The organism is Sphingomonas sp. S-NIH.Pt15_0812 (genome assembly GCF_003951315.1).
In the GTDB taxonomy this organism is placed as follows: Bacteria; Pseudomonadota; Alphaproteobacteria; order Sphingomonadales; family Sphingomonadaceae; genus Sphingomonas.
Genome location: NZ_QLJH01000001.1, coordinates 57,672 through 280,494, shown reverse-complemented (window position 1 = coordinate 280,494; position 222,823 = coordinate 57,672). Strand labels below are relative to the sequence as shown.

212 protein-coding genes and 2 tRNA genes (1 of these 214 running past the window's edge) are annotated in these 222,823 nt (G+C 68.6%); 101 read left to right on the top strand and 113 right to left on the bottom strand.

Features of this window, described 5'->3' with window-relative positions:
- Nucleotides 1–2 precede the first annotated feature (2 nt).
- Nucleotides 3–512, top strand: a complete 510-nt coding sequence (locus tag BRX43_RS01260) for a TlpA disulfide reductase family protein (protein WP_346962842.1) — start codon at nucleotides 3–5, stop codon at nucleotides 510–512.
- A 66-nt stretch (nucleotides 513–578) separates the two neighbouring features.
- Here BRX43_RS01260 and BRX43_RS01255 read toward each other — a convergent pair whose 3' ends face one another.
- The 3 genes from BRX43_RS01255 to gap are packed head-to-tail and all read right to left on the bottom strand — an operon-like array spanning nucleotide 579 to nucleotide 3,300.
- Complete coding sequence (locus BRX43_RS01255) at nucleotides 579–1,769, bottom strand: phosphoglycerate kinase (RefSeq protein ID WP_125992992.1); 1,191 nt, start codon at nucleotides 1,767–1,769, stop codon at nucleotides 579–581.
- Nucleotides 1,766–2,254, bottom strand: a complete 489-nt coding sequence (locus BRX43_RS01250) for an MOSC domain-containing protein (RefSeq protein ID WP_125992991.1) — start codon at nucleotides 2,252–2,254, stop codon at nucleotides 1,766–1,768. The genes BRX43_RS01255 and BRX43_RS01250 overlap by 4 nt, the downstream gene beginning before the upstream one ends.
- A 35-nt stretch (nucleotides 2,255–2,289) precedes the next feature.
- Complete coding sequence (gap, locus tag BRX43_RS01245; RefSeq protein ID WP_125992990.1) at nucleotides 2,290–3,300, bottom strand: type I glyceraldehyde-3-phosphate dehydrogenase; 1,011 nt, start codon at nucleotides 3,298–3,300, stop codon at nucleotides 2,290–2,292.
- A gap of 153 nt (nucleotides 3,301–3,453) precedes the next feature.
- Between gap and BRX43_RS01240 the strand changes: the two genes are divergently transcribed.
- The 4 genes from BRX43_RS01240 to BRX43_RS01225 all read left to right on the top strand — a co-directional run bounded on the left by BRX43_RS01240 (nucleotide 3,454) and on the right by BRX43_RS01225 (nucleotide 4,951).
- On the top strand, nucleotides 3,454–3,681 hold the full coding sequence (locus BRX43_RS01240; protein WP_125992989.1) for a hypothetical protein: 228 nt from the start codon (nucleotides 3,454–3,456) through the stop codon (nucleotides 3,679–3,681).
- Complete coding sequence (locus BRX43_RS01235; protein ID WP_125992988.1) at nucleotides 3,681–3,986, top strand: cell division protein ZapA; 306 nt, start codon at nucleotides 3,681–3,683, stop codon at nucleotides 3,984–3,986. The genes BRX43_RS01240 and BRX43_RS01235 overlap by 1 nt, the downstream gene beginning before the upstream one ends.
- 198 nt (nucleotides 3,987–4,184) lie before the next feature.
- Nucleotides 4,185–4,748, top strand: coding sequence for a 5-formyltetrahydrofolate cyclo-ligase (locus tag BRX43_RS01230; protein WP_125992987.1), 564 nt, complete (start codon nucleotides 4,185–4,187; stop codon nucleotides 4,746–4,748).
- On the top strand, nucleotides 4,745–4,951 hold the full coding sequence (locus tag BRX43_RS01225) for a DUF2842 domain-containing protein (protein WP_125992986.1): 207 nt from the start codon (nucleotides 4,745–4,747) through the stop codon (nucleotides 4,949–4,951). The genes BRX43_RS01230 and BRX43_RS01225 overlap by 4 nt, the downstream gene beginning before the upstream one ends.
- A 26-nt stretch (nucleotides 4,952–4,977) precedes the next feature.
- Here BRX43_RS01225 and BRX43_RS01220 read toward each other — a convergent pair.
- From BRX43_RS01220 to BRX43_RS01205, 4 genes are all read right to left on the bottom strand, one after another.
- Nucleotides 4,978–5,054 (bottom strand) — tRNA-Asp (locus BRX43_RS01220).
- A gap of 69 nt (nucleotides 5,055–5,123) precedes the next feature.
- Nucleotides 5,124–5,200: transfer RNA gene (locus BRX43_RS01215), tRNA-Asp, on the bottom strand.
- A gap of 56 nt (nucleotides 5,201–5,256) precedes the next feature.
- Nucleotides 5,257–6,453 carry an AI-2E family transporter gene (locus tag BRX43_RS01210; protein WP_164523491.1) on the bottom strand — a complete coding sequence of 399 codons (1,197 nt, stop codon included), beginning with the start codon at nucleotides 6,451–6,453 and terminating at the stop codon, nucleotides 5,257–5,259.
- Between the two features lie 127 nt (nucleotides 6,454–6,580).
- Nucleotides 6,581–6,922, bottom strand: a complete 342-nt coding sequence (locus tag BRX43_RS01205) for a hypothetical protein (RefSeq protein ID WP_125992984.1) — start codon at nucleotides 6,920–6,922, stop codon at nucleotides 6,581–6,583.
- A 138-nt stretch (nucleotides 6,923–7,060) separates the two neighbouring features.
- On the opposite strand from BRX43_RS01205, the gene BRX43_RS01200 reads away from it, so the two are divergent.
- The gene (locus BRX43_RS01200; RefSeq protein ID WP_125992983.1) at nucleotides 7,061–7,555 is read left to right on the top strand and encodes a hypothetical protein; all 495 of its coding nucleotides are present in this window, start codon (nucleotides 7,061–7,063) and stop codon (nucleotides 7,553–7,555) included.
- Between the two features lie 159 nt (nucleotides 7,556–7,714).
- Here BRX43_RS01200 and BRX43_RS01195 read toward each other — a convergent pair whose 3' ends face one another.
- Together BRX43_RS01195 and BRX43_RS01190 are read right to left on the bottom strand one after the other, a co-directional pair.
- On the bottom strand, nucleotides 7,715–9,817 hold the full coding sequence (locus BRX43_RS01195; protein ID WP_125992982.1) for a prolyl oligopeptidase family serine peptidase: 2,103 nt from the start codon (nucleotides 9,815–9,817) through the stop codon (nucleotides 7,715–7,717).
- Nucleotides 9,818–9,945: 128 nt separating this feature from the next.
- Entirely contained in the window at nucleotides 9,946–11,586 is a 1,641-nt protein-coding gene (locus BRX43_RS01190) for a DUF885 domain-containing protein (protein WP_241214701.1), read from the bottom strand.
- A 235-nt stretch (nucleotides 11,587–11,821) separates the two neighbouring features.
- Here BRX43_RS01190 and BRX43_RS01185 point away from each other — a divergent pair, with 235 nt between their 5' ends.
- Entirely contained in the window at nucleotides 11,822–12,649 is an 828-nt protein-coding gene (locus tag BRX43_RS01185) for an alpha/beta hydrolase (RefSeq protein ID WP_125992980.1), read from the top strand.
- Between the two features lie 39 nt (nucleotides 12,650–12,688).
- Here the strand turns inward: BRX43_RS01185 and BRX43_RS01180 are convergent, their stop codons facing one another.
- The gene (locus tag BRX43_RS01180) at nucleotides 12,689–13,006 is read right to left on the bottom strand and encodes a septum formation initiator family protein (protein ID WP_125992979.1); all 318 of its coding nucleotides are present in this window, start codon (nucleotides 13,004–13,006) and stop codon (nucleotides 12,689–12,691) included.
- Nucleotides 13,007–13,016: 10 nt separating this feature from the next.
- Entirely contained in the window at nucleotides 13,017–14,297 is a 1,281-nt protein-coding gene (eno, locus tag BRX43_RS01175; RefSeq protein WP_125992978.1) for a phosphopyruvate hydratase, read from the bottom strand.
- A gap of 135 nt (nucleotides 14,298–14,432) precedes the next feature.
- On the opposite strand from eno, the gene BRX43_RS01170 reads away from it, so the two are divergent.
- From BRX43_RS01170 to BRX43_RS01150, 5 genes are all read left to right on the top strand, one after another.
- A complete protein-coding gene (locus tag BRX43_RS01170; RefSeq protein ID WP_125992977.1) occupies nucleotides 14,433–15,008 on the top strand; it encodes a hypothetical protein in 576 nt (191 codons plus the stop codon).
- Between the two features lie 5 nt (nucleotides 15,009–15,013).
- Nucleotides 15,014–15,364: a phage holin family protein gene (locus BRX43_RS01165; protein ID WP_125992976.1), complete on the top strand. Its 351-nt coding sequence runs from the start codon at nucleotides 15,014–15,016 to the stop codon at nucleotides 15,362–15,364.
- On the top strand, nucleotides 15,361–15,702 hold the full coding sequence (locus tag BRX43_RS01160; RefSeq protein WP_125992975.1) for a hypothetical protein: 342 nt from the start codon (nucleotides 15,361–15,363) through the stop codon (nucleotides 15,700–15,702). The genes BRX43_RS01165 and BRX43_RS01160 overlap by 4 nt, the downstream gene beginning before the upstream one ends.
- Entirely contained in the window at nucleotides 15,699–16,139 is a 441-nt protein-coding gene (locus BRX43_RS01155) for a hypothetical protein (protein ID WP_125992974.1), read from the top strand. The genes BRX43_RS01160 and BRX43_RS01155 overlap by 4 nt, the downstream gene beginning before the upstream one ends.
- Nucleotides 16,140–16,203: 64 nt before the next feature.
- Entirely contained in the window at nucleotides 16,204–16,431 is a 228-nt protein-coding gene (locus BRX43_RS01150) for a DUF4170 domain-containing protein (protein ID WP_125992973.1), read from the top strand.
- A gap of 191 nt (nucleotides 16,432–16,622) precedes the next feature.
- Here the strand turns inward: BRX43_RS01150 and BRX43_RS01145 are convergent, their stop codons facing one another.
- From BRX43_RS01145 to carA, 4 genes are all read right to left on the bottom strand, one after another.
- A complete protein-coding gene (locus BRX43_RS01145) occupies nucleotides 16,623–17,267 on the bottom strand; it encodes a rhomboid family intramembrane serine protease (RefSeq protein WP_125992972.1) in 645 nt (214 codons plus the stop codon).
- Between the two features lie 5 nt (nucleotides 17,268–17,272).
- Nucleotides 17,273–17,749, bottom strand: coding sequence for a transcription elongation factor GreA (gene greA, locus BRX43_RS01140; protein ID WP_125992971.1), 477 nt, complete (start codon nucleotides 17,747–17,749; stop codon nucleotides 17,273–17,275).
- 74 nt (nucleotides 17,750–17,823) lie between these two features.
- Nucleotides 17,824–21,183 (bottom strand): carbamoyl-phosphate synthase large subunit, encoded by a 3,360-nt coding sequence (carB, locus tag BRX43_RS01135; protein ID WP_125992970.1) that lies wholly within the window; start codon nucleotides 21,181–21,183, stop codon nucleotides 17,824–17,826.
- Nucleotides 21,184–21,245: 62 nt separating this feature from the next.
- The gene (gene carA / locus BRX43_RS01130) at nucleotides 21,246–22,439 is read right to left on the bottom strand and encodes a glutamine-hydrolyzing carbamoyl-phosphate synthase small subunit (protein WP_125992969.1); all 1,194 of its coding nucleotides are present in this window, start codon (nucleotides 22,437–22,439) and stop codon (nucleotides 21,246–21,248) included.
- 144 nt (nucleotides 22,440–22,583) lie between these two features.
- On the opposite strand from carA, the gene BRX43_RS01125 reads away from it, so the two are divergent.
- The 4 genes from BRX43_RS01125 to BRX43_RS01110 all read left to right on the top strand — a co-directional run bounded on the left by BRX43_RS01125 (nucleotide 22,584) and on the right by BRX43_RS01110 (nucleotide 27,922).
- Entirely contained in the window at nucleotides 22,584–23,036 is a 453-nt protein-coding gene (locus BRX43_RS01125; RefSeq protein WP_125992968.1) for a GatB/YqeY domain-containing protein, read from the top strand.
- A gap of 205 nt (nucleotides 23,037–23,241) precedes the next feature.
- A complete protein-coding gene (gene dnaG / locus BRX43_RS01120; protein ID WP_125992967.1) occupies nucleotides 23,242–25,137 on the top strand; it encodes a DNA primase in 1,896 nt (631 codons plus the stop codon).
- Nucleotides 25,137–27,164, top strand: a complete 2,028-nt coding sequence (gene rpoD / locus BRX43_RS01115; RefSeq protein WP_125992966.1) for an RNA polymerase sigma factor RpoD — start codon at nucleotides 25,137–25,139, stop codon at nucleotides 27,162–27,164. The genes dnaG and rpoD overlap by 1 nt, the downstream gene beginning before the upstream one ends.
- A gap of 11 nt (nucleotides 27,165–27,175) precedes the next feature.
- Nucleotides 27,176–27,922, top strand: a complete 747-nt coding sequence (locus BRX43_RS01110) for a glycosyltransferase family 25 protein (protein WP_125992965.1) — start codon at nucleotides 27,176–27,178, stop codon at nucleotides 27,920–27,922.
- Here the strand turns inward: BRX43_RS01110 and BRX43_RS01105 are convergent.
- From BRX43_RS01105 to trmD, 3 genes are all read right to left on the bottom strand, one after another.
- A complete protein-coding gene (locus BRX43_RS01105; RefSeq protein WP_241214697.1) occupies nucleotides 27,919–29,247 on the bottom strand; it encodes a DUF418 domain-containing protein in 1,329 nt (442 codons plus the stop codon). The genes BRX43_RS01110 and BRX43_RS01105 overlap by 4 nt on opposite strands.
- Before the next feature lie 98 nt (nucleotides 29,248–29,345).
- Nucleotides 29,346–29,738 carry a 50S ribosomal protein L19 gene (rplS, locus tag BRX43_RS01100; protein WP_125992964.1) on the bottom strand — a complete coding sequence of 131 codons (393 nt, stop codon included), beginning with the start codon at nucleotides 29,736–29,738 and terminating at the stop codon, nucleotides 29,346–29,348.
- A 10-nt stretch (nucleotides 29,739–29,748) separates the two neighbouring features.
- Nucleotides 29,749–30,477, bottom strand: coding sequence for a tRNA (guanosine(37)-N1)-methyltransferase TrmD (gene trmD, locus BRX43_RS01095; RefSeq protein WP_125993022.1), 729 nt, complete (start codon nucleotides 30,475–30,477; stop codon nucleotides 29,749–29,751).
- Here trmD and BRX43_RS01090 point away from each other — a divergent pair.
- The gene (locus tag BRX43_RS01090; protein ID WP_164523490.1) at nucleotides 30,473–31,420 is read left to right on the top strand and encodes an NAD(P)/FAD-dependent oxidoreductase; all 948 of its coding nucleotides are present in this window, start codon (nucleotides 30,473–30,475) and stop codon (nucleotides 31,418–31,420) included. The genes trmD and BRX43_RS01090 overlap by 5 nt on opposite strands.
- Before the next feature lie 4 nt (nucleotides 31,421–31,424).
- Here the strand turns inward: BRX43_RS01090 and BRX43_RS01085 are convergent, their stop codons facing one another.
- The 7 genes from BRX43_RS01085 to BRX43_RS01060 all read right to left on the bottom strand — a co-directional run bounded on the left by BRX43_RS01085 (nucleotide 31,425) and on the right by BRX43_RS01060 (nucleotide 38,473).
- Nucleotides 31,425–32,843: an amino acid permease gene (locus BRX43_RS01085; RefSeq protein WP_125992962.1), complete on the bottom strand. Its 1,419-nt coding sequence runs from the start codon at nucleotides 32,841–32,843 to the stop codon at nucleotides 31,425–31,427.
- Nucleotides 32,844–32,851: 8 nt separating this feature from the next.
- Entirely contained in the window at nucleotides 32,852–33,358 is a 507-nt protein-coding gene (gene rimM, locus BRX43_RS01080; protein ID WP_125992961.1) for a ribosome maturation factor RimM, read from the bottom strand.
- A complete protein-coding gene (locus BRX43_RS20135; RefSeq protein WP_164523489.1) occupies nucleotides 33,339–33,506 on the bottom strand; it encodes a hypothetical protein in 168 nt (55 codons plus the stop codon). The genes rimM and BRX43_RS20135 overlap by 20 nt, the downstream gene beginning before the upstream one ends.
- A gap of 266 nt (nucleotides 33,507–33,772) precedes the next feature.
- Complete coding sequence (rpsP, locus tag BRX43_RS01075) at nucleotides 33,773–34,162, bottom strand: 30S ribosomal protein S16 (RefSeq protein ID WP_125992960.1); 390 nt, start codon at nucleotides 34,160–34,162, stop codon at nucleotides 33,773–33,775.
- A gap of 50 nt (nucleotides 34,163–34,212) precedes the next feature.
- Nucleotides 34,213–35,733: a signal recognition particle protein gene (ffh, locus tag BRX43_RS01070; protein ID WP_125992959.1), complete on the bottom strand. Its 1,521-nt coding sequence runs from the start codon at nucleotides 35,731–35,733 to the stop codon at nucleotides 34,213–34,215.
- A 180-nt stretch (nucleotides 35,734–35,913) separates the two neighbouring features.
- A complete protein-coding gene (locus tag BRX43_RS01065) occupies nucleotides 35,914–37,779 on the bottom strand; it encodes a methyl-accepting chemotaxis protein (protein WP_125992958.1) in 1,866 nt (621 codons plus the stop codon).
- A gap of 145 nt (nucleotides 37,780–37,924) precedes the next feature.
- Nucleotides 37,925–38,473, bottom strand: a complete 549-nt coding sequence (locus BRX43_RS01060; protein ID WP_346962841.1) for a DUF924 family protein — start codon at nucleotides 38,471–38,473, stop codon at nucleotides 37,925–37,927.
- A gap of 25 nt (nucleotides 38,474–38,498) precedes the next feature.
- On the opposite strand from BRX43_RS01060, the gene BRX43_RS01055 reads away from it, so the two are divergent.
- From BRX43_RS01055 to BRX43_RS01045, 3 genes are read left to right on the top strand one after another with little or no spacing between them, the layout of a single operon-like run.
- A complete protein-coding gene (locus tag BRX43_RS01055) occupies nucleotides 38,499–39,707 on the top strand; it encodes a MiaB/RimO family radical SAM methylthiotransferase (protein WP_125992957.1) in 1,209 nt (402 codons plus the stop codon).
- The gene (gene ftsY, locus BRX43_RS01050) at nucleotides 39,704–40,639 is read left to right on the top strand and encodes a signal recognition particle-docking protein FtsY (RefSeq protein ID WP_125992956.1); all 936 of its coding nucleotides are present in this window, start codon (nucleotides 39,704–39,706) and stop codon (nucleotides 40,637–40,639) included. The genes BRX43_RS01055 and ftsY overlap by 4 nt, the downstream gene beginning before the upstream one ends.
- A gap of 38 nt (nucleotides 40,640–40,677) precedes the next feature.
- Nucleotides 40,678–41,322, top strand: coding sequence for an inner membrane-spanning protein YciB (locus BRX43_RS01045; protein WP_125993020.1), 645 nt, complete (start codon nucleotides 40,678–40,680; stop codon nucleotides 41,320–41,322).
- A gap of 72 nt (nucleotides 41,323–41,394) precedes the next feature.
- Here BRX43_RS01045 and BRX43_RS01040 read toward each other — a convergent pair whose 3' ends face one another.
- Together BRX43_RS01040 and pspF are read right to left on the bottom strand one after the other, a co-directional pair.
- Nucleotides 41,395–42,006 carry a superoxide dismutase gene (locus tag BRX43_RS01040; protein WP_125992955.1) on the bottom strand — a complete coding sequence of 204 codons (612 nt, stop codon included), beginning with the start codon at nucleotides 42,004–42,006 and terminating at the stop codon, nucleotides 41,395–41,397.
- 67 nt (nucleotides 42,007–42,073) lie between these two features.
- Nucleotides 42,074–43,138 (bottom strand): phage shock protein operon transcriptional activator, encoded by a 1,065-nt coding sequence (pspF, locus tag BRX43_RS01035; RefSeq protein WP_125992954.1) that lies wholly within the window; start codon nucleotides 43,136–43,138, stop codon nucleotides 42,074–42,076.
- Between the two features lie 172 nt (nucleotides 43,139–43,310).
- On the opposite strand from pspF, the gene BRX43_RS20130 reads away from it, so the two are divergent.
- The 10 genes from BRX43_RS20130 (at nucleotide 43,311) to BRX43_RS00990 (ending at nucleotide 47,242) form a co-directional block, all read left to right on the top strand.
- On the top strand, nucleotides 43,311–43,448 hold the full coding sequence (locus BRX43_RS20130; RefSeq protein WP_164523488.1) for a hypothetical protein: 138 nt from the start codon (nucleotides 43,311–43,313) through the stop codon (nucleotides 43,446–43,448).
- A 37-nt stretch (nucleotides 43,449–43,485) separates the two neighbouring features.
- On the top strand, nucleotides 43,486–44,154 hold the full coding sequence (gene pspA / locus BRX43_RS01030; RefSeq protein ID WP_125992953.1) for a phage shock protein PspA: 669 nt from the start codon (nucleotides 43,486–43,488) through the stop codon (nucleotides 44,152–44,154).
- A 1-nt stretch (nucleotide 44,155) separates the two neighbouring features.
- Complete coding sequence (gene pspB / locus BRX43_RS01025; protein ID WP_125992952.1) at nucleotides 44,156–44,467, top strand: envelope stress response membrane protein PspB; 312 nt, start codon at nucleotides 44,156–44,158, stop codon at nucleotides 44,465–44,467.
- Nucleotide 44,468: 1 nt separating this feature from the next.
- Complete coding sequence (pspC, locus tag BRX43_RS01020; protein WP_125992951.1) at nucleotides 44,469–44,846, top strand: envelope stress response membrane protein PspC; 378 nt, start codon at nucleotides 44,469–44,471, stop codon at nucleotides 44,844–44,846.
- A gap of 28 nt (nucleotides 44,847–44,874) precedes the next feature.
- Complete coding sequence (locus BRX43_RS01015; RefSeq protein WP_206433056.1) at nucleotides 44,875–45,177, top strand: hypothetical protein; 303 nt, start codon at nucleotides 44,875–44,877, stop codon at nucleotides 45,175–45,177.
- Entirely contained in the window at nucleotides 45,174–45,503 is a 330-nt protein-coding gene (locus BRX43_RS01010) for a hypothetical protein (protein ID WP_241214696.1), read from the top strand. Before BRX43_RS01015 ends, BRX43_RS01010 begins: the two co-directional genes overlap by 4 nt.
- A 22-nt stretch (nucleotides 45,504–45,525) precedes the next feature.
- Nucleotides 45,526–45,780 carry a hypothetical protein gene (locus BRX43_RS01005; protein ID WP_206433055.1) on the top strand — a complete coding sequence of 85 codons (255 nt, stop codon included), beginning with the start codon at nucleotides 45,526–45,528 and terminating at the stop codon, nucleotides 45,778–45,780.
- Nucleotides 45,781–45,794: 14 nt separating this feature from the next.
- Nucleotides 45,795–46,037 (top strand): hypothetical protein, encoded by a 243-nt coding sequence (locus BRX43_RS01000; RefSeq protein WP_125992950.1) that lies wholly within the window; start codon nucleotides 45,795–45,797, stop codon nucleotides 46,035–46,037.
- A 141-nt stretch (nucleotides 46,038–46,178) separates the two neighbouring features.
- On the top strand, nucleotides 46,179–46,487 hold the full coding sequence (locus BRX43_RS00995; RefSeq protein ID WP_241214695.1) for a glycine zipper 2TM domain-containing protein: 309 nt from the start codon (nucleotides 46,179–46,181) through the stop codon (nucleotides 46,485–46,487).
- A gap of 164 nt (nucleotides 46,488–46,651) precedes the next feature.
- Nucleotides 46,652–47,242: a glycine zipper 2TM domain-containing protein gene (locus BRX43_RS00990; protein WP_125992949.1), complete on the top strand. Its 591-nt coding sequence runs from the start codon at nucleotides 46,652–46,654 to the stop codon at nucleotides 47,240–47,242.
- A 60-nt stretch (nucleotides 47,243–47,302) separates the two neighbouring features.
- On the opposite strand, the gene BRX43_RS00985 is transcribed toward BRX43_RS00990, so the two are convergent.
- Nucleotides 47,303–47,524 (bottom strand): hypothetical protein, encoded by a 222-nt coding sequence (locus tag BRX43_RS00985; protein ID WP_125992948.1) that lies wholly within the window; start codon nucleotides 47,522–47,524, stop codon nucleotides 47,303–47,305.
- 83 nt (nucleotides 47,525–47,607) lie between these two features.
- On the opposite strand from BRX43_RS00985, the gene crcB reads away from it, so the two are divergent.
- Genes crcB through BRX43_RS00960 form a run of 5 tightly spaced genes read left to right on the top strand, consistent with a single transcriptional unit; the run spans nucleotide 47,608 to nucleotide 50,632 of the window.
- Nucleotides 47,608–47,982, top strand: coding sequence for a fluoride efflux transporter CrcB (gene crcB / locus BRX43_RS00980; RefSeq protein WP_125992947.1), 375 nt, complete (start codon nucleotides 47,608–47,610; stop codon nucleotides 47,980–47,982).
- Nucleotides 47,979–49,076, top strand: coding sequence for an RluA family pseudouridine synthase (locus tag BRX43_RS00975; RefSeq protein WP_125992946.1), 1,098 nt, complete (start codon nucleotides 47,979–47,981; stop codon nucleotides 49,074–49,076). The genes crcB and BRX43_RS00975 overlap by 4 nt, the downstream gene beginning before the upstream one ends.
- 7 nt (nucleotides 49,077–49,083) lie before the next feature.
- Nucleotides 49,084–49,737, top strand: a complete 654-nt coding sequence (locus tag BRX43_RS00970; protein ID WP_125992945.1) for an HAD-IA family hydrolase — start codon at nucleotides 49,084–49,086, stop codon at nucleotides 49,735–49,737.
- The gene (locus tag BRX43_RS00965) at nucleotides 49,734–49,952 is read left to right on the top strand and encodes a hypothetical protein (RefSeq protein ID WP_125992944.1); all 219 of its coding nucleotides are present in this window, start codon (nucleotides 49,734–49,736) and stop codon (nucleotides 49,950–49,952) included. Before BRX43_RS00970 ends, BRX43_RS00965 begins: the two co-directional genes overlap by 4 nt.
- A complete protein-coding gene (locus BRX43_RS00960) occupies nucleotides 49,949–50,632 on the top strand; it encodes an ATP12 family protein (RefSeq protein ID WP_125992943.1) in 684 nt (227 codons plus the stop codon). Before BRX43_RS00965 ends, BRX43_RS00960 begins: the two co-directional genes overlap by 4 nt.
- A gap of 143 nt (nucleotides 50,633–50,775) precedes the next feature.
- Here BRX43_RS00960 and BRX43_RS00955 read toward each other — a convergent pair whose 3' ends face one another.
- Both BRX43_RS00955 and BRX43_RS00950 read right to left on the bottom strand, forming a co-directional pair.
- Entirely contained in the window at nucleotides 50,776–51,192 is a 417-nt protein-coding gene (locus BRX43_RS00955; protein ID WP_125992942.1) for a GNAT family N-acetyltransferase, read from the bottom strand.
- The gene (locus BRX43_RS00950; RefSeq protein ID WP_125992941.1) at nucleotides 51,189–51,674 is read right to left on the bottom strand and encodes a ClpXP protease specificity-enhancing factor SspB; all 486 of its coding nucleotides are present in this window, start codon (nucleotides 51,672–51,674) and stop codon (nucleotides 51,189–51,191) included. The genes BRX43_RS00955 and BRX43_RS00950 overlap by 4 nt, the downstream gene beginning before the upstream one ends.
- 75 nt (nucleotides 51,675–51,749) lie before the next feature.
- Between BRX43_RS00950 and hisB the strand changes: the two genes are divergently transcribed.
- The 10 genes from hisB (at nucleotide 51,750) to BRX43_RS00900 (ending at nucleotide 58,117) form a co-directional block, all read left to right on the top strand.
- Nucleotides 51,750–52,358, top strand: a complete 609-nt coding sequence (gene hisB, locus BRX43_RS00945; RefSeq protein ID WP_125992940.1) for an imidazoleglycerol-phosphate dehydratase HisB — start codon at nucleotides 51,750–51,752, stop codon at nucleotides 52,356–52,358.
- A complete protein-coding gene (locus tag BRX43_RS00940; RefSeq protein WP_125992939.1) occupies nucleotides 52,355–52,654 on the top strand; it encodes a YciI family protein in 300 nt (99 codons plus the stop codon). Before hisB ends, BRX43_RS00940 begins: the two co-directional genes overlap by 4 nt.
- A complete protein-coding gene (hisH, locus tag BRX43_RS00935; RefSeq protein WP_125992938.1) occupies nucleotides 52,651–53,256 on the top strand; it encodes an imidazole glycerol phosphate synthase subunit HisH in 606 nt (201 codons plus the stop codon). Before BRX43_RS00940 ends, hisH begins: the two co-directional genes overlap by 4 nt.
- A gap of 31 nt (nucleotides 53,257–53,287) precedes the next feature.
- The gene (hisA, locus tag BRX43_RS00930; protein WP_125992937.1) at nucleotides 53,288–54,022 is read left to right on the top strand and encodes a 1-(5-phosphoribosyl)-5-[(5-phosphoribosylamino)methylideneamino]imidazole-4-carboxamide isomerase; all 735 of its coding nucleotides are present in this window, start codon (nucleotides 53,288–53,290) and stop codon (nucleotides 54,020–54,022) included.
- A complete protein-coding gene (gene hisF, locus BRX43_RS00925; protein ID WP_125992936.1) occupies nucleotides 54,019–54,789 on the top strand; it encodes an imidazole glycerol phosphate synthase subunit HisF in 771 nt (256 codons plus the stop codon). Before hisA ends, hisF begins: the two co-directional genes overlap by 4 nt.
- A 34-nt stretch (nucleotides 54,790–54,823) precedes the next feature.
- Complete coding sequence (locus BRX43_RS00920; protein WP_125992935.1) at nucleotides 54,824–55,198, top strand: STAS/SEC14 domain-containing protein; 375 nt, start codon at nucleotides 54,824–54,826, stop codon at nucleotides 55,196–55,198.
- A 52-nt stretch (nucleotides 55,199–55,250) separates the two neighbouring features.
- Entirely contained in the window at nucleotides 55,251–55,619 is a 369-nt protein-coding gene (locus tag BRX43_RS00915) for an STAS/SEC14 domain-containing protein (protein WP_125992934.1), read from the top strand.
- A gap of 50 nt (nucleotides 55,620–55,669) precedes the next feature.
- On the top strand, nucleotides 55,670–55,984 hold the full coding sequence (locus BRX43_RS00910) for a phosphoribosyl-ATP diphosphatase (protein ID WP_125992933.1): 315 nt from the start codon (nucleotides 55,670–55,672) through the stop codon (nucleotides 55,982–55,984).
- A gap of 32 nt (nucleotides 55,985–56,016) precedes the next feature.
- Nucleotides 56,017–56,394 carry a histidine triad nucleotide-binding protein gene (locus BRX43_RS00905; RefSeq protein ID WP_125992932.1) on the top strand — a complete coding sequence of 126 codons (378 nt, stop codon included), beginning with the start codon at nucleotides 56,017–56,019 and terminating at the stop codon, nucleotides 56,392–56,394.
- A gap of 184 nt (nucleotides 56,395–56,578) precedes the next feature.
- The gene (locus BRX43_RS00900; RefSeq protein ID WP_125992931.1) at nucleotides 56,579–58,117 is read left to right on the top strand and encodes an amino acid permease; all 1,539 of its coding nucleotides are present in this window, start codon (nucleotides 56,579–56,581) and stop codon (nucleotides 58,115–58,117) included.
- 234 nt (nucleotides 58,118–58,351) lie between these two features.
- Here the strand turns inward: BRX43_RS00900 and BRX43_RS00895 are convergent, their stop codons facing one another.
- Nucleotides 58,352–59,350: an adenosine kinase gene (locus tag BRX43_RS00895; protein WP_125992930.1), complete on the bottom strand. Its 999-nt coding sequence runs from the start codon at nucleotides 59,348–59,350 to the stop codon at nucleotides 58,352–58,354.
- A 95-nt stretch (nucleotides 59,351–59,445) separates the two neighbouring features.
- Here BRX43_RS00895 and BRX43_RS00890 point away from each other — a divergent pair, with 95 nt between their 5' ends.
- Genes BRX43_RS00890 through BRX43_RS00880 form a run of 3 tightly spaced genes read left to right on the top strand, consistent with a single transcriptional unit; the run spans nucleotide 59,446 to nucleotide 60,808 of the window.
- Nucleotides 59,446–60,120, top strand: a complete 675-nt coding sequence (locus BRX43_RS00890) for an EI24 domain-containing protein (RefSeq protein ID WP_125993015.1) — start codon at nucleotides 59,446–59,448, stop codon at nucleotides 60,118–60,120.
- On the top strand, nucleotides 60,117–60,482 hold the full coding sequence (locus BRX43_RS00885) for a hypothetical protein (protein ID WP_125992929.1): 366 nt from the start codon (nucleotides 60,117–60,119) through the stop codon (nucleotides 60,480–60,482). The genes BRX43_RS00890 and BRX43_RS00885 overlap by 4 nt, the downstream gene beginning before the upstream one ends.
- Nucleotides 60,479–60,808: an SMR family transporter gene (locus tag BRX43_RS00880; RefSeq protein ID WP_125992928.1), complete on the top strand. Its 330-nt coding sequence runs from the start codon at nucleotides 60,479–60,481 to the stop codon at nucleotides 60,806–60,808. The genes BRX43_RS00885 and BRX43_RS00880 overlap by 4 nt, the downstream gene beginning before the upstream one ends.
- Nucleotides 60,809–60,817: 9 nt before the next feature.
- On the opposite strand, the gene queG is transcribed toward BRX43_RS00880, so the two are convergent.
- Nucleotides 60,818–61,861 (bottom strand): tRNA epoxyqueuosine(34) reductase QueG, encoded by a 1,044-nt coding sequence (gene queG / locus BRX43_RS00875; protein WP_125992927.1) that lies wholly within the window; start codon nucleotides 61,859–61,861, stop codon nucleotides 60,818–60,820.
- Between the two features lie 38 nt (nucleotides 61,862–61,899).
- Between queG and BRX43_RS00870 the strand changes: the two genes are divergently transcribed.
- From BRX43_RS00870 to msrB, 3 genes are read left to right on the top strand one after another with little or no spacing between them, the layout of a single operon-like run.
- On the top strand, nucleotides 61,900–62,838 hold the full coding sequence (locus BRX43_RS00870; protein WP_125992926.1) for an ATP-binding cassette domain-containing protein: 939 nt from the start codon (nucleotides 61,900–61,902) through the stop codon (nucleotides 62,836–62,838).
- Entirely contained in the window at nucleotides 62,835–64,076 is a 1,242-nt protein-coding gene (locus tag BRX43_RS00865; protein WP_125992925.1) for an ABC transporter permease, read from the top strand. The genes BRX43_RS00870 and BRX43_RS00865 overlap by 4 nt, the downstream gene beginning before the upstream one ends.
- A 40-nt stretch (nucleotides 64,077–64,116) precedes the next feature.
- The gene (gene msrB, locus BRX43_RS00860) at nucleotides 64,117–64,611 is read left to right on the top strand and encodes a peptide-methionine (R)-S-oxide reductase MsrB (protein WP_125992924.1); all 495 of its coding nucleotides are present in this window, start codon (nucleotides 64,117–64,119) and stop codon (nucleotides 64,609–64,611) included.
- Nucleotides 64,612–64,632: 21 nt separating this feature from the next.
- Here the strand turns inward: msrB and BRX43_RS00855 are convergent, their stop codons facing one another.
- Nucleotides 64,633–65,178: a CHAP domain-containing protein gene (locus BRX43_RS00855; RefSeq protein WP_125992923.1), complete on the bottom strand. Its 546-nt coding sequence runs from the start codon at nucleotides 65,176–65,178 to the stop codon at nucleotides 64,633–64,635.
- 205 nt (nucleotides 65,179–65,383) lie between these two features.
- Between BRX43_RS00855 and BRX43_RS00850 the strand changes: the two genes are divergently transcribed.
- Nucleotides 65,384–66,169 carry an SDR family oxidoreductase gene (locus BRX43_RS00850; protein ID WP_125992922.1) on the top strand — a complete coding sequence of 262 codons (786 nt, stop codon included), beginning with the start codon at nucleotides 65,384–65,386 and terminating at the stop codon, nucleotides 66,167–66,169.
- Between the two features lie 63 nt (nucleotides 66,170–66,232).
- Here the strand turns inward: BRX43_RS00850 and BRX43_RS00845 are convergent, their stop codons facing one another.
- Entirely contained in the window at nucleotides 66,233–66,877 is a 645-nt protein-coding gene (locus tag BRX43_RS00845) for a peptidylprolyl isomerase (RefSeq protein ID WP_241214694.1), read from the bottom strand.
- 22 nt (nucleotides 66,878–66,899) lie between these two features.
- A complete protein-coding gene (locus tag BRX43_RS00840) occupies nucleotides 66,900–69,158 on the bottom strand; it encodes an NADP-dependent malic enzyme (protein WP_125992920.1) in 2,259 nt (752 codons plus the stop codon).
- A 125-nt stretch (nucleotides 69,159–69,283) separates the two neighbouring features.
- On the opposite strand from BRX43_RS00840, the gene BRX43_RS20125 reads away from it, so the two are divergent.
- From BRX43_RS20125 to mutS, 3 genes are read left to right on the top strand one after another with little or no spacing between them, the layout of a single operon-like run.
- On the top strand, nucleotides 69,284–69,460 hold the full coding sequence (locus BRX43_RS20125) for a hypothetical protein (protein ID WP_164523487.1): 177 nt from the start codon (nucleotides 69,284–69,286) through the stop codon (nucleotides 69,458–69,460).
- The gene (locus BRX43_RS21115) at nucleotides 69,457–69,579 is read left to right on the top strand and encodes a hypothetical protein (RefSeq protein ID WP_277600147.1); all 123 of its coding nucleotides are present in this window, start codon (nucleotides 69,457–69,459) and stop codon (nucleotides 69,577–69,579) included. Before BRX43_RS20125 ends, BRX43_RS21115 begins: the two co-directional genes overlap by 4 nt.
- Before the next feature lie 51 nt (nucleotides 69,580–69,630).
- On the top strand, nucleotides 69,631–72,204 hold the full coding sequence (mutS, locus tag BRX43_RS00835; protein WP_125993014.1) for a DNA mismatch repair protein MutS: 2,574 nt from the start codon (nucleotides 69,631–69,633) through the stop codon (nucleotides 72,202–72,204).
- 89 nt (nucleotides 72,205–72,293) lie between these two features.
- Here mutS and BRX43_RS00830 read toward each other — a convergent pair whose 3' ends face one another.
- Nucleotides 72,294–73,004: a PEPxxWA-CTERM sorting domain-containing protein gene (locus BRX43_RS00830; RefSeq protein ID WP_125992919.1), complete on the bottom strand. Its 711-nt coding sequence runs from the start codon at nucleotides 73,002–73,004 to the stop codon at nucleotides 72,294–72,296.
- Between the two features lie 421 nt (nucleotides 73,005–73,425).
- Between BRX43_RS00830 and BRX43_RS00825 the strand changes: the two genes are divergently transcribed.
- The gene (locus BRX43_RS00825; RefSeq protein WP_125992918.1) at nucleotides 73,426–76,128 is read left to right on the top strand and encodes a [protein-PII] uridylyltransferase; all 2,703 of its coding nucleotides are present in this window, start codon (nucleotides 73,426–73,428) and stop codon (nucleotides 76,126–76,128) included.
- A gap of 21 nt (nucleotides 76,129–76,149) precedes the next feature.
- Here BRX43_RS00825 and BRX43_RS20120 read toward each other — a convergent pair whose 3' ends face one another.
- The 9 genes from BRX43_RS20120 to uvrA form a co-directional block, all read right to left on the bottom strand.
- Complete coding sequence (locus tag BRX43_RS20120) at nucleotides 76,150–76,326, bottom strand: hypothetical protein (RefSeq protein ID WP_164523486.1); 177 nt, start codon at nucleotides 76,324–76,326, stop codon at nucleotides 76,150–76,152.
- A 537-nt stretch (nucleotides 76,327–76,863) separates the two neighbouring features.
- The gene (locus BRX43_RS00820) at nucleotides 76,864–78,936 is read right to left on the bottom strand and encodes a catalase (protein WP_125993013.1); all 2,073 of its coding nucleotides are present in this window, start codon (nucleotides 78,934–78,936) and stop codon (nucleotides 76,864–76,866) included.
- Between the two features lie 158 nt (nucleotides 78,937–79,094).
- A complete protein-coding gene (locus BRX43_RS00815) occupies nucleotides 79,095–81,959 on the bottom strand; it encodes a TonB-dependent receptor (RefSeq protein ID WP_125992917.1) in 2,865 nt (954 codons plus the stop codon).
- A 624-nt stretch (nucleotides 81,960–82,583) separates the two neighbouring features.
- Nucleotides 82,584–83,117 carry a translation initiation factor IF-3 gene (gene infC / locus BRX43_RS00810; RefSeq protein ID WP_125992916.1) on the bottom strand — a complete coding sequence of 178 codons (534 nt, stop codon included), beginning with the start codon at nucleotides 83,115–83,117 and terminating at the stop codon, nucleotides 82,584–82,586.
- Between the two features lie 123 nt (nucleotides 83,118–83,240).
- The gene (locus BRX43_RS00805; protein ID WP_125992915.1) at nucleotides 83,241–83,813 is read right to left on the bottom strand and encodes a sugar O-acetyltransferase; all 573 of its coding nucleotides are present in this window, start codon (nucleotides 83,811–83,813) and stop codon (nucleotides 83,241–83,243) included.
- Between the two features lie 20 nt (nucleotides 83,814–83,833).
- The gene (thrS, locus tag BRX43_RS00800) at nucleotides 83,834–85,840 is read right to left on the bottom strand and encodes a threonine--tRNA ligase (RefSeq protein WP_125992914.1); all 2,007 of its coding nucleotides are present in this window, start codon (nucleotides 85,838–85,840) and stop codon (nucleotides 83,834–83,836) included.
- 89 nt (nucleotides 85,841–85,929) lie between these two features.
- On the bottom strand, nucleotides 85,930–86,208 hold the full coding sequence (locus BRX43_RS00795) for a type II toxin-antitoxin system RelE/ParE family toxin (RefSeq protein WP_125992913.1): 279 nt from the start codon (nucleotides 86,206–86,208) through the stop codon (nucleotides 85,930–85,932).
- On the bottom strand, nucleotides 86,205–86,381 hold the full coding sequence (locus BRX43_RS00790) for a stability determinant (protein ID WP_125992912.1): 177 nt from the start codon (nucleotides 86,379–86,381) through the stop codon (nucleotides 86,205–86,207). Before BRX43_RS00790 ends, BRX43_RS00795 begins: the two co-directional genes overlap by 4 nt.
- 54 nt (nucleotides 86,382–86,435) lie before the next feature.
- Nucleotides 86,436–89,345 (bottom strand): excinuclease ABC subunit UvrA, encoded by a 2,910-nt coding sequence (gene uvrA / locus BRX43_RS00785; RefSeq protein WP_125992911.1) that lies wholly within the window; start codon nucleotides 89,343–89,345, stop codon nucleotides 86,436–86,438.
- A gap of 173 nt (nucleotides 89,346–89,518) precedes the next feature.
- Between uvrA and BRX43_RS20115 the strand changes: the two genes are divergently transcribed.
- Together BRX43_RS20115 and BRX43_RS00775 are read left to right on the top strand one after the other, a co-directional pair.
- On the top strand, nucleotides 89,519–89,941 hold the full coding sequence (locus BRX43_RS20115; RefSeq protein WP_164523484.1) for a hypothetical protein: 423 nt from the start codon (nucleotides 89,519–89,521) through the stop codon (nucleotides 89,939–89,941).
- 209 nt (nucleotides 89,942–90,150) lie between these two features.
- A complete protein-coding gene (locus tag BRX43_RS00775; protein ID WP_125992909.1) occupies nucleotides 90,151–93,513 on the top strand; it encodes a DNA methyltransferase in 3,363 nt (1,120 codons plus the stop codon).
- Here BRX43_RS00775 and BRX43_RS00770 read toward each other — a convergent pair.
- From BRX43_RS00770 to BRX43_RS00715, 12 genes are all read right to left on the bottom strand, one after another.
- Nucleotides 93,489–93,719 (bottom strand): hypothetical protein, encoded by a 231-nt coding sequence (locus tag BRX43_RS00770; RefSeq protein WP_241214693.1) that lies wholly within the window; start codon nucleotides 93,717–93,719, stop codon nucleotides 93,489–93,491. The genes BRX43_RS00775 and BRX43_RS00770 overlap by 25 nt on opposite strands.
- An 83-nt stretch (nucleotides 93,720–93,802) precedes the next feature.
- Nucleotides 93,803–94,672, bottom strand: a complete 870-nt coding sequence (locus tag BRX43_RS00765) for a glycoside hydrolase family 16 protein (RefSeq protein WP_241214692.1) — start codon at nucleotides 94,670–94,672, stop codon at nucleotides 93,803–93,805.
- A gap of 607 nt (nucleotides 94,673–95,279) precedes the next feature.
- On the bottom strand, nucleotides 95,280–96,677 hold the full coding sequence (gene lpdA / locus BRX43_RS00760; RefSeq protein ID WP_125992908.1) for a dihydrolipoyl dehydrogenase: 1,398 nt from the start codon (nucleotides 96,675–96,677) through the stop codon (nucleotides 95,280–95,282).
- A gap of 96 nt (nucleotides 96,678–96,773) precedes the next feature.
- A complete protein-coding gene (locus tag BRX43_RS00755; RefSeq protein WP_125992907.1) occupies nucleotides 96,774–97,061 on the bottom strand; it encodes a GIY-YIG nuclease family protein in 288 nt (95 codons plus the stop codon).
- A gap of 95 nt (nucleotides 97,062–97,156) precedes the next feature.
- Entirely contained in the window at nucleotides 97,157–98,359 is a 1,203-nt protein-coding gene (odhB, locus tag BRX43_RS00750) for a 2-oxoglutarate dehydrogenase complex dihydrolipoyllysine-residue succinyltransferase (protein ID WP_125992906.1), read from the bottom strand.
- Nucleotides 98,360–98,483: 124 nt separating this feature from the next.
- Complete coding sequence (locus BRX43_RS00745) at nucleotides 98,484–101,444, bottom strand: 2-oxoglutarate dehydrogenase E1 component (protein WP_125992905.1); 2,961 nt, start codon at nucleotides 101,442–101,444, stop codon at nucleotides 98,484–98,486.
- Nucleotides 101,445–101,551: 107 nt separating this feature from the next.
- Nucleotides 101,552–102,436, bottom strand: coding sequence for a succinate--CoA ligase subunit alpha (gene sucD, locus BRX43_RS00740; protein WP_125992904.1), 885 nt, complete (start codon nucleotides 102,434–102,436; stop codon nucleotides 101,552–101,554).
- A 54-nt stretch (nucleotides 102,437–102,490) separates the two neighbouring features.
- A complete protein-coding gene (locus BRX43_RS00735) occupies nucleotides 102,491–102,760 on the bottom strand; it encodes a GIY-YIG nuclease family protein (protein WP_125993010.1) in 270 nt (89 codons plus the stop codon).
- Nucleotides 102,761–102,846: 86 nt separating this feature from the next.
- Nucleotides 102,847–103,809 carry a malate dehydrogenase gene (mdh, locus tag BRX43_RS00730; protein ID WP_125992903.1) on the bottom strand — a complete coding sequence of 321 codons (963 nt, stop codon included), beginning with the start codon at nucleotides 103,807–103,809 and terminating at the stop codon, nucleotides 102,847–102,849.
- Nucleotides 103,810–103,948: 139 nt separating this feature from the next.
- A complete protein-coding gene (gene zapE, locus BRX43_RS00725) occupies nucleotides 103,949–105,055 on the bottom strand; it encodes a cell division protein ZapE (RefSeq protein ID WP_125992902.1) in 1,107 nt (368 codons plus the stop codon).
- 149 nt (nucleotides 105,056–105,204) lie between these two features.
- On the bottom strand, nucleotides 105,205–105,996 hold the full coding sequence (locus BRX43_RS00720; protein WP_125992901.1) for a succinate dehydrogenase iron-sulfur subunit: 792 nt from the start codon (nucleotides 105,994–105,996) through the stop codon (nucleotides 105,205–105,207).
- An 89-nt stretch (nucleotides 105,997–106,085) separates the two neighbouring features.
- Complete coding sequence (locus BRX43_RS00715; protein ID WP_125992900.1) at nucleotides 106,086–106,661, bottom strand: ATP-dependent Clp protease proteolytic subunit; 576 nt, start codon at nucleotides 106,659–106,661, stop codon at nucleotides 106,086–106,088.
- Nucleotides 106,662–106,774: 113 nt separating this feature from the next.
- On the opposite strand from BRX43_RS00715, the gene BRX43_RS00710 reads away from it, so the two are divergent.
- Nucleotides 106,775–107,782, top strand: a complete 1,008-nt coding sequence (locus tag BRX43_RS00710; RefSeq protein ID WP_125992899.1) for an SDR family oxidoreductase — start codon at nucleotides 106,775–106,777, stop codon at nucleotides 107,780–107,782.
- Nucleotides 107,783–108,002: 220 nt separating this feature from the next.
- Here the strand turns inward: BRX43_RS00710 and BRX43_RS00705 are convergent, their stop codons facing one another.
- Genes BRX43_RS00705 through sdhC form a run of 4 tightly spaced genes read right to left on the bottom strand, consistent with a single transcriptional unit; the run spans nucleotide 108,003 to nucleotide 111,520 of the window.
- Complete coding sequence (locus BRX43_RS00705; protein ID WP_241214691.1) at nucleotides 108,003–108,908, bottom strand: glycoside hydrolase; 906 nt, start codon at nucleotides 108,906–108,908, stop codon at nucleotides 108,003–108,005.
- Between the two features lie 22 nt (nucleotides 108,909–108,930).
- The gene (gene sdhA, locus BRX43_RS00700; RefSeq protein ID WP_125992898.1) at nucleotides 108,931–110,733 is read right to left on the bottom strand and encodes a succinate dehydrogenase flavoprotein subunit; all 1,803 of its coding nucleotides are present in this window, start codon (nucleotides 110,731–110,733) and stop codon (nucleotides 108,931–108,933) included.
- Nucleotides 110,733–111,110 (bottom strand): succinate dehydrogenase, hydrophobic membrane anchor protein, encoded by a 378-nt coding sequence (sdhD, locus tag BRX43_RS00695; protein WP_125992897.1) that lies wholly within the window; start codon nucleotides 111,108–111,110, stop codon nucleotides 110,733–110,735. Before sdhD ends, sdhA begins: the two co-directional genes overlap by 1 nt.
- Nucleotides 111,110–111,520 carry a succinate dehydrogenase, cytochrome b556 subunit gene (sdhC, locus tag BRX43_RS00690; protein ID WP_125992896.1) on the bottom strand — a complete coding sequence of 137 codons (411 nt, stop codon included), beginning with the start codon at nucleotides 111,518–111,520 and terminating at the stop codon, nucleotides 111,110–111,112. Before sdhC ends, sdhD begins: the two co-directional genes overlap by 1 nt.
- 186 nt (nucleotides 111,521–111,706) lie before the next feature.
- Between sdhC and BRX43_RS00685 the strand changes: the two genes are divergently transcribed.
- The 5 genes from BRX43_RS00685 (at nucleotide 111,707) to BRX43_RS00665 (ending at nucleotide 115,805) form a co-directional block, all read left to right on the top strand.
- Nucleotides 111,707–113,086 carry a methyl-accepting chemotaxis protein gene (locus BRX43_RS00685; RefSeq protein WP_125992895.1) on the top strand — a complete coding sequence of 460 codons (1,380 nt, stop codon included), beginning with the start codon at nucleotides 111,707–111,709 and terminating at the stop codon, nucleotides 113,084–113,086.
- 120 nt (nucleotides 113,087–113,206) lie between these two features.
- Nucleotides 113,207–113,692, top strand: coding sequence for an ImmA/IrrE family metallo-endopeptidase (locus BRX43_RS00680; RefSeq protein ID WP_125992894.1), 486 nt, complete (start codon nucleotides 113,207–113,209; stop codon nucleotides 113,690–113,692).
- Between the two features lie 5 nt (nucleotides 113,693–113,697).
- Nucleotides 113,698–114,153 carry a hypothetical protein gene (locus BRX43_RS00675; protein ID WP_125992893.1) on the top strand — a complete coding sequence of 152 codons (456 nt, stop codon included), beginning with the start codon at nucleotides 113,698–113,700 and terminating at the stop codon, nucleotides 114,151–114,153.
- Nucleotides 114,154–114,196: 43 nt separating this feature from the next.
- Nucleotides 114,197–114,886, top strand: a complete 690-nt coding sequence (locus BRX43_RS00670) for an SDR family oxidoreductase (protein ID WP_125992892.1) — start codon at nucleotides 114,197–114,199, stop codon at nucleotides 114,884–114,886.
- On the top strand, nucleotides 114,876–115,805 hold the full coding sequence (locus tag BRX43_RS00665; protein WP_125992891.1) for a 50S ribosomal protein L11 methyltransferase: 930 nt from the start codon (nucleotides 114,876–114,878) through the stop codon (nucleotides 115,803–115,805). Before BRX43_RS00670 ends, BRX43_RS00665 begins: the two co-directional genes overlap by 11 nt.
- 125 nt (nucleotides 115,806–115,930) lie before the next feature.
- Here the strand turns inward: BRX43_RS00665 and phhA are convergent, their stop codons facing one another.
- Nucleotides 115,931–116,803 carry a phenylalanine 4-monooxygenase gene (gene phhA, locus BRX43_RS00660; RefSeq protein WP_125992890.1) on the bottom strand — a complete coding sequence of 291 codons (873 nt, stop codon included), beginning with the start codon at nucleotides 116,801–116,803 and terminating at the stop codon, nucleotides 115,931–115,933.
- A gap of 22 nt (nucleotides 116,804–116,825) precedes the next feature.
- Here phhA and BRX43_RS00655 point away from each other — a divergent pair, with 22 nt between their 5' ends.
- Nucleotides 116,826–117,494, top strand: coding sequence for a TIGR02117 family protein (locus tag BRX43_RS00655; RefSeq protein ID WP_241214689.1), 669 nt, complete (start codon nucleotides 116,826–116,828; stop codon nucleotides 117,492–117,494).
- Here BRX43_RS00655 and BRX43_RS00650 read toward each other — a convergent pair.
- Both BRX43_RS00650 and BRX43_RS00645 read right to left on the bottom strand, forming a co-directional pair.
- Nucleotides 117,491–117,775, bottom strand: coding sequence for a hypothetical protein (locus BRX43_RS00650; RefSeq protein WP_125992889.1), 285 nt, complete (start codon nucleotides 117,773–117,775; stop codon nucleotides 117,491–117,493). The genes BRX43_RS00655 and BRX43_RS00650 overlap by 4 nt on opposite strands.
- Complete coding sequence (locus BRX43_RS00645) at nucleotides 117,775–118,734, bottom strand: glycerophosphodiester phosphodiesterase (protein WP_125992888.1); 960 nt, start codon at nucleotides 118,732–118,734, stop codon at nucleotides 117,775–117,777. The genes BRX43_RS00650 and BRX43_RS00645 overlap by 1 nt, the downstream gene beginning before the upstream one ends.
- Nucleotides 118,735–118,832: 98 nt before the next feature.
- On the opposite strand from BRX43_RS00645, the gene BRX43_RS00640 reads away from it, so the two are divergent.
- Genes BRX43_RS00640 through BRX43_RS00620 form a run of 5 tightly spaced genes read left to right on the top strand, consistent with a single transcriptional unit; the run spans nucleotide 118,833 to nucleotide 124,174 of the window.
- The gene (locus BRX43_RS00640; RefSeq protein WP_125992887.1) at nucleotides 118,833–119,369 is read left to right on the top strand and encodes a 2Fe-2S iron-sulfur cluster-binding protein; all 537 of its coding nucleotides are present in this window, start codon (nucleotides 118,833–118,835) and stop codon (nucleotides 119,367–119,369) included.
- Nucleotides 119,366–120,349, top strand: coding sequence for a xanthine dehydrogenase family protein subunit M (locus BRX43_RS00635; RefSeq protein WP_125992886.1), 984 nt, complete (start codon nucleotides 119,366–119,368; stop codon nucleotides 120,347–120,349). The genes BRX43_RS00640 and BRX43_RS00635 overlap by 4 nt, the downstream gene beginning before the upstream one ends.
- Before the next feature lies 1 nt (nucleotide 120,350).
- On the top strand, nucleotides 120,351–122,594 hold the full coding sequence (locus BRX43_RS00630) for a xanthine dehydrogenase family protein molybdopterin-binding subunit (RefSeq protein ID WP_125992885.1): 2,244 nt from the start codon (nucleotides 120,351–120,353) through the stop codon (nucleotides 122,592–122,594).
- Nucleotides 122,595–122,618: 24 nt separating this feature from the next.
- Nucleotides 122,619–123,548 (top strand): XdhC family protein, encoded by a 930-nt coding sequence (locus tag BRX43_RS00625; RefSeq protein WP_125992884.1) that lies wholly within the window; start codon nucleotides 122,619–122,621, stop codon nucleotides 123,546–123,548.
- The gene (locus BRX43_RS00620) at nucleotides 123,545–124,174 is read left to right on the top strand and encodes a nucleotidyltransferase family protein (RefSeq protein ID WP_125992883.1); all 630 of its coding nucleotides are present in this window, start codon (nucleotides 123,545–123,547) and stop codon (nucleotides 124,172–124,174) included. Before BRX43_RS00625 ends, BRX43_RS00620 begins: the two co-directional genes overlap by 4 nt.
- Here BRX43_RS00620 and BRX43_RS00615 read toward each other — a convergent pair.
- The 13 genes from BRX43_RS00615 to BRX43_RS00555 form a co-directional block, all read right to left on the bottom strand.
- Entirely contained in the window at nucleotides 124,143–125,348 is a 1,206-nt protein-coding gene (locus BRX43_RS00615; protein ID WP_125992882.1) for an ABC transporter permease, read from the bottom strand. The genes BRX43_RS00620 and BRX43_RS00615 overlap by 32 nt on opposite strands.
- A 175-nt stretch (nucleotides 125,349–125,523) precedes the next feature.
- Complete coding sequence (locus BRX43_RS00610) at nucleotides 125,524–126,246, bottom strand: ABC transporter ATP-binding protein (protein ID WP_125992881.1); 723 nt, start codon at nucleotides 126,244–126,246, stop codon at nucleotides 125,524–125,526.
- Nucleotides 126,236–127,612, bottom strand: coding sequence for an efflux RND transporter periplasmic adaptor subunit (locus BRX43_RS00605; protein ID WP_125992880.1), 1,377 nt, complete (start codon nucleotides 127,610–127,612; stop codon nucleotides 126,236–126,238). The genes BRX43_RS00610 and BRX43_RS00605 overlap by 11 nt, the downstream gene beginning before the upstream one ends.
- Complete coding sequence (locus BRX43_RS00600) at nucleotides 127,612–129,087, bottom strand: efflux transporter outer membrane subunit (protein ID WP_125992879.1); 1,476 nt, start codon at nucleotides 129,085–129,087, stop codon at nucleotides 127,612–127,614. The genes BRX43_RS00605 and BRX43_RS00600 overlap by 1 nt, the downstream gene beginning before the upstream one ends.
- A gap of 108 nt (nucleotides 129,088–129,195) precedes the next feature.
- Nucleotides 129,196–131,253: an acetyl/propionyl/methylcrotonyl-CoA carboxylase subunit alpha gene (locus BRX43_RS00595; protein WP_125992878.1), complete on the bottom strand. Its 2,058-nt coding sequence runs from the start codon at nucleotides 131,251–131,253 to the stop codon at nucleotides 129,196–129,198.
- Nucleotides 131,254–131,279: 26 nt separating this feature from the next.
- On the bottom strand, nucleotides 131,280–131,540 hold the full coding sequence (locus BRX43_RS00590; RefSeq protein WP_125992877.1) for a DUF2442 domain-containing protein: 261 nt from the start codon (nucleotides 131,538–131,540) through the stop codon (nucleotides 131,280–131,282).
- Nucleotides 131,524–131,757, bottom strand: a complete 234-nt coding sequence (locus tag BRX43_RS00585; RefSeq protein WP_125992876.1) for a DUF4160 domain-containing protein — start codon at nucleotides 131,755–131,757, stop codon at nucleotides 131,524–131,526. Before BRX43_RS00585 ends, BRX43_RS00590 begins: the two co-directional genes overlap by 17 nt.
- Entirely contained in the window at nucleotides 131,758–132,780 is a 1,023-nt protein-coding gene (gene bioB / locus BRX43_RS00580; RefSeq protein WP_241214688.1) for a biotin synthase BioB, read from the bottom strand.
- 64 nt (nucleotides 132,781–132,844) lie between these two features.
- Nucleotides 132,845–135,061: a methylmalonyl-CoA mutase gene (gene scpA / locus BRX43_RS00575; RefSeq protein WP_241214687.1), complete on the bottom strand. Its 2,217-nt coding sequence runs from the start codon at nucleotides 135,059–135,061 to the stop codon at nucleotides 132,845–132,847.
- Between the two features lie 38 nt (nucleotides 135,062–135,099).
- A complete protein-coding gene (locus BRX43_RS00570) occupies nucleotides 135,100–135,882 on the bottom strand; it encodes an enoyl-CoA hydratase-related protein (RefSeq protein WP_125992874.1) in 783 nt (260 codons plus the stop codon).
- Nucleotides 135,879–136,298, bottom strand: coding sequence for a methylmalonyl-CoA epimerase (gene mce, locus BRX43_RS00565; RefSeq protein ID WP_125992873.1), 420 nt, complete (start codon nucleotides 136,296–136,298; stop codon nucleotides 135,879–135,881). Before mce ends, BRX43_RS00570 begins: the two co-directional genes overlap by 4 nt.
- Nucleotides 136,295–136,549, bottom strand: a complete 255-nt coding sequence (locus BRX43_RS00560) for a hypothetical protein (protein ID WP_125992872.1) — start codon at nucleotides 136,547–136,549, stop codon at nucleotides 136,295–136,297. Before BRX43_RS00560 ends, mce begins: the two co-directional genes overlap by 4 nt.
- On the bottom strand, nucleotides 136,546–138,072 hold the full coding sequence (locus BRX43_RS00555) for an acyl-CoA carboxylase subunit beta (RefSeq protein ID WP_125992871.1): 1,527 nt from the start codon (nucleotides 138,070–138,072) through the stop codon (nucleotides 136,546–136,548). Before BRX43_RS00555 ends, BRX43_RS00560 begins: the two co-directional genes overlap by 4 nt.
- A 114-nt stretch (nucleotides 138,073–138,186) precedes the next feature.
- Between BRX43_RS00555 and BRX43_RS00550 the strand changes: the two genes are divergently transcribed.
- The 4 genes from BRX43_RS00550 (at nucleotide 138,187) to BRX43_RS00535 (ending at nucleotide 143,265) form a co-directional block, all read left to right on the top strand.
- The gene (locus BRX43_RS00550) at nucleotides 138,187–139,533 is read left to right on the top strand and encodes a helix-turn-helix transcriptional regulator (protein ID WP_125992870.1); all 1,347 of its coding nucleotides are present in this window, start codon (nucleotides 138,187–138,189) and stop codon (nucleotides 139,531–139,533) included.
- A 17-nt stretch (nucleotides 139,534–139,550) separates the two neighbouring features.
- On the top strand, nucleotides 139,551–140,840 hold the full coding sequence (locus BRX43_RS00545; protein WP_125992869.1) for a Gfo/Idh/MocA family oxidoreductase: 1,290 nt from the start codon (nucleotides 139,551–139,553) through the stop codon (nucleotides 140,838–140,840).
- A 338-nt stretch (nucleotides 140,841–141,178) separates the two neighbouring features.
- Nucleotides 141,179–141,892: a trehalose-phosphatase gene (gene otsB / locus BRX43_RS00540; protein ID WP_241214686.1), complete on the top strand. Its 714-nt coding sequence runs from the start codon at nucleotides 141,179–141,181 to the stop codon at nucleotides 141,890–141,892.
- Entirely contained in the window at nucleotides 141,889–143,265 is a 1,377-nt protein-coding gene (locus tag BRX43_RS00535; RefSeq protein WP_125992868.1) for a trehalose-6-phosphate synthase, read from the top strand. The genes otsB and BRX43_RS00535 overlap by 4 nt, the downstream gene beginning before the upstream one ends.
- 7 nt (nucleotides 143,266–143,272) lie before the next feature.
- Here BRX43_RS00535 and BRX43_RS00530 read toward each other — a convergent pair whose 3' ends face one another.
- The 4 genes from BRX43_RS00530 to dnaK form a co-directional block, all read right to left on the bottom strand.
- Complete coding sequence (locus BRX43_RS00530) at nucleotides 143,273–144,346, bottom strand: mechanosensitive ion channel domain-containing protein (RefSeq protein ID WP_125992867.1); 1,074 nt, start codon at nucleotides 144,344–144,346, stop codon at nucleotides 143,273–143,275.
- Nucleotides 144,347–144,571: 225 nt separating this feature from the next.
- Nucleotides 144,572–144,991, bottom strand: coding sequence for a hypothetical protein (locus BRX43_RS00525; RefSeq protein WP_125992866.1), 420 nt, complete (start codon nucleotides 144,989–144,991; stop codon nucleotides 144,572–144,574).
- A 34-nt stretch (nucleotides 144,992–145,025) separates the two neighbouring features.
- Nucleotides 145,026–146,150, bottom strand: coding sequence for a molecular chaperone DnaJ (gene dnaJ / locus BRX43_RS00520; protein WP_125992865.1), 1,125 nt, complete (start codon nucleotides 146,148–146,150; stop codon nucleotides 145,026–145,028).
- A 78-nt stretch (nucleotides 146,151–146,228) separates the two neighbouring features.
- Nucleotides 146,229–148,142 carry a molecular chaperone DnaK gene (gene dnaK, locus BRX43_RS00515; protein WP_125992864.1) on the bottom strand — a complete coding sequence of 638 codons (1,914 nt, stop codon included), beginning with the start codon at nucleotides 148,140–148,142 and terminating at the stop codon, nucleotides 146,229–146,231.
- Nucleotides 148,143–148,315: 173 nt separating this feature from the next.
- Here dnaK and BRX43_RS00510 point away from each other — a divergent pair, with 173 nt between their 5' ends.
- Both BRX43_RS00510 and BRX43_RS00505 read left to right on the top strand, forming a co-directional pair.
- The gene (locus BRX43_RS00510; protein ID WP_125992863.1) at nucleotides 148,316–148,795 is read left to right on the top strand and encodes a copper chaperone PCu(A)C; all 480 of its coding nucleotides are present in this window, start codon (nucleotides 148,316–148,318) and stop codon (nucleotides 148,793–148,795) included.
- Nucleotides 148,796–148,842: 47 nt separating this feature from the next.
- Nucleotides 148,843–149,262 carry a vgr related protein gene (locus tag BRX43_RS00505; RefSeq protein WP_125993005.1) on the top strand — a complete coding sequence of 140 codons (420 nt, stop codon included), beginning with the start codon at nucleotides 148,843–148,845 and terminating at the stop codon, nucleotides 149,260–149,262.
- Nucleotides 149,263–149,271: 9 nt separating this feature from the next.
- On the opposite strand, the gene BRX43_RS00500 is transcribed toward BRX43_RS00505, so the two are convergent.
- Complete coding sequence (locus BRX43_RS00500) at nucleotides 149,272–150,213, bottom strand: rhodanese-related sulfurtransferase (protein ID WP_125992862.1); 942 nt, start codon at nucleotides 150,211–150,213, stop codon at nucleotides 149,272–149,274.
- Nucleotides 150,210–151,436: a threonine synthase gene (locus BRX43_RS00495; RefSeq protein ID WP_125992861.1), complete on the bottom strand. Its 1,227-nt coding sequence runs from the start codon at nucleotides 151,434–151,436 to the stop codon at nucleotides 150,210–150,212. Before BRX43_RS00495 ends, BRX43_RS00500 begins: the two co-directional genes overlap by 4 nt.
- 231 nt (nucleotides 151,437–151,667) lie before the next feature.
- Here BRX43_RS00495 and BRX43_RS00490 point away from each other — a divergent pair, with 231 nt between their 5' ends.
- On the top strand, nucleotides 151,668–152,831 hold the full coding sequence (locus tag BRX43_RS00490; RefSeq protein ID WP_125992860.1) for a glycosyltransferase: 1,164 nt from the start codon (nucleotides 151,668–151,670) through the stop codon (nucleotides 152,829–152,831).
- A 48-nt stretch (nucleotides 152,832–152,879) separates the two neighbouring features.
- Here BRX43_RS00490 and grpE read toward each other — a convergent pair whose 3' ends face one another.
- Entirely contained in the window at nucleotides 152,880–153,440 is a 561-nt protein-coding gene (gene grpE / locus BRX43_RS00485) for a nucleotide exchange factor GrpE (RefSeq protein ID WP_125992859.1), read from the bottom strand.
- A gap of 13 nt (nucleotides 153,441–153,453) precedes the next feature.
- Nucleotides 153,454–154,497: a heat-inducible transcriptional repressor HrcA gene (gene hrcA, locus BRX43_RS00480; protein ID WP_125992858.1), complete on the bottom strand. Its 1,044-nt coding sequence runs from the start codon at nucleotides 154,495–154,497 to the stop codon at nucleotides 153,454–153,456.
- A gap of 76 nt (nucleotides 154,498–154,573) precedes the next feature.
- Between hrcA and rph the strand changes: the two genes are divergently transcribed.
- Nucleotides 154,574–155,290 (top strand): ribonuclease PH, encoded by a 717-nt coding sequence (gene rph / locus BRX43_RS00475; protein WP_125992857.1) that lies wholly within the window; start codon nucleotides 154,574–154,576, stop codon nucleotides 155,288–155,290.
- A complete protein-coding gene (gene rdgB / locus BRX43_RS00470) occupies nucleotides 155,287–155,916 on the top strand; it encodes an RdgB/HAM1 family non-canonical purine NTP pyrophosphatase (RefSeq protein WP_125992856.1) in 630 nt (209 codons plus the stop codon). Before rph ends, rdgB begins: the two co-directional genes overlap by 4 nt.
- Before the next feature lie 42 nt (nucleotides 155,917–155,958).
- Here rdgB and BRX43_RS00465 read toward each other — a convergent pair whose 3' ends face one another.
- A complete protein-coding gene (locus BRX43_RS00465) occupies nucleotides 155,959–157,260 on the bottom strand; it encodes a hemolysin family protein (protein WP_125992855.1) in 1,302 nt (433 codons plus the stop codon).
- A 135-nt stretch (nucleotides 157,261–157,395) separates the two neighbouring features.
- Between BRX43_RS00465 and BRX43_RS00460 the strand changes: the two genes are divergently transcribed.
- The gene (locus BRX43_RS00460) at nucleotides 157,396–158,064 is read left to right on the top strand and encodes an OmpA family protein (RefSeq protein WP_125992854.1); all 669 of its coding nucleotides are present in this window, start codon (nucleotides 157,396–157,398) and stop codon (nucleotides 158,062–158,064) included.
- A 42-nt stretch (nucleotides 158,065–158,106) separates the two neighbouring features.
- On the opposite strand, the gene BRX43_RS00455 is transcribed toward BRX43_RS00460, so the two are convergent.
- The 10 genes from BRX43_RS00455 to BRX43_RS00410 all read right to left on the bottom strand — a co-directional run bounded on the left by BRX43_RS00455 (nucleotide 158,107) and on the right by BRX43_RS00410 (nucleotide 170,766).
- The gene (locus BRX43_RS00455) at nucleotides 158,107–159,588 is read right to left on the bottom strand and encodes an undecaprenyl-phosphate glucose phosphotransferase (protein WP_164523483.1); all 1,482 of its coding nucleotides are present in this window, start codon (nucleotides 159,586–159,588) and stop codon (nucleotides 158,107–158,109) included.
- A gap of 76 nt (nucleotides 159,589–159,664) precedes the next feature.
- A complete protein-coding gene (locus BRX43_RS00450; RefSeq protein WP_125992852.1) occupies nucleotides 159,665–160,834 on the bottom strand; it encodes a glycosyltransferase family 2 protein in 1,170 nt (389 codons plus the stop codon).
- On the bottom strand, nucleotides 160,831–162,042 hold the full coding sequence (locus tag BRX43_RS00445) for a glycosyltransferase family 4 protein (RefSeq protein ID WP_125992851.1): 1,212 nt from the start codon (nucleotides 162,040–162,042) through the stop codon (nucleotides 160,831–160,833). Before BRX43_RS00445 ends, BRX43_RS00450 begins: the two co-directional genes overlap by 4 nt.
- A 170-nt stretch (nucleotides 162,043–162,212) precedes the next feature.
- The gene (locus BRX43_RS00440) at nucleotides 162,213–163,757 is read right to left on the bottom strand and encodes a hypothetical protein (protein WP_125992850.1); all 1,545 of its coding nucleotides are present in this window, start codon (nucleotides 163,755–163,757) and stop codon (nucleotides 162,213–162,215) included.
- Between the two features lie 84 nt (nucleotides 163,758–163,841).
- Entirely contained in the window at nucleotides 163,842–165,227 is a 1,386-nt protein-coding gene (locus BRX43_RS00435) for an oligosaccharide flippase family protein (RefSeq protein WP_164523482.1), read from the bottom strand.
- A 10-nt stretch (nucleotides 165,228–165,237) separates the two neighbouring features.
- Nucleotides 165,238–166,494 (bottom strand): glycosyltransferase family 4 protein, encoded by a 1,257-nt coding sequence (locus BRX43_RS00430; protein WP_125992848.1) that lies wholly within the window; start codon nucleotides 166,492–166,494, stop codon nucleotides 165,238–165,240.
- Nucleotides 166,494–167,300, bottom strand: a complete 807-nt coding sequence (locus BRX43_RS00425; protein ID WP_125992847.1) for a CpsD/CapB family tyrosine-protein kinase — start codon at nucleotides 167,298–167,300, stop codon at nucleotides 166,494–166,496. Before BRX43_RS00425 ends, BRX43_RS00430 begins: the two co-directional genes overlap by 1 nt.
- 18 nt (nucleotides 167,301–167,318) lie before the next feature.
- Nucleotides 167,319–168,836, bottom strand: coding sequence for a Wzz/FepE/Etk N-terminal domain-containing protein (locus BRX43_RS00420; RefSeq protein WP_125992846.1), 1,518 nt, complete (start codon nucleotides 168,834–168,836; stop codon nucleotides 167,319–167,321).
- Nucleotides 168,833–170,149 (bottom strand): hypothetical protein, encoded by a 1,317-nt coding sequence (locus BRX43_RS00415; protein WP_125992845.1) that lies wholly within the window; start codon nucleotides 170,147–170,149, stop codon nucleotides 168,833–168,835. Before BRX43_RS00415 ends, BRX43_RS00420 begins: the two co-directional genes overlap by 4 nt.
- On the bottom strand, nucleotides 170,146–170,766 hold the full coding sequence (locus BRX43_RS00410) for a polysaccharide biosynthesis/export family protein (protein ID WP_241214685.1): 621 nt from the start codon (nucleotides 170,764–170,766) through the stop codon (nucleotides 170,146–170,148). Before BRX43_RS00410 ends, BRX43_RS00415 begins: the two co-directional genes overlap by 4 nt.
- 189 nt (nucleotides 170,767–170,955) lie before the next feature.
- Between BRX43_RS00410 and BRX43_RS00405 the strand changes: the two genes are divergently transcribed.
- On the top strand, nucleotides 170,956–172,524 hold the full coding sequence (locus BRX43_RS00405; protein WP_164523481.1) for a tetratricopeptide repeat protein: 1,569 nt from the start codon (nucleotides 170,956–170,958) through the stop codon (nucleotides 172,522–172,524).
- Nucleotides 172,521–173,264 carry a WecB/TagA/CpsF family glycosyltransferase gene (locus BRX43_RS00400; protein ID WP_125992843.1) on the top strand — a complete coding sequence of 248 codons (744 nt, stop codon included), beginning with the start codon at nucleotides 172,521–172,523 and terminating at the stop codon, nucleotides 173,262–173,264. Before BRX43_RS00405 ends, BRX43_RS00400 begins: the two co-directional genes overlap by 4 nt.
- A 56-nt stretch (nucleotides 173,265–173,320) precedes the next feature.
- On the opposite strand, the gene BRX43_RS00395 is transcribed toward BRX43_RS00400, so the two are convergent.
- On the bottom strand, nucleotides 173,321–174,160 hold the full coding sequence (locus BRX43_RS00395; protein WP_125992842.1) for an EpsD family peptidyl-prolyl cis-trans isomerase: 840 nt from the start codon (nucleotides 174,158–174,160) through the stop codon (nucleotides 173,321–173,323).
- Nucleotides 174,161–174,266: 106 nt separating this feature from the next.
- On the opposite strand from BRX43_RS00395, the gene BRX43_RS00390 reads away from it, so the two are divergent.
- Nucleotides 174,267–174,509, top strand: a complete 243-nt coding sequence (locus BRX43_RS00390) for an XrtV sorting system accessory protein (protein WP_125992841.1) — start codon at nucleotides 174,267–174,269, stop codon at nucleotides 174,507–174,509.
- A 47-nt stretch (nucleotides 174,510–174,556) separates the two neighbouring features.
- Here the strand turns inward: BRX43_RS00390 and epsI are convergent, their stop codons facing one another.
- Together epsI and xrtV are read right to left on the bottom strand one after the other, a co-directional pair.
- Nucleotides 174,557–175,312 carry an exosortase-associated protein EpsI, V-type gene (epsI, locus tag BRX43_RS00385; protein WP_125992840.1) on the bottom strand — a complete coding sequence of 252 codons (756 nt, stop codon included), beginning with the start codon at nucleotides 175,310–175,312 and terminating at the stop codon, nucleotides 174,557–174,559.
- Nucleotides 175,309–176,292 (bottom strand): exosortase V, encoded by a 984-nt coding sequence (gene xrtV, locus BRX43_RS00380; protein ID WP_206433053.1) that lies wholly within the window; start codon nucleotides 176,290–176,292, stop codon nucleotides 175,309–175,311. Before xrtV ends, epsI begins: the two co-directional genes overlap by 4 nt.
- Before the next feature lie 274 nt (nucleotides 176,293–176,566).
- Between xrtV and BRX43_RS00375 the strand changes: the two genes are divergently transcribed.
- Nucleotides 176,567–177,037, top strand: coding sequence for a TIGR02281 family clan AA aspartic protease (locus BRX43_RS00375; RefSeq protein ID WP_125992838.1), 471 nt, complete (start codon nucleotides 176,567–176,569; stop codon nucleotides 177,035–177,037).
- Between the two features lie 171 nt (nucleotides 177,038–177,208).
- Here BRX43_RS00375 and BRX43_RS00370 read toward each other — a convergent pair whose 3' ends face one another.
- The 3 genes from BRX43_RS00370 to BRX43_RS00360 form a co-directional block, all read right to left on the bottom strand.
- Nucleotides 177,209–177,694 (bottom strand): PilZ domain-containing protein, encoded by a 486-nt coding sequence (locus BRX43_RS00370; protein ID WP_125992837.1) that lies wholly within the window; start codon nucleotides 177,692–177,694, stop codon nucleotides 177,209–177,211.
- A 107-nt stretch (nucleotides 177,695–177,801) separates the two neighbouring features.
- On the bottom strand, nucleotides 177,802–179,754 hold the full coding sequence (locus BRX43_RS00365; RefSeq protein ID WP_125992836.1) for a CocE/NonD family hydrolase: 1,953 nt from the start codon (nucleotides 179,752–179,754) through the stop codon (nucleotides 177,802–177,804).
- Between the two features lie 390 nt (nucleotides 179,755–180,144).
- On the bottom strand, nucleotides 180,145–181,029 hold the full coding sequence (locus tag BRX43_RS00360) for a LysR substrate-binding domain-containing protein (RefSeq protein WP_125992835.1): 885 nt from the start codon (nucleotides 181,027–181,029) through the stop codon (nucleotides 180,145–180,147).
- A gap of 250 nt (nucleotides 181,030–181,279) precedes the next feature.
- On the opposite strand from BRX43_RS00360, the gene BRX43_RS00355 reads away from it, so the two are divergent.
- Nucleotides 181,280–183,550: a CDC48 family AAA ATPase gene (locus tag BRX43_RS00355; RefSeq protein ID WP_125992834.1), complete on the top strand. Its 2,271-nt coding sequence runs from the start codon at nucleotides 181,280–181,282 to the stop codon at nucleotides 183,548–183,550.
- Between the two features lie 204 nt (nucleotides 183,551–183,754).
- Here the strand turns inward: BRX43_RS00355 and BRX43_RS00350 are convergent, their stop codons facing one another.
- Both BRX43_RS00350 and BRX43_RS00345 read right to left on the bottom strand, forming a co-directional pair.
- Nucleotides 183,755–184,606 (bottom strand): hypothetical protein, encoded by an 852-nt coding sequence (locus tag BRX43_RS00350; RefSeq protein WP_125992833.1) that lies wholly within the window; start codon nucleotides 184,604–184,606, stop codon nucleotides 183,755–183,757.
- Between the two features lie 24 nt (nucleotides 184,607–184,630).
- Entirely contained in the window at nucleotides 184,631–185,383 is a 753-nt protein-coding gene (locus tag BRX43_RS00345; protein WP_125992832.1) for a glutaredoxin, read from the bottom strand.
- Nucleotides 185,384–185,451: 68 nt separating this feature from the next.
- On the opposite strand from BRX43_RS00345, the gene BRX43_RS00340 reads away from it, so the two are divergent.
- Entirely contained in the window at nucleotides 185,452–185,841 is a 390-nt protein-coding gene (locus BRX43_RS00340) for a MerR family transcriptional regulator (RefSeq protein WP_125992831.1), read from the top strand.
- 9 nt (nucleotides 185,842–185,850) lie between these two features.
- Here the strand turns inward: BRX43_RS00340 and BRX43_RS00335 are convergent, their stop codons facing one another.
- Together BRX43_RS00335 and BRX43_RS00330 are read right to left on the bottom strand one after the other, a co-directional pair.
- A complete protein-coding gene (locus BRX43_RS00335) occupies nucleotides 185,851–186,963 on the bottom strand; it encodes a hypothetical protein (RefSeq protein WP_125992830.1) in 1,113 nt (370 codons plus the stop codon).
- A 137-nt stretch (nucleotides 186,964–187,100) separates the two neighbouring features.
- Entirely contained in the window at nucleotides 187,101–187,646 is a 546-nt protein-coding gene (locus BRX43_RS00330; protein ID WP_125992829.1) for a CAP domain-containing protein, read from the bottom strand.
- A gap of 82 nt (nucleotides 187,647–187,728) precedes the next feature.
- Here BRX43_RS00330 and hemW point away from each other — a divergent pair, with 82 nt between their 5' ends.
- Nucleotides 187,729–188,868, top strand: coding sequence for a radical SAM family heme chaperone HemW (gene hemW, locus BRX43_RS00325; RefSeq protein WP_125992828.1), 1,140 nt, complete (start codon nucleotides 187,729–187,731; stop codon nucleotides 188,866–188,868).
- Between the two features lie 27 nt (nucleotides 188,869–188,895).
- On the opposite strand, the gene BRX43_RS00320 is transcribed toward hemW, so the two are convergent.
- The gene (locus tag BRX43_RS00320) at nucleotides 188,896–190,095 is read right to left on the bottom strand and encodes a penicillin-binding protein activator (RefSeq protein ID WP_125993003.1); all 1,200 of its coding nucleotides are present in this window, start codon (nucleotides 190,093–190,095) and stop codon (nucleotides 188,896–188,898) included.
- 10 nt (nucleotides 190,096–190,105) lie between these two features.
- On the opposite strand from BRX43_RS00320, the gene rsmI reads away from it, so the two are divergent.
- Complete coding sequence (rsmI, locus tag BRX43_RS00315) at nucleotides 190,106–190,942, top strand: 16S rRNA (cytidine(1402)-2'-O)-methyltransferase (protein WP_125992827.1); 837 nt, start codon at nucleotides 190,106–190,108, stop codon at nucleotides 190,940–190,942.
- A 112-nt stretch (nucleotides 190,943–191,054) separates the two neighbouring features.
- Here the strand turns inward: rsmI and BRX43_RS00310 are convergent, their stop codons facing one another.
- A complete protein-coding gene (locus BRX43_RS00310; RefSeq protein ID WP_125992826.1) occupies nucleotides 191,055–191,222 on the bottom strand; it encodes an FMN-binding negative transcriptional regulator in 168 nt (55 codons plus the stop codon).
- Nucleotides 191,223–191,520: 298 nt separating this feature from the next.
- On the opposite strand from BRX43_RS00310, the gene BRX43_RS00305 reads away from it, so the two are divergent.
- From BRX43_RS00305 to BRX43_RS00295, 3 genes are read left to right on the top strand one after another with little or no spacing between them, the layout of a single operon-like run.
- Nucleotides 191,521–191,904 carry a YraN family protein gene (locus BRX43_RS00305; RefSeq protein WP_125992825.1) on the top strand — a complete coding sequence of 128 codons (384 nt, stop codon included), beginning with the start codon at nucleotides 191,521–191,523 and terminating at the stop codon, nucleotides 191,902–191,904.
- A gap of 49 nt (nucleotides 191,905–191,953) precedes the next feature.
- Nucleotides 191,954–192,910 carry a glutathione synthase gene (gene gshB / locus BRX43_RS00300; protein WP_125992824.1) on the top strand — a complete coding sequence of 319 codons (957 nt, stop codon included), beginning with the start codon at nucleotides 191,954–191,956 and terminating at the stop codon, nucleotides 192,908–192,910.
- A 7-nt stretch (nucleotides 192,911–192,917) separates the two neighbouring features.
- Complete coding sequence (locus BRX43_RS00295) at nucleotides 192,918–193,520, top strand: DedA family protein (protein ID WP_125992823.1); 603 nt, start codon at nucleotides 192,918–192,920, stop codon at nucleotides 193,518–193,520.
- Between the two features lie 167 nt (nucleotides 193,521–193,687).
- Here BRX43_RS00295 and BRX43_RS00290 read toward each other — a convergent pair whose 3' ends face one another.
- Entirely contained in the window at nucleotides 193,688–194,581 is an 894-nt protein-coding gene (locus tag BRX43_RS00290; protein ID WP_125992822.1) for a tyrosine-type recombinase/integrase, read from the bottom strand.
- Between the two features lie 83 nt (nucleotides 194,582–194,664).
- Here BRX43_RS00290 and BRX43_RS00285 point away from each other — a divergent pair, with 83 nt between their 5' ends.
- Nucleotides 194,665–196,833: a primosomal protein N' gene (locus BRX43_RS00285; RefSeq protein WP_125993002.1), complete on the top strand. Its 2,169-nt coding sequence runs from the start codon at nucleotides 194,665–194,667 to the stop codon at nucleotides 196,831–196,833.
- Between the two features lie 36 nt (nucleotides 196,834–196,869).
- Here the strand turns inward: BRX43_RS00285 and galA are convergent, their stop codons facing one another.
- Both galA and BRX43_RS00275 read right to left on the bottom strand, forming a co-directional pair.
- Entirely contained in the window at nucleotides 196,870–199,770 is a 2,901-nt protein-coding gene (galA, locus tag BRX43_RS00280; RefSeq protein WP_125992821.1) for a beta-galactosidase GalA, read from the bottom strand.
- A gap of 27 nt (nucleotides 199,771–199,797) precedes the next feature.
- Nucleotides 199,798–200,535: a GntR family transcriptional regulator gene (locus BRX43_RS00275; protein ID WP_125992820.1), complete on the bottom strand. Its 738-nt coding sequence runs from the start codon at nucleotides 200,533–200,535 to the stop codon at nucleotides 199,798–199,800.
- A gap of 489 nt (nucleotides 200,536–201,024) precedes the next feature.
- Between BRX43_RS00275 and BRX43_RS00270 the strand changes: the two genes are divergently transcribed.
- The 8 genes from BRX43_RS00270 to BRX43_RS00235 all read left to right on the top strand — a co-directional run bounded on the left by BRX43_RS00270 (nucleotide 201,025) and on the right by BRX43_RS00235 (nucleotide 219,508).
- Complete coding sequence (locus tag BRX43_RS00270; RefSeq protein WP_125992819.1) at nucleotides 201,025–203,787, top strand: TonB-dependent receptor; 2,763 nt, start codon at nucleotides 201,025–201,027, stop codon at nucleotides 203,785–203,787.
- A 171-nt stretch (nucleotides 203,788–203,958) separates the two neighbouring features.
- Nucleotides 203,959–206,268 (top strand): family 20 glycosylhydrolase, encoded by a 2,310-nt coding sequence (locus BRX43_RS00265; protein ID WP_125992818.1) that lies wholly within the window; start codon nucleotides 203,959–203,961, stop codon nucleotides 206,266–206,268.
- A 2-nt stretch (nucleotides 206,269–206,270) separates the two neighbouring features.
- On the top strand, nucleotides 206,271–208,847 hold the full coding sequence (locus BRX43_RS00260; RefSeq protein WP_241214700.1) for a glycoside hydrolase family 2 protein: 2,577 nt from the start codon (nucleotides 206,271–206,273) through the stop codon (nucleotides 208,845–208,847).
- Complete coding sequence (locus BRX43_RS00255) at nucleotides 208,844–211,384, top strand: glycoside hydrolase family 3 C-terminal domain-containing protein (protein ID WP_346962840.1); 2,541 nt, start codon at nucleotides 208,844–208,846, stop codon at nucleotides 211,382–211,384. The genes BRX43_RS00260 and BRX43_RS00255 overlap by 4 nt, the downstream gene beginning before the upstream one ends.
- Complete coding sequence (locus BRX43_RS00250; RefSeq protein ID WP_206433052.1) at nucleotides 211,381–212,808, top strand: glycoside hydrolase family 125 protein; 1,428 nt, start codon at nucleotides 211,381–211,383, stop codon at nucleotides 212,806–212,808. The genes BRX43_RS00255 and BRX43_RS00250 overlap by 4 nt, the downstream gene beginning before the upstream one ends.
- Entirely contained in the window at nucleotides 212,805–215,129 is a 2,325-nt protein-coding gene (locus tag BRX43_RS00245) for a GH92 family glycosyl hydrolase (RefSeq protein ID WP_125992817.1), read from the top strand. Before BRX43_RS00250 ends, BRX43_RS00245 begins: the two co-directional genes overlap by 4 nt.
- A gap of 228 nt (nucleotides 215,130–215,357) precedes the next feature.
- A complete protein-coding gene (locus BRX43_RS00240; protein ID WP_125992816.1) occupies nucleotides 215,358–217,592 on the top strand; it encodes a hypothetical protein in 2,235 nt (744 codons plus the stop codon).
- Entirely contained in the window at nucleotides 217,592–219,508 is a 1,917-nt protein-coding gene (locus BRX43_RS00235; protein WP_125992815.1) for an alpha-L-fucosidase, read from the top strand. The genes BRX43_RS00240 and BRX43_RS00235 overlap by 1 nt, the downstream gene beginning before the upstream one ends.
- A gap of 37 nt (nucleotides 219,509–219,545) precedes the next feature.
- On the opposite strand, the gene BRX43_RS00230 is transcribed toward BRX43_RS00235, so the two are convergent.
- Nucleotides 219,546–220,466 (bottom strand): copper resistance protein B, encoded by a 921-nt coding sequence (locus BRX43_RS00230; protein ID WP_241214684.1) that lies wholly within the window; start codon nucleotides 220,464–220,466, stop codon nucleotides 219,546–219,548.
- Complete coding sequence (locus BRX43_RS00225; protein WP_125992814.1) at nucleotides 220,463–222,256, bottom strand: copper resistance system multicopper oxidase; 1,794 nt, start codon at nucleotides 222,254–222,256, stop codon at nucleotides 220,463–220,465. Before BRX43_RS00225 ends, BRX43_RS00230 begins: the two co-directional genes overlap by 4 nt.
- A 136-nt stretch (nucleotides 222,257–222,392) precedes the next feature.
- Here BRX43_RS00225 and BRX43_RS00220 point away from each other — a divergent pair, with 136 nt between their 5' ends.
- Nucleotides 222,393–222,823 carry the 5' portion of an ANTAR domain-containing protein gene (locus tag BRX43_RS00220; protein ID WP_125992813.1) on the top strand. It continues 148 nt past the right edge of the window, so 431 of the gene's 579 nt are visible here — the first part of the coding sequence; its start codon is at nucleotides 222,393–222,395; its stop codon lies off the right edge, out of view.

Here is a 222,823-nt window from a genome sequence, read left to right as displayed (position 1 = left end):
CCATGAGGGGGATGGGGATGAAGAGGATGTGGGCCGCAGCGGCGGCGATGACGATGCTGGCGGTGCCGTCGTCCCTTTGGGCGGGAAGCCGGACGGTCAAGGTCGGCGAACCGGCGCCGGATGCGGAATTGACGCTGGTCGACGGCAGCACGGTGCGGCTTGCCGATCTCAAGGGGCAAGTGGTGCTGCTCAACTTCTGGGCGACCTGGTGCGTGCCGTGCCGGCAGGAACTGCCCCTGCTCGATTCCTATTACCGCTCGGCGCAGAAATACGGGCTTCGCGCCTATGCGGTCACGACCGAGGGGTCGGTGCCCGTCTACCGGCTGAAAACGCTGTTCGCCGCCATGGCCATCCCCTCGGTCAAGCGGATGAAGGGCCTGTCGGGCGAGATGCCGGCGGTGCCGACCAACTATATCATCGATCGCGCCGGGATCGTCCGCTACGCCAAGGCGGGCGCGATGGACCTGGACGATCTGAACCGCGAACTGATGCCGCTGCTCAAGGCGCAGTGAGGGCGCATCGTTCCTCCCTGCACGGCGCGTGGCGCCGCCGCCGCCCCGTGCAGGGAGGAGGAGCCGTTACTTCATCAGCGCCGCGACGCCGGGCAGGTCCTTGCCCTCCATCCATTCCAGGAACGCGCCGCCGGCCGTCGAGACGAAGGTGAAGGCCCCCGCCACGCCCGCCTGGTTGAGCGCGGCGACCGTGTCGCCACCGCCCGCCACCGAGACCAGCGAGCCGTCCTGCGTCAGCGCCGCCGCCGTGCGCGCCAGCGACACCGTCGCCACGTCGAAGGGCGGCGTCTCGAACGCGCCCATCGGTCCGTTCCACACCAGGGTCCGGCAGTTCTTGAGCACATCGCCCAGCGCCTCGACGGCGGCGGGGCCGACGTCCAGGATCATCTCGTCCGCCGCGACCTCATGGACGTTGATCGTGCGCGTCGCCGGGTTCGGCTTGAACTCGCGCGCCACCACCACGTCATAGGGCAGGTGGACCGTGCAGTTCGCCGCATCCGCCGCGTCCAGGATCGATTCGGCGGTGCCCGTCAGGTCATGCTCGCACAGCGACTTGCCGACATCGACGCCGCGCGCCGCCAGGAAGGTGTTGGCCATGCCGCCGCCGATGATCAGGTGATCGACCCGGCTGACCAGATGGCGCAGCACGTCAAGTTTGCTCGACACCTTGGCCCCGCCGACCACCGCCGCGACAGGATGGGTGGGATGGCCCAGCGCCTTTTCCAGCGCATCGAGCTCGGCCTCCATCGCCCGGCCGGCAAAGGCGGGCAGCACATGCGCCAGCCCCTCGGTCGAGGCATGGGCGCGGTGCGCGGCGGAAAAGGCGTCGTTGACGTAAAGATCCCCCAGCTTCGCCATCTCGGCGACCAGCGCGGGATCGTTCTTCTCCTCGCCGGGGAAGAAGCGGGTATTTTCCAGCACCGCGACATCGCCGGGCTGGAGCATCGCCACCGCCTCGGCCGCGCCGTCCCAATCGACGAAGCGGACGGGCCGGCCCAGCACCTCGCCATAGGGCTTGGTCACCATCGCGAGCGACATGTCGGGATTACGCTGTCCCTTGGGGCGGCCGAAATGCGCCAGCACCAACACGATCGCGCCGCGATCCGCCAGTTCGCTAACGGTAGCCAGCGTCGCGCGCAGCCGCGTGTCGTCGGTCACCCGACCGTCCGCCATCGGCACGTTGAGATCCTCGCGCACCAGCACGCGCTTGCCCTGGATATCGCCCATATCGTCGAGCGTCTTGAACGGCTTGGTCATGCTTCCTCGATCCTGATGATGTCGCCCAGGGCGATCCGCCCGCCCGCCAGCACGCGCGTGCACACGCCGCCACGCCAGTCCGGGGTCAGGGCCCGTCGCAATCCCGGCCGCAGCGCATCCATGCGCTGGCAGGGCTCGCATTCCATGGTGATTTCCAGCACCACCGCCGCGCCGATCCGCAACCGCGCGCCCGCCACCTGGGGCAGGACGAGGCCGTCGACCAGCAGGTTGGCGCGCCGCTCCTGCCAGGGCAGGTCATGGGTCAGCGCCGGGTCGAGTTCGGCCAGCGCCTGGTCCCAACCCGTCCGCGCCATCGCCGTCACCTGACGCCGGCCGCGCCCGCCGGGCCTGACCAGCCCACGGCTATCGCCCGCGAGGCCGGCATCGAGAGAGATGTCGACCGCGTCGATCACCTCCACCGGCCCCTTGGGGCGGGCATGGCGGGCGATACCCGCCAGCACGCCCGTCAGCCCCGTGACGGGCATGACGGACGCATCGGCGTGGACGGGCAGGTCGCGGTTCAGAGGAACCGCGCCATCGCGGTCGCGGTGTCGACCATGCGGTTGGAGAAGCCCCATTCATTGTCGTACCACGACACGACGCGGACCAGCTTGCCGTCGATCACCGCCGTCTCCAGGCTGTCGACGGTCGAGGACTGGGGCGAGTGCATCAGGTCGATCGAGACCAGCGGCTCGTCCGAATAGACCAGCACGCCCTTCAGCGGGCCGCTTTCCGACGCCGCCTTCAGGATCGCGTTCACCTCGTCGCGCGTGGTGTCGCGCTTGGGGGTGAAGGTCAGGTCGACCAGGCTGACGTCCGGCACCGGCACGCGGATCGCCGAGCCGTCCAGCTTGCCCTTCAGCTCCGGCAGCACCTCGCCCACCGCGCGCGCCGCGCCGGTGGTGGTCGGGATCATCGACATGGCGGCCGCACGGGCGCGGCGCAGGTCGGGATGGATCTGGTCGAGGATCTTCTGGTCGTTGGTATAGGCGTGGACCGTGGTCATCAGGCCGCGCTCGATGCCGATCGCGTCGTTCAGCACCTTGGCGACCGGCGCCAGGCAGTTGGTGGTGCAGCTGGCATTGGACACGATGGTGTGGTCCGCGCCGAGCTGGTCGTGGTTGACGCCGAACACGACGGTCAGGTCGACATTCTTGCCGGGGGCCGAGATCAGCACCTTCTTCGCGCCCGCATCGATATGCTTCTGGCACGAGGCGCGGTCGGTGAAGAAGCCGGTGCACTCCAGCACCAGTTCGACGCCCAGTTCCTGGTGCGGCAGATTGGCGGGATCGCGCTCGGCGGTGACGCGGATGCGCTTGCCGTCGATGACGATGTCGTTGCCCTCGGCCGACACTTCGCCGGGATAGCGGCCATGGACGCTGTCGCGGCTGAACAGCCATGCGTTGGACTTGGCATCGGCCAGGTCGTTGATCGCCACCAGTTCGAGCTGGCCGTCGCCGCGCTCCAGAATCGCGCGGGCGACCAGGCGACCGATACGCCCGAACCCGTTGATCGCTACCTTCACCGTCATCGCGCCTGCTCCTTCGGATAGTGGCCCAGCGACGGCGAAGTCGCGGAGGGGCCGAACGTCCGCGCCTTTCGGATCGTCGGCCCTGCCTGTCAACCATCGCAACAACGGTTCGCGGCCCTTGCCGCGTCTCCACTGCATCCCTACTCCGGCCGAATGGATGATCTGCCCGCCACCGAACACCCCAGCGACACCTCCGCCGCCGACCGGATCGAAGGCGCGATCGCCCGGATCGAGCGTGCCGTCGCGGTGCGCGCCGCCGACAGCGAAGCCCTTGCCAAGCGCCACGCCGCCCTGAAGGCCCGGATGGCCGAGGCGGTATCGGCGCTCGACGAGGTCATCGCGCGCACCCCCGCCACCGCGCCCGCGCAGGGCCGCCGCTGATGGCGACCGTCACGCTCAATATCGGCGGCCGCCCCTTCCCCGTCGCCTGCCGCGATGGCGAGGAGGCACGGCTCCAGTCGCTCGGCCGGATGGTCGCCGAACGCTGGCCCGCCGCCGACCGCGCCGCCAACGGCCAGCCGGAACGCGCGATGCTCTATGTCGCGCTGATGCTCGCCGATGCGCTCGACGAATCGGAGAGTCGGCCGCCGCCGGGCTCGGCGGTCAGCGAACCGGCGCTGCTGCGGATCGCGGATCGGCTGGAAGCGCTGGCGGATGCCCTTGAGCAATCGCCCCCGAGCGCCTAGATAGATGGGCGGCGGGTACTGCCCGGTGCGAGCCTCTTATATCCCTGAGGCTATTCTTCATCCAAGGGGGCTGTCCCTGCCCGGACCCTGGTCCGACGCACATGGTCCCCACCTGACGTACTGGGCGTCGGTGGATACAATGGCAAACGGCCATGGCGGTCCCGCCACCCGCTTCATTCCCGTCCTGCGCGTGCGCTCGTGACCGACGCACGCCCCTCGACCGACAAGCGCGCGTTGCGCGCCCGTCTGCGGGCGTTGCGCGATGTGGTGCCGCCGCAGTCCTTGCCGGTGCCGGCAGCCTTCCTCGTGCTCCTGCGGCCGGCGCTGGTCGTCGCCAGCTACGCACCGATGGGCGGCGAGGCCGACCCCGCCCCCTTCGCACAGGCCGCGCTGGCGGCCGGCGCACGATTGGCGCTGCCCCATGTCGTCGACCGGGCGACGCCGCTCCGCTTCCTGGCCTGGGACGGACGGGCCCATGAGCCCGGCCCCTTCGGCCTGCGCAATCCCCCCGCCGGCTCGCCAGAGCTGCGACCCGACCTGATCCTGACGCCGCTGGTCGGCTTCGATCGTTCGGGCAACCGGATCGGGCAAGGTGCCGGCCATTACGACCGCGCCTTCGCCACCGTCCCCCAGGCGATTCGGATCGGCATCGCATGGAGCGTGCAGCAACTGCCGCCGATAACGCCGGACCCATGGGACGTGCCGTTGCACGCCATCGCCACCGAACAGGAATGGATCAGCATCATGGACCCCACCGCATGACCCCCAGTTGGCGCAAACCCGCCGGCGCGCTGCTGATCCTGGCGCTGATCGTGATCTGGGTGGGGCTGGTCGCCAGCCTGTCCGGCCTGGTCGGCAGCTGGCACTGGACGGCGCAGCTCCTGTTCTACGCCGTCACGGGACTGGTCTGGATCGCGCCGCTCAAGCCGCTGCTCCGATGGATGGAGACGGGGCGCTGGCGCTGAATTTCGAGGTATGAACTTGCGCCGGGTGGCGCGAGTGACGGGGCTCGAACCCGCGACCTCCGGCGTGACAGGCCGGCGCTCTAACCAACTGAGCTACACCCGCAGACCCTGCGAACCTAATGGCCCGCGAACATCGGCGACTTCCTGCTTCCGCACCATCCCCGAAAGGGGGTGGCGCGAGTGACGGGGCTCGAACCCGCGACCTCCGGCGTGACAGGCCGGCGCTCTAACCAACTGAGCTACACCCGCTTGCGAAGCGAGGCCGGCCCACTATGCGACAGGCGGGGGGCTGTCAACGGCCCTTTTCATTTTCCTTCGTCGCCGGCCGCATTTCCCATGCCCCGCTGCCGCCGCTCGCGTCCCTGATGGACCAGCGTGCCGTGCTCGAACAGGAAGCCGGCGATATCCGGCTTGCCCGCCGCGCCCAGCACGGTCTGGAGGATGATCAGCAGCGGCACCGCGAGCAGCGCCCCCAGCGTCCCCCATACCCATCCCCAGAAGCTCAGCGAGATCAGGATGAGCAGCGGGCTGATCGTCAGCCGGTGGCCGACGATGAAGGGCGTGATCGCATTCGCCTCGACCAGGTGCAGGCCGTACATCACCACCGGCGGCAACAGGGCGGTCCAGATGTCGTTGAACGTCATCAATCCGCCCAGCGCCAGCAGGAACGCCCCGATCACCGGCCCGAAATAGGGGATGTAGTTGAGCAGTGCGACGATGCCGCCCCACATCGCCGGATAGGGCATCCCGATCGCCCATAAAGCCGTGCCCGTCACGATGCCCAGGATGACGTTGATCAGCGTGATCGTGCCCAGATAGGCCGACACGTCGTCGACCACGTCCTGGATGACGCGGGCGGTCGCCATCGCGCCGTCGAAGCTGGTCCGGCCGGTGATCGTCTTCTGCCGCATCCGCGTCCAGCCGGACAGGAAGAAGAAGACGATCAGCACCCCGAACAGGAATTGCACGATCACCGCCGGCGCGGAGGTGGCGGCCAGTTCGAGGATCGACGAGGGCGGCGCGACGGCGGCGGTCGGCGACGAGCGGATCGGCGTCGAGGCGATCTGGTGCAGCGCCTTGTTGGCATAGCGTTCCAGGCTGGAATAGAGATCGAGCAGCGGCGCCAGATTGTCCTGGATACGCCCGATCCGGCTCGGCAGCAGGCGGAAGAAGTCGGTCGCCGGCACCACGATCGCGGCCAGCGCGATGTTCACCGCGATCAGGAACAGCAGGATGCACAGGATCGCCGCCAGCGCCGACGGCACGCGGCGCCGCTCCATCCATTCGAGGATCGGCACCATCGCCACCGCGATCACCAGCGCGGTGGTCAGCGGCAGGAAGAATTCGGCCCCCTCCTTCAAGGCGAAGGGGGTGGCGAAGATCAGGCCGATGCCGGCGGTCAGGGTCAGCGCGGCGAGCAGCCGGTCGCGACGCATCGCGATCCGCACCGCTTCATCCGGCGCGACGCCGCTCGGCACCCCCAGGATGCTGTCGCCCGGCATCGTCGATGCCGGGTCCGATACGTCGTCGTTGCTGATCGTCATGGCGGCATCCTAGCCGCTTTACGGACAGCCGCCATCCCGAAGCCACGCCAGCACCACGATAAATGGGCGGCGTGGCGGAGAAGAGTCAGTTGCGGTCGATTTCCATCAACATCGTATGCTCGTAGCGCTTCTCGCCCGGCTGGTAGAGCGCGCTCGGCTGGAAGCGGCGCGGCGTGATGCGCAGCGCGCCCAGGCCGGCGAGCTTGAACGTGCCGATCTTCTCCTCGCGCGGCGGCTTGCCGTCGCGATCCAGGGTCAGCGCATCGACATAGATCTCGTCGTGCCGGGTGTAGATGGCGTGGGGTGCCAGCGTCACGTCGCCGCGATTATAGGTCGCGGCGACCGCGAGTTGCTTGACGATCGCCTCGAAGATGACGGCGGGGGACGGCGGCGGCGTGGTAGGCTGACGCTCGATCGTGGCGCTCATATCGTTCATTCCCACCCCTTTGCCGAAACTGCTGCACCGCAGCAAGGACGATCCTGCGCCATGGATGTTTCGTCCCTGTCTCTTTGCGGGCCATATCCGGTGCCGGGAACGTCGACCCGCGCGGGCGGTTCCACGACCATGAGCGACACGGCGACCCGCGACGATCCCCGGCTGTGGGACGAGGTGAAGGCCCGGATCAGCGCCGGCGACAAGGGCGGCAAGGCCGGCCAATGGTCGGCGCGCAAGGCGCAGTTGGCGGTCGCCGAGTATAAGAAACGCGGCGGCGGCTATGAGGGCGGCAAGGAGGCTGGCAATCACCTCCACCAATGGACCGAGGAGGATTGGGGCACCAGATCGGGCGAAAAGAGCGGCGAGACGCACGAACGCTATCTGCCGAAACAGGCCCGCGCCGCGCTGAGCGACGACGAGTACGCCCGCACCACCGCCGCCAAGCGCCGCGATTCGCACGACGGAAAGCAATATTCCGCCCAGCCCGACGACATCGCGAAAAAGACCGCACCCTTTCGCGACCACCGGACCAAGGCGGAACTCTATGCCGAGGCGAAGCGCCGCGACATCGCCGGCCGCTCGTCGATGACCAAGGCCCAGTTGCAGGCGGCGCTCGACCGATAGGACGCACCGTCCGCCCCCCACCTGTTCCCCGACGAAGGCCGGGGCCCAGTTGGGGGACGATGGTGACGCCGCGCGGTGTTGCTTCACGACCGCCCTCGCGACTGACCCCCGACCCTAACCGGGGATCACACTAAGCCGATCGAGCGGACGAGGACCGCATCACTTCGCCGGAGCCGCTCCCATCAGCTTCTGCGCGAAATAGGTCATCTGCAGGGCCTGCAATCGCGCGCCCTGCTCGATATCGGCATCGCCCGAATGGCCGCCCGCCGTGTCCTCGTAGAACAGATAGGGCTTGCCATATTCCTTCAGCCGGGCGGCGAACTTGCGGGCGTGCTGCGGGCCGACGCGATCGTCCTTGGTGGTCGTCCAGATATAGGGCTCGGGATAGGTCACGTCCTTGCGGATATTGGCATAGGGCGAGATGCGGCGCAGGAACGCGGCCTCGTCCGGCTTCTCGATCGAGCCATATTCGCCCTCCCAGGATGCGCCCGCCGCGATCGACTGGTAGCGGACCATGTCGAGCAGCGGCACCTGGATCGTCACCGCCTTCCACAGGTCGGGATGCTGGGTGAACTCGACGCCCATCAGCAGCCCGCCGTTCGACCCGCCATAGATGCCCAGCTTGGCCGGGTTGGTCAGCTTGCGCCGGAACAGGTCCTTCGCCACGCTGGCGAAATCGTCATAGATCACCTGCCGCTTGGTCTTCAGGCCGGCATCATGCCATTTCGGCCCGAATTCGCCGCCGCCGCGGATATTGGCGAGCACATAGGCCCCGCCCCGCTCCAGCCACAGCTTGCCCGTCCCGCCCGAGTAACTGGGCGTCATCGGCAGTTCGAACCCGCCATAGGCGGTCATGATCGTCGGCGTCTGCCCGTCGAGCGGCGCATCGGCGCGGTGGACGACGAAATAGGGGACCTTGGTGCCGTCGGTCGAGGTCGCCTCGAACTGCTCGACCTTGAGGCCGGCGGCGTTGAAGCGGGCCGGCGTCGCGCGGATCTCCCTTGGCGCGGCGCTGCCCGCGGCGTCATAGGAATAGAGCGCGGTCGGCGTCAGGAAGCCTGTGACGGTCAGGAACAGCTGGTCGCTGCGATCGGTGGTGCTGGCGAGATCGATCGAGACATTGTCGGGCAGCGCCACCTGCTTCGTCGTCCAGCCGTTCGCGCCCGGCGTCATCACCGCCATGCGGCCACGGACATTGTCCATATAGGTGACGACCAGCGTATCGCGCGTGGTGGCGACCCCGTCCACCGCCTGGCGGGGCGTCGGCTGGAACACCAGCTTGGGCGTCGCGCGGCCGGCCTCCAGCTCTGCGACCGGCACCGCCGCGATCGCCCCCGCCGGCACCGCGCCCCAATCGTCGCTGGTGGTGAACACCACCTGCCCGTCCACCATGCCCGAGGGGAAGGCACGCGCCGGCATGTCCAGCTTGCGCGTGCCGGACGGGGTCCAGACGGCCTTGTCGCCGCCGAAGAAGTCCTGCCGCCGCTCCATGAAGACGATGCGATGCCCGCTGCCGTCGGTGAGGACCGAGGCATAGGTGCCGAGCTGGTCCTCCGCGCCGCCGCGATAGACCTCGGTGGCGGCCGTCAGCGGCTGGCCCCGCTTCACCAGCTTGACGACGAAGGGATAGCCGGAGGTCGTCATCGTCCCCGCGCCCCAGTCGCGGCTGACCAGCAGCGTGTCCTTGTCGAGCCATTCCGCGCCCTGTTTGGACTTGGGCAGGAGGAAGCCGTTGTCGACGAAGCGGCCGACCTCCAGGTCGAACTCGCGATAGGTGACCGCGTCCTCGCCCCCCTCCGACAGGGCGACCAGGCACAGCCGCTCCTCCGGCTCCAGGCAGGTCGCGCCCTTCCACACCCATTTCTTGCCCTCGGCCTTGGACAGGGCGTCGAGGTCGATCAGCGTCTTCCAGGCCGGTTGCGGATTGGCGTAGTCGGCCATCGTCGTCCAGCGCCACAGCCCCTGGGGATGATCGGCATCGCGCCAGAAATTCAGGATGCGGCCATAGCGCTGCGACGGCATCGGGATGCGATCCTTGGCGGAGGCGATCGCCAGCGCCTCGCGATAGAAGGTCGCATAGCGCGGGTCGTTCTGGAGGCGCGGCAGCGTGCGGGCGTTCTCCGCCTCCACCCAGGCGAGCGGCTTCGCGCCGTCCTTGTCCTCGAGCCAGATATAGGGATCGTCCATCGTCTTCGCCTGTTGCGCAAGCGCTGGTGCGCCTGCGAGGAAGCTTGCTGCGAGCAGGAACGTGAGGCCGCGCATAATTACCCCTTATAGTGGATGCGGCGGATTGTGCCCTGCGACGCGCGTCGCTGCAATGCATCCCGGCCCGCCGCATCCCACCGACTGGTCATCACCGAATATGATCCGCGCCAGACCGCCCCTGCGGATCAGAAGATCGCGCGGGCGCCCGGCTCGTTCATCATCATCTGGCGGACCAGCGGGATCGGCGGGCCGCCATAGCTCAGGAACTGGTCGTGGAACGCCTTCCACCCCGCCCGGCCGCCGTGACGCGCGGTCCAGTCGGCCCGCAGCCGGCGGATCATCAGCTTGCCCATCGTGTAGTTGAGATAGGCCGGGTCATAGGTGCCGCGCGCCGATTGCTGGCGGGCATTGCCCTCGTCCTGATAGCATTGCTCGACGAACATGCGGCGCGACTGTTCCTGCGTCATGCCGCGCGCGTGCAGCCCGATCGCCGACAGGAAACGGCAGTCGCGCAGCAGCGCGTTGGACAACTGGCCGATATGGACCTGTGGATCGCCATCGCCCAGCCCCGCTTCCCACATCATCTCCTCGGCATAATGCGCCCAGCCTTCCGCAAAGGCATAGCCGACGAACACCCGGCCGAAGAGCGAGGGCGAGCGGTTGGCGTGGAGGAACTGGAGGAAATGCCCGGGCATCACTTCATGCACCGAGGTGAAGAGCAGGTCGTCGACGCCCGGCACGAACGCATTGCGCGTCGCCTTGTCCCAGCTCGGGTCCGGCGGCGAGATATAGTAGACGGACGGGATGTTGTGCTCGAACGGCCCCGGCGGATCGATATAGGCGCTGTTCTGCCGGTTATAGGGCGGGCTTTCCTCCACCAGCGCCTGTTCGGTGCCGGGGATGGTGACCAGGTCGTGCGCGGTGACGAAGGCGCGAAGCGTCGGCAATTGCCGCCGCGCCTCGGCAACGGGGCCGTCCTTGGGCTTGTTCGCCGCCATCTTGTCGACACAGGCCGGCACGGTCAGGCCGGGCGCGAACTGGGCGCAGGCGGCGACCAGCGCCGCTCGGTTGCGCGCCAGATCGGCACGCCCCGCCGCCTCCAGCGTGGCGATCGGCGTCGTCACCCCCTCGGTCGCCGCCAGCATCCGCTGGAAACGCGGTGCGCCGAGCGCGAACGCCTCGGTCGCCACGGGTCGCTGCGATTCGAGCCAGCCGCCCAGCGCCTTCACCGCCGCCGCCGCGCTGGTCGCCGCCATGCGCAGGTCGCGCTGGATCGCCGGGTCCTTGACCGAGGCGAAGGCCTCGACCGCATCCTTGGCGTAATAGTCTGCGAAGCCGTTGAACGCCGCCGCGCCGTAATTGGCGAAGCTGAGCGGCATCGGCGTCTTCAGATTGGCGCGGATATTCCCCGCCGCCGCCGGGACGTTGCGCAGGAAGGCGGTCAGCGCCCGCGCCCGCGTCGGCGCATCGGCATAGTTGCGCGCGATATAGACATTGGGATCGAGCGTGCCGACATACCAGGCGGGGTTGAGATGCGGCTGGTCGGCATCCTCCAGCCAGAACAGCCGGCCCTGCGCCACCTGCACCAGATAATCGCGCTCGAACCGCTCGTCGCGGGTCAGCCCGCGCAGCGGCATCGCGCGCGCCGCGGCGATCGACCGGCGATAGAAACCGCCCAGCCGCTTCAGCCCGGCGGGACTCCAGTCCTGGATCTGCCCGTCGAAATCATGCCGCCCCTCATAGACGGCGAAATTCGGGTCGAGCCGGAACAGCTCTTCCATGAAGGAATCGCGGAACGCCGGCCAGCGCCGCGCCGTGGCCAGCATCGACTTGGCGGGCTTGGCCGCGGCCCGCGTCCCTTGTGCCATCGCGGGCAAGGCCCCGCCCCCCGTCAGGCCAGCGAGCGCGCTCGCGGCCATGATCAACCTCAATCCCTTCATCATGCCTCCCTGATTCGTATCGAACGATGCTGCCACTCCACCGCAGCCGGCGCCAGTGCGCGCACCGGAACGGCGGCACCTGATGGACGTTTCTGCCCCCGCAACAAGCCGGAGCCTCTCAATGCCCTATGTCAAGACGCGCGACGGGACCGACCTCTATGTCAAGGATTGGGGCAGCGGCCGGCCCGTCATCCTGCTCCATGGCTGGCCGCTCAACGCCGATAGCTGGGACGCGCAGGCGATGGCCCTGGCGGAGGCGGGGTTCCGCGCCATCGCCTATGACCGGCGCGGTTTCGGCCGGTCGGGCCAGCCCTGGTCGGGCTATGACTATGACACGCTGTCGGACGATCTGGCCGATGTGATGAAGGCCGCCGGCGCCGACCAGGATGCGACGATCATCGGCTTCTCTATGGGCGGCGGCGAGGTCGCGCGCTACATGAGCCGGCATGACGGACAGGGCGTGGTCGCGGCCGGACTGATCTCGTCGGTCGTGCCCTATATGCTCAAGACCGACGACAATCCCCACGGTACGCCGCAATCGACCTTCGACCAGATCGCCGACGGCATCGTGAAGGACCGGCCGAAATTCTTCCGCCACACCTTCGTGCCGCAATTCTACGGCGTCGGTTACATCACCAGCCCGGTGAGCGACGATGTGGTGGAATATTCGACCAACATGGCGCTGATGGCCGGCCTCAAGCCGACCCTCGCCTGCGCCGAGGCGTTCAGCCACACCGATTTCCGCCCCGACCTGCCCGCCTTCCGCGTGCCGACGCTGATCGTCCACGGCACCGGCGACCAGACGGTGCCGATCGACGCCTCGGCCCGCGCCGCGGCGGCCGGTATCTCGCAAAGCCAGCTGGTGGAATATGACGGCGCGCCGCATGGCCTGAACGTCACCGAAAGCGACCGGCTGACCCGCGACCTGCTGACCTTCCTGGGTCACTGAGCCGCGATCGCCCGCCCCCGGTCCGCCGGGGGCGGGGCGTCACTTGTTCAGCGGTACGATCATCTCGTCCGGGTGCGCGACGTTCAATTCCTTGCGCACCATCTCGTCGACCATGTCCGGATTGGCATGGTCGGGATCGAGCAGCGCCACGCGATTGCGCAGCACCGCCCGCTGCTTGTCGAGCGCGGCATAGTCCCGCTCCCGCTTGGCGAGCTGGCGCTTATAGTCGCCATAGGCCAGCACGCCGTTGGGCCCGGCCACCGCATAGGCGCCGAAAAAGGCCAGGACGACCAACACCGCCGCGGGCAAGGCCGCGCGGCGGAGGACGTCACGGACGCTGGTCTTCTTCCTGCGCATCGCCTGTCGATCAGCCCCGGATCAGAATGTCACGACCGGCATAACACGCGGCATCGCCCAATTCTTCCTCGATCCGGATGAGCTGGTTGTACTTGGCGAGCCGGTCCGAACGCGCCAGGCTGCCCGTCTTGATCTGACCGCAATTGGTCGCGACCGCCAGGTCGGCGATCGTCGCATCCTCGGTCTCGCCCGAACGGTGGCTCATCACGGCGGTGTAGCGCGCGCGCTGCGCCATGTTGACCGCCTCCAGCGTCTCGGTCAGCGTGCCGATCTGGTTGACCTTCACCAGCAGCGAATTGGCGTAGCCGCCCTCGATGCCGCGCTTCAGGCGGGTCGGGTTGGTGACGAACAGGTCGTCGCCGACCAGCTGCACCTTGTCGCCGATCAGGTCGGTCAGCGCCTTCCAGCCCTCCCAGTCGTCCTCGGCCATGCCGTCCTCGATCGACAGGATCGGATAGCGACGGGTCAGGTCGGCGAGATACTCGGCCATCTCATGGCTCGACAGGATCTTGCCCTCGCCCGAGATATTGTACCGGCCGTCCTTGAAGAACTCGGTCGCGGCGCAATCGAGCGCCAGCATCACGTCCTCGCCGGGCGTGTAGCCGGCCTTCTCGACCGCCTGCATGATGAAGTCGAGCGCGTCGGTGGTCGAGGCGATGTTGGGGGCGAAGCCGCCCTCGTCGCCCACGCCGGTCGCCAGGCCCTTGTCGTGCAGCGCCTTCTTCAGCGTGTGGAAGATCTCCGAGCCGCAGCGCACCGCCTCGACGATGTTCGGCGCCCCGACGGGCATGATCATGAATTCCTGGAAGTCGATCGGATTGTCGGCATGTTCGCCGCCATTGATGATGTTCATCATCGGCACCGGCAGCAGATGCGCGGCGACGCCGCCGACATATTTGTAGAGCGGCATCCCCCGCGCTTCCGCCGCCGCCTTCGCCGCCGCCAGGCTGACGCCCAGGATCGCGTTGGCGCCCAGCCGGCCCTTGTTCTCGGTGCCGTCCAGCTCGATCATCGCGCGGTCCAGATCGGCCTGGTCCTCGGCGTCGCGGCCCAGCACCGCGTCGGCGATCTCGTCGTTCACCGCCTCGACCGCCTGGTCGACGCCCTTGCCGCCCCAGCGGGTCTTGTCGCCGTCGCGCTTCTCGACCGCCTCATGCGCGCCCGTCGACGCGCCCGAGGGCACGGCGGCGCGGCCGAAGCTGCCATCCTCCAGCAGGACGTCGACCTCGACGGTCGGGTTGCCACGGCTGTCGAGGATCTGGCGGGCGTGGATGTCGATGATCGCGGTCAAGTCATGCTCCTGCGAAGAGGTCAGGCGGGTTGCGCGCCGCTCTAGCGGCTGCCTGCGTCACGGGCAATCGTTGCGCGGATGGAACCGTGGCTGGTACGACAGGTTGAAGCGCCAGACTGATCGAGGGACCGAACCATGGCCGACAATGACCTGAAACCTGCAACCGGCGCCGATCTGGATACGCCCCCGGCGAACACGGATTTCACGCCCGCCGAACCGCTGAAGACCAGCGGCGTCGGTTTCACGCCGGAGGACGCGACCATCTCGACCCGCCCCGAACTGACCGACGGCACCAGCTCGTCGGGCGGCGGCAAGGCGACGGACGTCAAGCAGACGCTCCGCGACGGCGCGGGCAAGCTCCAGGCACAGGCTGGCGACAAGCTGCGCGCCTATGCCGATGACGGCAAGGCCAAGGCGGGCAACGCGCTCGACCAGCTGTCGCAGTTGTTGAGCGATGCCGCCGGCCAAGTCGACGAGAAGCTGGGCCAGCAATATGGCCAGTATGCCCGCAGCGCCGCCGACCAGGTCCAGGGCTTTGCCGAGACGGTGAAGAGCAAGGATGTCGAGGACCTGCTGGAGGATGCGCGCCACTTCGTCCGCGCCAGCCCGGCGGCGGCGATCGGCGTCGCGGCCGCGCTCGGTTTCGCCGTCGCGCGGCTGGTGCAGGCGGGTGTCGAACCCGTCGCCAACGACCCGACCGGCCGGGCCTGACCCGGATGCGGGTGTTCGGGCAGGACGACGGCATCGCGTCGCTGGTCGGCCGGCTGGTCGATGATGGCCGCTCGGTCGTCTCGGCGGAGATCGCGCTCTACAAGGCCAAGGCGGTCGAGCGGGTCGATGCCTATCGATCGGCGACGATCTTCTTCGCCATCGCCGCGGTGCTGGCATTGGCGGGGCTGATCGCCCTGCTGGTCGGATTGATCCTGTCGCTGGCGACCTTGATCGGGCCGCTCGGCGCGACCGCGATCGTGGTCGGCGTCGTTTTCGCCGCGGCAGCCGTGTTCGGCCTGATCGGCAAGGGCAAGCTTGCCAGCCCCGTGTCCACCCTGCCGGATACCCGCGCATGACCGCCGCCAAACGCTCGCTCGCCGCCGCCGAGGCGCAAGCCATCGAGGCCCGTACGCGGCTGTCGGCCACCTGGACCGACGTCCAGACACGGCTCGACCCGAAGCTGCTGGCGGACGAGGCGCGCGACGCCGGCACCGCCGCCGCCTTCGCCGGAATCGAGCAGGTCCGGCGCAACCCGTCGCTCGTCGCGGGGATCGCCAGCCTGTTCGGATTGCTCCTGCTGGGCCGGCAGATCGCGACCGTCCGCCATCGTCGGCAGCGTCGTAAGCCCCTGCCCGCCCAGGTGCGGTCGACGCCATCGTCCACTCCCCCTTCGCTTTCGAGGATCGAATCATGACCGACAGCCGCTACGATCACGCCCGCGACACCGTGTCGCATGTCTATCACGACGCCCGCGACAAGGCGGCCGAGACACTCTCCGCCTCCAAGGACAGCGTCCAGGAAGCCGCACATCGCGCCGCCCATGAGATCGAGGCGAACCCGCTGCTGGTGCTCGCCGGCGGCCTGGCGCTCGGCGTGGTGATCGGTGCGTTGCTGCCGCGCTCCACCAAGGAGAAGGAACTGCTCGGGCCGCTCGGCAGCAAGCTCGGCGAGACTGCGCGCCAGGCCTTCGCCGCGGCGAAGGACGCCGGTTATCAGGAACTCGACTCCGCCGGCCTTACCAAGAGCGCCGCCAAGGATCGCGGCAAGGACCTGTTCGATGGCGTCGTCCGCGCGCTCAGCAGCGCCGGCACCGCCGCCGTCCAGTCGGCCCGCAAGGCGGACGCCGCGTAAGCCCGATGCGCTATATTGCGGTGCGGGGTTCAAACCCGCACCGCTTGCCTCTAAAAGAGACGATATGAGCAAGCTTCATCTCGTCTTCGGCGGCCGTGTCCGCGACCCGCAAACGCTGGACTTCGCCGATCCCACGGCCTTGGAAGTGGTCGGCATCTTCCCCGATTATGCCAGCGCCGAAAAGGCGTGGCGCGCCGCGGCGCAGCGCACCGTCGACGATGCGGAGATGCGCTTCGTGGTCGTCCACCTGCACCGCCTGCTGGAGCCCGATCAGCTGACGCCGGCGGGCTGAAGCTTCATCCCCGCCCCCTTCGCGGTCCATCCCGGCGGGGGCGAGGCATGTGCGACCGTCACGCCCTCGCCCCACATACCGGACCATTCCAGCGAAGGCCGGGACCCGGTAACGGACCGTTTCATCTGATCTGCAGACGCCACCCCGATGGACCCCAGCCTTCGCCGGAATGGTAAGTGCCTGATCCATCCTCAGGCGTGGCGGTGGTTCCACAAGAGCAGCGGCCGTGCCAGCACCAGTCCGGCGAGGAAACCGCCGATATGCGCACCGATCGCCACGCTGACGCCACCCATGCCGGCCACCGCGATCAGGAACTGGATGCCGATCCAGGCCACCGCGAGCCATAGCACATGCACCAGATGCGCGGGCACCGGACCCAGCGCCTTGGCCCGCCGCTCGCCATAGAGCAGCGCATAGGCCCCCACCATGGCGGAGATCGCGCCGCTGGCACCGATCATCGGCAGGGCGGAATGCGGATCGAACAGCCAGTGGATCGCCGCCCCGGCATAGGCGCCGATCAGATAGAGCAGCGCCGATGGCCCGGAGCCGATCGCCCGCTCCACCGCCTGCCCACAAAAGACCAGCATCACCAGGTTGAAGCCGAGATGCGCCAGCCCGCCATGGACCAGCGTCGCGGTCAGCGGCGTCGCCCAGGCGGGGATCCAGAACAACGCCGGATTAAACAGTTGCGGCGCGGCGAAGCGCAGCGGGATCACCCCCGCCTTCACCGCCGCCGCATCGAGTTGCCCGCTATAGACGAGCCACAGCGACACGACCGTCGTGACCCCGGCAATGATCGCCGTGGCCGGCCAGTCCCGCCATCCGCGCCCGCCCATGAGGGTCAGATGAACTCGATCTTGGACACGAGATAATAGCGGTCGCCCGCCGGCACCGACACCTCGACCTCCTCGTCCACCTTGCGCCCGATCAGCGCGCGGCCCATCGGCGAGTTGTACGAGATGCGGCCGGTACGGGCGTTCGCCTCGGTCTGGCCGACGATCTGATATTTGATCGGCTTCTCGTCCTCGTCGAGCAGCGTCACCGTCGCCCCGAACACGACCTTGTCGCCCGACAGGTCGCGCGGGTCGATGATCTGGGCGCGGCTCAGCTTGTCCTCGATATCGGCGATCGACGCCTCGATCTGGCCCTGACGCTCCTTGGCGGCATGGTATTCGGCGTTCTCCGACAGATCGCCATGCGCCCGTGCTTCTTCGATCGCGTCGACGATCTGCGGGCGCTCCTCTTTCAGACGCCGGAGATCCGCGGTGAGCGTCTCATAGCCCTCCTGGAGCATCGGCATCTTTTCGACGGTGGCCATTCTATCGTCCCCAAATCAAAGTCGCCCCGAACGGGCCGGAAAGGCCCGTCCGCACATCATCCATGCTGCCGGGATCAGTTGTGCGACTGCGAATAATAGTCCTGCAAGGGCCGAACTTCAAGGACACCACCCGAACCACTCGCGCTTTGACCCGCCTGGTGCGCGGCCAGGATCGCCTTTGCCGCCTCCACGCTGGCCGATGCGGTGGTGTAATAGGGGATGCGCTGGCCCAGCGCCGCCTGGCGGATCGGCTTCGAATCCTTCAGCGACTGCCAGCCTTCGGTGGTGTTGAAGATCAGGTCGATGCCGCCGTCCTTGATCCGGTCGACGATATGCGGCCGGCCTTGTGCCACCTTGTTGATCCGCTCGACCGTGACGCCGGCCTGTTCCAGGTAATCGGCGGTGCCGCTGGTCGCGACGATCGCGAAGCCGGCCTCCGCCAGCGCGGTGACGCCGGGCAGGATCGCGGCCTTGTCCGTCCCCTTGACGCTGACGAACACCGCGCCCTTGGCCGGCAGCACGGTCGAGGCGGCGAGCTGCGACTTGGCGAAGGCGGTGGTGAAGTCGGCGGCGATGCCCATCACCTCGCCCGTCGACTTCATCTCCGGCGACAGCACCGGATCGACGCCGGGGAAGCGGTTGAAGGGGAAGACCGCCTCCTTGACCGCATAATAGGGGATGGCGCGATCGATCCGCGGCAGCTCGGCCAGCTTCTCGCCCGCCATCACCCGCGCCGCGATCTTGGCGATGGGCGTGCCGATCGCCTTGGCGACGAAGGGCACGGTACGCGACGCGCGCGGGTTCACCTCGATCAGATAGACTTGGTTGCCCTTGACCGCGAACTGGATGTTCATCAGGCCGACGACGTTCAGCCCGCGCGCCAGCGCCTCGGTCTGCCGTTCGATCTCGGCGATGATCTCCGCCGACAGCGAATAGGGCGGGATCGAGCAGGCCGAATCGCCCGAATGGACGCCCGCCTCCTCGATATGCTGGAGCACGCCCGCGACGACCACATCGGTGCCGTCGCAGATCGCGTCCACGTCCACCTCGACCGCATCGCGCAGATACTGGTCGATCAGCACCGGGGCATCGCCCGACACCTGCACCGCCGTCTGGATATAATCCTCCAGCTGCATCGGCCCGTCGACGATCTCCATCGCCCGGCCGCCCAGCACGAAGCTGGGCCGCATCAGCACCGGATAGCCGACCCGCTCGGCGACGATCAGCGCTTCCTCGCGGCTGCGCGCGATGCCGTTCTTGGGCTGGAGCAGCTTCAAACGGTCGACCAGCGCCGCGAACTGCTCGCGATCCTCCGCCAGGTCGATCGCCGCCGGGCTGGTGCCCAGGATCGGGATGCCCGCCGCCTCCAGCGCGCGCGCCAGGTTGAGCGGCGTCTGCCCGCCGAACTGGACGATCACGCCGACCAGCTCGCCGCGCGACTTTTCCACGTCCAGGATCGACAGCACGTCCTCGGCGGTCAGCGGCTCGAAATAGAGCCGGTCCGACGTGTCATAGTCGGTCGACACCGTCTCTGGGTTGCAGTTGACCATGATCGTCTCATAGCCCGCATCCGCCAGCGCGAAGCAGGCATGGCAGCAGCAATAGTCGAACTCGATGCCCTGCCCGATCCGGTTCGGACCACCGCCCAGGATCACCACCTTGCGGCGGTCGGACGGCATCGCCTCGTCCTCGGGCTCGCCGAAGCTGGGGCCTTCATAGGTCGAGTACATATAGGGCGTGCGCGCGTCGAACTCGGCGGCGCAGGTGTCGATCCGCTTGAACACCGGGCGCACGCCCAGCTTCAAGCGATGCTCGCGCACCTCCTCCTCGGTGACGCCGCCGGTCATCGCCTTCACCACCTCGTGGATCAGGCCCGAACCGCGCGCGATGCCGCGGGTCATGCCGCGCAAGTTCGCCGATTGCAGCGCCAGCCAGGCCAGCCGCTTGTCGCTGAAGCCCATCGCCTTCAACCGGCGCATGCCGGGCGCGTCGATCGGCAGGCCGTTCTCCATCACGTCCTTCTCGGCCGCGACGATCTCGGCGATCCGCTCCAGGAACCAGGGATCGTATTTGGCGATCGCATGGACCTCGGCGACGGTGAAGCCCTCGCGCAATGCCTGCGCGGCCACCAGCAGCCGGTCGGGCGTGGGCGCGGCCAGCGCCGCCTCGATCTCCGCGCGCGGCGCGCCGACCAGATGGTCGACATGGTTGAAGCCGGACAGGCCCGTCTCCAGTCCGCGCAGCGCCTTCTGCATCGATTCCTGGATGTTGCGGCCGATCGCCATCACTTCGCCGACCGACTTCATCGCGGTGCCCAGCACCGGCTCGGCGCCCTTGAACTTCTCGAAGGCGAAGCGCGGGATCTTGGTGACGACATAGTCGATCGTCGGCTCGAACGAGGCGGGCGTCGCGCCGGTGATGTCGTTCTCGATCTCGTCCAGCGTATAGCCGACCGCCAGCTTGGCCGCGACCTTGGCGATCGGGAAGCCGGTCGCCTTCGACGCCAGGGCCGAGGAGCGCGACACGCGCGGGTTCATCTCGATGACGATCAGGCGGCCGTCCTTCGGATTGACCGCGAACTGGACGTTGGAGCCGCCCGTCTCCACCCCGATCTCGCGCAGCACCGCGATGGATGCGTTGCGCATGATCTGATATTCCTTGTCGGTCAGCGTCAGCGCCGGCGCGACGGTGATGGAATCGCCCGTATGGACGCCCATCGGATCGACATTCTCGATCGAGCAGATGATGATGGCATTGTCGTTGCGATCCCGCACGACCTCCATCTCATATTCCTTCCAGCCGAGCAGCGACTCCTCGATCAGCACCTCGGTGGTCGGCGACAGGTCCAAACCCTTGCGGACGATCTCCAGGAACTCCTCGCGGTTATACGCGATGCCGCCGCCCGAGCCGCCCATGGTGAAGCTGGGGCGGATGATCGCGGGCAGCCCGACCTTGTCCAGCCCGGCCAGCGCCTCCGCCTCGGTATGCGCGATCGCCGAACGGGCGGATTCGAGCCCGATCTTGTCCATCGCGTCGCGGAACTTCAGCCGGTCCTCGGCCTTGTCGATCGCCTCCGCATCCGCGCCGATCATCCGGACGCCGAACTTCTCCAGCGTGCCGTCATGGAACAGCGCCAGCGCGGTGTTGAGCGCGGTCTGCCCGCCCATGGTCGGCAGGACGGCGTCGGGCCGTTCCTTCTCGATGATCTTGGCGACCACGGCGGGCGTGATCGGCTCGACATAGGTGGCGTCGGCCAGCTCGGGATCGGTCATGATCGTCGCCGGGTTCGAATTGACCAGGACGATGCGATAGCCCTCTTCCTTCAGGGCCTTGATCGCCTGCGTGCCCGAATAGTCGAACTCGCACGCCTGACCGATGACGATCGGCCCCGCGCCGATGACGAGGATGGAGGAGATGTCGGTGCGTTTTGGCATGGGTTCTCGCCGAGATGCTGGCGGCCGGTTAAGGCCGAGAATTGATTATGCGGTGCGGTCGGTCAGCCGTTGCCGACGGTGCGTTCGCCAAGCGACGCGACGAACCGCTCGAACAGGTACAGGCTGTCCTGCGGCCCCGGCGACGCCTCGGGGTGATATTGCACGCTGAACGCCGGCCGGTCGGTCAGCTCCAGCCCGGCGTTCGAGCCGTCGAACAGCGACACATGCGTCTCGCGCGCATTGGCGGGCAGCGAGTCCCGCTCGACCGCGAATCCGTGGTTCATGCTGGTGATCTCGACCGCGCCGTCCGACAGGCGCTGGACCGGATGGTTGGCGCCGCGATGGCCCTGGAACATCTTGGTCGTGCGGGCGCCGACCGCCAGCGCGAGGAGCTGGTGGCCGAGGCAGATGCCGAACAGCGGCACGCCCGCGTCAAGCACCTGGCGGATCACCGGCACCGCATATTCCCCCGTCGCCGCCGGATCGCCGGGGCCGTTGGACAGGAACACGCCGTCTGGCTTCAACGCCATGACCTGCTCGAACGTCGCGGTGGCGGGCAGCACCGACACCTTCGCCCCGGCCTTGACCAGGTTGCGGAAGATGTTGCGCTTGCTGCCGTAATCGATCGCGACGACGTGCGGCCGCTCGCCCTCGCCGACGCTGTCGTCATAGCCGAAGCCCAGCCGCCACAAGCCGCCGGCCCAGCCGTAATGCGTTTCGGTCGACACGGTCTTGGCGAGGTCCATCCCCTCCAGCCCCGGCCAGCTGCGCGCCATGTCGAGCAGCAGGTCGAGGTCGAACGCCCCGCTCGGGCTGTGCGCGATGACGCCGTTGGGCGCGCCGCCGGCCCGGATGCGGCGGGTCAGCGCACGCGTGTCGACGCCGGCCAGGCCGATGCGCGCATGACGCCGCATCCAGCCATCCAGCCGCTCCATCGCGCGGAAGTTGGACGGCTCGGTCGGCACCTCGCGCACGATCATGCCCAGCGCATGGGGATCGTCCGCCTCGATATCGTCGGGATTGGCGCCGACATTGCCGATATGCGGGAAGGTGAAGGCGATCATCTGCCCCGCGAAGCTGGGATCGGTCATGATCTCCTGATAGCCGGTCATGGCGGTGTGGAAGCAGACCTCTCCCACCGCCTCGCCTTCGGCGCCGAAGCCGTGGCCCCAGATCACGTCGCCCGTGGCGAGAACGAGGCACCCGGTCGCGCCCACGGGCTTTTCGGGCATGGCAAAGGGCGTTGCGTCGGCCATGGTCAGGCGGGCACTCCATACAAAAGTTCGGCGATGTCGCTAAGCCGCGCCCGCTAGCCCCCCTGCCCCGTTCGGTCAACCGGTGTACGGCGGACCGCCCTTGCGCTAGGGCAATTCCTTTCCCGTGCGAAAGAGACGTTTTCCATGATCCGCGACGACATCAAGGCTGCCCAGGTCACCGCCATGAAGGCCGGCGACAAGGAAGCACGCGCTGCCATCTCCCTGATCCAGGCCGCGATCAAGAACCGCGATATCGAGGTCCGCACCGGCACCGCCCCCGCCGACGACGATGTGCTGGTGGTCGAGGTGCTCCAGAAGATGGTCAAGCAGCGCCGCGAATCGATCGCCATGTACGAACAGGGCGGCCGCCCCGAACTCGCCGAGGCCGAGGCGCGCGAGGTCGCAGTGATCGAACGATTCCTGCCGCAGCAGATGAGCGAGGCGGAAACCAGCGCCGCGATCGAATCGATCAAGGCGGAGCTGGGCGCGACCGGCATGAAGGACATGGGCCGGGTGATGGCCGAACTGAAGACGCGCCACGCCGCCAATCTCGACATGAGCAAGGCGAGCGGGCTGGTGAAGGCGGCGCTGTCGTAAGCGGATTTAACACGGCCCAAGCCGTTCCCCGGCGAAGGCCGGGGCCCAGTTGGGGGACGATCATGACGAAGGGTAGCGCGCCGTTACATCCGCCTTCCCGACTGGGACCCGTCCTTCGCCGGGGAACAGCAAATGGGCAACAAGAATGACCCAGCCCCGGATTGCGCTCCCCCGCTTTTCCCTTCATAACGCGGTACAATAGGCAATGAGTCTTTCGCCCGCCTTCCTCGACGAGTTGCGCGCCCGCACCTCGTTGTCGGCGCTGATCGGCAAGACGACCAAGTTGCAGAAGGCCGGCCGCGAGATGCGTGGCTGCTGTCCCTTCCACAATGAGAAGACCCCCAGCTTCTACGTCAACGACGACAAGGGCTTCTACCATTGTTTCGGCTGTTCCGCGCATGGCGACGCGATCCGCTGGATGACCGACCAGCGCGGCCTCCCCTTCATCGACGCGGTCAAGGAGCTGGCGCAGGCGGCGGGGCTGGAGATGCCGGCGATGGACCGCCAGTCCGCCGCCAAGGCCGAACGCGCCAAGGGCCTGCATGAGGCGATGGAGGAAGCGGCGAACTGGTTCGTCGAGCAGCTCCACGGCCTGGGCGGCGTCGACGCGCGCAAGCTGCTGGAGCGGCGCGGCATCACGGCGGAGACGGCGCGCCGGTTCGGCATGGGCTACGCACCCGACAGCCGGGGCAAGCTGAAGGCCGCGCTCAAGGAGTTCGGCGAGCCGATGCTGGTCGAGACGGGCATGCTGATCCAGGTCGAGGGCAAGGAGCCCTATGACCGGTTCCGCGGCCGGCTGATGATCCCGATCCGCGACCAGCGCGGCCGGGTGATCGCGTTCGGCGGTCGCATCCTCGACCAGGGCGAGCCCAAATATCTGAACAGCCCGGACACGCCGCTGTTCGACAAGGGGCGCACGCTCTACAATCTCGATCGCGCCGCCCCCGCCGCGCGCAAGGCCAATCGGCTGCTGGTGGTCGAGGGCTATATGGATGTGATCGCGCTGGCCCAGGCGGGGATCGCGGAGGCGGTCGCGCCGCTCGGCACCGCACTGACCGAGCATCAGCTGGAGCGGCTGTGGCGGATGGTCGAGGTGCCGGTGCTGTGCTTCGACGGCGACGCGGCGGGGCAGAAGGCGGCGATCCGCGCCGCGCACCGCGCGCTGCCGCTGCTCCAGCCGGGGCGCAGCCTGCGCTTCGTGACGCTGCCCGAGGGGCAGGACCCCGACGATCTGGTCAAGGCCAAGGGCGCGGGCGCGATGGAGGCGTTGCTCCGCGACGCGCAGCCGCTGGTCGACCGGCTGTGGCAGAACGAGGTCGCGGCCGAGCCGCTCGACACGCCCGAGCAGCGCGCCGGCCTCAAGCGGCGGCTGAACGAGCTGGCCGGCACCATCGCCGATCCGGGCGTGAAGCACGAATATCTCGCCGAATTCCGCCGCCGCGCGGACGAGCAGATGCGCCCGCAACGCGCGCCCTTTCAGCCGTTCAAGCGCGGCAAACAGCCCTGGCGGCCGCCCGTCCCCGTGACCGAGGACGCCAAGAAGGTGCGCGCGACCGGCATTGACCGGGTGCTGGCCAAGGCGGTGCTCGCCGGGCTGATCCGCCATCCCGCCGAGATCGCGCGCCATGTCGAGGTGCTGGGCAGCCTGAAGCTGGCGGACGGCGCGCTCGGCCGGTTGTTCGAGGCGGTGGTCGACGTCGCGCTGGAGGATACGCACCGCGCGCCGCCCCGGCCGGGCACGCAAGAGGCGGCGGCGCTTGATAGCGCGCGCCTCGTCACCATATTGGCACGGTCCGGGTTCGAAGGGATCGCAAGCGATCTTCTCCGGGCCGACACGATGCCCTATACGTTCACGCAGAAATCGGGGGATGAGGAACGCGCTCGCGCCGACCTCGACGAAGCGATCGCGATCCTGATCGCGCGGCCGGAAGTGGATGCCCAGCTGGCGGAGGCGACCTCCGCGATGATGGCCCGCTTCACCGATGAAGCGTTCGAACGCCAGGTATCGCTGGTGAAAGAGAAACAGGCGTTGGATGCTCGGCTTGCAAATCTGGTGCAGGCGAACGAAGACGCCCGATCGTTGGGACCCGAGGGTAATTGATGGCGAAGGCGAATATGGCGGCGGATACCGAAGCACCCGAGACGGGCGACGCGCCGCTGATCGATCTCAACGAGGCGTCGGTCAAGAAGCTGATCGCGCGCGCCAAGAAGCGCGGCTACATCACCTATGACCAGCTCAACGAGGCGCTGCCGCAGGACCAGATGTCCTCCGACCAGCTCGAGGACATCATGTCCGCGCTCAACGAGATGGGCGTGAACATCGTCGAGAATGACGAGCAGGGCGAGGACGGCGAGATCGAGGAGCGCGCCGACGACAGCGACGAGGCCGAGCCCTCGGACGACGGCAGCCAGGATGCCCCCGCCGTCGAGAAGAAGAAGGAGACGGTCGATCGCACCGACGATCCCGTCCGCATGTATCTTCGCGAGATGGGCGCGGTCGAGCTGCTCAGCCGCGAGGGCGAGATCGCCATCGCCAAGCGGATCGAGGCCGGCCGGGACACGATGATCCTGGGTCTGTGCGAATCGCCCATCACCTTCAACGCCATCATCGACTGGTCGACCGCCCTGAACGAGGGCACGATGCAGCTGCGCGAGATTCTGGACCTCGACGCGATGCTGTCCAAGGGACCGTCGGCCGAGCAGGTCGAGGGCGCCGAGGAGGAAGGCGACGAGATCAGCGAGAAGACCGCCGGCACCTCGTTCAAGGAAGAAGACGAGCCGGAGGAAGCGTCGTCGGACGATGACGACGACATGACCGAGCGCCGCACGCCGCGCCCGTCGGACGATGAGGAGGAGGACAATACCCTCAGCCTCGCGCAGATGGAGGAGCAGCTCAAGCCGCAGGCGCTGGAGCGGTTCGCCAACATCACCGCGCTCTACAAGAAGTTCGCCAAGCTCCAGCAGAGCCGTCTGGAGGCGATGGCGGCGGGTGGCGAGATCTCGACCGCCGACGAGCGCAAATACCAGAAGCTGCGCGAGGAACTGACCGCCGAGGTCGAGAGCGTCCAGTTCCACAACGCCAAGATCGAATATCTGGTCGACCAGCTCTATGCCTATAACCGCCGGCTGACGACGTTGGGCGGGCAGATGCTGCGCCTGGCCGAGCGGCACAAGGTCAACCGCAAGGACTTCCTGGATCGCTATGTCGGCCATGAGATGGACGACACCTGGCTCCAGGTGCAGGGCAAGGCCGACAAGAAATGGTCCGCCTTCGTCACCAACGAAGCCGAGTCGATCGAGCGCATCCGCACCGAGGTGAGCGAGATCTCGCAGCAGACCGGCATGGCGCTGGTCGAGTTCCGCCGCATCGTCAACATGGTGCAGAAGGGCGAACGCGAGGCGCGCATCGCCAAGAAGGAGATGGTCGAGGCGAACCTGCGCCTGGTGATCTCCATCGCCAAGAAATACACCAATCGCGGCCTGCAGTTCCTGGACCTGATCCAGGAGGGCAATATCGGCCTGATGAAGGCGGTGGATAAGTTCGAATATCGCCGCGGCTACAAGTTCTCGACCTATGCGACCTGGTGGATCCGCCAGGCGATCACCCGCTCGATCGCCGATCAGGCCCGCACGATCCGTATCCCGGTCCATATGATCGAGACGATCAACAAGCTGGTCCGCACCAGCCGCCAGTTCCTGCACGAGCAGGGCCGCGAGCCGACCCCGGAGGAGATGGCGGAACGCCTCTCCATGCCGCTGGAGAAGGTGCGCAAGGTGATGAAGATCGCCAAGGAGCCGATCAGCCTCGAAACGCCGATCGGCGACGAGGAGGATTCGCATCTCGGCGACTTCATCGAGGACAAGAATGCGATCATCCCGGTCGATGCGGCGATCCAGGCGAATCTAAAGGAAACGGTCACCCGCGTCCTCGCGAGCCTAACCCCGCGCGAGGAACGCGTGCTGCGGATGCGCTTCGGCATCGGCATGAACACCGACCATACGCTGGAGGAGGTCGGTCAGCAGTTCAGCGTGACCCGCGAGCGTATCCGCCAGATCGAGGCGAAGGCGCTGCGCAAGCTGAAGCACCCCAGCCGGTCGCGCAAGATGCGCAGCTTCCTCGACCAATAAGGAGCGCGACCATGGGAAAGACGCCCTCGACCGCCGCCGGCGCGGCCTTTGCGGGCGCCTTTCCCCGGGTACGGGTCATCAACCTCGCGCAGCGCGCCGACCGGCGGCGCGAGATGGAGGCCGAGTTCGCCAAGCTTGGCCTGGCCTTTTGCGACGGCATCCGCCTGCACGTCGCGACCCGCTGCGACGACGCGGCAGGCTTTCCGACCATCGGTACGCGCGGGTGCTTCCTCAGCCATCTCGGCGTGCTGGAAGCGGCGCTGGCCGATGATGCCGAATCGGTGTTGATCGTCGAGGACGATCTCAGTTTCTCCCCGTCCGAGATCGCGCGGATGGCCGACAGCCTGGCGGCCTTGAAGACGCGAGCCTGGTCGATCTTCTATGGCGGCATCTTGCGATATGGCGATCGGGAGCAGCCGACCGGTGTCGCCTCCCCCCTGTTCGTCGCCGATCCGGCCACGGGGATCATGGGCGGCCATTTCCTGGCGATGCGCCGTGACGCGATCGCGGCGGCGGTCCCCTATCTCCAGGCGATCCTGACCCGGCCGCCCGGCAGCCCGGAGGGCGGCCCGATGCATGTCGATGGCGCCTATGGCTGGCTGCGCGCCGCGCGGCCCGATCTGGTGACGCTGGTGGCCAATCCGGGCCTGGGCCATCAACGGGCCTCGCGTACCGACATCCACCAGCTTCGCTGGAAGGACCGGGTGCCGGTCGTGCGGGACGTGGTGCAATGGCTGCGCCAAGCGCGTCGCGCTTAGTTCCGGAATCGCAGACGCCGCCCCTCGACCAGGGATCGCCACGCCCATTCGACGGGTGCGATCCGATAGTGCCGCACCCAGATGTTCGCCGCGACCAGTAGCACCGCATCCACCGCCAGCGCCGTCAGCATCATCGCCACCCAGTCCTGACGGCCATAGAGACCCAGCGCGAAGGGCGGGTAGAGCAGCCATAGGCAGATCAGCGTCTGCGCCACGTAGAGCGTCAGAGCGGTGCGCCCCGCCGCCGCGAACGGCCTCAGCAACCGCCGCCCCAGGCTCGTGCCCAGCACCAGCAGCACCAGCCCGACATGACCCATGGTGACCGCCAGCCGCCCGACCTCATAGGTCGCCCAGCCCATGGTCGGCGCGCCGTCGAAGCGCAACGTCGCCGCCGCATTCATCACCCGGAGGCTGATCCCCAGGCCATAGCCCGCAACCGCCAGCGCGGCGTAGAGCCGGGACGAGCGCTCGCCCTGCAACACGCCCCAGCGATAGAGCGCTGCACCGATCAGCATCGTCGACAGCGCCTCCCAGACCGAGTCCAGTTCGCCATCGCGCAGCAGCACGATACCCGTCGACCAGGCGGATCGAACCCAATCGGTAAAGCCGCTGCTCCGCATCCGATCCTCAAGCGCGATCCGACCCTCGTCCCGCGCCTTGCGCCGGGCCAGTTCCGCCAGACGATCGCGCTCCGTCACCAACCCGGCCCGCTCCACGCTGGTGAGCGGTTGCCCGGCGGCCCGGTGCATCGCCACGCTCGCCATGACCGCCTGCTGCTGGCGCGCCGCCTGATAGCTCGCCACCCCGCCGGCGAAATCGAACACCGTCATCACCAGCCCCAGCGCCAGCAGCGCCTGGGGCGACCGCGTGCGGAAGAACAGGCCGAGCAGCGCCGCCACCGCGTAGGTGTGGAGGATATCCCCCGGCCAGAGCAGCACGAACATATGGACGAGGCCGAAGGCGAACAGCACCACCTGCCGCCAGGCATAGCGGCCGATCATCGCCACCTCGCCCGCCCGGGCCGCGATCCGGTCGGTCAGGATCACCATCCCCGCGCCGAACAGGAGTTCGAGCAGACAGCGGGCCGTCCCCTCGGCGAACAGTTCGCGCAGCCACCACACCCATTGGTCCGCCGGCGACCAGCCATAATGGCGCGGGTCGGTCCATCCCGCCCAGATCGAACCGGCCATTTCCGGCATGTTCATGAACAGGATGCCGAGGATCGCGAGCCCACGCAGGATGTCGAGCGCGGCGATGCGCGGCGCGCCATCCGGTTCGGAGGCCGCGGGGGCGGTGGGATCGGACGGGGCGATCGGATCGGTCACCCTGCCCGCCTATCAGGCCGTCCGCCCCGCACAAGACAAAGCGGCGGCCATCCCTGGGGACGACCGCCGCTTCGATTACGCATACTGATGGAGAAGACTTATTCGGCGGCGGCGCTGCCCTTGGCCGGACGCGTGTCGCGACGCTCGGCGATACGCGCCGACTTGCCGGTGCGGCCGCGCAGGTAATAGAGCTTCGCGCGACGCACGGCGCCCTTGCGGACGACCTCGATCGAATCGATGTTCGGCGAATAGAGCGGGAAAACGCGCTCGACACCCTCGCCGAACGAGATCTTGCGGACCGTGAAGGACGATCCCATGCCCTTGTTCGAGCGCGCGATGCACACGCCCTCATAGGCCTGGACGCGGGTACGCTCGCCTTCGACCACCTTCACGCCGACCTTCAGCGTATCGCCGGGACGGAATTCGGGGATCGCGCGCTGCGCGGTGAGCTTCTGGATCTGCTCGGCTTCGAGCTGCTGGATCAGGTTCATCGTACGTCTCTCATTCGTCGCCGCGCGCCAGAGGGCGGTGGACCCGAGCGTCCTTGTGACGCTCCCAAAGGTCCGGCCGCCTTAGCCGTGTATCGGTCTCGGCCATGGACGTGCGCCAGGCCGCGATCCGCGCATGATCCCCCGATCGCAGCACTTCGGGGATCGTGCGCCCCTCCCATTCAGCCGGGCGGGTATAGTGGGGATATTCGAGGAGGCCGCTTTCGAAGCTTTCCTCATCCCCACTGGAAGCCGCGCCCATTACCCCCGGAAGCAGCCGAACGCAAGCATCCAGCAGCACCAGCGCTCCCATCTCGCCGCCCGACAGGATGTAATCGCCGATCGAGACCTCCTCGATCGCGCGCGCCTCGAACAGCCGCTGGTCGAATCCCTCGAACCGGCCGCAGAGCAGGGTCGCGCCCGGCCCCGCCGCCAGCGCCCGCACCCGCGCCTGGGTCAGCGGGCTCCCACGCGGCGTCAGTGCCAGCACCGGCAGGTCGGGCGCGGCGGCGGCGGCCTGGTCGACCGCGCGCGCCACCACATCGGCGCGCAGCACCATGCCGGCGCCGCCGCCCGCCGGCGTATCGTCGACCGAGCGGTGCTTGTCGGTGGCGAAATCGCGCATCTGGATGGCATCGCAGCGCCATCGTCCCTCCCGCAGGGCACGCCCCGCGATCGAATGGCCAAGGGGTCCCGGGAACATCTCCGGGTAGAGGGTGATTACCTGCGCGATGAACATGATCCGCCCCCTTCCCCCGCTCGCGCAGGCCGCGCAAGAGGTGGACGACTGCATCATCGTCGGTGCAGGCCCCGCCGGCCTCACGGCGGCCATCTATCTGGCGCGTTTCTGGCTGAAGATCCGCCTGTTCGACTCGGGCGACAGCCGCGCGCGCTGGATCCCGCGCACCAACAATCATGCCGGCTATCCGGACGGCATTCCCGGCCCCGAGCTGCTCGCATTGATGCAGGCCCAGGCGGAACGCTTCGGCGCGGTGCGCGAGGAAGCGACCGTCACCGCGATCCGGCCGGACGGCGATGGCTTCATCGTCCAGGTCGGCGATCGCGGCGCGCGGGCGCGATCGGTGCTGCTGGCGACCGGCGTGGTCAACAACCATCCCGACATGGATGTTGACCTGCATTCGCGCGCGCTCCAGGCCGGGCTGCTGCGCTATTGCCCGATCTGCGACGGCTATGAGGTCACTGACAAGCGAGTCGGCGTAATCGGGCGGGGCAGCCATGGCACGCGCGAGGCGATCTTCCTGCGCGGCTATACGCGCGACGTCACGCTCATCAGCCCGGATGCGGAAAGCGGCCTCGACCCCGAATGCATCGCCGCGCTCGACGATGCGGGCATCCAGCGGGTCGACGGCCCCTGTGGCGGCTTCGCAATCGAGGGCGAGCGGTTCGCGATGGACACCGCCAGGGGACGCATGGCGTTCGACAGCGTCTATCCGGCGATGGGATCGGTGATCCGCTCCCGCCTGGCGGTCGAGGCCGGCGCCAGGGCCAGCGACGAAGGCTGTCTGGAGGTGGACGACCACCAGCGCACCTCGATCCCCGGCCTGTTCGCGGCCGGCGACGTGGTGAAGGGGCTGGACCAGATCAGCCATGCCATGGGCGAGGCCGGCGTCGCCGCCACCACCATCCGCAACATGCTGAGCGCGCAGCGCCCGTTGCGTCGCTGACAGGCTATTCCGCGAGCGCCGACCGCCGGATCGAATAGCCGAAATAGATCATGCAGGCCGCGCCGATCCACAGGCCGAACAGCAGGAAGGTGTCGACCGGCAGCCCGACGATCAGATAGAGGCACGCCACCACGCTCAGGATCGGCAGCACCGGATAGAGCGGCACCCGATAGCCGCGCGGCAGGTCCGGCCGCCGACGCCGCAACAGGATGACGCCGATCGACACGGCGGCGAAGGCGATCAGCGTGCCCATGCTGGTCAGGTTGACCAGCACGTCGAGCGGCACCACCGCGGCGAGCAGCGCGACGCCGGTCGCCACCACCCAGCTATTGCGGCGCGGCACCTGCGTCACCGGGTCGACCTGGCGAAAGAAGGCGGGGAGCAGTCCGTCGCGGCTCATCGCATAGAGGATGCGCGTCTGGCCGTAGAGCACGACCAGCGTCACGCTGAAGATCGAGGCGACCGCGCCCAGCGACAGCAGCACCGCCGGCCAGCCCTGGCCGGTCAGGTCGCGCAGGATCACCGCCAGGCCCGCCTCCTGCCCCGCGAACGAGGTCCAGGGTTGCGCGCCCAGCGCCGCGACCGCCACCAAAATATAGGCGGCGGTGACGATCAGCAGCGACAGGATGATGGCCAGCGGCAGGTTGCGGCGCGGATTGCGCACCTCCTCCCCCGCCGTCGATACCGCGTCGATGCCGATATAGGAGAAGAAGATCGACGAGGCCGCCGAGCCGACCCCCGCCCATCCCCTGGGGGCGAAGGGATGGAAGTGGCTGACGGAAAAATGCGCCAGCGCGATGCCGACGAACAGCGCCAGCACCGCCAGCTTGGCGACGACCAGCACGGCATTCGCGGTGGCCGATTCGCGCGCGCCGCGCAGGAGCACGATCAGGCACAGGCCGACCAGCAGCACCGCCGGCAGGTTGACGATCCCGCCCGCCCCCGGCGGCCGGGCGAGCGCATCGGGCATCCGCCAGCCGATCGTCAGCCCGAACAGCTCGTTGAGATACTGGCCCCAGCCGACCGCGATGGCGGAGGCCGACACGCCATATTCCAGCAGCAGGCACGCTCCGATCAGGAAGGCCGCCAGCTCGCCCAGCGTCGCATAGGCATAGGAATAGGACGACCCCGCCGCCGGCACGGTCGAGGCCAGCTCGGCATAGCAGAGCGCGGTCAGGGCGGCGGTGATGCCGGCCAGCACGAAGGAAACGGTGACCGCCGGCCCCGCCTCCGGCACCGCCGTGGTCAGCGCCACGAAAATGCCGGTGCCGATCGTCGCGCCGACGCCCAGCATGGTCAGCTGGAACAGGCCGAAACTGCGCGCCAGCGACCGTTCATCCTCTCCCTCCCCTTCGGGACGGGTATAGTAGTCGGCGACCGGCTTGCAGCGGATCAGCCGCAGCCACAGCGAGGATGGCGGCATCGGCCCGCTCAGGCGGCGAAGTCGGGTTCGATCACCATCCGCTCGGGCGACCATTCGGGCACCGCTTCGGGGCGCATCGGCACCATGAAGCGCTTGCCGGTCGGCCGCTCGACCTCGATCACGTCGCCCGCGCCGAAATTGTCCACGGCGACGACGGTGCCGAGCGGCTCGCCGGTCGGGGTGACGGCGGGCAAGCCGATCAGGTCGGCATGATAATATTCGCCCTCCGCCAGCGGCGGCAGCTCGGACCGGGGCACGGTCAGCGTAGTGCCGCGCATCGCCTCGGCGGCGTTGCGGTCGCGGATTTCGGCAAAGCGCGCGATCGCGCCATTGTTGCCGGGGCGCAGGCTGGTCAGCGTCAGCGCACCGTCGTTGAAACGGGTAAAGGGCGACAGATCGTCGGCGAACACCTTCAGCCGCACCTCGCCCGCCACGCCGTGCGCGCCGATGATGGCAGCCAACGTGACGGGGCCGGATTCGACCGGCGGGGCGGGATCAGCCTTGGGGGGAACCATCGGTCTCCGGGGCGGCGCTATCGTCGCCCTCGGCCGGAGCCTGGGCCGACTGGCCGTCATTGCTGGCGTCGCTGAGCGGCGCACGCTTGGGGGTCGCATCCTCGCCGTCTTCCGGCGCGGTGCGGGGATCGGGGTCCTGTTCGGTCATGCATCGTCTCCACGGGTTGCAGAGGGGAAACGCATGACGGCCCGTTACGCTGCCACAGGACGATCAGCGGACGGGGCAAGGGCTGCGAGCGCCGCCCGTTCCGCTCCGCCCCGGCATAGCCAGGTCCGGTGGCGGAACAGGCATGAAGGCCAGGCCGCCCCCAACCGCATCCCCGCCGAGGCAGGGAGGCTCGGAAATGGCGATAGGCCAGCGCCAGACCACAAGGCGACGGGACGACCCGAAGGCCGCCCCCGTCACCCGACCGATTACTCGGCGGCTGCGGTCTCGCCGGTCGACTCGGCGGCGGCTTCCTGCGCGGCCTTCAGCTTCTCGGCGCGCTCCTCGGCGCGCTCGGTCGCCTTCTCGCCCGGCTTCGCCTTGTTCGGGTTGTTGCGCGCGGCGCGCTCGCGGACGCCGGCCTGGTCCAGGAAACGGGCGACGCGGTCGGTCGGCTGCGCGCCATTGGCGAGCCAGTGCTTGGCGCGCTCGGCGTCGAGCACGATGCGCTGCTCATTGTCCTTGGCGAGCAGCGGGTTGTAGTTGCCGATCTTCTCAATGAACTTGCCGTCGCGCGGGCTGCGCGCATCGGCCACGACGATGCGGTAGTAGGGACGCTTCTTGGAGCCGCCACGCGACAGACGAATGCTGAGTGCCATTTTAATCTAGTCCTTGCTTCACGTTTTTGGGGATATCGGCCGGAGCCGGATCACTTCTTCTTCAACAAACCTTCGAAACCGGGCGGCAGCTTGGGCATGTCGCCGCTGCCGAGCGCATCCAGGCCGGGCAGCGTCTTGCCGCCTGCCGCCTTCTGCATCAGGTCGCCCATGCCGGGCCCGCCGATCGCATTGCCCAGGCCGCCCAGGCCACCGCCCAGACCGCCCTTGCCGAGCATCGCCATCATCCCCTTGATGCCGCCCATCTTCTTGAGCTTCTTCATCGCAGTGGACATTTCCTGATGCATCTTCAGGAGCTTGTTCACGTCCTGCACGGTCGTGCCGGAGCCCTTGGCGATGCGGATCTTGCGCTTGGCGTTGATCAACTCCGGCTTGGACCGCTCCTTGGGGGTCATCGAGCCGATCATCGCATCCATGTGGATCAGGATCTTGTCGCCACCCGCCTGCTGGAGCGCGCCCTGCGCCTTCTTCATGCCGGGCATCATGCCCGCCAGCGCGCCCAGGCCACCCATGCGGCGCATCTGCGCCAACTGGCCGCGCAGGTCGTTCATGTCGAACTGACCCTTGGCCATCTTCATGGCCATGCGCTCGGCATCTTCCTGCTGGATCGACTCCGCCGCGCGCTCGACCAGCGAGACGACGTCGCCCATCCCCAGGATGCGCCCGGCCACCCGCTCGGGGTGGAAAGCCTCCAGCGCGTCCATCTTCTCGCCGGTGCCGGCGAACTTGATCGGCTTGCCGGTGACCGCGCGCATCGACAGCGCCGCGCCGCCGCGCGCATCGCCGTCCATGCGGGTCAGCACCACGCCGGTCAGCGGCACCTGCTCGGAGAAGCTGGAGGCGACGTTGACCGCGTCCTGGCCGGTCAGCGCATCGACCACCAGCAGGATTTCCTGCGGCTTCGCGATGTCGGCGACCGCCTTCATCTCGTCCATCAGCGCCTGGTCGACGTGCAGGCGACCGGCGGTGTCGAGCATCAGCACGTCGAAGCCCTGGAGCTTCGCCGCCTGCATCGCGCGCCGCGCGATCTCGACTGGCTGCTGGCCGGCGATGATCGGCAGAGTCGTCACCTCGACCTGGGTGCCGAGCGTCGCGAGCTGTTCCTGCGCCGCGGGACGCGCGACGTCGAGCGACGCCATCAGCACCTTCTTGCGGTCGCGATTCGCCAGCGTGCCCTGCGACAGGCGCTTGGCGATCTTGGCGGTGGTCGTCGTCTTGCCCGAGCCCTGCAGGCCGACCATCATCACCACCGCCGGCGGCGTGACGTCGAGCAGCAGGGTCGATTCGTCCGCACCCAACATCTCGACCAGCGCGTCGTTGACGATCTTGATGACCTGCTGGCCCGGCGTGACCGAACGCAGCACGTTCTGGCCGATCGCCTGCTCGGTCGCCTTGTCGACGAACTGGCGGGCGACGGGCAGCGCCACGTCCGCCTCCAGCAACGCCACGCGCACTTCGCGCATCGCGGTGCGGACATCCGCCTCGGTCAGCGCGCCACGCCCACGCAGACGGTCGAAGACACCGCCAAGCCGGTCGCTCAGACTCTCGAACATGGGGACAACAACCTCTACTCGGGCCAAACGCAAAAGCGCCGGCGGGCGAAACCTCGCCGGCCAGCGTGCATGCCGCGACAATGGCGGTCATGCGTGTCATCAGCGTCCGACAACGGAACGATTGCGCGGCCTTAGGGGAAAGCCCCGCGCTTGGCAAGCGCGGGGCGGATCGAAGGGCGTTCAGAAGGACGCCCAATCCTCTCCATCATCGCCGCCCTGCGCGGACACCGGCTGGCGCGCGCGGACCAGGGATGGCAGCGCCTCGGCCGGAAGCGGTCGAACCGGACCCTCGAAGCGACGCGCCATCGAAGCGCCTCCCGTATCGAACCGAGCGGCCTGGTCGGCGAGGTGCGCGGTCTCGCTCGCCAGATTGCGGGCGGCGGCGGAGGTTTCCTCCACCATCGCGGCATTCTGCTGGGTGCTGCGATCCATGCTGCTGATCGTGCTGGCGACCTGGGTGATCGCCGCCGCCTGCGCCTGATTGTCGGTGGCGATGATCGCCAGCAGGCCGTGCACCTCGGTCACGTCGCCGGAGATCGCCGACAAGGCACCGTCGACCTTCTGCACCGCCTCGACCGCGGTGACGATATCCGCCTGGGTCGCGGTCAGCTGTTCGCGGGCGCGCTTCGCCTCTTCCTCGGAGCGCATCGCCAGTGCCGACACCAGATCGGCGACGACCGCGAAGCCGCGCCCGGCATCGCCTGCGCGTCCCGATTCCACCGCCGCGTTCATCGCCAGCACGCGTGTCTGAAAGGCGATCTTGTCGAGCCCCTCGATCACCGAATCGATGCCCTTGGCGCTTTCGGAGACCCGGCCCATCGCCTGGACGGCCTCGTCCGCCACCACCCGGCCGCCGCCGACGGTGGTGATCGCCTGGTCCGCGCGATTCACGGTCCGGCCGGCGGCATCGGCGGTGGCCTTCAGCCGCTCGTCCATCTGCGTGATCGCGGAGGCGGTCTGCTCCAGCGAGGAGGCGTTGCCCTCCGTGCGGCGCGCCAGATCCTCCGCCGCCTGCGCGATCTCGCCCGAGCCGCTGCGGATCGCCACCGCCCCGTCCGACACCGCGCCGATCAGGCCGCGCAGCTTGTCCAGCGCCTCGTTGAAGTTGCGTTTGAGCGCCTCATAGTCGGGCGGGAAGGTGGCGGCGATCGGGCTGCTCAGGTCGCCGTCCGAGAGGCGCGACAGATGCGAGGAGACGGTGTCCACCACCATATGCTGTTCGGCGTCGCGCGCGGCCTTCTCCGCGTCCACCGCGGCCTTGGCGATGCCATTCTCGCGGAACACGCGCACCGTGCGGGCCATGGCGCCCACCTCGTCCTTGCGATCCGTGTCGCCGACCTCCTCGGCATAATGGCCGGCGGCATAGCGGCCCATCTGGTCGCGCAGGCGGGTGAGCGGCCCGGTGATGCTGGACCGCGTCAGCGCCAGCGCCGCGCCGATCCCGGCCAGGATGCCGAGCAAGGCGGTCAGCATCATCTTCCAGGCGGTGGCATGCATCCGGTCGGTCACGCCGTCCGACTCGGTCTGCGAGAATTCGATCTGCCGGTTGGAATAGGGGATCATCTCGCTGCGCATCTGCTGGCTGCGCCGGTCGACCGACACCAGGATCGCCCGCGCGGCGGCGATATCCTTACGCTGCGCCGCCGCGATCGCCGCCTGGCAACTGGCGTGCAGCCTCCGCAGGCGCGTGACGAAACCATCCACCACGGTCTTCTGGGAGGGATCGACCAAGCCGACCTCCTTGATCCGGACCATCGCCTGGTTGAACGACGCGAGTTCCTCCGCCGCCGCATCCCTGCCCATCGGCGTGTCGGCGCCATAGGCGATCACCTGATAGGAGCGGAGCCCCATCTCCAGCACGCGGCGGTTCGCCTGCGACAGGCGGATCGCCGGGACCATCTTGGTCGAGATCAAACGCGTATAGGTGTCGTCGGACGACCGGAGCGCCATCACGCCGTTGACGGCGACGGTCAGCGTGATCGCCCCCATCGCCAGCAGCAGCAGGGTGATCTTCAGGGATATCCTGAGATTGTGGATGAAGGTCATGGCGGCTCCCGGAGATGCATGAGGGGCGGACACCTCCTCACGCAAAGCTCGGCGAGGCGGGATGTCCGTCTGCTTACCTCTTGCTTATGGCCGATTTGATCGCCCCCCGGTCACGAAGTCCGGATTTTCTGTATACGCCGCCCTGTTACCAGCCGCCGCCGGTTTCACGCAGATAGGCTTCCTCTTCGGGCGTGTCGGTCCGCCCCAGCGCCGCATTGCGCCCCGGAAACCGACCGAAGCGCTGGTAGACCGCCCGGTGATCGCGCGCGAAATCGACGTTGGTGGGAATGCCCAATGCCTCGAAGGTCCGTACGCTCAGATCCTGCAAGCCGGCATCCTCGGCATACATCAGCGGCATATAGAGGAACACGCGTCGCTCCGCCGGCAGGTCGCGATCGAAGCCCAGCTCCATCGCCTCCTGGGTCAACCGCGCCGCCAGGTCGTCGGCGGCGAAGGCCGCCGCCTGACCGCGATAGATGTTGCGGGAGAACTGGTCGAGCAGGATGATCGCCGCCAGCATCGGGTCCGCCGAGTCGCGCCAGCCGGCCGCCTCGCTCGCCAGCACCACGTCGCGCGCCGCGCCGAAGCGGTCGGCGATCCATCGATCGCGCTCGGCATCCTTGCCGAACTGCGCCTCCTGCGACAGCCCGAACCAATAGTCGAGTACCGCCCGGGCCATGTCATGGACTTGCACGCCTTGGGTCACTAGATCGCCTGCCATGTCTCTCCCCGAGCCGGAGGTCGTCAGCCTCGGCTGTCGACTCAACATAGCCGAGAGCGAAACGATCCGCACCCTGCTCGCCGGGCGCGATGACGCGCGCGACATGGTGGTCGTCAACAGCTGCGCGGTGACCAACGAGGCGGTGAAGCAGACCCGCGCCGCGATCCGCCGCGCCGCGCGCGACCGGCCGGGCGCGGCGATCGTCGTCACAGGCTGCGCCGCGACGATCGATCCGGCCGGGTTCGCGGCGATGCCGGAAGTGGCGCGCGTCGTCGCCAATGGCGCCAAGCTGGCGCCCGCCACATGGGGCGCCCGCCCTTCGCTCATGCCGGTGGCCTTTGCCGGCCATGCCCGCGCATTCGTCGAGGTGCAGAATGGCTGCGACCATAGCTGCACCTTCTGCATCATTCCGCAGGGACGAGGGAGCAGCCGGTCGGTGCCGGCGGGGCTGGTGATCGATCGCGTGCGCGCGTTGGTCGAGGCCGGCCACCAGGAGGTGGTGCTGACCGGCGTCGACCTGACCAGCTACGGCCCCGACTTGCCCGGCCGCCCGACCCTGGGGGCGCTGGTCGAGCGTATCCTCACCCATGTGCCAGACCTGCCGCGCCTGCGCCTGTCCTCGCTCGATTCGGTCGAGATCGACGAGCGGCTGTTCGCGCTGGTGACTCAGGAACCACGGGTGATGCCACATCTCCATCTGTCGCTCCAGGCCGGCCACGACCTGATCCTGAAGCGCATGAAGCGCCGTCACTCCCGCGCCCAGTCGGTCGCGCTGGTCGAGCGGCTGAAGGCGGCGCGCCCCGAACTGGCGATCGGCGCGGACCTGATCGCCGGCTTCCCGACCGAGGATGACGCGATGTTCGCCGACACGCTGGCGCTGATCGACGATGCGGACATCGTCCATGCGCATATCTTTCCTTATTCGCCGCGCACCGGCACGCCGGCCGCGCGGATGCCGCAGGTCGCGCCGGAGCGTCGCCGCGAGCGCGCCGCCCGGCTGCGCGCGGCGGCGGCGGCGCGGCGTGGCCGCTGGCTCGCCTCCCTGGTCGGCAGCGAACAGGCGATCCTGGTCGAGCGGCCCGGCACCCGCGGCCACGCCGGCAATTTCGCCGATATCCATTGCACCTCCCCCGCCGAACCCGGCACGCTCCGGCGCGTCGCGGTGACCGGCGCGACCGACACCAACCTCATCGGAACCCTGCTATGAGCACCACCCCATCCTGGCACGAGAAGCTGCTCGGCGGCTTCAAGCGCACCTCGGACCGGCTGGTCGGCAATCTCGCCGGCCTGGGCGGCGCGCGGCTCGACGACGCGACGCTCGACGAGATCGAGGAGGCGCTGATCGCCTCCGACCTGGGGCCGCAGACCGCCGGCCATATCCGCACCCGCCTGGCGGAGGGCACGTTCGAGCGGAACATGGAGGAACTCGGCATCCGCCTGGTCGTGGCGGAGGAGGTGGAGAAGGCGCTGGCCCGAGTCGCCACGCCGCTGGAGGTCACCGCCTTCCCCCGGCCGCAGGTGATCCTGGTGATCGGCGTCAACGGTTCGGGCAAGACGACGACGATCGCCAAGCTGGCGCATCTGTTGATGGAGCAGGATTACGGCGTGATGCTGGCGGCGGGCGACACGTTCCGCGCCGCCGCGATCGGGCAGCTGCGCACCTGGGCGGAGCGGGTCGGCGTGCCGATCGTCACCGGCAAGGAGGGCGGCGACGCCGCCGGCATCGTGTTCGAGGCCGTGAAGCAGGCGACCGAGACCGGCATCGACGTGCTGATCGTCGACACCGCCGGCCGCCTCCAGAACAAGCGCGAGCTGATGGACGAGTTGGCCAAGATCCGCCGCGTGCTCGGCCGCCTCAACCCCGCCTCCCCCCATGACGTGGTGCTGGTGCTGGACGCCACCACGGGGCAGAACGCGCTCAACCAGATCGAGGTGTTCAAGGACGTGGCCGGCGTCACCGGCTTGGTCATGACCAAGCTGGACGGCACCGCGCGCGGCGGCGTGCTGGTCGCGGCGGCGGAGAAATACGGCTTGCCCATCCACGCCATCGGCGTCGGCGAGGGGATGACCGACCTGCGCCCCTTCGACGCCAACGAAGTCAGCCGTATCATCGCCGGCGTGGAGGACAAGCGCAAGTGACCCGCACCGCCCCGAAGGACGCCAATCCCGGCCTGCGCATGGCGGTGGACTATGCGCCGCTGGTCGTCTTCTTCCTGGTCAACTTCCTGGCGCCGGCCGAGCCGATGATGCGGCTGGTCGCGCAGTTCAGCGGCTTCCTGTCGGGGATGGAGCGGCTGGGCGCGATCGTGATCGCCCGGGTGATCTGCGCCACCGGCGCCTTCATCCTCGCCACCATCGTCGCGATGATCGTGTCGCGGGTGAAGCTGGGCCATGTCTCGCCGATGCTGTGGATTTCGGGCGTGCTGGTCGTGGTGTTCGGCGGCCTGACCATCTACTTCCACGACCCCCGCTTCATCCAGATGAAGCCGACCATCGTCTATGCCGCCTTCGCCGCCGTGCTGCTGTTCGGGCTGGCGACCGGCCGGCCGCTGCTCCAGGGGCTGCTCGGCACCGCCTATCCGGGGCTGAGCGCGGACGGATGGCGCAAGCTGACTCGCAACTGGATGCTCTTCTTCCTCGCCATGGCGGTGCTGAACGAGGTGGTCTGGCGCTCGACCAACTGGAATTTCTGGGTCGGGTTCAAGCTGTGGGGCGCGATCCCGCTGACGCTCGGCTTCGCGCTCGCCAACATGCCGATGCTGCTGCGCCACGGCTTCCAGGCGGGCGGCGACCTGCCCCAGGACGTGCCGCCGGCGGATTGACGGCGATCCGTGCGCCCGCCTCGGCAGGCGCACGGACCAGAAAAAGGGCTCCCGAAGGAGCCCTTTCCCGTCTTACTTCTTCGCCGCGTCGTAGCGCTGGCCGACCACGTCCCAGTCGACCACGTCCCACCACGCCTTCAGATAGGCGGCGCGATCGTTCTTGTAGGTCAGGTAATAGGCGTGTTCCCACACGTCGTTGCCGAGCAGCGGCGTGCCGCGATCCTTTACGTCGTCCATCAGGGGATTGTCCTGATTGGGCGTGGAGGTCACCTTCAGCGTGCCGGCGTCGTCGACGATCAGCCAGGCCCAGCCCGAACCGAACTGGCCCGCACCCTTGGTGTTGAACTCTTCCTTGAGCTTGTCGAGGCCGCCGAAGGTCGACTCGATCGCCTCTGCCAGCGCGCCGGACGGCTGACCGCCGCCCTGCTTCATCGACTTCCAGAAGAAGTCGTGGTTCCAATAGCCACCGCCATTGTTGCGGACCAGCGGCGGCTGCGACGAGATCGAGGCCAGGATGTCCTCGATCGTCTTGCCCTGCAGCGCCGGGTCCTTCTCGACGCCTTCGTTGAGCTTGTCGGTATAGGCCTTGTGGTGCTTGTCGTGGTGGAACGTCATCGTCTCCTTGGAGATGGTCGGTTCCAGGGCGTCATAGTTATAGGGCAGCGGCGGCAGTTCGAAGGCCATCGGGCTCACTCCTGATTGGTTTCGTGCGGTGAACGCACGCCCGCCCCCGTTGCTCCCGTCGTCGGCGTTACGCAACCGTTCCGATCAGGTCGTGCCGCCGCAGCGCATGGCGAAGCTGGTCATAGGACAGGCCCAACGAGTCGGCGGTCTGGCGCTGGTTGAACCGGTTCTCCGCCAGGGCGCGGGCCAGCAGCTCGCGCTCGAACCGCGCCACGCGGCTCTTGAAGTCGGACGGCCCGACCTCGCATGCCGCCACCTCGTCGTCGCTGCCGGGCGCGGAGGACGCGCCCTCCTCCGCCTCCGGCTCGGCCCGTTCCGCCTGCTGCGCCCGCGTCGCGGCCGGCGCCTGGCCGCGCGGGCGATAGGGCGAGGCGAAGGGATCGATCTCGATCGAATCGACCGGCCCGTCCCGCTCCCAGCGATAGACCGCGCGCTCCACCACGTTGCGCAATTCGCGGACATTGCCGGGCCAGCGATGGCCGCTCAACTGGTCGAGCGCGGCCGGGCCGAAGCCGGGCCAGCGCTGCCAGCCCAGTTCGGCCGCCATGCGCCGCCCGAAATGATCGGCCAGCACCACCACGTCCCCGGCCCGCGCGCGCAGCGGCGGCAGCGTCACTACCTCGAAGCACAGCCGGTCGAGCAGGTCGGCGCGGAACTCGTGCCGATCGACCTTGTCCGGCAGATGCTCGTTGGTCGCCGCGACGATCCGGACATCGACCCGCACCGGCCGCGACGATCCGATCCGGGTGATCTCGCCATATTCCACCGCGCGCAGCAACCGGTCCTGCGCCGCCATCGACAGGGTGCCGAGTTCGTCGAGGAACAAGGTGCCGCCATCCGCCTCCTCGAACCGGCCGGCGCGCGCCTTGGTCGCGCCGGTGAAGGCGCCCGCCTCATGCCCGAACAACTCCGCCTCGATCAGCGTCTCCGGCAGCGCGGCGCAGTTCATGATGACGAGCGGCTGGTCCCAGCGCGGCGACAGGCGATGGAGGCGTTCGGCCACCAGTTCCTTGCCGGTGCCGCGTTCGCCGATGACGAGCACCGGTCGGTCCAGCGCCGCCGCCCGGCTCGCGCGTTCCAGGGCATCGATGAACGCCCCCGACTGACCGATGACCTGGCTCGTCCGTTCCATCCCCAAGGATTGGCGCATTTCCCCAAAGCTTGGCAAGTCATGAGCAGTTCCGTCCCGCCACTTTCTTCCGAAAACGGCGGAAATCCGGCATTCTTCAATTTGGCACGGGCTGTGCAAAGCATGGAATATCCCGCCGCAACGGCGGCCAGGTTCAAGGTTTCAGGAGGTTTCCATGCTCAAGATCGTCGCCACCAAGTTCGCCGCCCTCGCCCTCACCGTCGTGCTGAGCGGCACCTGCATCATGGCCGCCGTCGGCCCCGCCCAGGGCGATGGCAAGATGGTCGCCAGCACCACGCGCTTCATGGCATAAGGCGATGAACGCACTCACGGTCCCTCAGGAGTTTATGATGGGCATCTTCTCCCGCACCCGCGACATCGTCGCCGCCAATTTCGCCGATCTGCTCGACAAGGCGGAAGACCCGTCGAAGATGATCCGCATGATCATCCTCGAAATGGAGGAGACGCTGGTCGAGGTCCGCGCCTCCGCGGCGCGCACCATCGCCGACCAGAAGGAAATGCGCCGCCACATCGCCAAGCTGGAACAGCTCCAGGCCAATTGGACCGAGAAGGCGGAACTGGCGCTGAGCAAGGACCGCGAGGATCTGGCCAAGGCGGCGCTGATCGAGCGGCAGAAGGCCACCGACATGGCCGAGCAGCTGAAGGCCGAGGTGCAGGTGCTCGACGATGCGCTGCGCGCATCGGAAGAGGACATCGCCAAGCTGCAAGGGCGGCTGCGCGAGGCGCGGACCAAGCAGTCGAACATCCAGACCCGGATCGAGACCGCCAACAACCGCTTCCGCCTGCGCGACATGTATGCCGGGCCGAAGACGCAGGAGGCGTTCAGCCGCTTCACCGACCTGGAACGCCGCGCCGACGAGGCCGAGGGCCGCGCCGAGGCGATGGGCCTGGGCGTCGGCAAGAGCCTGGAGGAGGAGATCGCCGAGCTGCGCCAGAGCGATCGGGTGGACGAGGAACTGGCCGCGATGAAGCGTCGCCTGCAAAGCCGGGAGGGTTGAGATGGAGGATATCGTCGTTCCGCTGATCGCCTTCCCGACGATCTTCGTCGGCCTGCCCTGGCTCATCCTCCACTATGTTTCGCAGTGGAAGCGCGCGCCCAAAATCACCGAGGAAGACGAGCGGATGCTGGACGAGATGTACAATCTCGCCCGCCGCCTGGAAGACCGGCTCAATACCGTCGAGCGCATCGTCGCCGCCGACAATCCGGACTTCCGCCCCGGCCTGAGCACGCCGCAACAGACTTATTCGAACGAACTGCCGTCGACCAACCGGTTCGATCGCATCGACCGCACTTTCAATCGGAGCAACTGACATGGCTGCCCGTACCCAATTCTACCTGAACAAGCAGGATGCCAAGTACAAGGGTGTCTGCGCCGGCATCGCCGACTATACCGGGGTCAACCCTTTGTGGGTCCGGCTGGGTGTCGCCGGGATGACGATCATCGCCCAGCAATGGTGGCTGATCGTCGCCTACTTCATCATCGCCTGGATTGCCGATCCCAAGCCGTTCGGTCTCTACCAAACTCAGGACGACGCCAAGTTCTGGCAGGGCGTGCGGTCCAACCCGCGCCGCTCCAGCGCCGAAGTCCGCTCCAAGCTGCGCGACATCGATCGCCGCCTGGCGGACATGGAAACCCACTTCACCAGCCGCAACAGCGCGCTGGCCAAGGAAATCGACAGCCTGCGCTAAGACGGGCTGAGTAAAGGGAAAGAAGACGATGTCGAACCTGGCCTTGCTCATTCCGATCGCGGCGATCACGATCGGGCCGATCTCCTGGGTCGCGAACAACTGGCTGCGCACCAAGCACGGCTATGCGCCCCAGGATTACGGGAACCGACGCCGGGGTGGCGGCGAGAATCTGGAGGCGGAGCGCAAGATCATGCTGCTCTCCAACGAGAATGAGAAGCTGACCGGCCAGGTCGGGCGACTGGAGGAGCGGATCGCGGTGCTGGAACGCATCGCCACCGATCCCGCCGAGCGGACCGCGCGCGAGATCGAAGCGCTGCGGGGGTGGAAATGACCTATACGACCGATATCGGCCCGCTCGATTTCCTGGCCGGCAACGGCTTCACCATCTTCATGATCGCCTTCGTGCTGGTCGGGCTGCCGGTGATCCTGGGTGTCGCCCATGCGATGTTCCAGCGCTGGCTGACCCACAAGGAACGCATGGCCGAGGCGCTGAATGCCCAGGCGGCGGAGAAAGCGGCCCAATATGCCGCGCAGGCCGAGCGGCTGGAGATGCGGGTCCGGGTGTTGGAACGGATCGTCACCGATCGCGGCGCCAGCCTGTCCGCCGAGATCGACCGCCTGCGCGACGAAACGCCAGCCCCCACCGCCCTCAACTGACCCATCCATCGGAGCGCCTGACATGACGTTCTTCTCCATGGTCTTCGGCATTGTCACCGTGGTGATGATCGCGCAGATCCTGTCCGCCCGTTACCGCGCGTTCGGCCAGCAGGCCGAACCGCATCACTCCACCCCCGTCCAGAGCATCGACCAGATGCGCGCCCAGGACGAGATTCGCCAGCTCAAGGAGCGGGTCGCCGTGCTGGAGCGCGTCATCACCGACCATAATCGCAGCATCGACCTCGACCGCGAGATCGACCGTCTGCGCGACCGCTGAAAGGAGGCGACATCATGACCGATCCGTTTACGACCCTGACCCTGTCCCTCTCCGGCCTCGCCGGGGTGGGCATCATCGCCGCCGCCGGCCTGTCCGGCTGGCGCGGCTGGCTCCAGCTCCAGCACAGCCAGATAATCCGATCGTCCGATGACGACGCCTCCATCGCCATGCCCCACGCCGGCGCACGGATCGAGATGGCCGATCTGAAGGAGCGTATCCGCAAGCTGGAGGCCATCGCCGCGGGCGTCGATCTCTGATCCCGGACAACGCTCCGTCCGTCGCCTTTCTGTCCCGCAATGGGAACCGATCCGAAGATGAACGCGACGTTGTTTAGGGTTCATGCAACCGCCACTAAAGGCCTACGTTTCGCTACCGTGATTATCGTAAGGGAGTAGACGATGCGTAAGCTGATGCTGGTTTTGGGTTGTGCCGCGATGGTGACGCCGACCCTGATCGCCACCACTGAGAATGCCGACGCCCAGCGTCGCTACAAGTATCGCGAATGGCGCGACGACCGCGGCCGCATCCGCTGTCGCAAGCCGAACGGCACGACCGGCCTGGTGGTCGGCGGCGTCGCGGGCGCGCTGCTGGGCCGCACGATCGACACGCGCGGCGACCGGACGCTTGGCACGCTGGGCGGTGCCGCGGTCGGCGCGCTGGCCGGTCGCGAAGTCGAGCGCGGCACGAGCAATCGCCGCTGCCGCTGATCCGCAGCATCGGCCGAATGAAGATGGGGCGTCGCGACTGGGTCGCGGCGCCCTTTCTCTTGGCGCCGCCTGTCCCATTGCTGAACATGACGTAGTATTGAGTTCACGCAACTTGCTGTAATCTCGTCAGTTCTTAGCGGTATCAGGAAGACGAGGATTTTAGGATGCGTAACATGATGCTGTCGGTCGCCTTGGCGGCCAGTGCGGTCACCGCGATGCCGGCGGCGGCGCAGGACAATCGCTGGCAGGCGAACCGCGAATATCGCGACAATGTCCGCGACGCCCAGCGCGATTACCGCCGCGACCTGCGCGACGCCGACGACCGCCGCGACGTCCGCGACGCGCGGCGCGACTATCGCGAGGACGTTCGCGACGCCCGGCGCGAACGTCGCGAGGATATCCGCGACATCCGCCGCGACAATAATCGCGACTGGCGGCGGTGGAACAGCTACGACTATAACCGCTTCGAGCCGGGCCAGCGTAATTATTTCGCCGACCGCTATTATCGGGACGGCCGCTATTACCAGACGCGCCGCCTGAGCCGGAACGACCGCGTCTATCGCGGCGGCAACGGTCAATATTATTGCCGCCGCAACGACGGCACCACCGGCCTGATCGTCGGCGGCCTGGCGGGCGGCGCGCTCGGCAACATCATCGCCAATGGCCGGTCCAGCCTGCTCGGCACGCTGATCGGCGCGGGCGGCGGCGCGCTGCTCGGCCGCTCGGTCGATCGCGGCCAGGTCGTCTGCCGCTAAAGGTTCAACGGTTGGTCACGGGGAGGCCCGGCGCTCACGCGTCGGGCCTTTCGTGCGTGGTCAGACGATGCCGCCGCCGAGCATCAGGCGCAGCGCGAAGATGATGATCAGCACGATGTTGAGGTTGCGCCCGCTATTGCTCGACGACAGGGCGCCGACCGCCGCACCGACGATGCCGAGCGGGATCACCAGCCAGTTCATCCAGCCCAGGAACGGGAAGAAGGCGACGAGGCCGAAGGCGAGCGTGGCCAGGCCGATGAGGATCGAGACGAGATTGAGCATGATCGGCAAGATGGCCTCGCCTATCGCGCGGGGCAAGCACGCATGATTTGCCGGGCGTCGCCGGCTGGTCTAGGGAGCAGGGAATGCCTCCCCTCGTCCTCGTCATGCTCGGCGGCGCGATCGGCTCTGGCGCGCGGCATTGGACCGGGCGCTGGATGCTGGCGCGCCTGGGCCCGGATTTTCCCTATGGCACGCTGACCGTCAATCTGGTCGGCGGCTTCGCCATGGGCGTGCTCACCGGACTGCTCGCGCGGGTCGGCGGCAACGAGCCGTGGCGGCTGCTGCTCGGCGTCGGGGTGCTCGGCGGCTACACCACTTTCTCTTCCTTCTCGCTCGACGTCGTGACGCTGGCGGAACGCGGGCAGATATTGACGGCATTGGGCTATGTCCTGCTGTCGGTCATCGGCGCGATCCTCGCCCTCTTCGCCGGGCTGCTTGTCACCAGGAGCTTCGCATGAGCGAGGTACGTCAGTTCACCGTCGGCTATGATGACGACGGCATTCGCCTCGATCGCTGGTTCAAGCGGCATCTGCCCGAAACCAGCTTCACCACCGTCGCCAAATGGGCGCGCACCGGCCAGCTCCGCGTCGATGGCGCGCGCGCGACTCCGGGCGACCGCATCGCCGCCGGCCAGCAATTGCGCGTGCCCCCGGAGGAGCCGGTCGCGCCCGCCGACAAGGCCGCCCGGACGCCGCGTCCCCGCGCGCCGCTGTCCGACGACCAGCGCGCCTTCATCCGCGAGATGGTGATCCACCGCGATCCCCAGGCCTTCGTCCTCAACAAGCCGCCGGGCCTGGCGACGCAGGGCGGCACCAAGACCACCGAGCATGTCGACCATCTGCTCGACGGGCTGGTCGATGACGAGGAGGGCCGGCCCAAGCTGGTCCATCGCCTGGACAAGGACACCAGCGGCGCCCTGCTGGTGGCGCGGACCAGCCGCGCCGCCGCCTTCTTCGCCAAGGCCTTTTCCTCGCGCACCGCGCGCAAGGTCTATTGGGCGCTGGTCGTCGACGTGCCCTCGATCGACGACGGCATCATCGACCTGCCGATCGGCAAGCAGCCGGGCACCGGCGGCGAGAAGATGCAGGTGGACGAGGAGAATGGCTCGCCCGCGCGCACCCGCTACCGCGTCATCGAGCGCGCCGGCAATCGCTGCGCCTGGGTGGAGCTGCAACCCTTTACCGGCCGCACCCACCAGCTTCGCGTCCATATGGCGGCGATCGGCCATCCGATCGTCGGCGACGGCAAATATGGCGGCCCCGCCGCCTTCCTGACCGGCGGCATCTCGCGCAAGATGCACCTCCACGCCCGCCGCCTGCGCGTCGACCATCCGGACGGCGTGCGGATCGACGAGACCGCCGCGCTGCCGACCCATTTCGCCGAGAGCCTGGCCGGCCTGGGCTTCGAGGAGGAGGTCGGCGATCGGCTGGAGTTGCAGGAGGACAAGGGGCCGCCGCCCAAGTCGGTGCTGAAGCAGCGCGCCAAGGCCCATGCCAAGTCGGTCCGCAAGGAACGGCGCGGCGAGCGGCGCGGTCGCGGCGCGCGCGACTGATCCGCCGATGCCGCGTCTCGCCGTGTTCGACTGCGACGGCACGTTGGTCGACAGCCAGGCCAATATCTGCCGCGCGATGACCCGAGCCTTCCAGGCCTGCGGCCAGACACCGCCGCCGGTCGCCGCGATCCGGCGGATCGTGGGGCTGAGCCTGGTCGAATCGATGCAGATGCTGCTGCCCGACGCACCGGACGATCTGCACCGCGAACTGGCCGCCACCTACAAGGCGATGTTCCACCAGTTGCGCAGCGAGAATGCGCTCGATCCCGAACCCTTGTTCGAGGGGATCGCGGAGACGCTGACGCATCTACGCGACCATGGCTGGCGGCTGGGGGTCGCGACCGGCAAGTCGGACCGGGGCCTGGGCCTGCTGCTGGCCCATCATGGGCTGACCGACCGGTTCGTGACGCTCCAGACCGCGGATCGCCACCCGTCCAAGCCCGATCCGTCGATGCTCCACGCCGCGATGGCGGAGGCGGGCGCGGTGCCGGCGGAGACGGTGATGATCGGCGACACCAGCTTCGACATGGCGATGGCGCGCGCGGCGGGCGTGCGCGCGATCGGGGTCGCCTGGGGCTATCACAGCCCGGCCGATCTGGCGGCGGCGCGTGCCGAGGCGATCGCCGACCATGCCGCCGACCTGCCGGGGCTGCTGGCATGAGCGTACCGCTGTCGGTGGCGCGACGACGCTGGCTGATGCTCCAGGTGGCGCGGATTGCCGGCGTGGCGGGCGCGATCCTGGGCCTGATGCTGGTCGCACGCGCACCCGACTGGCCGAGCAAGGTGATCGGCATCGCCCTCACCCTGTCGGCGATCGTCGTGACCGTGATCGCGCCGGCCGGACTGGCGCATCGCTGGCGGAGTGAGGACAAGTGAAGCGGTTCTGGAAAGACGTGTCGATCGCCGATGGCGAGGTGGCGCTCGACGGGCGGCCGGTGCGGACCCCCGGCCGGGTCGCGCTGCGTCTGCCGACAGCGGCGCTGGCGGAGGCGGTGGCCGAGGAATGGCGCGCGGTCGGCGAACGGGTCGATCCGCGCGCGATGCCGCTGACCGGCCTCGCCAATGCCGCGATCGACCGGATCGCCCCGGCCCCCCAGGGCTATGCCGAAACGCTCGCCCGCTATGGCGAGAGCGACCTGCTCTGCTACCGCGCCGAGTTGCCGCCCGAACTGGTCGAGCGGCAGGCCGCCGCCTGGGACCCGCCGCTCGCCTGGGCGATGCGCCGCTATGACGCGCATTTCAAAATCGCGACCGGCATCATTCATGTCGCGCAACCGCCCGCAACGCTCGCACGGCTGCATGAGGCGGTGGCGGCGCTCGACGCCTGGACGATCACCGGCCTGACGCCGCCGGTGACGGTGACGGGATCGCTGGTGCTGGGCCTGGCGCTGGTCGAGGGGGCGATGGACGCCGAATCGGTCTGGCACGCCGCGCGGATCGACGACGACTGGCAGGTGGAGCGCTGGGGCGAGGACGAGCTCGCCACCCGCACGACGGAGGCGCATCGCGCCGAATTCGATGCGGCGGTGCGGTTCCTGGCGGCGCTGCGGGGATGATGCAGGGCTGACCGCCCCTCCCCCACCTCGTTCCCCGGCAAAGGCCGAGGCTCGGTTGAGGGACGCTGGTGACGAAGGAAAACGCTCTATTACATCAGCCTTCCCAACTGGACCCCGGCCTTGGCCGGGGAACAGATTGTGCGTCAATCCAGCCGCTTGGACAGGAAATACCGCGCCTCGCCCGGCGGATAGTCGGCGATCTCGCCGAATACCGCATAGCCCAGCTTTTCGTAGAACCCGCGCGCCTGGAAGCTGAACGTATCCAGCCACACGCCCATGCAGCCCAGCCGCCGCGCCTCCGCCTCGGCGGCCATCATCAGCGCGCGCCCCTGCCCGCGCCCGCGCGCCACCTCCGGCACGACCAGATATTGGACGAACAGCCAGCCATAGCTGGCCATGCCCCACAGTCCGCCGGCCACCGCGCCCAATTCGTCCCGCAGCACGATGGCGACCGGTTGACGCTTGCCCGGCGCGACGCGCGAGTCGTTATAGGCGACCAGCACGGCCAGGATCGCCTCCCGCTCGGCGTCGCCGGGCGCAGCGACGATCTCCGGCGTCATTTCTTGCGCTTGAAGTCCACCGCGACGACGTTGGAGCCGTCCTCGACCGGGGTGGCGATGGGGCCGTCATTCTCCGCCGCGTCGTGCGCGTCGGACAATTCCTCCATCGACTCGGTTGCCTGGAAGCGCAGCTCGAAATTCACCGCCGGATCGTGGAAACCGGTGATCGCCGAATAGGGGATGACCAGCTTGGACGGCACTTGGTTGAAGCTGAGGCCGACCGAGAAGCGCTGGTCGTCGACGGTCAGGTCCCAGAAGCGGTTCTGCATCACGATCGTCATCTCGTCCGGGAACCGGTCGATCAGCCGCTTGGGGATGTCGACGCCCGGCGCCTGGGTCTTGAAGGTGATGTAGAAATGATGCTCGCCCGGCAATCCGCCGGACTGGGCCACCGATCCCAGGACGCGGCCCACCACGGCCCGCAGGGCTTCCTGCACGATCTCGTCATACGGGATCAGGCTGTCGGGCAAAGTATCGCTCATGTCCCCGGGGTTAGGCCTGTCCTGCCCCGAGCGTCAAGCTTGCATGGCGCGTCATGCGCGTTAGGGACCGCTTTCATGCGCAGCGCCACCATCACCCGCGACACCAGCGAGACCCGGATCGCCGTCACCGTCAACCTGGACGGCACCGGCGCCTATGACGTGAAGACCGGAGTCGGCTTCTTCGACCATATGCTCGAACAGCTCTCCCGCCATTCGCTGATCGACCTGCACGTCCGCACCGAGGGCGACCTCCATATCGACGAGCATCATACGGTCGAGGATACTGGCATCGCCATCGGCATGGCGGTGGCCAAGGCGCTGGGCGACAAGCGCGGCATCCGCCGCTATGGCGACGCCCTGTCGCCGATGGACGAGACGCTGACCCGCGTCGCGCTCGACATTTCCGGCCGTCCCTGGCTGGTGTGGAAGGACCTCTTCACCCAGTCGCGCCTGGGCGGCATGGATACCGAGATGTTCCAGCACTGGTTCCACAGCTTCGCCCAGGCCGCCGGCATCACTTTGCATGTCGAGACGCTGTACGGCAGCAACAACCACCATATCGCCGAGGCCGCCTTCAAGGGGCTGGCGCGCGCGCTGCGCACCGCGATCGAGATCGATCCGCGCAAGGCCGACGCCATCCCCTCGACCAAGGGGACCCTGGGCGGCGAGGAGCACGCATCATGATCGTCATCACCCTCACCTATGTCGTACCGATCGAGCGGATCGACGAACTCCGCGCACCGCATCTCGACTGGCTGCGCGAGGCGGCCGCCTCGGGCCGGCTGCTGGTCGCGGGGCGGCAGGTGCCGCCGGCTGGTGGGCCGGTGAACGGCGGCATGATCATCGCGCGTGGCAGCCGCGACGAGGTCAAGGCCTGGGCCGCCACCGATCCCTTCGCCATCCATGGCGCGGCCGAGTACAGCTTCGTCGAGGTCGCCCCGTCGGTCATGGGGCCGGGGCTCGAAGCCCTCGGCGCATGACGCTGGCGCTGATCGATTACGGCGCGGGCAACCTCCATTCGGTCGCCAATGCGCTGAAGGCGGCGGGCTGCACCGATCTGGCGATCACCGCCGATCCCGCGCTGGTCGCGCGCGCCGACCGGATCGTGCTGCCCGGCGTCGGGGCGTTCGGCGCTTGCGCGGCGGCGCTGCGCGGCGTCGACGGCATGGTCGAGGCGATGGAGCAGCGCGTGTTGCGCGAGGCCGCCCCCTTCCTGGGCGTGTGCGTCGGGATGCAGTTGCTCGCCGAGACGGGCGAGGAACTGGGCACGCATCGCGGCCTGGGCTGGATCGCCGGCGCCGTGCGCCGGATGGAGCCGACCGACAGCACCGCCAAGGTGCCGCATATGGGCTGGAACGACGTGGTGCCGGTCGCCGACCATGCGCTGGTCCGGCCGGGCGAGGCCTATTTCCTGCACAGCTACGCCTTTGACGGCGCGGACGTGATCGCGACGACCGACCATGACGGCCCGGTCACCGCCGCGATCGGCCGCGACACCATATTGGGCGTGCAGTTCCATCCCGAAAAGAGCCAGCATTACGGCCTCGCCCTTCTCCGCCGCTTCCTCGACTGGCGGCCCTGACCATCACGCCTTCACGGGCAGGAGTGTTTCTTTGAGCCTGATCGTCTTTCCCGCCATCGACCTGAAGAACGGCCAGGTCGTCCGCCTTGCCGAGGGCGATATGGACCGCGCCACCATCTATGGCGACGATCCCGCCGCGCAGGCGATGCGCTTCGCCGGGGCGGGCGCGCAGCATCTGCACGTCGTCGACCTGGACGGCGCCTTTGCCGGCCAGTCGGTGAATGGCGAGGCGGTGCGCGCGATCGTCGCGCGCTTCCCCGGCCATGTCCAGCTCGGCGGCGGCATCCGCAGCCGCGACAGCGTCGAGCGCTGGTTCGACCTGGGCGTCGCCCGCGTCGTCATCGGCACCGCCGCGCTGGAGGACCCGGACTTCGTGCGGGGCGCGGCGCGCGACTTTCCGGGCGGCATCGTCGTCGCGGTCGACGCGCGCGACGGCATGGTCGCGACCAAGGGCTGGGCCGATGTCTCGACGGTCAGCGCCACCGATCTCGCCCGCCGGTTCGAGGATGCGGGCGTCGCCGCCCTGCTCTTCACCGATGTCGGTCGCGACGGGTTGCTGAAGGGCTGCAATGTCGAGGCGACGGTCGACCTCGCCCGCGCCGTCTCCATCCCCGTGATCGCCAGCGGCGGCGTCGCCGGCATCGCCGACATCCATGTGCTGGCGCTCCACGCGCGCGACGGGATCGAGGGGGTCATCACCGGCCGCGCGCTCTATGACGGCCGGCTCGACCTCGCCGCCGCGCTCAGCGTCGCAGGCGCGGCGTGACCGTCCGCGCGCGCGTCATCCCCTGTCTCGACGTCGCCGCCGGCCGCGTCGTCAAGGGCGTGAACTTCGTCGAGCTGCGCGATGCCGGCGATCCGGTGGAGCAGGCGCGCGCCTATGACGCGGCGGGGGCGGACGAACTCTGCTTCCTCGACATCACCGCCAGCCACGAGGATCGCGGCACCATTCTCGACGTGGTGCGGCGGACGGCGGCGGTGTGCTTCATGCCGCTGACCGTGGGCGGCGGCGTCCGCACCGCCGACGACGCCCGCGCGCTGCTGCTGGCGGGCGCGGACAAGGTCGCGGTCAACAGCGCCGCCGTCGCCCGTCCGCAGGTGGTGGCCGAGATCGCCGAGCGGTTCGGCAGCCAGTGCTGCGTCGCCAGCGTCGATGCGCGCCGGACCGAGCGCGGCTGGGAGGTCTTCACCCATGGCGGCCGCCGCGCGACCGGCATCGACGCGATCGACCATGCGCTGCGCCTGGCCGATCTGGGCGCGGGCGAGTTGCTGGTCACCTCGATGGACCGCGACGGCACGCGCTCGGGCTATGACCTCGACCTGATCCGCACCATCGCCGACCGGACGGGCGTGCCGGTCGTCGCCTCGGGGGGGGTGGGCGGCCTGTCGGACCTGGTCGATGGCATCGTCACCGGCCATGCCTCGGCGGTGCTCGCCGCCTCGATCTTCCATTTCGGCGAGGCGAGTGTCGCCGACGCCCATGCCGCGCTCGCCGCGGCGGGCGTACCGGTCCGAAAACCCATCCTGGGTTAGTTAATTCGCAAGGTCGCGGCTATAGACTGCGCCCATGTACAGCATCGCCTTCCGCCCCGAGCTGAACCTGCTCGATATCGCCTGGACCGGGTTGATGACCGAGGCGGCGGCGCGCGCCTATGTCGAGGAGGGCCGAGCCCGCTTCCGGCAGTCGGGATTCACGGCCGGCTATCGCTTTCGGCTGGATTTGTCGCCAGTCCATGTTCAGCCGCCCGCCTCGGTGGAATCGATCATGACCGGGCTGAGCGACATACCCCGCGCCAGCCGGATCGCGGTGGTCACCACCAGCACGATCACCCGGTTGCAGATCCGCCGGCTGCTCCCGCGCCCCTATCTGTCCTTCTTCGATACGCCGGAGGCGGCGCTGACCTGGCTGGTCGGCAGTCCGGCAGCGGAAATCGCGGCCTGAGCGCCGCGCCGCTTAGCGGTTTCGCAACCTCTGTCCCGCATTCTGCGCCACCATGTACACGGTCGATTTCCGTCATGACCTGAACCTGTTGGACGTGGCCTGGACCGGTCTGATGACCGAGGCCGTCGCCCATGCCTATGTCGAGGATCTGACCGGGCGCTTCGTGCGCGAGGGTTTCCGCACCGGCTATCGCCTGCGCATGGATTTTTCCCGCGTCGCCGTTCAGCCCCAGGACGCGGTGCTGACGATCAACAGCCGGTTCCAGGGCTTCCCCCGAGCCAGCCGGATCGCCATCGTCACGACCAGCGGCATCGCCCGACTGCAGGTGCGTCGGCTGATGCCGCAACCCTATCTGTCGATCTTCGACACCGCCGATGCGGCGCTGGAATGGCTGGTCCGGGACCACGCGAACGCCGCCTAAATGCGGCGAACGGGATTGACCGGGCCGGTCCGCTCGGCCACCCGCAGGCGATGGATGCGCTCGACCGTCTCGAAGCCACGATCCGCGCACGGCGCGGAGAGGATGCCGCCACCTCCTACACCGCCAGCCTGTTCGCGCGCGGTCGCGGCAAGATCGCGCAGAAGCTGGGCGAGGAGGCGGTGGAGACCGTGATCGCCGCGATGGGCGACGCCCCGCAGGCCATCGTGCCCGAGGCGGCCGACCTGCTTTTCCATCTCTGCGTGCTGCTGGCGGATGCCGGCCTGTCGCTGGACGATGTCCGCGCCGAACTCGCCCGGCGCGAGGGCGTGTCCGGCCATGCCGAAAAGGCCGCCCGGCCGCGCTGATCCCTTCCCCCTTTCGATCCGGAGAGCCTGCGATGCCGATCGACGCCACCCTGCCCTATGACGACGGCAACATCTTCGCCCGCATCCTGCGCGGCGAGATCCCGTCGAACCGCGTGTACGAGGATGCGTGGGCGATCGCCTTCCACGACATCGCGCCCCAGGCGCCGGTGCATATCCTGGTGATCCCGCGCGGCCGCTACGTCTCCTGGGACGATTTCAGCGCCCACGCCTCGGCGGAGGAGATCGCCGGCTTCGTCCGCGCGGTCGGCACGGTCGCGCGCGAGCAGGGACTGGTCTCGCCGGGGTATCGCCTGCTCGGCAATGTCGGTCCCGACGCGGGACAGGAGGTGCCGCACCTCCATGTCCATCTCTTCGGCGGCACGCCGCTCGGCCGCATGATCGCCAACTAACGCGTTAACAAATATCGGTAAATTGCGATCTACCGCGTCGAGGCCGCTCGGCTGGGCGCGGATCGGCGGGCGGAGTCGCACTAAGGGATTGCGCGTACCGTATTTACGATTAGGCTCGTTCCCTTAACTTATACGACATGGCGGCCCGGTCGGGGACCGTCTTCCCTTGGGGGGATCTGAATCGATGATTTTCGGACGTGTTAAGTCCCTGGACGCCATTTTGGCGACCGCCGAGAAGCGAGGATTGCACCGATCGCTCGGCGCGTTCCAGCTCACCATGCTGGGCGTCGGGGCGGTCATCGGCACGGGCATCTTCGTCCTGACGTCGGAGGCCGCGCAAAAGGCGGGCCCCGGCATGATGCTGTCCTTCTGCATCGCCGGCTTCGTCTGCGCGGTGGCGGCGCTCTGCTATTCCGAGCTCGCCTCGATGGTGCCGGTCGCCGGCTCCGCCTATACCTATACCTATGCGGTGATGGGCGAATTGCTCGCCTGGATGGTGGGCTGGGCGCTGATCCTCGAATATGCGGTCGGCGCCAGCGCGGTCGCGGTCGGCTGGTCCGGCTATGTCGTCGGGCAGATCCGCAGCCTGCTCCACATCGACATACCGATGGAATGGGTCAACGGCCCCTCCTCGGGCGGCTATATCAACCTGCCGGCGGTGATCATCTCGCTGCTCGTCACCTGGCTGCTGGTGATCGGCACCACGGAGAGCGCGCGCGTCAACGCCGTGCTGGTGGCGATCAAGGTGGCGGCGCTGACGCTGTTCATCGCGCTGTCGGTGCCGGTCATGAACGGCGCGAACTTCACCCCGTTCATGCCGACCGGGTTCAGCGGCGTCGCGGGCGCGGCGGCCTCGATCTTCTTCGCCTATGTCGGCTTCGACGCGGTGTCGACCGCCGCCGAGGAGACCAAGAACCCGCAACGCAACGTGCCGATCGGCCTGATCGCGTCGCTGGTCTTCTGCACCATCTTCTACCTGCTGGTGTCCGCGGGCGCGATCGGCTCGCCGCTCGGCGCGCAGCCGGTGCGCGACGCGGCCGGCACGGTGCTGTCGCCGGGCACGCCCGAGCTGGCCGACCGCTGCCGCGCGATCGTCGCGGGCGGCGCGCTGGAGCCGCTGTCCTGCTCGCGCGAGGCGCTGGCCCATGTGCTGCGCGTGATCGGCTGGGAGAAGATCGGCAATCTGATCGGCCTGGCGGCGACGCTGGCGCTGCCTTCGGTCGTGCTGATGATGATGTTCGGCCAGACCCGCGTCTTCTTCACCATGGCGCGCGATGGCCTGCTGCCGGACAAGCTCGCCTCCGTCCATCCCAAGTACCGCACGCCGCACGTCGTCACCATCGTCACCGGCTGCGCCGCGACGCTGGCCGCCGCCTTCCTGCCGGTCGGCAAGCTGGCGGACTATTCGAACTCGGGCACGCTGTTCGCCTTCTTCATGGTGGCGCTGTCGGTGATGGTGCTGCGCAAGGCCGATCCGGGCCGCCGCCGGCCGTTCCGCACCCCGGCCGTGTGGATCGTGGCCCCGCTGGCGATGGCCGGTTGCGCCTATCTCTACTTCTCGCTGCCGCTGGTGGCGATCCTGGTCCTGCCGGGCTGGGGGGCGATCGGGCTGCTGATCTATTTCGGCTATAGCCGCCATCGCAGCCATGTCGGTCGCGGCATCGACGACAGTGTCGCCGATCCGTCGCTCCAGCCGGAAACGGCGAAGCCGCTGGAGCCGTAAGGCTCCGGTTACCGGCGTGACGAAAAAGGGCCGCGGGAGGATGCTCCCGCGGCCCTTTTTCTGCGCCGTCATATGGAGGGCCTCTCCCCTATCGTTCCCCGGCGAAGGCCGGGGCCCGGTTGGGAAGGCTCTGGTGATGGAGCGCTACCCGTCGTCACGATCGTCCCCCAACGGGGCCCCGGCCTTCGCCGGGGAACGCCAGAGAAGGTGTAGCGTCTAAGCCGCGGCGTCTCCTCAGCCCAGCGTCCGCGTCGCCAGCGCTTTCAGGTCGACCTGCGGGCGCGCGCCGAAATGGCTGATGATCTCCGCCGCGCACAAGGCGCCCAGCGTCAACGACGCCTCCAGCTCGCGGCCCTGCGCCTGCGCATGGAGGAAGCCCGCCGCGAACAGGTCGCCGGCCCCCGTCGTGTCGACCACCTGCGCCACCGGCGCCGCCGGCACCGTGGTGCGCGCGCCGCCACGGACCGCGCACGCACCCTTTTCGGCCAGCGTCACCACCACCGTCTCGACCTTGTCCTGCACGGCCGCGATCGCCGCATCGACATCGCTCGTCTCGGTCAGCGCCATGATCTCCGCCTCATTGGCGAACAGCAGGTCGATCATCCCGCCATCGATCAGCGCGTGGAAGTCCGCGCGGTGCCGGTCGATCACGAACTCGGCCGAGGCGGTGAAGGCGATCTTGCGGCCGGCCTCGCGGGCGACCTCGATCGCGGCGCGCATCGCGGCGCGTGGTTCCTCCGGATCCCACAGATAGCCCTCGATATAGAGATAGGCTGCGTCCGCGATCAGCGCCCGGTCGAGCGCGCCGGCGGGCAAATAGTGCGACGCGCCCAGAAAGGTGTTCATCGTGCGCTGCCCATCGGGGCTGACGAAGATCATGCAGCGGCCGGTGGTCGGCTGGCCGGCCCGCTCCGGCGTGTCGTAGCGGACGCCCGCCGCGCGGATGTCATGGGCGAAGACCGCGCCGAGCTGGTCGTCGGCGACCTGGCCGATGAACGCCGTCTTGCCGCCGAGCGCGGCGATGCCGGCCAGCGTGTTCGCGGCCGAGCCGCCCGACACTTCGCGGCCGGGGCCCATCTTGGCATAGAGGGCATCGGCCTCCGCGGGCGAGAAGACGAGCTGCATCGCGCCCTTGGTCATGCCCTGTTCGGCGAGGAAGGCATCGTCGGCCTGGGCGAGGATGTCGACGATGGCATTGCCGATCGCGACCACGTCATAATGCGGCTGGGTCAAGCGTAAGCTCCGAGAATGGAAAGCCGTCGCCGTAGAGAGACGGGACGGCGCACGCAATGTTGACGCTTGGGCGACGCCACGGCATCGCATCGATCATGTTCGGCGCGCTCCTCCTGTCGATCGGCCAGCTCGGCGACCCGCCGGTGCTGCGGGTCTTCGTCCGGTCGATGGCGGTGACGCTGGCGATCTTCGCGCTCACCGGCATCGGCGTCTGGTGGGGGACGCAGGCGCTGCTGGCGCATTGGATCGGATGGGGCGCGGGCGGCATCGCCGCCGCCGTCGCGATCGTCGTGACCGGGCTGGCGCTATGGGTGCTGTTCCGCGCCGTCGCGGTGGCCGTGGTCGGGCTGTTCGCCGACGAGGTGGTGGCGGCGGTCGAGGCGCGCCACTATCCGGCCGCGCTGGCGACGGCCCGCCCCCTGCCCTTCGCCGCCAGCCTGTCGCTGGCCTCGCGCTCGGCGGCGCGCGTGGTGATCGTCAACCTGGTGATGCTGCCCGTCTATATCGTCCTGCTCGCCACCGGCGTCGGCACCGCCGCCGCCTTCTTCCTGGTCAATGGCTGGCTGCTCGGCCGCGACCTGGGTGACATGGTCGCGACCCGGCATCTGCGGGGCGACGCGCTGGCGGCGTGGCGGCGGCGGACGCGGGGACAGCGTTTCCTGCTCGGCCTGGGCGGCACCGCGCTGTTCGTCGTGCCGATCATCGCGCTCGCCGCACCGATCCTGGGCGCGGCGATGGCCACGCATCTCTATCATCGGAAACCCGCATGAAGCCTCTGCCGCCGCTGCTCCTCTCGCTCGCCCTCGCGGCGTGCGCCGCCCCCGCGACCAGGGTGCCTGCCGTTTCGCAGCCGGTCGCCATCCCCTATACCAATATCGGGCTGGAACGCGTGGTCGGCGCGGATGCCGCCGGCCTGGCCAAGCTGTTCGGCCAGCCCGACGCCGATGTCCGCGAGGGTAGTGCGCGCAAGCTGCAATATAGCAGCGGCATCTGCGTGCTCGACGCCTATCTCTACCCCAAGGACGGTGGCGAGCCCAAGGTCACCTATGTCGACGCGCGCGAGCCCGACGGCAGCGCGATCGACCGCGCCAGCTGCGTCGCGGCGCTGGTCCGCCGCGACGGCGGACGGTGAGCTACCTCTACCTGTCGCTTGCCATCCTGTCGGAAGTGGTCGCCACCTCGTTCCTGAAAGCGTCCGAGGGCTTCACCCGGACCGGGCCGACCGCGATCATGGCATTGGGCTATGGCGCGGCCTTCTATTGCCTGTCGCTGGCGCTGCGCGATATCCCCACCGGAATAGCCTATGCGATCTGGTCGGGCGCCGGCATCGTGATGATCACGCTGATCGCCTGGTCGGTTCGCGGCGAAAGGCTGGATGCGCCGGCACTGGTCGGCATGGCGCTGATCGTGGCGGGCGTGGTCGTGATGAACCTGTTCTCCAGGTCGGCTGGCCACTGATCGGCCGGATCAGGCGCGCTCCAGCCGCGCCAGCGCCCAGCCCGCCGCGTCGCGGACCACCGGGTCGGGATCGTCCAGCAACAGGCGCACGGCGCATGCCAGTTCCGGCCGGCCGCTATTGCCCGCCGCGATCGCGGCGTTGCGGACCATGCGGTCGCGGCCGATCCGCTTGATCGGCGATCCGGCGAAGACCTGGCGGAAGCCGGCATCGTCCAGCGCCAGCAGATCGGCGAGTTCCGGCGCGGCCAGCTCCGCCCGCGCGGCGAAGGCGAGGTTGGCCCGCGCCGCCGCCGCGAACTTGTTCCAGGGGCAGACCGCCAGGCAATCGTCGCAGCCATAGATGCGGTTGCCGATCCCCACCCGGAACTCCTCCGGAATCGGCCCGGCATATTCGATCGTCAGATAGGAGATGCAGCGCCGCGCATCGATCTGATAGGGCGCGGGAAAGGCATCGGTCGGGCAGGCGCGCAGGCAGGCGTCGCACGATCCGCAACCACCTCGGCCAGCCCCATCGGGCGTCAGGTCCAGCGTGGTGTAGATCGCCCCCAGGAACAGCCAGCTTCCCGCCTGCCGGCTGACCAGATTGGTGTGCTTGCCCTGCCAGCCGAGCCCCGCCGCCTCCGCCAGCGGCTTCTCCATCACCGGCGCGGTATCGACAAAGACCTTGAGGTCGCATCCCGCCTCGCGCGCCAGCCAGCGGCCAAGCGCCTTCAGCGCCTTCTTCACCACATCGTGATAATCGGCGCCTTGCGCATAGACGGAGATGCGGCCGCGATCCCCCTCCCCGGCCAGCGCCAGCGGATCGCCGGCGGGGGCGTAGCTCATGCCGAGCGAGATGACGCTGCGCACTTCCGGCCACAGGGCGGCGGGGCCGACGCGGTGATGCGCGCGCTCCTCCATCCAGATCATGTCGCCATGCCGCCCCTCGTCCAGCCACTGGCGCAGCCGCACGCCGGCCAGCGGCGCGGCGTCGGCCGGCGCGATGCCACAGGCCGCGAAGCCCAGTTCCGCCGCCATCGCCTTGATCCGGTCTTCGAGCTTGTCTCCGGCCATGACCGCCCGCTACCACGCGGAACGGCAGGGGATAAGTCATGACGACAGCATGGGCGGTGACCGCCGAGACTCTGGTGAAGCGGTTCGGCGAGCGCCCGGTGGTGGACGGCGTCGATCTGCGCGTGCCGCGCGGCGCGATCTATGGCGTGCTGGGGCCGAACGGCGCGGGCAAGACGACGACGCTGCGGATGCTGCTGGGCATCATCGAACCCGATTCGGGCCGACGCACGCTGCTCGGCGAGGATGCCCCGCGCGAGGCGAGCGACCGGGTCGGCTATCTGCCCGAGGAACGCGGCCTCTATCCGACGATGAAGGCGCGCGAGGCGGTTGCGTTCCTGGGTGCGTTGCGCGGCCTGCCCCTGAGCGAAGGCCGCCGCCGCGCCACCGACCTGCTCGAACGCGTCGGTCTGGGCCATGCGGTGGACGAGAAGATCCGCAAATTGTCCAAGGGTATGGCACAGCTCGTCCAGCTGCTCGGCGCGATCGTCCACCGGCCCGAGCTGATCGTGCTCGACGAACCCTTTTCCGGCCTGGACCCGGTCAATCAGGAGAAGCTGGAGGCGCTGATCGTCGGCGAGCGGGATCGCGGCGCGACCATACTCTTCTCCACCCATGTCATGGCCCATGCCGAGCGGCTGTGCGACCGGCTGGCGATCATCGCCGGCGGCAAGCGCCGGTTCGAGGGGACGGTGGACGAGGCGCGCGCCACCCTGCCCAGCCGCGTCCACTATCTACCGCGCCATCCGGGTCCCGACATCGGCGCGCTGCTCCCCGCCGATGCGACGCCGGAGGAGGATGGTGGCTGGCGCTTCACCCTGCCGGATGCGGGGGTGGAGCCGGTGCTGCTGCCGCTGATCGCAGCCGGCCACGGCATCGCCGGGCTGACCATCGAACGACCTAGCCTGCACGAGGCGTTCGTCCGGATCGTCGGCGACCATGCCGGCCACGACCGCACCGCCGGGGAGAAGCACGCATGAGCCGCCTGCCCCGTTCGCTGCGCCAGATGCTGACGATCGCGCGGCGCGATTTCATCGCCACGGTGTTCACGCCGATCTTCCTCCTCTTCCTGTTCGCGCCCGCGCTGATGGGATCGCTGAGCGCGCTCGGCGGCATGAGCGCGGCGGCGATGGACGACAGCGCCGCCGACAAGAGCCGGATCGTCGCGATCGTCGCCCCCGCCACCGCCGAGGTGATGCGGCGCGAGGATGTGCGGCTGCGCGCCCTCTATCGCCGTGACGACACGCCGTCCGACCTGGTGATCCAATCCCCCGGCCGCGATCCCGCCGTACAGGCGCGCGCGCTGATGGCGGACCGCACGCGCGATATCGATGCGGTGCTCTACGGTCCGCTCGACCGGCCGCAACTGCTGCTCGCCCCGCGCAACCGGCGCACCGGCGACTATATGGACGCGCTGGCCCGGGCGACTCTGGCGGCCGAGCGGCTGGGCGGCACCCTGCCCCGCGTCGTCGCGACGCGGACCGTGGTCGAGCGGCAGAGGACCTCGATCGGCGGCCAGCACCAGGCCGGCTTCTTCGCGGTGTTCGGCATCTTCTTCCTGACCCTGTTCCTCGCCAGCCAGGTGGTCGGCACCATGGCGGAGGAGCGCAACAACAAGGTGATCGAGGTGCTGGCCGCCGCCGTGCCGCTGGAGGCGGTGTTCGGCGGCAAGCTGATCGGCATGTTCGGCGTCGCGCTGCTGTTCGTCGGCTTCTGGGGGACGATCGTCACCCAGGTCGCCAGCTTGCTGCCGCCCGCCGCCGCCGGCGCGCTCGGCGACATCGCCCCCGCGATCGGCGGCCCCGCCTTCGCGCTGCTGTTCGCCGCCTATTTCTCCATGGCCTATCTGCTGCTCGGCTCGGTCTTCCTGGGGCTGGGCGCACAGGCCTCGACCCCGCGCGAGATCCAGATGCTGTCGCTGCCGATCACGCTGATCCAGGTCGGCATGTTCGTCCTCGCCTCCGCCGCCGCGCGCCGGCCGGACACCTGGGTCGCGACCGTGGCGGAGATCTTCCCGCTTTCCTCGCCCTTCGCCATGGCGGGACGCGCGGCGAACGCGCCGGAGGTCTGGCCGCACCTGCTCGCCCTGCCGTGGCAGATGCTGTGGGTGGTGCTGTTCGTCACCATCGGGGCCCGACTGTTTCGGCGCGGCGTGCTGCAATCGGGCAGCGCCACGCCCTTCTGGCGGCGCGGCCGGCGCGGCAGCACCGCGCGCTGACCCCCCTCGCAAGCCGGAGAAGCCATCTTATATCAGCAGGATGGAACATTCATCCGATCGTCGGGGCTTTCTTGGCCTGGCCGGCGTCACCAGTGCCGCACTGGCGCTGATCGGCTGTCGCGGCAGCCGGGCGGAAGCGGCCACCGCCTATCCGGTCCGGCACAGCGATGCCGAATGGCGGCAGCGGCTCGACCCCGCCGCCTATGACGTGCTGCGGCATGAGGGGACCGAGCGCCCCTATTCCAGCCCGCTCAACGCCGAGCATCGCGCCGGGCGGTTCCTGTGCAAGGGCTGCGCGCAACCGCTGTTCAGTTCGCGCACCAAGTTCGACAGCGGCACGGGCTGGCCCAGCTTCTGGGCGCCCTTGCCGGACAGCGTCGGCACCTCGACCGACCGGTCGATGCTGATGCGGCGGACGGAGGTGCATTGCGACCGCTGCGGCGGCCATCTGGGTCATGTCTTCGATGACGGGCCGAAGCCGACCGGCAAACGCTATTGCATGAACGGCGCGGCGATGACCTTCCGCCCCGCCTGAAACACGGTTCGGGGAGGACGATCAGCGGGTCGGGGCGGCGAAGGTCAGGATGCCCGACGCGCGATCGAAGCCATGGGCATATTGCACCGGAGCGGCGGGCTCGGCGGCTTCGGGCGCCCGGCCGGCATAGATGAAGCCCTTGACCGGGTAGGTGGAGGTGCCGAGATCGCGCTGCGGCCCGTACCAGACCTTCACTTCGCTCCAGTCGCCCGCCGGCGACACGTCGACCGCGCGGACATCGGTCTCAATCCCGCCGCGGCGCGACCAGTTGGCGTGGGTCAGCAGCACCTCGCGGTCGCTGACCACCTTCGACACCATGGCGACATGGCCGACGCGCATCCGGCGGGTCGCCTCGAACGCCAGCACCGCGCCGACCTGCGGGGCATGGCCACGGGCATAATGGCCCTCGGCCTGCGACCACCAGGTGTTGGCATTGCCATGGATATCGATGCCCGAAATCTCGCGGGCATAGGGCGCGCACTGCCAGAACTGGGCCGCCGCAGGAGCGGCCATCATCAGGCCACACGAAACCACCAGCGCAAAACGCGCTGCCAACGCCTTGATCATCTTCGGGAACCCCCCGGCTCTCAATCGGTGTGAGGTTCGGCTACGGGCCTTGGGGACAAAAGAAAAGTGGCCCGGGAACCTTATCCGACGAACCGTGTTAACGCGCCGTTCAATGCCCTGTCGGGTCAGGACCCATGTCCTTCTTCACCGTCTTCCCAGCCGCCCGGCACGCTTCTACCCTGTCCGAAACGATAGGAGAGCGCCGATGGATTGCAGCAGCCTGTTCCGCCTCGATGGCCGCATCGCCCTGGTCACGGGGGGCAGCCGGGGCATCGGCCGGATGATCGCCGAGGGATTCCTGGCACAGGGCGCGACGGTCTATATCGCCGCGCGCAAGGCGGCGGCCTGCGCGGCGACCGCCGAGGAACTGGGGCCGAACTGCATCCCCCTGCCCGTCGACGTCGCCACCGTGGAGGGGTGCCGCGCGCTGGCGGCGGCGCTGGCGGAGCGCGAGACGCGGCTCGACATCCTGGTCAACAATGCCGGCGCCGCCTGGGGCGTGGCGTTCGAGGAGTTTCCCGAACAGGGCTGGGATAAGGTGATGGACCTCAACGTCAAATCGCCCTTCTTCCTCACCCAGGCGCTGCATCCGCTGTTGACGGCGGCGGGCGTCGACCGGCCGGCCAAGGTCATCAACATCAGCTCGATCGACGGACAGCGGCTCAATCCCTGGGAGACGTACAGCTATCATGCGTCCAAGGCGGCGCTGATCTACCTGACCAAGCGGATGGCGGCGCGGCTGGTGCGCGACCGGATCAACGTCACCTCGATCGCGCCCGGCGCCTTCGCCAGCGAGATGAACCGCGCCGCGCGCGACCATGGCGACGCGGTGGCGCAGGCGATCCCGGCCGGGCGGATCGGCGAGCCGGAGGATATGGCGGCAGCGGCCATCTACCTGGCGTCGCGCGCCGGCGACTATGTGGTGGGGGAGACGATCACCGTCGATGGCGGGCTGGTCCATGCGGCACTGGGGACCAGCATCGACGGTTGAGGGGTTCCCTGTTGCCCCGCTGTTACCCCTACTGTTGCCCGGCGAAGGCCGGGGAACAGCTTCCTATCTCCGCCCCTGCATCAGCAGCCACACCTTGGGCTGCCCGGTCGGCCTGGGCTTGCCATCGAGCCGGACGGCGCGGATCAGCGTCACCGGCTTCAGGATCATCTGCCCCTTGAACGCATCGAAGCCGCCGCCGGAGGGGAGCGCCAGGATGCGGCGCGCCACGTCCATCCCCGCTACCGCATGGCCGAAGGCGGCATAGCCCGAAAAGTCCGGCCGCCAGTCCATTTGCGGCGCGGGGCCGATGGTGATGACGAAATTGCCGCCGGCCGAATCGGGATTCGCCGCCCGCGCCATCGAGACGGTCGCGTCGAGATGCCGGATGCCGGTCATCTTCGTCGTCTCCAGCGGAAAGGGCGGCAGGATGCGGCGCGCGTCCTGGCGGATGCCCGCCTGGATGAAGCCGGTCCGGGGATTGGCCTTGCTGCGCGCGGCGCGGTAGAAGCTGGTCCCGTCGAACCGCCCGTCATCGACATAGGCGAGGAAATTCTCGACCGTCTTGGGCGCACGGCGCGCGTCGAGCGCGAGCAGGATCGGCCCCGCGCTCGTCTCCAGCCGCACCCGGATTATCCCCGGTCGGGGGCCGGTCTGGTCCGCCGGCCGTGCCCCGCCGGCGGGGGTGGCGATCAGGCACGCGATCGCCACCAGGTACGGGGATTTCCACATCTCAGCGCGCAACGCCTCCCGCCGCCAGCACCGCCAGCGTCACCAGCTCCCCGGCGGTGGAGGCCATGGGCGCGATCTGCACCGGCTTTTCCAGGCCGATCAGCATCGGGCCGATCATCGTGTCCCCACCCAGCTCGCGCAGCAGCTTGGCGGAGATGTTCGCGGATTGCAGGCCCGGCATGATGAGGACATTGGCCGGCGCGGACAGGCGCGCGAAGGGATAATTGGCCAGCTGGCGCGGGTTGAGCGCCGCGTCCGGGGCCATTTCGCCTTCATATTCGAAGCCGACCTGCCGCCCGTCGAGTACGCCCACCGCCGCGCGGATATTGTCGAGATAATGCCCCTCCGGATTGCCGAAGGTCGAGTAGCTGAGGAAGGCGACGCGCGGCTCATGGCCCATGCGGCGCGCGACCTGCGCGGTCTGCTCGGCGATGTCGGCCAGTTCCTCGGCGGTCGGCCGCTCGTTCACCGTGGTGTCGGCGATGAAGACGGTGTGGCTCTGCCCGACCAGGATGTGGATGCCGAACGGGGTACGGCCCGGCTCCGGATCGATCACCCGCTTCACCTCGCGCATCGTATGCGCCCAGGTGCGGGTGATGCCAGTGATCATCGCATCCGCCTCGCCCAGCTGGAGCATGACGGAAGCGAAGATGTTGCGGTCCTGATTGATCATCCGCTCCACGTCGCGGTGCAGGAAACCGCGGCGTTGCAGGCGCTTGTACAGGAAGTCCACCATCTTGGGCACCAGCGGCGAATGCCGGCTGTTGTGCACCTCATATTCCTCGGGCCGGGTCACGCCCAGCGCGCGGAGGCGGTCGTGCACGTCGTCGCGACCGACCAGCACCGGCGTGCCGTAACCGCCCTCCTTGAACGAGATGGCGGCGCGCAGCACCACCTCCTCCTCGCCCTCGGCGAACAGCACGCGCTTCGGATGCGCGCGCGCGCCCTCATAGGCGAGCGTCAGCAGCGAGGTGGTCGGGTTCAGCCGCTCGCGCAGCGCCTGGCGATAGCGGTCCATGTCGAGGATCGGGCGGCTGGCGACGCCCGAATCCATCGCCGCCTTGGCGACCGCGGAGGGCACCAGCTCCATCAGGCGCGGGTCGAACGGCGCGGGGATGATATATTCCGGGCCGAAGCTGTGACGGACGCCATAGGCGATCGCGACCTCCTCGGGCACCCGCTCGCGCGCCAGTTCGGCGATGGCGTTGGCGGCGGCGATCTTCATCTCGTCGTTGATCGCGCTCGCCCGCACGTCGAGCGCGCCGCGGAAGATGAAGGGGAAGCACAGCACGTTGTTGACCTGGTTCGGATAATCCGACCGGCCGGTGGCGATGATCGCGTCGGGCCGCGCCGCCTTGGCCAGTTCGGGGCGGATCTCCGGCTCGGGATTGGCCATGGCGAAGATGATCGGCGACGGCGCCATGTCCTTCACCATCTCCGGCTTCAGCGCCCCCGCCGCCGACAGGCCGATGAACACGTCCGCGCCGACCAGCGCCTCGGTCAGCGTGCGCGCCTCGGTGCGGGCGGCGTGCGCCGACTGCCACTGGTTCACGTCGTCGCGCCCCTGGTAGATCACGCCGGTCCGGTCGCACATCACGACATTGTCCGGGCGCACGCCCATCGCCTTCATCAGCTCGGTGCAGGCGATCGCCGCCGCGCCCGCGCCGTTCACCACCACCTTGATGTCCTCGATGCGGCGATTGGTCAGCAGGCACGCGTTGATCAGGCCGGCGGTGCAGATGATCGCGGTGCCGTGCTGGTCGTCATGGAAGACGGGGATGTTCATCCGCTCGCGCAGCGTCTGTTCGATGATGAAGCATTCCGGGGCCTTGATGTCCTCCAGGTTGATGCCGCCGAAGCTCGGCTCCATCAGCTCGACCGCGTCGATGATCCGGTCGACATCCTCGGTCTTCAGCTCGATATCGATCGAGTCGACGTCGGCGAAGCGCTTGAAGAGGACGGCCTTGCCCTCCATCACCGGCTTGGAGGCGAGCGCGCCCAGATTGCCCATGCCCAGGATCGCGGTGCCGTTGGAGATGACGGCGACCAGATTGCCCTTGGCGGTATAGTCATAGGCGGTGGCGGGATCGTCGGCGATCGCCTGCACCGGCACCGCGACGCCGGGCGAATAGGCCAGCGCCAGGTCGCGTTGCGTCGCCATCGGCTTGGTGGCGACGATCTCCAGCTTGCCGGGGCGTCCCTCGGAGTGGAACAGCAGCGCCTCGCGTTCCGAAAATTGTACGTTGACGACGTCGGACATGGCATCAGGCTCCCGGGTATTTTGCGATGGCTTTGGCGGTTTCGGGAGCAGCTTTCAACCCGTCGCGGGGGATCGGCCAAGGATAGTGGACGACGCGAGGTTACCGCCATATCTCCCTTTCCATCATGATCGCCGTCGGTTGCCTCGCCCTTGCCGTCTTCCCGTTGATCGGCCTGACGATTGGCGGCCTGGCCGATGGTCGCGGCGGTGCGGCGCTCGGGGCCGGCATCGGCTTCGCGCTCGCCCTCGCGTTATGCGGCATGGGTTCGGCCGCGCTGTGGAAGGCGCGGCGCATGCGGTGAACGGAACCCGGGGCGTCGCGTCCGGCCGGGTATGCGAACTGGTGATGGTGCTGTCCGGTTTCCTCCGCTACGCGGTCGGCGATGCCTGTCCCTTCACCCCCGGTGCCCGCCAGCCCTGACGGGTCCGCCACGTCGCGATTGATACGAGAATGACCGCCGCCCCCACGCCGATGATGGCGCAATATCTGACGCTCAAGGCGGAGGCGGGCGATTGCCTGCTCTTCTACCGCATGGGCGATTTCTTCGAGCTGTTCTTCGATGATGCGCGGATCGCCGCCGCCTGCCTCGATATCGCGCTGACCGCGCGCGGCGAGCATGACGGCGACAAGGTGCCGATGTGCGGCGTGCCCGTCCATGCCGCCACCGCCTATCTGCAACGCCTGATCAAGGCCGGCCACCGCGTCGCCATCGCCGAGCAGACCGAAAGCCCGGAAGCCGCCCGCAAGGCGCGCGGGTCCAAGGCGCTGGTCAACCGCGCCATCGTCCGCTTCGTCACCGCCGGCACGCTGACCGAGGAGGCGCTGCTCGACGCCCGGTCGGACAATTGGTGCGTCGCGATCGGCGAGGCGGCGGGCGGCGTCGCGCTGGCCGCCGCCGATGTCTCGACCGGCCGCTTCCTGGTCGTGGCGCTCGACGGCGGCAGCGTCACCGCCGAGCTGGCCCGCCTGGCGGCCGCCGAGGTCGTCGCGGCGGAGGACAGCGCCCATGCGGACCTCGCCGGCGCGCTCCGCCCCAGGGCCGAGTTCGACAGCGGCGCGGGCGAGGCGCGGCTGAAGCGATTGTTCGGCGTCGCGACGCTCGACGGCTTCGGCCAGTTCGGCCGGGCGGAGCTGGCGGCGGCGGGCGGGCTGGTCGCCTATCTCGACCATACCGCCAAGGGGGCCCTGCCCTTCCTGCGCCCGCCGGTCGTCCACCGCGCCTCGGCGACCATGGCGATCGACGCCGCCACGCGCGAGAGCCTGGAGCTGACCTGCACCGCCGCCGGGCAGCGCAAGGGTTCGCTGCTCGACGCGGTCGACCGCACCGTGACCGGGGCCGGCGCGCGCGCGCTCGCTGCCGATCTCGGCGCGCCGCTGATGGACCGGGCGGCGATCGACGCGCGGCTCGACCTGGTCGGCTGGCTGCACGACGATGCCGGCCAGCGCGAGCGGCTGCGCGCCGCGCTGCGCGCCATGCCCGATATCGGGCGCGCGCTCGGCCGGCTGGTGGCGGGGCGTGGCTCGCCGCGCGACCTGGGCCAGTTGCGCGACGGGCTGGACGGCGCCTGGCTGCTCGGCGAGCGGATGCCGGCCGATGGCCCGGCGCTGCTGGCGGAGATCGCGCCGCGCCTGCGCGGGCATGGTGCGCTGATCGACCTGCTCAAGCGCGCGCTGGTCCCCTCGCCCCCGATCGACGCGTCGGACGGCGGCTATATCGCGGCCGGCTATGACGTGGCGCTCGACGAGCTGCGCGACGCCGGGGCCGGCGGCCGCCGCGCCATCGCCGCGCTGGAGGCGGAGATGCGGACCCAGACCGGCGTCTCGGCGCTCAAGGTCCGCCACAACAATGTCCTCGGCTATCATGTCGAGGTGCCGGCCCGGGCGGCGGATGCGCTGATGAAGCCCGACAGCGGCTTCACCCATCGCCAGACGCTGGCGGGCGTCGTCCGCTTCAACACGCCCGCGCTGCACGAGGTCGCGGCCCGCGTCGCGCAATCCGGCGCGCACGCCCTCGCCGCCGAGGCCGCGCATCTGGAGGAGCTGACCGCCACCGCGCTGGTCCAGCGCGAGGCGATCGCCGCCACCGCCGACGCGCTCGCCCGGCTCGACGTCGCCGCCGCGCTCGCCGAACGCGCGGTGGAGGGCGGCTGGGCGCGGCCGCAACTGGTCGAGCATAGCTGTTTCGACATCGCCGGCGGCCGCCATCCGGTGGTCGAGGCGGCGGTCGCGAAGGCCGGGGAGCGGTTCGTCGCCAATGACTGCCATTTGTCCGAACAGTCGCGGCTGTGGCTGGTGACCGGCCCCAACATGGGCGGCAAGTCGACCTTCCTGCGCCAGAACGCGCTGATCGCGGTGCTGGCCCAGGCGGGCAGCTATGTCCCCGCGACCACCGCGACGCTGGGGCTGGTCGACCGGCTGTTCAGCCGCGTCGGCGCATCGGACAATCTGGCGCGCGGTCGCTCCACCTTCATGGTCGAGATGGTCGAGACCGCCGCGATCCTGGCCCAGGCGACCCCGCGCAGCTTCGTGATCCTGGACGAGGTGGGGCGCGGCACCTCCACCTATGACGGGCTCGCCATCGCCTGGGCGGTGGTGGAGGCGATCCATGAGGACAATCGCTGCCGCTGCCTGTTCGCCACCCATTATCACGAGCTGACCCGGCTGGCGGAGCGGTGCGCGGCGCTGTCGCTCCACCATGTCCGCGCGCGCGAGTGGAAGGGCGAGCTGGTGCTGCTCCACGAACTGGCCGACGGGCCGGCGGACCGCAGCTACGGCCTGGCGGTCGCACGGCTGGCGGGGATGCCGCCCGCGACCGTCGCCCGCGCCAAGGCGGTGCTCGCCAAGCTGGAGGCGGGCCGCGCCAGGACCGGTGGGCTGGCGGCGGGCCTCGACGACCTGCCCCTGTTCGCCGCCGCGCAGGCCGTGGAGGAGGCGCAATGCGACGCGATCCGCGCCGAGGTGGAAGCGCTCGACATCGACGCGCTCACCCCGCGCGAGGCGCTCGACACGCTGTACCGGTTGAAGGCGCTGGCGCGGGAGGGGTGACGACTGTCCCGTCACACTGAGGTTCTGCTTGCCGCAGACAGGAATGGGCGCCGAGCGTGGTCCTGCGCGCATTCCCGCCTTCGATGATGTCAGGCAAGCGCCGTGGCGACGCTGTTACGCCGCCGACGGACCATGGCGGCAACAGCGCCCAGGCCCAACGTCATCATCGCCCAGGTTGAGGGTTCGGGCACCGTCGGCGGCAAGCCGCCGATGTCGATCGCGGAATAACGGATCGTACCGCCAGCGTAGAGTGCCTCACCAAAGCCGTCCCCCCAGAACTCGGCCGTGGTGAAGGTGCTGGAATCATCCAGCGCGCCGACGAACATCGAATATGCGCCGTTCGTCCGCGGTACATCCTCGTCGGAAAGGGCCATACCGACTAGGATCGCCGGACCGCCGTCGAACGCGATATAGAGCGACGACGGATAACAGCATGTTCCCCAATCGCCGACATTGAGCCCAAAGGCGTTGATCGGCGCGGCAAAGGTGAATTTGATGCCGCTGGGGCGAGAATCACCATCGGGTCCACGAACCGTCCCGTCCGGCGCGATATCCGTCAACTGTCCGGTTATTTCGGGGTAGGTATTCAATGCCGGCTTACTGATGGTGAAATCGGTGTAGCTGGTCGTCACGCCAAGGATTTGCGTCTCCAGCACACCACCGGCAGCGGCAACGGTTGCGTCAAATGCGCTCTGCCCGTTCGGCACATTGTTATAGACGACGGAGGTGGTAGCATGAACGGTAGCAGGCGCCAGCATCAACATGCCGATTGCGATTGATTTCATATATCCATTAATCATGGCCAATCCCTTTCCCGCAAGGATAATAGCGCACCTTCTTATGAACGAAGATGAGCCGATTGCCGCACCACGATGCCAATACTACGCCATCTCACACGACGCGCGCCAATGTCGACCTACCAACGCATCCCTGGATTCACCATATTCAAGAATTGGTACATTAACGCGATTATTTGAACTATGGTATACAACTCATACCACTCAAAAGACATCTACAGCCATGGATAACTATAGACCCCCTCCGAATGGAGGGCCTTTACTAAGGATTACATATCCGATGCCTGTCGACGATGAGGGTCGTGCTTGGTCGGGATTCCGCGTTACACGATGCGTGATGACAGCATAACCGTCAGCCAGCCCGGTTCACCGCCACATGCCAAACCGGCTGGCGCCTTCGCCCCAAGCCCGCCATGAAGCGGGCATGAGCCAGTTCGACCATCTTGCCAACCGCCGCGCGATCATCGACCGTCGGGCGATCGCCGAGCGGATCGCGGCGATGCCCGATGCCATCCCCGCCACCATCGTGCCGCTGCTCAAGGATGCGCTGGCGGCGGGGCGGGCGGAGATCGCGCGGCGGCTGGCGGAACGGCCCAGTCGCGGGCTGGAAGCGGCGAGCGGACAGGCATACCTGACCGACCAGATATTACGGCTGCTGTTCGACAGCGCCGTGCGCCTCTATCCCGCCGCCGAGCCGATCGCGCTGGTCGCGGTCGGCGGCTATGGCCGGGGCGAGATGGCGGCGCATTCCGATGTCGATATCGGCTTCCTGACCCGCGCAACCGCCAGCCGCGAGGCGGAACATGTGTTCGAGGCGATCCTCTATGCGCTCTGGGACCTGGGGCTGAAGGTCGGCCACAGCTCGCGCTCGATCGACGAGATGCTCCGCCAGGCGAAGGGCGACATCACCGTCCGCACCGCCCTGCTCGAACGCCGGCTGGTCGCGGGCGACGAGGGCGTCCATGCCGAAGCGACGCGCCGCTTCAAGGCGGAGGTGCAGCACGGCACCGAGCGCCAGTTCATCGCCGACAAGCTCGCCGAGCGCGACACGCGCCACCGCCGGATGGGCGACACCCGCTATGTCGTCGAGCCCAACGTCAAGGAGGGCAAGGGGGGTCTGCGCGACCTGCACGCGCTCTTCTGGATCGGCAAATATGTCTACGACGTGCAGCGCGCCCGCCAGTTGGTCGGGGTCGGGCTGTTCACCCCGGCCGAATATCGCATGTTCCACCGCGCCGACGAGTTCCTGTGGGCCGTGCGCTGCCATCTGCACATCATCACCCGCCGGGCCGAGGACCGGCTGACCTTCGACGTGCAGCGCGAGGTGGCGCAGCGGATGCGCTTCCGCGACGGCGCGGGCAAGTCGGCGGTCGAGCGGTTTATGCAATATTACTTCCTCCAGGTCCGCGCGGTCGGTACGCTGACCGGCGTGTTCCTGGCGCATCTGGACGAGCGGTTCGCGGCGCGCGGCAGCCGCTTCGGCCTGCCGGCGCTGCGACGAAAACCCCGCAAGCTCCACGGCTTCGTGCTCGATCGCGGCCGGCTGGCCTTGCCCGAGGACGGCTTCTTCCGCGCCGATCCGGTGCGGCTGGTCGAGATCTTCCAGCTGGCCGACCTGCACGGGCTGGAGGTGCATCCGCTGGCGATGCGCGCCGCCGCGCGCGATGCAAAGCTGATCGACGACCATCGCCGCGATCCCCGCGCCAATGCGCTGTTCCTCGACGTGCTGACCAGCCCGCGCGATCCCGAACTGGTGCTGCGCTGGATGAACGAGGCGGGCGTGATGGGCCGCTTCATTCCCGATTTCGCGCGCGTCGTCGCGCAGATGCAGTTCGACATGTACCATCACTATACGGTCGACGAGCACACGATCCGCGCGATCGGCTTGCTCGCCCGGATCGAAGCGGGGCTGGAGCGCGAGGCGCATCCGATCGCCACCCGCATCGTCCAGCAGATCGTGTCGCGCCGGGCGTTGCGCGTCGCGGTGCTGTGCCACGACATCGCCAAGGGGCGCGGCGGCGACCATTCGATCCTCGGCGCGGCGGTGGCGCAGCATCTGGGGCCACGGCTGGGCCTGACCCCGGCGGAGACCGAGACGGTCGCCTGGCTGGTCCGCTATCACCTCCTGATGTCGGCCACGGCGTTCAAGCGCGACCTGGCCGATTTCAAGACGATCCTGGATTTCGCCACCACCGTCGCCAGCCCGGAGCGGCTGCGGATGCTGCTGGTGCTGACCGTCGTCGATATTCGCGCGGTGGGTCCGGGCACCTGGAACGGATGGAAGCGCCAGTTGCTCGGCGACCTGTTCGAGGCGGCGGAGGAGGTGCTGCGCCTCGGCCACAAGCAGCGCGGCCGCGACGAGCGGATCGCCGATCGCCAGCAACGGCTGCGGGAGGCGATGGGCTGGGACGCGGACCGACTGGCGGCGGCCGTCCATCGCTTCCCCGCCGCCTATTGGATCGCCGAGCCGGACGACGTGCTGGCCCATAATGCCCGGCTGATCGAGGCGGCCGGCGATGCACCGCTGACGATCGACGCGCAGGTCTATGCGGAGCGTGGCGCGACCCTGGTCAGCATCTATGCCGCCGACCATCCCGGCCTCTTCTATCGCATCGCCGGCGCGATCAGCCTGGCGGGCGGCAACATCATCGACGCGCGCATCCACACCACGCGCGACGGCATGGCGATCGACAATTTCCTGGTCCAGGACCCGTTCGGTCGCCCCTTCGACGACCCGGCGCGCCTCACCCGGCTGAAAGCGGGGATCGACGATGCCTTGGCCAATCGCGGCAAGCTGATCGACCGGCTGGTCGCCAAGCCTGCCGTGCGGCCGCGCGCCGACGCCTTTCCGATCGAGCCCAATGTCCTGATCAACAACGACGCGTCGAACCGCTTCACCGTCATCGAGGTCAATGCCCGCGACCGGCCGGCGCTGCTCAACCAGCTCGCCCATGCGCTGTTCCAGTCGAAGGTGACGATCCACTCCGCGCATGTCGCCACCTATGGCGAGCGGGCGGTCGACACCTTCTACGTCACCGACCTCACGGGCGACCGGCTGACCGCCAGCAGCCGGCTGCGGACGCTGGAGAAACGCCTGCTGGAATCGGCGGACGGCACGGCTGCCTGAGAATGGCCGCGTCGATCGCGTTCAGGGACTGGTGAGGATACAATAGAGCAGCAGGGGGATGCCGAGCAGCAGCACCATCAGCAGCAGGGGAATGTCCACCAGTCGCTCCAGCATCTTGGTGAAGCGTGCGTCGCCGGTGGGATGGTCAGTGGGATAGAGAGTCGGGCGATCGCCCGTGTCGATCTTGGTCCGGTCCATGGCGGTTGGTCCGCTTATTCGAGGTGGCGGGCGCGGATGACGCCGCCCGCGAGAGGATCGAATAAGGCCCGGGTCCACCCCGACGCCTGTGCGCCGGAACGGCCCGGGCTAGTCTCGTGCGGCCAGTTGACCGCTATGGTTGCGAAACCGCTGGTATGCCACCGGCGTGATCATGATGAATGGATGGGCCTGGCCGGCATGGAAGTCAAGCAACGCCATGGCCTGGGCACGTCGCGAAAAATGCAGACTTCCTTACTCCGGAGGGAATTTATTTGTATCCTCGGGATGGACTGCTGCACTGCACTGCAACATCCCTGCCGAATGGATCAGACAATATATGCCGGAGCAGGATGACATCCGCTCGCCCCAAGCTGCCATCTCGGCAAAGGCCGGGACGGTGTTGGGCGGCCTTTGCAAATCATTCGAAATGCCCCGTGACCGAACCTTGGCCTCCGCCACGGTTCGGTCACGGGAGCGAAACATCGAAGGTCCCGCCCCCGCCCGGATGCTTGCATCCAGACGAAGGGCGATACCGCCTCAGGCCAGGGTGCGCACCTTCGGCTCGCGGTCCCAATAGCGCCGCTTTGCCGCCTCGACGAAGCCGTCCAGCGCCACCACGCCCTCGTCCGGCTCGACGCCTGCCTTGTCGAGCAGCGGTTGCGCGGCCGCATTATGGCCGATCGCCTTCAAGTGACCGAAGGCGTCCATCACCCATTGCACCGCCGCGCCCTCCTTGGTCAGCTTGGCCGTCGCCTCGGCGGACAGGATCACCGCGCAGGCATCGACCGTGACCGAGGGCTGGCCGAACAATTGCGCATCCGCCTTGATGGTCGAGCCGTCCGACAGCGGCACCTGTCCGACCTTGGGCGCGATCAGCAGCGGGTGGCCGCCCGCCGCCTTCACGCCCTTGCGCACCATCGCCAGTTCGCCGGCATCGCTGCCGTCCGCGAACAGGATGCCGACCGTCCGGCCCTCCAGCGTGTGCTTCTCCAGCGGCCCGCGAATGATACGGAGCGCGGGCGACGGGTCCATGTCGATCACCGGTGCCGCCGCCGGGGCCGCCTCCGGCAGGTCCATCGCCAGCCCCTCGGCGACGCGGGTCGCCAGTTGCTCGTCCACGTTGCGCAGGTTCGCCATCACCTGCCGGCGGATATGCTCCAGCGACACCTTGCTCAGCTCGAACACGAAGGCGGAGGCGATATGCGCCTGTTCCGCCGGGTCCATCGACTGCCAGAACAGCCGCGCCTGGCTATAGTGATCGGCGAAGCTTTCGGGGCGGATGCGCAGCTTCGGCCCCTGTTCCTCCGCCGGATAGGTGACGAAACCGGCCTTGGGGTCCTCGCGCGGACCGCCCTCTTCGCCCGCCAGATGCAGCGAGTTGGGCTCGTAATTGGCGCGGCCCTTGGGCACCTGCATCTGCATATGGCCGTCGCGCTGGAAATTGTGGAACGGGCAGCCGCCTTCCCGTCCCTTGGCCTGGTTGATCGGCAGCTGATGCCAGTTGGTCGAGCCGAGCCGCTTGATCTGCGTGTCCTGATAGGAGAACAGCCGGCCCTGGAGTAGCGGGTCGTTCGAGTGATCGATGCCCGGCACCATATGGCTGGGGCAGAAGGCGACCTGCTCCGTCTCGGCGAAGTAATTGTCCGGGTAACGGTCCAGCACCATCTTGCCGACGATGCGGACGGGTAGCACCTCCTCCGGGATGATCTTGGTCGCGTCGAGCACGTCATAGGGCTGGCTGGCGGCGAATTCCTCGTCGAACAGCTGCACGCCCAGCTCCCATTCGGGATAGTCGCCGCGCGCGATCCGCTCGAACAGGTCGCGCCGCTGGTAATCGGGGTCCGCGCCGGCCGTCTTCACCGTCTCGTCCCAGATCGACGAGGCCAGTCCCGCCTTGGGCTTCCAGTGGAACTTGACGAAGGTGCTCTTCCCCTCGGCGTTGACGAAGCGGAAGGTGTGGATGCCGAACCCCTCCATCGTCGCGAAGCTCTTGGGCAATGTCCGATCCGACATCGCCCACATGATCATATGGGTCGATTCCGGCATCAGCGAGATGAAGTCCCAGAAGGTATCGTGCGCCGTCGCGGCCTGGGGATAGCCGCGATCCGCCTCCATCTTGGCGGCATGGATCAAATCGGGGAACTTGATCGCATCCTGGATGAAGAAGACCGGGATGTTGTTGCCGACCAGGTCCCAATTGCCCTCGCGCGTGTAGAACTTCACCGCGAAGCCGCGCACGTCGCGCGGCGTGTCGACCGACCCGGCTCCGCCGGCGACGGTCGAGAAGCGGGTGAACACCTCGGTGCGCTGGCCCTTCTTCTGGAACAGGTCAGCACGGGTGATGTCGGACAGGCTGTCGGTGCATTCGAAATAGCCGTGTGCCGCCGTGCCACGGGCATGGACGATCCGCTCCGGGATGCGCTCATGGTCGAAGTGATTCATCTTCTCGCGGTAGACTTCGTCCTCCAGCAGCACGGGGCCGCGCGCGCCCGCCTTGAGCTGGTTCTGATTGTCCGCGATCGGCATCCCGTGATTGGTGGTGAGGACCGGGTGATCGGCATCGGCCACCTGATGGGTCTCGCCACCATTGCCGGGATTGCGGTTGGCCATGTCATGCATCACGTTCGTCCTGTCTGAATTCAGGACATGAACGCGTGCCAAGACGCCCAAGTTGCGGATACCGTATCGGTCCGACGGATAAATCTCTGTGACAAGGGCCAGGGGGCGGCCCATCCCTGGCGAACCGCCCCCTGCCCCTTGCCCGATCCTCAGAAGCGCGAGCGCAGCGTCACGCCATAGGTGCGCGGCTCGGCCAGGAACGCCGAGTAGAGGGCGTTGGAGGTCGAGCCGAAGCGGGTCGTGTTCGCGATCGAGCCGGCCCCCTGGTACGGCGTGTTGAACGCCACCTGGATGTAGTTCTTGTTGAAGATGTTCTGGCCCCAGAACTCCAGCGCCCACAGGTCCTTGTCGCCGCGGATGCCGATGCGCGCATTGACCAGGGTGAAGCCGTCCTGTCGCTTCTCGGGCGCGAGGTCCGATCCGGTGTTATAGTCGGAGGTGGTGCGCTGATCGATGTAGAACAGCGCCGACATGCCGTTCGAGCCGATGTCCGGCGTCCAGGCCAGCGAACTGGTGACGACATGGCGCGGCGCGTTCGACATCTGGCTGCCGGGCAGCAGGAACAGTGCGGGGTCCAGCCCCTCGCCTTCCGAACTGCCGACCAGGTTGCGGCGGAAATGCGTGTCGGCATAGGTATAGCCGGCCGAGACGTTGAAGTTGCGCGCCGGGGTGATGGTCGACTCGATCTCGACGCCCTGCGAGATCACGCCCGGCCGGTCGGCATTGCCGACACAGGTGCCGTTGCCCGCGACATTGTCGGTATCCGCGCCGTTCAGGTTGGTCTTGCAGGCCTGGATGTTCTGCACCACGAACACCGAGCCGTTGAAGGTATTGAGCTGGAAGTCCTTGAACTCCTGGCGGAAGGCGGCGACGTTCAGGCTGAACTGGCCCCGGATGTTGTACTTGGCGCCGATTTCATAGGCGTTCACCTTCTCCGCGTCGAAGCGCAGGCCGGCGGCATCCGCGTTGGAGCGCGGGCCGAACACGCCGTTCAGGCCACCCAGGTCCGACCGGTCGAGATTATAGCCGCCAGCCTTGTAACCCTTGGCATAGGAGGCATAGGTCATCAGCCGCGGCGTCGGCTTCCACGAGATGACGCCCGTGCCGGTGAACTCGCTGTCCTTGAACCCGTCGTTGAGGTTCAGCGTGTTGAGCTGCGCGCTGTTGTTGCCGGTGCAGCTCAGCGTGACGATGCCGGCGATATACTGGCGCGCGGCGGCGGGCACGGCGGCATTGGCGATCAGCGGCGACAGCGACGCCTGCTGGACCGGGCAGAGCGTGTTGTTGTTGTTGAAATTGGCGCGGAAATCCTTCTGCTCATGGGTGTAGCGCAGGCCCAGCGTCACCGACAGCGTATCGGTGATGTTGAAGATATTATGGGTGAAGAAGGCGTAGTTCTCGCTGTCCTGGCGATAGGTCGAGCCATTGTCGCCGACATTGCGGATTTGCGAGATGCGATCCAGACCCCCCAGCACCGCCCCGCCCAGCGTCGCGCCGAACGCACCGGTGATCGTCGCGCGTCCCGCCGCCGACAGGCAGCCCGGATTGGCCTGGTTCTGGAGCGCGGTCGCCGGGTTGAGCGTCGCGACCAGGCGACAGGCGGCGAAGGTGCCATATTGCGAGCCGAACTGGATGTTGTCGACCAGCTTCAGCTTCTCCTTCGAATAGAAGCCGCCGACCAGCCAGTCGAGCTTGCCGCCGAACAGCGACCCGTTCAGCCGCACTTCCTGGGTGAAGGTATGGAACTGGCGATAGGCATTGCCGTCGCCCGCACGGCTGGTCAGGTCGACATTGGTATAGTCGACATCGCCCGCATTGCCGGACTTGTACTCGCGATAGGCGGTGATCGAGGTCAGCGTAGCGCCGCCCAAATCCCAGTCGAGCTGGCCCGAGCCGCCATAATCCTTCGTGACGTTGCGGAACGTCTTGCCGGGGCTGATCGCCACCACCCGGTCGAACGGATTGGCGTTGACGCTGGTCGTCGGCCGAACCGCGCCCAGGCGATTGAGGATTTCCAGGATACGATTCTGCGGATTGTAGGCGAAGGCGCCGTCGGTGTTGACAGTCGCGCCATTGGCGGCGGTGGTGTTGGTGCCGGGCGTCGGGTCGATCGTCTCGTTCTTGCCGTAATAGGTCGCGCCGCAGCAGCTCTCCCGCCGCCACGTATAGTCGCCGATCAAGCGCAGGCTGATCGAGTCGGTCGGCTTGAACAGCAATTGCCCGCGCACGAAATAGCGGTTGCGGTCGTTGACGCGCGCTTCGTTGCCGTTCTGCGTCAGGTTGCGGTAGAAGCCGTCGCGCTTGTTGTAGATGCCGTCGACGCGGAAGGCGAGCACGTCGCGGATCAGCGGCCCGGTGATGCCCCCCTGGAAGCGGACATTGTCGTAATTGCCATAGGTCGCCTCGGCGATGCCGCCGAATTCGAATTCGGGCGCCTTGGTGACGATGTTGATCAGGCCCGCCGAGGCGTTGCGGCCGAACAGCGTGCCCTGCGGTCCGCGCAGCACCTCGACCCGCTCGATCTCGCCCAGTTCGTTCAGGCCGACGCCGGTGCGGCTGCGATAGACGCCGTCGATGAAGGTCGCGACCGAGCTTTCCAGGCCGGGATTGTCGCCGACCGTGCCGATGCCGCGGATCCGCGCAGAAGCGTTCGCCTCCGAGCCCGTCGAGGACACCAGCAGCGAGGGGGCGAGTTGGTTGAGCTGGCGGATGTCGTTGCCGCCGGTGTTCTGCAGGCTCTCCTGCGTCACCGCGCTGACCGCGATCGGCACGTCGCTCAACGGACTGGCGCGGCGGGTGGCGGTGACGATGATGTCGCCCGCGCTGGCCCCGCTCAACTCGCTGTCGGCGGCGGGGCCGCTATTGGGGGATCGGGACTGGACCGCCGCATTGGCGGTCGACTGGCTCGGCACCTGCTTTTCGCTGGCGGTCAGCGGAGTGGCCTCCTGCGCCAGGGCCGGAGCGGCGATGGCGACGGTGGCCACGGCAGACAGCAGATACGCAGCCAGACGCATTGGCATCTCTCCCTATGATGACATTCGATTTATTTTGAATGTCTGGTTTGACGCCATCCTATGGACTGCCTTGGGGAAAGCAAGAGTTTCGAAGAACGAATATGGTTTGTCGCCGAGTGTTGCGCGAACGCGACAGGCGGCTGATCCTGCCGTTTCGCGGGCGCTGTCAGGGTCGGACAGGCAGCGGAGACGCGACAGGCCGCGCGGATCGGGAATGGAGGCTGACCGATTCCGCCCCGCCGCCGATCAGCGCGGAGCCGAGACCCGCCTCGACCAAGGCTTCTCACCCCACAAAGGCCAGGCCTTCATGAAACGGCCGCAAATCGCCGCCCCCGGCCCATGGTCCTGGGATGGCGGTAATCGCGAGAAGGATGATGGCGGGGCATGGCTCAGCATCGCTTCGCTGCACGCGCGCTGGTCAGGCGGGATGTCGCCAGCACGCCCCTATGCTCCCGCATCCGCAGGAGAACGGTCGAGCGCTTGGATGGAGAAGGGAGTTCGGCGACGCGATGGCGGCGGTGACGCTTCGACGCCTACCCGCCCGATCGACTATCGACGGCCGCGGATAAGCGACTCACCTGGCGAGTCGCGGCGGGTGCGCCGATCCGCACCCGCCACCGTCATTCACTTGGGCGCGAGCACCATCAGCATCTGACGGCCTTCCATGCGCGGATAGGCCTCGACCTTGGCGACCTCGGCCACCTGCTCGGCGACGCGCTGGAGCACGTTCATGCCCAGCTGGCCATGGCTCAGCTCGCGACCACGGAAGCGCATGGTCACCTTGACCTTGTCGCCCTCCTCGATGAACTCGACGACCTTCTTCATCTTGGTGTCATAGTCATGGTCGTCGATGTTCGGACGCATCTTGATCTCCTTGATCTCCTGCGTCTTCTGCGACTTGCGAGCGAGGTTCGCCTTCTTCTGCGCCTCGTACTTATACTTGCCGACATCGAGGAACTTGGCGACCGGCGGATCGGCGTTGGGCGACACCTCGACCAGATCGAGCCCGATCTCCTGTGCCTGGGCCATGGCTTCGCGCGTGTACATCACGCCAAGATTCTCGCCCTCATGGTCGATCACACGGACCTTGGGGCTTTGGATCCACTCGTTGAAACGGGGACCATTCATTGGCGGCGCCTGGTTCGGCCGGCGCATCATGGGAGGACGTATGGGTAAAGCTCCTGTAACGGTTGCCCTGTTAATATAAGACACACCGGTCGCAATGGAAAGACGGGGGTCGGCAAATATCCGTACCGTCCCCAAAGCCTATCGCGAAGTGGCTCAGGCGGCGGATATTTCCCCCCGCGCCGTATGGATTCGCGCCGGATTGCCGATGACCGTCGCGCCGGCCGGCACGTCGCGCGTCACCACGCCGCCCGCCCCGACGATCGCGCCGTCGCCGATCGTCACGCCGGGCAGGATCAGCGCACCGCCGCCGATCCACACGTCCCGCCCGATCGTGATCGGCCGCCCCCATTCCGCGCCGCCGGCCCGCGCCGCCGCGTCGCGCGGATGATCGGCGGTCAATATCTGCACGCCCGGGCCGATCTGGGTCCGGTCGCCGATCGTCACCGCCACCACGTCGAGGATGACGCAGTTGAAGTTGAGGAACACGCCGTCCCCCAGGCGGATGTTATAGCCATAGTCGCAGTGGAAGGGCGGCCGGATCACCGTCCCCGCCCCCACCGCGCCCAGCCCCTCGGCCAGCAACGCCGCCCGCGCCCCCGCCGGGGCGCCCAGCGCCGCCGTGTAGCGGACCATCCACTCTGCCGCCCGCGCCTGGTCGGCGACCAGTTCGGGATCGTCGGCGCGATACGGATCGCCGGCCAGCATCTTCTGCTTTTCGGTCCGCATCGCGCCCACGCCCCAGCCCGTCAGCGCAGGTCGGGCGGGGTCGCCTCGACCTGCAACGCCGCGATCGCCTCGTCCAGCGTCATGATCTCCTGCTGCTGGCTGCCGAGCCGGCGGATGGCGACCTTGCCCTCCTCCGCCTCGCGCTTGCCGACGACCAGCAGGTTGGGGACCTTGGCCAGCGAATGCTCGCGCACCTTGTAGTTGATCTTCTCGTTGCGACGATCCGTCTCGACCCGCAGGCCCGCCGCCCGCAGCTTCGCCGCCACCGCCTCGGCATACTCGTCCGCATCCGACACGATCGTCGCGACCACCGCCTGCACCGGCGCCAGCCAGAGCGGGAAGCGGCCGGCATGATGCTCGATCAGGATGCCGATGAAGCGCTCGAACGTGCCCAGGATCGCGCGGTGCAGCATCACCGGGCGATGCCGGTTGCCATCCTCGCCGACATAGGAGGCGTCGAGCCGGTCGGGCAGCACGCGGTCCGACTGGATGGTGCCGACCTGCCAGGTGCGGCCGATCGCGTCGGTCAGGTGGAATTCCAACTTGGGCGCGTAGAAGGCGCCCTCGCCCGGCAGTTCTTCGAACTGCGCCTTGATCCCCTCGGGCAGGTTCGACGCCTGCACCGCGTCGCGCAGCTCCTGTTCGGCGATGTCCCACATCGCGTCGGAGCCGAAGCGCTTCTCCGGGCGCAGCGCCAGCTTCACCGCATAGTCGGTGAAGCCCAGATGCTCGTAGACCGAATGGAGCAGCTCGCAGAACTTGCGGACCTCGTCGACCAGCTGGTCCTCGCGCACGAAGATATGCGCGTCGTCCTGGGTGAACTGGCGGACGCGCATGATGCCGTGCAGCGCGCCGTGCGGCTCGTTCCGGTGGCAGCAGCCGAACTCGGCCATGCGGATCGGCAGGTCGCGATACGACTTGATCCCCTGCTTGAAGATCAGGACGTGCGCGGGGCAATTCATCGGCTTGAGCGCCATCAGGTCGGCCTCGCCCGACAGCACCGCCCCCTCATCCTCGGTATTGGGGATTTCGTCGGGCACGACGAACATGTTCTCGCGATACTTGCCCCAATGGCCGGACTGCTCCCATTGGCGCGCGTCCATCAGCTGCGGCGTCTTCACCTCGGCATAGTCGGCCGCGTCGAGGCGGCGACGCATATAGGCCTCCAGCGAGCGCCACAGCAGATAGCCCTTGGGGTGCCAGAAGACCGAGCCCTGCGCCTCGGACTGGAGGTGGAACAGGTCCATCTCCGCGCCGATCTTGCGATGGTCGCGCTTGGCGGCCTCCTCCAGGCGGAAGAGATGCTGGTCGAGCTGCTTCTTGTTGAGCCAGCCGGTGCCGTAGACGCGACTGAGCATCGCGTTCTTCTGGTCGCCGCGCCAATAGGCGCCCGACACGCGCGTCAGCTTGAAGGCGGACGGGTCGAGCCGGCCGGTCGAGGGCATGTGCGGCCCCCGGCACATGTCGAGCCACTCGCCCTGACGATAGATGGTCAGCTCCTCGCCCTCGGGCAGTTCGGCGGCCCATTCGGCCTTGAACGTCTCGCCCTGCTCGGTCCAGCGGTCGATCAGTTCCTGTCGGCTCCACACCTCGCGCACGAAGGGCTCGTTGCGGGCGATGATCGCGCGCATCTCCGCCTCGATCGCGGGCAGGTCGTCCTCGGTGAACGGCCGGTCCTTGGGCGCGAAGTCGTAGTAGAAACCGTCTTCGGTCGCCGGGCCGAAGGTGATCTGCGTGCCGGGGAAGAGATGCTGCACCGCTTCCGCCATCACATGCGCGAAATCGTGCCGCGCCAGTTCCAGCGCGGCGGCCTCGTCCTTCATGGTGATCAGCGCGAGCTGCGTGTCGCCGTCGAAGGGCCGCGACAGGTCGCGCACCTCGCCATCGATCCGCGCCGCGATCGCCGCCTTGGCCAGGCCCGGCCCGATCGCCGCCGCGACATCGGCGGGGGTCGTCCCGGGCGCGACCTCGCGGACGGAACCGTCGGGAAGCGTGATGCGGAACAACTCGGCCGGATGGGCGGACATGATGACACTCGGTGGTTGGAGAGGAGGCCGAGGCTTATGCGACGCGTGGTGCGGGGGCAAGGGTGGAGGGGAAAGCTCTGGCGCCGGGCTCAGGGATATTGCTGGCGCGCGTGAAGAACAGCCAGGATTTCCACCACGTCCGCCGCCACCCGATATACAAGGATGTAATTGGGGTGCACGATCGCCTCACATGTTCCCGACACGCGGCCAGGACGGTGAAGATAGGAATGATCGGGCAGATGCTCGGTCGTATGCTCGATCATCGCGAGAAGGCGATCGGCCGCCGTGATGTTGCGCTCGGCGATATAGTCAAAGATGTCGAGCAGATCGGTGACAGCCTCGTCCCGCCAAACGAGGGCGAGCGTCACTTCGAGCGATACCGACCGATGACGTGCGCCACCTTCGCCATCACCGCATCGTGCGGCACCGTCTTCCCGGCGGCCGTGAGGGTCTTCTCGACCTTCGCGCGCAACCAAGAGTCATAGGCCGCCGCATCCTCGCTGGTGGCGAATTCGGATTCGATGGGAGACAGATCGGTCATGTCGCGACCCTATCCTATCGACGACATGGTGGAAGGGCGCGGAACACCCCTTCCCTATTCCGCCGCCTCCGCCTCGACCCCGCGTCCCTTCAGCAACGGCGCGAGATACTTGCCCGTATAGCTGCGCGGCTCCTTCACCACCTGCTCCGGCGTGCCGACCGCGACGATCTCGCCGCCCTTGACGCCGCCTTCCGGCCCCAGGTCGATGATATGGTCGGCGGTCTTGATGACGTCGAGATTATGCTCGATCACCACCACCGTATTGCCCTGCTCGACCAGGGCGTGCAGCACTTCGAGCAGTTTGCGCACATCCTCGAAATGCAGGCCGGTGGTCGGCTCGTCCAGGATATAGAGCGTGTTGCCGGTCGCGCGCCGCGCCAGTTCCTTGGCCAGCTTGACCCGCTGCGCCTCGCCGCCCGACAGCGTCGTCGCCTGCTGCCCGACCTTGACATAGCCCAGGCCGACCTCGACCAGCATCGCCATCTTGTCGCGGATCGGCGGCACCGCCTTGAAGAAGTCGGCGGCATCCTCGACCGTCATGTCGAGCACGTCGGCGATGCTGTGCCCCTTGAACTTCACCTCCAGCGTCTCGCGATTGTAGCGCGCGCCGTGGCACACGTCGCAGGTGACATAGACGTCGGGCAGGAAGTGCATCTCGATCTTGAGCACGCCGTCGCCCTGGCACGCCTCGCACCGCCCGCCCTTGACGTTGAAGCTGAACCGGCCGGGCTTGTAGCCGCGCGCCTGCGCCTCGGGCAGACCGGCGAACCAGTCGCGGATCTGGGTGAAGGCGCCCGTATAGGTCGCCGGGTTCGATCGCGGGGTGCGGCCGATCGGCGACTGGTCGATGTCGATCACCTTGTCGAGATGCTGGAGCCCGGACACCTTGTCGTGCTTGCCCGCCAGGATGCGCGCGCCGTTCAACTGCCGCGCGGCGCTGGCGAACAGCGTGTCGATGGTGAAGCTCGACTTGCCCGATCCCGACACGCCGGTGATGCAGGTGAAGGTGCCGAGCGGGATCGAGGCGGTCACGCCGGTCAGGTTGTTGGCGCGCGCATTGTGGACGGTCAGCTTCTTGCCGCTGCCCTTGCGGCGCTTGGGCGGCACCGGCACCTCGCGCACGCCGTTGAGGTAGTCGGCGGTGATGCTGGTCTTGGACTTGAGCAGTTGCTTGAGCGTGCCCTGCGCGACCACCTGCCCGCCATGGACGCCCGCGCCCGGCCCCATGTCGATGACATAGTCGGCGGTACGGATCGCATCCTCGTCATGCTCGACGACCAGCACCGTATTGCCCAGGTCGCGCAACCGGCGCAGCGTCGCCAGCAGCATGTCGTTGTCGCGCTGGTGCAGGCCGATCGACGGCTCGTCCAGCACGTACAGCACGCCCGACAGCCCCGAGCCGATCTGGCTGGCCAGCCGGATGCGCTGGCTCTCGCCGCCCGACAGCGTGCCGCTGGTCCGGTTGAGGTTCAGATAGTCGAGCCCGACATTGTTGAGGAAACCCAGCCGCTCGACGATCTCCTTCAGGATACGCTCGGCGATCGCGCGCTGCTGGTCGCCCAGATGATTGGGCAGGTCGGTGAAGAAGGCCAGCGCGTCGACCACCGACAGATGCGTCGCATGGCTGATGTCCTGCATCGCCACTTTGACCGCCAGCGCCTCGGGCTTGAGCCGCGCGCCCTTGCAGACCTCGCAGGGCTGCGATGACTGGTACTTGCCCAGCTCCTCCTTCATCCACGCGCTCTCGGTTTGGAGCAGGCGGCGGTTGAGGTTGCCGATCACGCCTTCGAACGGCTTCTTGACGTCGTAGCTCTTCTTGCCGTCGACGAAGGTCAGCGTCACCGCCTTGCCGTCCGTGCCGAACAGGATGACGTCCTGCACCTCGGGGTGCAGATCCTGCCACGGCGTATCGAGGCTGAAGCCATAGGCCTTGGCCAAGCTGCCCAGCACCTGCATGTAATAGGGCGAGGGCGGGTTGGACTTGGCCCAGGGCACCACCGCGCCCTTCTTGATCGACAGTTCGTGATTGGGGACGACCAGATCCTCGTCGAAGATCAGCTTCTCGCCCAGGCCGTCACAGGCCGGGCACGCCCCCTGCGGCGCGTTGAACGAGAAGAGCCGCGGTTCGATCTCGGAGATGGTGAAGCCACTGATCGGGCAGGCGAACTTCTCGGAAAAGACGATACGGCCCGGCGGCGCGTGATCGCCCAGCACCTCGGACTTGGGGGTGTGCGGCTCGACCGGATCGGCGGGATCGACATAGGCCAAGCCGTCGGCCAGCTTCAGCGCCGTCTCGAAGCTTTCCGCCAGCCGCGTCGCGATATCCTCGCGCACCACGAGGCGGTCGACCACCACCTCGATATCGTGCTTGTACTTCTTGTCGAGCGTCGGCGCCTCGTCGATCTCGTGGATCGTGCCGTCGATGCGGACGCGGGTGAAGCCCGCCTTCTGCCACTCGGCCAGTTCCTTGCGATACTCACCCTTGCGGCCGCGCACGACGGGGGCGAGCAGATAGAGGCGCGTGCCCTCGGGCAGCGTCAGCACCCGGTCGACCATCTGGCTGACCGTCTGCGCGGCGATCGGCTCGCCGGTCGCGGGGCTGTACGGCACGCCGACCCGCGCCCAGAGCAGGCGCATGTAATCGTAGATCTCGGTAACGGTCGCCACGGTCGAGCGCGGGTTGCGGCTGGTCGTCTTCTGCTCGATCGAGATGGCCGGCGACAGCCCCTCGATATGGTCGACGTCCGGCTTCTGCATCAGCTCCAGGAACTGGCGTGCATAGGCGGACAGCGACTCGACATAGCGACGCTGCCCCTCGGCATAGATGGTGTCGAAGGCGAGGCTCGACTTGCCCGATCCCGACAGGCCGGTGATGACCGTCAGCGTGTCGCGGGGAATGTCGATATCGACATCCTTGAGGTTGTGCTCGCGCGCGCCGCGCACCGAAATCTGGGTCAGGGACATGGGATTGGTTCTACTTCCGTTCCGCGCGGGAGGCTAGTGCCACGAGATAGGAAGCAGGACGCGCCACCGCCAGCGGGGTTGCGTCGGATCGATATCGCCGCCGCCCGCCCCTTGTCAGCGGATGGCGAAAGGACCATCTGTATTGCAACGCTAATACACATGCGGAGCCGGCCATGGGCAAGAAGAAGAAGAAGCACAAGCAGAAGCACGACCACGCCGGAAAAGGCGCGTCGTCCCAATCCGGCCTGCCGCCGCAGGTCGCCGGTGTCGCCGCCGCCCTGTCGCGCCATCTGTCCAGTCCGGAGGGCCGCCATCTGCTCGCGACCGGCCTGACCATGGCCGCCGCCGCCGCCAGCGCCGCATTGACCCGCCCAGCCGCGCAGGGTGCGCAACGCCCGCCGGAACCGCCCCGCCCGCCCGAACCGCCCGTACCGCCGCAGCCGGCCGCAGAAGCGTCCGCACCGCCGCCCCCGCCTCCTTCCCCGCCGGAGCCGCCACAGGGCACCACCAAGGCTCCCGACGCGCAGGTCATCGCCAATGTCATTGGCGACGTGGCCGACCAGATTTTCGGCAAGCTGTTCGCGCACCGGAAATAATCCTCCCTCGGGCCGCCCCGTGCGGTCGGCCGGAGCGCGCGTTTCCACACCGCTCCCCCTGCCGGGGATGAAACGAACCCGTCGATGCATCCGGGATGGAGTCGAAACCGACTTGCGTCCCGGAGGCCGCCCCGGAACGGAGCCATCCGCGCTCGCGCCCGTGACGACCCCGCGCCACCACCGCCGGCCCGAACCGGGAGGCGGGTGCGATGGCCGAGACCGCGATCGAGTGTTTCATCGAGCGCTGGCGGCGCAACGAAGGCGGGGCCGAGCGGGTCAATTTCCCGCTGTTCCTGACCGAATTGTGCGCGCTGCTCGATCTGCCGCCGCCCGATCCGGCCGACGCCACCCGCACCCATAACGACTATGTCTTCGAGCGCGCGGTCGACGAGATCGCGCCCGATGGAACGGTCCGCCACCGCCGCATCGACCTCTATCGGCGCGGCTGCTTCGTGCTGGAGGCCAAGCAGAGCCGCGAGCGGGGCGGCGCCAAGGAGGTTCCGCTGGACTCCGCCCCCGCGACGCTGGCGGGGCTGGAGCCGCCACGCGGCCGGCGCAGCGCGCATCGCGGCTGGGACGTGCTGATGCGCAACGCGCGCGAGCAGGCCGAACTCTATGCCCGCTGCCTGCCGACCGATCATGGCTGGCCGCCCTTCCTGCTGGTGGTCGATGTCGGCCATGCGATCGAGCTGTTCGCCGACTTTTCCGGCCAGGGAAAACATTACCGCCAGTTCCCCGATCGCGCCGGCTTCCGCATCTATCTGGACGACCTGAAGACGCCCGCGATCCGCGAGCGGCTGCGCGCGCTGTGGCTCGATCCCTTCTCGCTCGATCCCACCCGCCATGCCGCGCGCGTCACCCGCGACATCGCCGGCCGCCTCGCCAATGTCAGCCGGTCGCTGGAGGACCGCGGCCATGCCGCCGAGCCGGTCGCGCATTTCCTGATGCGCTGCCTGTTCACCATGTTCGCCGAGGGGCACACATTGCTCGCCAGGGGCAGCTTCTCCGGCCTGCTCGCCGCTTCGATCGCCGCGCCGGAGGGGTTTCCCGCCCTGCTGGAGGAATTGTGGCGGGCGATGGATGTCGGCACCTATTCGGTCGCGGTGCGCGAGAAGATCCGGCGCTTCAACGGCGGCCTGTTCGCGGACGGCGTCGCCCTTCCGCTGACCCGTGCGGAGATTGGCGAACTCCATGCCGCCGCGCTGCATGACTGGCGCGACGTGGAGCCGGCGATCTTCGGCACGCTGCTGGAACAGGCGCTCGACACGGACGAACGGCGGCGGCTGGGCGCGCACTATACCCCGCGCGCCTATGTCGAGCAGCTGGTCACCGCCACGATCCTCCAACCCTTGCGCGATACATGGGAGATGCAGGTGCTGGGCGCGGTGGAGCGGCTGCGCCTGACCGACCTGCCCGCCGCGATCCGCGTCGTCCACGACTTCCACGAAACCCTGGCCGGCATCCGCGTGCTGGACCCGGCGTGCGGCACCGGCAATTTCCTCTATGTCGCGCTGGAACTGATGAAGCGGCTGGAGGGCGACGTGCTGGAGGTGCTCGCCGATCTCGGCGGGCAGGAGGCGTTGCAGCTGGAGACCGCCACCGTCCATCCCCGCCAGTTCCTGGGGCTGGAGCTCAACCCGCGCGCCACCGCCATCGCCGAACTGGTGCTGTGGCTGGGCTATCTGCAATGGCAGTTGCGCAATCGCGGCGTGATCGCCGATCCGGTGCTGGAGCGGCTGGACAATATCGCCGCGATGGACGCCGTGCTGGCCTGGGACGGACCGCCCGCCGCCCGCCAACCACGCCGCCCCGACTGGCCGGCGGCGGACTATATCGTCGGCAACCCACCGTTTATCGGCGGCAAGGATCTGCGCGACCGGTTGGGCGACGCCTATGCCACCGCGCTGTGGCGGGCGCATCCGCAGATGAACCCGTCCGCCGACTTCGTCATGTATTGGTGGGACCGGGCGGCGACCCTGCTGACCGAGCCGGACGCCCGCCTCAAGCGCTTCGGCTTCGTCACCACCAATTCGATCACCCAGGCGTTCAGCCGCCGCGTGATCGAGCGGCACATGGCGGCCGATCCGCCGGTCGGCCTGATCCTGGCGATCGCCGATCATGCCTGGACCAGGGCGACGCCCGACGCCGCCGCCGTCCGCATCGCGATGACCGTGGCGCAGGCGGGACGGCCCGACGGCGTGCTGCTCTCCGTCCTGGCGGAGGCGGATCTGGACAGCGATACGCCCCGCATCGACCTGGGCGGCACCCGCGGCCGGATCCATGCGGACCTGACGATCGGCACCGATCTCGCCGCCACCCGGCCTTTGATCGCCAATGACGCGCTGTGTTCGCGCGGCATGTCGCTGCACGGCGCGGGCTTCCTCGTCTCCCATGCCGAAGCGGTCGCGCTGGGCCTCGGCCGGTGCGCGGGGCTGGGGCGGCACATCCGCCCCTATCGCAACGGCCGCGACCTGATGGGCGGGTCGCGCGACCTGTGGGCGATCGACCTGTTCGGGCTGGAGGACGACGCGGCGCGGCGCCGCTTTCCGGAGGTCTACCAGCATCTGCTCCGCACCGTCCGGCCCGAACGGGCGGGCAACCGCCGACCGGCCTATCGCGACCGCTGGTGGATCTTCGGCGAGCCGCGCCGCGCCCTCCGCCCCGCGCTGGAGGGGCTGGGCCGCTACATCGTCACGGTGGAGACGGCGAAGCACCGCCTCTTCCAGTTCCTGGACGGCGGCGTCTTACCCGACAACAAGCTGATCTGCATCGCCAGCGACCAGGCCCGGCATCTGGGCGTGCTGCAATCGCGCGTGCACCGCGCCTGGTATATGGCCCATGCCGGGATGATGGGCGTGTACGACCGTCCCGCCGTCTATGCCAAGACCAGCAGCTTCGATCCCTTCCCCTTCCCGCCCGACGACGACGCGACCGATGCCGCCATCGCTGTGCTGGCCGAGGAGATCGACATGATGTGCCGCGAGGTGATCGCCGCGCATCCCGACCTGACGCTGACCGGCCTCTACAATCTGCGCGAACAGGTGATGATGAACAGGCCGCTGACCCGGTTGCAGGAGGATCGCCGCCAGCGGGGCCGCATCGATATCCTGATGGAATTGCACGACCGGCTCGATCGCGCGGTGGCGACGGCCTATGGCTGGCCCGGCGATCTGGACGATGCGGCGATGGTCGCGCGCCTCGTGGCGCTGAACATGGCCCGCCGTGCCGAGGAACGACGCGGGCACGTCCGCTGGCTCCGCCCCGATTGGCAGCGTGCGGCGGCGGGGGCCGCGATCCCGCCCCTCCATCTGGTGTCGCCGGACACGGAGCCTGCCCGCCCCGCCACGACACGATCGCCCAAGCCCGTCTTCCCGCGCGACGCGATCGGCCAGACCGCGCTGGTGCTTGCCGCGCTCCGCATGGCCGGCGAGTGGGATGCGGCGACGATCGCGCGCGGCTTCGCGCAGGGGCGACGGATCGAGCGGCGCATCCAGGCGACGCTGGAGGCGCTGGTCCGGCTCGGCCATGTCTCGGTCGAGCGCAGCGGCTATCGCTTGCGACGGATCGCCTGATCCTTGCCGCGCCAGGCCAGCGACTGCCGGTTCATCGCCGCCAGGTCGGAGATATCGTCGCGCACCGCCTCCGCCAGCATCACCGCGCGGGCCAGCACCGCGTCATCCGCATGGGCATAGGCCGGCCGCCCGGCGATATGATCATACCAGCGCCCGCCACAGGCCTGGTCGAGCAGGATGCGCTGGAAACAATGGTCGGCGCGCACCGGCCAGCCCCGCGCCCCCGCCAGTGCCGGCAGTTCGTCGCGGGTCAGCGCCAGCCAGCGCGCCTCCAGCGCGTCACGATCGCCTATCGCCCGGACTCCTGCCAGACGCGGACATAATCCACCTCCATGGCCTGAGGCAGCGCCGCATCGTCGATCCCCTTGGCCCCGCCCCAGTCCCCGCCGATCGCCAGGTTGAGGATCAGGTGGAACGGGCGGTCGAATGGCCATGCCCCTTGCCCGCCGGGCTGATTGTTGCGCACACGCATATAGGCGCGGTCGTCGACACCGATCGTGATCGAGTCCGGCCGCCAGTCGAGCTGATAGCGATGGAAGGCCGAGCAGGCGGTCGGCAGCGGCAGCCGCGCGCCACGCTGCGTGCCCTTGGTATGGACGAACAATTCCGTATGGAGCGTCGCGTGCACCACCTCCGGCTGCCAGCCGACCGCCTCCATGATGTCGATCTCGCCCGCCTTGGGCCAAGGCGCCTCCTCGTTCGGCATCATCCAGATCGCCGGCCAGGTGCCAAGCCCGCAGGGCAGCTTGGCGCGGATCTCGTAGAAGCCATAGGTCCAGCCCGCCTTGCCGGCCGTGTCGATCTTGGCGGAGCTATAGGCCTGTCCGCCATAGTCGGCGGCCCCGGTCACCCGCTCCTTCCGCGCGGTGATGACCAGCCGGCCATCGGCGACGCGGGCGTTTTCCGGCCGGTCGGCGGCATAATATTGGCGCTCGTGATTATACCAGCCCTCGCGATTGCGGCTGGTATCGTAGCGCCACCTGGACGGGTCGAGCCGGGTGCCGTCGAACTCGTCCGACCAGACCAGCGTCGCGTCCGCCGGCCGGGTCAGCGGCGCATCGACCCGGTAATTGCTCGCCCCCAGCCCCGCCGGCGGATCGTCCATCGCGCCGACCAGGACGGGAAGCGCGAGCGCGGCGAGGCGGAAGACCGGATGCATGGCGGCAATAGGCCATGATTGTCGTGGGCAGGCAATGGGTTGGAGGGTCGCAGCCGGGCGTTCCGCACGGTCGCGGTACGGGCGATCGCGCTACTGCGATGCCGCTGCGAGGATTGTGATGGCGTCCTCGCGGCCTGACCCCGGCGAAGGCGAAACCTCCGCGACAGTCGCTATCGTGCTCCTGCGGACGCAGGAGCCCAGGGACAAGAATGCCATAAGACGTTGTCTTGCCCGGCTCTGGAACAGGATGACACGGAGGCGGCCCACCCCGTCATTGCGAGCGCAGCGAAGCAATCCAGGGCGTCACGCGCGGCCGTGGATCGCTTCGCTGCGCTCGCGATGACGATCCCCAGAACAGGCCGGCATCGGGTTCCAGGGTCCTGCCTCGTCAGGGGCGCAAGCCTGTCCGCCCTATCTGCTCGACCTTCGCGGAGGTTCTGCGGAAGCCGGGATGACCTATCCGAGAAAGGCCATCATTCCGTTGAGCATCGAACAGCCTTGCAGTGGATAATGGCGAACGCGGCGGTCAGATCCCCGATTCCCCATACGACAAAGGGGTGTCACCGGCCGCGACCGGTGACACCCCTTATGAATCCAGAGCAGCGAATCAGATGTGGATCGGCTTGCCCTGCACCGCCATCGCGGCCTCCTTCATCGCTTCCGAATGGGTCGGGTGCGCGTGGCAGGTATAGGCGATGTCCTCGCTGGTCGCGCCGAATTCCATCGCCTGCGCCGCCTGCGCGATCATCGTGCCGGCGAGCGACGAGACGATCCACACGCCCAGCACCCGGTCGGTCTGGGCGTCGGCGATGATCTTGACGAAGCCGTCCGTGTCGCGGTTCGTCTTGGCGCGGCTGTTCGCCATGAACGGGAACTTGCCGACCTTCACCTCGCCCTTGGCCTTGGCGGCCTCCTCGGACAGGCCGACGCCAGCGATCTCGGGCATGGTGTAGACGACCGAGGGGATGACGTCGTGGTTCACGATGCCGGTCTGCCCGGCGATATTCTCCGCCACCGCGACGCCCTCGTCCTCGGCCTTGTGCGCCAGCATCAGGCCGGGGGCGACGTCGCCGATCGCCCAGATGCCGGGCACGTTGGTGCGGAAGTCATGGTCGATGCCGACTTGGCCGCGCTCGGTCAGCGCGACGCCGGCCGCTTCCAGTTGCAGCCCGTCGATGTTCGGCTTGCGGCCGATCGCGACCAGCACCGCGTCGGCGGCCAGCACCTGGCCCTCGCCGCCCGCCGCCGGCTCGACCTGCACGCTGGCCCGGTCGCCCTCGACGGTCACGCCGGTCACCTTGGTGCCGGTCATCAGTTCGAAGCCCTGCTTCTTGAACAGCTTGGCCGATTCCTTGCGGACCTCGCCGTCGAAGCCGGGCAGGATCTGGTCGAGATATTCGACCACCGTCACCTTCGCCCCCAGACGCCGCCAGACCGAGCCCAGCTCCAGCCCGATCACGCCGCCGCCGATCACCACCAGATGCTCGGGCACCTTGGGCAGCGCCAGCGCGCCGGTCGAATCGACCACGACCTTCTGGTCGATCGCGACGCCGGGCAGCGGGGTCACCGACGATCCCGTCGCGATCACGATGTCCTTGGCGGTGACGACCTGCCCGCCGACCTCGACGCGGTGCGCGTCCTGGAAGGCGGCACGGCCCTTCAGCCAGGTCACCTTGTTCTTCTTGAACAGGAATTCGATGCCGCCGGTCAGTTCCTTGACCGCCTTGGCCTTCTCGGCATGCATCTGGTCCAGGTCGAGGCTGACGCCCTGGAAGTTGACGCCGAACTTCGCCAGGTGACCGCCGGTCGCCTCCTCGTAGAGCTCGGACGCGTGCAGCAGCGCCTTGGACGGGATGCAGCCGACGTTGAGGCAGGTGCCGCCCAGCGTCTCGCGGCTTTCGGCGCAGGCGGTGCGCAGGCCCAGCTGCGCGGCGCGGATCGCCGCGACATAGCCGCCGGGGCCGGCGCCGATCACGAGGACGTCATAGTCGTACTGGTCTGCCATCACACTCGCTCCTTCGTGCTCCTGCGAACGCAGGAGCCCAGGGTTATGCGCGACACCGCCTGTGGCTCTGGGCTCCTGCGTTCGCAGCAGCACGGGTCAGAACAGCGTCTCGTACATATCTTTCCACTGCGGGTTGTCCTGTTCGATCGATTCGATCTTCCAGGCCCGCTTCCACTTCTTCGTCTGCAGCTCACGCTGGCGAGCCGCCTGTATGTCGTCGCTGCCTTCGTACCAGACAAGCAGCGTACAACCATATTCCTTGGTGAACCCGTCTATCAGGCCGTTACGATGCTGATAGACACGCCGGACCAGATCGCTGGTCACACCGATATAGAGGGTGCCGTTACGCCGGCTCGCCGTGATGTAGACATAGCCCGGCGCCATCGAACACCTCCACCGTGTTCCTGTGAACGCAGGAACCCAGAGCCACGCAGCGAAACACCTGCGACCCTAGGCTCCTGCTTCCGCAGGAGCACGGATCAAAGGTCGATCAGGATGCGCGTCGGGTCTTCGATCGCGTTCTTGAGCGCGACCAGGAAGGTCACCGCCTCGCGACCGTCGATCAGGCGATGGTCGTAGCTGAGCGCGAGGTACATCATCGGGCGCACCACGACCTGGCCACCGACCACGACCGGCCGCTCCTCGATCCGATGGAGGCCGAGCACCGCCGACTGGGGCGGGTTGATGATCGGGGTCGACATCAGCGAGCCGAACACGCCGCCGTTCGAGATGGTGAAGGTGCCGCCCTTCATCTCGTCCATCTTCAGCGTGCCGTCCTTGGCGCGCTTGCCGAAGTCGCCGATCGTCTTCTCGATGCCGGCGACCGACAGGTCCTGCGCGTCGCGGATCACCGGCACGACCAGGCCGTTCGGCGCGCTGACCGCGACCGAGATGTCGGCATAGTCGTGATAGACGATCTCGTCGCCCTCGATCGAGGCGTTGACCGACGGGATGTCCTTCAGCGCCATGGTCGCGGCCTTCACGAAGAAGCCCATGAAGCCCAGGCGGACGCCATGCTTCTTCTCGAACAGGTCCTTGTACTTGGCGCGCGCCTCGATCACCGCGCTCATGTCGACGTCGTTGAACGTCGTCAGCATCGCGGCGCTGTTCTGCGCTTCCTTCAGGCGCTTGGCGATGGTCTGGCGCAGGCGCGTCATCTTGACGCGCTCTTCCTTGCGACCGCCCGACGCGGCGCCAGGCGCAGCGGCCGGAGCCGGCGCCGATGCAGCGGCAGCCGGCTTGGACGAGGCGGCGGCGGCGACGTCTTCCTTGGTCAGGCGGCCGTCCTTGCCGGTGCCGGTGATCGTCGAGGGATCGACGCCATGCTCCAGCACCGCACGACGCACCGAGGGCGACAGCGCGGCGGCGGCGTTCGCCGGGGCGGCGGCGGGCGACTCGGTGACGGCGGGCTGCGGCGCCGGGGTCGGCGCGGCGGCGGCACTGCCGCCGGCGTCGACGGTCGCCAGCAGCGCGCCGACCTGCACCGTGTCACCGACCTTCACGGCATGCTCGCCCATCACGCCCGCGACCGGCGAGGGCACTTCGACCGAGACCTTGTCGGTCTCCAGGCTGGCGATCGGCTCGTCGGCGGCGACCTTGTCGCCCGGCTGCTTCAGCCATTCGCCGACCGTGGCTTCGGTGATCGATTCGCCCAGCACGGGGACGAGAACTTCGGTGGCCATCTTCGCTGCTTCCTTCCACCCGGCGGAGGGTCCGGGTCCAGTGGCGCAAACGCCGGATCGTCCGGCCGTTACGCGGGATGAGATAATCGGCCGGCCGGGTCTATGCCACGGCCGGCCGGGGACTTCAGGACGCCGCCTTGCCGCCCTTGCGGTCGGTTTCGCGGCCGCGACGGATCTCGTCGCGGACATTGTGGCCGAGCGCGTCGGCGATCAGCGCGCCCTGCTCGGTCTGGTGACGCTTCATCAGGCCGGTGGCGGGCGACGCCGCCGCCGCGCGACCGGCATAGCGCGCGCGCTGCACCGATGCGTTCGCCTTGGCCAGCGCCTCTTCGATCAGCGGCTCGACGAAGAACCAATAGCCCTGGTTGCGCGGCTCTTCCTGCGCCCAGACCACGTCCTCGAGCTGCGGCATCCGCGCCAGACGCTCGGCGAGCGGCTCGCCCGGGAAGGGATAGAGCTGCTCGACGCGGATGATCTGCGTACCGGTATCGTTCGCCGCGTCGCGCGCCTCGATCAGGTCATAGGCGACCTTGCCGGTGCACAGCACCACGCGCTTCGTCTCGGCATCCGGCGCGCCATTGGTGTCGGACAGGATGCGCTTGAAGTGCGAGTCGCCCTGGAAATCCGCCGCGGTCGACGTGGCCAGCTTGTGGCGCAGCAGCGACTTGGGCGTGAACACGATCAGCGGCTTGCGGAAGCTGCGATGCATCTGCCGGCGCAGCAGGTGGAAATAGTTGGCCGGCGTGGTGCAGTTGGCGACCTGCATATTGTCGCCCGCGCACAGTTGCAGGAACCGCTCCGGCCGCGCCGAGCTATGCTCCGGACCCTGGCCCTCATAGCCATGGGGCAGCAGCATCACCAGGCCGTTGGCGCGCAGCCACTTGGCCTCGCCGCTCGCAATGAACTGATCGATCATGATCTGCGCGCCGTTGACGAAATCGCCGAACTGCGCCTCCCACATCACCAGCGTCTTCGGATCGGCGAGCGCATAGCCATATTCGAAGCCGAGCACGCCATATTCGCTGAGCGGCGAGTCGAGCACTTCGAACCGGCCATGCTCGACCGTGGTCAGCGGCACGTACTTGTGCTCGTCGGTCTGGTCGACCCAGACGGCGTGACGCTGCGAGAAGGTGCCGCGCCCGGAATCCTGCCCCGACAGGCGGACGCCATAGCCCTCCGACATCAGCGAGCCGAAGGCCAGAGCCTCGCCGGTCGCCCAGTCGAAATTGCCGCCGGTCGCGAACATCTGCTTCTTGGCATCGATCACGCGCGACAGCGTCTTGTGGATTTGGATGCTCTCGGGAACCGTGGTCAGCGTACGGCCCAGGCTGTCGAACAGCTTGGGCGTGATGCCCGTCTCGGCGGTGCGGCGCGCGGCCTCGCCCTCGGTCGGGGCGGACAGGCCGGTCCAGCGGCCGGCGAACCAGTCCGCGCGGTTCGGCTTGTAGCTCGCCCCCGCCTCGAACTCGCCCTCCAGCCGGGTAACGTACTGGCCGACATTGTCGTCCACCCAGGCCTGGTCCACCACGCCCTCGGCGGCGAGCCGCTTGGCATAGATGGCGCTGACCGGCGGGTGATCCTTGATCGCCTTGTACATCAGCGGCTGGGTGAAGCCCGGCTCGTCGCCCTCGTTATGGCCGAAGCGGCGATAGCACCACATGTCGATGACGATGTCGCGGTGGAACTTCTGGCGGAACTCCATCGCCATCTTGGTCGCGAAGGTCACCGCCTCCGGATCGTCGCCATTGACGTGGAAGACCGGGGCCTGGACGCCCTTGGCCACGTCCGACGGATAGGGCGAGGAGCGCGCGAATTGCGGGCTGGTGGTGAAGCCCACCTGATTGTTGATGATGAAGTGGACGCAGCCGCCCGTGTTATAGCCACGGATGCCCGAGAAGCCGAGGCACTCCCAGACGATGCCCTGGCCCGCAAAGGCCGCGTCGCCGTGGATCAGCACCGGCAGCGACGCGCTGTGGTCGGTCAGGTCGCCCGCGATCGTCTGGATCGCGCGGGTCTTGCCCAGCACCACGGGGTCCGCCGCTTCCAGATGCGACGGGTTGGCGACCAGCGACATATGGACGGTGTGGCCGTCGAACTCGCGGTCGGTCGAGGTGCCGAGGTGATACTTGACGTCGCCCGAGCCGCCGATGTCGTCGGGATTGGCCGAACCGCCGGCGAACTCGTGGAAGATCACGCGCAGCGGCTTGGCCATGACATTGGCGAGCACGTTCAGGCGGCCGCGATGCGCCATGCCGAACACGATCTCGCGAACGCCCATCTGGCCGCCATATTTGATCACCGACTCGAGCGCCGGGATCATCGACTCGCCGCCGTCCAGGCCGAAGCGCTTGGTGCCGACATATTTGCGGCCCAGGAACTTCTCCCACTGCTCGGCCTCGATCACCTTGTTCAGGATCGCCTTCTTGCCGTCCTGGGTGAACTCGATCGCCTTGTCCTGGCCCTCCATCCGCTCCTGCAGGAAGCGGCGCTCCTCGACATCGACGATGTGCATATATTCGAGGCCGACATTGCCGCAGTAATTCTTGCGCAGCGTGTCGACGAGCTGGCGGATCGTCGCCCATTCGAAGCCCATCGTGCCGCCCAGATAGACCGGACGGTCGAGATCGGCATCACTGAAGCCATGATAGTCGGTACGCAGATCCTCGGGCATCTCGCGCTTGGCCAGGCCCAGCGGGTCGAGATTGGCGGCCAAGTGGCCGCGCACCCGGTAGGTGCGGATCAGCAGCTGCGCGCGGATCGCGTCGCCGGCCGCCTTGACGATATCGGCCTGGGTCGCCGCCGGGGCCGCCGCCGCGGGGGCGGGCTTGCCGCCGCGCGCTGGCTTGGGCGCGGGCTCCATCTGCGTCGGGTCGAGCCCGGCGGTCAGATCGTCGGTGGTGGTCAGCGGCCAGCGGCTGCTCTGCCAGCTGGGCTGCGAGGGTCCGGCTTCCAGTCCTTCGAAGAAGGCGCGCCAACCGGGCTCCACCTCCGACGGGGATGCCTGGTATTTGGCATAGAGCGCTTCGATGAACGCGGGGCTGACGCCCGACGCGACGTCGCTGAAATCCTGACCTTCGTAGCCCATTTTACCGTCTCCTCCGCCACCCCGGCCGTGCCGGGGTCCGGGTCCGGCCGGGCGACATGCCCGACGGGACCCGAAGGCCGGCCCGCGCCGACCTGACGGCTATTTGCTTAACCGTTCAGCACCGACAGCAGCGTCGAGCCGAGTTCGCTGGGGCTCGCCGCGACCTTGATCCCGGCCGCTTCCATCGCCGCGATCTTGTCCTCGGCGCCGCCCTGGCCGCCCGACACGATCGCGCCGGCATGGCCCATGCGACGACCCGGAGGCGCGGTGCGGCCGGCGATGAAGCCTGCCATCGGCTTGCTCCGGCCGCGCTTGGCCTCGTCGCGCAGGAACTGCGCCGCTTCCTCTTCGGCCGAGCCGCCGATCTCGCCGATCATGATGATCGACTTGGTCGCCTCGTCGGCCAGGAACAGCTCCAGCACGTCGATGAAGTTGGTGCCGTTGACCGGATCGCCGCCGATGCCGACCGCCGTGGTCTGGCCCAGACCGGCGTTGGAAGTCTGGAACACCGCCTCATAGGTCAGCGTGCCCGAGCGCGACACGACGCCGACCGAGCCTTCCTTGAAGATCGAGCCGGGCATGATGCCGATCTTGCACTGGCCGGGGGTCAGCACGCCGGGGCAGTTCGGGCCGATCAGCCGCGACTTGCTGCCCGACAAGGCGCGCTTCACCTTGACCATGTCCAGCACCGGGATGCCCTCGGTGATGCAGACGATCAGCGGGATCTCGGCGTCGATCGCCTCCAGGATCGAGTCGGCGGCGAAGGGCGGCGGCACGTAGATGACCGACGCGTCGGCGCCGGTCTTCGACTTGGCCTCCGCCACCGTGTTGAACACGGGCAGGCCGAGATGCTCGGTGCCGCCCTTGCCGGGCGTGACGCCCCCGACCATCTGCGTGCCGTAGTCCAGCGCCGCCTTGGTGTGGAAGCTGCCGGTCTCGCCGGTCATGCCCTGGGTGATGACCTTGGTATTCCGGTCGACGAGGATGCTCATCTGCTTTTCGTCCTTACCACCCCGGCGAAGGCCGGGGTCCAGTTGGGAAGGCGGTCATGGAAGAGCGATATGATCGTACAGATCATCCCATCCGGGATTGAAGCCTTCGATCTCACGCAGTTTCCAGGCTCGCTTCCATTGCTTCATCTGCAGCTCGCGCTGCCGTGCGGCGTCCCGGCTGCCCGTCACCTCGTACCAGACAAGGTGGTGACAACCATAATCCTTCGTGAACCCGTCGACGACGCCGTTGCGATGTTCCCAGACCCGCTTTGGCAGATTGCTCGTCGACCCGATGTAGAGAGTGCCGTTGCGGCCGCTTGCCATGATGTAGACGGCAGCGGCCTCGTCCCTCACAACGGCCTTCCCAACTGGACCCCGGCCTTCGCCGGGGTGGATTCATCTTTCCAATCTTACGCCAGCGTCCCGTCGATGCCCTTGCACGCGACCAGCAGCTCCTTCACGGCGTCGACCGACACCTGCAGGTTCTGCTTGGCCTCGTCGGTCAGCTTGACCTCGACGACCTTCTCGACGCCGCCGGCGCCGATCACCACGGGCACGCCGACATAGAGGTTGTCGATGCCATATTCGCCCGACAGGTGCGCCGCCGCCGGCAGGATACGCTTCTGGTCGTACAGATACGCCTCCGCCATCGCGATGCCGCTGGTCGCGGGCGCGTAATAGGCCGAGCCGGTCTTCAACAGCGCGACGATCTCGCCGCCGCCGCCACGGGTGCGCTTGATGATCGCGTCGACCTTCTCCTGGGTGGAGAAGCCCATCGCGATCAGGTCGCTGACCGGGATGCCGCTGACGGTCGAATATTCCAGCACCGGCACCATGGTGTCGCCATGGCCGCCCAGCACGAAGGTGTTCACGTCCTTCACCGACACGCCGAACTCCTCGGCGAGGAAGTGGCTGAACCGCGCCGAGTCGAGCACGCCGGCCATGCCGACGACCTTGTGGGCGGGCAGGCCGGAGAATTCGCGCAGCGCCCAGACCATCGCGTCGAGCGGGTTGGTGATGCAGATCACGAAGGCGTCGGGGGCGTTGGCCTTGATGCCCTCGCCCACCGCCTTCATCACCTTCAGGTTGATGCCGAGCAGGTCGTCGCGGCTCATGCCGGGCTTGCGCGCGACACCGGCGGTGACGATGATGACGTCCGCGCCGGCGATGTCGGCATAGTCGTTGGTGCCGGTGATCGTGGCGTCGAAGCCCTCGACCGGGCCGCACTGCGACAGGTCGAGCGCCTTGCCCTGGGGAACGCCCTCGACCACGTCGAACAGGACGATATCGCCCAGACCCTTGAGCGCTGCGAGGTGCGCGAGCGTGCCGCCGATATTACCGGCGCCGATCAGCGCGATCTTCTTACGGGCCATCCAATCCATCTCCGTCCTGAGGCGAGCGATTGGTCACGCCGCCTACGCCCATCATAGGCCGAGGGCAACCGCTAAAGCGCAAGGCTTAAGGATTAGTTTTGATAATGGTTCGCAGGATCAACAAGCGTTCATCCTCTGCTCAGGCGGACACGGTCCCATGACCCGCGTCGAGATAATCGTCCGACCGCATCTCCTCCAGCCGACTGACCGTGCGCTGGAATTCGAACGCCCCGTCGCCGGACTCGTACAATCGGTCGGGCTGTGCATCGGCGGCGGCGAGCAGCTTGACCTTATGCTCGTACAGCGCGTCGATCAGCGCGACGAAGCGCGCCGCCTCGTTGCGGTTCTCAGGCCCCAGGCGCGGGATGCCGACCACGATCACCGTATGATAGCGCCGCGCCACCGCCAGGTAATCGGCCGCGCCGCGCGCCTCGCCGCACAATTTCCTGAACGAGAAGACCGCCACGCCCTTCAACGCCTTGGGCACGTGGAGCGTCCGCCCCTGCACGACCAGATCGTCGGCCGGGATCGGCTCGCTCACCTCATGGTCGGTCAGCCGGAAGAAGGCGGCGGAAAGGTCGGCGGTCGCCTCCGGCCCGTTCGGCACCAGCCAGGTGTCCTGCGACCCCAGCCGGTCGCGCCGGTAATCGACCGGACCGTTCAGCGCCAGCACGTCGAGCCGCTGCTCGATCAGCGCGATGAAGGGCAGGAAATGTTCGCGGTTGAGGCCGTTCCTGTACAGGTCGGTTGGCGCGCGGTTGGAGGTGGTGACCACCGTCACCCCCGCCTCGATCAGCGCGGTGAACAGCCGCGACAGGATCATCGCGTCGGGGCTGTTGGTCACCATCATCTCGTCAAAGGCGAGCAGCCGCGCCTCGTCGCGCAGCGCCGCCGCGACCGGCGGGATCGGATCGCCGACTTCCTTGCGCCGCTCCTCGTTGATGCGGGCATGGACCTCGAGCATGAACTCGGAGAAATGGACGCGCCGCTTCCGCTCGATCGCCAGCTGGTCGAAGAACAGGTCCATCAGCATCGACTTGCCGCGCCCCACCCCACCCCACAGATAGAGGCCGCGCGGCGCCTGCGGCTTGCGCCCGGCCAGCCGCCAGAGCAACGAGCCGCGGCGCGGCGCGGCCTGGAGTTCGCCGGCCAGCCGGTCGAGCCGGGCGGCGGCGGCGGCCTGTTCGGGATCGGGGCGTAGCTCGCCGGCGGCGAGCAGCGCGTGATAGGCGGTGAGGACGGTCATCGGGCCTTCCAGCCGGCGGGTCGTTCCCCGCGCGGACCGGGCGGGCGCCCTGGGTCGAGCCCTGTCGAAAGGGCCTTGATCATGGGAGTGAAACGACCGGCGGGGGGCATGATCGCTGCCCCGCCGGTCCTGTCATCCCGCAAGCGCGATCAGACGATCCGCTCGGCTTCCATCTTCTTGATCTCGGCGATCGCCTTGGCGGGGTTCAGACCCTTGGGGCAGACATTCGCGCAGTTCATGATGGTGTGGCAGCGATAGAGGCGGAACGGGTCTTCCAGCGCGTCGAGCCGCTCGCCGGTCATCTCGTCGCGGCTGTCGGCCAGCCAGCGATAGGCCTGGAGCAGGATCGCCGGGCCCAGGAACTTGTCGCTGTTCCACCAATAGCTGGGGCAGCTGGTCGAGCAGCAGGCGCACAGGATGCACTCGTACAGACCGTCCAGCTTGGCGCGGTCCTCCGGCGCCTGGAGCCGCTCCTTGCCCGAGGGCGGCGGCGTCACCGTCTGCAGCCAGGGCTTGATCGAACTGTATTGCGCATAGAAGTGCGTGAAGTCCGGCACCAGGTCCTTGACCACGTCCATATGCGGCAGCGGGGTGATGCGGACCTCGCCCTTCACATCCTCGATCGCGGTGGTGCAGGCCAGGCCGTTGCGCCCGTCGATGTTCATCGCGCACGATCCGCAAATACCCTCGCGGCACGAACGGCGGAAGGTCAGCGAACTGTCCTGCTCGCTCTTCATCTTGATGAGCGCGTCGAGCACCATCGGCCCGCACTCGTCCAGATTGACCTCGAACGTGTCGTAGCGCGGGTTCTGGCCGCTGTCCGGGTCGTAGCGATAGACCTTGAACGCTTTCATGCGCTTGCGGTCGGGCGCCTTTACGGGCGCAGCATGGTGCTGCCCCTTGGTGATCTTGCTGTTCTTGGGAAGGGCGAATTCGGCCATGATACGTCCCGATCTCTGATTACGTTCCCGCTATGCCCTTAGCGGCGGCGGCGCAACCCCGTGATGGTCCGTTCGCCCTCTCCAGTGCTTTATATCACGTCCAGCACCAGTCCCAGGTCCAGCGCGTCGGCCGCATCGACATACCAATTGGCGGTGGCGCGCGACTTGAGGTCGTCCAGCGTCAGCCGCGATCCCTTGACGATCGCGGCGAAGCCCTCGTCCTGGATGCGCATCGAATGCTCGATCTCGTGCAGCTTGGCCTTCAGGATGTCGGGCAGCGTCGACAGGGGGCCGCTGAGCTGCACGGTCGAGGTCAGCGACCGCTCATGGATCATCAGCCGCGTGCCGCGCGTCAGGAAGCGGCAATGGACCGGAAAGGCCGACATGAAGGTCGCACCCGCGGAATAGACCGCCACCTTGCCCAGGAACAGCGCCTCGCGGCCGGTATAGTCGCGCAGCAGGCGAATCGAGTCGCCCATCGCCCGCGCCATTTCGGGATCGCCGCCCAGCGTCGTGATCGACACGACCAGCGGCCCTTCGGTCGGGGCGTCGGCATATTGTTGCTTGAAGCTGGCATACATCGCTTCGTCCACGGTGCCGTAGAGCTGGATATGCGGCGCCGCGAGCAGCGGATATTGCAGGGCGGTGTTGGGCTGATCAGTCATGGCGCGGCAAACCGGGACAAGGGGGGCGGGGTTCCGGCCGTCCCGGTCTTTATTTGCGGGGGAACTCCGCCCCCTCCCCCCTGTTGGAGGTGCCGACCAGCAGGAGCATCAGCATGGCAATCCGACTCAAGCCATTGAACGAACAAGTGATTGTCATCACCGGCGCGAGCTCGGGCATCGGCCTGGCCACCGCGCGGACGGCGGCGGAGGCGGGCGCCCGGGTGCTGATGGTCGCCCGGTCGGAGGATGTGCTGCGCGACCTGGTCGCCCGGTGGCAGGCGGAGGGCCTGCGGGTCGAGGCCAAGGCCGCCGATGTCGGCGATGCCGCCGGCGTGCAGGCGGCGGCCGATTATGCGGTGGAGGTGTTCGGCCGCATCGACACCTGGGTCAACGATGCCGGCGTCGCCCTCTATGCCAAGCTGATGGAGACGCCGGACGACGAGCATGAGCGCCTGTTCCGCACCAATTATTTTGGCGTGGTCCATGGCTGCAAGGCGGCGGTCCCGCATCTGACCAAGCAGGGCGGCGCGCTGATCACGGTCGGCTCGACCGTGTCGGACATGCCCAGCCCTGTCATGGGCGCCTATGCGGCGTCCAAGCACGCGACCAAGGCCTATGTCGCGGCGCTCCGAATGGAATTGCAGGCCGCCGGCGTCCCGATTTCGGTGACCTTGATCAAGCCGTCGGGCATCGACACGCCGATCGGCCAGCACGCCGCCAATCATGAAGGCGGCGAGGGCCAAATCCCGCCGCCCATCTATGATCCGCAACTGGTCGCGGACGCGATCCTGGCCTGTGCGGTGACGTCGCGCCGGACGATCACGGTCGGCGGCGGCGGTCTGGCGCAGGTGTTGTTCGCCAATCACTTCCCCACCCTGTTCGAGTGGCTCGCCCCGATCGGCGCGAAGGCCTTCACCGACCCGCGCAAGACGCAGCCGGAGCCGAGCAACCTGAAATGGGGCGTCGGGGCCGGGCGCATCCGGTCGGGCGAGCATCCCCATGCGCGCAAGACCAGCCTCTACACCAGTGCGGCGCTCCACCCCGGCACGACGAGCGCGATCCTGGCGGGACTGGCGGGTTCGGCGGTGGCCTGGTGGTGGGCAGGTCGCCGGCGGACCTGATTTCCGCCCGCGCTGCGAAGGAGATCGCCGACGATCCCGGCGCACCACCCCGGCACCACACCACCCCGGCGAAGGCCGGGGCCCAGTCGGGGGAGGTCTGCAAGTGGTCCGACACGTTCCGGCACTGGACCGCGGCCTGCGCCGGGGTGGTGGCAGAAAGAGGCACGCGGGCGCGGGCAACGATACCCGACACTGGCGGGATAATCGCCCCCGCCCCGGCTCAACACACTTCGGCGGTATATTCCGGGATCGGCCCCTTGGGCACGCGGTCGGGATGCTGCCAGAACAGGTCGCCCGCCGCCTGGTGCCCGGCATAGACCTCCGCCAGCACCGCATGGAGACGCGGGTCATACGCCTTCAAATCCGCGTCCGACAGCACCCGCACCGCGCCGAAGCTGGCGAGCGGCGCGGAGTTGAACCAGAATTGCGTGCCGACCGCCCAATATTCCTCGATCGTGGTCGAGGCATATTCATCCTTCCACAATCCCGTCTCGCGGGCGTGGAAATAGGCCTTCTCCACCCGGCGGAAAAAGGCCGGGTCGATCCGCGCCGCCGCGCGGAAGATGGCGTGGCTGAACTCGTGCACAAAGGTGTTCTGGCCGTGATAGCGGTCGTTCGGCCCGGCGAGCAGGTTCTCCGCCGCCGCGCTGGTCAGCAACCCGCCCATGCCGCGCGCGCGATAGTCCCAATATTGCCGGTCGGTCAGCCGGCCGATCCGCTCGGGATAATGTTTCCGCTCGCACCGGGTCAGGCGGGGATCGTTGATCGCCGGCTTCTTCCAGTGGCGCTGTTCGGGAATGTCCAGCGTCGACTCGTCCGCCGCCATGATCGCGACGCGCAGCCCCTCGCGGCGGAGTTCGGCGGCGATGTCGGGGCGCTTGGCCAGCATCGACAGCACGATCTCGCGCGCCAGCAACAGCGCCCGGTCGGGCGTGCGGGTCGAGGACAGGATCGGGATACCGCCCGCATCGACATAGCGGGCATAGAAGGGATCGGTGGCATAGACGGCCGGCGGCGCGGTCACCACCGGTGCCGCCGGCTGCGCGATGGTCGGTGCCGCGATCAGCAGGGCGAGAAGGCCGGACAGGGTGCGCATGACCGCCATGCCCGGCGGCGACGTCGCCATCGCCGCCGGGCCCCAGGCGCGATCAGTAGACGCGCTTCTTCGGCTTGATATAGTCGATATCGTCGGTCATCGTGTAGTCATGGACCGGGCGATAGTCGATCGCAACGCCGCCGCCCTGCCCGCCCCAGCCATCGAAGCTGGTCAGCGTGTGCTTCATCCAGGTCGCATCGTCACGCTCGGGGAAATCCTCGTGCATGTGCGCGCCGCGCGATTCCTTGCGGTTCGCGGCAGCCTGGATCGTCACCGTCGCCTGCGCCATCAGATTGTCGAGCTCCAGCGTCTCGACCATGTCGGTGTTCCAGATCAGCGAGCGGTCCTTGACCGACACGTCCTGCATCCCGGCGTAGATGTCCTTCATCTTCGCCACGCCCTCGGTCAGCAGCGCCGAGTCGCGGAACACCGCGCAATGCTTCTGCATGGTGCGCTGCATCTCGGTGCGCAGCTTCGCGGTCGGCGTGCCGCCATTGGCGTTGCGGAACCGGTCGAGACGGCTGAGCGCCAGCTCCTCCGAACCCTTGGGCAGCGGATTGTGCGGCGTGCCGGGCTTCAGCTGGTCCTTGATACGGAGACCCGTGGCGCGGCCGAACACGACCAGGTCGATCAGCGAGTTGGAGCCCAGCCGGTTGGCGCCGTGCACCGACACGCAGGCCGCCTCGCCCACCGCGAACAGGCCGGGGACGACATGGTCGGGATTGCCGTCCTTCAGGCAGACGACCTCGCCATGATAGTTGGTCGGGATGCCGCCCATGTTGTAGTGGACGGTCGGCGTCACCGGCAGCGCCTGGCGGGTCAGGTCGACGCCCGCGAAGATCTTGCCCGTCTCGGTGATGCCGGGCAGCCGCTCCGCCAGCACCTTGGGATCGATATGATCCAGGTGCAGGTAGATATGGTCCTTGTGCTCGCCGACGCCGCGCCCTTCGCGCATCTCCATCGCCATGGAGCGGGACACGACGTCGCGCGACGCCAGGTCCTTCGCCGAGGGGGCGTAGCGCTCCATGAAGCGCTCGCCCTCGGAATTGGTCAGATAGCCGCCCTCGCCGCGCGCGCCCTCGGTGATCAGCACGCCCGCGCCGTAGATGCCGGTCGGGTGGAACTGCACGAACTCCATGTCCTGGAGCGGCAGGCCGGCGCGCAGCACCATCGCATTGCCGTCGCCGGTGCAGGTGTGCGCCGAGGTGGCGGAGAAGTAGCAGCGGCCATAGCCGCCGGTCGCCAGCACGACGTTATGCGCGCGGAACCGGTGGATCGAGCCGTCTTCCATGCACAGGGCGATCACGCCCCGGCACACGCCGTTCTCCATGATCAGGTCGAGCGCGAAATATTCGACGTAGAAGTCCGCGTCATATTTCAGCGACTGCTGGTAGAGCGCGTGCAGCATGGCGTGGCCGGTACGGTCGGCGGCGGCGCAGGTGCGCTGCACCGGCGGGCCATCGCCCATATTCTGCATGTGGCCACCGAACGGGCGCTGGTAGATGGTGCCGTCGGCGTTGCGGCTGAACGGCACGCCGGCATGTTCCAGCTCGTACACCGCCTGCGGCGCCTCGCGGCACAGATATTCGATCGCGTCCTGGTCGCCCAGCCAGTCCGACCCCTTGACGGTGTCGTACATGTGCCAGGACCAATGGTCCGGCGTGTTGTTGCCGAGCGAGGCGGCGATGCCGCCCTGCGCCGCGACCGTATGGCTGCGGGTCGGGAACACCTTGGTGATGCAGGCGGTCTTCAGCCCCGCCTCGGCGATCCCCATGGTCGCGCGCAGGCCGGACCCGCCCGCCCCGACGACCACCGCGTCATAGGTATGGTCGATGATCTTATAGGCAGCGGACATCAGGCGGCGGCTCCGAAGGCGATCTTCAGGATCGAGAAGATGGCGGTGGCGCCCAGCGCCACCACGAAGAAGTTGAGCAGGACCAGCAGCACGACGCGGCTCTCGTCATGCTGGTAATCCTCGATCACCACCTGCAGGCCCAGGCGGAAATGATAGAAGACCGACAGGATCAGCAGCGCCATCGGCACCGCCACCCAGGCGCTCTGCATCCAGGCGTGCAGCGTGGCATAGTCATAGGCCGGCTGGCGCGCGATCGCGATCAGCAGCCACAGCATCAGCACCAGGTTCGATCCCGCCGTCAGGCGATGATACCACCAGTGATGCGTACCTTCCTTGGCGGAGCCGAGGCCCCGGACACGGCCGAGCGACGAACGCATCACTTCATCCCCAGATAGAGCCAGAAGACCGCGGTCAGCGTCACCGACGCGACCATGGTCAGCATGGCGAAGGTCTTGTTGGTCTTCAGTTCGAAGCCGGCACCGGTGTCGAGGAACAGGTGGCGGATGCCCGACATCATGTGCTGGAACAGCGACAGCGTCAGCCCCACGCCGATGATGATGCCGAACACGTTCAGCGCGCCGCTGTCGGTGGTGAACAGGCCGCGGAACGTGGCGTAGCTTTCCGCGCCGCCGGCCAGCGCCGCCAGCCACCAGACGAGCAGCAGCGACCCCACCGTCGCCATGCCGCTGCCGGTCGCGCGGTGAAGGATGGAGACCAGCATATGCGGTCCCCAGCGCCAGATCTGGAGATGCGGGCTCAGCGGCCGGGCGGGATTACGGGAAGCCAAGGCGACGGTCCTCGATCGATGCAATTCCGCCGCCCTATGAGGCGCACGCGGCCGCGATGCAAGCCAAGCATGCTCCGGATGTCACATGGGATGCCCGATTGCACTCGCTTCCGTTCCTTTTTCTAACCCGCCGTTAACGTAACGGGCCTAGCGTGACGGTCACGAATTTCAGGGGACGTCTTCGGCATGACCACCAGCGGCGCCAGCAGCGCGAACGATCTTCCCGTGCCCGGCACGATCGCGGCCGGCATCGACATGACCGCCCGCATCCGCGCCTTTGACGGCGGCGACGGCGCGCTGGTCGGCGATGCGCGCGCGCTCTACGCGATGATCGAGGAGGATCTCGACGATATCGTCATGGCCTATTGGGCGCATTACCGCACCGCCAATCCCGGCGCGGCCGAATGGAGCCCGCTCGACCATAGCCGCCTGCTGGAGGCGGGACGCGCCTATCTGCGCAACCGGTTCTGCGACCTGGCCGGCATCGCCTGGGTCGAGTCGCTCGAACGGTCGGTCGCGGCAGCCTATAGCGCCGGGGTCGGCACGATGGACATGCTCGCCATGTCCTGCGCCAGCGACCGCGCCGCGCTCAAGGCGCTGATGAGCCGGCTCGACGGCGATCATCCGGACCGCGCGCGCCTGACCGACACGCTGATGCGGCTGTTCGCGCTGGAGACGGAGCTGACCGTCGCGCTCTATGCCGGCTTCATCGACCATACCGCGCAGGGCACGCGCGCGCGCTTGGCGGGCGAGTTCCGCGAGAATATCGGCGAGACGGTCGAGGAGGCGAGCCAGAGCAGCTCGCACCTGCGCCAGCAGAGCGACAAGGCGTCGCTGCTCGCGCGCGGGATGCTGGGCAAGGCGTCCGAAGTCGCCGCCGCCGCCGAACAGTCCGCCGTCGCGATGCGCGAGGCGGCGCAGACCGCCGCCGGCCTGATCCGCGCGATCGAGGATGCGCGGATCGAGGTCGAGGCCGCCGCCGAGATCGCCACCCGCGCCTCGGCCCAGGCGGGCCAGGCGGTCGGCATGTCGGAGGCGCTGTCCGACCATGCCAAGTCGATCGAATCGATCCTGGGCCTGATCCGCGACATCGCCGGGCAGACCAACCTGCTCGCGCTCAACGCCACGATCGAGGCGGCGCGCGCGGGCGATGCCGGGCGCGGCTTCGCGGTGGTGGCGCAGGAGGTGAAGAGCCTCGCCAGCCAGACCGCGCGGGCCACCGACGACATCGCCGCCAAGATCGCCGCGATCCAGTCGGCGACTCGCGGCACGGTCGAGACCAACGCCTCGATCAAGTCCACCGTCCATGAGGTGCAGGAAAGTGCCGATCGCATCCGCTATGCGATGGAGGCGCAGGCGCAAACCGTGACCGCGATCACCGCCGCCGTCGACGAGACCGCGCTCGCCGCCGACTCGATGTCGAGCACCATCGCCGCGATCCGCGAGGATACCGAGACCGTCGCCTCCGAGATCGACGGCGTCGGTCGCGGCTTCGACTCGCTCGACGGCCGGCTCGGCACGCTCAAGGCCAGCGCGGGGGATTTCGTGGCGAAGGTGGCGGCCTAAACGCTTGCCTCATGGACCGAAGCGCGCTTCCGACAAAAGCGCGCCGGGTCGCGGAGCTGGATTTGCCACATACCTACGCGCACCCTATATCTAAGGCCATCATTGTAGCGGAGTGACGCCGTGGCCGCCAATTACAAGAAGGCCGAGACAGCAGCCGCGGCCCTTCTAAAACGATACAAGATCAATACGCCGCCCGTCGACCCAGAGGCATTAGCCGAGGCGATGGGCCTTGAGGTTGTATATGCTCGATTAAAGCCAGACGTCAGCGATAGCATTTCAGGCTTCATCGTGCCGAACAAGCAGCAAATTGTTGTCAACCAAGCGACACACCCCAATCGCAAGACATTTACGATAGCCCACGAGCTGGCCCATCACATTCTTCATGCGGACTATACCATATCCGACGACTATCGGGTATTCAACCGAATGAATGAGTACGATGGCGACAAACCGGACGAAGAAAAGGAAGCAGATGCATTTGCCGCGCATCTTCTTGTCCCAACACCACTTTTGAAAAAGTATAAGGATTTTGCCACTCCTACCGAACTGGCCAGATTGTTTGGCGTGTCAAACGCCGTTATTCTCAATCGCTTGAACTGGATGTAAGCCGAATGGCGCGGGGCATCACGCGCGATCGAGCCGAGAATTCGATCGAGTCACGCCCTAGCCAGGAAGATAGCGGCAAACAGTCCATGCTTGTGGACGCCGAATATATTGCCGTTGAAATTGCCGGCCGCCGGTCTTTCTACAGATTGCGGCACAAATGGTCCTGGGCCATTATTATTTGGCTTTCGATCCTCATTATCTTCAATTGCGGCCTTGCCATAGCCATCGGCTCGGGAGAACTAAATTTCTCAGCTTACCAATGGTTTATCACCACCGTTACAATCGAGACATTCCTACAGGTCATCGCGCTAGGGCTGATTGCCGTGAAGTTCCTCTTTTCGGACGGCAGCACGGCGCAACGCGACAAGCGGTCAAAGACATCTCGCAAGAAAACGGCTGGGCTACAACCAGAACGCCCCCGCCGTATCGCGGATCGGTCCGAGCAATCCCCCGACCAGTAGCAACAGGATGACCCGGCCGCCGCGCCACGCTAAGCCCCCGGCCATGACCATTCTTCTCACCGGATCGAGCCGCGGCATCGGCGCGGCGATCGCCGAGCGGCTGCGTGCCGACGGACAGGCCGTGATCGGCCATGGCACCGCCAGCGGCATCCCCGCCGATTTCGACGAACCCGGCGCCCCCGCCGCTTTGTGGCGCGCCGCGCTCGACGAAGCGGGCGGCGCGATCGACATCCTCGTCAACAATGCCGGCGTGTTCGAGGCCAATCCGCTGGACGATCCCGACTGGCTCGCCGGCTGGGAGCGCACCATGCGGATCAACCTGACCGCCTCGGCCGAACTCTGCCGGCTGGCGGTGCTGCACTGGCAGGAACGGGGCGTCGGCGGGCGGATCGTCAACGTCGCCAGCCGCGCCGCCTATCGCGGCGACTCGCCCGCGCACTGGCATTATGCCGCGTCCAAGGCGGGCATGGTCGCGATGACCAAGACGATCGCGCGCGGCTATGCGGCGCAGGGCATCCTCGCCTTCGCGGTCTGCCCCGGCTTCACCATGACCGGCATGGCCGAGGAGTATCTGGCCAGCCGGGGCGGTGACAAGCTCCTCGCCGACATTCCGCTCGGCCGCGTCGCCGATCCGGCCGAGATCGCGAGCACCGTCCGCTTCCTGGCGCTGGAGGCGCCGCCCTCGATGACCGGCGCGGTGCTCGACGTGAACGGGGCCAGCTATGTCCGATAGCTGGAAGATCAGCCTGCCCTGCACCCGCGCGGAGGCGGAGGCGATCGACATGGCCGACGAGCTGATCGCGGGCGCGGTGCTGATGACCACCGAGGAGGTGGAGGACGATCGCGAGCATTGGCGGCTCGACGCCTATGTCGAGGCGGAGCCCGACGCGGCGCTGGTCGCGCAGGTCCGCGCGCTGGTGCCGAGCGCCGGCGACCGCCCGGCGACGGTGACTCACCTGCCGCCCGAGGATTGGGTGACGCTGAGCCAGGCGGGGCTGGAGCCTTTGTCGGTCGGCCGCTTCTTCGTGCATAGCGGGGCGGCGACGGTGCCGGCGGATGTCCGCGCCTTCCACATTCCGGCCGGCCGCGCCTTCGGCACCGGGCATCACGAGACGACCAGCGGCTGCCTCGCCATGCTCGATGGCCTGGCCGAGCGGCGCTTCGCCAGCGCGATCGATGTCGGGACGGGCACGGGGCTGCTCGCCTTCGCGGTCGCGCATCTCTGGCCCCAGGCGCGGATCGTCGCGACCGATATCGATCCCGTCGCGATCGAGGTGACGGCGGAGAATGCCGCGCTCAACCAGGTCGAGGGGATCGACCTGATCGTCGCCGATGGCGCGCTGGCCGATTCGATCACCGAGCGTGCGCCCTATGATCTGGTGATCGCCAATATCCTGGCCGGGCCGCTCGTCTCCATGGCCCCCGAACTGGCGGCGATCGCCGGCCCGTCCGCGACGATCGTGCTCGCCGGGCTGCTGGAGACGCAGCGGGCCGAGGTGGTCGCCGCCTATCAGGCGTGCGGCTGCACGCTGGAGGCGGTCGACCGGCGCGGTGACTGGAGCGTGCTGCGGCTGACGGCGGGGGCGGAGCGCTTCGTGCCGGCGGGACCGTTCGATCCCAAGGGCCGCGACGGCTGGGCGCTGGATCTATAGACCCCACCTTTCCTTCCACCTCGACCGGGGCCCAGTGACGGAACGCTCGCGAGAATCGGCGGCGTCTCCCAACCGGACCCCGGCCTTCGCCGGGGAAGCCGTAACGGAGAGTTACGAAAGCCCCCTCACCCCGCCGCGCGGCTCCGGGCATGATCCTGCGTACCGTGGGTCAGCACCGTATCGCCCGGCACGATCTCCGCCACCGGGATATCCGCTCGCGCCTTCATCTCGGCATAGAGCGGCGCGAAGTCGGTCTCGACCGTCTGGCGCAGCAGCTCCTCGAAGCTGGGGATGACGAAATAGTTCTGCTGGAAATCGTCGATCCGATATTCGGTGCGCATCACCCGCGCCATGTCGAAGGCGATGCGGTTGGGCGACGGGTCCTCCAGCGCGAACCGGCTTTCGGAGAAGCTGGAGACGATGCCCGCGCCGTAGATGCGCAGGCCTTCCGGCTCGGCGATCAGCCCGAACTCGACCGTGTACCAGTAGAGCCGGCCGAGATATTGGAGCGCATCCAGACCCAGCGCCCGCTGCCCGCCCCGGCCATAGGCGGCCAGATAGTCGGCGAAGACCGGATCGGCGAGCATCGGCACATGGCCGAATACGTCGTGGAAGACGTCGGGCTCCTGGAGATAGTCGAGCTGGTCGGGCCGGCGGATGAAATTGCCCGCGACGAAGCGGCGATTGGCCATATGGTCGAAGAACACGTCGTCGGGCACCAGCCCGGGCACCGCCACCACCTGCCAGCCGGTCAGCTTCATCAGCCGGTCGGACAGCGCCTCGAAGTCGGGGATGCCGGGCTTGTCGAGCTTGAGCACGTCCAGCCCCTTCAGCCACGCGTTCGAGGCGCGGCCCGGCAACAGCTTCGCCTGGCGCGCGAACAGCGTGTCCCAGGTGGCGTGCTCCTCGGCCGTGTAGCGATCCCAATGCTGCGGGATCGTCCAATCCGCATTCGCGCCCTCCGGCGGGCGATCCAGAACGTGCGTTTCCTCTGCCATGGGTTTCTTCTAGCATGGCCCTGTGGGAAGACGAAATCCGTGGATCGGCCGATGGATCGGGCGGATAGCTGCGACGCTGGCGGCGATGCTGGTCGCCTATGGCCTGGCCGGGCTGATCGGCGGCGCGCTGCCCGCGCATCCCGACTGGCGACCGCCGGCGGACGGGGTGGAGATCTTCGTCGAGTCGAACGGCGTCCATACCGGGCTTGTCCTCCCCAAACAGGCGGCGGGCGTCGACTGGCGCGACATCTTCCCGCCCGGCCATCTCGCCGATCCGCGGTTCGGCGGCTGGGATCATCTGGCGATCGGCTGGGGCGAGCGGACCTTCTATCTGGAGACGCCGCACTGGGCGGACGTGCGTCCCGCAACCGTCCTGGCGGCGGCCCTGGGCAGCCGCCGCACCCTGCTGCATGTCGAGCATGTCCCGCGACCGATCGCCGACGCCCATATCCGCCGCCTCATGCTGCGGCCGGACGAATATCGCCGCCTCGCCGCCTTCATCCGCGCCGCGCTCGCGCCGGGCGCGGCCCGCTATCCCGGCTATGGCCGCGACGATGTCTTCTACGAGTCCAACGGCCATTATTCGGCGCTGCGCACCTGCAATGCCTGGACGGGCGATGCGCTGCGCCAGGCCGGGATACGGGTCGGCCGCTGGACGCCCTTCCCCGCCACGCTGCTCTGGTCGCGCTAGCGCCGGCCCGCCACGAAGCCCTGATAGCCCCGCCGGCATTCGTCGCGCTCGGGATCGCGGCGGCAGCGCTTGTCGAATTCGCGGCGCTCCTTGCCCTCACGCGCCTCTTCCTTGCGCATCTTGCGGCCGTAATTGCGGTCCGCCTCCTCCTGGCTGGTCGTCGTCCAGTCGACCGCCTTGCCGGCGACCTGGAACGGCGCCTTGACGATCGACGTCGCGGTGCTGACGCAGCCGGCGCTCGCCAGCGGCAGGAGGACGAGAAGCGGCAGGGCCTTACGCATTACGGGAATTCCTTGGCGACGGCATCGCGGGTCTGGACGCCGATTAGCGGATGATCGGTGAAAAATCCGTCGATTCCGAGGCGGAGCGCGGCGGCGATCTCGCCCGCCAGGTCGCCCTGCGCCCCGTCCCGCCGGAACGGCGCGGGCAGGAACGGATTTTCCACCCGGAACGTCCAGGGATGGACGCGCAGGCCCGCCGCATGGGCATCGCGGACCAGCTCGCCCTGCCCCAACTGCGCCTTGTTGGGCCCGATCCCATAGGCATAGGCGGCCACCGCGCGCAGCCCGCCGGGCGTCGCCATCAGCGCATAGCTGGGCACCGTGCCGTCCGCCGGGCCGCCATGACCATCCATCAGCTGGATCAGGCGCAGCCGCGTCAGGCCGGCGATGCGCTTCAGGTTGTCGACCTCGAACGACTGGATGAAGACGGGATCGTCCGGCCCGCTCCACCCGGCGGCATGAAGCTCCGCGACCAGCGGCACATCCGTCCCCAGTCCGATCCCGGCGAAATAGGTCGGATGCTTGGTTTCCGGATAGATGCCGACGCCCCGCGCCTTGGCGAGCGCGATGATCTCCGCCAGCGTCGGAATCTCGAACCGGCCATCGAACGCCGTATTGGCCGGCCGCAATTCGGGCAGGCGTTCGCGCGCGCGCAGCGTCTTGAGTTCGGCGAGCGTGAAGTCCTCGACGAACCAGCCGGTCACCGCCTGCCCGTCGATCGTCTTCGTCGTCCGGCGCGCGACGAAGTCGGCGCGACCCGCGACATCGGTGGTGCCGCCGATCTCATTCTCGTGCCGGGCGACCAATATGCCGTCGCGGGTCGGCACCAGGTCGGGCTCGATCACGTCCGCGCCCTGATCGATCGCGCGTTCATAGGCCGCCAGCGTATGTTCGGGCCGTTCGCCGCTGCATCCGCGATGCGCGATCACGATGGGTCGCGGGGCGGGACGGTTATCCATGTGACCACACCCGCCGATTCCGGTCGTGATAACGGTTCGCAACGGGAGCCGCACGCGCAAGTCCGCGTTCTGGCAGTAATTCGTGACGAGGCGGTGGCATGAAATTCAACATCAACGGCAAGACCCATGACGCGGACGTGGACATCCGTACCTCGTTGCTCGACTTGTGTCGCGAACATCTGGGGCTGACCGGCTCCAAGAAGGGTTGCGACCATGGCCAGTGCGGCGCGTGCACCATGCTGGTCGACGGCCGACGCATCAACAGCTGCCTGACGCTTGCCGTCATGCACCAGGACAGCGAGATCGTGACGATCGAGGGTCTGGGCCAGGTCGGCGATCTCCACGCGATGCAGGACGCCTTCGTCCGGCATGATGGCTATCAGTGCGGCTATTGCACGCCGGGCCAGATCTGTTCGGCGGTCGGGATGCTCGGTGAAGTGGAAAAGGGTTGGGCCAGCCATGCCTCGGCCGACCTGACCGCGGTCGAGCTGAGCGATGCCGAGATCAGCGAGCGGATGAGCGGCAATCTCTGCCGCTGCGCCGCCTATCCCAATATCGTCGACGCGATCCGCGAGGTGGCCGGCAAGGGCGACCGCCAGCCGGTGCTGGAAGCCGCACGGGAGATTGGCGCATGAAACCCTTCGCCTATGCCCGCGCCGACAGCACCGACCAGGCCGTGTCGGAAGCGCTCGCTCCCCAGACGCGCTTCATTGCCGGCGGCACCAACCTTCTCGACCTGATGAAGCTTCAGATCGAGACGCCCGCCAAGCTGGTCGACATCACCCGCCTGCCGTTGAACGGCGTCACCCCGCGGGACGAGGGCGGCGTATCGATCGGCGCGCTGGTCCCGAACAGCGACCTGGCGGCCGACCGCCACATCATCGCCGATTACGAGGTGTTGAGCCGCGCGCTGCTGGCCGGCGCATCGGGACAGTTGCGCAACAAGGCGACGACCGGCGGCAACCTGCTCCAGCGCACCCGCTGCTATTATTTCTATGACACCGCCACGCCCTGCAACAAGCGGGAGCCGGGCAGCGGCTGTTCCGCGATCGGCGGCGTCAACCGCATCCTGGCAGTGCTCGGCACCTCGGAAAAGTGCATCGCCACCCATCCGTCCGACATGGCGGTGGCGATGCGCGCGCTCGACGCCACGATCGTCACGCAAAAGGCCGATGGCGACCGTCGCCGCATCGCGATCGGCGATTTCTATCGCCTGCCGGGCGACACGCCGCATATCGAGACGGTGCTGGAGCCGGGTGAGCTGATCACCGCCGTCGAACTGCCGCCCAAGGTGGAGGGCGCGCGGCACCTGTACCGCAAGGTGCGCGACCGCGCCTCCTATGCGTTCGCGCTGGTCTCGGTGGCCGGCGTGGTGGTGATGGACGGCGACACCGTCGCCTCCGCCTCGCTCGCGTTCGGCGGGCTGGCGCCGATGCCGTGGCGCAACCCCGCGGTCGAGGCCGCGATCGTCGGCAAGCCGGCGACCGATGCCCATTTCGCCGCCGCCGCCGATGCGCTGCTCGCCGATGCCAAGGGTTTCGGCAGCAATGATTTCAAGATTCCGCTCGCCCGGCGCACGCTGATCGCGTCGCTCCGCGAACTGACGGGGAAGTAACATGCTCGAATCGATCTTCGGCCAGGGCGACCATAACAGCCTGACGATGGACAAGCCGCATCCGGACAGCCTGCTCGACACAGGCGTCCAGGGTCTGATCTCGCGTCCGCTCGACCGGGTGGACGGGCCGTTCAAGGTATCGGGCACCGCCACCTATGCCGCCGAATACAAGATCGACAATCTGGCGCATGGCGTGCTGGTCGGGGCCAAGATCGGCCACGGTTCGGTCAAGTCGATCGATGCCTCGGCGGTCAAGGCGATGCCGGGCGTGATCGACGTCATCACCGACTACGACACCTTCATCCGCAACCCGCAACAGGGCGGCGAGACTACCGCGCCGACCCAGGGCGTGAAGGAGGTCGGCTATTTCGGGCAGATCATCGCGATCGTGCTGGCGGAAAGCTTCGAGATCGCGCGCGACGCGGCGCAGCGTCTGCACATCGAATATGACTATGCCGCCGGCGCCTATGATTTCGACGCGAACCGGGATCAGGTCGACACGCCGCCCGACTCGCAGATCCCGGCGCACTATACGCAGGGCAATGTCGACAAGGCGATGACCCAGGCGCCGGTGACGATCGAGTCGACCTATGTCACGCCCAGCCAGAATTCGGCGGCGATGGAGCCCCATGCGTCGATCGCGGTGTGGAACGACGACGCCCTGACGCTCTACGGCTCCTACCAGATGCCGACCTCCGACGCGCAACAGCTCGCCAAGTCGCTCGGCATCAGCGCGAAGAAGGTGCGGATCATCGCCCGCTATATCGGCGGCGGCTTTGGCTCGAAGCTCGGCATCGCGCCCGAAAGCGTGGCGGCGGCGATCGCGGCGAAACGGCTCGGCCGCCCGGTCAAGGCGGTGATGGCGCGGACGCAGGTGTTCGACGCCACGGTGCGCCGCTCCAACACCGAGCAGCGCGTGCGCCTCGCCGCCGGCAAGGATGGCAAGCTGACTGCGATCGGTCACGACTCGCTGACCTCCAACCTGCCGGGCGAGGATTATTTCGAGCCCGTCGGCATCGGCACCCACTTCCTCTATCGCGGCGAGAACCGCTCGATCACGCACGACATGGTGCCGCTCAACCTGCTGCTGTCCGGCTCGATGCGCGCGCCGGGCGAAGCGGTCGGCATGATCGGGCTGGAATGCGCGATGGACGAACTGGCGGAGAAGCTGGGCTTCGATCCGATCGACCTGCGCAAGGCGAACGATATCGACACCGATCCGGAAAAGGACATCCCCTTCTCCTCGCGCCAGCTCAGCCGCGCGCTGGAGGTCGGCGCGGAGAAGTTCGGCTGGGACCAGCGCGATCCCCGCCCCGCGCAGCGGCGCGAGGGCGAATGGCTGATCGGCATGGGCGTGGCCTCCGCCGCGCGCTCCAACATGCTGCAGCAGAGCGCCGCCAAGGTGGAGATCCATGCGGACGGCAGCGCCACCGTATCTTCGGCGATGACCGATATCGGCACCGGCAGCTACACGATCCTGGCGCAGATCGCGGGCGAAATCCTGGGCATCCCGGTCGAGAAGATCCGCATGTCGCTGGGCGACACCAATGATCCGCCGGCCGCCGGCTCGGGCGGTTCCTGGGGCGCGACCTCGGCCGGCTCGGCGGTCTATCTCGCGTGCGAGATGCTGCGCGACAAGCTGGCTAAGGCGATGGACGTCGATCCGGGCGAGTTGACGCTCAAGGACGGGCAGGCGATCGGCGCCAATCGCTCGGTCGCGCTCGGCGAGTTGGTCGGCAAGGGCATGGAGGCGACCGGCGAGATCAAGCCGGGCAAGATGGAAAAGGCGATGACCCAGGCCTCCTACGGCGCGCATTTCGCCGAGGTCGCGGTCAACGCCGTGACCGGCGAGGTGCGGGTGCGCCGGATGCTGGGCGTCTTCGCCGCCGGTCGCGTGCTCAACGCCAAGACCGCGCGCTCGCAATGCCTGGGCGGCATGACCTTCGGCATCGGCGCGGCGCTGACCGAGGATCTGATCCACGACCAGCGCAACGGCAAGCTGGTGAACCGCGATCTCGCCGAATATCACGTGCCGGTGAATGCCGACGTGCCGCAGCTCGAGGTGCATTTCCTCGACGAGCGCGACATCTACGCCAACCCCATCCATGCCAAGGGGATCGGCGAGCTGGGCATTTCCGGCGCGGCTCCGGCGGTGGCGAACGCGGTCTACAATGCCTGCGGCGTGCGGGTGCGCGAGTTCCCGATCACCTGCGACAAGTTGCTGGACGGCCTGCCCGCGCTATGACGATCCGGCAAGACAGGGGTCGACATGGCGGAGAATGACAGTGTCCTCGCGGCGGCGAAGGCCTGGGCGGGCGAACCGCTCGCCATCGCCACCGTCGTCTCGACCTGGGGCTCGGCCCCGCGTCCGCGCGGCAGTCATATGCTGGTGCATAAGGACGGCCGCTTCGAGGGATCGGTGTCCGGGGGATGCGTCGAGAGCGACATCCTCCAGACCGCCGCCGAGGTGATTGCGGGCGCGCCCTTCCAGGTGCGCCGCTACGGCGTCGCGGATGCCGCCGCCTGGGAAGTCGGCCTGCCCTGTGGTGGCGAGATCGCGGTGATGGTCCAGCCGGTCTCCGCCGAGGGGTTCGATCCCGAATTGTTCGACCGCATCGCCGAGGCGCGCGAGCAGGGCGACTCGCTGGCCGTCCATACCGATCTCGACACCGGCCATTCGAGCGAGCGGCCGCTGGAGACGGGCGAGATCTTCATCAACCGCTACGACCCGCCGCGCCGGCTGCTGATCGTGGGCGCGGTGCAGATCGCGCAGAGCTTGGCCGCGCTCGCCCGCACGCTCGGCATCGAGGTGGTGGTGATCGACCCGCGCGCCCGCTTCCTGACCGAGGAGCGCTTCCCCGGCGTCACGCTCGACGATCGCTGGCCGGACGAGGCGATCGCCGCCTATCGCCCCGGCCCCGCCACCGCCGTCGTGACGCTCAGCCACGACATCAAGATCGACGATCCGGCGCTGATCGCGGCGCTGGGGAGCGAGGCCGGCTATGTCGGTGCGCTCGGCAGCCGGCGCAGCCATGCCGCGCGGCGCGAGCGGCTGGCGGCGGCTGGCCTTTCGGCCGAGACGATCGACCGCGTCGACGGTCCGGTCGGCATCGACATCGGCGCGATCGGGCCGTCGGAGATCGCCTTGTCGATCGCCGCCGCGATGATCGGGGCCTTTCATGACAGGGCCAAGCCATGATCCGCGTGGAAACCACCGTCCTCATCCTGCTCGCCGCCGGCCGGTCGAGTCGCTTCGGCGATATCGGCTCGAAGCTGGACCAGGAGTTTCTCGGCCGTCCGCTCGGCCTGCATGTCGCGGTCGCGCTGGAATCGATGCCGTTCCAGGAGCGGCTGGCGATCGTCAACGGCAGCGCGCTGGATTACAGCCGCCACGGCTTCACCGTCATCCACAACGACGATCCGGGCGACGGCATGTCGCGATCGATCCGGCTGGGAGTCACCCGCGCCCGTGAACAGGGGGCGGAGGCGGTGCTGATCGCGCTCGCCGACATGCCGCGCGTCACCGCCGCGCATATCCATCGCATGTACGATGCGGTCGACGGTCCGGCCGCGGTGGTGTCGTCGAGCGACGGGATGGAGCCCAAGCCCCCGGCGCTGTTCGGCCGCGACTGTTTCGATTACCTCATGACGCTGACCGGCGAGCGCGGCGCGGCGGATATGGTGCGACGCGGCCGCCATGTCGTGACCACGCCGGCCGAACTGATCGACGTCGACACGGCCGAGGAACTGGAACAGCTACGCGCGCTGGTCCACGATCCCGCCGCGCACACCATCATTCATGCCGGAGCGCGTCGATCGGGTTGAGCGCCGCCGCTCGCCGCGCCGGGAAATAGCCGAACACCACGCCGATCACCGCCGAGATGGCGAAGGCGATCAGGTTGATCTGCGGATCGAACGTCCACGGCACCTGCATCAGCGGCACCAACGCCAGGATGACGAGCTGCGCCAGCGCCAGCCCGATCAGGCCGCCGAGACAGGACAAGGCCACCGCCTCGACCAGAAACTGCATCAGCACCTCGTTCGCCACCGCGCCGATCGCCAGGCGGATGCCGATCTCGCGCGTCCGCTCGGTCACCGACACCAGCATGATGTTCATGATGCCGATGCCGCCGACCACCAGCGAGATGGCGGCCACCGCCGCGACGATCCGGGTCAGCATCGTCGTCGTGCTGGTCAGCGTGTCGCTGATCTGCTTGGTGTCGAAGATGTTGAAGTCGTCGTCCTTGCCGCCGGTGATGTGCCGCCGTTCGCGCAGCAGGTCGGTGATCCCCGCCTGGACCGTCCCGGTCGAATAGGCCTGGTCGACGCCGACCAGCATCAGCCGGATGTCCTGCGTGCCGGTGAAGCGGCGCTGCACCGCCTTGATCGGCATCACCACCACATCGTCCTGGTCGCCGAACCCGCCCTGACCGCGCGTCGACAGCACGCCGACGACGTCGCAGGTGATGTTGCCCAGCCGCATCCGCTTGCCGACCGGATCGTCGGTGCGGAACAGGTTCTGGCGCACGGTATTGCCGATCAGGCATACCGCCTTGCCCGCCTCCTCCTCCGCCGGGGTCCAGTATCGGCCCGCCGCCAGCGGCCAGGGCTGCACGGTCAGGAAGGCGCTGGTCGTGCCGTTGATCGTGGTCGACCAGTTCGCGCCCTCATAGATGGCGGTGGCGGTGGCGCTCGCCTGGGGCGCGACGGCGGTGACGCCGGCGACCTGGTTGGCGATGGCGGTCACGTCCTCCGGCTTGAAGTCGGGCGGACGCGGGCCGCCGCCGCCGCGCCCGAAGCCCTGGCCGGGGCGGATCTGCAGCACGTTGGTGCCCAATGCCGAGATCGACGCCTGCACGGCGGCGGTGGTCGCCTTGCCCAGGGTCACCATCGTCACCACCGCGCCGACGCCGATGACGATGCCCAGGATCGTCAGGAAGGATCGCAGCAGGTGCCGGCGGATCGAGCGGAGCGCGAGGACGAGCGTGGTGCCGAACATCAGGAATGCGCCTCGGATACGCGACCTTCCCCCAAGAGCCCGTTCCCCGGCGAAGGCCGGGGCCCGGTTGGGAAGGCCGTGGTAACGGCGCACTGCCCTTCATCATGATCGTCCCGCAACCGGGCCCCGGCCTTCGCCGGGGAACAGGAGAGGACAAAGGGAAACGTCATCCTGCTCACGCCTCCACCGCCGCGCCCTGGCGGTGCTGCGCCTCGATCCGCTCGACCAGCCCGTCCTTGAAATGGACGACGGTGCGCGCGAACGCCGCCATATCGGGTTCGTGCGTCACCATCAGCACGGTGATCCCCGCGTCGCGGTTGAGGCCGGTGAGCAGTTCCATGATCTCCACCGAGCGTTCGGAATCGAGATTGCCGGTCGGCTCGTCCGCCAGCAGCACGTCGGGCTTGGTCACGATCGCGCGGGCGATCGCGACGCGCTGTTGCTGGCCGCCCGACAGTTCCGCCGGCGTATGGTCCCACCAGCGGTCCAGCCCGACCTTGGCCAGCGCCCCCATGCCCAGCTCGCGCCGCCGCGCCTTGCTCTCGCCGCGATAGAGGAGCGGCAGCTCGACATTCTCCAGCGCGGTGGTGCGCGACAGCAGGTTGAACCCCTGGAACACGAAGCCGAGATATTTGCGCCGGAGCAGCGCGCGCTGGTCGCGGTCCAGCGTCTCGATATGATGTCCCCGGAACAGGAACTCGCCCGCCGACGGCACGTCGAGACAGCCCAGGATGTTCATCGTCGTCGACTTGCCCGATCCCGAAGGACCCATCACCGCGACGAAATCGCCCTGCTGGATATCCAGGTCGACGCCCTTCAGCGCCTGGAACTGGGTCGCCCCCGTCCCATAGACCTTGCGCACGCCGCGCAGGCGGATGAGCGGGGCGTTATCGGCCACCCGCGCCCCCGCCGCCGCGCCGACCGCCGCCGCTGCGCCCGCCGCCGGCCGAATCGTCGCCGGTCGCCAATTGCCCGGTAATCACCTGCGCACCCGGCTTCAGGTCGCCCCCCAGCACCTCGGTCATCGTGCCGTCGGTGTCGCCGGTGGTGATTGGCACCGGCTGCGGCTGGCCGTCCGCGCCCTTCACATAGACGGTCTGGGTCGCGCCCCGGCTGACCCGTGCGGTACGTTCGGGCCGGTCGCGGCGCGGGCGGAAGGTCAGCGAGCCGGCGATGCCGCCCCCGCCGCCGCCGGAACCGGCCTGCGGCTTGAAGCGCAGCGCCGCGTTCGGCACCAGCAGCACGCCCCGCTTGTCCGACGTGATGATGTCGGCGGTCGCGGTCATGCCCGGCCGCAGGATCAGCTGCGGATTGGCGACGGTCAGGTCTGCGGCATAGCTGACCACCTGTCCCGTGGTCGCGGTGGTGCTGGCGGTGGTGCCCGACGCGGTCGCGCTGCTCACCGTCAGGTTCGACCCCAGGTCGACGCGGGTGATCTGCGCCGGGAAGGTCTGGCCCGGATAGGCGTCGACCGTGAAACTCGCCTTCTGCCCCAGCTTGACCGCGCCGACATCCGCCTCGTCGATCGCGACCTCCAGCTTCATGCGGGTCAGGTCCTCCGCGATCACGAACAAGGTCGGCGTGTTGAACGAGGCGGCAACCGTCTGGCCCGGATCGACCTGGCGCGCCAGCACCACGCCCGACACGGGGCTGCGGATGATCGCGCGGCTGCGCTGCGTCTGCGACTGGGCGAGCTGCGCCTGCGCCGCCTCGACATTGGCCTGCGCCGTGCGCAGCGCCGCCACCGCGCGCTGGGCATTGGCGCGGCCGGTCTGGAGCTCGGTGGCCGAGGGCACGCGACCGTTCGACAGCTTGTACACTTCCTCCAGCCGGGCGAGCTGCGCATTCGCCTCCGACACGGTGGCGCGCGCCTGGGCGACCTGTGCCTGATTGGCGGCGAGCTGCGCCTGGCCGGCGCGAATCTGGTCGTCAATCTGCTCCGGATCGATCAGCGCCAGCGCCTCGCCCGCGCGGACGCGGTCGTTGACGTCGACCACCACCTTGGTGACCAGGCCCGACAGCTGCGATCCGACCGTGACCTGGTTGGTCGGGGCCAGCTTGCCTGTGGCGGAAACGCTGACGGTCAGGTTGCCGCGCTTCGCCGCCTGGGTCGAGTAATTGGGTGCTTCCTTCGCGCCGAAACAGCTTTTCAGCAGCAGGGCGAGCAGCACCACGCCGATCGCCACCGCGACCCATTTCACATAGCGCCGCCACGGCGCGACCGGCTTCACGCCCAGGAATTCGTCGGTCGTCTGGTCGGCCATCAGCGCGCCTCGTTACCGGCGCGCGGCGGCGCCTCTGGAATGGTGGTCGCGTCCCAGCCGCCGCCGAGCGCGACATAGAGCGCGATCTGCGCCGCGGCGGCGTCGGACCGCGCCTGGGTCAGGCCGTTGCGCGCGGACAGCAATGCCGCCTCCTGCTGGTTGAGCGTGGTGAAATCGGTCAGGCCGGAGCGATATTGGCTGCGGCTGAGGATCGCGGAGGTGTTGGCGGCATCCAACGCGACGGTGAACTCGCGCGTCCGCGCCTGCGCCGATTGCAGCGCGGCGATGGCATTCTCGATATCCTCCAGCGCCAGCAGCACGGTGCCGCGATAATTGGCCAGCGCCACGTCGGTCGCCGCCTCCTGCGTGCGCACCTGGCTGCGCAGCCGGCCGCCGTTGAAGATCGCCTGGGTCAGGCCGGCGAACAGCCCGCCGGTGATCGCATCGCCGATATTGCCGATCGAGGTGGAATTGGTGTTGATGTTGCCGGTGATCGCCAGCGCCGGATAGAGCGCGGCCTTGGCCACCCCGATCCGCGCCGTCGCCGCCGCCAGCGCCCGCTCGGCCGAGCGGATGTCGGGCCGCTGGCGCAGCGCATCGGCGGGGATGCCGACGCCGATCACGGCCGGCGCGACCGGGATCGGCCGCACCGCCGCCAGTTGCGCCTTAAGCGCGCCGGGAGCCTGGCCGGTCAGCACGCCGACGCGCGACACGGCGGCGTTATATTGCTGTTCGAGCTGCGGAATGGTCGCGGCGGTCTGCGCCCGCTGGCTGCGCGCCTGTTCCTGGTCCAGGCTGGACACCAGCCCTGCCTGCACGCGGAAACCGGCGATCTCCAGATTGTCGTCCTGGATGGCCAGCGACGCACGCGCGTTGGCGAGCTGCGCCTGATAGGCCCGCGCGAGCACGTAGTTGCGCGCGATCTCGCTCTCGACCGAGAGCAGCACCGTGGCATAGTCGAAGCCCGAGGCCTCATACTGCGCGCGGCTCGCCTCGACGGTGCGGCGGACCTCGCCGAACAGCCCGACCTGATAGCTGGCGGACAAGCCGACCGAGAAATTGTTGGTGCCGCCGCCGCCGGTATCGACCACCGTGCCGTCGGGCAGCGTGAAGGACCGGCCGCCGCCGCGCAGATTCTCGTTGCGCTGGTATCCGGTCGATCCCGACACGGTGGGCAGCAGCGACGCCCGGCTCTGCACCAGCGCCTCGCGCGCCTGGCGCAACCGGCCGACCGCCTGCGCGACATCGGTGTTCGCCGCCGCGCCCTGTTCCACCAGGGACCCGAGCAAGGGATCGTTGAAGCGCGTCCACCAGCGCGTCAGATCCTCGCGCGTCGGCGGGGCGGTGACGGAATAGGCGTCCGGCACGCCCAGATCGGCGGCGCTGCGCGGCGTATAGTCGGGGCCGACCGAACAGCCGGCCAGCGCCGTGGCAGCGATCAGGACGGACGGGGCAAGAGCGCGGAAACGCGGCATATGTGTAGGAGATGGCCAACACACCTCCGCCTGTCCAGCGCAATTATGTCGCAGTCTGTCGCGGCTGTCACAATCCTCCCCTGCGATGCAGGGGAGGATGCGATGCCGCTATTCCAGCTCCAGGATCACTTGGTCGACGGCCAGGCTGTCGCCGGCCTTGGCCTCTATCACCTTGACCACGCCGGATTTTCCCGCGCGCAGGATATTCTCCATCTTCATCGCCTCGACCACGGCGAGCGGCTGGCCCGCCTCCACCCGGTCGCCGGCCGCGACGTCCAGCCGCACCAGCAGGCCCGGCATCGGCGCGATCAGGAAGCGCGACAGGTCGGGCGGCACCTTCTCGATCAGATGCGCCGCATAGGGGGCGATCCGCGCCGGCAGCACGCGCGCGACATGCGACGCGCCCCGCGCGCCCAGCTTGAAGCCGCTGCGCACCGGCTCGATCCGGACGGCGAGCGCCGTCTCGCCCGCCTCCACCTGCACCAGCCGGTCGCCCGGCGTATATTCCATTGCGAAGTCGATATCCGCGCCATCGACCAGGATGCCGTCGGTCGACACCGTCACCGCATGATCGGCCCCGCCGATCCGCACCACCCAATCGGCGGGCGGGCGCAGCCGGCTGCCCAACTGCCCGTCGATCCGCCGCGCCCGGTCGGCCTGCGCGGTCGCGGCGAAGGCGGCGGTGGCGGCCAGGATGCCGAGCAGGTCCGGCGGGGCCGGCGCACCGGTGAAGCCGTCCGGATATTCCTCGGCGATGAAGCCGGTGGTCAGGGCGCCCGCACGAAAGCGCGGATGCTGCATCAGCGCCGACAGGAAATCGAGATTGGTCCCCGGTCCCTCGATCACGAATTCGTCAAGCGCCGCGACCTGCGCGTCGATCGCCGCCGCGCGCGTCGGCGCCCAGGTGACCAGCTTGGCGATCATCGGGTCGTAGAACATGCTGACCTCGCCGCCCTCGGCCACGCCGTCGTCGACGCGGACATAGGCTTGGCCCGCCGCCCCCGCATCGGCGAAGGGCGTGGCCGCATAAGGCGTCGGCGCGTCGGCCGGCGGCGCATAGCGGACCAGCCGGCCGATGCTCGGCAGGAAGCCGCGATACGGGTCCTCGGCATAGACGCGGTTCTCGATCGCCCAGCCGTCCAGCCGTACATCGCCTTGCGCGAAGGCCAGTGGTTCGCCCGCCGCGACGCGGATCATCTGCTCGACCAGGTCCAGCCCGGTGATCGCCTCGGTGACGGGGTGCTCGACCTGGAGCCGCGTGTTCATCTCCAGGAAGTAGAATCCGTCGCCGCTGGCGTCCGCGCCCGACACGATCAGTTCGACCGTTCCCGCCGAAAAATAGCCGACCGCCCGCGCCAGCGCGACGGCCTGTTCGCCCATCTTGCGGCGCATTTCAGGGCTGACGAAGGGTGACGGCGCTTCCTCGACCACCTTCTGGTGGCGGCGCTGCACCGAACATTCGCGCTCGCCCAGATAGACGATATTGCCATGCTGGTCGCCCAGCACCTGGATCTCGATGTGCCGCGGGCTTTCGATGAACTTCTCGATGAAGACGCGGTCGTCGCCGAACGAGGCCAGCCCCTCGCGCTTGGTCGCCTCAAAGCCTTCGCGGACGTCCGCCTCGCTCCACGCCAGCCGCATCCCCTTGCCGCCGCCGCCGGCCGAGGCCTTCATCATCACCGGATAGCCGATCTCGGAGGCGATCCGCACCGCTTCGTCCGTATCGGCGATCTCGCCCAGATAGCCGGGCACGACGTTGACGCCGGCGGCCTTGGCCAGTTTCTTCGACTCGATCTTGTCGCCCATCGCGGCGATCGCGTTGGGCGGCGGCCCGACAAAGGCGATTCCCGCCTCCGCGCAGGCCCGCGCGAAGCTCTCGCGCTCGGACAGGAAGCCATAGCCGGGATGGATGCAGTCGGCGCCCGTCTCCTTGGCCGCCAGCAGGATCAGCTCCGCCTTCAGATAGCTGTCCGCCGCCGGCGCCGGCCCCAGCCGCACCGACTCGTCGGCCATCAGCACGTGCGGGCTGCGCGCATCGGCATCCGAATAGACCGCGACCGTCGCGATCCCCATCCGCTTCGCCGTGCGCATCACCCGACACGCGATCTCGCCGCGGTTCGCGACCAGGATCTTCTTGAACACTGCCCTCTCCCAGTTTCTTGTCATGTCATCGCGGCGTCGTGCCTGTCGGCTCAGTTGGCGCGCGCGGCGGGTGCCCCACGCAGCAGTCCCTCGGTGCTCAGGTCTTCATCCAGGTCCGGCCAGTGGATGCCGTAACCCGCACCAGCCTTTTCCCACGCCATTCGCTGTTCCGGTGTCGCGTGGAGCAGTCGCGGATACCAAGCCAGCGGAACCGTGATCGTGCGACCATCCATCAGATCGACGATCAGGCTGGCGGCGTCGAAGCGAACATCGAGAACTCGTTCATCGGTGATCCTAGCCGAAATATTCATGCCATGCCTCCAGCAACCGGCTGCGATGGTCCTCGACCATCGCCAGGATGTCATTGATCTCACGCGCACGAAAGCCGCGGCTGCGCGACACTTCCACCACATCCAGCCAGATCTTGATCGTCGCTTCCCCACGATCGACATGGATGTGGGGCGGCTCATTGGGTTCATGGCTGTAGAAGTAGAAGCGGAACGCGCCGATCCGCAGCACGGTCGGCATCTACTCCGCCGCCTCGCACACCCGCTGGCGCATCGGCTCCTCGGCCACCATCGGGCGCACGCCCAGCTTGGCGAACAGCGCGGCGTCGGCGCTGTCGCCGCGATTGCCGGCGGTCAGCAGCTTGTCGCCGGTGAAGATCGAATTGGCCCCCGCCATGAAACACAGCGCCTGGGTCGATTCCGACATGCTCTCGCGCCCCGCCGACAGGCGCACCATGCTCATCGGCATGGTGATGCGCGCCACCGCCACGGTGCGGACGAACTCGATCTCGTCGATCCGCGCCAGCGGCGTGTCGGCGAGCATGTCGCCCAGCACCGTGCCCTTCACCGGCACCAGCGCATTGACCGGCACGCTTTCCGGATGGCGCGGCAGGGTGGCGAGCGCATGGACGAAGCCGACCCGGTCCGGCCGCGTCTCACCCATCCCGACGATGCCGCCGCAGCAGACGTTGATGCCGGCCTGGCGGACATTCTCCAGCGTATCCAGCCGCTCACCGAAGCTGCGGGTGGTGATGACCTCGCCGTACCGCTCGGGCGCGGTATCGATATTGTGGTTGTAATAGTCCAGCCCCGCCTCGGCGAGCTGCGCCGCCTGGGCCGGGGTCAGCATCCCCAGCGTCATGCAGGTCTCCATCCCCATGCCGCGCACGCCTTGGATCATCTGGATGATTGCGGGCATGTCGCGATCCTTGGGATTCCGCCACGCCGCGCCCATGCAGAAGCGCTGCGACCCCGCGTCGCGCGCCTCGGCCGCACGCTGGAGCACCGACTGCACCTCCATCAGCTTGGTCGCCTTGACCCCGCTGTCCGCCGCCACCGATTGCGAGCAGTAGCCGCAATCCTCCGGGCAGCCGCCGGTCTTGATCGACAGCAGCGTGCACATCTGCACCTCGGACGGCGCATGGTGGGCGCGATGCACCGTCTGCGCCCGGTACATGAGTTCGTCGAACGGCAGGTCGAACAGCGCGGCGATCTCCTCGCGCGTCCAGTCGTTGCGGGTCGTCGCTTCGGTTACCGTCGTCACATCAAGCCTTTCCATCATCGGCTGCGGTCCTTGTCCGCGCCAGCCCCCGCCTGCAAGCGCGCCGTCACGCCGCCGCATCCTCGGGCGGCATATTGTGGCCGAGCAGCCGCAACACCTCCTCGGCGGCCTTCACCAGATTGGTGCCGGGGCCGAAGATCGCCTGCACGCCCGCGTCGCGCAGCGCCTGGTAATCCTGGGCCGGGATCACGCCGCCCGCGATCACCTTGATGTCGGCGCGCCCGGCGTCGCGCAGATGCCCGATCAGCTCGGGGATCAGCGTCTTGTGTCCCGCCGCCAGGCTGGACGCGCCGACCACGTCGACATCTTCCGCCAGCGCCAGCGCCGCCGCCTCGGCCGGGGTCTGGAACAGCGGACCGGGCACGACCTGAAACCCCAGGTCGCCGAACATCGAACTGACCAGATTGGCGCCGCGGTCATGCCCGTCCTGCCCCATCTTGGCGACCAGCATCCGGGGCCGGCGGCCCAGCCGTCGCTCGGTCGCGGCGACGCCCTCCTCCAGCCGCGCCCAGCGCGCGTCGTCCTGATAGGCGCCGCCATAGATGCCGCGCACCGGCGTGGGCTGGGTGCCGTAGCGGTCGAACGCCACCTCCATCGCCGCCGAAATCTCGCCCAGCGTCGCGCGCGCCCGCGCCGCCTCGACCGCCAGCGCCAGCAGATTGTCCTTGCCCCCGGCCCCGTCGCGCAGATGGCCGAGCGCCGCCTGGCAGGCGGCTTCGTCGCGGGAGGCGCGCACCTGCTGGATGCGGCGGATCTGCGCCTCGCGCACCGCATGATTGTCGACGTCGAGAATGTCGATCGCATCCTCGTCCTTCAGCCGGTACTTGTTGACGCCGACGATCACGTCCTCGCCCCGGTCGACCCGCGCCTGCCGCGCCGCCGCCGCTTCCTCGATCATCGCCTTGGGCCAGCCGGCGGCGACCGCGTGCGCCATGCCGCCCTCGCGCTCGACGCGCTCGATGATCTCCCACGCCCCGTCGACCAGTTGCTGGGTCAGGCTCTCGACATAGTAACTGCCGCCGAGCGGATCGACGACCTTGGTCATCCCCGTCTCCTCCTGCAGCACGATCTGCGTGTTGCGCGCGATTCGGGCGGAGAAGTCGGTGGGCAGCGCGATCGCCTCGTCCAGCGCATTGGTGTGGAGCGACTGGGTGCCGCCCAGCATCGCCGCCATCGCCTCGATCGTGGTGCGCATGACGTTGTTATACGGGTCCTGCTCGGTCAGCGACACGCCCGAGGTCTGGCAATGGGTGCGCAGCATCTTGGACCGCTCGTCCTTCGCGCCCAGTTGCGTCATCACCCGGTGCCACAGCACCCGCGCCGCGCGCAGCTTGGCGACCTCCATGAAGAAGTTCATGCCGATCGCGAAGAAGAAGGACAGGCGGCCCGCGAACTTGTCGATGTCCAGGCCCGAGGCGACGCCGTATTTCACATATTCCATGCCGTCGGCGATGGTGAAGGCCAGCTCCTGGAGCTGCGTCGCCCCCGCCTCCTGCATGTGATAGCCGCTGATCGAGATGCTGTTGAACTTCGGCATCTCGGCGCTGGTGTAGGCGAAGATGTCGGAGATGATCCGCATCGAGGGCTCGGGCGGGTAGATATAGGTGTTGCGGACCATGAACTCCTTGAGGATGTCGTTCTGGATGGTCCCGTCAAGCAACTTGCGGTCGACGCCCTGTTCCTCGCCCGCGACGATGAAGAAGGCGAGGATCGGGATCACCGCGCCGTTCATCGTCATCGACACCGACATCTGGTCGAGCGGGATGCCGTCGAACAGGATCTTCATATCCTCGACCGTGTCGATCGCCACGCCCGCCTTGCCGACATCGCCGACGACGCGGGGATGGTCGCTGTCATAGCCGCGATGCGTGGCAAGGTCGAAGGCGACCGACAGCCCCTTCTGCCCCGCCGCCAGGTTGCGACGATAGAAGGCGTTCGATTCCTCGGCGGTGGAGAAGCCGGCATATTGGCGGATCGTCCAGGGCCGCCCGGCATACATGGAGGCACGCACCCCGCGCGTGAACGGCGCGAAGCCCGGCAGGCCGGGATCGGTGGTGACGTCCTCGGCCGTGTAGAGCGGCTTGACCACGATCCCTTCGGGCGTCGTCCAGTCGAGGTCGCGGCCCTTCACCTCGCGCGCGGCCGCCGCCGCCCAGGCGTCGAGGCTCGGCGCAGGCGCCGGCTCGGGCAGGTCGCGCTTCGGCGGGGCGGTGCCGGCATCCTCGCCGATATTGGTGTCGATCGGGGGCGTGGTATCGGTCATGCGGAATTCCGGTCGACGGGGATCAGGACGAACAAGGGTCAGGCACCGCGAAACACGGGCGGGCGCTTTTCGAGAAAGGCGCGACCGCCTTCGCTCGCGTCGGCGGTGCCGCGCATCGCGCGCTGGTTCTCCGCCTCCAGCGCCATGGCGGCGGCGTAGTCGCTTTCGTAGCCGGCAAGAAGCTGGCGACGGATCGCGCCATAGGCGCGCGTCGGGCCGGCGGCGAGCCGCTGCGCCAGCGACATCGCCTCGCGCTCCAGCATGTCGTTGGCGACGATGCGGTGGATCATGCCCCATTCATAGGCCTTGGCCGCCAGCACCCGCTCGCCGAGCATCATCATCTCGGTCGCGCGCGCCTTGCCGATCAGGCGCGGCAGCATCCACGACGCGCCGCCATCGGGCACCAGGCCGATATTGACGAAGGCCTGTAGGAAATAGGCGGTGTCGCTGGCGACGCAGAAATCGGCGGCCAGCGCCAGGCTGCACCCGATCCCCGCCGCCGCGCCCCGCACCGCGCTGACCACCGGCAGGTCGAGCGCCGCGATCCGGGCCAGCGCCGGATTATAGCTGCGGGTCAGCGCGGCGAAGGTGGCCTCGCCCGGATTGGCCGCGTTCAGCGCCCCGCCGCCGACATCGGCCCCGGCGCAAAAGGCGCGGCCCGCGCCCTGGATCAGCACGGCGCGCGCATCCCCGACCCCGTCGAGCGCGGCGGTGATCGCCTCGAACATGGCGGGCGGCGCGGCGTTCAGCCGGTCGGGCCGGTCGAGCGTCAGGCACAGCACGTCGCCCTGCCGGTCGGTGCGGATCAGCATATCGGTCATCCATGCTCCTCGGGCGTTTCCATCAGTTCGACGAGCACCCCGCCCATGTCGCGCGGATGGACGAAGACGATCGGCGTGCCATGCGCGCCGATGCGCGGCTCTCCAAGCACGGTGGCGCCTTGAGCGGTCAGCTCGGCGATCGCGGCGTGGATGTCCGCCACCTCGAAGCAGAGGTGATGCTGCCCGCCGGCCGGGTTCTTCCGCAGGAAGCCCGCGATCGGCGACGCATCGTCATAGGGCTGGATCAGCTCGATCTGCGTGTTGGGCGCGTCGATGAAGCACACCCGCACGCCCTGGGCCGGCAGATCGAACGGCTCGCCGATCGCGCTCGCGCCGAGCAGGCTGCGATAGGTCGCGATCGACGCGTCGATCGACGGCGTCGCGATGCCGACATGGTTGAGGCGGCCCAGGGTCATAGGGCTGAATTCCAGTGCGCGATCAGCGTCGTAACCGAGAAAGTCGTCAAGATGATTCCTAACATACCCGCAGCCGCGGTTCCGACGATCGTACCCCAAAAGCGGATCGGCATCGTGTCGCGCAGGTAATCTCCGTGATGCCCGTGTCCCACTCCGGCTTTGAACTCTCGCCAGGCCGCGCGGGGGCAATGCAGACACGGCACGACGCCAAAGGCCAGGATCGCCAGCGATTTGACGATGTCAGCGCTCACAACGGGATATTGTCATGCTTCTTCCACGGATTCTCCAGCACCTTGTTCTTCAGCTTCCTGAGCCCCAGCGCGATGCGCCGTCGCGTGGAGTGCGGCTGGATCACCTCGTCGATGAAGCCCTTGCCCGCCGCGACGAAGGGGTTGGCGAAGCGCGCCTCATATTCCGCCGTCCGCTCGGCGATCTCCTCGGGCGTCCTGCCCCGGAAGATGATCTCCACCGCGCCCTTGGCCCCCATCACCGCGATCTCGGCGGTCGGCCAGGCATAGTTGAGGTCGCCGCGCAGATGCTTGGACGCCATCACGTCATAGGCGCCGCCATAGGCCTTGCGGGTGATGACGGTGATCTTGGGCACCGTGGCCTCGGCATAGGCGAAGAGCAGCTTGGCGCCATGCTTGATGATGCCGTTATGCTCCTGCGCGGTGCCGGGCAGGAAGCCGGGCACGTCGACGAAGGTGACGATCGGGATCTCGAACGCGTCGCAGAACCGCACGAAGCGCGCCGCCTTCTTGGAACTGTTGATGTCGAGCACGCCCGCCAGCACCATCGGCTGGTTGGCGACGATCCCGATCGTCCGCCCCTCGATCCGGCCGAAGCCGGTGATGATGTTGGCGGCATGCGCCGGCTGCGTCTCGAAGAAGTCGCCCTCGTCGACCACCTTCCGGATCAGCTCGTGCATGTCATAGGGCTGGCTGGCGCTGGCGGGGATCAGCGTGTCGAGACTGTCCTCGATCCGGTCCCAGGCATCCGCCGTCGGCCGCTCCGGCACCGGCTCGCGGTTCGACAGCGGCAGGAAGTCGATGAAGTCGCGCGCCGCCAGCAAAGCCTCGATGTCATTGTCGAAGGCATTGTCCGCGACCGAGGTGCGGGTGGTGTGGGTGACCGCGCCGCCCAGCGCCTCCTGGGTCACCACCTCGTTGGTCACCGTCTTGACCACATCGGGGCCGGTGACGAACATGTAGCTCGAATCCTTCACCATGAAGATGAAGTCGGTCATCGCCGGGCTGTACACCGCGCCGCCCGCACAGGGGCCCATGATGAGGGAAAGCTGCGGCACTACGCCCGAGGCCAGCACGTTGCGCTGGAACACCTCGGCATAGCCGCCGAGCGAGGCCACGCCCTCCTGGATGCGGGCGCCGCCCGAATCGTTCAGACCGATCACCGGCGCGCCGACCTTCAGCGCCATGTCCATGATCTTGCAGATCTTCTGCGCGTGGCGTTCCGACAGCGAACCGCCGAACACGGTGAAGTCCTGGCTGAACACGAACACCAGCCGGCCGTTGATCGTCCCCGATCCGGTGACCACGCCGTCGCCGGGGATCCGCTGGTCCTGCATCCCGAAATCGGTGCAGTTGTGTTCGACGAACATGTCGAGCTCCTCGAAACTGCCCTCGTCGAGCAGCACGTCGAGTCGCTCGCGGGCAGTGAGTTTGCCCTTGGCGTGCTGGGCGGCGATCCGCTTTTCGCCGCCGCCCAGCTTCGCCGCCGCGCGCTTCGTCTCCAGCATTGCGATGGTCGACGTCATGGCAGTTCCTCTCGTTGCGGACACGGCGATCGACCTTGTGCCCCGCCGCGCGGCCCCAGGCAAATGTGAAGTTGCGAAGTTGCGAAGGATCACCTTGCGAACTACACCGCCGCCATGGCCAGACTCTATGCCGGCGACCAGTTGCGCGCCCTCCGCCGCGCCGCCGGGCTCAACCAGCGGGCGATGGCGACGCGGCTTGGCTTGTCGGTCAGCTATCTGTCGCAGCTCGAAAGCGGCGAGCGGCCGCTGACCGCCGCCGTCAGCGCGGCGCTGGCCCGCCACTATCCGCAGGCGCTGGCGGCGATCGAGGGGGCGGAGCCGGCGCGCCGGCTGGCGGCATTGGGCGCGGCGCTGGCCGATCCCGCCCTGCCCCCGCTGGAGGCGGAGGCGGCGGCGCGGCTGGCAGTCGAGCGGCCCGAGATCGCCGACCGGCTGATCGCGCTCCACGCCGCCAAGCGCGCGGCGGAGGAACGGCTGGCGCTCGCCGAGGAGACGCTGACCGCCGGCGGCTCCACCCGCCTGCCCTGGGAGGCGGTGCGCGACTGGTTCCACGAGGCGGGCAACTATATCGACCCGCTCGACCGGGCGGGAGAGGCGCGGGCGGGCGATGTCGAGGCGGCGCTGGCCGCGCACGGCGTGACGGTCCGCACCGATCCCGACCCGGAATCGCCGATCGCGCGCATGACCGGGCGCGACCTGCTGCTGAACGGCGCGCTGCCGCCGGAAAGCCGCCGCTTCCAGATCGCGCACCGGCTGGCGGCCGTGGCGCTCGCCGAGCCGGTGGCGGCGATCGTGGCGGCGTCCGGGCTGGAGAGCGCGGAGGCGCGGCGGCTGCTGGCCGTCGGTCTCGCCAATTATGCGGCGGGGGCGATCCTGATGCCCTATGACCGGTTCCGGGCCGAGGCGCGGCGGTTGCGCCACGATATCGACCAATTGTCGCGCGCGTTCGGCGTCAGCTTCGAACAGGCCTGCCACCGCCTCTCCACCCTGCAACGGCCGGGGGCGGAGGGTGTCCCCTTCTATTTCTGCCGGGTCGACATGGCGGGCAACATCACCAAGCGGCATTCGGCGACGCGGCTGCAATTCGCGCGGTTCGGCGGGGCCTGTCCCTTGTGGCATGTCCATGAGGCGGTCGCGATCCCCGACCGCATCCTGGTCCAGCTCGCCGAGACGCCGGACGGCGTCCGCTATGTCTCGATGGCCAAGGGGCTGGTAAAGCCTTCCGGCCGCTTCGCACGCGCGCCGCGCCGCTATGCGGTGGTGCTGGGGTGCGAGGCGGGCCATGCCGCCGACTTCGTCTATGCCGATGCGGTCGATCGCGCGGGGTCCGCGACGCGGATCGGCATCTCCTGTCGGCTCTGTCCCCGCCCCGATTGCGACCAGCGCGCCTTTCCCCCGGCGGACCGGCGCATTTCGGTGGAGCCGGATACGCGCCGGGTCGTTCCCTATCGCATTGTCTGAACAGGGGAAGTTCACCGATGCCCGACGCAATCGATCGCCGCGTGATGCTGAAGATGGGCGGGGCCGCCGCCGGGCTGGTGCTGGGCGCCCGCGCCGCCGACGCGCAGCAGCTTCCGCCGCCCTCCGACGTCGATCGCGGCCGGGTGGAAGGCGGCAAGGTCGTCTTCCCGGAATGGCGGGGCGAGGCCGATCCCAAGTCCGCGCCGCCCCCGGCCCCGATGCCGCCCGAGCAGCGGGTCGGCTTCGCGGTCGTCGCGCTGGGCCGCCTGTCGCTGGAGGAGATCCTGCCCGCCTTCGCCGAGTGCAGGAAGGCGAAGGTCACGGCGCTGGTGTCGGGCAGTCCGGAGAAGCTGCGCACCGTCGCCGCGCAATATGGCATCCCGCCGGAGCATTGCTACGACTATGCCGGCTTCGACCGGCTCCGCGACGATCCCAGCGTCAAGGCGGTCTATATCGTCCTGCCCAACGGGATGCACCGCGAATATACCGAACGCGCCGCCCGCGCCGGCAAGCATGTGCTGTGCGAAAAGCCCATGGCGACGTCCGCCAAGGACGCCCGCGCGATGGTCGCGGCCTGCGACAAGGCCGGCGTCAAGCTGATGATCGCCTATCGCATCCAGTACGAACCCTATAACCAGCGCGCCCGCCGCTTCGTGCAGGAGGGGACATTCGGCCGGCTGGTCGCTGCGTCGATGACCAACACCCAGACCGTCGCCCCCGACGGCGCGAAGCAATGGCGGCACAAGCGTGCCCAGTCGGGGGGCGGTTCGCTCCCCGATATCGGCCTCTATTGCATCAACACCGCCCGTTTCCTGACCGCACAGGAACCGGTCGAGGTCGTCGCCCACCAATATTCGCCACCGGGCGACCCGCGCTATGCCGAAGTGGAGGAGACGGTCGCGTTCACCTTATGTTTCCCGGGGGAAACCTATGTGCAATGCCTGACCAGCTATGGCGCGCGCGACAACAAGGCGCAGACGCTGAACTTCGCCCGCGCGACGCTGGAGATGCCCAAGGCCTATCAATATCGCGGCCTGCAGATGTACATCGCCCAGAACCAGGGCGAGCTGGACGAGCGCCAGCAGGTCAACATCCCGCCCAAGAACCAGTTCGCCGAGGAGATCGACCATATGGCCGACTGCATCCTCGCCGATCGCAAGCCCCGCACCCCGGGCGAGGAGGGCGTGCAGGACCATGTCGTCATGGAGGCGATCTACGAGAGCGCGCGCACCGGCAAGCCGGTGAAGCTGGCGGCGGTCAGCGGCAAGGATGCCTTCCGGGGGCCGATGCCGCCGGCCGACGCGTAGACGGTCGGCACGCGCCGGGTCGACACTCTTCCGGTCCGAGGAGACCATCGCCCATCCGCCCGGCACATGCGCATGGTGCTTGTGCTCCTGCGAAGGCAGGAGTCCAGGGCCAAGCAGGACGCCTCCTGACGATATGCGGAACCCTGCGCTTCTGCCCTAAAAGGAGCACCGAAGAACGTCTTCACGCATCCGCCTGAAAATCCTTTCTTCGTCGCGGCTTCGCGGTTTTTGGCGGAATCCGGCGTCGCGGAACCCGTCAGAGGCCGGAACATGGCCCCATGGCAACGGGTTCCTGTGCCATGGTCAACGATCTTGCCCCACCGCCGCTGCCGGACCCTATGTCCGTCAGCCTCTTCCTCGATTTCGACGGCACCCTGGTCGATCTGGCCCCCACCCCCGATACGGTGGTGGTCGATGATGGGCTCGGCCTGCTGCTCGGCCGGCTGGCGACCGCGATGCCGGGCCGCGTCGCGATCGTCAGCGGCCGATCGATCGCGCAGCTCGACGGGTTCCTGCACCGCCATCTCGAACAGGTCGCCGTCGCCGGCAGCCATGGCGCGGAACGCCGTACCCCCGCCGCCGGTCATGTCACGCCGCAGCGGTCCGAGGCGCTGGAGGCCGCCTGCGCCGAACTGCGCGCCTATGCCGATCTGGAGGGCCTGTTGTTCGAGGCCAAGTCGCTCGGCGCGTCGCTCCACTTCCGCCAGCGCCCCGAGCGCGAGGCCGATGCGGTGGCGATGGCGGAGCGGGTCGCGCACCAATTCGGCCTCCACGCCAATCGCGGCAAGATGATGGTCGAGGTCCGCCTGCCCGGCGACAAGGGCGAAGCGGTGCGGACGCTGCTCGACGACCCGGCGATGCAGGGCAGTACCCCGTGGTTCTTCGGCGACGACCGCACCGACGAGGACGGTTTCGCCGCCGCGCAGGGTCTGGGCGGCGCGGGCGTGCTGGTCGACGACCCGCGCGAGACCCAGGCCCGCTACCGGTTGAGCGGCGTCGCGGCGATGCGCGACTGGCTGGCCGCCCTCGCCGACAAGGCGGATGCCGCATGAGCCGGCTGATCGTCATCTCCAACCGCGTCGCCGTGCCGAAAAAGGGCGCCAGCGCAAATCAGGGCGGGCTGGCGGTGGCGCTGCAATCGGCGCTGCGCGAACATGGCGGCCTGTGGTTCGGCTGGTCGGGCGACACGTGCGAGACGTTCGACGGCACCATCCACCGCGCCGAGGGCGACGGCGTCAACACCGCGACGATCGACCTCGAAGAACAGGATATCGACGAATATTATAACGGCTTCGCCAACCGCACGCTCTGGCCGCTCTTCCATTACCGGATCGACCTGACCGAGTTCGAACGCGATTTCGAGGGCGGCTACCAGCGCGTCAACGGCCGCTTCGCCGACACGGTGATGCCGTTGATCGAGGAGCCGGACCTGGTCTGGGTCCATGACTATCACCTGATCCCGCTGGGCCAGATGATGCGGCGGCGGGGGATGCGCAATCGCATCGGCTTCTTCCTCCACACGCCCTGGCCGCCGACCCGGCTGCTGACCGCGCTGCCCAGCCACCGCAAGCTGGTCGACTCGCTCTTCGCCTATGACGTGGTCGGCTTCCATACCGCGGACTGGCTGGACAGTTTCCAGCATTACGTCACCAGCATCATGGGCGGCACGGTGGACGGCGACATCGTGTCGGCGGGCGGGCGCACGATCCGCGCGATCGTCGCGCCGATCGGCATCGACACCGCCGAGTTCGAGGCGGCCGCCCTGTCCGCCGAAGCCAATTTCGCACGCGACCGGCTGTACATGTCCGCCACCGGACGGAGCGTCCTGGTCGGCGTCGACCGGCTGGATTATTCCAAGGGTCTGCGCGAACGCTTCCTGGGCTATGACCGCTTCCTCGCCAATCATCCCGACCGGCGCGGCCTGACCAGCTTCCTCCAGATCGCGCCGCCGAGCCGCGAGAAGGTCGACACCTATCAGGAGATCCGGTCCGATCTCGATGCCCTGTCGGGCCGGATCAACGGCGAATATGCCGATATCGACTGGACGCCGATCCGCTACGTCAACCACGGCTATCCGCGCGAGGAACTGGCCGGCATCTACCGCGCCGCCCATATCGCGCTGGTCACGCCGCTGCGCGACGGCATGAACCTGGTCGCCAAGGAATATGTCGCGGCGCAGGACCCGGACGATCCCGGCGTGCTGGTGCTGTCCGTCTTCGCCGGCGCGGCGGCGCAGATGCGCGAGGCGGTGCTGGTCAATCCGTACAGCGCCGAGGAAATGGCGGACGCGATCGTCACCGCCCTGTCCATGCCGCGCGAGGAGCGTATCCGCCGCTGGCAGGCGCTGATCGAAGGCGTGCGGCGCGAGGACGTGTTCTGGTGGTGCCGCCTGTTCCTCGACACGCTGGAGGCGGCGGGCGAATAGCCGCGCCTCAGCCGCCCGCCCGCTGGGGCAGTTCCACGCGGGCGCGCGGCATCGCCTCCGGCATCTCGCGCCGGATATAGTCGAGCACCGCCTCGCGCACCTCGCAGCGCAGGTCGAAGGCGATCGAGGCGTTGCGCGCCGTCATCAGCCCGCGAATCTCGATCGCGTCGGCCTTCACGTCCGTCACCTGGCAGTTCCAGAAGCGCTTGTCCCATCGCTCGCTCGCCTCGACCGCGCGGCCGATGGCCTCCCGGATACGCGCCACGTCCGCACCGGGATCGACATACCAGAAGACCGAGCCGAGCAACTGGCTGGTCTCGCGCGTCCAGTTCTGGAAGCTCTCCTCCAGGAACTTCGACACCGGCACCACCAGCCGGCGCTCGTCCCATAATTTGATGACGACGAAGGTGAGGCGGATCTCCTCGATCCGTCCCCATTCGCCGCCGACGATCACCACGTCGTCGAGCCGGATCGGCTCGGTGAAGGCCATCTGGACGCCGGCGATCAGGTTTTTGAGCGCGGGTTGCGCGGCGGCACCGACCACCAGGCCGGCGATACCCGCCGAGGCCATCAGCGTCACCCCGATCGACCGGATGCCGGGCACGCTCAGCAGCATCAGGCAGATGGTGACGAAGGCGATGGCGAAGCTGCCGATCCGCCCCAGGATGGTCGCGCGCGTCCGCTTGCGCCGCGCGGCGAGATTGTCCTCGACGCTGATGTCGGCACGTAGTTCGACCAGGCGCTGCGTCGCTTGCAGCAGCCCCGCCGCCGTCCAGCCCAACAGCGCCGGGAAGCCGAAGCCAAGCAACCGCTCCCACAGGTCGCGAAGGTCGCGGTCCATCGGCAGGGCGCGCGCGACGAAGCTGACCGCGATGGCGACGAACAGCCATTGCAGCGGCCGGCGCACCTGCGCGACGACCAGCGTCCGCGCCTCCCGTCGCCGCCTGGTGCCGGCGCGCACCACCAGGCGCATCGCCAGCGCATGCGCCGCCAGCGCGACCAGCACCGCGATCGACACGGCCACCACGCTTTGCAGCCATGCCCAGTCGGCCGGTAGCCGAAGCGAATGGATCAGGGTCATGCCGCGTCCAACCGCTATCGGCCATGGCGGTTCCGCTGCGGTGCAGCATGAGAGTGGAGGCGGTTACCGGTTAGGGGGCGGATTTGATAGTTGGAACGGTTTGGTCATCCCGTTCCCCGGCGAAGGCCGGGGACCAGTTGGGAAGGCTGCTGCAACGGAGCGCTGCACGTCGTCACCGGCGTCGCCCAACTGCGCCCCGGCCTTCGCCAGGGAGCCAGAGGGGCGTCAGTGCGACCCGCAGTCCTCGCACCGTTGCGCCTCCGCATGATCCGGTTCGGGCCGAGCGTTTCGGCGCCATCGGTGACCCATGAACGAGAGACGCCCGAAGCGCAGGCTCGCCCCCGCCGCCAGACCCGCGATCATGAGGTCGATCAGGGTCGTGACTTCGAACGTCGCCGCCCAGCTCGCCAGTTCCGGCAGCGCCATGCCGGCCAGCGGCACGCTGTCCCGCCCCGCCAGCCACGCCGTGGCCGGGATCAGGATCGCGACGATGACGAGCAGCGCGACATGGCCGCGCCCGATCCGGCGCAGCCACTCTGCGGGGCGGACGACCAGCCAGTGGCGGATCGCCACGGCGGCGGGGGTCGCGGGGGCGATCGCCGTCACCGCCCATAATCCAAGCAGCGCCAGCACGATCTCCGCCATGCGTCCCCCTGTCCGCCCGCCCCCGGGCATGGCGTCACTCGCCCGCGAACACACCCTTCAGCTTGGCGAAGAAGCCCTGGCTCGCCGGGCATTCGTCGCCCGTCTCCGTCTCGCGGAACAGTTCGAGCAGCTCGCGCTGGCGCGTCGACAATCTGGTCGGCGTCTCGACGTCGATCTGCACGACCAGGTCCCCCTGCCCGCGCCCCTGCAGGACCGGCATGCCGGCGCCGCGCTGGCGCAGCTGCTTGCCGGACTGGATGCCCGCCGGGATCTTGATCTCGTGCGTGCGGCCGTCCAGCCCGGGGATCGACAGCGATCCGCCCAGCGCCGCCGTGGTGAAGCTGATCGGCGCGCGCGCGAACAGCGACGTGCCCTCGCGCTCGAAGATCGCGTGGCGCTTCACATGCAGGAAGATATAGAGGTCGCCGGCCGGCGCACCGCGCGGCCCCGCCTCGCCCTCGCCGGTCAGGCGGATGCGCGTGCCTTCGTCGACGCCGGGCGGGATGTTGACCTGCAGCGTCTTGGTCTTGTCGACGCGGCCTTCGCCCCGGCAGTCGCCGCACGGATCGGCGATCACCTGGCCCGATCCCTGGCAGACCGGGCAGGTCCGCTCGACCACGAAGAAGCCCTGCTGCGCGCGCACCTTGCCATGGCCGTTGCACTGGCGGCAGGTGGCGGCATGGGTGCCGGGCTTGGCGCCCGAGCCGTGGCAGGTGTCGCATTCGGCGGACACGTCGACCGTGATCTCGGTCTGCTTGCCGTGATAGGCCTCCTCCAGCGAGACATCCATGTCGTAGCGCAGGTCCGCGCCGCGCCGGGCCTGCTGGCGACCGCCGCGCCCGCCCATGAATTCGCCGAAGACGCTTTCGAAAATGTCGGAGAAGCCGCTGAAATCCCCGGCCCCGGCATGGCCGCCACCGCCGCCGCCATTCTGGAAGGCGGCATGGCCGAACCGGTCATAGGCCGCGCGCTTCTGCGGGTCCTTCAGCACGTCATAGGCTTCGGACACGGCCTTGAACTTGGCCTCGGAATCCTTGCACCCGGCATTCTTGTCCGGATGATACTTCATCGCGAGCTTGCGATAGGACGACTTGATCGTCCCCGCATCCGCGGTGCGCTCGCATTCGAGCAGCTCGTAATAATCGATCTGGGTGCTCATGCGCGCCTCACAGGAAAGCGCCCCGCCAACCCGTACCGGCGAAGGCCGGCGGGTCGACGGGGCGCGATCGTCACTTCGTTACGCCTTGTGCGAGTCGTCGACTTCCGAGAACTCGGCGTCGACCACATCGTCGCCACCGGCCTGGCCGCCGGCGGCCGCGCCGCCCGCAGGCGACGCCTCGGCCTGGGCCTGCTTCTCGTAGATCGCCTGGCCCAGCTTCATCGCGACCTGCGCGAGCGCCTGCGCCTTCTCGTTCATGCGCTCCACATCGCCGCTCTCGACCGCCGACTTGGCCTCGGCGACCGCCGCCTCGATCTCCGACTTCAGCGCCTCGTCGACCTTGTCGCCATTGTCGGCGAGCTGTCGCTCGGTGGTGTGGATCAGCGATTCGGCGTTGTTCTTCGCCTCCGCCGACGCACGACGCTTCTTGTCGTCCTCGGCGAACTGCTCCGCGTCGCGGACCATCTTGTCGATGTCGGCGTCCGACAGGCCGCCCGAGGCCTGGATGCGGATCTGCTGCTCCTTGCCCGTGCCCTTGTCCTTGGCGGACACGTTGACGATGCCGTTCGCGTCGATGTCGAACGTGACCTCGATCTGCGGCACGCCGCGCGGCGCGGGCGGGATGCCGACCAGGTCGAACTGGCCGAGCAGCTTGTTGTCCGCCGCCATCTCGCGCTCGCCCTGGAACACGCGGATCGTCACCGCGCCCTGGTTGTCGTCGGCGGTCGAATAGGTCTGCGACTTCTTGGTCGGGATCGTCGTGTTGCGGTCGATCATGCGGGTGAACACGCCGCCCAGCGTCTCGATGCCCAGCGACAGCGGGGTCACGTCGAGCAGCAGAACGTCCTTCACGTCGCCCTGAAGCACGCCGGCCTGGATCGCCGCGCCCATCGCCACGACCTCGTCCGGGTTGACGCCGGTGTGCGGGTCCTTGCCGAAGAACGACTTCACCACTTCACGGACGCGCGGCATGCGGGTCATGCCGCCGACCAGCACCACTTCCGACACTTCGGAGGCGGAGACGCCGGCATCGGCCAGCGCCTTCTTGCAGGGCTCCAGCGTGCGCTTGATCAGGTCCTCGACCAGACGCTCCAGATCGGCGCGGGTGATGGTCTTCACCAGATGCTTCGGGCCGTTCTGGTCGGCGGTGATGAAGGGCAGGTTGACCTCGGTCGACTGGGCCGAGGACAGCTCGATCTTCGCCTTCTCGGCCGCTTCCTTCAGACGCTGGAGCGCCAGCTTGTCCTTGGTGAGGTCGATGCCCTCATCCTTCTTGAAGCCGTCGGCCAGGTAATCGACGATCTTGTTGTCGAAATCCTCGCCGCCCAGGAAGGTGTCGCCATTGGTGGCCTTCACCTCGAACACGCCGTCGCCGATCTCGAGGATCGACACGTCGAACGTGCCGCCGCCCAGATCGTAGACCGCGATCGTCTTGCCGTCCTGCTTCTCCAGGCCATAGGCGAGCGCCGCCGCCGTCGGCTCGTTGATGATGCGCAGCACTTCCAGGCCGGCGATCTGGCCGGCGTCCTTGGTCGCCTGGCGCTGCGCGTCGTTGAAATAGGCCGGCACGGTGATGACCGCCTGCGTCACCGTCTCGCCCAGATAGGCCTCGGCGGTTTCCTTCATCTTCTGGAGCGTGAAGGCGCTGATCTGCGACGGGCTGTAATCCTTGCCGCCCGCCGTGACCCAGGCGTCGCCATTGCTGCCGCGCGCGATGGTGTAGGGGACCAGCTCGGTGTCCTTGCGGGTGACCGGATCGTCGAAACGACGGCCGATCAGGCGCTTCACCGCGAAGATGGTGTTGTCCGGGTTGGTGACCGCCTGACGCTTGGCGGGCTGGCCGATCAGTCGCTCCCCATCCTTGGCGAAGGCGACGATGGACGGGGTGGTACGTGCGCCCTCGGTGTTCTCGATCACCTTGGGCTTGCCGCCCTCCATCACCGCAACGCAGCTGTTGGTGGTGCCGAGATCGATTCCGATTACTTTTGCCATGTGACGTTGATGCCCCTCATCAAACAAAAAGCATGGCGATCACGCCCCGTTACGGCAGCGCAATCGCTGGTTGATGGCGGCGATATAGGGGGGCATCGGCTTGCCGCAAGACGGGGTGGTCCGTAGAACACAAGACCGTTGCGGGAAAGCCGCACGACATTGGGACAGAAGCGATGAAACGGACGGACGCGAATCCGGTTGCACGCACGGCGACGCTGCTCGGCCTCGCCACGGCCCTGACGCTGCCCGCGTGCGGCCGGCCGGACGAGGTGACGGTGGACAAGGCCTGGGTGCGCCTGCCCGCCGTGCCGGGGCGGCCGGCGGCGGGCTATGCGATCGTGCGAGGCCGCGACCGGCCGATGACGCTGCTGCGCGTCTCCGCCGACACCGCGATCCGCACCGAGATGCACGAGACGATGCGGAACGGCCGCATGACGTCGATGCGGCCGCTGGACAGCCTGTCCCTGCCCGCCCGGGGCGAGATCGATTTCGAACCCGGCGGCCGCCACCTGATGCTGTTCGGCATCAACCCCAGCGTCAAGCCGGGCGGCACGATGGTCCTGACCTTCAACTTCGGCGACGGCACCCGCGTCTCGCGCAAGGCGATGGTGGTCGCGGCGGGGGATGACGCCGGCGGCAATGGGGCGAAGTGACGGGCGACCGACCGCTCACCCCCGCCGAAACGGCGCTCGCCGCCGCGATGTTCGGTGAGGCGATCGATTATGGACGGGTCCGGCTGGCCAGGCGCAAATGGGCGTTCTTCCAGCCGAAGGACGTGGTGATGGCCCCGCGCGGCTGCATCCATTTCCACCCGAAGGGCCAGCTCTGGTGCGAGGATTTCGGCGCGGCGCATGTCACCGCGCAGGGGCTGTTCCTGCACGAGATGACGCATGTCTGGCAGCATCAGCGCGGCATCAACCTGGTGCTGCGCCGCCATCCCTTCTGCCGCTATGATTATGGCTTCCGTCCCGGCGTCACCCTGCCCCGCTACGGCATCGAGCAGCAGGCGGAGATCGTCCGCCATGCCTTCCTGCTCCGTCGCGGGCTGGTCGTGCCGGGCGCGCCGCCGCTCGCGCAATATGAGAGCTTGCTGCCGTTCCGGGGCACGCCGACCGCCTGACCGCCGGCGTCAGGCGGGGTCGTCGTCCCGCGCCCGCCCGGGCTGCACCGCGCCGACATGCGCCTGCCCCCGTTCGGCGGCGAGTTGGGCCTGGCGGTGGCGCTCCGCATAGCCGGCGCGCTGTTCCTCGCTGCGGGTGGCATGGCAGCGCGGGCAGCTCACCCCCTCCTCATGGAGCGGCGAGGCGCGATCGGCCGCGCTGACCGGCATCCGGCAGGCACGGCACAGCGCATGGCTGCCCGGCGCCAGGCCATGGCCGACCGCGACGCGCTCGTCGAACACGAAACATTCGCCCTGCCAGCGGCTGTCCTCCGCCGGCATGTCCTCCAGATAGCGCAGGATGCCGCCGTCCAGATGGTGGACGTCGTCGAACCCTTCGCGCTTGAGATAGGCGGTCGCCTTCTCGCAGCGGATGCCGCCGGTGCAGAACATCGCCACGCGCCGCCCGGCCAGCCGATCGCGATTGGCGGCGACCCAGGCGGGAAAGTCGCGGAAGCTGGCGGTTTCGGGATCGACCGCGCCGACGAAGCTGCCGACCGCGACCTCGTAATCGTTGCGCGTATCGATCACCACCGTCTCGGGATCGTCGATCAGCGCGTTCCAGTCGGCCGGCGCGACATAGGTGCCGACCTCGTCCAGCGGATCGATATCGGCGACGCCCATGGTCACGATCTCGCGCTTCAGCCGCACCTTCAAGCGGTGGAAGGGCATGGCCTCGGCGACCGCGAACTTGGGCTGCAACCCGGCGCACCCGGGCAGCGCGCGGATCGTCGCCAGCATCCGGTCGATCGCCTCGGGCGCACCGGCGATGGTGCCGTTGATCCCCTCGCCCGCGACCAGCAGCGTGCCGCGGATTCCCGCCGCCTCGGCCGCGGCATGGAGATGCGCGCGGATCGCCGCCGGGTCGTCGAACCGGGCGAAGCGGTAGAGCGCCGCGATGCGGATCGTCATAGCGCGTCGAAGTCGATCGCCGCGTGACGGTCGAGCGTGCGCGGCGCGGGCGGCATCGGATATTTCAGGCCGGTGGCGCAGTTGAACAGCACCACCCGCTCCTCCTCGTCGACCTCGCCGGTACGCAGCGCCTCGCGATAGGCGGCCAGCGTCGCGCCGCCCTCGGGACAGAGCAGCAGGCCGTCGCGGCGCGCGCACTCGTCCACCGCCTGGAGGATCGCCGGATCGCCGACGCCCAGCGCCTTGCCGCCGCTCTCGCGCACCGCGCGCAGGATCAGGAAGTCGCCGACCGCACGCGGCACGCGGATGCCCGCCGCCACCGTCTCCGCATCCTCCCAGCGCTCGGCATGGTCCTCGCCCGCCTCGAAGGCGCGGACGATCGGCGCGCAGCCCGACGCCTGCACGGCGTACATGCGCGGCCGCTTGGACCCGATCCAGCCGAGCGCCTCCAGCTCGTCGAACGCCTTCCACATGCCGATCAGGCCGGTGCCGCCGCCGGTCGGATAGAAGATCGCATCGGGCAATTCCCAGCCGAACTGCGCCGCCAGCTCCAGCCCCATCGTCTTCTTGCCCTCGATCCGATAGGGCTCCTTGAGCGTCGAGAAGTCGAACCAGCGCCCCTCCGCCGCCCCCTGGCCGACGATCGCGCCGCAATCGTCGATCAGGCCGTTGACCCGCCAGACCCGCGCGCCCTGCATCGCGATCTCGCGCACGTTCACCTCGGGCGTGTCCTCGGGGCAGAAGACGATCGTCTCGATCCCGACACGCGACGCATAGGCGGCCAGCGCCGCGCCGGCATTGCCGTTGGTCGGCATGGCAATGCGGGTGACGCCCAGTTCCTTGGCCATCGCCACCGCCATCACCAGCCCGCGCGCCTTGAAGCTGCCGGTCGGCAACCGCCCCTCGTCCTTCACCAGCACGTTGCCGCCCCCGCCACTGTTCGGGATCGGCACCAGCGGCGTCTCGATCTCGCCCAGGCTGACCACGTCGCGGGTATGGCGCACCGGCAGCAGCTCGCGCCAGCGCCACAGGTCGGTCGGCCGCGCCGTCAGCGCCTCGCGCGACAGCGCCGCCCCCGCCGCCGCCAGATCGTAGCGGACCAGCAGCGGCCGGCCGACGCGCGACAGGCCATGCAGCCGATCCGCGTCATAGCGTTCGCCGGTCATGGAACATTCGAGATGGGTGACGAAGGTCGGGCGATCGGCGATCAGGTTGTGCGACATCCTGCATTCCTTAGCGCAATCGCGACCGGAGAGACAAATCCCGTCCCGCTCAGCAAGGGCGCCGACCATCCTGCCGACCCGATCGGTATCGTCCAGGGTTCGCAGGCGGCGGTAGACGAAGCCCCGACCTCTATGGCAGGTTAGGACATCGTCACCGGCGAGCTCATGATTCGGGAATATGACAGGATCGACCGTCTCCCGAACTGATCGCGACCTTCAAGGAATATCGTTTTGACGCGAACGCTGGTGGTGCTGCCGAGTGTATCGGCCGTTCCGGAGGGTGATGCCCTGTTCCTCGATCGCAAGGCGGTGGAGGGGCTTCAGGCCTATGCCCGGCTATGGCCCGGCCCGGTGCGCTGCGCGATGCGGGCCGGGCAGCGGCACGACATCGCCTTCGGATCGCTCTACAAGCCGCAGGATCTGCCGGTCGAGATGCGCGTCATCGGGCCAGACGCGCTGGCCGAGCCCGGCCTGTTCGACGACGCGGCGGTGATCCTGGCGGCGGGCGACATCCACACGGATTTCACGTTGGCCGGGACGGTGTCCGCGCCCCTGGTCTACATCATCGAATATACGCTCGCCACGCGACTGCGGATCAACCGGCTGTATAACGGCCTGTCGGTGCAGATGGCCAAATCGGGCGTATGGACGATCGGCATGGAGCGGCGGCGGCGGCGCGCCTTTGCGCGGTCGCAAGGCTTGCAGTGCAACGGCACCCCCGCCTTCAACGCCTATCGCCGGCTCACTCCGGCTCCCCTGCTCTATCTGGACACGCGCACCAGCGACGCCAAGCAGATCGGGGCGGAGGCGCTGGCCGAGAAGCATCGCCAGATGCGGACGGGCGGGCCGTTGCGGATCGCCTTTTCCGGCCGGCTGGAGCGGATGAAGGGGGCCGATCACCTGCTGCCGGTGGCGGACGCGCTGGTCCGCGCGGGGCTGGACTTCACGCTCGACGTCTATGGCGATGGCGATCTGCGCGCCGGCATGGCGGCGCGGATCGCGGCGACAGGCCTGGGGAACCGGGTGACGCTGCACGGCCCCGTGCCGTTCGAGGAGGCGTTGATCCCGGCGATGACCGCCCGGACCGACCTGTTCCTCTGCTGCCACCGCCAGTCGGACCCGTCCTGCACCTATATGGAAACGCTGAGCTGCGGCGTGCCGATCGTCGGCTATAACAACGCCGCGTTTCGCGGCATCACCCGGCTGGGCGAGATCGGGCCGCGGGTCCCGATGGATTCGGTGGACGGCGCGGCGGCGGCGATCATCAGCCTGTCGAACGATCGGGCGCGGCTGGTGGCGCTTTCCACCAACGCCGCCGCCCTTGGCCGGGAGCATAGTTTCGAGCGCGAGTTCGAGCGGCGCATCGACCATCTGCGCCAGGTGGCGGGACTTTAGCCCGCGGCACGGACCACCGCTCGACCGGCGAGCGGTGGTCCGGCGACATCAGCCGGCGGTCGGGGCCTTCGCCACCGCGACCAGTGCCGGGCGGAGCAGGCGGTCCTTGATCATATAGCCGGCCTGCATCTCCTGCACGATCGTGCCCGGCTCCGCGTCGCTCGGCATTTCCATCATCGCCTGATGCTGGTTGGGATCGAGCTTCGCGCCCATCGCCTGGATGCGGGTGATGCCGTGGCGGGTCAGCACGCTGTCCAGCTCGCGGCCGGTCGCGTCGAGGCCGGTGACCAGCCCCTTGAACCGCTCGTCCTCGCGCGCGTCGGCCGGGATCGCCGCCAGGCCGCGCGACAGATTGTCGGCGACCGACAGCACGTCGCGGGCGAAGGCGGTGGCGGCATAGTTGCGCGCATCCACCACGTCCTTCTCGGCGCGGCGGCGCACATTCTGCATATCGGCCTGGGCATAGAGATATTGCTGCCGGGCCTCGGCCAGCTGGCTCTCCAGCTCGGCGATGCGCGCGGCGGCGGCGTCGTGCTCCGCCAGTTCGGGCGCGGCCTGGGCGGTCTCGGCGCGCAGAGTGTCGTCCTGCGTGTCAGTCGTATCGGTCATGTCGTTCCCTGTATCAGCCCATCAAACGGGCCAGCGTTGCGGCCGTGAAATCCACCATGGGCACGATGCGCGCATAGTTCAACCGCGTGGGGCCGATCACCCCCACCACGCCGACGACCTGCCCGCCCGGTCCGCGGAACGGCCGCGCGATCACCGACGAGCCCGACAGCGCGAACAGCTTGTTCTCCGCGCCGATGAAGATCCGCGTCGCGTCGCCCGCCCGCGCGCTGTCGAGCAGCGCCGCGATCTCCTGCTTGCCCTCCAGGTCGTCGAGCAGGTCGCGCACCCGGTCGAGATCGGCGACGGCGGCGGCGTCGATCAGCCGCCCCTGCCCGCGCACGATCAGCACCGGCCGCCGGTCGCCATCCTCCGACCAGACCGCCAGCCCGCGTTCGACCAGCGCGCGGCCGGCATCGTCGAGCGCGGCGCGGCCCGCCGTCAGTTCCTGTTCGACCCGCACCCGCGCCTCGCCCAGCGTCAGCCCGCCCAGCCGCTGCGACATGTAGTTGCCCGCCACGACCAGCGCGGACGGATCGATCCCGGCGGGCAGGTCGAGCACCCGGTTCTCGACCGATCCGTCCTCCGCCACCAGCACCGCCAGCGCCTGGTCCGGCGACAGCGGCACGAAGCCGATCGAGCGCAGCCGCAACTCGCGCTTGGGCACCAGCACCAGCCCGGCACAGGCCGACAGGCCGGACAGCGCCGCCGTGGTCGCCGCCAGCGCCTCCTCGACCGGGCCGCCGCTGCGGCTGCGCTGCTCGATCTGCGCACGCTCCTCGGCCGAGGGTTCGGCGGCCTGCATCATCCCGTCGACGAACAGGCGCAGCCCCCGGTCGGTCGGCACCCGCCCCGCCGAGGTGTGCGGGCTGGCGAGCAGACCCAGCGCCTCCAGTTCGCCCATCACCCCCCGGATCGAGGCGGGCGACAGGTTGAGGCCCGAGGCGATGGCGATCGTCTTCGACCCCACCGGCATGCCGCTGGCCAGATAGCCATCGACGACAGCACGGAAGATCTCCCGCGCGCGGTCGGTCAGTTCGGTGACGGGCGGGCTCATCATCCGCATGATCTAGGCTGGCCTGTTCCCGAACGGAAGGCTAGGCGTCGGCATAACCGACACTTGCAGGATAATGCCCATGCGCCCCAGCGGCCGCACCCCCGACCAGATGCGCGCGATCTCGATCCAGCCCCGCTTCACCCGCCATGCCGAGGGATCGGTGCTGATCGGCTTCGGCGACACCCGCGTGCTCGTCACCGCCAGCGTCGAGGAGCGCGTGCCCCCCTTCCTGCGCGGCAAGGGCGAGGGCTGGGTGACCGCCGAATATGGCATGTTGCCCCGCGCCACCCATACGCGCGGCAATCGCGAGGCCGCCAAGGGCAAGCAGTCCGGCCGCACCCAGGAGATCCAGCGGCTGATCGGCCGCAGCCTGCGCTCGGTCGTCGACCTGAAGGCGCTGGGCGAGCGGCAGATCGTGCTCGACTGCGACGTGATCCAGGCCGATGGCGGCACCCGCACCGCCTCCATCTCCGGCGCCTGGGTGGCGCTGCGCCTGGCGGTCGACACGCTGCTCCAGAACGGCAAGCTGTCCGCCGACCCGATCCGCCAGAAGGTCGCGGCCGTGTCCTGCGGCATCTACAAGGGCACGCCGGTGCTCGACCTCGACTATGACGAGGATTCCAACGCCGATGCCGACGCCAATTTCGTGTTGCTCGAAAACGGCCATATCGCCGAGGCGCAGGCGACCGCCGAACATGCCACCTATGACGAGGAGGCGCTGCTCCGCCTGCTCCGCCTGGCGCGGATGGGCTGCACCGAGATCTTCGCGGCGCAGGACCGGGCGGTGAAGGCATGAGCGGCGAGGGCGACGAGCCCCAGGCGATCCGCAAGCTGACCCCCGGCACGCTGGTGATCGCCAGCCACAATGCCGGCAAGGTGCGCGAGATCGCGGCGCTGCTGGAGGGGCGCGGGCTGGACGTGGTGTCCGCCGCGTCGCTCGACCTGCCCGAGCCGGAGGAGACGGGCACCACCTTCGTCATGAACGCCGAGTTGAAGGCGCGGGCGGCGGCCGACCTGTCCGGCCTGCCCGCGCTCGCCGACGATAGTGGCCTGTGCGTCGACGCGCTGGGCGGCGATCCCGGCATCTTCTCGGCGCGCTGGGCCGGCGAGGACAAGGACTTCGCCCGCGCCATGGACCTGATCGAGACGCGCATCGGCGAGAGCGGCGACCACCCCGCCCGCACCGCGCATTTCGTCTGCGCGCTGGCGCTCGCCTGGCCCGACGGCCATGTCGAATGGTTCGAGGGACGGGTCGACGGCACGCTGGTCCATCCGCCGCGCGGGGACAAGGGCCATGGCTATGACCCGATCTTCCAGCCCGATGGCCATGACGTGACCTTCGCCGAGATGGACGAGCCGCTGAAGAACCGGATCAGCCACCGGGGCGACGCGTTCCAGCAAATGGTCGCGGCCGTATTCTGACGACGGGCCGGGCGGATGACCCAGGTCATCCGCCCGTGCACGCTAGGCGCGGCTCACCAGCAGCTTGTCGATCCGGCGTCCGTCCAGGTCGACCACCTCGAACCGCCAGCCCTGCTCGACGAAACTCTCGCCTTCCGCCGGCAGATAGCGGAACACCGCCAGCGCCAGCCCGGCGGCGGTGGCATAGTCGCGGTCCTCGGGCAGTTCGATGTCCAGCCGCTCCGCCAGCATGTCCGCCGCCGCCGTGCCCGCCACGAGCAGCGAGCCGTCGTCGCGCTGGACGATCGCCGGGCCGTCCTCCGACGACGCCTCCGCCGGGTCGCCGCCCGCGATCGCCGCCAGCAGGTCGGCCGGCGTCACGATCCCTTCGAAATGTCCATATTCGTCGTGGATCAGCGCCATCGGCACCTCCGCCGCCCGCAGCGTGACGAAGGCGTCGGGCGCGTCGACCTGGTCGATCACCACCGGCGCCTTGCGCATCAGCGCCGCCAGATCGAGCGGTTCCTGTCGCAACAGCGCGGCGGCGATGTCGCGTGCCTGGACGACGCCCATGACCGAGTCGATCGAGCCGTCGCCGACCGGCAGCCTGGTATGCTGGGTCACGAGCAGCCGGGCGCGCAATTCCGCCTCGCCGGCCTGGAGATCGAGCCAGTCGACCTCGGTGCGTGGCGTCATCACCTCGCGAACCGGCCGGTCGGCGAGGCGGACGACGCCGGAGATGATCGAGCGCTCATGCTCCTCGATCACGCCGGACTTGCTCGCCTCCGCGACGATCATCTGCAATTCCTCCGCCGTCACCTGCTCCTCGCCGCCCCAGTCGAGCCGCAACAGGCGGAAGATCAGCGCGCTGCTCGAATCGAGCAGCCAGACCAGCGGCGCGGTGAAGCGGGCGATCCAGCGCATCGGGATGGCGACGCCGCAGGCGACCGCTTCCGGCCGGCGCAGCGCGATCTGCTTGGGCACCAGCTCGCCCACGATCAGCGAGGCATAGGTGGTCAGTCCGATCACCAGCGCGAAACCGACCGAGCGCGCGGTCGCAGCGGACAGGCCCAGCAGTTCGAGGCGCGCGGCGGTGGGGGCACCCAGGCTGGAGCCCGAATAGGCGCCGGCCAGGATGCCGATCAGCGTGATGCCGATCTGCACCGTCGACAGGAACTTGCCCGGATCGCCCGACAGCGTCAGCGCCGCGCGGGCCCCCGGCCGCCGGGCGCGCGCCATCGCCGCCAGCCGCGCCTTGCGCGAAGAGACCAGCGCCAGTTCGCTCATCGCGAAGACACCGTTCAACGCGACCAGCGCGAGGATGACGAAGACGTCGATCCAGGGAAAGGGAGGAAGCGGGGCCATCGGCGTGTCCGACGATCCTAGCGGGCGATCGGCCGGTTCGACAATCCGTAAACATCGGGTCAGGCGCGGTTCAGTGCGCAGGTGGAACAATCGCCGGCAAGACCGCATTGTTCAACGACAGCAAAGGGACATGACATGAAGACCCCCATCCTTCTCGCCAGCCTGGCCGCGCTGGTCGCGACCAGCGCCTGCACCACCGATCCCGAGACCGGGCAGCAGCGCATCTCCAAGACCGCGATCGGCGGCATCGGCGGCGCGCTCGGCGGCTATCTGCTCGGCGACATCGTCGGCGGCCGGCGCGACCGGACCGAGAAGATCGTCGGCGCGGGTCTCGGCGGCCTCGCCGGGGCCGGCATCGGCGCCTATATGGACCGGCAGGAACGCCAGCTGCGCGAGCGCACCGCCGGCACCGACGTGCAGGTGATCCGCCGCGGCGACGACCTGGTGCTCAACATCCCGTCGGGCATCACCTTCGCCTATGACAGTTCGGCCGTGCAGCCGCAGTTCCAGCGCACGCTGGACCAGGTGGCGCAGACGCTGGCCGAATATAAGGAAACCTATATCGACGTGTACGGCCATACCGACGCGACGGGCAGCGACGCCTATAACCAGGCGCTGTCGGAGCGCCGCGCCATCGCGGTGGCGGACTATCTGGCCGGTCGCGGCGTGCAGGCCGCGCGCATCGCGACGCGCGGCTATGGCAAGACCCAGCCGATCGCCTCCAACGACACCGATGCCGGCCGCGCCGCCAACCGCCGCGTCGAGATCAAGATCGTGCCGATCCGGCAGAACGACCTGCGCTGATCCTGATCACACCCCTCCCCGTCTCCGGGGAGGGGTGACCTATCAATACGCCGATTTGGGGAAGATCAGCGCGGCGATCGTGCGCGCCATGATGTACAGGTCGAAACCGACCGACCAGTGATCGATATAATAGAGGTCGTATTCGACCCGCTTCAGCAGCTTCTCGTCGGTATCGGTCTCGCCGCGCCAGCCATTCACCTGCGCCCAGCCGGTGATGCCCGGCTTCACCCGGTGGCGGGCCGCGTAATTCTGGGTCGCCTCGCTGAACAGCACGCCGGCCACGCGGGTCGAGGGCGCGTGCGGGCGCGGGCCGACCAGCGACATGTCGCCGAACAGGACGTTGAACAGCTGCGGGATCTCGTCGATGCTGGTGGCGCGGATGATCCGGCCGACGCGGGTCACGCGGGGATCGCCCTGCCGCGCCTGGCTGATCTCGTCATATTGCAGCATGTCGGTGCGCATCGAGCGGAACTTCCAGATGCGGAAGCGGCGATGGTTGAACCCTTCGCGCTCCTGCCGGAAGAAGACGGGACCGGGGCTGTCCAGCTTCACCGCCAGCGCCACCATCAACAGGAAGGGCGCGGCCAGGATCAGCAGGATCGAGCAGAGCAGCAGATCCTCGATCCGCTTGACGATCTGGTCGACGCCGCTGATCGGCCGCTCGAACACCGTCATCAGCGGCAGATGGCCGAGCATCACCATCGACTGGCCCGCCAGGGTGAAGGCGGACAGGTCGGGGGCCAGGCGGATCAGCACCGGGAACATCGCCAGCCGGCCGACCACGTCCTGCAACTCGTCGTCGCTGATATAGGGCATGGCGACGACCACCTGGTCGATCTCGCCCGCGCGAATATCGGCGAGCAACTGCGTCAGGCCGCCGCGATGCGGGGTGCAGAGGCCGGGATGGATCGTCTCCGCCCCCCGGTCGTCATAGCAGCCGACCAGATCGACCGTCAGCATCGGGTTGGACTGGACATAGCCGGCCAGCCGCTGCCCCTGCGACGTCGCGCCCAGGATGGCGACGCGCTGGTTGAACACGCCCTGCCGCTTCATCCGCGACAGGATGAAGGTGGCGACGCCCCGCACCACGACCAGCGCGAAGCCGACCGACAGGAACCAGAAGATCGTCCAGCCGCGCGAAAACGCCTCCGACGCGCGCACGAAGAAGGCGAGCGTCAGCATCGCGATGCAGCAGCCCAGCCACGCCGCCGATACGCGCGGCCAGCTCGACCGCAGCGAGAAGCGCGCATCAACGTCGTAACAGCCCGCCAGCTCGGCGATCAGCGCGTAGAGGACCGAGCTGAGCCAGGCGACGCGGGCATATTGGTCGATCGGCGAGAGCAGGAAGATGGAATAGGTCGCCCAGATGCCGAGCAGGCTGACGACCAGCACCGTCAGCGCCTCCGCCACGCGGGTCGCCAGGCCGGCCATTTCCAGCAAGGCGGGCGCACGCTCGACCCGCCGGTCCTCTACCGGTGGACCGCCGCTTCCGGTCCCCTGCCGCAGGTCGGTTAATGGGCTCACGAGCGCTTCTTGCTCCCTGTTCGAATGCTTTGTCATATCGCGGGCGAGGTGACGGTCCGGTTAATCGATGGTGATGTCAATCACGGTCGGTCCGAATCCAGCTTCTCTCCCGCCGGAACAGGGCCGCTGCCGTAACGCCCAGCTTCCAGAGGATATAGCGTGGAATCGTCTGCCACCCCTTCAACAGGTCGCCGCGCCCGTGCAGCAGCAGCGACCCGAGCGTCGCGACCAGCGCCAGCGCGGTCGGGATCGCGACCGTCGCCAGCGCCCCCCGGCCGATGCCGAACAGCGCGAGCAGCGACAGGAGCAGGATGGCCAGGATGTCGAGCGCGAGCAGCGGCAGGAAGGGCGGTGTCAGCAGATGCAGCCCCAGCCAGGCGAGCGCCGGCCGGCCGCGCCGCAGCCCCTGCCCGATCACCGTTCCGGCATGATCGCCCGCGACCTGGAAGAATCCTGATTCCCAGCGACGGCGCTGCACCTCGGTGCCGCGATCCGAGCTGGTCGCGCTGGTGACGATGGCATGGGGATCGAACAGCGGCGGCGTGCCGTCCAGGCTGCTGCTGACACCCAGCATCAGATCCTCGGCGACATGACCGGTATCGAGCGGCAGGCGCAGGAAGACCGCCCAGGGAAAGGCCATGCCCGACCCGGTCAGCAGCGCGGGCGCCCCGATCCGCGAGGCCCCGAGCTGGCGCACCGCATTCTTGACGTAGAAGGCCGCGGCGGAAAAGCGCGCGGTGCTGGAGACGCTGTCGTCGACCGTCATCGTATAGGCGGCCTGCACCGGCCGGCCGCTGGCGATCGCCCGCGTCGCCAGCCGCGCGAGCGCGCCTGGGGCCGGCACGGTATCGGCATCGACCACGATCACGCAGGGCGGCGAATCGGCGGCGAGATGCGCGCGGCCGAAATCGAGCGCGAAGCCCTTGCCGCGCCGGCTGGTGTCGTGCCGCTCCACCACCTCGGCCCCGGCCGCCCGCGCCACGGCGGCGGTGGTATCGGTGCAATTGTCGGCCACCACCAGCACGCGCATGGCCGGTGGCAGGGTGGCGAACAGGCCGGCGAGCATCGCGCCGATCCCCCGCGCCTCGTCATGGGCGGGGATCAGCACCACCCCCTCCGCCAGCGTGTCGAGCGTCGCGCCCTCGGGCCGGCGCGCGGGCATCATGCCCAGTCCCGCCTCGACGACGAACACCATGGTCACGATCGCCAGCGGCAGGACCAGGATCAGGCACAGAAGGTCGATCATGCCGCCGCTCCCTCGCAGGCGCGCAGATAGGCGAGCAGCCGCGCCGCATTGCGTCGCACGTCATAGCCGGCGAGCGCCCGTCGACGCCCCTCCGCCCCCATGGCGGCGCGCCGTTCCGGGTCGACCGCCAGCGCCTCGACCATCGCATCGGCGAGGTGTTCGGCCGATCCGGCGGGCACGACCCAGCCGCAACTGGCATCGACCAGTTCAGGAACGCCGGCGATCGCGGTGGTGACGACGGGGGTGCCGACCGCCAGCGACTCCATGATCACCACCGGCAATCCTTCCGCGAAGCTCGGCAGCACCATCGCCTTGGCGGCGCGCAACTGTGCCGCCACGGTCGCGCCGTCGCGACTACCCAGCAAGTTGATCTGCTCGCCGAGGCCGAGCCGCGCGATCTCCCGCTCCAGCATCGGCCGCAGATCGCCGTCGCCGATCAGCGCGATGCGCGGGCGGATGCCCCGCTGCGCCAGCAGGTCGAAGGCATGGACCAGCACCGGTAGCCCCTTCTGCTCCGCCAGCCGGGCGATGCAGCAGAAGTCATAGCCGGGCAGCGGCTCGACCCGGCTCGCCTCCAGCGCCGCGAAATCCGCGCCGCAGCCGACGATACGGACCTTGTCCCAATGCTCCACCCCGGTCCAGCGCCACAACTGACTGCGGCAGAAGGAGGTGATCGCCACCACCATCGCGGCATGCGCCGTCTTGGGCGCGATGGCGTTGCTGGGCGGATGGTCCAGTTCCTCCGGCCCATGGACCGTGAAGCTATAGGCCGGGCCGCCCATCCGCCGCGCCAGCATCGCCACCGTCGTCGCGTTGGTGGAGAAATGCGCATGGACATGGGTGATGCCCAGCGCGCGCGCGCGGCGGACGAAGTGGATCGCCTCCAGCAGCGCGGCGATGTGGCGCACGCCGCCATCGCCGGCGGCCGTGCGCACTTGCCACCAGAGCGGCAGCACGCCGATCAGGCGCGGCAGGTTGGTCGCCAGCGCCAGCAGCAGCGACACGAGCAGCCCGGCGACATTGCCGCTGAGCAGATACTCCGTCTTCGCCTGTTCCTCGACATCGGTCGGCTCGACCAGCGTCTTGTCCCAGCGGCGGATGGCGAAGCGGGTGACCGGCTCCCCTTCCGCCTCGATCCCGCGAATCTCGCGCCGGATGAAGGTGGTGCTGGTCTGCGGATAGGTGTTGAGCAGATAGGCCAGCTTCATCGCGTCGTCTCCGAACCCCGATGGCGCCGGCCACCCCCCATGTGCGATCGGCCGCCGGCAACGTCACTTATGGGGCGGCTGACCACGATCATGCCGGCACCGTTACAGAAGCGGGTCACGATCGCCAACCGCCAGATTGGTGCGACGCACCATAAAACCGACCGAGGCGGTCATGGCGCCACCGGGCGCCCAAAGGCCAATGCCGCCCGGCGCTTAGGCGTCTGGTCAAGCGGCTGGCCGGCATATTCGCGGATGCCCCAGGCGCCGCCCCCGCCCGCCGGACCGGTCGCGCTGTACAGCACCATCAGGTCGCCGACCTTCGCCTTCCACGCCGCGATATAGTCGCGGTACAGCCGCTCCATCTCCGGCGAGCGATTGACCTGCTGGACCCGCTCGCCGCCGCCCGGCGTGAAGTCGGTGACATGCTGCCCGGCCTCATAGGTGATCAGCCGCTTGCCACGGCCCCGCACCAGGTCGAGCGTCTTCCAGGCTTGTGCCAGCACGTTCGCCTGTCCCCGACGCAGCGACGCCAGGCGTTCGGGCAGCGGCGCCGTCAACGCCTCCCCCTTATCGTATAGGAAATAGGGCGCGATCGCCACCGCATCGATCGCGTCGGGCAGACCGGGATAGGCCAGGATCTGCTCGGTGACCCAGGGATTGACCGCCTGCGACCCGGCGACCCGGACCAGCGCCGCCGGCCGGTCTGCGAAGACCGTCGACCATATCCGCATCGTCGCGATCGTCTTCTGGCTGTACCGCTTCAACAGCGCCTGGAAGCCGTTGCTGTCGAGCCCGGTGGCGAGCCCCTCCTTCTGAATCTGGTGCGCCAACGGGAAGGCATAGTTCCATGGCTCGTTCGCCAGTTCGACATAGGCGCGGTGCCCCGCCGGCAGCCGGTCATGGACCAGCTTCGCCATCCGGGTGACGTAATCCGCGTCCGCGTTCCAGGGAATGGTGAACCACGGGTCGGCATCCGCCGCCTTGGCCAAGGCCAGCATATGTTCCAGCGCGACGCCCCGCGACCGGCTGGTCTGGTCGATGCTGTCGGGCAGGGCCCGGTCGGCCCAGGTCACCGTCTCGGGATTGGGGTTGGCGGCCGACCAGTCGAGGAAGCGGATCACGCCGAACGGCTTCATGCTCTCGATGAGCTGCGGCGCGAAGACCTGGTCTCGCGGGGCGCTCTTCTCCCGGCAATCCAGGTCGCGCACCGGATCGGTCGCGCTCATATTCGACAGGTTCACCCAGTTCCGGCTGTTGCCCTCCGGCGGCGGGGCGGCGGGCCAGTCGAAGGTCAGGCTGTGGTTGCCGCGGAGGAAGTTCTTGGGATGGCCGCCCACGCCCACATCGCCGGTGCCCGTCCAGGTGCAGCGGATCGCCACCGACCGGCCGGTGAAGACCGCCGATGGCGGGGTCATGATCCGGGCATAGCTCTTACCGGCGGGCACCTGGAGGACCATGCCCTGGCGATCGAGCGCGCTGTCCGGCAACTCCTGCCACTTGTCGCCGGTATCGACCCAGCGGCTGCCGGTCAGCAGGTTCATGAACGTATATTCGTTGGAATAATAATGGGCGGACGCCGGGTTGATGCCCAGCTCGAACCGCGCCCCCTTGGCTGGGCCCGGATCGGCGCCGGCGTGCGGCTGGGCCTGGCAGGCCGTCGGACCGGTGGCGAACAGCGCCAGGCTCAGCCATGCGTAACGATAGGACTTGGTCATCCAGCATCTCCTGCCGGCGGCCCTGTCCGGTCCGCCCTGGCGATTGGCCCCTTGCGAGTCCTGCCTTCCCCGGAGAACCGGGGATCAATGGATGTGGAACAGCATCCGGATCACCCATTGTCCCACCCATCCGGTCGCGATGCCACCCGCCCCGGCGAGCAGGATCAGCAATTCGCGCGGTACGTCCAGCAACCGGTGGCGCGCCAGCGCGGTCCACCCGAATATCTGCGCCATCAACTCGATCGTGCCGACCACCCAGATCACGCCGATCGGCCCGGCATAATGATAGGCCAGGGCGCCGCCCAGCACGAGATAGCCGAGCCGGGCGACATTGGCGGTGAAGGTGTAACGCTGATGGCCGGTGGCGATCATCACCTCGTTGATCGACGAGCTGCTCATCATGAAGAAGCTGGAGATCGCCAGGATGCCCAGATAATGGCCCGCCTGCAGATAGCGGGGATCGTACAGCAGCTCGACGAGCAGCTGCGACACGCCGATCAGCCCGCCGACCGCGAAGCCGTAGAGCAGAGCCGGCTTCATCCGGGTCGCGTAGAATTCGGTCCGCATCCGCTCCGGCGCGCGGCGCGCGACCTCGGCCAGGCGGGGATAGAGGACGCGGCCGACATAGCCGCTGACCAGTCCCACCGGCGCCGCCGCCAGTCCCGATGCCAGCATGTAGAGGCCGAACATCGCCAGCGGGAAGGTCTTGGACAGGACGATCTTGTCCGCCTGGCCGATCACCAGCGTCAGCATCGTCGAGCCGGTGATGAAGCGCGAGAATTTCCACATCTCGCGCACCCGCTCGCGGCTGTAGCGCCAGCGCCGTGCCGAATCGGGGAACATCGCATAGCTGAGCCACATGGACAGGATCAGCGTCATGTTGTTGGCGATGATGATCGCCCAATAGTTGCGGAAGATCAGCGCCATGCCGATCGTCGCGGTCATGGTGAAGATCTGGGTGCCGATGTCGATCGCGCTCAGCCGCTTGAGCTGGCGATTACGCACCGCGGTCACGGTGCTGAGCGCGCTGCACCCCTCGAAGAAGAAGAGCAGCCCGCCGACCGCGATCGGCCAGTGCAGCTCCGGCTTGCCGAGGAACTGGGAGATCGGCCCCGCCAGCAGGAACACGCCCGTCGTCAGGAGCAGCGACCGGATCATCCGGAGCGTCCACACCTCGTCCAGGAAGGTCCGCTCGTTGCTGCGTTCGTGCCGCACGACGAAGGCGACGATGCCGATATCGGACAACAGGCCGAAGGTGACCGCCACCGACGAGATGACGCCGATCACGCCGAACGCCTCCGCGCTCAGCATCCGCGTCAGGATCATCGACCCGACGACGCGGATCATGTTCTGGATCAGCATCGTGCCGACGACGATGGCGGTATCGCCGGCGATCATCTTGCGCGCGGCGTCGATCGCCCCGGCCGGCGACAGGCGGGGGATGAAGGCGGGGATCAGGAAGGAACGCACGGCTACGCCGCTACGCGCTTCGGCCGGCGATGGCCAGCGCATAGCTGTCCTGCCAGCGGCTGAGCAGGTCGCGCCAGCGGAAGCCCAACGCCTCCGCCTTGGCGCGGGCCCGTGCCGACATCCGGTCGGCCGCCTCGGGATCGGTGGCGAGATGCGTCATCCCCGCCGCCAGCGCGGCGACCACCGCCGATTCGCCGCCATCGGGCGCGACCAGCACCGCCTCGCCCTCGCTCAGCAATTCGCGCGGCCCGGCCCAGTCGAGGCACAGGATCGGCAGGCCCAGCGTCATCGCCTCCTGATAGGCGATGCCGTTGGCTTCGGCGAGCGCCGGCTGGAGCAGCCCGCGATACGACCCCAGCCGGTCGTACATCGCCGGCCCCGGCGTCATCCAGCCGTGGAAGGTCACCCGCGCCGCCACGCCCAGATCCGCCGCCAGCCGTTCCAGCGCGCCCCGCTCCTCGCCATCGCCGATGATGTCGAGCGTGACGCGCGGATCGCTCGCCGCCACCGCGCGGATCGCCAGGTCGCAGCCCTTGTAGCCGACCAGGCGGCCGACATGGACGAAGCGGAAATTCTCGCCGTGCTGGCGGAAGCGCGCACGATCGACCAGCGCGTCGGGAATACCCGAATCGAGCGTAGGTACGAACCGCCGGGGCGAACAGCCGGCCAGCCGCAGCGACCGCGCGGTGCGATCGCCCCCCGCGACCAGCAGCGTCGCGCGATGCTTGCCCCGGAAGACCCGGCCCAGCGTCCATTGCAGCGCCGCGATCACCGCCTGCTTGGCCCCGCTGGCGCGGGGATCGCGCGCGGCGAAGGCGGGCGGATAGGAGACGTTGCCGTTGAGCGGCCCGATCACCACCGGAAATCCGGGAAAGCGGAAATAGGGCAGGACCGGCGAGATGGGCGAGGTGAAATGCACCAGATCGGGGCGGAAGCGCGCCGCCACCGCCTGCGCCAGCCGATGCAACTGCCAGGCGTTGAGCAGCGCGAGCAACGGCCCCGCCTTCATTCGGAACAGGCGGATTTGGAGCGGCGTGTCCTCGACATAGTCGATCGCGAGCTCGGGATAATCCCGCGCCATTTCCTCGCGGACCCGGGCATGGGCGACCTGGCGCACCTCATGCCCGAGCGCGCGCAGCTCCAGATGGATCTGCAACGCCTTCAACCCCTCGCCGCCCATGCGGCGCGAGATATTGGGCGCGACGAGCAGGATGCGTCGCCGCGCGCCGGACCCCGCCGCCGCCGCCGCCGCCGCCGGACCGGTCATCAGTTATAATAGTCCGAGTAGCCGCTGCCCTTGCCATAGCCATAGCCGTAATCGCCGCCGGCAAAGCCCTTGATATAGCGGTTCAGCACCGTGCCGAAGCAGCGCACCGATCCCAGCAGCCGGCGCGAGTCGCGCACCTGCTTCGCGGTGGTGACGCCATCCTCGACGACCATGATATAGCCGTCGATCATCTCGCTGACGATCATGCTGTCGTCATTGGCGAAGACCGGCGGCAGGTCGCACAGCACCACCGCCTGGCCCGGGATCGCGCGCATCGATGCGATCAGCCCCTGCAACCGCGCGCTGGCGAGCAGTTCGGACGAATGGACCCGCGCCTCGGCGGTGGGATAGAGGGTCAGCCGCTCGCCCTCGATGCCCCAGGCGATCGAGGCGAGGTCGTCGACCTCGCCCGCCAGATATTCGGTCATGCCCTGCCGGACCGGGATGTTGAACCGTTCCGCGACCGAACCGCGCCGCAGGTCGAGATCGACCAGCACCGTCTGCAATTCGGGCAGCCGCGCCAGCGAGGCCGCCAGGTTGCTGGCGACGAAGGTCTTGCCGACCTGCGGCGTCGCGGAGGTGATGCCGATCACGCGCACCCCCTCGCCCACCAGCCGCGCGATCTGGGTGCGCAGCAGGTTGAACGGGCGCGAACGCTGGTCACGGCTGCGGAACCCCACGATCGCCTCGCCCAGCTGGTCGGCCGGGATCATGTGCCGGGGCGTGACCGGCAGCGGTGAGGTCGTGGCGGTCGGGCTGGCACTGGCCAGGGGAACCGCCCCGGCGGCCGGAGACTGATAGTTCATCTGCTGTCCTTTAGCCCGTTAGCCGGCCATGACGGCCGGGTCGGCCGCCCGCTTGCGCCGGCGGAACCAGCGACGCTTCGACTGGGTCGAGTCCGAATCATCCCCGTCCATGCCCGGCGCGGGACGCCGGCCGGCGATCTGCGGGATGATGACCATCGGCGGCTCGCCCGTCACCGACTGGAGCGAGGCGACGCCGCGGATCGGCCGCATGATGAACTCCAGCACCAGGGCGATGCCCAGGCCGAGCGCCGCGCCGGCGACGATGCCGCCCAGCGCCAGCAACGGGCGGTTGGGCCAGGTCGGCCGGTCGGGCGCGACCGGGGGATCGATCACGCTCAACCGTTCGCCGCGTTGCTGCTCGGTGATCCGGGCGCTGCCGCGCGCGTTGATCAGATTGGTCTGCACCGTCTGGTAGTTGGTGCGCAGCCCGTCCGCCTTGGCCTGGAGCTGGGCGATCTGCTCGTTGACCGCCGGTGCCTTGGCCTGCGCATTGGCGAGCGCGGAGGTGCGCGCCGTATCGTTGCTCATCGCCGCCTGGAGGCTGCTGATCGCCGCCGCATTGGAGGCGATCTGGCTGCGGATCGCCGAGTCGGTGTTCGACCGGGCGACATTGGCGGCCGCGAACTTGCGCGCCTCGGCCAGCCGCTGCCGCGCCGCCAGCACGTCGGGATGGGTATCCGAATAGACCGCCTGCGCCGCGGCCAGCTGCGCTTCCGCCGCCTGCACCGAGGGATCGCGGTCGGTGGCGTTGGCCTGCAGCTTCAACTGCGCCTGGAGCTGCGCATTCTCCCGCTGCAACCCCGCGATCTGCGCCTGATAGCCGCCGCCCGCACCGCCGCCCAGCATCATCATGCCGCCGGTCGACAGGGCCATGCCGTTGGCGGCCTTGATCGCCTCGATCTGCCGCTCGATCGCGTTGATCTGGCCGACCAGCCCGTTCGCCTGGTCCTGCAGGAACTCGACCGTGCCGGTCGCCGCCTGCGAGGTCTGGGCCGCATCCAGCTTCACCAGCCGCTCGACGAAGTCCTGCGCGACGACCTGGGCCTTTTGCGGGTCCGGATAGTCGAAGGTCAGGCTGAAGGCGATCGTGTTCGTGCCGCCGGGGCCGGTCTGGATATCGGCGCTGACCGGCGACAGATTGGTCGCCTTGCGCATCTTGTCGATGACCTCGGACAGCGGCTTGGACGCGCGTTCGTCGGGATAGAGATTGTTGTTCTCGATCAACTCGATCAGGTCCGGCCGGCTGAGCACCTGCTGGCGGATCTTGGCGATGCGCTGGTCGATCAGGCTGGTGTTCTGCTGCTGTCCGACCAGCTGCGCGGGCAGTTCGGGCGATTCGACCAGCAAGGTCGCGGACGATCGGTAGCGCGCGGGCAGCAGCACCGCCGCCGCCAGACCGACGATCGTGCACAGCACGGTCGGCACGATGATCCACCACCGCCGCTGCCACAGGATGGAGGGCAGATAGGCGATCAGGTCGCCGCCGCCCTCGCTGCCGTCGGTGTCGGCGGAATAACCCGAATATGCGTCGTTCATCGTTGCCCGCCCAAGGATACGGTGAGACCCAGCCGCCCGAAGACGCTGTCACCGCCGGTGCTGCCACTGGCGGTTCGAAAGCCACTGGAGATATGGCGATAGCCGGCCGAGGCCAGTGCCGACAGATGGCGCCCCAGCTGACGCTGGTAGCTGCCGTCGACCGAGGTGAAGTCCTGATTGGCCGGCAGCAACCCCTCCGACAGGGCCGGCGTGCCGTTGGCCACATGATTGTACCGCGCCGACGCCGAGACGGTCGACACCTCGCTCAATCGATAGCCCAATGTGGCGCCGGCCGTGGTCTGGGTCCGGACGCCGCCAAAGCCGGTCACGCTCGGCTCGCGCGAGGCGAAGGCACAGAAATTGCCGCGTTCCGAAAAGGTCCGGCATAGCGTGCCTTCCGCCGATACCGTCACCGACGTGCCGCTGATCCGGTCGTGCACGATCGCGCCGCCGACCGCCGCGTTGAGCGTCCAGCGCGGTGACAGCGTGCGGTTGTAGGTCAGGCGCGGCGTGAAGAAGGAAGAGGAGAAGCCGCGATCGTAATCGACGAACGAGGCCGACAGCTGCACGCCCACCGACGACAGCTCGTCGATCGAGCGGCTGAACCCGGCATTCGCGCCATATTGCGTGAAATTGCCGAGCAGGATCGACTGACGCTGCGCCCCCGGATAGGTCGAGCGCGAGGCGTTGACGCCGCCGAAGAGGCTGGTCCGCTCGCTGAGGAGATAGGAAGCGCTCGCGGAGGTGGAGAGCGTCTTGCGCCGCTGGCGCAGGCCGATCAGGCCGATATCGCCATCCACCGGGATCGTCACCACCGGCGCGGTGCCGATCGGGGCCGACACCACCGGCAGGCTGCCCGAGCCGCCCGCGCCCGAACCGATACCCGAACCGACCGCGCCACCCGTGACCGGCACGACCTGGCCGATCGGCGCGAAATTGCCCGCGCCGCCCAGGACCGAGCTGTCATAGCTGGCGGCCACGTCGATGCCGGTGCGCGCGTCGAACTGCTTGTGGCCGTTCGCCGAGGCCTGATAGCCGTTGTTGCTGCCGTAGCGGGTGAAGAAGTCCTGGCGGTTGTACGACCCCGCGATCACCGCCCGATCGACGCCGTCCACGAAGGTGATCGACGGCATGACGTTCAAGGTCGTCGAGGCGCTGCCCTTCGCGCCGCCGGCCCCCAGGAACGGATTGCTGTCATAACCCACGCCGCCCGCCACGGTCAGCGCGGGCACCGTCCGGACCTGTGCGGCGACGCCGAGCGGCGCGACCGCCGCGCCGGTGGCGGCGACCAGCCAGAAGGACCGACGAATCACGGAACGACGACCGTGTCGCCGGCCTGGAGCACGGGCAGGCCCGCCAGATCGCGCTGGCTGGGATTGCCGCGCAGCGCGTCGGTCAACCGCAGGCGGATCGGGGTCAGGCCGCCGCCCTGCTTGCGCATGATCACCACGTCGTTGGTCTGCGCGAACTCGCTGGGACCGCCGGCAAGGCCGATCGCCTCCAGCACGTTGACATATTTGCCCGGCGCGAAGGTGCCGGGCGAGCGCACCTTGCCCATCACCGAGAAGCTGAAGCCGCTGGGCGCGGTGATCGATACGGTCACCTGGGGCACCTGCTCGCGGAACTGGCTGGCGAGCCCGCGGGTGATCACCTGCTCCAGCTCGCTCGGCAGCTTGCCCGCCGCCTCGACCCGGCCGACCAGCGGATAGGAGAAGCTGCCGTCGGGCAGCACCTTGACCACGCGGCGCAGGCGATCCTCGCCCCAGACATAGACTTCCAGCTCGTCGCCCGGATTTATCCGATAGGGAGCCGCCGTGCCGCTCGGCGCGGACGCGGTCTTGCCCGCTTGCGCCAGCGCCGCCGTGCCGCCCGTGGTCGACGCAAGCGCCAGCACGAGCGCGCCCGACGCCCGCAACATCACCATCCTCATCGCGATCCCCTTCGACGCTTGTACCGGTACGGGCTTGCCTTACCCGCTCGACCGGGGAAAAGCCATATGGGACGGTGGATTGGGCTGACATGGCCCGGATAGGGACATATGCGCGATCTGGCAGCTTTCGGTAAGAATTCAGCGCTATGGCCGCGCTCGCCCCGCCCGGGGCGGCGGCGGGCCACGGCGGTGCTGCTGGCGCTCACACTGGCGCTGGCGGCATGCCAGTCCGCCAACGAACGCGCCGCCGCCGCCCAGGCCCAGGCGCAACAGCTTGCCGCGATGGGCGATTATCGCGGGGCGCAGATCCAGTTCGACAAGGCGGTGCAACTGCGCGACAATTCGCCCGACCTGTGGATCGCGCGCGCGCGCAACCAGATCCAGCTCGGCAATTACAGCGGCGCCTTCGCCTCGTTCCGCGCCGCGCTCGACCAGGATCGATCGAACCGCGAGGCGATCGATGCGCTGGCGCAGCTGTCGCTCGCCAGCAACGCGCTGGACGATGCGGGTCGCTATGCCGACCAGTTGCTCGCCATCGACCCTGGCAGCCTGAACGGCCGGCTGGTGCGCGCGACGGTGGCCCTGCGGCGCGGTCGGCTCGACGCGGCGGAACAGATGAGCAAGGCGCTGCTCTCCGAGCAGCCCGACCAGGAGGTGGTGCGCGTGCTGGCCAGCCGCATCGCCGAGCAGCGCGGCGACCTGAAGCAGGCGGTGGCGCTGATCGCCCCGATCTTCACGCAAGGCGGCGGCAGCCCCGACCTGCGCCGACAGCTCGCCTCGCTCTACCAGCGCGGCTACGACAGCCGCGCGCTGCTGGGCGTCGCCCGCCGCGAAGCGGACGCGCGCGCGACCGATCGCGACGCGCAGATCGCGCTGGCGCGGGTGCAGGTGCTGCTGGGACAGGACGACGCCGCCGCCACGACGCTGGCCACGCTCTACACGTCCGATGCCGACGACGCGTTGCGCGACGCCACCGTGGCGATGCTCGCCGACACCGACGTCGCGCCGGCCCGGCTGGCGGCGGCGCTGACGCGGGGTTCCGCCCCCTCGCCCGCGCTGATGCTCGCGGTCGCCGAATATGCGGTCCGGCGGGAGGATTGGGCCACCGCGCGACGGCTGCTGGCCACCTATGCCGGACAGGCGCCGACCGCCGCCACCACCGATGCGCAGGGTGCGCTGGCGGCCGCGCTTGCCGGATCGGGTGATGCGGCGAACGCCACCCGTCTGGCCAATGCGGTGCTGGCGTTCGATGAGGACCGGCCCATGGCCCTGACCGCCCGCGCCACCGCCGCCCTGGCGGGGGGGGACACGAATGCCGCGCTTCGCGACGCGCGCGTGATCATGCGCGACGATCCCGAATCGCCCTATGCCTATGCGCTGCTCGCCCGCATCTACCGCGCGCAGGGCGACACGCTGCTGGCGGACCGGACGCTGGCCGATGGCGCGCGGGCGGCGATGGACGATTCGACGATGCTGCGGCTCTATGCGACGATGCTGGCCCAGCGCGACCGACTGGACGAGGCCTTGTCGCTGGCCCGCGCCTTCACCTTGCGCAATCCGATGTCCGCTTCCGCCTGGGCGACGCGACAGCGCCTGTGCCGCGCCGGGGGCGACGGACCCTGCACGGCGCGGAGCACCGCCATCCTCGCCCGGCTGCACGGGCAGGCCGTATCGGTCCCGCCGCCACCGCCGGAGGAGACGACCGGTTCGCCCGACTATTCCGCGCCCCTATCCGACGACGGAGATTCGACACCATGACCCGGACCCGCTTCATCGGCGTGGATTATGATCCGCTGACGCTGGACGACCTGCTCGAGCGGTTCGGCCAGCGCCCGGCCGAGGCCCGCTTCGCCTATCTGGTCACTCCCAATGTCGACCATGTCGTCCGGCTGCACGACCCGATGCCCGATGGCGACGCGGTCTGGGCCGCCTATCGCGGGGCGGAATGGTGCGTGTGCGACAGCCGCATCCTCGCCGCCCTCGCCCGGCGGCAGGGGATCACCCTGCCGGTCGCGCCCGGCAGCGACCTGACCGCCATGATCCTGGAGCGGCTGTGCCGGCCGGGCGACCGGGTCGCGATCATCGGCGGCCGGGCGGAGACGGCCGAGCGGTTGCGGACGCGCTATCCGACGCTCGACATCGTCCATCATGCGCCGCCCATGGGGCTGCGCCGCAATGCCGCGGCGCTGGAGGCCGCCGCGCGGTTCGCCGCCGGGACGCGCGCACGCTTCCTGTTCCTGTCGGTCGGCTCGCCGCAGCAGGAGCTGCTCGCCGCCCGCATCGCCGCACAGCCGGGCGCGACCGGCATCGGCCTGTGCGTCGGCGCGGCGATCGAATTCGTGGTCGGCGAGCAGACCCGCGCGCCGGACCTCATGCAGCGCCTGCATCTGGAATGGGCGCACCGGCTGCTCGGCAATCCGCGCCGGATGTGGCGGCGCTATCTGGTCGAGGGGCCCCGCATCTTCCTGCTCGCGCGTCGCCATCGGGCGCGCGGCTGAACGAAAAAAGGGGCGCGCCGCGCGGCACGCCCCTTTCCTGTCGTCGCGGGCGAAGCTTACTTCTTCGCCGCGCCGCCCTTGGCATCGGCGGGGGCGAAGCCCGGCTGGTATTCGATCTTCGCGGAGGCACGGGCCTGCTCGACCTGCTTCTTGGCGATGTCCGACACGGCCTGGCGGCGGATCGCCTCGGCGGCGATGCGACTCGCCTGGTCGCCGTTGATCGGCTGGACCTGCGGCGCGCCCAGGACGCTGACGATCACGCGGCCATTGGCGGCGAGCACGAACGGCTCCCCGGCGGGCAGGCGCTTGATCTGCGCCAGCAGCTCCGGCGGCGTCGCGGCGGTGTCGAGCTGGCCCTTCTGGCGGGCGAACTGGATGCCCATCTGGGTCAGGCGCGCGGCCACCGCGTCGAGCGTATGGTCGGCCTCCAGCGCCTTCAGGCGCGACGCGTCCTCGGGCTGGGCGAAGACGATCTGGTCGGCCGGGTAGATGGTGCGGCTGGCGAACATGTCGGGATGCGCGGCGATATAGGCGTCGATATCGGTCTGGCTGGGCACCGGCACGTTCTTCGTCACCTGGTTGCCGAGCATCGAGATCATCAGCTCGTCGTTCATCCGGCGCTGGCGCTGGAGGAATTCGGGATCCTTGTCGATGCCGCGATCATGCGCCTGCTGCACCATCAGCTTGCGGTTGATCAGGTTCTGGAGCGCGGCGGCGCGCAGCGCGGTCTTGTCGCCGCCCTGGGGGGCGTTCTGCAGCTCGCTGTTCAGTTCGGACAGCGAGACTTCCTCGCCATTCACCACCGCCACGACCTGGCCGGTCGCGGCGCGCTTGCACCCGGAGATCGAGACGGCGGCCGTCGCCAGCAGCGCGACCGTGATCATTTTGGAACGCATAACCTTCTTCCACTCCCCACCATCGTCCACTAACCGGGACGAAGCCTAGAAAATCTTACTGCAATGCCTGTACAGGCCGATTCGACGATTTGGAAGGAACGCCTAGATGCAGACTATCTACGATTGGGTTACGGTGGCGTTCTTCGCGGGCCTGGTCGTGCTGCTGCTCCAGCGCTCGATCGGACCAGAAGAATCCCAGGATTCCATGTATCATTATATCGCCCCGGCGCTGGGCTGTGCGGTGACCAATTGGCTAGGCAATAACGGTTACGACATCTTCGCCGTTCTCGTCTTCGTCGCCGCCCTCGCCTATACCTGGTATTTCCTGAAGCCCTTCGCCCGCGCCTGATCCAGGCGCGACCGGCCGGCCCGTCGCCCCGGGCGGCCGGCCGCCGATCAATGCGGGCCGATCAGCATCTTGCGACCGGCGGGGCCGACCGTCTTCACCATCGTCTGGACGAAATGCGTCAGCGCCGCGACCGCTTCCTCGCGATCCTCGGCGATGACCGAGACGCGGGCGAGCAGGCCGTCGGGGATATAGCCCTGCAAATTGGCCTTCGCCATGAACAGCCGCTGGTCGAACCAGCGGATCGGCATGTTCGGCCCGACGCGCGTCCAGTAGAAGACATATTCCCGCCGCGCGCCGCGATCCGCGACCAGGAAACGGCCATGGATCGCGAAGGACGGGTTGATCGGGATCGCCATCGACTCATTGTCGAGGATGGTGAAGCCGGCCGCCGGATAGCAGACCTCCGGCCGGTGGACCTGGAGCCGTCCTTCCTGCACGCTGCTATAGGCCAGCACCATCATCACCTGCGGACCGTTATCCTCCGCATAGATGCGGGTCAGCAGCTGCTCGTAGAGGAAGCGCGACAACTGGTCCTGCGGCGGCAGCACCAGGCCCGACGCGGTGACATAGGTCCAGGGCCCCACCTTGTCGGGGAAGAGCGCGGCGAACGACTTGTCGGTCATGCGCGCCACGCTGCGCCGGGGAACGTAGAGCTCCGACACCGCGACCGTCGCGCCCAGCGCCAGGCCGATCATCATCTTGCGGCGCGAGATCGGGTCGCCCTCGCGCACCGGCACCGCATTGGGCGCGGACTCCGGTCGTGCGACGGCGGGATCGAAGGGCGGCGTGGCGACGCTGCTCATGCGGTCATCCAGCCCATGCGGGTGCCGATCATCGTCAATACCTTGTCGATCAGGAAGATGGTGAGCACCGACACCACGAACATGAACAGGCCGGCCGCTTCGTGCAGGAAGCCCTGCGCCACCGCTTCACCCGCATAATAGGTGAGCAGCACCAGGATCATCACGCGCAGGAAATTGGCGAAGACCGCGATCGGGAAGATCATCATGATCAGCAGCAGCGTATAGCGCCAGCTCGCATTGTGGCGGAGATAGACGTAGAAGCTGCCGATCGCGGTCAGGCTGATCAGCGAGTTGAGCCCGGCGCAGGCGGCGGCGATCAGCAGCTCGAACTGGCCGATATAGATGCTGACGCCCGAGGTCGCGACCGGCAGGCCGAGGTTCGAGAGCAGCCCGACCACCGCCTTGGAGATGCCGAGCTTCACCGGCTGGGTCGCGATGTCGACGAAGGTGTCGGGGATCGGGATCAGGAAGATCGAGTAGAGGATCGGGAACCACAGCACGCCCAGCGTGCGCGCGCCGCCAACCGCATAGAGCACCGCGACCACCGCCAGATAGGCGGCAAGCCCGCGCACCTCCATCAGCCCGGTCACGCGCGCGGCGATATAGAGGAGCAGCGGCGGCGCCAGCGCCAGCGCCGCCGCCCAGGCCTTGGGCGGCACCGCGACGATCGCGGCGCGGCGGGCGCTGCGGGCGAAGATCCAGATCGCGGTGGCGAAGACGATCGGCGCATGAGCAGCCTGATCGGTGCCCCAGCCGCGCGACGCGACATCGTACAGCGTCGGCGCGACCAGCGCGATGATCCCGAGCCAGAAGATCGGATTGCGGCGGAAGCGGTTCCAGACCAGCGTCGCAAAGGCGAGCAGGTCCGGATTCTGCCGGACGGGCGTGGCGCGCTGGCCTGTGGCGGTCGGGGCGGGCGCGGCGTCCCCGTCGTCGACGGGGGTGACCGGCATGGCGTGTGGCGACGAACTCAGATTCATAATCCCGGCAATCATGACCCAGCAAAAGTTAAGGGCGTCATTATGATCCGGAAGCGCCGGCGCGATCGATCGGGCGGGATGCTGTCCTGCCCACTGCCCACCGGCGTCGCCATCCTTCCCCTTGGGGGTCGATCTCTAAGGTCGCGGCCGCACCTTGGCAATGGCCGGCCCGTGCCCGGCCTGTCCCGTTCCGGCAGGGATCAAATCAATCTTCATCAATGGGTAACCATGATACCGACCGCTTCCTTTACGGCCGGTCACGCATGGTCGGGTCATGCCGCTGCCCATTCCCCTGCGCCTGATTCCCTTGGTCGCCGCCGCGCTGGCGGGTGGGATATCCCCGGCCGGCGGCGTGGCGTCGAGGGGGCAGGCGCCATCCCAGGCCATGCCGGCCGTGCGGGTCGCGCAGGATCGCGATGGGCTGTTCCGCCTCACCATAGCGGCCAATGGCACGGCGGTGCGCTTCGTCGTCGACACCGGAGCGAACGTCGTCGTGCTGACGCCGCGGGATGCCAGGCGGATCGGCGCGCATCCCCTGGCCGATACGGGCCAACGTCTGCGCACGGCCGTCGGCGACTCGGCGATGGTCGAGGCGCGGATCGAGGCGCTGGTGATCGCCGGCCGCCGCCTGGGCCCGGTCCGCGCGGTGATCGCACCGGGCGCGCCCAGCTCGCTGCTGGGACAGAATGTGCTGGGACAGATCGAATCAGTGACGCTGCGCGGCGATCGACTGGAGCTTCGCTGAGCCGCCGATCGGTGTGCGACTGCAAACACGCCAGTGATTCAAGCGAAGGCGTGTCGCCATGACCGCCGGACCATCATGCCCTGGAGGCGGGGCAGGTTATCTCTGCGAGTCCCTCCACGCCTCCGATCCGGGGCGCGGTCCGGGCGGATCGGTCGGGCGGTCGCCCTGCCCTCAGCCGAACAGCAACCGACCGGCCGCGACGACCGCGATCCATGGCAGGGCCAGGCCGGTCAGGATGATGACGCCCCGGAACTTGCGCACGCTCTGCTCGAAGGCGTCGAGCGGCGGCGTCTCGTCGGCGGCGTAGCGGATCATCTCCGGCGGGCCGAACGCGGCCGCGACCACCGTGCTCGGCGAGGCTTGCAGCGCCAGCGGATGCGAGGCGAGCGGCACGTCGAACCGGCAGCCATAGCGATCGCCCGCGCGGCGCACGACCTGCGCGCTCTGCCGGCCGATCCCGGCGATGCCGAGCGACACCGACGCGCCGATCGGCAAATAGTCCGCGCAGGACATGCGGAAGCCGGTGACCGACAATTGGTCGACCACCACGTCCAGCGGCCGCTGGTCCTGCCCGCGCAACGTCGCGTCGAGATGGACCTCATGCCGTTCGGCGGCCCGGTTATCGTCTTCGCGGTACAGTTTCGCGGTCAGTGCCATCGCACGCCCTTTCCTACTAGGCCTGCAGCATTAGCCGCAGGCTGGTTAGGGCGCCGTAAAGCGCAAAGGTAAATCCGGCGGTAACCAGGACCGCCGGACTCCTTGCATCAGGGCAGGGTCGGCTGCGCGACCGGCACCACCGGCAGCCACACCGCGCTTGCCCCGCCCGCGCCGTGCTGGATCGTCACCGTCGCCGCCTTATAGTCGGCCGGCTTGGCCAGGAAGATATTGGGGACATAGGTCTGCGGATTGCGGTCGTAGAGCGGGAAGAGCGACGACTGCACCTGCACCATGATCCGGTGCCCCGGCTGGAACACATGGTTCACCGTCGGCAGGCGGAAGCGATAGCGCTGGACCTTGTTGGCGGGGATCGGCGACGGCTTGGCGAAGCTGTCGCGATAGCGGCCGCGGAAGATGTCGAGGCTGATCGGCAGTTCATAGCCGCCCTTCTTGGGATCGGTCGGCACCTCGTCGGGATAGACGTCGATCAGCTTGACCACGAAGTCGCCGTCCGTGCCCGTCGTCTTGGCGAAGACTTCGGCGAACGGCGCGCCCGAGACCCGCAGCGGCTGGGTCAGCACCGGGGTCTGATAGGTCATCACGTCGGTCCGCCCGTCGACGCCGCGCTGGTCGCTGACCAGCCACGCGCCCCAACGGCCATCGCCGAAATTCACCGGGCGCGGCAGATGCGGCACCGGCTTGGCGGGATCGGAGACATAGGAATCGCCGCCCGAGGCCGCCGGCTCGAAGCCCAGCCCGCCATTGGCCTGGAGATAGAGCGGCTTGAGCGGCGCCTCGCAGCTCGACTCGCAGGCCAGCGGCCAGTTGGCCAGCTTGTCCCAGTGGTTCTCGCCGGTATTGTAGATCAGCGCCTGCGGCGGCGTGAAGCGCGGCTGGCCGTCGCGCAGATACTGGTCGAAGAAGGGGAAGAGATATTTCTCGCGCCACTCCGTCGCGGTATCGCCGTTCCACTTGAAGTCGCCCAAGGACGAGCCGTCGTAATTGGCCTGGCTGTGCCGCCACGGCCCCATGACCAGGAAGTTGTTGCCCAGCTTGCCCTTGGCCTTCAGCGCCTCCCAGGCGGTGATGGTGCCGTACATGTCCTCCTGGTCCCACAGCCCCTGCTCCCACATGGTCGGGACGTCGGAGGGATTGGCGGCGAGCAGCTTGTCGAGCGCTTGGCCCTGCCAATAGGCGTCATAGGCGGGATGCGAGACGAACCGGTCCCAGAAGGGAAGCTGGTCGTACCCCGACCGCTTCGCCCAATCGCCGGCCGACCCGGCGCGCAGGAACTGGGTATAGTCGTCATAGATGCCCGACGGCGGCTCCTCGCCCGCGCCCTTGTAGCCGGTCTGCGACCCGATCCAGCCGATATTGGCCTGGCGGAAGGCGCCATAGTGGAACCAGTCGTCGCCCATCCAGCCGTCGATCATCGGGCTTTCGGGCGCAGCGGCCTTCAGCGCGGGATGCGGGTGGAGCAGCGCCATCGCCACGGTGAACCCCTCATAGGAAGAGCCGACCATGCCGACGCGCCCGTTCGATTCGGGCAGGTTGGCCTTGTTCACCAGCCAGTCGATCGTGTCATAGGCGTCGGTGGTGTGATCCACCTTGGTCGGGTTGAGCGGGCCGACCACCGGCCGGGTGACGACATATTCGCCCTCCGACCCGTATTTGCCGCGAATGTCCTGGAACACGCGGATATAGCCGTGGCGGACGAAGACCTCGTCGCCCTGCGGCAGCGTGGCGAGCATCGACGGGCTGTCAGCGCGCGACGCCCGGCCGCTGGCATTATAGGGGGTGCGGGTCAGGAGGATCGGCGCGTCGGTCGCGCCCTTGGGGATGACGATGACGGTGTGCAGCTTCACCCCGTCGCGCATCGGGATCATCACCTCGCGCTTCACATAGTCGTAGCGATCGGTCGGCGGCGTGAACTTCGCGGGGATGTCGCCATGGGCGGGCCAGCCGATCGCGCCGCCCTGGCCGGTCGCGGGCGACTGCTGCGCCGGCGCGGCGGCAGCGATCAGGATGGTGGAGAGGCAAAGCAGCGAACGAAAGCGCATCGAACCGTCCCTTTGGGAAGACATTATGCCCTATCTGTGCCGGGCACCGGGACCCGTGGCAATGGGGTGTCGCGGATGATGTGATAAAATCTCATTAGCCGATCGGAGTGGTGCCCGGAATCCGATCCCGCATACGACGACGGGAAGCGCGCGATCGAGCATCGTATCCGCCCGATATCCTGTTCCCCGGCGAAGGCCGGGGCCCAGGTGGAAAGGCAGACGTAACGAAGCGCTGCGCGTTATCACCGGCGTCCCCCAACTGGGCCCCGGCCTTCGCCGGGGAACAGAAAGGGCCAAGCCCCTCAAAACCGCAAGATCATGTCCCGGCGATCCAGCCCCGAGCCATAGTCGCCCGCCGCATAGCGGCGAGCCGCATCGGTCATTCCCGCCCTATTCCGCCAGGTTCGCGAACATCCAGTCGTGGAACAGCCGCACCGGCTTGGTCTGGAAGGCGCGCGGGCGGCAGACGAACCAGTGGCTGTACGGGCTGGTCACCTCGATCTCCGGGAACAGCCGCACCAGCCGGGGATCATTGGCATGGTTATAGTGGCTGGCATGCATGAAGGCGACGCCCAGTCCCTGCGCCGCCGCCTCCAGCATCAGCCCGCCCGAATCGAACAGGTCGATCGCCTGCGGCTTGATGACGCCCAGCCCCGCCGCCACGCTCCACGCCCCCATGGTGTCGGGCATTTCGCGGTGCAGCAGGGCCGTCATCGATTCGAGCTGGCGGGGATGGGTGAGCGGGCGCGGCCCCTCCAGCAAAGCGCGCTGGCCGATGACATAGACCGAATTGCGGTCGAGCAGCTTGGAATAGAGCGCCGGATCGATGTCGCGCGCCAGCGCCACCACTGCGTCCAGCCCCTCGCCCAGCCGCGATACGCCGTGCCCGGCCGTGTCGATGTCGAGATGCAATTCGGGATGCGCCCGGCGCAACTCGCCCAGCTTCGGGAACAGCCGCTGCGCCGCGAACAGCGGCAGCACGCCCAGCCGCAGCCGCACCAGCTCCTTGCCCGCCGTCATCGCCTCGACCGCATCGGACAATTGGTCGAGCACCGGCGCGATCTGGATCAGCAGCCGCTCGCCATCCTCGTTCAGCACCATCGCCTGGTGACGGCGCGCGAACAGCGGCTTGGAAAGGAAGCGTTCCAGCGACTGGACACGCCGGCTGAGCGCGGGCGCGGACAGCGCCAGTTCCTCGGCGGCGGCCTTGATCGAGCCCAGGCGTGCGACCTGGACGAAGGCCTCGATCGACCCGAGTGGTGGCAACCTGCGCATAACCCTCTCTTATTCCGTTACCGATACCAACGATTGCCGATTTTGCAATTCTACCGTCTCTTTTCGCACTTGCAACATGGACGGTCGCAGCGCAAAAAGACGGTGCCTTTCAGGCATCCTCTCCTAAAAACTTTCACGAGCCGTGTCGTCCGACGCGGCTCTTTTTTTGCGTCCACGCCCTCTCGCAGGGGTGGAACCGGCTTCCTACCTTGCGCGCTTGCCCCGCAAAATGGCGCGTGAAAGGATGATGATGGCCGATAGTGAGACCCCCGCGCGCAGGATCCAGGTCGCCAACAGCCGCCCCGAGGATTCGGGCCGCGGTCTGGCGCACCTGCCGCGCTCGCTGATGGCGACGCTGGGGGTGGGCGAAGGCGACGTCATCGAGATCGTCGGCAAGCAGTCGACCCCCGCCCGCGCGGTCGGCCCCTACCCCGAGGATGAGGGGCTGGAGCTGTTGCGCATCGACGGCCTGCAACGCGCCAATGCCGGCGTCGGCTCGGGCGATTTCGTCGAGGTCCGCAAGATCGAGTCGAAGCCGGCGACCCGCGTCGTCTTCGCCCCGGCGCAGCAGAATCTGCGGTTGCAGGGCTCGTCCCAGGCGCTGAAGCGCACCTTTATCGGCCGCCCCTTCTGCCAGGGCGATGTGGTCGCGACCGCCGGCCACCAGCGGGTCGGCAACATGCCGCCGGGCGTGCAGCAGTTCATGAACGCGCCGGCCTATGCGCTCCAGGAAATCCGCCTCGTCGTGGTGTCGGCCAGTCCCAAGGGGGTCGTCCATATCGACGAGCATACCGAGATCGAGCTGCGCCCCGAATATCAGGAGCCGCAACAGACCCGCCGCGCCGACGTCACCTATGACGATATCGGCGGCATGGCGTCGACGATCGACCAGTTGCGCGAGATGGTCGAGCTGCCTCTCCGCTATCCCGAGCTGTTCGAGCGGCTGGGCGTCGAGCCGCCCAAGGGCGTGCTGCTCCATGGGCCGCCGGGCACCGGCAAGACGCGGCTGGCCCGCGCCGTCGCCAATGAATCGGATGCGCAGTTCTTCCTGATCAACGGCCCCGAGATCATGGGGTCCGCCTATGGCGAATCCGAATCGCGCCTGCGCGAGATCTTCGAGGAAGCGAGCAAGGCCGCACCCTCGATCGTCTTCATCGACGAAATCGACTCGATCGCGCCCAAGCGCGGTCAGGTGCAGGGCGAGGCGGAAAAGCGGCTGGTTGCGCAGCTTTTGACGCTGATGGACGGGCTGGAGGCGCGCGCCAATCTGGTGGTGATCGCCGCGACCAACCGGCCCGAGGCGATCGACGAGGCGTTGCGCCGGCCCGGCCGCTTCGACCGCGAGATCATCGTCGGCGTGCCCGACGAGCGCGGCCGGCGCGAGATCCTGGGCATCCATGCGCGCGGCATGCCGCTGGGCGACAAGGTCGACCTGGACGAGCTGGCGCGCACCACCTTCGGGTTCGTCGGCGCGGATCTGGCGGCGCTGGCGCGCGAGGCGGCGATCGAGGCGGTGCGCCGGATCATGCCCCGGCTCAACCTGGAGGAGCGGACCATCCCCGCCGAGGTGCTCGACACCCTGTCGGTCACTCGCGAGGATTTCCTGGAGGCGCTGAAGCGCGTCCAGCCCTCGGCGATGCGCGAAGTGATGGTGCAGGCGCCGACCACCCGCTGGGAGGATGTCGGCGGCCTCGACGCGGCGCAGGAACGACTGAAGGAAGGCGTCGAGCTGCCGTTGAAGGACCCGGACGCGTTCCGCCGCATCGGCATCCGCGCGGCCAAGGGCTTCCTGCTCTACGGCCCGCCCGGCACCGGCAAGACCCTACTCGCCAAGGCGGTGGCGCGCGAGGCGCAGGCGAACTTCATCGCCACCAAGTCCTCCGACCTCCTGTCCAAATGGTATGGCGAGAGCGAGCAGCAGATCACCCGCCTGTTCGCCCGCGCCCGCCAGGTCGCGCCGACCGTGATCTTCATCGACGAACTTGATTCGCTGGTGCCGGCGCGCGGCGGCGGATTGGGCGAGCCGCAGGTGACCGAACGCGTGGTCAACACCATCCTGGCGGAAATGGACGGGCTGGAGGAGCTCCAGTCGGTGGTGGTGATCGGTGCGACCAACCGGCCGAACCTGATCGATCCGGCGCTGCTGCGGCCGGGACGGTTCGACGAACTGATCTATGTCGGCGTGCCGAGCGAAGCGGGTCGACGCCGCATCCTCGACATCCAGACCCAGAAGATGCCGCTGGCGGCGGATGTGGACCTGGACGTGGTGGCACGGCGGACCGACCGGTTCACCGGCGCGGATCTGGGCGATGTGGTGCGCCGTGCCGGACTGGTGGCGCTGCGTCGATCGATCGGTGCGCATCAGGTCGACATGAGCGACTTCGAGCAGGCCCTGACCGAGAGCCGCGCCAGCGTGACGCCGGAGATGGAGCGCGATTACGAACAGATCGCCGCCCGGCTGAAGCAGGATGCCGCCGCGATCCAGCCGATCGGCTTCGCCTTTCCCGACCGGGCGGGATGATCGGACCGTCGAGACCTCCCCGTGCCCCGGCCATGGCCGGGCACGGGGATTGGTCCGGCGCTATGCCGGCCGCTTGGCCGCCGCCGCGACCTCGCGACCGAAGCGGGCCAGAGCGGTAGCAGTGATGCGGGGCTGGGCCATCCCCTTGCGGTCCCATTGCGGGGTGAGGGGCACGGAGCGCTTGCTCCACCGCCGTGCTTTCGCTCACTCGCCGATACGGACAGGCCCCGTCATCGGTTTGAACATGCGCCGTTCCGGCAGCGCCGGCAAAGCCGCATGGACCGGCGTGCCAAGCTCCAGCACGGCATCGAACCGCGCATCCGGATCGGCCGTCGGCACCAGTCCCGGCTTCGCCGCCTCGGCACGGCCACCTGAATGACTGCCGCAACCGTCCTGCTCACACGTCCAACTCGTGCCGCCATTATAGCCGACATCGACCGTCATCGTCGCGCCGCGTGGCATCAGCGAACCCGCCGTGTGGATCGTCATCCCCGGCCGCTCCACCGGCTTGCGCATCATGTGAACATTGCCCGCCAATGCGATCAGCAATCCGTCGGGGCCGAGTGGAACCGCCCGCCAATTGCGCGCCATGATCGCGTCGCGGGCGATTCCCCGGGGCTTATCCTTGCCGACATCGCTGCAGACGACGCCGCGGATCAGTCCCGCCTGCTTCAGGACCCGCAACCGCTCGAACAGGGCGAGGAAGGCGGTACTGCTGCGCCCGTCCTGCCACGTATCATGCCAGATCGGCAGGGTCAGCAACGCCGCCCGTGCCTCGGCATCGCCATTGGAGGCGAGGAAGGCATCGACCACCGGCTGATCATCCGACGAATATTCCACCGCGACCGTGACCGGCCGGCCGCTCCGCGCCGCCGCGCAGACCAGATCGGCGAAGGCGGCCGGCGTCTCCGCCGTGCCATGAATCTCCCCGATCAGCAGATAGCGTATCGAGGGTCGCCACAGGGCCTCCGCGCCGGGCGGGACCGGACATGGTCCCACCGCACTTGCCGCCGCCAGAGCCAGTGCCGCCGCCATCAGCATCCGAACCTTCCCCAAGACCCAGTGGATGGCGTGACGCTATCACAGCGCCGTCACCATCCACAACGCCATCGCCACCATCATGACATTCTCGGTCAGCGAGACGAATCCCAGCGGGACATTGCCGCTGCCACCGACACAGGCGCATTTCAATTCGCGCGCGTCGATATAGACCGCCTTCACCACCGACACCGCGCCGACCCCACCGATCGCCAACGCCACCGGGATCGACAGCCAGGGCCATAGCCGCGCCAGCATCAGCGCCCCCGCGCCCAGTTCCAGCAGCGGATAGACATAGCCATAGGACAGCCAGCGCCGCGCCAGCAGGTCATAGCCGAGGAACATGGTCGCGAACCGCTCGACATCCTGGAGCTTCAGCATCGCCAGCAGCATCATCGTCACCGCGACGAACCGTTCGGCGCCGAGCAGGCCGATCGGCGGCGCGCCGGTCAGGCCGTTGATCGCCAGCGCGATCAGCGCCGCCACCGCGAACACCGCCAGCACCGGGCGATAGCTGGTGGCGTTCGGATCACGCACCGTCAGGCCGAAATGCCGACGCAGATCGTCATAGCCGCCGATCCGCCGGCCATCGATGAAGATTTGCGGCGTCGTCTTCACGTCGTGGCGCGCCTTGAAGGCCTCCTGCTCGGCCCGGCTGGTCAGCCAATGGTCGTCGACCGCATAGCCCCTGCGGCGCAGCAGGGCGCGCGCCTTCAGCCCGAACGGACAGACATGGGTCGGCATCACCATGCGATAGAGGGTGGCGACGGGGGGATCATTCGGCGTGGCGGGCATCGATCCGGTCCTTGGCTGGCACTGTCACCGCCATCATATGGGGTACGTACCACGGTACGGAGTCAAGCATGACCATCGGCGAACTCGCCCGCGCCGCCGGGCTGGGGGTGGAGACCATCCGCTTCTATCAGCGTCGCGGCCTGATCGGCACGCCAGCGCGGATCGGCGCAGGCCTGACCCAGGGCATGCGTCGTTATGATGCGGCGCATCTGCGGGCCTTACGCTTCATCCGCTCGGCGCAGGCGGCGGGGTTCACGCTGGAGGAGATCGGCGAACTCCTGCGCCTGGACGCGACGCACGACCGCCCCCAGGCCCGCGCGCTGGCCGCCGACCGCCTCGCCGCGCTCGATCGACGGATCGCCGAACTGGAGGCCGCCCGCGCCGCGCTGCGCCGATTGGCGAAGGCCTGTGCGGTGAGCGAGGACGGCCCCTGCCCGATCCTCACCGCCTTCGACTGACGCCAAGGGTCAGGCGGCGGTCAGATCCAGCGTCTCGACACCGCCGATCGGAACACGGCGCGCAATCAGGCTGCCCGTCGGCACTTGATAGCGCTGCCGCAAGGTCACGCGTTCGACCCGGTACATGCCGGACGCCCCCTTTTCACCCGGTGCCGGCGCGAAGCTGCTATAGACCCGCCCTTCCACCTGGCGGACAATCGATCGCGCCCAGGATTCCGCCCGCATGCCACGCAGGATTTCGACTTCATCGGTCCGCCCATCCGGCCGGATCCAGAAGCCGACATCCACCCATTGCACGCTGCTGACATCACTCGACAGGACCGGGATCGGGGTCACCAGTTGAAACCGGCTGGCCGCATTGTTCACGGTGGCGAGGTCCGTGAAATCATAGGCGGGATTGACCACCAGCAAGGGCGTCTTGCGATAGCCTGCGCCGATGCTCTTCGACCGTCGCAGCATCTCTTCGTCGCTCAGGCTGGCCGCGTCGATCCGGAAGCGCATGACCCGGATCACGTCCGGCAGATCGCCGGTCCTGGCGGCGGGACGCGCGGCGATCGCGTCCAGCATCGCCCGTGCGGCCGCGCGACGGCCCATGGTCGCGGTCAGCCACGCCACCCGGATCGCGGCGACGGCGGCCATCTCCGCCTGACCGGCGCGCTCCGCCTGCTGCTCGGCCGCCTGGTAGGACAGCTTCGCCTGTCGATAGTCGCGCAGCTTCAGCCACATGTCGCTGAGCGCCGTTATCTTTGCGATCACCGCCGGATCATCGGCGGGCAGATGATCGCGCAATATCCGGACCTGTTGCCGGGTGCCGCGACGGAAGCCACTCTCGTCGCCCTCATGCAGCGAGACGGTGGCATAGGCTTCGTAGAGCGAGGAGACGAGCTTGGGGCTGGTCGCCTCATGCCGCCGATTGCGATCGATGGCGCGCGTCAGCAACAGCTTGGCCTTCAAATATTCCCCGTCGCGAAACAGCGTCTCGGCCGAAGCGATGGAGACCTGCGCATCCCGGCGCACCGTACACTGGCCTGCCTCGCATTGCCGGAGCGCCTGGGACAGGCGTTCGCCCTGAACCACGATGGCGGGCGCCTGGACCTGAGCGAGCAGCAGCAACAGGATCATCGGCCTATCTCCATGCAGCGGTCCGTCAAGCGTAACGGTATAATCTCACTCTATGGTTTCCGGCGCGATGGCACCAGTTCGGATAGGTGGTAGGTTCACAATGGACACGATTCCCGGCCGTCACGCGTGTCTGACCGTCAGAATGCGGTCCGACCGATCACATTGCCCGCCGGGCCATAGCGGCAGACGACATAGTCGAAGGAGGCGCTGCTCGCCATCGCGCAGCCGAGCGCGGTGGTCGAGCGCCAGACGATCTGGCTGTAATGGCCGACATCCTGCCAACGGCCGGTGATGCTGAACTGCGGCGTGGGATGGTTCACGAACAGCCGCGCCTCGTCCGTCCAGGCCGCCGCCATCGCGGCATGGTCATAGGCTCCGCGCGATCCGACCCACAGATTCTCGCCCTGCCCCCGCCGCATCGACGGCGGCGAGTGGCGGAAGACATCGGTTCGGGCCATATCCTCGGCATAGCTTCGCGCCGCGCCGGCGAGCGTCGCGTCCCAGGCGAGCGGCGGCACGCCGACCCGCGCCCGGGTCGCATTGTGCATCGCCAGCATCGTGCCGCGCAGGGGATCATCCGCCGATGGCGCGACCGGCTGAACCGGGGCGGGCGGCGGCGGCTCCGCCGCCCGGGCGGCCGGAGCGATGGCGAAATCCAGGCTCGCCCATGCGAGCCCCGACATGATCAAATGCGAACGCACGACTTCCCCCAGCCTCCTGGCGGCCCCATAGCGGTGCAAGATGAACATTTTCCGAACGTATACGATGTCCGACGACCTCGCCCTCTATGTCCATTGGCCTTTCTGCGTCTCGAAATGCCCCTATTGCGACTTCAACAGCCATGTCCGCGCGAGCGTGGACGAGGCGGCGTGGCAGGACGCGCTGCTCGCCGACCTGGCTTATGAGGCGCAGGCGCTGCCGGGGCGGCGGATCGGATCGATCTTCTTTGGCGGCGGGACGCCCTCGCTGATGCCGCCCGCCACGGTCGCCGCCGTGCTGGCGGCGGCGGAGCGGCATTGGGGCTTCGCACCGGATGTCGAGATCACGCTGGAAGCCAATCCCTCCTCGGTCGAAGCCGCCCGCTTCGCCGACATCGCCGCCGCCGGGGTCAATCGCGTGTCGCTCGGTCTCCAGGCGCTGGACGACGAGGCGCTCCGCTTCCTGGGCCGCGCGCATGGCGTGGCGGAGGGGCTGCGCGCGGTGGAGACGGCGCAATCCGCCTTCGCGCGGGTCAGCGTCGACCTGATCTATGCCCGGCCCGGCCATCGCCTCGCGGATTGGGAGGCGGAGCTGACGCGCGGCATCGCGCTCGGCACCGAGCATCTGTCGCTCTACCAATTGACCATCGAGCCGGGCACGCGCTTCGCGACCGAGGCGCAGGCGGGGCGGCTGGTGATCCCCGATGGCGACACCGCCGCCGACCTGTTCGAGGCGACCCGCGCCATGACCGCCGCCGCCGGCCTGCCCGCCTATGAGACATCCAATCACGCCCGCCCCGGCGCGGAGAGCCGCCACAACCTGACCTATTGGCGGTACGGCGATTATGCCGGCGTCGGGCCGGGCGCGCATGGCCGGCGCGGCGGGCTGGCGACGGTGCGGCACAAGAAGCCGGAGAATTTCCTGAACGCGGTCGCCCGCAACGGCCATGGCGCGCAGAGCGAGACCCCGCTCACCCCGCACGAACGCGCGACCGAGGCGCTGGTCATGGGCCTCCGCCTGCGCGAGGGGATCGACACGGCGCGGGTCGCGGCGCTGGCCGGCGGCACCGCGCCGATCGATACGCGCGCGGTGGCGCGTCTCTCGACCCAGGGACTGGTGGCGACGGAACCCGGCCGGTTGCGCGTGACCGAAGCGGGCGCGCTGCTGCTCGACGCGATCCTGACCGAGCTGGTCAGCGACGGCTGAGGTCGCGCTACGCTCCATGTCCGCGCCCTATCCCCCGAAGCCGGCCGGCGCGGGGGAGACGACGATGCTGCCGCCCGGGCGCACCTCCTGCACCTCCAGCGCGCGTTCGGCGACGCCGTCGCGGCCGAAGCGGAACGCGCCATCGATCCCGGCGAACCCGTCCGGATCGCGCAGCTTCGCCTCGGGGAAGGGCCGGCCGGTTGCCCAGTCGCGGGAGATGCGCACGGTCAGCAGCACCGCGTCATAGCCGAGGCTCGACAGGCGATAGGGGGAGGCGCCGTAGCGCGCACGGTATTTGATCGCATATTGGCGATAGAGCGTGTTCGACACCGAGGCATACCAGGCCCCGGCCAGCGCGGTCTTCGCCGCCAGGCCGTTTTCCGAATTCCACAATTCGGTGCCGAGCAGGTGCGTGCCCGCCCCGCTCGCGCGCTTGACGACGGGCGCGGCGACCGCCGCCACCGGGGCGCTGTCGGCGATCATCACCGCGTCATAGGGGGCCTTGGCGACCAGCCGCTGCGCCGCCGCGCCGACCGCCCCGGCGGCGCGGCCATAGGTCTGGAGCGAGACGACCTGCCCGCCCGCCCCCTCGACCGCGCGCAGGAAGGCGGTGGAGGCCCGCTCGCCATAGAGGCCGTTGGGCACCAGCCCCGCGAAGCTGGTGACGCCGCGCCCATGCGCATAGTCGACCACGCGCGCGATCGACTGGGCCGGGACATAGCCCATCACATAGGTGCCCGGCCCCGCCACGCTGGTGTCGTTGGAGAAGGACAGCACCGGCACGCCCGCCGCGCGCGCGATCGGCGCGACCGCGCGGGCATCGTCGGCCAGCAGCGGGCCAAGGATCAGTTGCGCGCCCTCGGCGATCGCGCGGCTCGCCGCCGCCGCCGCGCCGCCGGCCGTGTCGTAATTGGTGATGCGGACCGACTTGGCCTGGGTGTCGAGCAGCGCCAGCATCGTCGCATTGGCGATCGAACGGCCGACGCCGGCATTGGCCCCGCTCAGCGGCACCAGCAGCGCGACGCGATTGCGCGCCTCGTCGCGCGGTAGGCCCGGCTCCACCCCGGCCGGGGGACGGACGACGGGCGCGGTCGCCTGGGGCGGCGGCGCGGGCGGTTCGACCCCACGCGGCACCACCGTCGAACAGGCGCCGAGCAACGCCGCGGCGGCCAGCGCGAACCAGCGCCCGACACGCCCCCGTTGCAGCGACCCCGTCGCCTCTGCCATGTGCATCCCCATGTCTCCTCTTGAACCCGGACTCTACATCGTCGCGACGCCGATCGGCAATCTCGGCGACCTAAGCCCCCGTGCGGCCGATATTCTTTCGCGTGCCGACGTCATCGCCGTGGAGGACAGCCGCGTCACTGCCGGCCTCCTCCGCCATATCGGTGCGAAGCGCCCGATGGTTCCCTACCACGACCATAATGCCGAAGGGGTCCGTCCCGGACTGATCGCCCGGATGGCCACGGAGGCGGTGGCCTTGGTGTCGGATGCGGGCACGCCGCTGATTTCCGACCCCGGCTACAAGCTGGTCCGCGACGCGCGCGCGGCCGGCCATGCGGTGGTCACCATTCCCGGTCCGTGCGCGGCGGTGGCGGCCCTGACGCTCGCCGGCCTGCCGACCGACCGCTTCCTGTTCCTGGGCTTCCTGCCGCCCAAGGAGAAGGCGCGCGGCGATGCCATCGCCGAGGTGGCGGCGGTGCGAGCGACATTGGTCCTCTACGAATCCGGCCCGCGCCTGGGCGCCTGCCTGGCGACGCTGGCGGCGGTGCTGGGCGACCGCGAGGCGGCCGTGACGCGCGAGATCAGCAAGCGGTTCGAGGAGGCGGTGACGGGCACGCTGGCGACGCTCGCCGACCGCTATGCCGACGCCCCGCCCCGGGGCGAGATCGTCATCGTCGTCGCGCCCCCCGGCGAGGCCCCGCCCGCCAGCGCGGAGGAAGGCGACACGGCGCTGGCCGAAGCCCTCACCCGCCTCCCCGCCGCCAAGGCCGCCGGCGAGGTGGCGAAGCGCCTGGGGCTGGACCGCAAGGCGCTGTACGCGCGGGCGCTGGCGATGAAGGCGGAGGGGTGAGGATGAGGAGCGCCCCCACAGAGCAGTGACGCGGCGGCGCTATCCGCACCGAGTGGCGAGAGGATAGCGTTCGAGAAATGATCGACTATCGAAAACGATACGGATCAAGCGTTTATTCAGCGCCCCCTTGCGGCAACCTCATCAGCCATATCCATCTGGTTGTCAGCTCGTAAACTGGACTCGACTTGCCATAGGTGACAAGCGTTCCAAGCGGATGCGCCCGGATCGCTTCGTAAAGCACATCAGGACGGTTTTCACGAAAGACAGGAGGGCGGTACATAGCCACTCCACATACGGCATGTGCTGGACACATTCTATACCGCGCTTAAGCCGATTCAACATTCCCTCAATAGCATTTTCGATGGGACGAAGCTCCGGATTGCTTAGTCAACCTCTACCTGTCTCTTGCGTCTTCCCGATTGATCTTTTTTCGAAACGCCATAAAGCGGATGGGGAAACCAGACGGGATGCTTAGCCAAATCGTTCGGCTCTCACTGCAACTGGGGTACGCGCCGTTAAGCTAACGCGCGCGACCGTGCCTCTTGCCACCCGTCTTCGGCCGCGCCACCCTGCACGCCATGCTCCGCCCTTCCCGCCCCCGGACCGCCGCGCACCGCCAGAAGGCCGAGTCCGCCGGTCGGCGCGGCGAGCGGCTGGCGGGGTGGTGGTTGCGGCTGAAGGGCTGGCAGGTGCTGGACCGCCGGGTCCGGACACCCGCCGGCGAGGTCGATCTGGTCGCGCGCCGGGGTTCGCTCATCGCCTTCATCGAAGTGAAGACGCGCGCGACCGCCGCCGATCTCGACTGGGCGATCGACGAACGCCGGCTGGCGCGGGTCGCGGCGGCGGCGGAGCTGCTGATGCCGCGCTATGCGGGGCCGGGCGACGATATCCGCGTCGACGTGCTGCTGCTCGCCCCCGGTTGCCGGCCGCGTCATATCGAGAATGCCTGGATCGGCGGCTGAGACGCGCCTACATCCCGCCGCCACAGCCCCAAGCCCGATCGGAGTGCCCATGTCCCTTTCCGTCGCGGTCCAGATGGACCCGCTCGCCGGCATCAACATCGCCGGTGACTCCAGCTTCGCGCTGATGCTGTCGGCGCAGGCGCGCGGGCATCGCCTGTTCCATTACGGGCCGGAGGATCTCAACTGGTCCGACGGGCGGCTGACGGCGCGCGCGCATCCGGTGACGGTGCAGCGGGTGGCGGGCGATCATTTCCGCTTCGACGCGCCCGTCCGGCTCGACCTGGGGGCCGAGGTCGACGTCATCCTGATGCGCCAGGACCCGCCCTTCGACCTGGGCTATATCACCGCGACACACCTGCTGGAGCGGATCGCCGACCGGACCCTGGTCGTCAACGATCCGCACAGCGTCCGCAACGCGCCCGAGAAGGTGTTCGTGCTGGACTATGCGCATTTCATGCCGCCGACGCTCATCACCCGCTCGCTGGAGGAGGCGCGCGCTTTCCTGGCGACGCATGGCGAGATCGTGGTCAAGCCGCTGCACGGCAATGGCGGCAAGGCGATCTTCCGCGTCGGCGCGGACGGGGCGAACCTGTCGGCGCTGATCGAGGTGTTCAACCAGACCTGGCGCGAACCGCACATGATCCAGGCGTTCCTGCCGGCGGTGGCGAAGGGCGACAAGCGCATCGTGCTGGTCGATGGCGAGGTGGCGGGCGCGATCAACCGGCTGCCCGGCGAAGGCGAGATCCGCTCCAACCTGGCGGTCGGCGGATCGGCGGAGAAGACCGAGCTGACCGATCGCGAACGGGCCATCTGCGCGGAACTGGGGCCGGAGCTGAAGCGGCGCGGGCTGCTGTTCGTCGGCATCGACGTGATCGGCGGCGAGTGGCTGACCGAGATCAACGTCACCTCGCCGACCGGCATCGTCGCGATCGAGAAGTTCGACGGCACCGATGTCGCCGGCATGATCTGGGATTCGATCGAAGCCAAGGTCGCCGCCCGGCGTTGAACCGGGCATGACCGACTTCATCCTCGAATGGATCACGCGCGGCGGCTATCTCGGCATCGTCGCGCTCATGGCGCTGGAGAATATCTTTCCGCCCATCCCCTCCGAGGTGATCATGGGGCTGGGTGGCATGGCGGTGGCGCGCGGGCAGATGCAGCTTGGTTGGCTGCTGCTTGCCGGCACGGTCGGGTCGGTGATCGGCAATTACGTCTGGTACGCGCTCGGCCGGAAGTTCGGCTATCGGGGGTTGAAGCCGTTCGTCGATCGCTGGGGACGCTGGCTGACCGTCGACTGGCAGGATGTGGAGGCGATCACCCGCTTCTTCCACGATCGCGGCGGCTGGGTGATCTTCGTGTTCCGCTTCATGCCCAGCTTCCGCACGATCATCTCGCTGCCCGCCGGCATGGCGAAGATGCCGCGCTGGCGCTTCCTGGTCGCGACCAGCGCCGGGACGACGATCTGGAACATCATCCTGGCGGGCGCGGGCATCCTGCTCGACCGTAATTTCGAGCAGCTCGACCGCTATGTCGGGCCGCTGGCGATCGCGACCATGGTCGCGGTGCTCGGTTACTATGTCTACCGCGTCGTCACCTGGAAGCCACGCGAAGAATAAGGATGGGTTCAGAGAAGGCGCGAAGGCGCAAGGAGGATTCGCGCGCGCCAGCGCCTCCTCCATTTAGCGCCGGTGAAGAAGGGAAACGGATTGTCCAGCCGCAACGCCTTCGCGCCTTCGCTGAACAATCTTCTTCTTGCGCCTTGCGTCTTGGCGGACAAAAACCCTCAAGCCCGGGGATGCGCATGACGGTACACGTCGAGCAGATGCGCCGCGTCCACCGCCGTATAGATCTGCGTCGACGACAGGCTGGCATGGCCCAGCAGTTCCTGGAGCGACCGCAGGTCCGCCCCGCGCCCCAGCAGGTGCGTCGCGAAACTATGGCGGAGCGCATGCGGCGTCGTCCGTTCGCCGAGCGACAGCCGCGCCCGCGCCCCCCGGATCGCGCGGCGGATCAGCGTCGGCGACAGCGGCCCCCCGCGCAGGCCCCGGAACAGCGCCGCATCCTTCGCCATCGCCCAGGGGCATTGCGCGACATAGGCGTCGATTGCGCCCTTCACTTGCGCGAGCAGCGGCACGATCCGCGTCCGGCCGCCCTTGCCCTGCACCGTCAGCGTCTCGCCGAGCGGCAGGACGCGGCCGGTCAGCGCCATCGCCTCGCCGATCCGCAGGCCCGCGCCATAGAGCAGCAGCAGCAACGCCCAGTCGCGCGCCGCCATCCACGGCTCCAGCGCCTCGTCCGCCACCTCCTCCGCCAGCGCCAGCACGTCGGCGGGCGCGACCGGGCGCGGCACCGATCGGGGCGAGCGCGGCGCGCGCAGCCGCGGCGGCTCGATCTCCGCCCATTCCAGGAACCCGCGCACCGCCGACAGTTCGCGCGCGGCCGACGCGTTGGTCAGTCCCTCCCCCCGTCGCGCGGCCAGATAGGCGCGCAGGTCGGCACCGGTCAGCGCGGCCAGCCGGGTCGAAGTCACCGGTTCGCCCCAATGGCCGCGCAGGAAGGCGAGCAGCCGGTCGGCGGTGGCATGATAGGCGCGCACCGTATGCGCGGAGCGGCGGCGCACATCGGCGAGATGCGCGGCCCAGCGGGCGGCGAGCGGATGCGGGAGCGCGGGTGTCACCCGCCGCTTGTGCCAGCCCGCCGGCCGGCGCGCCAGCGCGGCGGCTTTCCGATCCGCGCCAAAACCCCCATATGACCGGCGACATGTCCCGTGCCCGCGTCCTCCTGCTCAATGCCGCCCTGGGTCCACTCGATTACCGCGTGCCGCACGGCATGACGGTGGAGCCCGGTTCGATCGTCGTCGCGCCGCTCGGGCCCCGCCAGCTGCTCGGCGTGGTGTGGGAGCCGGAGCGGATGCCGTCGGAGGGCGAGGTCGGCGACAATCGTCTGCGCCCGCTGCTCGCCGCCGCGCCGGTGCCGCCGCTGGGCGATTCGCTGCGTCGGCTGGTGGAGTGGACCGCCGACTATTATCTCGCGCCTCCCGCCGCCGTGCTGCGCATGTGCCTGTCCTCCACCTCCGCGCTGGAGGGCGCGCGCAGCGTCACCGAATATCGCGCCACCGGCGAGATGCCCCCGCGCCTGACCCCGCAGCGCGAACAGGCGCTGGAGCGGATCGCCGACCGCCAGGGCCTGATCCGCGAACTGGCGACGATCGCGGAAGTGTCCGACGCGGTGATCCGCGGCCTGGTCAAGACGGGGGCGATCGAGGCGGTCGAGGTGGATATCGACAGCCCCTATCCCCGGCCGGACCCCGATCACGGCGCGCCGACCCTGTCCGACGACCAGCGCGCCGTCGCGGACGTGCTGGTCGCCAATGTCGATGCCCGCGCCTTCCAGCCGACCCTGCTCGACGGCGTCACCGGATCGGGCAAGACCGAGGTCTATTTCGAGGCGGTGGCGGAGGCGATCCGGCAGGGTCGGCAGACCATCGTCCTGCTGCCCGAGATCGCGCTGACCGAGCCGTTCCTCAAGCGGTTCCACGACCGGTTCGGCTGCGAGCCGGTGGCGTGGCACAGCGGCCTGCGCTCGACCCAGCGCCGCCGCGCCTGGCGCGCCATCGCCAGCGGCGAGGCGCTGGTGACGGTGGGCGCGCGCTCGGCGCTCTACCTCCCCTATCGCAATCTCGGCCTGATCGTCGTCGACGAGGCGCACGAGACGAGCTTCAAGCAGGAGGAGGGCGTGCATTACCACGCGCGCGACGTGGCGGTGATGCGCGGCCTGTTCGAGCGATGCCCGGTGATCCTCGCCTCCGCCACCCCGGCGATCGAGACGCGCCAGCAGGTCGAGTTGGGCCGCTATGCCGAACTGAAGCTGCCCGGCCGCTACGGCGTCGCCGAGATGCCGACGATCGAGGCGATCGACCTGCTCAGCCAGCCGCCCGAGCGCGGCCGATGGCTCGCCCCCAAGCTGGTCGCGGCGATGAAGGACCGGATGGAGAAGCGCGAACAGTCGCTGCTCTATCTTAACCGGCGCGGCTATGCGCCGCTGACGCTGTGCCGCAATTGCGGTCACCGCTTCCAATGTCCGAACTGCACCGCCTGGATGGTCGAGCATCGGCTGGTGCGCCGCCTGGCCTGCCACCATTGCGGCCATGTCATGCCGACGCCGCGCGCCTGCCCCGAATGCCAGGCGGAGGAATCGCTGGTCGCCTGCGGCCCCGGCGTCGAGCGGATCGCCGACGAGGTCACCGCCCTGTTCCCGGAGGCGAAGGTGGCGGTGGTCACCTCCGACACCATCTGGTCGCCGGCCAAGGCGGCGGAGTTCGTCGGGCGGATGGAGGCGGGCGATATCGACATCGTCGTCGGCACCCAGCTCGTCACCAAGGGCTATCACTTCCCCAACCTGACCCTGGTCGGCGTGGTCGATGCCGATCTGGGGCTGGAGGGCGGCGACCTGCGCGCCGCCGAGCGGACCTTCCAGCAGATCCGCCAGGTGTCGGGCCGGGCCGGGCGCGGGGCGAAGCCCGGTCATGTCTATATTCAGACCCATGCCCCCGCCGCCCAGGTGATGCAGGCGCTGGTGACGGGCGATTCGGACGCCTTCTACGCGGCGGAGACGGAGGCCCGGCGCGATGCCGGCGCGCCGCCCTTCGGCCGCTATGCCGCGATCATCGTCAGCTCGGAGGATCAGGCGTGCGCGCAGGAAACCGCCCGGCTGGTCGGGCGCAGCGCGCCGCAGGTGGAGGGGATGATGGTCTATGGCCCCGCGCCCGCGCCGCTGGCAATGCTGCGCGGCCGCCACCGTTTCCGCCTGCTGGTCCATGCCCGCCGCGCGCTCGACGTGCAGGACGTGATCCGCGACTGGCTGGGCAAGCTCGACTGGTCACCCAAGGCGCGGGTGACCGTGGACGTGGACCCCTATAGTTTCCTGTGAGGCGTCGCGCTCCGGCCGGGGCCGGAGCGCAGGCACCTATCGCCCCGTCAGCGTCACCCCGCCGGTGATCCCCGACGCCGCCCCCGGCGCCGCCTCGACCAGCAGCACGACGCGCCGCTCGCCCGTGCCGGCCGGCAAGGGCCCCTCGAACGGTGCGGGGGCGGCGGCGTCCTTCACTGCCACCTTGCGGCCGTCGATCCAGAGTTCGGCGCGACCCGTCACCTCGGCGAAGCGCAACATGCCGCCCTCCGCCGCCGTGCGCCGCCACGGCGTCACCGTGCCGCGATAGAGCCGCCACCGCCCTGCCGGATCGGCCGGCACCGCCAGGCTGCCGCGCTGGAACGCCCAGCTGTTATTGTCGCCATCCGCCGGGGCGAGGTCGGTCGCCGGCCGCTCGGCAAAGGCCGCCGAGCGCCGCCATTCGCGCAAGGCCTGCGCCGCCGGGGTGACCGGCACCTGCGCGCGCGGCGGCACCGCCAGCCGGTCGATCACCAGCCGTGCCGGCTTCAGCCCGTCCGCCTCGGCGCGCATCACGATCCGGCCACGTCCGGCCTCCGCCTGCAGGATCGCCTGCGCCAGGCCGTTGAACAGCGACCGCGCGCCGCCCTTTTCCGATTCATGGCTGTTGGGATCGCCATTGCCGACGCCGATGATGGTCGCGCCCTCGACCGTGAATCGGGTCGGCAGGTTGGCGGTCGGCACGTGCCGGCCCCGCGCGTCGACCGCGTCGATCGTGACCGGCTGCACATCCTCGTCGTCACCGGCCATCACCGTCCGCGCCGGGGTCAGGCGCAGCGCGACCGGCGGCCCCGACGTCTCCTGCGCCGCGCGCGCCACCTCCCGGCCGCCGCTCAACGCCACCGCCTCGATCCGGCCGGGGGCATAGGGGACGGTCCAGACATTGCCCGTCAACCGGTCAACCGCCTGCGTGCCCAGGTCGCGGCCATTCAGCCGCAACCGCACCTGCTCGGCATTGCTGGCCACGAAGACGCGGATCGGCTGCCCCTCCTTCCCCGCCCAGTTCCAGTGGGGCGCCAGCCCGACCACCGGCGCATCGTCGGTCCAGGCGGCGCGGTGGATGTCGAACGCGGTCTTGGGGAAGCCGCACAGGTCGAGGATGCCGAAGAAGCTGGAGATGGTCGGCCAGGCATAGGGCGTCGGCTCGCCATGATAGTCGAAGCCGGTCCAGACGAAGCCGCCCGCCACGAACGGCCGGTCCATGATCGCCTTCCACGTCGCGCGGTGCGTGCCGCCCCAGGAGGCGGCCTCGTCGTCATAGGAGGTGAGGACGTGCTTCGCCGGATCGCTGGCATAGGCGCCGCGCGTCTCGAACGCACTGGTATCCTCCGAACTGGTCAGCGGCCGCTGGGGGTAGAGCTGGTGGAACTTGTCGTAATCACCCTGATAATAGTTGAACCCGGTGACATCGACCACGCTCGACACATTGACCGGATCGAAGAAGCTGCCGTTCATCGCCGCCGTCACCGGCCGGCTGTCGTCCAGCCGGTGGACGGCATGGGCCATGCGCCGCACCATCTCCGCGCCCGCCTCGGTGCCCTGCATCGGCTCCTCGTTGAACACCGACCACAGGATGATGCTGGGATGGTTGCGGTCGCGCCGCACCATCCATTCCAGCTGCGCCGTCGTCTCCGGCGCGGGATTGAACTGGCGGTTCTCGTCCATCACCAGGAAGCCCATGCGGTCGCACAGGTCGAGGAACTCGGCGGCGGGCGCATTGTGCGAGCAGCGGATCGCGTTGCAACCCATCGCCTTCAGCCGTTCCAGCCGCCAGCGGATCAGCGCATCGGGCACCGCCACGCCGACCCCGGCATGGTCCTGGTGCAGGCAGACCCCCTTCAGCTTCACCGATCGACCGTTGAGGAAGAAGCCCTTCTCCGCATCGAAGCGGAGCGTGCGGAAGCCGATCGGGATGCGCCGTTCGTCGACGCCCGTGCCGTCCGCGATCACGCGGGTGACGACGCGGTAGAGGGTCGGCCGCTCGACCGACCAGAGCGTGGGCGTGCCGGCGGCCAGCGTCATGGCGGCGACCGCCTCGTCCAGCGCCGCGACCGTCGCCTCGGTCGCGGCGGTGGCGAGGCTGCGGCCATCGGGCGCGAACAGTTCCGCCTCGACCCGCACCGTCCTGGCCTCGCGCGCGACGCTGGACAGGGTGACCGCGACCGGCACCCGCCACTGCCCGTCCGTAGCCTGGCGGGGATCGCAATGCACACCGTCCGTCGCGATCGCGACCGGCGCGCGGCGGATCAGCCAGACATGGCGGTAGAGGCCGGCGCCCTCATACCACCAGCCCTCCATCGCGTCCGCATCGACTCGCACGGCGATCACGTTCATCTCGTCGCCGAAGCGCGCGAACGGGGTCAGGTCGATGTTGATCGTGTTGTAGCCGGACCAGTTATGCGCGACCAGGCTGCCATTGACCCAGATGGTGGCATGGGTGGCGATGGCGTCGAACTGCAGCTCGATCCGCTTGCCGCGATCCGCCGGGTCCAGCCGCAGCGTGCGGCGATACCAGCCGATCCCGCGCGGGCGATATCCCTGCGAGACATTGGCGGTTTCCACGAAGGGCTGGAACGAGGCCCAGTCGTGCGGCACGCGCACCGCCTGCCAGTCCGAATCGTCATAGGCCATCGCCGCCGCGCCGGGCGCATTGCCCGCCTTGGCGAGCAGATAGGTCGCCTCGTGCGTCGTCGCGGGCGGCGGGACGATGTCGCCCGGATGGAACAGCCAGCCGCGCTCCAGCAGGGTCCGGTTCGGGTCCTGCACCGCCAGCGCCTCGGGCAGGTCGCGGGACGGGGCCGGCATCGGCAGCGCGCCGCCCTCCCCCATCGCCGGCCCGGCCGGGGCGGCATCGCCGCGCCCCGCCAGGGTGAGAGCGCCCAGACCAGCACTGGCCGACAGAAGCTGGCGTCGATTCATGGCGTTACATCCCCCGGACGTTATAGATCATATATCCGATAATTCGGCCACGAAGTCATAGGCATCGCCACGATAATAGGAACGGGTAAATTCGGCGGCGCGGCCATCTTTCAGGAATCCGCGCCGTTCGATCAGCAGGCCGGGCTGGCCATTGTCGACGCCGAGCATCTTGGCATGATCGGGGCCGAAGGGAACGGCGCGCAAGCGCTGCAAGGCGCGTACCGGGCGACATCCCGACTTCTCCAGCGCCGTGTAGAGCGACTCCCCGACCGCGCCGACCGAGGGCAGGCAATAGCCCGCGATGGTCGAGAATTCGAGCGCCATGGGCTGGTCGTCGGCATAGCGGATGCGCTGGAAGCGGAACACCGGCGCGCCCGGCGACAGGCCCAGCGCCATCGATTCCTCGGGCGAGACGGTGCCCGCCGCGCGCGAGATCCAGCTGCTCGACGCCGACTTGCCGCGCGCCGCCATGTCCTCGGAAAAGGAGGAGAGTTTGGAGAAGCTCTTCTCGACCCGCCCCGCGACGAAGGTGCCGGCCCCGCGTCGGCGGGTCAGCAGACCGTCCTCGACCAGCCCCTCGATCGCCTTGCGCACGGTGATGCGCGAGATGCCATATTCGGTCGCCAGGTCGCGTTCGGCGGGGATCGCCTCGCCCTGGGTCAGGACGTTGTTGCCGATCGCGTCGCGGATCAGCTGCTGGAGCTGGAGATAGAGCGGCGAAGGGTGATCCTCGCGAATCTGCCCGACCTGATCGGAGAATGCCATGCGTGTTCCAGTCCTTGCCATGTCGCCCGGCGACATCGTCGGACCCGCGCCACCGCCCCTCGAACGGCCGGTATGCTACAAGCGCGTCGGAACGGCAGCTTTGTCAAGACCTTTCCGGACCGATCCCGTGCCACCCGAGAATCGGACGATGCACAAATGCCGGGCTGACCTGTGTTGCGATCGTGAACCGGTTACAGTCCTTCGATGATATCAATGCGATACCGCGCACTCTCGTCGCAATCGTTACCGCCGGGCCAGCCCCTTGCAGATAATATCCTTACAAAACATCACTTTAGACCATTGCCGCACCCCTGTAATACAACCGTAATTTCGGATGGCGGAGTGGATACATATTGGTTATGTTACCGGTCGCACCCAATGGACCGACGCGACGATCGGCCGGGGGCGCGACCATCCGCCAGTCGCGGATGATGCAGGGCTTTTGGGGGGAGCGGCGCGACTGGCGCATCTCCGGATTTGGGGAATGCTATGCGCTTTCGGCATCTGATCTTGGTCACCACCGCCATGGCGGGCTTCGCGGGCGCGGCCCATGCGCAGCAGACGCCGCCACCCGAGACGTCCGCGAACAGCGAGACGCCGAGCGAGGCGAGCGACGACATCGTCGTCACCGGCATCCGCGGCAGCCTGCGCGAGGCGATCAACGTCAAGCGCCAGGCGAACGCCGTGGTCGACGTTATCACCTCCGAGGATGTGGGCAAGTTCCCCGATCGCAACGTCGCCGAATCGCTGTCGCATATCCCCGGCGTCAGCATCGACCGTCGCTTCGGCGAGGGCGAGAAGGTCGCGATCCTGGGCACCGATCCGGCGCTCAACCGCATGCTGCTCGACGGCCATGCGCTGGCTTCCGCCGATTGGGGCGGCAACGACAACGACCCCAGCAGCCGCACGTTCAACTATTCGCTGCTCGCGCCCGAGCTGGTCGACCGCCTCGAAGTGTACAAGTCGCCCGAGCCGCGGATCGAGGAAGGCAGCCTGGGCGGCACGGTGATCGTGCGCACCCGCCGGCCGCTCGACCTGCCGGCCAACTCGATCTTCGCCTCGGGCGGCTATTCGTACAATGACCGTTCGGAAAAGGGCAATGTCCGCGCGTCGGGCCTCTACAGCTGGAAGAACCGGAGCGAGACGTTCGGCATCCTCGGCGCGGTCACCTATGACAAGCAGAACCTGACCCGCGCGGGCGTCGAGTTCTTCGGCTATCAGAGCGGCGCCGATTTCTTCCAGAAGAACAGCGACGGCAGCGTGGTGCGCGACGCGTCGGGCCAGGGCGTCCTGAAGAACCCGAATGCGACCGTCACCGGCGGCAGCAAGAACGACCTGATCAACGCCGTCGCGCCGTTCGGCATCAACTATGCCTATTTCCAGCAGCAGCGCCAGCGCATGAGCGTGTCCGGCACGGCGCAGTTCCGCCCGACCGAACAACTCACCTTCACGCTGAACGGCCTTCACATCGACGGCAACTACAACAACTACAGCCAGTCGATGTACACCATTCCGGTCGCCTGGACCGGCAACGTGCTGCAGACGGCGAACGTCGCGAACGGCGTGGTCAATTCGGCGAGCTTCGCCGCCGCGACCAGCCAGAGCGCGCAGCTCGACACGCTGGTGCGTCACACCAAGCTGAAGACCGACAACATCAATGTCTTCGGCGACTGGGAAGGCGACAACGGCGCGAAGGTCAGCTTCGCCGGCGGCTGGTCGAAGGCCACGGGCGGTCGCAATCCGGAATATCTGTTCAACGTGCAGACCAAGCTGCCGTTCAGCTACGCCTTCGGCAATGACTCGGCCGAGGTGAATTTCGTCGGCGACCCGACCAATCCGGCCAACTACTTCACCAATCCGAACAACAATCCGGCGCAGATCGAAGGGCGTCCGGTGATCGTGGGCGGCACGCAGCTCAACGCCGCCCAGATCGGCGGCCTGGACTATAGCGTCACGACCGATCGCGACATCTTCGGCGGCTATGACGCGGTGATCCCGGTGTCGTTCGGCCCCTTCACCCAGTTGCTGCTCGGCTCGCGCGTGACCGAGCATGTCAACCGCGTCGACGCGCGCGGCATCAACACCTATCTCCAGAGCTCGAAGCTCGCATCGCAGCTCGGCGTCACCACGCTGGTGACCCCGGACGGCGTCTTCTCGGGCAGCGGCGGCACCGGCAACGCGACTCGCTATCTCAACCTGCCCGAGCAGGCGGTGATCGACATCCTGGCCAATGCGATCAACAGCCCGCTCGTCAACAAGATCGGGGCGTCGACCCGCGTCAAGGAAACCGTCGCGGCGTCCTATGCGCAGCTCAACTTCGACCAGGGCGGCTTCCGCGGCAATATCGGCGGCCGGCTGGTCTATACGCAGGACGTGTCCGACTATGCGCTGACGCTGAGCGGCGTGGTCAATCCGGTGCCGGTGCCGACCCGCACCACGACCGACTACCTGAAGTTCCTGCCCAGCTTCAACATCGCCTATGAAGCCGGTGCGCATCTGATCTTCCGCGGCTCGGTGGCCAAGGTGATCTCGCGTCCGCGCTATCAGGATCTGGCGGCGGCGACCTCGCTCAACGACGTGACGCTCGACGGCGGCGGCGGCAACCCGAACCTGAAGCCCTATGAGTCGGTCAACTACGAGCTGACCGCGGAATATTATCCGCGCGCCGGCACGCTGCTGGCGGCCGAACTGTTCCGTCGCGAGATCAGCAACTACATCATCAACACGCGCACCAATGCCGAGTTCTTCAACTCGCTGCAGAATCGCCTGACGACCTATAGCGTCAACCAGCCGATCAACGGCGGCAAGGCCAAGGTCAACGGCGTGCTGGTGTCGGCGCAGAGCGAGATCTGGGCCGGCTTCGGTCTCCAGGCGAATTACAGCTATCAGGACAGCAGCACCTCGTCGGTCGATTCGAGCGGCGCGGAGCTGAACCTGCCGTACCTGTCGAAGCATACCGTGAACGTGATCCCCTATTTCGAGAGCGGGCCGTTCCAGGCGCGTCTGAGCTACAATTACCGCAGCTCCTATTTCCGCACGATCGGTCGCCTGAACTCGCGCGAGATGGTCGCGCCCTATAGCCAGCTCGATTTCTCCGCGAGCCTGAACCTGACCAAGGACATCTCGATCGCGGTCAACGCGCAGAACCTGCTCGACGAGACCTATCGCCAGTATAACGCCACCCCGGACCGCCCGACCGCCTTCTACAAGAACGGCCGGACCTTCGCGGCGAGCGCCACCTTCCGCATGTAATCCGGACCTCCCCTGGCGGGACCGCATCGACACGGTACGGTTCCGCCATATCCGGGCTCCGGCGTTCGCGCCGGGGCCCTTTTTTTGCTTGAAGGGATCAACGGCATGGACGCGGCCGCCCGGCTTCGTCATGATACCTGACCATACCAAAACGAAACCAGGGGGCCGGTCATGATCCGCAACGCGTCGCTTCTTCTTGCCACGACGTTGCTCGTGTCGGCCGCAACCGCCGGGGCGCAGACCGCGCCGCTGCCCCTGGTCCCCATGCCGCAATCCGTCACCCGTGGCGCGGGCAGCTTCACCGTCAGCGACGGCGCGCATGTCGGCACCCCTGCCGGTGACGCCGGGGCCGCCGCCGCCGCCCGGCTGCTCGCGGCGCATGTGAAGACGGAGCGCGGCCTGACCCTCGCCCCCGTTCAGGGCGATGCCCCGATCCGCTTCGTCCGCGATGCCGGCGTCACCGGCGAAGAGGCGTATCGGCTGGATGTCGATGGCCGGGGCATCCGCATCGCCGCCTCCGGCGATCGCGGCCTGCTCTACGGCGCGATGACGCTGGCGCAGCTGATCAGCCCCGACCGCGCCTTCGGCAAGCCGACGGCGGTGCCGGCGCTCGCCATCGCCGATGCGCCGCGCTTCGCCTGGCGCGGGCTGATGATCGATCCGGCGCGCCATTTCCAGCCGATCGAGTTCCTCTACGGCATCGTCGACCAGATGGCGGCGGTGAAGCTCAACACGCTGCATCTCCACCTGACCGACGATCAGGGCTGGCGGTTCGAGGTGAAGCGCTATCCGAAGCTGACCGAGATCGGCGCGTGGCGCACCCCCCCGTCGAGCGGCGGCGCGCCGGGCCCGCGGGTCGGCGGCTTCTACACGCAGGCGCAGTTGCGCGGGCTGGTCGCCTATGCGGCGGCACGCGGCGTCGCCATCGTGCCGGAGATCGACCTGCCCGGCCATGCCCAGGCGCTGGTCGCCGCCTATCCCGAGCACGGCGTCCTGGGCGACCGGCCGGCGGTCAGCCATGACTGGGGCGTCAATCCCTACCTCCTCAACCCGCAGGCCAAGAGCGTCCGCTTCATCGAGGATATCCTCGACGAGCTGATGGCGGTGTTTCCCGGCACCTATATCCATCTAGGCGGCGACGAGGCGGTGAAGGACCAGTGGGAACGCTCGCCCCAGGTGCAGGCGCAGATGCGGGGGCTGGGCCTCAAGACCGAGATGCAGATGCAGAGCTGGCTGATCGACCAGTTCGGCGCCTATCTGGCCGCCAAGGGCCGGCGGCTGATCGGCTGGGACGAAATCCTGGAGGGCGGCCTGCCCGCCTCCGCGTCCGTCATGTCGTGGCGCGGCGAGAAGGGCGCGGTGGACGCCGCCAATCAGGGGCATGACGTGGTGCTGTCGCCCGCGCCGACGCTCTATTTCGACAGCCTGCAAAGCGACCGGGGCGACGAGCCGCCCGGCCGGCTGTCGATCCAGACGCTGGCCGATGTCTACAAATACGAACCGATGCCCGCCGGCATCGCCCCCGACAAGGCGCGCCACGTGCTGGGCGCGCAGGCGAACAGCTGGAGCGAGTATCTGGTCACCCCCTATCAGGTGCAGCATGTGATCTTCCCGCGCGCCGCCGCGCTGGCGGAGATCAGCTGGTCGCCCAAGGCGGCCCGCGACTTCACCGGCTTTCTCGACCGGCTCCAGCCGCAGATCGCCCGCTGGCGGCGGTCGGGGATGGAGGTGGCGGACAGCGCCTTCGCGGTCGGCTATACGATCCAGGGCAGCGCCGCCGACGCGTTGCGCGCGAACCGCGTGACGGTCGCGCTGGCGACCCAGGCGGGCGCGGGCACGATCCGCTACACGCTGGACGGCAGCGTGCCGACCGCCCGCGCGCATGCCTATGCCGCGCCGCTGTCGCTGACGCCGGGCGCCACGATCCGCGCCGCCGCCTTCGGACCGGACGGTGCCGCGCTGGCGACGGCGCGCGACTTCGCCACCAGCCGCGCCGCGCTGATGACGCGCGACGCCAGCCAGTTCACCGCCTGCCCGCGCGGGGCGCTCGGCCTGCGCGTGCCGCTGTCGTCGGAGGCGACGGCGAATGCGCCCGCCTTCAACGCCAATATCTTCGACACCTGCACCGCCTATCCGGCCGCGCCGCTGTCGCTGTCGGACGGCTTCACGGTCGAGGTCGCGCGGCTGCCGCGCCACTATGGCTTGGCGCACGACATCACGAAGGTCCGCCAGCATTACAATGTCACGCCCTATGGCGAGCTGGTCCTGACCGCCGGCTGCCCGGTGACGGACGGGCCGAAGCGGCCGGTGCTCGCCACCTTCCCGCTGCCCGATCCGGCCAGCGCGCCCAACCGCTTCCGCTTCACCGGCACGCTGCCCGCCGGCCTGGCGGATGGAGATATCTGCATGCAGTTCACCTCGCCGACATCGGACCCCTTTTATGCGGTCGAACGGATGCAACTAACGGAGCGCCGCAAGTGAGGCTGGGTCGCCTGCTCGGACAGGCCGCGCTGATCGTCCTGCTCGCCGCGCCCGCGCTTGCCGCCCCGCGCGACACGATGTCGCTGGACACGGGCTGGCAGGTCCGGCTCGACCCCGCCGATGCCGGCGCGATCAAGGCGCATCCGCGAGAGGCGCGCTGGCTGCCCGCCTCGGTCCCCGGCAGCGTGCAGCAGGATCTGATCGCCGCGCATCGCGTGCCCGATCCCTTTATCGGCACCAATGAGGGCGCGATCCAGTGGGTCGGCCTGTCCGACTGGCAGTTCCGTACCAGCCTGACCGTCACGTCCGCGATGCTGGCGCGGGACCATCTCGACCTGGTGTTCGACGGGCTGGACACGTTCGCGACGGTGCGGGTCAACGGCACGGTGCTGCTGACCGGCGACAATGCGCACCGCCGCTGGCGCGCGGATGCCAAGGCGCTGCTCAAGCCCGGCGCGAACGAGGTCCTGGTCACGATCGCCTCGCCGATCCGCCACCTGCAACCGATGGTGCTGGCGGAGAAGAACCCGCTGCCCGGCGAATATGATTCCGCGTTCGGCGACGAGCCCAAGGGCAAGCAGACCTCGCCCTATATCCGCAAGCCCAAATATCAATATGGCTGGGACTGGGGCCCGCGCATCGTCACCATCGGCCTGTGGCGGCCGGCACGGCTGGAGGCCTGGGACGATGCCCGGCTCGACCGGTTCCGCGTCGCGCAGGAGGCGCTGACCGATACGGAGGCGCGACTGACCGCCCACGCCACCGTCGTCGCCGACCGGGCCGAGGCGGTGACGATCCGCGCGATCGTGACCACCCCCGATGGCCGCACCCTGACCGCCGAGCGACAGGCGAGCGTCGCGGCGGGCCGCAACGATGTCAGCGTGCCCCTGTCGATCACCCAGCCGCAGCGCTGGCAGCCGGTCGGCTATGGCGCGCAGCCGCTCTACACCGTCGCGGCGACGCTGGCGGCGAAGGGCGAGGTGGTCGACCAGGCCCGCCGCCAGATCGGCCTGCGCACCGTGACGCTCGACCGCAAGGACGGCGCGTTCGGCTTCGTCGTCAACGGCACGCCGATCTTCGCCAAGGGCGCGAACCTGATCCCGTTCGACAGCTTCCCCGCGCGCGTCACCGCGCAGACGATGCAGTCGCTGCTCACCGCCGCGCGCGACGTGAACATGAACATGATCCGCGTCTGGGGCGGCGGCTATTATCTGGACGACAGCTTCTACGAGATGGCCGACCGGATGGGCCTGATGGTGTGGCAGGACTTCATGTTCGGCGGCGCGGTCACGCCCCCCGACGCCGCGTTCCGCGAGAATGTCCGGGTCGAGGCGGACGAGCAGGTCGCGCGACTGGGCGACCATCCCTCGATCGTGATCTGGACCGGCAACAACGAGGTGCTGTCGGGCTGGGAGAACTGGTCCGATCGCAAGGCATATAAGAAGGCGATCGGCCCCGATGGGCAGGAGCGGATCGGCACCGGCATGGCGGTGCTGTTCGACCGGGTGCTGCGCGGCGCGGTGACCGCGAACAGCCCCGGCACCCCCTATATGCCCGGATCGCCTTCCAGCGATTATGAGGGGCCGGTGGATACCGACGCCAATGGCGACCGGCATTTCTGGGATGTCTGGTCGGGCTCCAAGCCGGTCGAGAATTATCTCGATTCCTGCCCGCGCTTCATGTCCGAATATGGCTTCCAGTCGATGCCCGCGATGGCGACGATCCGGGGCTTCGCCGGCAAGGGGCCGCTCGCCGCCGACAGCGCGGTGATGAAGGCGCACCAGAAGTTCCTGGCCGGCGAGGGCAATGCCCGGCTGCAATTCTATATCGACCAGCGGCTGCGCCCGGCGAAGGACTTCGCCGACTTCGTCTATCTGACCCAGGTCAACCAGGCGCAGGCGATCGACCTCGCCGCCCGCCACCACCGCGCCTGCCGGCCGGTGACGATGGGCTCGCTCTACTGGCAGCTCAACGATGTCTGGCCCTCGATCAGCTGGGCGAGCGTCGATTATGACGGGCGGTGGAAGCTGCTCCATTATGCCGCACGCCGCTTCTTCGCAGCCCAAGCCATCGTCGCCGAGCATAAGGACGGGGCGACGCGCGTGACCCTGGTGTCCGACGCCACCACGCCGACGCCCGCCCGCTGGCGGCTGACGGTGCGCGACATGGCCGGCGCGGTGCTGTCGACGCGCGAGGAGGCGGCGACGCTCGCCCCGCTGTCCGCCGCCACCGTCGCGACGCTCCCCGACGCGACGCTGTTCGGCGATGCCGCCCCGGCGCAAAGCTATGCGGTGGCCGAGCTGTTCGTCGGCGACCGGCGCGTCAGCCGCGTGCTGGTCGACCGGCTGGCGCCCAAGGACATGGCCCTGCCCGACCCCGGCATCGTCACGACCTGGTCGGGCGACAGCGTCACGCTGACCGCGCGCAACCTGGCGCGGGACGTGATGCTCGATGTCGGCGCCTTCACCGGCGGCCAGCCCTCCGACAATGGCTTCGACCTACTGCCGGGCGAGAGCGTCACCGTCCGCCTCCCCGCCGCCGCGCGCAAAACCCTGACGATCCGGACCCTTGCCCGATGATGATGCTCGCCCTGCTGCTCGGCTCCGCCGACCCCGTCGCCGCCGCCGTGGCGACGATGACGCCCGAACAAAAGGCCGCTCAGTTGCAAAGCACCGCGCCCGCCGATGCGGCGGCCGGGCTGCCCGCCTATGACTGGTGGAACGAGGGGCTGCACGGCCTCGCCCGCAACGGGCAGGCGACCGTCTTCCCCCAGGCGATCGGGCTGGCGGCGACCTGGGACGTCGCGCTGATGCAGCGCGTCGGCACCGTCGTCTCGACCGAGGCACGCGCCAAGTTCAACGCGAGGCCGGTGAACGCCGACCGGCGCATCTATGAAGGGCTGACGATCTGGTCGCCCAACATCAACATCTTCCGCGATCCGCGCTGGGGCCGGGGCCAGGAAACCTATGGCGAGGACCCCTATCTCACCGGCGCGCTCGGCGTCGGCTTCATCCAGGGCCTGCAGGGCCCGGACCTCGCGCATCCCCGCGTCATCGCCACGCCCAAGCATCTGGCGGTGCATAGCGGGCCGGAGGCGGGGCGCGACAGCTTCGATGTCGATCCCTCGCCCCGCGACGTGGAGGCGACCTATCTGCCCGCCTTCCGGCGCACGCTGACCGAGGGCAAGGCGCTGTCGCTGATGTGCGCCTATAATTCCATTCACGGCACGCCGGCCTGTGCCGACGCGCCGCTGCTCAACGAGCGGGTGCGCGGGGCCTGGGGCTTCAAGGGGTTCGTGGTGTCGGACTGCGACGCGGTCGCCAACATCCACCTGTTCCACCATTACCGGCTGGACAGCGCCGCCGCCGCCGCCGCCGCGATCCGGGGCGGCAACGACCTGAATTGCGGCACCACCTATGCCGCCCTGCCCGAGGCGCTCAAGCGCGGGCTGGTGACGCCGGCCGAGGTCGACACCGCGCTGGTCCGCGTGCTGCGCGCCCGCCAGCAACTGGGCATCGCGTTCGGCGCGACCAGCCCCTGGAGCCGGATCAAGCCGAGCGCGGTCGCCACCCCGGCGAACCGCGCGCTGGCGCTGGAGGCGGCGCGCAAGTCGATCGTGCTGCTCCAGAACCGGGGCGACCGCCTGCCGTTGAAAGCCGCCACCCGGATCGCGGTGATCGGCGCGAATGCCGACGATCTGGGCGTGCTGGAGGGCAATTACCACGGCACCGCCATCGCCCCCGTCACCCCGCTCGCGGGCCTGCGCGCCAGGTTCGGCGCGGTACGCTATGCGCAAGGATCGGTACTGGCGGACGGCGCGGCGGTCGTGCTGCCCGAAACGGCGCTGCGCGCGAACGGCCAGCCGGGCCTTGCCGCCAGCTACAGCGTCGGCGGCAGGACGGTTCTGACGCGGCAGGAACGCCGCATCGACGTCAACATCAACCGTAGCGCCCCCGCCCCCGGCCTGCCCGCGACCGGATATGTCGCGCGCTGGACCGGCGAATTCGTGCCGCCCGGCCCCGGCCAATACCGGCTGGTGCTCGACCAGGCGCAATGCTGGAAGGACTGCAAGACCCACGACACCGCGCGCGTGACGCTGGGCGGCAGGACGCTGCATGACGGCCCGTTGCCCAAGGGGCGCGTCGAGCTGACCGTCGACAGCGACGGGACCGCACAGCCCTTTACGATCGAGCTGAACCACCAGTCGGAGGATGAAAGCTTCCGCCTGCTCTGGCTGCCCCCGGCCGAACCGCTGATCGCCGAGGCGGTGGCGGCCGCGAAGGACGCCGATGTCGCGGTGGTCGTCGCCGGCCTGTCGCCCGACCTGGAGGGCGAGGCGCTGTCCGTCTCCGTCCCCGGCTTCGTCGGCGGCGACCGCACCGATATCGCACTGCCCCTGCCGCAGCAAAGGCTGCTCGCCGCGCTCAAGGCGACGGGCAAGCCGATCGTGCTGGTGCTGGCGAGCGGCAGCGCGGTGGCGGTCGATCCCGCCAGCGCCGATTCGATCCTGTCGCTCTGGTATCCGGGCGAGTCGGGCGGCGCCGCGCTGGCCGATGTGCTGTCCGGCGCGGTCAGCCCGTCCGGCCGCTTGCCGGTGACCATCTATCGCCAGACCTCGGACCTGCCCGCCTTTGTCGATTACGGGATGAAGGAGCGGACCTATCGCTACTTCACCGGCACGCCGCTCTGGGGCTTCGGCCATGGCCTGGGCTATGCGACCTTCCGCTACGGCCAGCCAAGCGCCCCCGCCAGCATCGCCGCCGGGCAGGATCTGACCGTCGAGACGGAGGTGTCCGCCACGGGTCCGCGCGGTGGCGACGAGGTGGTGCAGGCCTATCTGGTGCCGCCCGCCGCGACGGCCGCGCCCGGCCTGACCGACCCGGTGCTGCAACGCCAGCTCGTCGGTTTCCGCCGCGTGTCCCTGGGCCAGGGCGCGCGGACCAGGGTGCGCTTCACCGTCGATCCCCGGGGCATGAGCATCGTCGAACGCGACGGTCGCCGCCATGTCGCGCCGGGCGCGTACCGGCTGTGGGTCGGCGGCGGCCAGCCGGGCGACGGGCCGGGCCAATGGCTCGACTTCGCCGTCACCGGCACCGACCAGGATCTGCCGAAATGATCGTCTCGCGCCGTTCCATGATCGCCGGCACCGCCGCGCTCGCCGCCACGCCTGCCCTCGCCGCCGCCAAGCCGGACTTTGCCAGCAAGCGCCCCGCCCCCGCCGACCGCCGCTTCACCAGCCGCGCGGTGGAGCGGGAACTGGCGCAGGTCTCCGCCCGGATCGGCGACGCCAAGCTGCGCTGGATGTTCGGCAACTGCTATCCGAACACGCTCGACACCACGGTGAAGATGGGGATGGCGGACGGCCGGCCCGACGCCTTCGTCATCACCGGCGACATCCCCTGCCTGTGGCTGCGCGATTCCGCCGCACAGGTGAAGCCCTATCTGCATCTGGCGAAGGGCGACGCCGATCTGCAACGGCTGTTCCGTGGCCTGATCGGCCGCCAGTCGCGCTCGATCCTGATCGACCCCTATGCTAACGCCTTCATGGAGGACCCGAGCGCGCCGACCAATCTCGAATGGTCGCTGAAGGACACGACCGAGATGAAGCCCGGCGTCGCCGAGCGGAAATGGGAGGTGGACTCGCTCTGCTACGCGATGCGGCTGGCGCATGGCTATTGGCGCGCGGTCGGTGATCCGGCCCCGTTCGACGCGACCTGGGCGGCGGCGGCGCGGGCGATCCTGCGCACCTTCCGCGAGCAGCAGCGCAAGCATGGCCCCGGCCCCTACAGCTTCCTGCGCAGTTCGAACCGCAACATCGAGACGATGCCGCTGGGCGGCTGGGGCAATCCGGCGCGGCCCAACGGGCTGATCCAGTCGGGCTTCCGCCCCTCCGACGATGCCTGCCAATATCCCTATCTGATCCCGTCCAACCTGTTCGCGGTCACGAGCCTGCGCGAACTGGCGGTGGTCGCGAGCGAGGCGCGCCACGACGCCGAACTCGCCCGCGAGGCGACCGCGCTGGCGGCGGAGGTGGAGGCGGCGCTGCGCCAGCATGGCACGATGCGGCTGCCGAACGGCGAGACGGTCTGGGCCTATGAGGTCGATGGCTATGGCAATGCGATGTTCATGGACGACGCCAATGTCCCGTCGCTGTCTGGCCTGGGCTATCTGGGCTGCGTGTCGATGACCGATCCGCTGTGGCAGCGGACGCAACGCGCGGCGTGGAGCGAGGCCAACCCCTATTTCTTCCGCGGCCGCGCGGGCGAGGGGATCGGCGGCCCGCATGTCGGCCTGCGCTGGATCTGGCCGATGTCGCTGATCGTCCGCGCACTGTCCGCCACCGACGATGCGACGATCCGCGCCTGCCTCCGGACCCTGCGCGACACCGATGCCGGCACCGGCTTCATCCACGAGGCCTTCGACCAGGACGATCCGGCCAAGTTCACGCGCCACTGGTTCGCCTGGGCCAATGGCCTGTTCGGCGAGCTGATCGTCACCCTCGCGCGCACCCGCCCGCATCTGCTCCAGGATTTCGCATGACCCAGCTGTCGCGCCGCTCGCTCCTGTCCTCCTCGGCGCTGGCCGCCTGCGCGCTGCCGTTGCCCGCTTTGGCCCGGCCGGCACAGGGTCCGGCGGCGGCGAACCTGTTCATCGGCACCGGCGGCCATGGCCATACCTATCCCGGCCCCACCCTGCCCTTCGGCATGGTGCAGCTCGGCCCCGATACCGACGTCGAGCGGTGGGACGCCTGTTCGGGCTATCACCGCACCGACACGTCGATCATGGGGTTCAGCCACACGCATCTGTCGGGCACCGGCATCGGCGACATGCTCGACGTGCTGGTGGTGCCGACGCGGGGACCGGTGAAGCTGCTGCCCGGCACGCTCGCCGCGCCGGAGACGGGCTATCGCCAGCGCTTCACCGACGAAGTGGTGGAGCCGGGCTATTATGCCGTCACGCTGCAATCGGGCGTCCGGTCCGAACTGACCGTGACCGAGCGGACCGGCTGGCACCGCCACCGCTTCCCCCAGGGGCCGGGCCATATCCTGGTCGACCTGTCGCACCTGATCCATGACAGTTCCGACAATCCGCCGCTAATCACCGACGCGACGCTGGCGATCGAGCCGGACGGCAGCTTGAGCGGCGGCCGCACCGTCCATCGCTGGGCCAAGGGGCGGCGCATCTATTTCGCGATGCAGGCGTCGCGCGCGCCCGACCGCATCACCCTGTACGGCGACGACGATGCCGAACAGCCCGCCGGCACCCGCGCGGTCGCGGGCAAGCGGCTGAAGGCGGTGCTGCATTACGACGATGCCGGCGCCTCGCCGATCCTGCTCCGCTGCGGCATTTCCGGGGTCGACGTGGCCGGCGCGCGCCGGAACCTGGCGGCCGAGGCGACGCACTGGGATTTCGACCGCACCCGCCAGGCCGCGCAGGAGCGCTGGGCCGGGCATCTCGCCGCGGTGCAGGTGACCGGCGGCACCGTCGACCAGCGCACCATCATGGCCTCCGCTCTCTATCACGCGCAGCTCGCCCCGACGCTCTTCTCCGATGTCGACGGCCGCACGGTCGGGCTGGATCGCAAGGTCCACCAATTGCCCGCCGGCGAGCGCGCCTATTCGACCTATTCGACCTGGGACACGTACCGCGCGCTCCATCCGCTGCTGACCCTGATCGCGCCCGATCGCGTGCGAAGCCTGGTCGGCGACCTGATCCGCCAGACGCAGCAGAGCGCCTATGGCCCGCCGGTCTGGCCGCTCCAGGGGGTGGAGACGGGGACGATGATGGGATGGCATTCGCTGCCGATCCTGGCGGAGGCGCAGGCCAAGGGGATCCCCGGCGACTATGCCGCCGCCTGGCCCGCCATCGCCAAGCGCAGCTTCGACTGGTCCGCGCCCGATCTCGACAACAGCAAGGGCCGCGATCTTTATGACGCGATGGGCTATGTGCCCGCGGACAAATGGAACGAAAGCGTCAGCCGGACGCAGGAATATGCCTATGACGACTGGGCGGCCGCGCATCTCGCCCGCGCCGCCGGACAGACGGCGGCGGCGGAGCGGCTGCGCAAGCGTTCGGGCAATTGGCGCAACGTCATCGACGGCAGGATCGGTTTCGCGCGGCCCCGCTTCGCCGACGGCAGCTGGTGGACGCCCTATGACCCCATCCAGCTCGGCCATATGCCCAAGCCCTGGTGGCGCGACTATACCGAGGCCAATGGCTGGCAGGCGACCTTCCTGAACCAGCATGACGTCTATGGCCTGATCGCGCAGATGGGCGGCGATGCGACGTTCGAGGCGAAGCTCGACGCGCTGTTCACCGCGCCCTCGACCCTGCCCGACAATGCGCCGCCCGACATCAGCGGGCTGGTCGGCCAATATGCGCATGGCAACGAGCCGGACCAGCACGCCCCCTATCTCTACGCCTATGTCGGCGCGCCGTGGAAGACGCAGGCGATGGTGCGGCGGCTGTGCACCGAGATGTACAGGAACGATCCCGACGGCATCATCGGCAATGACGATTGCGGGCAGATGAGCGCCTGGTTCGTGCTGTCGGCGCTGGGCTTCTATCCGGTCGATCCGGTCGAGGCGGTCTATGTCTTCGGCTCGCCCCTGTTCGAACGGGCGACCGTCCGGCTCGGCGGCGGGCGGACGCTGACGGTCGAGGCGCCGGGCAACGGCCCGGACACGCCGTACATCCGCGCGGTACGCTGGAACGGCAAACCCTGGACGAAGAGTTGGATCCGCCATGGCGACTTGGCCCGGGGCGGCACGCTGACCTTCCTGATGGGCGCGCAGCCCAACCGCGCCTTCGGCCGCGCCAAGGCGGACCGACCGCCGTCCAACGGCCATATGGCCGGCTGATGCGGCGGCGGGGGGCGTGATGCAGGGTTACAAGGCGATGGAGTGCGCGGAAGCCGTTCTTCCCTTCTGTTCCCCGGCGAAGGCCGGGGCCCAGTCGGGGGACGACTGTAATGATCGACAGCGCTCCATTACCCGAGCCTTCCCAACTGGGCCCCGGCCTTCGCCGGGGAACGGCTCCCGGTCGCGCCTCTCTCCCCATGTTCCTGCAAAGGCAGGAGCACGAAGGCCATGCTGATCGCCGCCCTGTCCCTCGCCATCGCGGCGTCCTGCGTCGCCACCGCCCCCGGCGGCGAGATCGCGGCGGCGCTGCTCGAACGGCGGCTGGCGGAGCGGATCGACCGGTGCGGCGACCTGCACGTGCTCGTGGCCCCGGCCGCCCGCGTGCGCGCCGCGCTGCCCGCCGCCCGGCGCCGCCGCTGGCGCATGCCGACCCTCGGCCGCGAGAGCTATGCGGTGCGCAGGATCGGCTCCTCCATCGTCATCACCGCCCGCGACACGCGCGGGCTGGTGTACGGTGCGGGCTGGCTGCTGCGCCATCTGGACGTGGCGGACGGCGCGCCCCGCCTCACCGCCCCGGCGAACGTCACCCTCTCGCCCCGCTTCGCGACCCGGCTGACCCAGATCGGCTATCGCCCCAAGAACAACAGCTACGATGCCTGGACGCTGGCGATGTTCGAGCGGCGGATCGAGGATTTCGCCCTCTGGGGGGCGAGCGGCGTGCAGATCATCGCGCCGGTGTCCGACGACGAGGCGAGCAGCCCGCTCTTTCCCGCGCCCCCGCGCGAGACGTTGGCCGGCATCGCCCGCATCACGCACAGGCTGGGGCTCGACGTCGCGCTCTACTATCCGGAACTCGGCGACTATCGCAAAGCCGAGCAAGTCGAAGGGGAGGTCGCGGCCTTTACCCGGGTGCTGGGCGACCTTCCCCAGGTCGACGCGCTCTACGTGCCCGGCGGCGACCCCGGCCATACCGATCCCGACCATCTCTTCCCACTGGTCGCCCGGCAGGCGGCGGTGCTGCACCGGCGCAACCCTGCGGCGCCCGTCTATCTCTCCACCCAGGGATTCGATGCCGCCGGGCTGGACGCCTTCTACCGACAACTCGACCGGCGGCCGGACTGGCTGGCGGGCGTGTTCGTCGGGCCGCAGACGCGCGACCCGCTGCCGGTGCAGCGCCGGGGCATCCCCGGCCGCTATCCACTGATCCTCTATCCCGACATCGCGCACACCATGCATGCGCAATTCCCGGTGCCGCAATGGTGGCCCGAATTCGCGCTGACCGAGGGGCGCGAGCCGATCAATCCCCGTCCCCGCGCCTATCGACTGATCGCCGAGCGCTTCCTGCCGCTGACCCAGGGGTTCGTGACCTATTCGGAGGGGGTCAACGACGATTTCAACCAGCTGCTCTGGTTCCAGTTCGGCTGGTCGCTCGCCACCGATCCGCACGACGTGGCGCGGCAATATGCGCGGATGTTCATCGGCGACCCCGCCGCCGCCGCCCTGCCCTTCGCGCTGGAGGCGAACTGGACCGGCGATCCGGCGGCCAATACCGGCATAGACCGCACGCTGGCGCTGACCGACCGGGTCCGCCCCGCCCGCTTCGCCGACTGGCGGATCGACAGCCTGCGCTACCGGGCGGTCTATGACGCGATCGTCCGCCAGCGCACCATCGCCGCCCGCCAGCGCCTCGCGGCGGTCCGGGCCGCTCCCGATGCCGCCAGCGCCCGCGCCGCGCTCGACCGGCCCGACGGCGCGGCGGTCGCGCCCTTGCGCGCCCGGCTCTTCGCGCTCGCCGAGCGGCTGTGGCAGCAGGCGCGGCTGCAACTGAGCGTCACGCGCTACGGTGCGACCACGATCGAGCGCGGGGCCAATCTGGACCGGGTCGATGTCGACCTGACCGGCCGCTCCGCGATGCTGGCGGCGCTGGCCAGGGGCTTCCCCCTGCCCGACCGCCGCCGCCGGGCGGAGGGCACGCTCTACGACGATCTCGGTCGCCCGGATGCCGAGCCGCATCTGGTGCGCGGAACCGGCTTCGCCGCCGATCCGCAGATGTACGATACGGCGATCGACGGCATCGCCGACCGCACGCCGGAGGATGGCTGGCCGCTTCCCGCGCTCGACTATGCGGAGGCGCTCTACGACCGGCCGATCCGGCTGCATTATGCCGGGCTCGACCCGCATCGCCGCTATCGCCTGGTCGCGACCTATGCGGGCGAGGATTACACCCTGCCGATGACGCTGACCGCCAATGGCCGCTACACGCTCCAGTCCGCCTTCGCCCGCACGTCCAATCCGATGACGGTCGAGATCGCGATCCCGCCCGCCGCCACCGCCGGCGGCACGCTCGACCTCGCCTGGACCCGGCCGCCCGGCATGGGCGGCAGCGGGCGCGGCCATCAGGTCGCCGAGACCTGGCTGATCCCCGAACCCCTTTCCTCCTCCCCGATTGCCGGAGTGCCATGATGACCGACCTGTCCCGCCGTTCCCTGATCGCCTCCGGCATGGCGACTGGCATGGCCGCCGGCCTGGCCGGCCCCGCCGCCGCCGCGACCGGCACGCCGCGCCCCTGGGGGGCCACGCCCTCGCCGCGCCAGCTGATCTGGCACAAGCGCCAGCAATATGCCTTCGTCCATTTCTCCATCAACACCTTCACGGGGCGCGAATGGGGGCTGGGCGACGAAAGCCCCAAGCTGTTCAACCCGACCGACTTCGATCCCGACCAGATCGTCGCGGCGGCCAAGGCGGGCGGGATGACCGGTATCATCCTGACCGCCAAGCATCATGACGGCTTCTGCCTGTGGCCGACGATGCTGACCGAACATTGCATCCGCAACAGCCCGTACAAGAACGGCAAGGGCGATGTGGTCGGCGAGATGGAGCGCGCCACCCGCCGCGCCGGCCTGTCCTTCGGACTGTATCTGTCGCCCTGGGACCGCAACCACGCCGACTATGGCCGGCCCGCCTATATCGACTATTTCCGCCAGCAGATCGTCGAGCTTTGCACCCGCTACGGCAAGCTGTTCGAATTCTGGTTCGACGGGGCCAATGGCGGCGACGGCTATTATGGCGGCGCGCGCGAGACGCGGAAGATCGATGCGCCCCGCTATTACGACTGGCCGAAGACGATCGCGCTGGTCCACCGATATCAGCCCGACGCCTGCACCTTCGATCCGCTGGGCGCGGACATCCGCTGGGTCGGCAACGAGAATGGCGTGGCGGGCGATCCCTGCTGGCCGACCATGCCGAACCATCCCTATGTCCAGTCGGAGGGAAATAGCGGCGTGCGCGGCGCACCGCTCTGGTGGCCGGCGGAAACCGATGTGTCGATCCGGCCCGGCTGGTTCTATCATGCCGACGAGGACGCCAAGGTGAAGAGTCCGGCGCGGCTGGTGCGATTGTTCGATGAGTCGGTCGGGCGCGGCACCAATCTCAACCTCAACCTGCCGCCCGACCGGCGCGGGCAGCTGGCCGCGCATGACGTGGCGGTGCTGAAATCCTTCGGCGACGCACAACGGGCCAGCTTCGCGACCGACCTGGCCCAGGGCGCGGTGGCGAGCGCCAGCCATGTGCGCGGCCCCGCCTTCGCCCCCGCCCGGGTGCTGGACGGACGCGACGATAGCTACTGGTCGACGCCCGATGGCGTGACGACGCCGACGCTGACGCTCGACCTGCCGCCGAACCGGCCGTTCGACCTGATCCGCCTGCGCGAACATCTGCCGCTCGGCGTGCGCGTGACGCGCTTCGCGGTCGAGGCGGAGACGGACGGCCGCTGGCAGCGGCTGGCCGAGCATGAGTGCATCGGCGCGCAGCGGATCATCCGCCTGCCCCGGCCGATCAGCGCGCGCCGCCTGCGCCTCGTGGTGCTGGAAGCCCCGGTCTGCCCGGCGATCAGCGAAGTGGCGCTGTTCCGATCGGTCGCGCCGGTGCCCGTCGCGCCGCCCGCCGCGCGCGAGGACCAGGTGCTGACCGGCAAGGGCTGGACCGTGGTCGCCGCCTCCGCGCCGGGGGCCGAGGCCATGCTGGACAATGATGTCGCCACCGCCTGGACGACGCCCGCGCCGACCGCCGCCGCGCCCGCGACGCTGACGCTCGACCTGGGGCAGGCCCGCGATCTGGCCGGCTTCTCGCTGACGCCCGAGCGCAACCCCACGCCCAACGCCGCCCCGCCGCGCGGCTACCGCGTGGAAACGAGCGTCGACGGCCGGGCCTGGACGGCGGCGGGCGAGGGCGAATTCCCCAACATCGCCTATGCCCTGGCGACGCAGCGCATCCCCTTCCCCGCCCCGCGCCGCCTCCGCTACCTGCGCTTCACCTTCGCCGCGACCGCCGTGCCGGCCGCAAAGATGGCGGTCGCCGATATCGGGGCATTCGCGGGATGACGCATTCCTCCCCGCGCAGGGGAGGAATATCGGGCCGTCAGAACCAGGCGCGGACGCCCAGCACCAGCGCCGCGCCGCCCGCATCCTCGCCCCGCCCCCGCGCGTAGCGGGCGGTGGCGCCGGTGCGGCGCTCCCAGTTCGCCCCGACATAGGGCGCGAACTCGCGGGCGAATTCGTAGCGCAGGCGGAGGCCCGCCTCCGCCGTCGACAGCCCGGCCCCGATGCGGCGGCCGGGCATGTCCTGCGCGGCGAGGTTGAACTCGACGCGCGGCTGGAGGATCAGCCGCTGCGTCACGCGCTGGTCGTACCAGCCCTCGACCCGGCCGAGCAGTTCGCCGCGATCCGACAAGAACAGCGCGCCCTCCACGTCGAACCAATAGGGGGCCAGCCCCTCGACGCCGACCACCGCATAGGTCCGCCGCGCGCCGGCACCCAGATCCTGGCGCAGGCCGGCCTGCAGGTTCCAATAGGGATCGACGCCGCGCGAATAGAGCGCCTGCACCTCCGCCGTCTCGACCCGGCTGCGGAACGCGCCCTCGCCCTCGCTGCGCACCACCAGCCGGTGGATGTCGCCGCCGAACCAGCCCTCGCCGTCCCAGCGATAGGAGTCGCGACCGGCGCGCGGCGACACCTCCGCCAGGTTGAACAGGATCTGGCGGAAGGCCATGCCGCCATGCTCGCGCCGCATCGCCCGGTCGGCGGCGGCCATCGCGCCGGGATCGTGGAAGCGGTCGGCGGCGCGGTCGGTCGGGGCCGGCGGTGGCGGCGCGTCGCCGGCCGGCTGGTCGGTGCCGGCCGGCGGGGCGGCCTGCGGCCGGCGCGTGCAATGCCCCATCGCTTCATGCTCCGGCGGACAGGACGGATCGACACTGGCGGGCCGGTCCTGCGCCATGCCGGGCATCGCGTGCATATCGTGCTGCGGCGGCATCACGGCCAGCAGGAGCATCGCTCCGATCACGCCGCCGCTCCCGCCGCGTCCGGGCGGACGGTGACGACCTGCATCATCCCGGCATGCATGTGATAGAGGAGATGACAGTGGAACGCCCAGTCGCCCAGCGCATCGGCGGTCAGGTCGAAGGTGGCGGTGCCGCCCGGCGCGACGTTGATCGTATGCTTGCGCGGGGCGTGATCGCCATGTCCCGTCACCAGTTCGAAGAAATGGCCATGCAAGTGGATGGGATGCGCCATCATCGTGTCGTTGACCAGCGTCACGCGCACCCGCTCGCCCTGGCGGAACGGGATGGGCGCGGTGACGGCGTTCATCTTCACCCCGTCGAACGCCCACATATAGCGTTCCATATTGCCGGTCAGGTGGATCTGGAGCTGGCGCGTCGGCGCGCGGCCATCCGGATTGCGCGCCAGCGCGACCAGGTCGGTATAGACCAGCACCCGGTGGCCGACATCGGCCAGCCCCTGCGGCGGATCGCCCATCCGGTCCATCGGCATCGGCGACACGGTCTGCACCACGACCGTCTTCGGCAGGCCGGGCGCATTGGCGAAGTCGCGCATCTTGTGGCTCATGGCGGGCATCGCCGCGCCGCCGGCCGGGGCGCCGGGCGTGCAATGACCCATGGCGGCGTGTTCGGGCGGGCAATCGGCGGCGGCCGGCCCGTCATGCTTCATCGCGCCATGATCCATGCCCGCCATCGCCCCCATCCCCATGTCGGTCATGGTGGCGAGCGGCCGGCGGCGGAGCGGCGGCACCGGCGCGGTCAGGCCGGCGCGCGGAGCGAGCGTGGCGCGCGCCATGCCCGACCGGTCCCACGCCTCCGCCACCAGCGCATAGGCGCGCGGCTCGGCCGGGCGGACCAGCACGTCATAGGTCTCCGCCACCGCGATCTGGAGCTCGTCGACCGTCACCGGCCGGACATTCTGCCCGTCCGCCTGCACCACCGTCATCGCCAGGCCCGGCAGGCGGACGTTGAAATTGGTCATCGCCGACGCGTTGACCAGCCGCAGCCGCACCGTCTCGCCCGGCCCGAACAGCCCGGTCCAATGGTCCGCCGGGCCATGGCCGTTGACCAGATAGGTATAGGTCGATCCGGTCACGTCGGACACGTCGCTGGGGTCCATCCGCATCCGGCCCCAGTCGATCCGATCCTCGAGCTTTTGGTCGCGGCCGGCGAGCAGGCCCGCCAGCGTCTGTTTCTGGTAGTTGAAATAGCCGCCCTGCTGCTTCAGCTTGGCGAAGATGCGGTGCGGATGCATCGCGCTGTGATCGGACAGCACCACGACATGCTCGCGGTCGCTCCGCACCGGATCGGGGCCGGCGGGGTCGATCACGATCGGGCCGTAATGCCCCATCTGCTCCTGCAACCCGCTATGGCTGTGATACCAATAGGTGCCCGACTGGATCACCGGAAAGTCATAGGTGAAGGTCTTGCCCGCCGGGATGCCGGGAAAGCTGATCCCCGGCACGCCGTCCATCTGGAAGGGCAGCAACAGCCCGTGCCAGTGGATCGAGGTCTCCTCGTCCAGCGCATTGGTGACGGCGATCCGCACCCGCTGCCCCTCGCGCAGCCGGAGGAGCGGCGCGGGCGAGCCGCCATTGATGCCGATCCGGTGCGCCGGCCGGCCGTCGATCATGCCGTGCAGCGATTCGACGCGCAGCGCGATCTCCTCGCCCGACAGGCTCGGCAGCGGCGCGGCGATCCCGGCGGAGACGGCGCGCGCCCAGCCGGGCACCATCGCCGCGCCACCGCCCAGGGCGGCATCGCGAATAAAATGTCGGCGGGAAAACAGGGTCATCGGACGGATCGATCCTCGGTACGCTACCGGTAGCGCCCGCCCCCTAGCCCGGCGCACCTGAACGCGGCCATGCCACAGGACGCCCCCGTTCGATAGAGACTGGCCCGCTCCGGCCCCGGATTGTAGATCGTACCCCGTGCGAATCGCGATCATCGATACCAGCACCACGCGCGCCGCGATCATCTCGGAGGGACTGCGCGAGGCGGGGCTGACCGACCTGGCGGTGATCGATCCCGCCGGGCCGCTGGTCGCGCAGGTCGAGGCCGCCGCGCCGGAGGTCGTGCTCATCAACCTGGAAAATCCCAGCCGCGACCTGCTGGAGGATTTCTTCGCCATGTCGCGGGCGCTGGCCCGGCCGATCGCGATGTTCGTCGACCAGTCGGATGCGGCGGCGACGATGGCGGCGGTCGATGCCGGCGTCTCCGCCTATGTCGTCGACGGCCTGGCCAAGCAGCGCATCCAGCCGATCCTGGAGCTGGCGATCCGCCGCTTCCAGGCCTTTTCCCGGCTTCAGGCCGAATTGGCCGAGGCGAAGACCGCCCTCGCCGACCGACAGGTGATCGACCG

Excerpts from the sequence above, each read along its gene's own strand:
- BRX43_RS00395 (WP_125992842.1), bottom strand. The coding sequence starts at position 174,160 with ATGCGTTCCAAAATGATCACGGTCGCGCTGCTGGCGACGGCCGCCGTC.
- BRX43_RS01235 (WP_125992988.1), top strand. The coding sequence starts at position 3,681 with ATGGCGACCGTCACGCTCAATATCGGCGGCCGCCCCTTCCCCGTCGCC.
- hemW (WP_125992828.1), top strand. The coding sequence starts at position 187,729 with ATGTCCGACGACCTCGCCCTCTATGTCCATTGGCCTTTCTGCGTCTCG.
- BRX43_RS00765 (WP_241214692.1), bottom strand. The coding sequence starts at position 94,672 with ATGCATCCGGTCTTCCGCCTCGCCGCGCTCGCGCTTCCCGTCCTGGTC.
- BRX43_RS20115 (WP_164523484.1), top strand. The coding sequence starts at position 89,519 with ATGGGCAAGAAGAAGAAGAAGCACAAGCAGAAGCACGACCACGCCGGA.
- BRX43_RS00995 (WP_241214695.1), top strand. The coding sequence starts at position 46,179 with ATGCGTAAGCTGATGCTGGTTTTGGGTTGTGCCGCGATGGTGACGCCG.
- BRX43_RS00250 (WP_206433052.1), top strand. The coding sequence starts at position 211,381 with ATGATCGTCTCGCGCCGTTCCATGATCGCCGGCACCGCCGCGCTCGCC.
- queG (WP_125992927.1), bottom strand. The coding sequence starts at position 61,861 with ATGGCCGGAGACAAGCTCGAAGACCGGATCAAGGCGATGGCGGCGGAA.
- BRX43_RS01085 (WP_125992962.1), bottom strand. The coding sequence starts at position 32,843 with ATGCCGCCATCCTCGCTGTGGCTGCGGCTGATCCGCTGCAAGCCGGTC.
- BRX43_RS00890 (WP_125993015.1), top strand. The coding sequence starts at position 59,446 with ATGTTCGGCGCGCTCCTCCTGTCGATCGGCCAGCTCGGCGACCCGCCG.
- BRX43_RS00370 (WP_125992837.1), bottom strand. The coding sequence starts at position 177,694 with ATGGCACTGACCGCGAAACTGTACCGCGAAGACGATAACCGGGCCGCC.
- BRX43_RS00255 (WP_346962840.1), top strand. The coding sequence starts at position 208,844 with ATGATGATGCTCGCCCTGCTGCTCGGCTCCGCCGACCCCGTCGCCGCC.
- BRX43_RS01200 (WP_125992983.1), top strand. The coding sequence starts at position 7,061 with ATGAGCGACACGGCGACCCGCGACGATCCCCGGCTGTGGGACGAGGTG.
- carA (WP_125992969.1), bottom strand. The coding sequence starts at position 22,439 with ATGGCCGACGCAACGCCCTTTGCCATGCCCGAAAAGCCCGTGGGCGCG.
- BRX43_RS00775 (WP_125992909.1), top strand. The coding sequence starts at position 90,151 with ATGGCCGAGACCGCGATCGAGTGTTTCATCGAGCGCTGGCGGCGCAAC.
- greA (WP_125992971.1), bottom strand. The coding sequence starts at position 17,749 with ATGGCCACCGTCGAAAAGATGCCGATGCTCCAGGAGGGCTATGAGACG.
- BRX43_RS00640 (WP_125992887.1), top strand. The coding sequence starts at position 118,833 with ATGAAATTCAACATCAACGGCAAGACCCATGACGCGGACGTGGACATC.
- mdh (WP_125992903.1), bottom strand. The coding sequence starts at position 103,809 with ATGGCCCGTAAGAAGATCGCGCTGATCGGCGCCGGTAATATCGGCGGC.
- BRX43_RS01210 (WP_164523491.1), bottom strand. The coding sequence starts at position 6,453 with ATGCCGGGCGACAGCATCCTGGGGGTGCCGAGCGGCGTCGCGCCGGAT.
- BRX43_RS00650 (WP_125992889.1), bottom strand. The coding sequence starts at position 117,775 with ATGCGTAAGGCCCTGCCGCTTCTCGTCCTCCTGCCGCTGGCGAGCGCC.
- BRX43_RS01155 (WP_125992974.1), top strand. The coding sequence starts at position 15,699 with ATGACCGACAGCCGCTACGATCACGCCCGCGACACCGTGTCGCATGTC.
- BRX43_RS00840 (WP_125992920.1), bottom strand. The coding sequence starts at position 69,158 with ATGTCCGACGTCGTCAACGTACAATTTTCGGAACGCGAGGCGCTGCTG.
- BRX43_RS01165 (WP_125992976.1), top strand. The coding sequence starts at position 15,014 with ATGCGGGTGTTCGGGCAGGACGACGGCATCGCGTCGCTGGTCGGCCGG.
- BRX43_RS00310 (WP_125992826.1), bottom strand. The coding sequence starts at position 191,222 with ATGTACCGCCCTCCTGTCTTTCGTGAAAACCGTCCTGATGTGCTTTAC.
- BRX43_RS00990 (WP_125992949.1), top strand. The coding sequence starts at position 46,652 with ATGCGTAACATGATGCTGTCGGTCGCCTTGGCGGCCAGTGCGGTCACC.
- BRX43_RS00675 (WP_125992893.1), top strand. The coding sequence starts at position 113,698 with ATGGCGCGGGGCATCACGCGCGATCGAGCCGAGAATTCGATCGAGTCA.
- BRX43_RS01055 (WP_125992957.1), top strand. The coding sequence starts at position 38,499 with ATGTCTCTCCCCGAGCCGGAGGTCGTCAGCCTCGGCTGTCGACTCAAC.
- BRX43_RS20125 (WP_164523487.1), top strand. The coding sequence starts at position 69,284 with ATGATCGCCGTCGGTTGCCTCGCCCTTGCCGTCTTCCCGTTGATCGGC.
- BRX43_RS00275 (WP_125992820.1), bottom strand. The coding sequence starts at position 200,535 with ATGGCATTCTCCGATCAGGTCGGGCAGATTCGCGAGGATCACCCTTCG.
- rpsP (WP_125992960.1), bottom strand. The coding sequence starts at position 34,162 with ATGGCACTCAGCATTCGTCTGTCGCGTGGCGGCTCCAAGAAGCGTCCC.
- BRX43_RS01250 (WP_125992991.1), bottom strand. The coding sequence starts at position 2,254 with ATGCCCGTCACGGGGCTGACGGGCGTGCTGGCGGGTATCGCCCGCCAT.
- BRX43_RS00915 (WP_125992934.1), top strand. The coding sequence starts at position 55,251 with ATGTACACGGTCGATTTCCGTCATGACCTGAACCTGTTGGACGTGGCC.
- BRX43_RS01185 (WP_125992980.1), top strand. The coding sequence starts at position 11,822 with ATGCCCTATGTCAAGACGCGCGACGGGACCGACCTCTATGTCAAGGAT.
- BRX43_RS00355 (WP_125992834.1), top strand. The coding sequence starts at position 181,280 with ATGGCCGATAGTGAGACCCCCGCGCGCAGGATCCAGGTCGCCAACAGC.
- BRX43_RS00510 (WP_125992863.1), top strand. The coding sequence starts at position 148,316 with ATGAAACGGACGGACGCGAATCCGGTTGCACGCACGGCGACGCTGCTC.
- BRX43_RS00450 (WP_125992852.1), bottom strand. The coding sequence starts at position 160,834 with ATGATCGACCTTCTGTGCCTGATCCTGGTCCTGCCGCTGGCGATCGTG.
- BRX43_RS01000 (WP_125992950.1), top strand. The coding sequence starts at position 45,795 with ATGACCGATCCGTTTACGACCCTGACCCTGTCCCTCTCCGGCCTCGCC.
- BRX43_RS01255 (WP_125992992.1), bottom strand. The coding sequence starts at position 1,769 with ATGACCAAGCCGTTCAAGACGCTCGACGATATGGGCGATATCCAGGGC.
- uvrA (WP_125992911.1), bottom strand. The coding sequence starts at position 89,345 with ATGTCCCTGACCCAGATTTCGGTGCGCGGCGCGCGCGAGCACAACCTC.
- BRX43_RS00670 (WP_125992892.1), top strand. The coding sequence starts at position 114,197 with ATGACCATTCTTCTCACCGGATCGAGCCGCGGCATCGGCGCGGCGATC.
- BRX43_RS01015 (WP_206433056.1), top strand. The coding sequence starts at position 44,875 with ATGTCGAACCTGGCCTTGCTCATTCCGATCGCGGCGATCACGATCGGG.
- BRX43_RS00240 (WP_125992816.1), top strand. The coding sequence starts at position 215,358 with ATGCTGATCGCCGCCCTGTCCCTCGCCATCGCGGCGTCCTGCGTCGCC.
- sucD (WP_125992904.1), bottom strand. The coding sequence starts at position 102,436 with ATGAGCATCCTCGTCGACCGGAATACCAAGGTCATCACCCAGGGCATG.
- BRX43_RS00430 (WP_125992848.1), bottom strand. The coding sequence starts at position 166,494 with ATGACCGGTCCGGCGGCGGCGGCGGCGGCGGCGGGGTCCGGCGCGCGG.
- BRX43_RS00870 (WP_125992926.1), top strand. The coding sequence starts at position 61,900 with ATGACGACAGCATGGGCGGTGACCGCCGAGACTCTGGTGAAGCGGTTC.
- BRX43_RS00400 (WP_125992843.1), top strand. The coding sequence starts at position 172,521 with ATGACCCGGACCCGCTTCATCGGCGTGGATTATGATCCGCTGACGCTG.
- rph (WP_125992857.1), top strand. The coding sequence starts at position 154,574 with ATGCGCCCCAGCGGCCGCACCCCCGACCAGATGCGCGCGATCTCGATC.
- BRX43_RS00375 (WP_125992838.1), top strand. The coding sequence starts at position 176,567 with ATGCCGCTGCCCATTCCCCTGCGCCTGATTCCCTTGGTCGCCGCCGCG.
- BRX43_RS01045 (WP_125993020.1), top strand. The coding sequence starts at position 40,678 with ATGGCGGTGGACTATGCGCCGCTGGTCGTCTTCTTCCTGGTCAACTTC.
- BRX43_RS00570 (WP_125992874.1), bottom strand. The coding sequence starts at position 135,882 with ATGACCGATATGCTGATCCGCACCGACCGGCAGGGCGACGTGCTGTGC.
- BRX43_RS00225 (WP_125992814.1), bottom strand. The coding sequence starts at position 222,256 with ATGACCCTGTTTTCCCGCCGACATTTTATTCGCGATGCCGCCCTGGGC.
- sdhA (WP_125992898.1), bottom strand. The coding sequence starts at position 110,733 with ATGTCCGCTGCCTATAAGATCATCGACCATACCTATGACGCGGTGGTC.
- BRX43_RS00970 (WP_125992945.1), top strand. The coding sequence starts at position 49,084 with ATGCCGCGTCTCGCCGTGTTCGACTGCGACGGCACGTTGGTCGACAGC.
- BRX43_RS00855 (WP_125992923.1), bottom strand. The coding sequence starts at position 65,178 with ATGATCAAGGCGTTGGCAGCGCGTTTTGCGCTGGTGGTTTCGTGTGGC.
- BRX43_RS00530 (WP_125992867.1), bottom strand. The coding sequence starts at position 144,346 with ATGACCCTGATCCATTCGCTTCGGCTACCGGCCGACTGGGCATGGCTG.
- BRX43_RS00305 (WP_125992825.1), top strand. The coding sequence starts at position 191,521 with ATGCTCCGCCCTTCCCGCCCCCGGACCGCCGCGCACCGCCAGAAGGCC.
- BRX43_RS00710 (WP_125992899.1), top strand. The coding sequence starts at position 106,775 with ATGGCAATCCGACTCAAGCCATTGAACGAACAAGTGATTGTCATCACC.
- crcB (WP_125992947.1), top strand. The coding sequence starts at position 47,608 with ATGCCTCCCCTCGTCCTCGTCATGCTCGGCGGCGCGATCGGCTCTGGC.
- hrcA (WP_125992858.1), bottom strand. The coding sequence starts at position 154,497 with ATGATGAGCCCGCCCGTCACCGAACTGACCGACCGCGCGCGGGAGATC.
- hisB (WP_125992940.1), top strand. The coding sequence starts at position 51,750 with ATGCGCAGCGCCACCATCACCCGCGACACCAGCGAGACCCGGATCGCC.
- BRX43_RS00755 (WP_125992907.1), bottom strand. The coding sequence starts at position 97,061 with ATGGCGCCGGGCTATGTCTACATCACGGCGAGCCGGCGTAACGGCACC.
- grpE (WP_125992859.1), bottom strand. The coding sequence starts at position 153,440 with ATGACCGATACGACTGACACGCAGGACGACACTCTGCGCGCCGAGACC.
- BRX43_RS00320 (WP_125993003.1), bottom strand. The coding sequence starts at position 190,095 with ATGGCAGAGGCGACGGGGTCGCTGCAACGGGGGCGTGTCGGGCGCTGG.
- BRX43_RS00585 (WP_125992876.1), bottom strand. The coding sequence starts at position 131,757 with ATGCCGACCGTGCTGCGGATCGGCGCGTTCCGCTTCTACTTCTACAGC.
- BRX43_RS00235 (WP_125992815.1), top strand. The coding sequence starts at position 217,592 with ATGACCGACCTGTCCCGCCGTTCCCTGATCGCCTCCGGCATGGCGACT.
- BRX43_RS00550 (WP_125992870.1), top strand. The coding sequence starts at position 138,187 with ATGGCCAGACTCTATGCCGGCGACCAGTTGCGCGCCCTCCGCCGCGCC.
- BRX43_RS00440 (WP_125992850.1), bottom strand. The coding sequence starts at position 163,757 with ATGACCAAGTCCTATCGTTACGCATGGCTGAGCCTGGCGCTGTTCGCC.
- BRX43_RS01110 (WP_125992965.1), top strand. The coding sequence starts at position 27,176 with ATGGGAAAGACGCCCTCGACCGCCGCCGGCGCGGCCTTTGCGGGCGCC.
- BRX43_RS00285 (WP_125993002.1), top strand. The coding sequence starts at position 194,665 with ATGTCCCGTGCCCGCGTCCTCCTGCTCAATGCCGCCCTGGGTCCACTC.
- BRX43_RS00905 (WP_125992932.1), top strand. The coding sequence starts at position 56,017 with ATGCCGATCGACGCCACCCTGCCCTATGACGACGGCAACATCTTCGCC.
- BRX43_RS00460 (WP_125992854.1), top strand. The coding sequence starts at position 157,396 with ATGAAGACCCCCATCCTTCTCGCCAGCCTGGCCGCGCTGGTCGCGACC.
- BRX43_RS00645 (WP_125992888.1), bottom strand. The coding sequence starts at position 118,734 with ATGGATAACCGTCCCGCCCCGCGACCCATCGTGATCGCGCATCGCGGA.
- mutS (WP_125993014.1), top strand. The coding sequence starts at position 69,631 with ATGATGGCGCAATATCTGACGCTCAAGGCGGAGGCGGGCGATTGCCTG.
- BRX43_RS00425 (WP_125992847.1), bottom strand. The coding sequence starts at position 167,300 with ATGAACTATCAGTCTCCGGCCGCCGGGGCGGTTCCCCTGGCCAGTGCC.
- BRX43_RS01180 (WP_125992979.1), bottom strand. The coding sequence starts at position 13,006 with ATGCGCAGGAAGAAGACCAGCGTCCGTGACGTCCTCCGCCGCGCGGCC.
- BRX43_RS01205 (WP_125992984.1), bottom strand. The coding sequence starts at position 6,922 with ATGAGCGCCACGATCGAGCGTCAGCCTACCACGCCGCCGCCGTCCCCC.
- gap (WP_125992990.1), bottom strand. The coding sequence starts at position 3,300 with ATGACGGTGAAGGTAGCGATCAACGGGTTCGGGCGTATCGGTCGCCTG.
- BRX43_RS00360 (WP_125992835.1), bottom strand. The coding sequence starts at position 181,029 with ATGCGCAGGTTGCCACCACTCGGGTCGATCGAGGCCTTCGTCCAGGTC.
- BRX43_RS00825 (WP_125992918.1), top strand. The coding sequence starts at position 73,426 with ATGAGCCAGTTCGACCATCTTGCCAACCGCCGCGCGATCATCGACCGT.
- BRX43_RS01240 (WP_125992989.1), top strand. The coding sequence starts at position 3,454 with ATGGATGATCTGCCCGCCACCGAACACCCCAGCGACACCTCCGCCGCC.
- BRX43_RS00605 (WP_125992880.1), bottom strand. The coding sequence starts at position 127,612 with ATGGCCGACCAGACGACCGACGAATTCCTGGGCGTGAAGCCGGTCGCG.
- BRX43_RS00955 (WP_125992942.1), bottom strand. The coding sequence starts at position 51,192 with ATGACGCCGGAGATCGTCGCTGCGCCCGGCGACGCCGAGCGGGAGGCG.
- BRX43_RS00590 (WP_125992877.1), bottom strand. The coding sequence starts at position 131,540 with ATGAATATTTCGGCTAGGATCACCGATGAACGAGTTCTCGATGTTCGC.
- BRX43_RS00865 (WP_125992925.1), top strand. The coding sequence starts at position 62,835 with ATGAGCCGCCTGCCCCGTTCGCTGCGCCAGATGCTGACGATCGCGCGG.
- BRX43_RS00330 (WP_125992829.1), bottom strand. The coding sequence starts at position 187,646 with ATGTCGGGGCTCGCATGGGCGAGCCTGGATTTCGCCATCGCTCCGGCC.
- BRX43_RS00410 (WP_241214685.1), bottom strand. The coding sequence starts at position 170,766 with ATGAGGATGGTGATGTTGCGGGCGTCGGGCGCGCTCGTGCTGGCGCTT.
- BRX43_RS00525 (WP_125992866.1), bottom strand. The coding sequence starts at position 144,991 with ATGGCGGAGATCGTGCTGGCGCTGCTTGGATTATGGGCGGTGACGGCG.
- rimM (WP_125992961.1), bottom strand. The coding sequence starts at position 33,358 with ATGGTTCCCCCCAAGGCTGATCCCGCCCCGCCGGTCGAATCCGGCCCC.
- BRX43_RS00805 (WP_125992915.1), bottom strand. The coding sequence starts at position 83,813 with ATGCGGACCGAAAAGCAGAAGATGCTGGCCGGCGATCCGTATCGCGCC.
- BRX43_RS01125 (WP_125992968.1), top strand. The coding sequence starts at position 22,584 with ATGATCCGCGACGACATCAAGGCTGCCCAGGTCACCGCCATGAAGGCC.
- ffh (WP_125992959.1), bottom strand. The coding sequence starts at position 35,733 with ATGTTCGAGAGTCTGAGCGACCGGCTTGGCGGTGTCTTCGACCGTCTG.
- mce (WP_125992873.1), bottom strand. The coding sequence starts at position 136,298 with ATGACCCTGGGCCGCCTCAACCATGTCGGCATCGCGACGCCGTCGATC.
- BRX43_RS00975 (WP_125992946.1), top strand. The coding sequence starts at position 47,979 with ATGAGCGAGGTACGTCAGTTCACCGTCGGCTATGATGACGACGGCATT.
- BRX43_RS00345 (WP_125992832.1), bottom strand. The coding sequence starts at position 185,383 with ATGCCCGCCACGCCGAATGATCCCCCCGTCGCCACCCTCTATCGCATG.
- BRX43_RS00685 (WP_125992895.1), top strand. The coding sequence starts at position 111,707 with ATGACCACCAGCGGCGCCAGCAGCGCGAACGATCTTCCCGTGCCCGGC.
- BRX43_RS01170 (WP_125992977.1), top strand. The coding sequence starts at position 14,433 with ATGGCCGACAATGACCTGAAACCTGCAACCGGCGCCGATCTGGATACG.
- ftsY (WP_125992956.1), top strand. The coding sequence starts at position 39,704 with ATGAGCACCACCCCATCCTGGCACGAGAAGCTGCTCGGCGGCTTCAAG.
- BRX43_RS00445 (WP_125992851.1), bottom strand. The coding sequence starts at position 162,042 with ATGAAGCTGGCCTATCTGCTCAACACCTATCCGCAGACCAGCACCACC.
- hisH (WP_125992938.1), top strand. The coding sequence starts at position 52,651 with ATGACGCTGGCGCTGATCGATTACGGCGCGGGCAACCTCCATTCGGTC.
- BRX43_RS00920 (WP_125992935.1), top strand. The coding sequence starts at position 54,824 with ATGTACAGCATCGCCTTCCGCCCCGAGCTGAACCTGCTCGATATCGCC.
- BRX43_RS00600 (WP_125992879.1), bottom strand. The coding sequence starts at position 129,087 with ATGCCGCGTTTCCGCGCTCTTGCCCCGTCCGTCCTGATCGCTGCCACG.
- BRX43_RS00420 (WP_125992846.1), bottom strand. The coding sequence starts at position 168,836 with ATGAACGACGCATATTCGGGTTATTCCGCCGACACCGACGGCAGCGAG.
- BRX43_RS01010 (WP_241214696.1), top strand. The coding sequence starts at position 45,174 with ATGACCTATACGACCGATATCGGCCCGCTCGATTTCCTGGCCGGCAAC.
- BRX43_RS00615 (WP_125992882.1), bottom strand. The coding sequence starts at position 125,348 with ATGTTCGGCACCACGCTCGTCCTCGCGCTCCGCTCGATCCGCCGGCAC.
- BRX43_RS00885 (WP_125992929.1), top strand. The coding sequence starts at position 60,117 with ATGAAGCCTCTGCCGCCGCTGCTCCTCTCGCTCGCCCTCGCGGCGTGC.
- BRX43_RS01260 (WP_346962842.1), top strand. The coding sequence starts at position 3 with ATGAGGGGGATGGGGATGAAGAGGATGTGGGCCGCAGCGGCGGCGATG.
- BRX43_RS00830 (WP_125992919.1), bottom strand. The coding sequence starts at position 73,004 with ATGATTAATGGATATATGAAATCAATCGCAATCGGCATGTTGATGCTG.
- otsB (WP_241214686.1), top strand. The coding sequence starts at position 141,179 with ATGTCCGTCAGCCTCTTCCTCGATTTCGACGGCACCCTGGTCGATCTG.
- rsmI (WP_125992827.1), top strand. The coding sequence starts at position 190,106 with ATGTCTCCTCTTGAACCCGGACTCTACATCGTCGCGACGCCGATCGGC.
- BRX43_RS01160 (WP_125992975.1), top strand. The coding sequence starts at position 15,361 with ATGACCGCCGCCAAACGCTCGCTCGCCGCCGCCGAGGCGCAAGCCATC.
- xrtV (WP_206433053.1), bottom strand. The coding sequence starts at position 176,292 with ATGAATCTGAGTTCGTCGCCACACGCCATGCCGGTCACCCCCGTCGAC.
- BRX43_RS00820 (WP_125993013.1), bottom strand. The coding sequence starts at position 78,936 with ATGGCCAACCGCAATCCCGGCAATGGTGGCGAGACCCATCAGGTGGCC.
- msrB (WP_125992924.1), top strand. The coding sequence starts at position 64,117 with ATGGAACATTCATCCGATCGTCGGGGCTTTCTTGGCCTGGCCGGCGTC.
- rdgB (WP_125992856.1), top strand. The coding sequence starts at position 155,287 with ATGAGCGGCGAGGGCGACGAGCCCCAGGCGATCCGCAAGCTGACCCCC.
- BRX43_RS00620 (WP_125992883.1), top strand. The coding sequence starts at position 123,545 with ATGATCCGCGTGGAAACCACCGTCCTCATCCTGCTCGCCGCCGGCCGG.
- BRX43_RS00850 (WP_125992922.1), top strand. The coding sequence starts at position 65,384 with ATGGATTGCAGCAGCCTGTTCCGCCTCGATGGCCGCATCGCCCTGGTC.
- BRX43_RS00500 (WP_125992862.1), bottom strand. The coding sequence starts at position 150,213 with ATGACGATCCGCATCGCGGCGCTCTACCGCTTCGCCCGGTTCGACGAC.
- BRX43_RS01225 (WP_125992986.1), top strand. The coding sequence starts at position 4,745 with ATGACCCCCAGTTGGCGCAAACCCGCCGGCGCGCTGCTGATCCTGGCG.
- odhB (WP_125992906.1), bottom strand. The coding sequence starts at position 98,359 with ATGGCCACCGAAGTTCTCGTCCCCGTGCTGGGCGAATCGATCACCGAA.
- BRX43_RS00940 (WP_125992939.1), top strand. The coding sequence starts at position 52,355 with ATGATCGTCATCACCCTCACCTATGTCGTACCGATCGAGCGGATCGAC.
- rplS (WP_125992964.1), bottom strand. The coding sequence starts at position 29,738 with ATGAACCTGATCCAGCAGCTCGAAGCCGAGCAGATCCAGAAGCTCACC.
- BRX43_RS20135 (WP_164523489.1), bottom strand. The coding sequence starts at position 33,506 with ATGACCGAACAGGACCCCGATCCCCGCACCGCGCCGGAAGACGGCGAG.
- BRX43_RS00390 (WP_125992841.1), top strand. The coding sequence starts at position 174,267 with ATGCAGACTATCTACGATTGGGTTACGGTGGCGTTCTTCGCGGGCCTG.
- BRX43_RS00705 (WP_241214691.1), bottom strand. The coding sequence starts at position 108,908 with ATGGCGACGTCGCCGCCGGGCATGGCGGTCATGCGCACCCTGTCCGGC.
- BRX43_RS00630 (WP_125992885.1), top strand. The coding sequence starts at position 120,351 with ATGCTCGAATCGATCTTCGGCCAGGGCGACCATAACAGCCTGACGATG.
- infC (WP_125992916.1), bottom strand. The coding sequence starts at position 83,117 with ATGATGCGCCGGCCGAACCAGGCGCCGCCAATGAATGGTCCCCGTTTC.
- phhA (WP_125992890.1), bottom strand. The coding sequence starts at position 116,803 with ATGGCAGAGGAAACGCACGTTCTGGATCGCCCGCCGGAGGGCGCGAAT.
- BRX43_RS01150 (WP_125992973.1), top strand. The coding sequence starts at position 16,204 with ATGAGCAAGCTTCATCTCGTCTTCGGCGGCCGTGTCCGCGACCCGCAA.
- gshB (WP_125992824.1), top strand. The coding sequence starts at position 191,954 with ATGTCCCTTTCCGTCGCGGTCCAGATGGACCCGCTCGCCGGCATCAAC.
- BRX43_RS00815 (WP_125992917.1), bottom strand. The coding sequence starts at position 81,959 with ATGCGTCTGGCTGCGTATCTGCTGTCTGCCGTGGCCACCGTCGCCATC.
- BRX43_RS00715 (WP_125992900.1), bottom strand. The coding sequence starts at position 106,661 with ATGACTGATCAGCCCAACACCGCCCTGCAATATCCGCTGCTCGCGGCG.
- pspA (WP_125992953.1), top strand. The coding sequence starts at position 43,486 with ATGGGCATCTTCTCCCGCACCCGCGACATCGTCGCCGCCAATTTCGCC.
- BRX43_RS00745 (WP_125992905.1), bottom strand. The coding sequence starts at position 101,444 with ATGGGCTACGAAGGTCAGGATTTCAGCGACGTCGCGTCGGGCGTCAGC.
- BRX43_RS00265 (WP_125992818.1), top strand. The coding sequence starts at position 203,959 with ATGATCCGCAACGCGTCGCTTCTTCTTGCCACGACGTTGCTCGTGTCG.
- sdhD (WP_125992897.1), bottom strand. The coding sequence starts at position 111,110 with ATGCGTTCGTCGCTCGGCCGTGTCCGGGGCCTCGGCTCCGCCAAGGAA.
- pspF (WP_125992954.1), bottom strand. The coding sequence starts at position 43,138 with ATGGAACGGACGAGCCAGGTCATCGGTCAGTCGGGGGCGTTCATCGAT.
- BRX43_RS00635 (WP_125992886.1), top strand. The coding sequence starts at position 119,366 with ATGAAACCCTTCGCCTATGCCCGCGCCGACAGCACCGACCAGGCCGTG.
- BRX43_RS00335 (WP_125992830.1), bottom strand. The coding sequence starts at position 186,963 with ATGATCCTGTTGCTGCTGCTCGCTCAGGTCCAGGCGCCCGCCATCGTG.
- pspB (WP_125992952.1), top strand. The coding sequence starts at position 44,156 with ATGGAGGATATCGTCGTTCCGCTGATCGCCTTCCCGACGATCTTCGTC.
- BRX43_RS00545 (WP_125992869.1), top strand. The coding sequence starts at position 139,551 with ATGCCCGACGCAATCGATCGCCGCGTGATGCTGAAGATGGGCGGGGCC.
- BRX43_RS01040 (WP_125992955.1), bottom strand. The coding sequence starts at position 42,006 with ATGGCCTTCGAACTGCCGCCGCTGCCCTATAACTATGACGCCCTGGAA.
- BRX43_RS00595 (WP_125992878.1), bottom strand. The coding sequence starts at position 131,253 with ATGACAAGAAACTGGGAGAGGGCAGTGTTCAAGAAGATCCTGGTCGCG.
- BRX43_RS00900 (WP_125992931.1), top strand. The coding sequence starts at position 56,579 with ATGATTTTCGGACGTGTTAAGTCCCTGGACGCCATTTTGGCGACCGCC.
- BRX43_RS00985 (WP_125992948.1), bottom strand. The coding sequence starts at position 47,524 with ATGCTCAATCTCGTCTCGATCCTCATCGGCCTGGCCACGCTCGCCTTC.
- BRX43_RS01090 (WP_164523490.1), top strand. The coding sequence starts at position 30,473 with ATGATCCGCCCCCTTCCCCCGCTCGCGCAGGCCGCGCAAGAGGTGGAC.
- BRX43_RS00495 (WP_125992861.1), bottom strand. The coding sequence starts at position 151,436 with ATGTCGCACAACCTGATCGCCGATCGCCCGACCTTCGTCACCCATCTC.
- BRX43_RS01005 (WP_206433055.1), top strand. The coding sequence starts at position 45,526 with ATGACGTTCTTCTCCATGGTCTTCGGCATTGTCACCGTGGTGATGATC.
- BRX43_RS01145 (WP_125992972.1), bottom strand. The coding sequence starts at position 17,267 with ATGGGCGGGCGCGGATGGCGGGACTGGCCGGCCACGGCGATCATTGCC.
- BRX43_RS00270 (WP_125992819.1), top strand. The coding sequence starts at position 201,025 with ATGCGCTTTCGGCATCTGATCTTGGTCACCACCGCCATGGCGGGCTTC.
- thrS (WP_125992914.1), bottom strand. The coding sequence starts at position 85,840 with ATGTCCGCCCATCCGGCCGAGTTGTTCCGCATCACGCTTCCCGACGGT.
- BRX43_RS00720 (WP_125992901.1), bottom strand. The coding sequence starts at position 105,996 with ATGGCCGAATTCGCCCTTCCCAAGAACAGCAAGATCACCAAGGGGCAG.
- BRX43_RS00625 (WP_125992884.1), top strand. The coding sequence starts at position 122,619 with ATGGCGGAGAATGACAGTGTCCTCGCGGCGGCGAAGGCCTGGGCGGGC.
- BRX43_RS00735 (WP_125993010.1), bottom strand. The coding sequence starts at position 102,760 with ATGGCAAGCGGCCGCAACGGCACTCTCTACATCGGGTCGACGAGCAAT.
- BRX43_RS20120 (WP_164523486.1), bottom strand. The coding sequence starts at position 76,326 with ATGGACCGGACCAAGATCGACACGGGCGATCGCCCGACTCTCTATCCC.
- dnaJ (WP_125992865.1), bottom strand. The coding sequence starts at position 146,150 with ATGAGCACCCAGATCGATTATTACGAGCTGCTCGAATGCGAGCGCACC.
- BRX43_RS00365 (WP_125992836.1), bottom strand. The coding sequence starts at position 179,754 with ATGCGCTTTCGTTCGCTGCTTTGCCTCTCCACCATCCTGATCGCTGCC.
- BRX43_RS00555 (WP_125992871.1), bottom strand. The coding sequence starts at position 138,072 with ATGACGTCGACCATCGCAATGCTGGAGACGAAGCGCGCGGCGGCGAAG.
- BRX43_RS00505 (WP_125993005.1), top strand. The coding sequence starts at position 148,843 with ATGTTCGGTGAGGCGATCGATTATGGACGGGTCCGGCTGGCCAGGCGC.
- BRX43_RS00465 (WP_125992855.1), bottom strand. The coding sequence starts at position 157,260 with ATGGCCCCGCTTCCTCCCTTTCCCTGGATCGACGTCTTCGTCATCCTC.
- BRX43_RS00910 (WP_125992933.1), top strand. The coding sequence starts at position 55,670 with ATGGATGCGCTCGACCGTCTCGAAGCCACGATCCGCGCACGGCGCGGA.
- BRX43_RS00295 (WP_125992823.1), top strand. The coding sequence starts at position 192,918 with ATGACCGACTTCATCCTCGAATGGATCACGCGCGGCGGCTATCTCGGC.
- scpA (WP_241214687.1), bottom strand. The coding sequence starts at position 135,061 with ATGACCGATACCACGCCCCCGATCGACACCAATATCGGCGAGGATGCC.
- carB (WP_125992970.1), bottom strand. The coding sequence starts at position 21,183 with ATGCCAAAACGCACCGACATCTCCTCCATCCTCGTCATCGGCGCGGGG.
- BRX43_RS00535 (WP_125992868.1), top strand. The coding sequence starts at position 141,889 with ATGAGCCGGCTGATCGTCATCTCCAACCGCGTCGCCGTGCCGAAAAAG.
- BRX43_RS00965 (WP_125992944.1), top strand. The coding sequence starts at position 49,734 with ATGAGCGTACCGCTGTCGGTGGCGCGACGACGCTGGCTGATGCTCCAG.
- galA (WP_125992821.1), bottom strand. The coding sequence starts at position 199,770 with ATGAATCGACGCCAGCTTCTGTCGGCCAGTGCTGGTCTGGGCGCTCTC.
- pspC (WP_125992951.1), top strand. The coding sequence starts at position 44,469 with ATGGCTGCCCGTACCCAATTCTACCTGAACAAGCAGGATGCCAAGTAC.
- BRX43_RS00950 (WP_125992941.1), bottom strand. The coding sequence starts at position 51,674 with ATGAGCGATACTTTGCCCGACAGCCTGATCCCGTATGACGAGATCGTG.
- BRX43_RS00340 (WP_125992831.1), top strand. The coding sequence starts at position 185,452 with ATGACCATCGGCGAACTCGCCCGCGCCGCCGGGCTGGGGGTGGAGACC.
- epsI (WP_125992840.1), bottom strand. The coding sequence starts at position 175,312 with ATGAGCAGCGTCGCCACGCCGCCCTTCGATCCCGCCGTCGCACGACCG.
- BRX43_RS01190 (WP_241214701.1), bottom strand. The coding sequence starts at position 11,586 with ATGCTGGCCACGGCGCGGCGCTGGCCGGCGTTCCGCGATTCCTTCATG.
- rpoD (WP_125992966.1), top strand. The coding sequence starts at position 25,137 with ATGGCGAAGGCGAATATGGCGGCGGATACCGAAGCACCCGAGACGGGC.
- dnaK (WP_125992864.1), bottom strand. The coding sequence starts at position 148,142 with ATGGCAAAAGTAATCGGAATCGATCTCGGCACCACCAACAGCTGCGTT.
- BRX43_RS00665 (WP_125992891.1), top strand. The coding sequence starts at position 114,876 with ATGTCCGATAGCTGGAAGATCAGCCTGCCCTGCACCCGCGCGGAGGCG.
- lpdA (WP_125992908.1), bottom strand. The coding sequence starts at position 96,677 with ATGGCAGACCAGTACGACTATGACGTCCTCGTGATCGGCGCCGGCCCC.
- BRX43_RS01065 (WP_125992958.1), bottom strand. The coding sequence starts at position 37,779 with ATGACCTTCATCCACAATCTCAGGATATCCCTGAAGATCACCCTGCTG.
- BRX43_RS00790 (WP_125992912.1), bottom strand. The coding sequence starts at position 86,381 with ATGACCGATCTGTCTCCCATCGAATCCGAATTCGCCACCAGCGAGGAT.
- zapE (WP_125992902.1), bottom strand. The coding sequence starts at position 105,055 with ATGACCGTCCTCACCGCCTATCACGCGCTGCTCGCCGCCGGCGAGCTA.
- BRX43_RS20130 (WP_164523488.1), top strand. The coding sequence starts at position 43,311 with ATGCTCAAGATCGTCGCCACCAAGTTCGCCGCCCTCGCCCTCACCGTC.
- dnaG (WP_125992967.1), top strand. The coding sequence starts at position 23,242 with ATGAGTCTTTCGCCCGCCTTCCTCGACGAGTTGCGCGCCCGCACCTCG.
- BRX43_RS01195 (WP_125992982.1), bottom strand. The coding sequence starts at position 9,817 with ATGCGCGGCCTCACGTTCCTGCTCGCAGCAAGCTTCCTCGCAGGCGCA.
- BRX43_RS00245 (WP_125992817.1), top strand. The coding sequence starts at position 212,805 with ATGACCCAGCTGTCGCGCCGCTCGCTCCTGTCCTCCTCGGCGCTGGCC.